This is a genomic window from Flavobacterium sp. B114r, from assembly GCF_056824125.1.
The window spans coordinates 2,018,500-2,249,185 of sequence record NZ_CP124858.1; the positions used below are offsets into that span (position 1 = coordinate 2,018,500).

The following is a 230,686-nucleotide window of genomic DNA, read 5'->3' on the forward strand; positions in this document are numbered from 1 at the left end:
GATTTTCAGAAAAAACCCCGCAATAGAAATAACTAAATTATATAGAAAAAGCATCTGTTTGTTTTTGTGGCTAAATTACGCTTCTTTCAATTATTTTCATTGGTTTGAAGGTATTAAATAACTATTTTTGTTCCTCCTTTTAAAGATTCTGACTTCAAAACAGAACTTTAATTTTAAAAATATATTGAAAATGAAAAAAATTCAAATGGTTGACTTAAAAAGTCAATACGAGAAAATAAAAACTACTGTTGACGCTTCTATTCAGGAGGTTTTAGATACAAATACTTATATAAATGGACCATTAGTTCATCAATTTCAAAAAAATCTTGAAGATTATCTGGGAGCAAAACATGTAATTCCGTGTGCAAACGGAACAGATGCTTTGCAGATTGCCATGATGGGTTTAGATTTGAAACCAGGCGATGAGGTAATTACGGCTGATTTTACTTTTGCAGCGACTGTTGAGGTAATTGCTTTATTGCAATTAACACCTGTTTTGGTAGATGTTGATATGGTAAATATGAATATTGATATCGAAGCTATTAAAAAAGCAATTACGCCAAAAACAAAAGCAATTGTTCCGGTACATTTATTTGGTCGCGCTGCTAATATGGATGCGATTATGGAAATTGCTGCAGAACATAACTTATATGTAATCGAAGATAATGCGCAGGCAATTGGTGCAGATTATATTTCGAAATCAGGAGTAAAAAGCAAAGTAGGAGTAATTGGTCATGTTGCTGCAACTTCATTCTTCCCTTCAAAAAACTTAGGCTGTTATGGCGATGGTGGAGCAATTTTTACCAACGATGATAAACTGGCACACATTATCCGCGGAATCGTAAATCACGGAATGTACGAGCGTTATCATCATGATGTTGTTGGTGTAAATTCACGTTTAGATAGTATCCAGGCTGGGGTTTTAAATGCAAAACTGCCTTTGTTAGACGAATATAATACAGCACGTCGTTTAGCAGCATCAAAATACAATGCAGCTTTTGCAGGAAATACACATATTATAACTCCGGAATTTGATGCCAACGAAAATGATCACGTTTTCCACCAATATGTATTGAGAATTGTTGATGCAGATAGAAATGCTTTATTACAGCATTTGCAGGATAAGCAAATTCCATGTGCTATTTATTACCCAATTCCGTTGCACTCACAAAAAGCTTATGTTGATACTCGTTATAAAGAAGAACAATTTCCGGTTACGAATCAATTAGTAAAAGAAGTTATTGCTTTGCCAATGCATACAGAATTGGATGACGAGCAAATTAAATTCATTACAGATTCAGTTTTAGAATTTTTGAAAAAATAATTATGAGAATCCTGCGTGTTTTAATTTTGATTATTCTTATTCCGTTTTCGGTTTTTGCACAAAAATCGAATGCTAAAGAAGAAACTGCTGTAAACAATCAAGTTGAAATTTTGCGTAAAGCAATGATTGATGCCGATGCAGGTAAATTAAAAGCACTAACTTCTGAAAAATTAACCTACGTTCATTCGAATGGTAATTTTCAAAATCAGGCTGAATTTATAGACGGAATCGTTAGTGGCAAATCTGACTTTGTAACGATAGATTTTCAAAACCAAACGATATCGATTCAGAATGATGTTGCAATAGTGAGACATGTTTTGTCTGCTCACACTAAAGACGGCGGAATTGACAGAGATATAAAAATAGGAATAATGCTTGTTTGGCAAAAACAAAAAAATAACTGGATTCTTATTGCGAGACAAGCTTATAAATTAACTACATAAAAAATAACCACAAAATGAAAGTATTAGTAACAGGAGGATTAGGATTTATTGGTTCTCATACCGTAGTCGAATTGCAAAATGAAGGCTTTGAAGTAGTGATAATTGATAATCTTTCGAATTCTACAGAAGATGTTTTAAAAGGAATTACAGCCATTACAGGAAAAACGCCTTTATTCGAAAAATTAGATTTAAGAGAAAAAGCGTCAGTTCAGGATTTCTTTAAAAAACACAACGATGTTACCGGAGTAATTCATTTTGCAGCTTCAAAAGCAGTTGGAGAAAGTGTCGAACAGCCTTTATTATATTACGAAAACAATATCGCCTCGTTAGTTTATTTGCTGCAGGAATTACAGCAAAAACCTGATGCAAGCTTTATCTTTAGTTCGTCTTGTACGGTTTACGGTCAGGCCGAAAAAATGCCAATTACAGAAGATGCTCCCGTTCAGGCAGCAATGTCTCCATACGGAAATACGAAGCAAATTGGAGAAGAAATCATCACAGATACGGCTAAAGTAACGAATATCAATGCAATTTTATTACGTTATTTTAACCCGGTTGGAGCGCATCCAAGTAACGAAATTGGAGAATTACCATTAGGAGTTCCTCAAAATTTAGTGCCTTTTATTACACAAACTGGAATAGGATTGCGTAAAGAATTATCAGTTTTTGGAGATGATTATCCAACTCCTGACGGAACTGCTGTTCGTGATTATATTCATGTTGTAGATTTAGCAAAAGCACACGTTATTGCATTACAGCGCTTATTTAATAAAAAGAATTTAGAAAAAGTAGAAACCTTTAATTTAGGAACCGGAAAAGGAAGTTCAGTTCTTGAGGTGATTCAAAGTTTCGAAAAAGTAAGCAATAAAAAATTACCATACAAAATTATGCCACGTCGCGAAGGTGATATTACTGAAGCTTACGCTAATACTGATAAAGCAAACAATGTTTTAGGCTGGAAAGCTGAACTAAGTTTAGACGAAGCAATGGCAAGTGCCTGGAAATGGGAACAGAAGGTTCGTTCTTAAACTAGTTTTCAGTTTTCGGTCGCAGTTTTCAGGTAGAGATGCACAGCAGTGCGTCTCAGGTTAGAATATAAAACCCCAAATAATCTAAATTGATTATTTGGGGTTTTTATTTTAGTAAAGATTTTATTTGTAAATTTGTAAGGTAAAATTGTAGGAATTATGAATAATAAAAAAGAAGAACTGAAAAAAGATAATGTTGAAGAACCTACTGTAGAATATGAAGTTCAGAAACCAATATTTAAAGGAATAGATCGAGATACTTTTGATTTTGATGCTGAATTTGCAAAAGGATTAACACCGGAGGAAGCAAAAGTAGAATCTAAAAGGAGAATTAGGGAATGGTGGGGAAAATAGAAGTTATTTATACACCCTCTGTAATTAGTCATCTTAATGATTTGGTTATAATCCTGTATAAAAAAGAATACTTTGGTTTTATAGAATCTGCAGATGAATATGTTGATGATATTTACGATGCCATTCCGGAAAGAATTAAAAAATCTCCTCATAAGCAAACTCCAAAACTTCTTCAGTATTTAGGTTCAAATTATATTTTTTATAAACCAAATACCCGAACAACTTGGTATATCTTTTTCGAAAAAAGAGACCAAAATTATTTGATAACAGGAATTACTAATAATTACTGTGAAGAAGCAAATGAATTATAAAAACAACATCCTCATAAACAATCTGTTCATGAGGATTTTATTTATACAGTCAGTGACTGAAAACTAAAAACTGAGACTGAATACTAAAAATTAAGCATTCGCAGTAACCGCTTCTTTATCAATTTTATTAATCAAACCGGCTAATACTTTTCCGGGACCAACTTCCGTAAACAAAGTAGCGCCATCAGCGATCATTTGTTGAACAGATTGAGTCCATTTTACTGGAGCTGTCAATTGTATGATTAAGTTCTTTTTGATTTCGTTTGCGTCAGAAACAGCACTAGCTGTTACGTTTTGATAAACCGGGCAAATAGGAGTCGAGAAAGTAGTTGCTTCAATTGCAGCAGCCAATTCTTCTCTTGCCGGTTCCATCATTGGCGAGTGAAAAGCGCCTCCAACAGGTAAAATCAAAGCACGTTTTGCTCCGGCAGCTTTCATTGCCTCACAAGCTTTTTCTACTGCTGTAGTTTCTCCTGAAATAACCAATTGTCCCGGGCAGTTGTAGTTTGCAGCAACCACAATTCCGTCAATAGAAGCGCAAACTTCTTCAACAATATTATCAGCTAAACCTAAAACAGCAGCCATTGTCGATGGAGTAATTTCGCAAGCTTTTTGCATTGCTAGAGCACGTTTGGAAACTAATCTAAGACCATCTTCAAAAGATAAAGTCCCGTTAGCAACCAATGCCGAAAATTCTCCAAGAGAATGTCCTGCAACCATTTCGGGTTTAAAATCTTCGCCTAAAGTTTTTGCTAAAATAACCGAGTGTAAAAAAACAGCCGGCTGGGTAACTTTAGTTTCTTTTAGTTCTTCGGCAGTACCCTCGAACATAATATCTGTAATTCTAAAACCTAAAATTTCATTGGCTTTTTCGAATAATGCTGCGGCTAAAGCCGAGCTTTCATATAAGTCTTTGCCCATTCCTGTAAATTGTGCGCCCTGACCCGGAAATACGTATGCTTTCATTTCTCTAATTTAAAGTTGAATTTTTCTAAATTGAAAATTAGTTTCAATTGAAAGGCAAAAATAGTATTTTTTTAGCTCGTATAATCCTTAAACATATAAATCCATGCTAATCTCGAAAATCGGAGATTGAAAGAAGTTAGAAGAATAATTACAACAGCAATAATAGGAATGATTCTCAGGTCGAAATTTTTTTCAAAGAAAAACTGAGCAATGCAATAAGTAGCAATACCTTGCGCAACAGTTAATCCGTAGTTTACATACATAGCACCAAAGAAATAGCCAGGTTCTTTCTGGAACTTATAATTACAATGACTGCAGTATTCATTCATTTTAGGTAAACTAAAATTCAGAAAAATATTTTTGTCTTTAAAGACTTTTCCTGTATGACAAATGGGACATTCGTTTTTAAAAATATGAGTTAATGCACTTGACATGATCTTGTTGTTTTTTATTTATACAAAGGTAATTCAGAGACTTATAAAAGTCTTTTTTATATCTTCGCTACTTATAGCACAATAAAGACATTATTATGAAAAGATATCCCGTTTATAGTGTTCAGAATTTTAGTTGTAATGATATTCATCGTGATTTTTACGTAAATACATTTGCAGAGCATTTAAAAGATCATAGTTTTGTCGAAGAACCACATCGTCATGATTCTTATTTGATGGTTTTTTTTACCAAAGGTTCAGGGCAACACGAAGTTGATTTTGATCAGTTCGAAATAAAAAAAGGCAGTTTATTCGTTCTGCAGCCCGGACAAATGCATCACTGGAGTTTGTCTAAAGATATTGAAGGCTTCGTGATTATTTTTTCGCAGGAACTTTATAATTTGTATTTCGGACAAAAAAATATCAATGAGTATAATTTTTATCACTCCATTCATAACCGGCCGGAAATGGTTTTCGAAGAAAATCAAATACCGAAAATCCTGCCCTATTTTGAGTTATTGATTGAGGAAAACAATCAGGATAATAAATATCAACTGGACAAAATGCTGAATTTGTTAGATTGTATTCATATCGAAATTGCCCGTAAATATAATGAGACCTATTCGCATCAGACACATTCTTATAATATTAAGATAAACACGTTTGAAATGTTTTTGGAGCAATATTTCAGAGAAGAAAAATCGCCTTCTTTTTATGCAGAGAAATTGCATATTACATTGAAGCACTTAAACCGAATCTGTAATGAAATTCTACAAAAAACAGCAACCGAAGTCATTATGGATCGTGTGATTCTGGAAATTAAAAGAATGTTAATCGACAAACAATTGGCGGTAAGTGAAATTGCTTATATAGTAGGTTACGAAGATTACTCTTATTTTTCCCGACTTTTCAAAAAACAAACCGGATTGTCTCCAACCGAATTTCGAAATATAAAATAAGGGCTTCGACTCCGCTCAGCCTGACAATCGTGTTCTCAAAGATATCGTGTGTCAGGCTGAGCGGAGTCGAAGCCCTCGTTTCTAGACAAAAGCCTGCACTTCTTAAAAAGTACAGGCTTTTAAACCAACCAAATTAAATTCTATTTTTACTGGATTAAGCTTGTTTTGCAAATTGTAATTCAATGTTTAAGCGAACTTCTTCACCTACTAAAACACCACCGGTTTCAAGGGCAGAGTTCCAGTTTAAACCCCAGTCTTTACGATTTATTTTTCCTTCAATGCTTAAACCTACTTTAGTATTTCCCCAAGGGTCAGTCATGATTCCGCTAAATTCTACAGGAAATGTTACTGATTTAGAAACACCTTTAATATTTAAATCTCCGGTTAATTGATACTCGCCGTCATTAACTTTTTTGAAAGATGAACCTTTAAAAGTTAATTTTGGGTGATTCTCCGCATCAAAGAAATCTCCACTTCTTAAGTGAGCATCTCTGTCTGCATTTGCAGTATCTATTGAAGCAATGTCTCCTGAAAAATCTATTTGAGCATTTTCGAAATTATCTCCATCAGTAGTAATAGATGCGTCGTAAGTTCCAAATTTTCCTGAAACATTTGTAAACATCATGTGTTTCACTTTAAAACCAATTTCTGAATGTGTTGGGTCAATTGACCATTTTGTAGTTGCCATAATTATTTATTTTTTAATATTAATTTCATTTTGATAAGACAAAGTTACGTCCGTAGTATTCAAAACACACTTAACCTAGATTAAGAAATAAAAAATGTAATACGTTTTGATTACCACACAGTGATTTATTCTGTTTTATAAAATTAATCTTTCTTTTTAAATTTTTGATAAAAAAGAAACGATAATAAATCTGAATATCAGGTTATTATCGTTTCTTGAGAAAAAAGTATTAATTGTGTCTTCTAAATTAATAGTTCATCGGAATATCCATTAAAAGAAATTCAGCATCACTATCTGCTTTTATGTTTAAAATATCAGTTCCTGAAATCCCAACAGCATCACGAGTATTTAATTCCTGACCGTTGATCGTTACGTTTCCTTTTAAAACAAAAGCATAAACTCCGTTTCCTTCTTTTTTAATTTTGTATTCAGTTGCAATTCCGGCATCAAAATTACCCATTTGAAACCAGGCGTCCTGATGAATCCAAACACCTTCATCATCTGCATTTGGAGATAAAATCTGAGCTAATTTATTATGTCTGTCAGCAACATTCAAAGTAATTTGTTGGTAACGAGGATCTACATTTCTTTTGTTCGGGAACAACCAGATTTGCAATAATTTAGTTTGCTGATCTGCATTTGGGTTAAACTCACTGTGTTGAACTCCGGTTCCGGCACTCATCACCTGAATATCACCATTTTTGATAATCTCCGTATTTCCCATACTGTCTTTGTGTGCTAAATCGCCTTCAAGCGGAATAGTGATGATTTCCATATTATCGTGCGGGTGAGTTCCAAAACCCATTCCGCCAGCGATCGTGTCATCGTTTAAAACGCGAAGTGCTCCAAACTGAACTCTTTCAGGGTTGTACCAACTTGCAAAACTAAAACTATGATAAGCGTTAAGCCATCCGTGATTTGCGTTTCCTCTTGTTTCTGCTTTGTGTAATACTATATTTTCCATGATGATATGTGTTTTGTTATTTTTATAGTACAAAGATACCATCAAGGTCAACGAAATGCACTTAATGTAGATTAAGAAAAGATTCTGAGGTTCTAAGTAGCTAAGTTTCTAAGGTTTTTTTTGAAGCAGAAATTTTAGTTTTCAAAAGACCTGAAGTCCCGCTATCCGTTTCAATCTTTTGTGTCCGCCGCGGCGGAGACAAAAGGATTTTTACTTCTATCGGGGCTATGTGAGAAGTTTCATTTTCATAAGTCGTATATGTAGCTCAAAAAGAAAGGAAACGCAAAGTTTGTCATCTCGACGTAGGAGAGATCACAAAAGTGGCTCGACAAAGATTCAGGATTATTGGATCGGAGTTTCTAGTGTGATCTCTCCTACGTCGAGATGACAAGATTGCGAGAAGATTGTGTTTAGATAATTATATTCAGAGGGAAATAAAACTTTGTAACTTCACGTCTTTGCGAGATTTTTTTTTTTTTTTTTAAAACTCCTAATTATTTGATTTTGATTAATTTCCCTTTTCCAACCACTTGGTCAAGGTAATTCGCAGATGAGCTTTGCTTATCATGCATGTTAAATAAAATAGTGTCATTTTTGATTTGATCTTTTGTAATACTTATAATTAAATCTGTATTTATAAAATTGTCCAATAGTATTACATTCCCATATGAGATTTTTCCTTTTGGCAGATACTTGTTATCAAACACAAAAACACTATCGTTAAAAGTAATTTTATCTTTTTGGGTGTAGACATTTTCGTCTTCTATTAAATAATTATAACGGCCAATAAGTTTGTCTGTTTTCTGGTTTGAATTAATAAAAAACAGTGTTATTATTAAAGTGAAATATTTCATACTATTTTAGCTATATTGAGTTATAAACTGTTGAACCACCGCATCTGTATTCTCATGACGTCTTTTCTTCTCCAGCGAAATTGGCGGTGCAGCTCTTTCAAGGCAATCTTTTACATCGCAGGTTTCGCAAGTAACACCAACAATCCTTTTTACTAGAGGTTTTCCATCAATAAATTTGAATTTCTTTTTCATTGCAGTTGTAATCAGGATTCCAACCGAAATACTTCTGATACAATTTTCTACAAAAGGATCTTTCGTGGCTGATGAAAAGACTAAATATTCATTACCACTGTGTGCATAACTGGAAATTTGTGCATCAAAAAAATGAGATTTATTCTGATTGATTGCTTCGTCTATGGTTTTGATAGAAACCCATCTTCTGCAATAATGCTCATTGGTTTCGTTGGCGTGCGGTTCTTGTTGATTGGTAATATGTAATTCCTTTTTTATTAGGTATTTATCAGAACCTATTTTGTGTGACATTCTTAAAAAGAACAAATTTTTCAGGTGAAAATCTTTGGGTAATAAATTGGTTAATCTCTGATAAAACGATTCAGGCGAAACTTCAAAACTTTCTATCAACGCAACGAATTCTTCTGGATTTGGTTTTTCGTTATTTAAGAAATCATTGATTTTGCTGGCAACTAATTGTCTGGGTAATAACAAAGCTCCTGCAAAGTACGAAGCATAAAAGTTGTGAAGGACCTGATCAAAATTTTCGAATTTAATCCAACTGAAAGTTAGTAATCTGTCAGATATTTTTAGGTAGTTATAAGCAATTTCTTTGGCTAAAATAAATGCTTTCTGCGGATTATCCAATTCTGTAGAGAGTAACAATGTTTTGCTTTTGGGAACATAAATAGAACGTAAGTCACCCAAAGCTTCCTGTTCAGAAAATACTATTTCTTTAATTTTATAATCAAACTCTTCTTTTAATATGGCCTCTAATTCTTCGATACTCACTTTTGAATCTAAATTGATCTGAAATGATTTTGAAAAAGAAATGACTTTATCTTCCAGGTCTTCAAAATAATTATTGTGTGCTTCCTGATAAGATCGTAAAGCGGCCAAAAAGAAACTTTCCCTGCTTAAATTATAATGTTGGGCAATTTCAATAATAGTACTAATAAAGGCATTGACTTTGGCTGGTGCATTTGCAATAATATCTATTAAATCGGCTTCCTGAATACCAAAAAGCTCTAGTGGAATCTCTTTTAAAATACCTGATTTTAAAATTTCACCAATCGGAGCGAGGTTATTGTCGAGCTTTAAAGATACCATTTGGTCGTATGGAACGTCCAGATGTTCGCATAAAAGCAAAATTTTATCTGTTTTTGGATATTTTTTTCCCTTTTCAATCTCGTTTAAATACGATTTTGAAAGATTTGTCAACTTGGCTAAGCCAAAAAGTGAAAGATTTTTTTGGGTGCGGACTTGCTTGAGTTTTAGCCCAAATATCAGCTTTATATAGTCTTTTTCGATATCCATAAATCAAATATAATCATTTAAAAAATAATCGCCAAAATATTATTTTTAATATTTAGCGAACGTTCGCTTGTTTTGTGAAGAACTTTTTTCTAATATTGTGGTGTAGAAAATATTAGATATCAATTGATTACGAATTTAAGTCTTTAGAAAGATGTGATTGATTTGATTATTGCTAATTAAAATAAAATCCACAGCTATGAAAAACCAATTAGAGATTACCGAAACGGCAATGGAATTTTTAGCCGAAAAGAAGCTTTCTTATCCGAAAATCTGGACAGATGAAGCGATTGTTTTTATAACCGAATTGCATCGCAAATTCGAATCGCAGCGAAAACTGTTATTGTTACAGCGCGAACAAAAACAAACTGCTTTTGATCAGGGCGTCATGCCGGTTTTTATAGCCGAAACTAAAAGTGTCAGAGAAAGTAATTGGACAGCTGGAGAAATTCCGAAAGATTTATTAGATCGTAGAGTCGAAATTACCGGACCGGTTGATCGCAAGATGATTATCAATGCATTGAATTCAGGAGCGAAAACTTTTATGGCTGATTTTGAAGATAGTACTTCGCCAACCTGGAAAAATTTAATGGATGGGCAAGTGAATTTAATTGATGCCGTAAACAAGACAATTTCACATACAGATTTAATTAAACACAAATCGTATCAATTGAATGAAAAGATTGCAACGCTAATGGTACGTCCGCGTGGTTTGCACTTGCCGGAAAAGCATCTTTTGATTGAAGGAAAAGAAGTTTCAGGCTCTTTAGTAGATTTTGGATTGTATGTTTTTCATAATCACAAAAGGCTTTTAGAAAATAATTCGGGACCATATTTTTATATTCCAAAATTAGAGCATTATCTGGAAGCACGCTGGTGGAACAATGTGATTGATTTTACTGAGGATTATTTGAAACTGGAAAGAGGAACTATAAAAGTGACTGTTTTAATTGAAACAATCACGGCAAGTTTTCAGTTAGACGAAATTATATATGAATTGAAAGATCATATTGTGGGATTGAATTGCGGTCGTTGGGATTATATTTTCTCTTACATCAAGAAATTCCGTAAGAATCCAAAATTCATCGTTCCAGATCGCGGTCAGGTAAATATGACTTCCCCTTTTATGAATGCCTATTCGAATTTGGTAATTCAGAGATGTCATAAACGCGGCATTCATGCAATTGGCGGAATGGCAGCTCAAATTCCGATTAAAAATAATGAAGAAGCGAATGCAGCTGCTTTTGCAAAAGTGAAAGCGGATAAAGAACGCGAAGTTCGAAATGGCCATGACGGAACATGGGTAGCGCATCCGGATTTGGTTGCAATTGCAAAAGAAATTTTTGATAAAGAGATGCCAACACCTAATCAGATTCATATAAAAAGAGAACATCGAAAAATTACAGAAGCTGATTTGATTGAACCACCAATTGGAATCATAACTGAAAACGGCGTTCGCAAAAACATCAATGTTGGTGTTTTGTATTTGGCTTCATGGCTAAACGGACAAGGAGCAGCTGCGTTGCATAATTTGATGGAAGATGCTGCAACGGCTGAAATCTCAAGATCTCAATTGTGGCAATGGCTTCAGAATAAAGTGGTTTTGGATAATGGACGAAATCTTGATTTGGCGTATTATCACGAATTGGCTTTAGAGGAATTCCAGAAAATAAAAGACGAATTAGGCGAAGAAAATCATGAAAAACAACAATTTCCTTTGGCTGAAAAGGTTTTAGAGAGATTGGTTGTAAATCCTGATTTCGTTGATTTCCTGACTATTCCGTGTTACAAGTATTTATAAAAAAAACATTGAGTTTAATTTTAAACACATAGAAACATAGGTTTATGATTGTCTAAAATTAACTTTTAGAGAATTATAAAAAACAAGTTTTTCGCACATAGCTATGTGTGTTCAAACAAGTGAAGCGCCTTTAACCACAAAGAAAAGCTATGTTCTATGTGTTAGAAAAAAAACAAAAAAAAAAATTTTTTGAGTCTCAGTAGAAAACTGCGACTGCAAACTGAAAACTTTTACTCACTAACCAACTTAACTATACTATTTATGAAAACAACAGAAGACAGAATTCAGGAATTGATTAACGATTGGATTACGAACCCAAGATGGAAAGGTGTTGAACGCCCGTATACGGCTACAGAAGTAGTTACACTTCAGGGATCGTATCAAATTGAGCATTCTATTGCCAAAATGGGAGCGCAAAAATTATGGAAAAAGTTAAAAAGTCAGGATTATGTTGCTGGTTTGGGCGCTTTAACAGGAAATCAGGCGATTCAGGAAGTCGATGCTGGTCTTGAAGCAATTTATTTGAGCGGTTGGCAAGTTGCTGCTGATGCAAATTTAGCAGGAGAAATGTATCCGGACCAATCGCTTTATCCTGTAAATAGTGTGCCAATGGTAGTAAAAAAAATAAATAATGCTTTATTACGAGCTGATCAGATTCAGACCGTAAACAGAGTTGAAGATAAAAAAGATTATTTGGTTCCAATTGTGGCTGATGCGGAAGCTGGTTTCGGGGGAAATCTAAATGCTTTCGAACTAATGAAATCGATGATTGAAGCAGGAGCTTCAGGAGTTCATTTTGAAGATCAGTTGAGTTCGGCTAAAAAGTGCGGACATTTAGGAGGCAAAGTTTTGGTGCCTACTCAGGAAGCAATTAATAAACTAATTGCAGCACGTTTGGCTTCTGATGTTATGGGAGTTTCGACTTTGATTGTAGCAAGAACTGATGCTGATGCAGCAAATTTGTTAACGAGTGATGCAGATCCAAGAGATGCTAAATTCATTACTGGGGAAAAAACCAACGAAGGGTTTTTCTATGTAAACAGCGGAATCGATCAGGGAATTGCAAGAGGTTTGAGCTACGCACCTTACGCTGATTTGATTTGGATGGAAACCAGTAATCCTGATTTGGTTTATGCCAAAAAGTTTGCCGATGCCATGAAAAAAGAATTTCCGGATAAAATGCTGGCTTACAATTGTTCTCCTTCATTTAACTGGGCGGCAAAATTATCAGTTGCTGAAATGGAGACATTCAGAGAAGATTTGGCTGCAATGGGATATAAATTCCAGTTCATTACTTTAGCAGGATTCCATGCTTTAAATACAAGTATGTTCGAATTGTCTAAAGCCTACAAAGAGCGCGGAATGGCAGGATATTCTGAATTGCAGGAAAGAGAATTCGCTCTGCAAAGCAGCGGATTCAGAGCGGTAAAACATCAGGCTTTTGTTGGAACTTCTTATTTTGATGCGGTACAAAATACAGTAACAATAGGAAAATCGACAACAACGGCAATGAAACATTCTACAGAGGTTGAGCAATTTTAATTCAAAAAAACACGGTCTTTGGCCGTGTTTTGTTTTTTGCCACAGATTACAAAGATTAAAAAGATTTTTTTCGAAACGAATTTTACTAATTTTCACTAATTTTTATTTAATTTTTCACTCAATTTAATTCGTGAAAATTAGTGAAATTCGTGGCAACATTTTTTAATCATTTTAATCTGTGAAATCTGTGGCTATAAAAACTATTTTTTCAAAAGCCTTGCTTTCATTTTGCTGAAAAATTCAGGTGTTACACCAATGAAAGAAGCAATTTGTTTTTGAGGTACTTTATGAACGAGCGTTCCATATTTAGTACAGAATTTCTCGAAGCGTTCTTCAGCGGGTAAACTTAAATTATCCATTAATCGTTGTTGATTGGCGACCAATGAATTTTCGATTAAAATCCTGAAAAAACGTTCTAATTTTGGGATGTCGAGATATAATTGCTCCTGGTTTTCTTTGGATAATGAAACAACTTCTGCATCTTCTAAAACTTCTATAAAAAGCTGTCCAGGTTTTTGCGAAAAAAAGCTGTACATATCGCTCATCCACCAGCCTTGACAAGCAAACGCCAGAACATGCTCGACAATATTATCATTGATATTGAAACTTCTTAAAATTCCTGAATTGACAAAATAGGAATGTTTGCAAACTTCTCCGGCACTTAGTAGAATCGTTTTGGCTTTATAAGTATGTGTTTCGGTTTTCGATAAAAAATGTGCTTGCTCTTCTGGGGTTAAGGAAACGTGTTTGGCAATATTTTCAAGGATTAGCTCCATTATTTTTCTTTTATCAAAGTGAATGAAGTAGCTTTAAAACGACCATTTTCTACTTTTCCGGTAACAGAAGCTTTGCGGATTTTATTGCAAAAGCCATCTTCGGCATGTGCGTCACCGTGTTGGTCAATCGTAGTTCCGTCAACAAAATAAGGCTTCCCATCAATTCGAACGGCTAAATCACAGCTTTTGCCTTTCATCCCAAATTGACATTCACCACAAGCAGTTTCTACAATTTGAGGTTTTTCGGTTGTTTTTTTATCCTGAGCTTGCGTTGCTATTCCAACAAATAGGAATGCTATAAAGAGTAGTTTTTTCATTTTTAAGAGTTTACAGTTATTAATTTTGAAGTTGTTTTGGCGCGTTCTACAATTTCTTCAATTGGAGTTGCTAATGTATCATGGCTTAAAACGACGCCCATTCGGCGGTATGGTCTTGAAGTTGGTTTGCCAAAGATTCTGAAATCGGTTTTGGGTAAAGCAGCTACTTTTTCGATTCCGGTAAAAGTAGGATTCGAGGAATCTTCTGATGCTAAAATTACGGCACTTGCTCCGGCTTTTTCAAGTGTGATTTCGAAAATAGGTAAACTTAAAATGGCTCGTAAATGCAATTCGAATTCATTGAAATTTTGTGTTCCTGCTAATGTTACCATCCCTGTATCATGCGGACGTGGAGAAAGCTCAGAGAAATAAACACCATCATTTGTTAAAAAGAATTCAACGCCAAATAATCCTGCGCCACCAAGTGCTTCGGTAATTTTCTCTGCCATATCCTGCGCTTCATACAAATCGGCCTCAGAAACTTTTGCGGGTTGCCAGCTTTCCTGATAATCGCCGCGTTCTTGTCGGTGTCCAATTGGAGAACAAAAAAGCGTTGGATTATTATTTTGAGTAATCGTTAAAAGCGTAATTTCAGAATTGAAATCTACAAAAGCTTCTACGATAACTTCGATTACATCGCCACGAGAGCCAGCAACGGCATATTGCCATGCTTTTTCGATATCACTTTCAGATTTTATGGTCGATTGTCCTTTTCCTGACGAAGACATTAAAGGTTTTACTACACAGGGAATCCCAACTTCCTGAACGGCTTTTTGTAATTCTTCTGCTGAAGTGGCGTATTGGTATTTGGCTGTTTTTAGTCCTAGTTCTTTTGATGCTAAATCACGAATCGCTTTACGGTTCATTGTAAAGTTGGCTGCTTTTGCCGAAGGAACAACGGTAATACCCTGTTTTTCGTAATCGTAAAAACGTTCAGTACGAATGGCTTCTATTTCTGGAACTATAAAGTCTGGTTTGTGTTTGGCTACGATTCGGTCAAGAGCTTCGCCGTCCAGCATGTTGATTACTTCGAATCCGTGGGCAACCTGCATTGCCGGAGCATTTTCGTAACTGTCAACAGCAATTATAGTTTGTCCGATTCGTTGCGCGGCGATGACAAATTCTTTGCCTAATTCGCCTGAACCAAGGAGTAGTATTTTCATTTTAGTGAATTCATTTTGATTTAGTAAAGATAAAACAATGAATTTTATTCTCACGCAGATTTTGCAGATTCAGCAGATTTTAAATTAATTAGAAATTTAATTTTTAGATGAAGTTATCGAAAAGACAAGATTGTCCATTATACTTCATAAATATAAAAAGTTCTTGTTAACTCGTTTGTCTGACGGGTAGAAAAGATAGTTCCCTTAAAGGAAATATGTCAAAATTATTTTGTGGAGTAAAATTTTGTTAATAATTATAAAATAACTTGATGGTTGGCTGATCTGAAATCTTCTTTAAAGCCACGCGATATTTATATATTTGCCGGCTTACAAATAAAACCCCAAAAGAATGAAGTTAAAATTTTTTTTAGTGATGAGTGCTTTATGCATTACATCTCTTTTACAGGCACAATCAGGAGGTATTACGTTTAAATTAGGAATGGGAGAACAAAAAGCAGATGCGATTGTTTTTAAAAAAGACAAACAAAAAATTAACGGGATTGTTAAGTTTCCTGGTTTTGCTAGTAAAAAAGTGAAAATTAAAGTTGGCGAGAGTAATGAAAAATACGCAAGTAAAGACTTAGATTCGATTCAGATTTTTGATGCAAATAAAAAACTGTCTTACACTTTTGTATGGACAAAAACGAAAGTATACAAAAAGAAGGGTACAGAATTTAAGATTATAAAGGAAAATTGGATCTGCAAGATCATTGAAGGAAAAGCTTCTTTGTATTTAGGTGGAGAGGATTATGGAATTAAGGAAGTTAAGGTAAAGAATGAAGAGACGAATGAAAAGATAAAAGAACCTAAAATGGAAGTCGTATCTAAAGATGTCAATCACTATCTGAAAAGAAGTAATGAAGATTATCCTGTATTGGTTTCTATAAGTTCAAATGGTTTTTCTGCCGGGTTTAATGTTTTTTTTAAAGAGTATGGCGTTTATTATTTTAGCGACAGTCCTGAAATTGCAAATAAAATCCAGGATAAAGAATATAAGTATTCTGATATTGAGAAAGTCGTAAATTTGTATAACGAAATATACAGACAAAAAGAAAAAGAAAGACTGGAGCAGGAAGAAAAGGAAAGAAAAAAATTAGAAGAAAAAGATACAAAATCTAAGGTTACTGCCAAACCAAAGGCCGCTACGAAACCGAAGACCACAGCAAAACCTAAAAACGCCAAGAAAAAATAAATAAAAAAAGCGATACTTAAAAAGTATCGCTTTTGTGTTTTTAGTGAAATTGATCCTCTTCAATTTCAAATTCGGCATCTTTTTCCCAAATTTCCATTTCGCAGGGCTTGCAGTTGAATTTTAGTTTGTATTCAAGCTCGCCTTGTTTTAAGACCAATGGTTCTTTTACTTTAACACCCATTATATCTTTTTGGTGTATTGGGCATTTTTTTAATTCGTATTTGATGCAATATTTGGTTGTCATCACGCGTGATTTTCCTGGGTCCCATTGCAGTTCAAAAGCTTTTTCGATTTCGGTTACACCATGACGTTCGTAGAATTTACGGGCCGTTTTGTTCGAAACGTTGTACATAAAATCTAGTTTTGTTTCTGGATAAGGATGAGAAGTTTTTACCAATTGGTGTTCTTCGCGTTTGTAATTTGCCAAACGTATTTCTGTCAATTGATCGTAAACTGTTCTTCGCATTTCGTTGATTTTTGAAATAGGGAGGAACCAGTTTTGAGTAAATATTACATTGATTTCATCAGCAGTATAAGGTGTAAAACCTGTTTTTGCCAATTGTGTTTTGATGTTTTCTTCTATCGATTCACCGGTTTTAGTCTGTTCTTTTGAATGTTCTAAAGTAACAGTACTTACATTTCCATCTTCGTCGGTTGCGATAAGTTCGAAACCTTTTTCGTTTTCGGTAAGTAATAATGTAGTACTTAATTTTCGAACAGCACTATCTTCTCTTTCTACAATTTTAATAAAAGCGGCATCGTTATTACGGTAGATAAAAGTTCCGTCTTTTACTTCTTTTAAAACGTTTGGATATATTTTACCGTTTTCGGCTTTGTTTACGTAGATTCCGTCTGCTTCGTTATTTTCGTTAATGAAACAAAGTCCGTCGCCATTGTTTAGTAATTCGCCATTTTCGATTTCGTAAGCGTTTCCAATAGTTCGGATCAATTTACCAATATATTGTCCCTTTGATTTTGGGCTTTCCCAGGAACCAATACTATTGTGTCTGTCGTTTACAAAATAATCAGTATAACCGCGGTTGAAAGTTCTGTTTAGAGAAGAATCAAAAGTATAAGTACATTTTCCGGAAGAAGCTTTGGTGTATTTTTCGCTTCCTTCTGCTTCTAAGAAGCTATCTAATTTTTGACGTAAATAAGAAACGTTATTTTTTACATAAACAACATCTTTAAGTCGTCCTTCGATTTTAAAAGAGACAATTCCGGCTTCAATAAGATTTGGGATTTGGTCTGAAATATCTAAATCCTTAATCGAAAGCAAGTGACTGTTTTTGATTAAAGTTTCTCCGTTTCCGTCGATTAGGTTATATGGTAAACGACAGTTTTGAGCACAAGAACCACGATTCGCGCTTCGTTCTCCGTTAGCAACACTCATATAACAGTTTCCACTAAAAGATACGCATAAAGCTCCGGTTACGAAAAATTCTAGTTCAACATCAGCTTCGTCGTAAATCGTTTTAATTTGATGCAGGTTCAATTCACGCGCTAAAACTACACGTTTGATTCCGGCATCTTTAAGGAATTTAATTTTATCAGCATCACGATTATTGGCTTGTGTGCTGGCGTGAAGTACGATAGGAGGAAGCTCCATTTCCATGATTGCCATATCCTGAATGATAAGGGCATCAACACCAATATCGTATAATTCATAGATCATCTGGCGACAGGTTTCAAGTTCGTTGTCGTACAAAATGGTATTCATAACCACAAAAACCTGCGCATTAAATAAATGTGCATATTTTACTAATGCGGCTACATCTTCGATTGAATTGTTAGCATTAGAACGCGCACCAAATTGCGGTGCACCAATATAAACAGCATCGGCACCACTATTTATGGCAGCCATTCCTCCAATTAAATCTTTTGCTGGAGCTAATATTTCTATCTTTTTCTTCATCCAGTTGATGATAAATTATTTATTTCTAAAACTTTATACTTTTGAGTTTTCGCCCAAAAAAGTTTGCAAAGTTCTTATAAATAATTCGAGTTTACTAATGCTAAAGTGACTTTTTTTTAAATAGTTAGTTAATATAGAATGATGATATTTAAATTTTGAATTTACTTATTTGGTTCGTAGATAAGTTGCACAACTCCTGATTTGAAAACATTGGTTTTAAGTAGTTTTAATTCTATTCGTTCTTGTAAGTCCTCAAACAATGGTTTGCCATTTCCTAACGCAATAGGATGAACTGATATTCTGTAGGTATCAATAAGCTTCAATTGAATAAATGTCTTAATAAGGCTCGCTCCGCCATACAACCATATATCTTTTCCTGATTGTTGTTTGATCTCATTAACTTTATTTGAGATTTCAGAATTTATAAAAGTGGCATTATCATCTTTTCTGTTTTGATTCGAAAAAACAAATTTCTCTTTAGCATGTACTGTTTTCCAAAGTGATTTTTCATCTTGATTTGCATTTTCATCCGGTTGATAATTCCCCCACATATCATAACTTACTCTGCCATAAAAGATAGTGTCTACGCTTGATAAAAATCCATCAAAATCCATATCGTCGTCCATTATGCACCAATCAGTTTCTCCGTTAGGGCCTTCAATAAAACCATCTAGTGTTACAGCTAAATCTAAAATTACTTTTTTCATTTAATATTGTTTTTGTTTTTATTAGGTATAAAAATATAATATTTCATATCTAATAAAAGCAAAAAACTACTTAGTTTATTAACCAAGTAGTTTTTTTATTCTCAAAATACCTTATAAGTATTATGACAATTTTTTCGCTTTAATTTTTGCCAAAGTATTCTCGATACTGTTTAATTGTTTTGAAACAATAGCAATTTGACTTCCATCAAGATGGTTGTCTTCAAGAGCCATTTTGTATTTTTCGATTGCGGCTTCTTCTCCGGAAATACAGGCATTGATGATAGCTTCTGTATCGCCACTTGTAAAAGAGGATTTGATATCGATCCAGGCACGGTGTATTGCTCCCAATGGACCTCCGCCTGCTGTATCTGTTGATTTTCCCAGTTGATTGATTTGGTCTTGTATTTCTACAATAAAAAGAGCACGCTCACGGGCATAATCTAAAAAGTCTGTTTTGATCGCCGGGCTGCTTACGTGTTCAGCGGCATTTGTATATCCTAATTTTCCGTCTTCCAGAATCGAAATTAATCCGTTTAATGTACTAACTGCTTTTTCTGTGGTTTCATCTGTATGTATCATGATCTAATTTTTTAATTAATTTATAATACAAAGATGGGGACTAATAGATGGTTGTACCTTACAGGATTATACTTGTGTTTTACAATATTGTAGAATGGGAATTTTGAAAATGTTTTTTTTAGCTACGAATTTCACGAATTTCCACAAATTATTGGATTGTTTAATTTTCTCACTTTTTGGATGATTTTGAAAATGAAAATTTCTTGTTATCGATCCGCGGCGGCGGAAATCCCAAAATAAGCGCATAAAAAAACAGCTCAAAATATAAAGTGATGAAACTTTAAATCTTAAGCCGTTTTAGTAAAATTATTTATGTTTTTTATACAGCCAAAGCTTCTTTGATTCTGCGTAAAGCTTCTTTTAGGATACCGTCACTTGTTGCGTAAGAGAAACGAATACAATTTGGGTTTCCAAAAGCATCTCCGGTTACGGTTGCAACGTTTGCTTCGCCTAAAAGATACATTGACAAGTCGTTTGCATCTTTAATTTCGGTTCCTTTTAATGTTTTTCCGAAGAAAGAAGAAACGTCGGGGAAAACATAAAATGCTCCTTCGGGAACGTTGATTTTTACACCTGGAATTTCTTTTAGCAATCCAACTACTAAATCTCTACGAGAGTGGAAAGCCTGAACCATGTGGTTCAATACGCTTGGATCAGCTTCTACAGCAGTAATTGTAGCACGTTGCGCTACTGAATTTGCTCCTGAAGTTACTTGTCCCTGAATTTTTGTACACGCTTTTGCGATAAATTCCGGTGCTCCAATATATCCAATTCTGTATCCTGTCATAGCAAATGCTTTTGCAACTCCGTTTACAGTAATTGTTTTTTCTAACATTCCCGGGATTGAACCAATGCTGCAAAAAGTTCCTGAGAAATTGATGTGCTCGTAGATTTCATCAGCAACTACGTATATATTTGGGTGTTTTTCTAAAACTTTTGCAAGAGCTGTTAACTCTTCTCTGCTATAAACTGATCCAGATGGGTTGCAAGGAGAACTGAACCACATCATTTTTGTTTTTGGTGTGATGGCAGCTTCTAATTGTGCAGGAGTAATTTTAAAATCAGTATCTACAGATGTTGGAACTTCAACAGGAATTCCTCCTGAAAGTTTAACGATTTCGAAATAAGAAACCCAGTATGGTGCAGGCAAAATAACCTCATCACCATCGTTTAACATTACTTGTGCAATGTTGTATAAAGATTGTTTTGCTCCTGTAGAAACTACAATTTGAGAAGGTTTGTATTCTAAATTATTATCTCTTTTGAATTTTTTGCAAATTGCTTCTCTCAATTCTAAATAACCTTCAACCGGAGAATAGGTGCTGTAATTTTCATCGACTGCTTTTTTTACAGCTTCTTTTATAAAATCGGGTGTATTAAAGTCAGGCTCACCTAAACTTAAACTGATGATGTCTTTTCCTTGTGCTTTCAATTCACGTGCTAAAGCAGCCATTGCCAAGGTTTGTGATGTTGCTAAGTTGTTAATTCTGTCTGAAAGAATGTGATTCATTATAAAAAATTTGAATGTCCCTAATTTCAACTTCAATTAAGGAAGGTTAATTATTAATAGATTTTTTTAATTTTATGCAAGTTCCGGTTTCATTCCCAGATCTTTCAAGTGCTTATAATGTGCGATAACGGCACCTCTCATAGTCCGGAATTCATGATAAGGCAAGTTGCATTCGATTGCAGTTTGTTTTACAATCTCAGCAATTTTTCCGTAATGGATATGACTGATATTTGGAAAAATATGGTGTTCGATCTGGTGATTTAATCCTCCTGTAAACCAGTTTACAACTTTGTTTTTTGGAGCAAAATTCGCTGTCGTGTATAATTGGTGAATCGCCCAGGTGTTTTCCATTTCTCCATCTTCGTTAGGAACCGGGTTTGAAGTTTCTTCGACTACGTGTGCCAATTGAAAAACAACGCTCAGGATTAATCCCGCTGTGTAGTGCATTACGAAAAATCCAATAACAACTCTCCACCATTCTACGCCTAAAATCATTGGCAAAGCCATCCAGATTAAAACGTAGATTATTTTTGTGATGACTAAAACAGTCCAAAGTTTAGTTGGGCTTTGAGGTGCTCCGTAAGATAATTTTCTTTTCAGGTAGTTTTTCATTTGCTTGAAATCGGTTGTTAAAGCCCAATTAAAAGTCAATAGTCCGTATAAAAAGAAAGAATAATAATGTTGAAATTTATGAAAACGATGCCATTCAGCATTTTGCGTAAAGCGAATGATTCTTCCGGCATCAAGATCTTCATCATGACCGTGAATATTAGTATAAGTATGGTGAAGTACATTGTGTTGTACTTGCCAGTTGTGTACGTTTCCGGCTAAAACATAAATGCTTCCGCCCATGATTTTATTAATCCATGATTTAGAAGAATAAGATCCATGATTTCCGTCGTGCATCACGTTCATTCCAATTCCGGCCATTCCAACTCCCATAAGAATGTTGAGTAGCAATTGTGCCCAAAATGGCATCTCAAGAGTTAGTATTAAAAAGTAAGGCGTTAGGAAAACGGCAAAAAGAATAACGGCTTTTAAGTGCAGCTTCCAGTTTCCGGTTTTCTGAATGTTATTCTCTTTGAAGTAATTGTTTACTCGAGAGTTAAGAGTTCTGAAGAACTTCAGATTATCTTGCTTAGCAAATGTAGGCGCGGTGTTATTCATAATTAATTTAGATAGTTTTCAAAGGTAATTATTATAAATTTTCAATTTGCAAAATTGAGTTAAATATTTCAATCGTAAAGTAGTACTTTTGTTAAAAAATTAAAGCAATGGATGAGATATTGAAATATTTTCCTGATTTGACTGACATTCAAATCGAACAATTTCAAAAATTAGACTTTTTATACCACGATTGGAATGAAAAAATCAATGTTATTTCCCGTAAAGACATTGATGCATTATATACAAAACATGTTTTACATTCGTTAGGAATTGCAAAAATCATGAAGTTCGAACCTGGAACAACTGTTCTTGATGTTGGAACCGGAGGAGGATTTCCCGGGATTCCGTTAGCAATTCTTTTTCCTGAAACACGTTTTTATCTGATTGACGTTATTGCAAAAAAAATAAAAGTGGTTCAGGGTGTCGTTGATGCATTAGAATTAAAGAACGTAAAAGCGGAACAATTGCGTGCCGAAAATGTAAAAGGCGATTTTGATTTTATCGTGAGTCGCGCCGTTACAAACATGCCGGATTTTGTATCCTGGATTAAAAGTAAAATCAAAAAACAGCACAAGCATACTTTAAAAAACGGAATTCTATACCTAAAAGGTGGTGATTTGACCGAGGAACTAAAGGATTTTCCAAAAGCAACTTTATATGATTTGTCTACCATTTTTGATGACGAATTTTTCGAAACTAAAAAAGTGGTGCATTTGCCCTTGAAGTTTACAGTTTAATAAATCTCATACTACTAAACGACCCGATAGTAATCACTTTTGTGAATTATTGTCGGGTTTTTACTTTTTTTCTTCATTTTTTAGTACTGTTATTTAATGTTGGTTTTAATTGTTATTGTTTTCAATTTTAGAACAGTATAAATTTAGGGTGAGTTATTTTCTATAAGTATTACGATAAGCCTTAAAAATGATAAAATAGGATATTTTTTAAGTATTCATATTTGTGACAATCAGTTTTTTTCTTCTTAATTCTACCGCTTGTATTCTATCTAAGGCGAATCAATTATCATAACACAATGATAATTTTGTGGTTAGATGTATTTCTTTATCTTTGAAAATACTAATTAAAAGTAATAATGGATAGAAGGAAGTTCTTTAAAAATGGCTCTTTATTTACAATTGGAGCTGCAGTTATGAATCCGTTTCAGAGTTCTGCAAATATTTTAGATTTAGAATCAGTAAATAAAAATAAAAAGGCCAAAAATATTATTCTGTTAGTTAGTGACGGAATGAGTACCGGAACGCTAAATATGGCTGATTTGTTCCTGAACAGAAAAACAGGAAAAGGCTCAAATTGGATACAGTTATATAAAGACAACAGGGTTTCGAGAGCCTTAATGGATACCGCTTCTGCGAATTCTATTGTTACAGATTCTTCGGCTGCGAGTTCTTCATGGGGCGGAGGTTTTCGTGTCAATAATGGCGTGCTGAATGTGAGTCCGCAAGGAGAGCCACATTTGCCTATTTGGCAAAAATTCAAGAAGGCCGGTAAAATGGCAGGTTGTGTCACGACCGTTCCAATTACGCATGCAACTCCTGCTGGTTTTTGTGTAAGCAGTAAAAGCAGAAATGCTCAGGATGATATTGCTGAACAATATTTGGATCTTGGTTTTGATGTTATGATGGGTGGAGGCTCAAATTATTTTAATCCGGAAGTAAGAAAAGATAAAAAGGATATGTTTGCGGCTTTTATAGCAAAAGGATATCAGGTCGTAAAAACGCGTTCTGATATGGATGCAGCTTCAAATTCTCAACCTATTTTAGGTGTGTTTGCAGAAGATGGTGTTCCTTATTATGTAGATAGAAATAATGATGAAAACCTGAAAAAAACTATTCCAAGTCTGGCAGAAATGGCCCAGAAGGCTATTGACAGAATGAAAAATCATAAAAATGGTTTTGTTTTGCAAATTGAAAGTGGAAAAGTTGATTGGGCTGCACACGGAAATGATATTGCAGGCTTGATTAATGATCAGATTGAATTTGATGAAGCGGTAAAAATTGCAATTGATTTTGCCGAAAAAGACAAAGAAACATTAGTAATTATAACCACAGATCATGGAAATGCCAATCCGGGAATTATTTATGGCAAAAATGCGAATGATAATTTTGACAGTATCCAAAAATATACGCAGACTAATGAATGGATTCTGAATCAGATAAAACCTGAATCTTCAGTTTCGCAAGTAAAAGAAATTATTGAAAAGGCAAATGGACATTCGGTTTCAGATGAAGATGCAAAAATGGTACTGAGTTATTATGATGGTTTGCACAAAGAAGATGGATTGTACAATTATAAAAAATTACCATACAAAGCTTTTGCTGAAATGCAGGGAAAAATAAATTCTGTTGGCTGGATTAGTATGGACCATTCTGCAGATTATGTTGAACTGGCAATGTTTGGTCCCGGAAGTGAATTATTAAAACCTTTCGTAAAAAACACTGACTTGCATTATCTAATGCTGCAGGCGGCAGAAGTAGAGAATAAATTTTAATTTATGAGATGAAATAATAAACCCCACAAACTTCAAAAATAGTTGAAGTTTGTGGGGTTATTTTTTTTTTAAAGTTATTTGGTTATGACGCCTTTCTGGATAAGCCTAAAAAAGGATTAGTCTTATAATCTATATTTTCAACAAAATCTTCAAGAGCATTTTCTGATGCTTCTTTAGTATATTCGAATTCAGGATTAAAGAAAAAATCGCGACATATTACAGGTTCGTTTGATGAATCATATATTGCTTCATCAGTTACATCAATATTATCTTTCGTATACTGAGATGGATATTCTTGTTGTAGCGCTGTTATTTTTCTACTGAACCACTTGTCAAAAGTACTTTTTTTAGGAGTGATATTACGTGCTAATAACACCAAGCCAATTAATTCGCCTTGTAGTAAATAAGATCCTTTTCTATACATAACATCAATCATTCTTACATTCATAAGCGCTATCCATAAAGGTCCGCTTACATGTCCTGACGCAGATATATCGAAACCGGCATCAAAAAGCAACGGTTTTGTGTTTTCTCTATTATCTACTGAAAACCAAAGTGCTTCGATACGTTTTTGTATATCACTATTCATTTTTGTATTTCCTGTGTAACGCCAATAAACCCATTCAAGCAAGGCAGCTGTAAGACCTACTGACGCTTTGTGATTAATTTGAAGTAATGCATTCTCAAGATCTTCATTTTCTTCAGATGGATCTAAAAATTGATCAATCTTTTTTTTATTCCACTTATAATTAATCGGATGTCCAATACTTTTTGATTGTACGATTATTGGAGGTGTGTTTTGTAAATTTTTCATGTTCTTTTCTTTTGGGTAATAGCTCCAGTTTTTTTTTAAATGACAGGTTTTTAGCCTTGTATTAAATATTCTTTTATATAATAAATCAGAATGCAAATGTAAGAGGACATGAGATTTTAGAATGGTACAATAAGTTTTTAAAGTAACAGAATAGGATTTTTTAATATGTATAGCGTTGATAATCAATATAATAAGAAAAGTATTGCAAAACTATAAATACATGAAAATGAGATGTCATAACAAACAAGTTGTGTTCTTATTGTATGAGATGTAAATATCTGTTTGTGAGTGTTTTGTTTCGAATTATGATTAAAAACAATAGAAAAAAATCCGCGCCTGAAATATTCAAAAATTAAGATTTAGTGAATAAGCTTTTCATTCGTCCCCTATTATTTTGCGTTCATCTACTTTTATTTGCTTAATCTGCATTAGAGGAATATCTTTACTAATGCATTAACAAATTTTAATTTGAAATCAGTAATAAAAATAACAACATATTGGAAAATTCAACTGATAGGATGGATTATCACTTCTTTATATTGGGGGTTTTCGGCTTTTATATCTGGAAACTTTATCTGGAAAATTGGCATTTTCGATTTAATACTCGATGTTTCGATTGGTATTACACTAACAAATCTTTACAGGAATTTTGCCTTAAAAAAGGGATGGACTAAATTAAATCTAAAAATATTAGCTCCAAAAATTGTCCTTAGTATCTTGGTTCTTTCCTTCTTGTATATGCTTTTGATTGTGTCTAAACTTTATCTGGTACGTTTGTTTATTTTAGAAAACAGTCCAATTTCATTTATTTCATTTTTCAAATTAACACAATTGCAGGTTTTTATTACGGGTACCAGATTAATGTCAGTTTGGGTATTGGCGTATCATCTTTATCATTATTCAAGACTTGAATTAGAAACGGTGAAGGAAAATGCCCAATTGTCGATTAAAATAAAAGAGGCACAACTTAATAACCTGAGCGCACAGCTTAATCCGCATTTCTTTTTTAATTCATTAAATAATATAAAATTTCTGGTTTTAGAAAATCCATCTTCGGCCAGAAGGGCAATTGATCTTTTGTCTGATTTATTACGAAATTCTTTAGACACTAATATTGGGAAACTAATATCCTTAAATGACGAAATTAATCTTGTCAGGGATTATCTGGAATTAGAAAAAATGCGGTTTGAAGAGCGGCTGCAGATAAAAATTGAAATTAATGCAGATACATCCCAGCATTTAATTTTGCCTTTTAGTATCCAGACGTTGGTCGAAAATGCAATAAAACACGGAATCGAGAAAAGAAAAAGTGGTGGCTTTATTATGGTGAAAGTTGAGATGGAAAACAGTTTTATAAAAATAAGTGTTCAAAACTCAGGAAGGTTAATTGACCAGATTCAAAATTCTGGTATTGGATTAAAAAATCTGAACGAAAGATTGTTATTGCAATATAACGGAAATGCTTCTTTTGATATTAAAGAGATGAGAGACGAAACTGTTTTGGCAACTATTTTAATTCCATCAAAATGAAAAAGATAAAAGTTGTAATAGTTGATGATGAGCGTTTATCGCGGGAAGAATTAAAAAGAGCTTTAAAACCATACGATGATTTTATCCTGATTGGTGAGGCAGAAAATGCCGATGATGCTAAGGATTTAATTGAATCAGAAATGCCGGATTTACTTTTTCTGGATATTAAGATGCCTGAAAAGTCCGGATTCGATTTGTTGGAGTCACTGAATAATGTGCCGGCAGTTTTATTCATTACAGCTTATGATCAATATGCCGTACAGGCATTTGAAGTAAATGCTTTAGATTATTTAATGAAACCAGTACGAGAGGAACGTTTTGCAAAAGCGATCGAAAAAATAAGAGATACTTTTAAGTTGAAATCTGCTTTAAATAATATTGAAACAGAAGATCGAAAAATTTTTATTAAAGACGGAGAGAAACGATTTTTTATTCGGTTAGATGAAATTTATCTAATTGAATCATTGGAAAATTACACGAGACTATTTTTTCAGAACAAAAAAGCACTTCAAAGGCGTTCGCTTCGCCAATGGGAAGAAATATTGGATGAAAATACTTTTTTCAGAATCAACAGGGCCGAAATTATAAATATGAATTTTATTCAGGAAGTAAATATTACAAGTGCGGGCAGGATGGAAGTAAAGCTAAAAACGGGAGAATTATTAGAAGTATCCAACCGTCAATCAGTGAAGTTTAAAAATAGCAATGGATTTAATAAATGAAAAATTACTTAAATAGAAACGATTCAATGAAGCCAATTTTATATTTTGTATTTCTCGTTTTGATAGTATCAAACGTATTCTCACAGCAAACAAGTGCAATAAAAGCAGCAGATTTAAAAAGTGCTTATACTATTCAGGATAGTGTGATGATTAAAACACGAGATGGCGCATTGATCTCTGCAATCGTGGTGCGAAAAAAAAGAGATTCTACTCCAAAACCTGTGATACTTCAATATACTATTTATGTAAGAGATAAAGGAAGAGATCTTAAATCCCTGAAAGAAGCAGCGGATAATGGTTATGTAGGTGTTATGGCATATTCAAGAGGTAAGGGATTTAGTCCTGATGAAATATTTCCTTATGAAAATGATAGTAACGATGCTTACGATGTTATCGATTGGATCAGTAAACAAGAATGGTGTAACGGAAGTGTTGGGATGTATGGCGGCAGTTATAATGGATTTACACAATGGGCAGCTTGCAAAAAAATGCATCCGGCACTAAAAACGATTGTGCCTTATGTTGCAAACAGACCCGGAATGGGTTTGCCAATGGAAAATAACGTTTTTGTAAACCCTAATTATGAATGGTCGTTGTATGTTGGAAATAATAAGACCTTAGATACTATTGCCGGAAACGACAGGCAGCGATTTAGGAAAATGCAAAATAAATGGTGGGAAACCGGAGTTGCTTATAAAAAATTAGATAGTGTAGATGGAGTTCCTAACAGGCATTTTCAACGATGGATCAATCATCCTTCATTTGACGAATATTGGCAAAAAATGGCACCTTACGAAAAAGATTTTACCCAGATTAATATTCCTGTTTTAGCTTTTGACGGATATTATAATGATTCTCAAAATTCAAGCTTATATTATATAAGAGAGCTTCAAAAATATAACCCGCAAACTCCAGCCTATGTAATTATTGGACCGTATGGTCATTTTGGTACACAGGTTGGTGGCGAAGTTAGTTTGTATGATTACAAAGTTGATCCAGTTGCAATCATTAATATAAAAAAAATCACGTACCAATGGTTTGATTATATTCTAAAAAATGGTGCAAAACCTGAAGTACTCAAAGACAAGATTAATTATCAAGTAATGGGAAAAAATGAGTGGAGAAGTGCTCCGTCTCTTGATAAAATGAGCAATGGTTTCCTGAAGATGTATTTGACGGATAAAAAATCAGGAAAATTTTATGCCCTAAAGGATAAGAAACCAATTAAAAAAAAGTATCTGTATCAGGAAGTTGATTTTGCCAACAGAGAAATTCAAAATAACGATTACTACCCGGATCCTATTATCAGAAAAGAAATTGATACGACAAATGGATATGTTTTTATAAGTGAACGATTGAAAGAACCAATTTTGGTTAACGGATCATTCTTAGGCGAGATAAAAGCGAGTATCAACAAAAAAGATATGGACATAGGAATTACATTATATGAAGTAATGCCAAACGGAGAATATTTTCATTTGTCTTATTTTTTAGGACGCGCCAGTTATGCTAAAGACATTACAACAAGAAATTTATTGCAACCAAATCAAATAGAAACAATACCATTTTCGAATACACACTTGGTCAGCAAGCAATTAAGTAAAGGAAGTCGTTTGCTTGTGGTAATCAATGTCAATAAAAATCCGTTTTCAGAACTCAATTACGGAACTGGAAAAGTGGTAACTGAGGAAACGATCAAAGATGTAAAAGAACCTTTGAAAGTAAAATGGTACAATGACAGTTTTGTAAAAATTCCGATTTGGAAAGAATAGAAGAATAAAAGCAAAAGCCACAAATTTCATTTGAAATTTGTGGCTTTTTATATAGACAAAGTTTCTAAAATCTGAAACTTTAAACTTCAAACAAAATTTATTAACCTAAGAAAGGATATTTGTAATCTTCCGGAGTTACAAAAGTTTCTTTGATAGTTCTAGGAGAAGCCCAACGTAATAAGTTCAAAGCAGAACCTGCTTTATCGTTAGTTCCTGAAGCTCTTGCTCCACCAAACGGCTGCATTCCTACAACAGCTCCTGTTGGTTTATCGTTGATGTAGAAGTTACCAGCTGCATTTTGCAATTTCGTAGTTGCTACTTCAATAGCATAACGATCCTGGCTGAAAACTGCTCCTGTAAGAGCATACTCAGAAGTAGTATCAACTAATTCTAAAGTCTCTTCCCATTTTGCATCTTCGTACAGATAAATAGTAATAACTGGTCCGAATAATTCGGTTTCCATTGTAGTATATTTAGGGTTTGTGGTTACAATAACTGTTGGCTCAATAAAGTACCCTACAGATTTATCGTAGTTTCCGCCAACGATGATTTCAGCGTCAGCATCTTTTTTAGCTTGATCGATAAAACCAGCTAATTTATCAAAAGAACCTTCGTGAATAACTGCAGTAATAAAGTTTCCGAAATCTTCCGGAGAACCCATTTTCATCGATTTTGCATCAGCAATTAATTGTTCTTTTACAGCTGGCCATAAACTTTGCGGAATATAAGCTCTTGAAGCTGCAGAACATTTTTGCCCTTGAAATTCAAATGCACCACGAGTAATTCCTGTAGAAACTTGTTTTGCATTAGCACTTGGGTGAGCGATGATAAAATCTTTACCACCAGTTTCTCCTACGATTCTTGGGTATGTTTTATAGTTATGGATATTTGCTCCAATTTTTGCCCAGATATCTTTAAATACGTGAGTTGATCCTGTAAAGTGAACTCCGGCGAAATCACGACTTGCCAAAACAGTATCAGTGATCATTAAAGCATCTCCAAAAACAACGTTGATAACGCCATCAGGAACACCAGCTTCTTTGAAAACATCGATGATAATTTTTGCAGAAAAAACCTGGCTATCACTTGGTTTCCAGATTACAACGTTACCCATCATTGCAGCACTTGCAGGAAGATTTGCAGCAATAGCAGTAAAGTTAAAAGGAGTAATCGCGTAAACAAAACCTTCAAGAGGTCTGTATTCTAAACGATTCCATGTAGTAGAATCAGATTTTGGCTGATCTCCGTAAATCTGAGTCATAAATTCTACGTTGTAACGTAAAAAGTCGATCAATTCGCAAGAAGCATCAATTTCTGCCTGATGAATATTTTTAGATTGTCCAATCATTGTAGCTGCATTAATACGAGCTCTGTATGGACCTGCAATAAGTTCAGCAGCTTTTAAGAAAATAGCAGCACGTTGTTCCCATGCCATATTTGCCCATGCTTTTCTTGATTCAAGAGCATTAGCAATTGCTTTTTCGATATGTTGTTTTTCAGCTAAGTGATAAGTTCCTACAATGTGTTTGTGATCGTGAGGAGCTGATATTGTTCTTGTATTTCCAGTTCTGATTTCTTCGCTTCCGATGTATAACGGAACGTCAATTTGAGAATTCCACAATGTGGTGTAAGCCGCCTGAACAGCTGCTTTTTCTGGTGAGTTAGGTGCGTAGCTTTTTACAGGCTCGTTTACCGCTTTTGGTACATGAAAGAATCCTTTTAGCATTTTATTTAAAATTAGATAATTAGACAATTTAAGGGTTAGATGATTTGATTTGTTACGAATAATCTAACGTTGCACAAAAGTACAAAGGATAAATTAATAATTTGATAATTTTGTGATTTAGATAACGATAAAAAAGACAGTTTTTAAAGGGCAACACAAAAACCCGAGGAGAAACACAAAACATTTTGTAGTGTAAATAATTTTACCGCAAAGCGCGCAAAGTTTTTTATTAGTAAGGTTTTGTAAAACCACAAAGTTCGCAAAGTTTTGTATTGATCCAGTTTTGTGAACTTTGTGGTTTCTATGCGTAAAGTAAAATTAAATCTTAGTGTGCTTTGCGGTAAAATTCATTCCTAATTTATAGCTCCACAGGTTTTTGCATTGATTCGTTTTTAAACTACAATCTAGTTTAAAGCAAAAGGAGCACACATTCTAAAAGTAGGAACAATAACTTTAAATGTTTTTGTACTGGTAAAATTGATCATATTAAAATAACCTTTCATCGCACCATAAGGAGATGATAGAAGGCAACCTGAACTATAAGTGTGATTTTCTCCAGGTTTCAGAACCGGTTTTTTTCCAATAACGCCTTCTCCGTCTACAATTTCTAAGTCGTTCAAAGAATCAAATATTTCCCAGTGACGAGAAGTTAACTGAACTGAATCTTTGCTGTGATTTTCGATTGTAACTACATAACTAAAAGCAAAGTGAATCTTGTAGTTCTTGAAGTAAGTACCTTCAAAACTAGTCAAAACAGATATTTTTATGCCTCTTGTTATCTGAGAAACCATACTAAAGTAGTATATATGTGTGGGTTATAGTTGCAAATCTACAAAAAAAAATCTTTCGATTTAAAACCTTAACAATGTTTTAATTTATGATGTTTATAGAGTTAGCATTTCCTTTTCCTATAACTCTTTGATAGCGATCAGTGCTTTCTTTGTAATAAACTAAGATGGTGTACTCATTTTCAGTTTGATAAAAGTTTCCATCAATCGCATTTTGATAATCAATTGCACCTTTTCTATCCGCAATAGTATATTGAAAATTAGTAAAACCTTGCTTAATCATTACCGCTTTTTCATAAAGTCCCTTATCAGTATTATAGTCCATTTTGTATTCCGGCGACAAACTGTAGTTATTAAACATTCCGGTAATGTAAATATCTTTCGTCGATGATCTGAAAGTAGGGGCCGAAAGACTGAAATAAACCCACGCATAATCAGCTTCGATTTCGTTATTGGAAGCATTGATGTTTTTAACAACAAAATTGCCATTTATATCTTGGTAAACTGAATATATCTGATTGGCTCTTGCCTGATTCGTGTATAAATAAGCGTTGTAAATATCATTGTTCGCACCAACTCGCCCTACGTTATTACTTGCGGCGCGAATGTCTTTATTTTCGAAATATAAAAATTCATTTCCACCCCAAAACTGTGTTTCCTTATCGTATTTATAAACCAATTGATTTCCGATTGTGTATTGTGGCGGAACATTTTTTATAGCAGTATTAAAGTTACCATTTTGCAGCAATACAATTTTTACGTTTTGTATTGGAGTCTGAAAAACAATATCATTTGATAGTATCGAAAAATCCAAGTTTTGTTTGTAATCTATATTTGTAACATCGCGGCTTCGTTTGACCTGAGCTGCAACTGTAGCATGGTTTTCGTATAAAATGAATTTTCTCGAGAAAACAACTTCCTTATCTTCATTTAGAATCCTAAGCATGTAATTTCCCGAAATACGTAATTGTGATGTAAATTGATTCGGGAACGCAAGTCGGTAATGAGAATAAACCTGAAGCGTATTAAATGAATTTACATAATCAGTAATTCTTTGATTGTCAAAACCACTAATGTAATCAGTCTTAGGAATGTCTGTTGGTTTCCAGTTGTAATCGCAATGTATCAATTCAAAATAATAATTAGCCTCATTGCCAAATAAATCATCAAATTGAAAGGTAAAAGTATTGCCTAATTCGAATATAGGAACAACGTTACTGCCGTTTTGAACAAAGGAAACGGTTTTGATATTGTACGGAGGATCAATTTCGGTTTGTACTTCCTGTGCTGCTGCTGAAGCAAAAAATAAAATAAACAGAAGATTTCTAAATAAAAATTTTGGCATCATATTACGTTGTAAGATTGTAAATATAACAATTTTATATAAAGTAACAGGATGCCGCTTTTTCAGGTTGCAAATTTATCAGGAACCCAAAATGTATTCGAGATTAACTTCGATTTCGTCGTTAATGTAACTTTCTTCTAAAAGGGAATCAGATAAGAGCTTTTTGTTTTCCTGTAGTTTGATTATTTTTTCTTCGACCGTATTTTTCGAAATAAACCGGATAACATTTACTTTATTTAATTGTCCAATTCGGTGCGCCCGGCCAACACCTTGTTTCTCAGCAAAAGGATTCCACCACGGATCTAAGAATAAAACATACGAAGCTTTAGTAATATTTAAACCTACGCCACCTGCTTTTAGCGAAATAAAAAATAACAAAGGATTTTCCTTTTCCTGAAACCGCTTTACCTGTTGTTCCCTTTTATTGGCAGGCGTTTCGCCTGTAATCTCACAATAATCTATTTTGTTCTCCTTGCACCAATCAGAGTAAAAATTCAGATTAGTAACAAACGAGCTAAAAATGATGGTTTTTTGTTTTCCTTTTACCAGGTTTTCAAGATAATTAGTGACCGCAATATATTTTCCAGAGTCAATTTCTGACTCCTGATCAACCATTTTAGGATGATTGCTCAATTGCCTTAATTTCATCAGCGTGTTGATAATGCTAATTTTATCAGGGCTTGATCCGTCTGTTTTTAGTAAAAAATTACGGGCTTTAGATTTTTCCTTCTCATATAATTTCTCCTGTTCGGGATCCATGTTGCAATAATAAATCTGTTCTGTTAATTCCGGTAAATCTTTTAAAACCTGTTCTTTAGTTCTTCTTAAGATATAAGGCTGGATGAGGTTTTTTAATTCAGACAAACTGTTTTCGTCCTGCTTTTTCTCAATCGGAATTTTAAAATTTTCTGCAAAAAAGTTATAACTTCCCAAAATATCAGGATTTATAAATTGCATCTGCGACCATAAATCGTCCAGTGAATTTTCGATAGGTGTACCACTCAGCGCCATTTTGTGGGCTGTATTTATTTTATTTATCGCTTTAAAAATTTTAGAATTTTTGTTTTTAATGTATTGGCTTTCGTCCAGAATTAAATAACGAAAATTGTATTTTTCTAAAATTGATATATCGCGATGAACAATACTGTAGCTCGTAAAAATTAAATCTGATGATTCTAATCTGTGTTGTAATAATTTTCTATCGTTACCCACATATTGCATTTTCGAAAAATGCGGGGTAAATTTCAGGGCTTCGTTGTACCAGTTAAAAACCAATGAAGAAGGTAAAACAATCAATGCTTTCAAAGGTTCTCTTTCTATGGTCGTTTCATTTTGAAACAAATCAAAATTCGTAGTTTTAGTAGTATATCCCAATTGTTCCTGTACTGCAACCAGAACGGCTAAGGTTTGCAGTGTCTTACCGAGTCCCATGTCATCAGCAAGGCAAGCGCCCAAATTGGAGTTAAAATGACCTAAAAGCCATTTTACGCCATCAATTTGATAAGGTCGTAAAGTTGCTTTCAGCAAATCAGAAGATACATATTCGGCTTTGTGAATCACATCGCTTTTTATTTCCGGAATTGCATCTAAAGCGGCAAAATTACTTTTGCGTAAAAGCAGAGTGCCATTTTCTGTTTTGGCTAATTTGGCCAACGAGCTGTACTTACTAAGCCATTCTAAAGGAATCAGGAAATAGTTTCCGTCAGGCAGTAAAAAAAGTCTTTCCTTACTTTTTATGTTGGGTATAATTTCGCTGAAATTGATCGTGTAGGTACCAATCGAAATGATTATTTTGATATCAAACCAATCTTCTTTTGTCTCTTCTTTTAAGGCTGAAATGCTGTGGCTTTCTGTAATGATTTCTTTGCTTTCCAGTTTCAGATTCTCAATAGTAAATCCTAATCTTTCCAGATCTTCCTTACGATCAATAATCAATTGAATATTGACATAGGGATCGTGAATTTCGGCATCTGAATTTCGTCCAAACAAATCATTTTTGATTTTTACTAAACCAATTTCAAGTAATTTTTCTGTGTGTGTAATTTCATCGGGACTTCGCTTGAACTGAATTATTTTGGGTTCGTTAGGGATGCTAAAATCAACAAATGAATGTGTTTTTTTAGTTTTACCGGCATCAAACGAATATCCATTATAATCAAAGTATAAGTTGAGGTAATAACAGTTTTTAAAAAAGTCATAAACAGGCTGAATCGTACTGGAAATAATTGTATCACGAAGTTCAATTTCAAAACCCGTTGGTTCGATATCAATTTTTTTGGCTATTTCAGGAATGAAATTTTTAAAATAAGTATCAACTAATTTTGAAGGGATTTCAATTGATTTCTTAGTCAGAAAAGGCTGTATTTTTTTAGCGTTAAGTTCTTTAAGCTGACTTAGTTTTTTATTGGTGATGATCCATCCGGGCTCATCCACAAGAATTTCGATGCTGCCATTCATGGGTAAAAAGGTAGTTTCGTTTTCTTTTAAAGATAAAGTATACGTAATTCCGTCAGTATGTTTGTTAAACTGAATCTCAGGCTCTAAATACAACGGATCTGTACTGACTCTGGAACGGTAAAAATCCTTTTCGGCACTCATATTAAGAGATAGCGGAAATTGCTCTTTTACAATTATAGTATAAAAGGAATCTAAATTTATCTTGAGATGCTGTTGAATGGCATATTTAATTTTTGAATCCTTTTGCAAATCAGCAATTGTTTTTGCGGACTTGATTTTTGCACTGAATTTTTTAAAAATAAAATCAGGCTTTAAAGATTCGCAAACCGTCAGTATTTTTTTTGTATTGGCATCTAAATTTTCAAAAACAATAAAAAAACTTTCAAGGACGTCTTTAGTTGCTTTTTTGTTTAAATATTTAATTTCATCAGTATTCTCAACGATATAAGCCGTTGGAATATAAACATTCATGTTTTTTTCTAAACTGATGTCAAAGCAGAACTGAAATGATTTTGAAAGATCCAAGATTAGGTTTTTGGTTGGGGTGTAATTTAGGAAGTTATCTAAATTTGAAAAGTTTTCAAAATAGAATTATTCTGAAAACTTTTTAAATGAACTTATATCACTTATATGGTGAGAAAATGTGAATGGTTTATTTTTTCGGCTTAAAACAAAGGGGGATGATTTCTCCTTTTGCCAGGCAATATTTTTCTACCAGTTCCGGAGCAATTTTATTAGTATAATCTTCTTCGATTACGATAAAACCAATGCTTCTTAATTTATCAAAATAATCACGGCCATAAATACGAACGTGATCGTATTGTCCAAATATTTTAGCACGTTCTTTTTGATCTGTAATAGTATCGTCAGCAAAAGTTACTGCTCTTGATAAATCTTGTGGAATTTGCAGAATCGCCATTCCGCCCGGTTTTAATACACGAAATAATTCCTGCATTGCTTTTGTATCGTCCGGAATATGTTCTAATACGTGGTTACACAAAATCACATCATACTCATTATCTTTAAATGGCAAATTACAGATGTCTGCTTTTACATCTGCCAAAGGCGAAAATAAATCCGTTGTAGTATAATCAAGGTTTTTCTGCTTGCGGAACATTTTATAAAAAGCTTGCTCGGGAGCAAAATGAAGTACTTTTTTTGGCGCCGTAAAAAAATCAGTCTGATCATTTAGATACAACCAAAGCAAACGGTGTCTCTCTAAGGAAAGTGTACTTGGCGAAAGCACATTATTGCGCTGTTTTCCGTATCCGTAAGGCAAAAACGATCTAAAACTTCTTCCGTCAATCGGATCAGTATATTTAGTTCCCTTTAATGAAAGTGCCAAAACCGGTCGGGCCACATAACTCAAACGAATTAATAGTGGACGCGGGATTGTATTAAGGACGAGTTTAAAAAGTTTCTTCACAATAAATAAATTTGAACACGAATTTCACGAATTAGTGTTGTGGTGAAATTTCACGAAGCTTTTGATTTGGGTTAAAGTATTATTCTTTTATATTTAAGGCTATCTTCGCCAAAGTTAACTAGTAAGCCAAGTTTGTTTTTGAAGCCGCCAGATAATTAATGTTTGCTTTATTTCACTACTTGAAATTCCTACAATTGCTTTTAGTTCTAAAATGATTTGATCAAAAACTACAAAATCTGCAAAGTAATAACTTGATAAGATAATGTCTTTGTAAGCGATATTGTATTTCAATTCACGGTTATATGGTATTTCGTTTTTTTGAAACTCATATTCTAGAGCATCACCATAAACTTTTTTACTATGACCTTTTCCAAGAATTTAATGAACCTCCATGCAAATTCCAATAATTTTATAGAACTCTTCTTTTAAATATAATTCAGTCATCATCATTAGTGAAATTTTCGGCGTTACAATAATCCGTGCAAATTAGTGAAATTAGTGTTTATAGCACTAACGGCACTTTTCTGAATTCATCTTCCTCATTGCTTTCGATTCCTAAAGCTTTGTAAATGTATTGAAACGTTGATAAAATTTCTGGTTTTCCGTCTATTAATGCAACATCGTGCTCGAAATGCGCACTTGCTTTTCCGTCAGCGGTAGTAATTGTCCAGCCGTCTTTATGTTGTTTGATGTTTTTTGTACCTAGATTAATCATTGGTTCAATTGCAACCACCATTCCTTCGATAAAAAGTTTTCCGCGACCACGTTTTCCGTAGTTTGGCATTTCTGGTTCTTCGTGCATTTTTTGCCCTAAACCGTGGCCAACCAATTCACGAACAACACCGTAACCGTGAGATTCAGTATATTTCTGGATTGCGTTTCCAACATCTTCAACGCGATTTCCAGCTTTAAATTCTCTGATTCCTACGTAAAGAGATTCCTTAGTAACCTGCAAAAGTTTTTTTACTTCAGGAGCAACTTCTCCAATTTCAAAACTATACGCGTGATCACCATGATATCCGTTTTTGAAAGCACCACAATCAACCGAGATAACGTCACCACTTTTTAGAGGAGTATTATTAGGTATTCCGTGTACAACTTGCGAATTTGGACTCATACAAAGTGAATTCGGAAAATCATATAATCCTAAAAAGCTTGGTACCGCTCCGTGATCACGGATAAATTCTTCAGCTAATTTGTCTAAATATAATGTGGTAACTCCTTCTTTAATTTCAGAAGCAATCATTCCTAATGTTTTAGATACGATCAAAGCACTTTCGCGCATTAATTCGATTTCTTCACGTGATTTTACAATAATCATAATTTCGGATTTTCAGTTTGCAAAAGTACGATTTTAATATTATTTTTTATCTAAAATTTTTTGTCATGAATTTCACGAATTAGCAGGAATTAAATTTTAAACAATCTGCTTTAAAATTATTTTTTCATTAAAATGCAATTTTAAAGCAAATGCAATTCTTGCTAATTCGTGAAATTCGTGGCAAAACGTATATGGATAACGTTTTGAATTGACAGAAAAGCCGTAAATTAGTAATAGTTAAAAACGAATACATTATGGAAACATCTATAGATCAGGAAAATATATCAAAGAAAAAAGCGCTGAATAAAATGAAAAGAAATGCTTTGGCACTTTTAGGCTTTGCAGTACTTCTTTTCATAATCGCTATTTATTTTAAAATCCCAATGTTACAGGCTTTTAGTGAAGCTGCAATGGTGGGCGGAATTGCCGATTGGTTTGCTGTTGTCGCCTTATTTCGTCATCCGTTAGGAATACCAATTTGGCATACGGCAATTATCCCCACGAAAAAAAACGAGATTGGAGAAAACCTGGGGAATTTTGTTTCAGAAGAATTTTTGAATCGTGAAAAATTAGAAATTAAGTTAGAAGAATTCAACTTTGCTGCAAAAGCATCAGATTGGTTGTCGCAGGAAGAAAATGCGGATAAAATTGCCAATTTGGTTGCAGTGAATGTTATTCCGGGAGTTTTAAGAACAATAAAAGATGAAGATATAAAACGATTCATTCAGGTTCAATTCAAAGAAAAACTCGAAGGTGTCAATTTTGGAGATTGGGTTGCATTGGCTTTAGAACCTTTACAAAAAGGAAAATTTAAAGATCAATTGCTTACCAATTTACTGGAAGTGATGGCAAAGGAATTGAGTAATAATAAAGACCTGATTCGTAAAAAAGTAAAACAGTCAACACCATTTTTGAGTTTTGGTTTGGCTGATAAAAGTATTTCAGAAGGTGTTTTTAACGGATTGTATGATTTCCTGAATGAAGCCAAAAATCCTGAAAGTACGATCCGACTTAAAATAGACGAGTACATTAATGATTTTCTCGACAAAATAAAAAACTCTGAAGAGATGAGAATCAAAATCAATACTATGATTCTTGGTTTCGCCGGTAAAAAAGAGGTACAGGATTATATTAACGGAATTTGGGATGAAATAAAATTGTCTATTTCCAACGATTTAGACAAAGGCGAAGAATCATCAATCAAGAAAAGTATTTCGGGGTTGGTTCAAAGCTTCGGAAACGGAATAAAAGAAGATGTTGTAATGATTGAAAAAATCAATAATTTCATCAAAAACGATTTGCTTTCTATTCTTTTAAACAATAAAAAAGTGATTGGAGATTTAATTTCTTCAACCGTAAAAAGTTGGGATGGTCAAGAGGTTTCAGAAAAACTAGAATTAGAAATAGGGAAGGATCTTCAATATATTAGAATCAACGGAACTCTGGTAGGCGGACTTATCGGACTTTTAATCTACGCTGTGGAATGGACATATCATTATTTCGTGATTTAACTATATATTTTTAAACAATAACAAGTGATATAAGTTCATTTTAGTAGAGGCGGATAGCAATACGTCTATTTTGAAGTTTAAATGAACTTACATCACTTATATGGTGAAAACCTAATCTGGATTTGCCATGATTTTGAATAGCTCTGAGTTAGAGATGTAAAATCTGTTTTCCAGAGTAATTGAAGCTAATTTGGCGCTTACTAAATTATTCTCACGAGTATTGATCAGGAATAAAGAACTTTCTCCAAATGAGAACAAACGTTCTTCAGAATTGAGCATGGTGATATTATTTTCTACTAAATCTTTGGCCAGCTTTTTTTGTTTTACAAGCGAAATGATTTCTATTTTCTGAGCACTTATTTTGTTGGTTAATTGTGTTTTTTCCACCGCCAAAGCAAACTCATTTTCCTGAAGTTTATATTTTGCCAGTTTTAAACTTCCGCGTTCTTTTCTTAGAAACAAAGGAAAGTAAAACTCTAAACCAATTTTATAATCATCAAAACGATAATTATCGATATAACTTGGTTCAGATAAATAGGAGTAACCTACATTTATTTTTGGCAATAGCATATTTTGTTTGAGGTCTTTTTCTACCGTCAGAATTTCTATTTTATTTTGAAGCGCATTTAATTTTGGATGTGTTTCTAAGCTAAAATCCCTTTGCAAAAGATCATTTGTTTTTAGCGTTTCCTGCAACGTAGATTCAAGAGCTGCTTCCGGCACAAGTTCATCTGAAATTTCTAACGGAATATTATTGTCCAGCCACATAAAATTAGACAATTCGAGTTTTGCTTTTGCCAGTTTTAGTTTAGAATCTTCAAGACTTAACGCCCTGTTTTTTACAATAATTCCTGCTTCAATACTGTCTATGGCAGGTTTGTCGCCCTGAACGATTAAAGATTTGATTCCTTTTAAACGTATTTCAGCATTGCTGTTGTACATCTCATAAAGTTTCATCTCTTCAAAATTCTTCTTCCAGTTAAAATAAGCAATCGAAGCATCATACAAAACACTAACGGCCTCAAGTTTCCTTTCGGATTCACTAAGTTTTATCTGGATTTTAGCCATCCTTACATCCGCCATTCTTTGGTTAATGAATAATCCCTGACCTACAGGAACGCTGATTCCAAATGAAGTCAATCCCTGATTTGGAGTCGTGTTTTCAGGATTAAGATAAACACCTTCATTATTGTCAAAACCCGCTTTCAGTTCAATTCCGTACCATGTTGGTATTTTGAAACTACTGTTCAAAATAGAATAATATTCCTTGTCCTTAAATTGTTTTTTACTAAAATCAACTTCGATTTTTGGGTCAAAACCACCTCGTGCCATCATCAGATTGGCTTGTGCCTTACTTAATTCTAAATTCGCATTTTTAACCAATGGGTGGTATTTTTTTACATATCCAAGAAACTCATTATAAGTAAGTTCTTTAGAGAATTGTTGTTGACCAAAAACGGTACAACTCAAAAAAAGAAAAGCTATAAGTATTCGTTTCATTATTTTTTCTCTTTAGTTACAGTTTCACCACTCTTATAATAATTAGGAGGAAACCCGTTTAAGGTTCTCCATATTTCAAACCAAATTGGTACAGTATCTAATAAGGCAATTGTTTGTGCACCGGAACCAATACTCAATTGTTTAGGCCATTTCGCTTCGTCCGGATCAGGAGCAACCAGGATTCTGTATTTTCCATTAGGGCTAATAAAATTCTCTATAGCAACAACTTTACCTCCAAACGTTCCGTAAGACATATCCGGCCAGCCTGCAAATACAATTGTAGGCCATCCATCGAACCAAATACGTATCTTATCACCCTTTTTAATCAGCGGTAAATCAATTGGGTTTATGAATGTTTCAACAGCAATATCATAATGAGATGGCATTATAGTGACAATTGGGGTTCCTTCTTTTATCGTTTCTCCCAAACCTGCCTGAACAGCCCTGTTGATATAACCGTCTTGTACCGCCTTGATGTAGTACATTCCGTTTCTAAGACTATAATTAGTGTATTGATTTTCTAATTTGCTTACCTGAGCTTCAGTGTCAAATTTATTGCTCAGGGTTGTAAACTGGTCACTTTTTGCCTTTGCTGCTTTTTCAGCATATTCAGCAGAAATTCGGTTAATCTCAACCTTTGCATTTATATATTCGTTTTTGCTTGTCAGGTATTTATTTTCCTGAGTTATAATTTTTGCATCAACATCTTGCAATTTCAAACGTTTCTCTTCAACATCAGTAAGCGGTTTTAGTCCTTCTTTGTTTAGTTGTACAGAACGGTTGTATTGCGTATTTGCAATCTTTAATTGTGTTCTTGCGGCAACGAGATCAATACTGTCGCTTTTTATTTTTAAGAGAGATTGTTTTACTTTATTTCTGGCCTGTTCCAGTTTAAGTCTTTTTTCATTTTCTATTGATTGAATCTGGCTCGAAAGCGTTTGTACTTTTTCGTCATACGATTCTAAAGAGTTCTTTTTTGCCTCAACCTGATTTTTAGTGTTTGCAACCAAATTAGGATCCATGTAATCTTCCTTTATCTCAGAAATAAACAAGATAGTATCTCCTTTTTTTACAAAATCACCTTCCTGTACATACCACTTTTCGATTCGTCCGGAAATAACACTCTGAATCGATTGTGGTCTTTGGTTGGGTTTTAAAGTCGTTACAGAACCTGAACCGGAAATATTTTGTGTCCAGGGCAGGAAAAGTGCAATTATCCCCAAGATCGAAGTAGCTATTATTATCTTGTTTAAAATTTTATAATGAGGTCGGTTACTCAGGTTTTTTATAGTCGAGTATTGATCAAGTGACTGTAATTTTGTTTTGTTGTCAGATATATTTAGCATGACTTATTGTTTTTTTTGATCCAGGATAATAAGGCCGTGTTGCATCGTTATTGTTCGCGTTGACTTTGTTTTCCAATACGGGTTTTTAGAGGAAACAATAATCGTCCATTTATTGTTGTCAGAAGTAATGAAATCAATAATCTCATTCGCAACATTTTCATCCATGGTATCTGTTGGATCTTCATAGAACAGCACTTTTGGTCTGTGAATTATACTTCGCGCCAGTAGGATCTTCTGAGCATTAGAAGAAGATAATTGTCTTCCTTCAGGATAAATGTGAGTATTTAAGCCTTTTGGCAATAATTTGATCAACGGACTAAGCTGAACGCCATCAATCGCCCATTTTAAATCTTCGCTGCTTATAGAGGGGTCATTAAATGTGATGTTTTCTAAAATAGTCCCTTCAAAAGGTGTCTCGTTATGAATTATGCTGCCTATTTGCGAGCGATATTGTTTCAGGTTTATTTTTCTAAAAGTATCATCATTAATATAAAAAGCACCGGAACTTTGTTTTAATAAACCGGATAATACCCGGATCAGAGTTGTTTTTCCAGAGCCATTCTGACCATCAATAACGATTTTTTCGCCTTGTTCTATTTTTATGGAAATAGAAGCTAAAGCATTGATTTGTGAATCCGGAAATTTGAATTTTAAATTTTCAGTTTCTAAAGTAATATTGTTATAGCAAAGTTCGTTTTGCGAATCTGAATTTTCTTCTAATTCCAGATCAGTAACCTGACCTATTTTTTCGACAGAAGTTAAAACGTCGTAGAAACTTTCAAGTCCAATAATGATTTTTTCAACAGAATTAATCACTAACAAAATAATAATTTCTGCAGCAACAAACTGTCCAATATTCATTTCCTGACTCAATACTAAGTAACCTCCAATAGACAATAAACTTGCCGTAATGATAATTTTGAAAATGATCAATTGTATAAATTGCCTTTTGATAACGCTAAAATGTTTCTCGCGATAATTAAGATAACCAGTTACGATTGAGTTATTTTTCTGAAGGGCAAAATCATAGTTTAATTCATTCCTGAAACTAAAATTATTACGCGCCATTTCTTGCAGCCAACTTGCTACTTTATATTTAAACTTTGATTCTTTTAAGCTGGTTTCTATCCCTGATTTATACGAAAATCTAAAAATGAAGTATAAAAGCAAGAACAATAAAATTCCAAAAACAATAAAAAAAGGATGGTACAAGGACAGCAGGATAATCCCGAAGGTGATTTGAAGTAAAGCAGCCGAAAAATCAGTTAATAACTTCGAAGTTCCTTTTTGAATAGTCATAGTGTCAAAAAAGCGATTTGTTAATTCCGGCGGGTAGGTGCCATATAATTCCTCTGATTTTATTTTTGGTAAACGAGCTGCAAATGCAAACGAAGAACGTACAAATATTTTTTGCTGCAAGTTTTCTGTAATTCGCAATTGCATCAAAGACAAGATTCCAACAAGCGCAACTCCCGCAACAACTAATATGATAAGTACGATCCAGGATGCATTTACCCTTCCGGATTGTATAAAAGTTATAATCGCCTGAATCCCTAATGGAAGTGATAAACTGATTAACCCGGCAAAAATAGCATAGAAAAAAATCTGATAGATGTCCTTTTTGTCCAGCTCAAGTAAATTGTAAAATCGTTTTAATGGAGTCATAGTTTGTGTTTTGTAATTAGCGTAAAACGTTTTCTGCAAGATTTAAGTAAAATTGAGTCGTTGTAACCGTTTCATTGCAATCGGTAATTGTTTTTAAATGATCTGTTAGAAAATGTTGGTGCAGGCTTCCTTCAACAATTGTTGAAACTAATGATTTTGCAAATGGGTATTCAGGATTTACCTCCTTGACAATAGCAACAACCCTGTTGATAACCCTTTTGTAAATTAGAAAAAAACCTTCCTTGTTTTCTTCATCAACTTCTTTGGTATGAAGCGTTTTTGTAAATTCTGCAATTATTATTTTATTTAAAATTGCTTCGTTAATATGATCTGTTGAAATGTCATTAGTTACCTTCTCAGTAACTATTGTGATGGCTTTTTTGAGCTTTTCTTTTTTGTCTGTAATATTAGTAGTGCTAAAAACAAGTTTGTATTCCATCCAGCTCCAATACCATGAAGATAAATATACTAATAATTTGTGTTTGTTTTCGAAATAGCGATAAATAGAACTCTCATTTGAGCCTATTTTTTCTCCTAATTTTTTAAAGGTAAAATTATCAAAACCAATAGAGTCGATAAGAAAGATACTTTGCTCAATTATTTTTTTTCCCAATACAGATGTTTCCGGATCTTTAACATAGATCTTTTCGTTTACCTGCATTTTTATATTTGATAGTATAATTTCCATAACAATTATTTTGTAAGCAAATATAATAGTAATACTATCAATTATGAGATTTAAATCATTATTTCTTTAAAAAAAAAGCTATTCTTGTCTGGAATAGCTTTTTTTTGGTTCGGGTTTTTAGTCTCTTTTCAGTCACAGTCATAGTTTTGGTTTTTTGCTTGAGGTTATAAAATAGAAAACCCGACACATTTTTTTAAACGTGTCGGGTGTATTTTGTTGTTCCCAGTAATTACTGCAACTGAAAACTGAGACTGAAAACTTAAAAATTTCTACAACAACGAATGACAAGTCATTGCGTTTGGCTGCTGAACTCCCATAAGTTCTAAAATAGTAGGAGCGATGTCGCCTAAAACACCATTCTGAATGTTTTTTAATTCTTTATCAACCAGGATAATCGGTACTGGGTTTGTTGTGTGTGCTGTATTTGGGCTTCCATCAGGATTAATCATTGTTTCGCAATTTCCGTGATCGGCAATTACAATTGTAGTATAATCGTTGGCAAGAGCAGCTTCGATAACTTGTTTTACACAAGCGTCAACAGCTTCGCAGGCAAGAATTGCAGCACTCATAATTCCGGTATGACCCACCATGTCTCCATTAGCAAAATTCAAACAAACAAAATCAACTTCACCTTTATTCAATTCAGGAACAAGAGCAGCGGTAAGTTCAAAAGCACTCATTTCCGGTTGTAAATCGTAAGTGGCTACTTTAGGAGAGTTTCTTAAAATACGTGATTCGCCTTCAAAAGGAGTTTCTCTACCACCGGAGAAGAAAAACGTAACGTGCGGATATTTCTCAGTTTCGGCAATACGAATTTGTTTTTTACCTGCTTTTTCTAAAATCTCACCAAGAGTTTCAGTGATATTATCTTTATTGTAAACTACTTTTACGTTTTTGTACGTTTCGTCGTAGTTAGTAAGCGTTACATAATACAAGTTTAACTTGTGCATGTTTTGCTCGTGAAAGTCTTGTTGCGAAAGCGCTTCTGTAAGTTCACGACCTCTATCAGTTCTAAAATTAAAGAAAATCACCACATCGCCTTCAACAATTGTAGCTAATGGTTTTTCTTGTTCATCAACCATTACAATTGGAGCAATAAATTCATCAGTAACATCGTGAGCATAACTGTCAAGCATACTTGCAACTGCATTTTTAGAAGGAGTTCCAATTGCATTTACAACTAAGTCATAAGCTAATTTTACACGCTCCCAACGTTTGTCACGGTCCATTGCGTAATAACGGCCAATGATCGATGCAATTTTTACAGGAGTATCTTTAATATGTTCTTCTAAATCATGAATGTATTTAGCTCCTGATTTTGGGTCAACATCACGACCATCAGTAAAAGCATGAATAAAAACATCTTTTAAACCATATTCTTGAGAAGCGTCAATTAGTCCGCGTAAGTGAGATGTGTGAGAGTGAACACCACCATCAGAAACTAATCCTAAAAAGTGCACTTTCTTATTGTTTTCTTTAGCATAAGTAAAAGCATCAACCAGTACCTGCTCTTTTGCAAGTGTTTGATGCGCCACCGCTAAGTTTATTTTGGCTAAATCCTGATATACAATCCTTCCGGCACCAAGATTCATGTGACCCACTTCGCTGTTTCCCATTTGACCTTCAGGTAAACCAACATTTAATCCGTCAGTTCTAAGTTGTGCGCTTGGGTAATTTTGATAAAGACTGTTTATAAAAGGAACGTTTGCATTGTCTATTGCAGATACTTTAGGGTCAGGAGATTTCCCCCAACCGTCTAAAATCATAAGTATTACTTTCTTGTTCATCATTTTTAGTTTTTTACAAAGATAAGCCATTTCTAAAATTTGAAAGAATGCATTGTTACAATTATGCTTAATAAAATGAAGTGTATTAAAAAATAATAAATTGATTATAGAAGTCTTTATTTTTTAAAATTAATTCAGCACACACCGCCATTCTAATCTTGTTTTTAATCTTATTTATAGTTATTGAATATTTATTCTGGCAAGAAAATATAATCATTGATAAATAATGTTGTTGATAAAGCAGCATTTGTAGTACTCGAAAGCGAAGTGTAAATGGAAATAAAAAGAGGAAAGATTACTTAAAATAAATTTTCATTAATACCCATTATAATAAAATTATACTTTTAATCGTTACAAATATTAGTTTTTCAAATTTTTGCAGTTTTTGCTGTAATAATTCATATTCGTTATGTTTTTCTTAGGAAAATGATCAAAAACGTTTTGATTTTTATGATAAGTAAATATCTTACAAAAATATTCGTTTTTTCGTCTAAATGCTAATTAAATACTTTGATTTTGTTAAAGTTTAATCAAAAAAGCCCTGATTTACAGACATATATTTGGTCAAGTATATTTTTTTTATACTTTTGCCTTACCCAAATTTATTATTAACCTAAAGAAATTCAATGATTTACAAAATTTATCCACTATTGGTGTTTTTGCTGTTATCTTTTGGTAAAGATTCAAATAACACCCCAGACATTAAAGAAGCATCGACTAAAAGTATCGCTAAAGTAGAGAAATTTACAGTCGAAGCTAAAATCGAAAATGTTTATCATACCCTAAAGTCCAACAATTTTAATTTGCCAGAACTTAGAACTTTTTCAGAAGCCTTAAAAGGGTTTTATCTGTTGAAAGAAAGAGGAGTTGTTCAAAAAGATATTTTGACGTTAATAGACTTTAGTCTGTCATCAAACATCAAGCGTCTTTGGGTAATTGATCTCGCAACTAATACTGTTTTGTTTAATTCTTTAGTTGCTCACGGAAGAAATACCGGAGAAGAATTTGCATCTGATTTTTCAAATTCAAATTCATCTTATAAAAGCAGTTTAGGTTTTTATGCAACAGGAGAGATTTATCAGGGAAAACATGGTGCTTCATTGCGATTAGACGGTTTAGAAAGAGGTGTTAACGATCATGCCCGCGAAAGAGCTGTTGTAATACATGGTGCTGATTATGTTTCGGATTCTTTTATAAGAGACAATAAGCGATTAGGCAGAAGTCAGGGGTGTCCGGCAATTCCGGTTGAATTGACTGATGAGATAATCGAGACTATAAAAAATAAATCGTGTTTGTATATCTACCATCCATCAAGAAGTTTTGCGATGGAAGAAAAGCTAATTTCTTAATTTAGCATACAAATCCGAATCCAGATTATAAATATCAGCTCTGAAAATGAGCTGATTTTTTTTGCTCCATGCCGTCCAGTACCATTGATATAAAGCGTATTTTTTTGTAATTCTGATACTTGTCGTCTTTTTTGAAGCGATTATAGTATCAATCCTGTCTTTTGACCATTTTTCAGAATCATCTAAAATATGTTCTGCCAGTTCCAACGGATTTTCGACACGAACACATCCTGAACTTAATGATCTGTTATTTCTTCCAAAATTGTTTCTGTGGTTGGTATCATGCAAATAAACGCTATGGTTATTCGGGAAAAGAATTTTCATTAATCCCAAGGCGTTATTGTAGCCGGGACTTTGAATATAACGATAATTTCCGGGTTTGTTTTCATTCCACGAATTTGGATCAACAACATTTCCGGCAGTATCATAAATGGTAATGTTTTTATTCGCTAAATAGTTACGATTTCGTTTCATGGCCGGAACAACATCTTCTTTTAAAATTGTTGGCGGAACAGTCCATGTCGGGTTAAAAACAACAGTTCGTAACGTCGATGTTATAATAGGAGTCTTCCTTTTGCTGGTTCCCACAACAATATTTCGAACCAGAGTAGTATCCTGGCTTTCGACAACATTTAGGCTATAGTCAGGGATGTTAATGATGAAATAATTTTCGGCTAATTCATTGGTGTACCATCTCCAGCGTTCAATATTGGCAATAATTTGCTGCTTTCTTTTTTCTTTAGAATAGTTTAAGGCATTTATAGTTCCTATACCTATAACTCCATCAGAAGCTAAGCCATGTCTTTCCTGGAATTTTTTGACCGATTCGAATGTTTTTTGATCATAAATCTTCGTCAGGCTGTCTTTTGCAGGCATGTCTTGCCAATAGATAAGTCTCTTTTTTATGTTTATTAAAGCCGAATTAGTGTCTTTTAAGGTTATTTTTTCTGTGGCCTCAATAGTTTTGACGTTGTCATCCGGAAAAGTATTTATAATTTCAAGCGCCTTTAACAACTGTTTGTAAGTATATGCCTTTGATTGGATGTTGTCAACAACACTGTCTAATTTGTTTTTATTAAAAGCCTTTATAAGAACAGTATTAACATCAAACGTTTTCTCGTCCAGATCCCAATCCGTGTATAGTTTTTTAGGATTTAATTTTCCTTTATAAAGATGGTTCAGGTATTTTTCAAAATTATAAGTTAGTAATATGTCATAAGTAGCAAGGTCAATATCACTTAGGTTATTGATTCTCTCTTCGAACTTTTTTAGTTTCGAAGCCTTATAATCTTCCGGGTTTAAACCTAGTTCTTCCGCTTTTAACAGCTGAGATAAAACGTAGGTTCTCTTCTTTAGGTTGCCCCAAACTGTTGTGTTTTCAGATGAATTATAAAATTGCTTTAATGTCTCGCTCTTAAAAGTGCCTAACAGCGTAGTGTCTATTTGTACTTTTCTTTCATCAGTGAGTATGATTGCCGGTGCGGTTTTTTTAACCACAGCAGGAATAATTTTTGGCGTCTCTTTTTTACAGCCAATAAAAATGCATATTACTAATAAGAAGTAAAGTTTGTTCATTCTATAATTTTTTAAACATTAGATAGTGTTCGCCAACGTCTTTAATTTCAAATGGTTCACCTTGGGGCTGGTAATTCATCTTTTTATAAAAACCTACAGCTGTAGTTCTGGCGTTAAACCAAATCAAATCGACTTTGTTAGTTATGCAGTAGGTTTCGCAATATTTAACTAAAGTTTCTCCAAATCCTTTTTTCTGGTAGGTTTCTAAAACTGCCATCCCGCGAATCTGAGCTTGATTTTTTTCGGCAAAGATAGGATTGATTTTATCGAATAACGAAATAATTCCTGTTAAATTTTCATCATCAAATAATCCAAAATGGTGTGTTGTTTTCAGATCATCTCCTTCAAAAGTGCAACTTTCTATGGGTTTTCCTTTTCGAAGAACAGGCTGGCGGACGATATAAGTTTCTTTTGAAGGTATTTCTTTAATAATATTCATGTTTCTTGAAAAATAATTGACTCTATAACTTTTTAGTTTTAAATAAGTTATAAATAATTGTTGATTTTAATTGATTTTTTTTGCAAAAAAGCTTGTTTTTAACTTGACTTATTTTTTATATTTGCACCACGGTAATGCGAAAGTAGCTCAGTTGGTAGAGCTCCAGCCTTCCAAGCTGGTTGTCGCGAGTTCGAGCCTCGTCTTTCGCTCTAAAAAACCGGAACTTAAATGTTTCGGTTTTTTTATCAAACTAAATAATTATTGAATTTTATTTTTTTTAATGATTTAATTGTTTATATTTGCACCCGGTTAATGCGAAAGTAGCTCAGTTGGTAGAGCTCCAGCCTTCCAAGCTGGTTGTCGCGAGTTCGAGCCTCGTCTTTCGCTCTTCAAGATCCTCAAACAATTTGTTTGGGGATTTTTTGTTTTAAACCATATAAGTTATTATAAGTTTTATATAAATTGGAATTTCTGATTTTGGAATTTCCAATTTCTTTAAATGAGCTTATATAACTTATATGGTCAATAAATTATTTTAATACGCTTAAATCGCTTTCTGTTTCTAATTCTTTCGGTATTTCATTTTGCAAAAACAAACGAGCCGGTAGATTTCCTTTCAAAGTAATTTTGTTTCCTTTTACTTCAAGCCAGCTTCCTTCTCTTAAACCTAAAACCGGAATTGCGTTAAAAGCGTGAAATTCCTTGATACGCGTTTCTCTCGTTTCCCCCATATGTTTAGATTGTGAATCGGCATCTAGATAATGCGGATTTAAATTAAAAGGGATTAATCCTAATGTTTGAAAACTTGGAGGATAAATGATGGGCATGTCATTCGTAGTTTGCATTGATAAACCGCAAATGTTGCTTCCGGCGCTGGTTCCTAAATATGGAGTTCCGTTTTTTACCGTTTCCGAAAGGAGCTGCATGATATTATGTTTGTATAATTGGGTAACCAGTAAAAAAGTATTTCCTCCGCCGGTAAATATTCCTTCAGCATCTTTTATGGCGCTTTCGGCGTTTTCGAATTCATGAATTCCTTTTACAGAAATATTTATTGTAGCAAATGCCTCTGCAACTTTTTTAGTGTATTCGTCATGCGAAATACCACTAGGTCGTGCAAAAGGGATAAACAAGATGCTTTTGCAGTTTTTAAAATGCAATTGCAAAGTAGGTAACAGGTATTCTAAATAGCTGCCTTCATGAAGGGTAGAAGTGCTGGCAATGATAATGCTTTTCATAAAATTTAAACTCAGATTGTGTACGTTAAAGGTATTAAAAACTCTTTTTTCAGAGAAATTAAACAAGGTTTAATTAACATATTTTTACCAAGTCATTAATACTAAATTTGGAGTGCATTAAGATATTTTTACATTTTTAAGAACAAAACTAAATTTTTGCTATTTTGATTGATAAAGTTCTATGTGTTTTGATATTTTTCATGAGTCAGGCTGGGTGGTCTCAAAGTGAGGATCGTACTATGATAAATGGTCGGATAACCTCGAACGCATCTTATTTGGCAGGAGTTTATGTGATTAATACTCAAACAGAAGTTATGACTGCAACAGATGATTTGGGTGGTTTTTCGATCGCAGCTAAACCGGGAGAAACACTTGTTTTTTCGTCGATACAATTTAAAGAAAACAAAGTGCTGTTAACACCTGAAAATTTTTCAGATATCAATTTCACCGTAAAATTGGGTATGGTTATGCATCAATTGCAGGAAGTTGTAATTAAAAATTACAGTGGTATTAATGCTGTTTCGTTGGGTATTATTCCAAGCGGACAAAAATCATATACAGAGGCGGAGAGAAAATTACGTACAGCAACTGATTTAGATGCTCATGTAGGATTGGGAGGTTCTGCTTCGATGGATCCTTTGCTGAATATGTTCTCAGGACGTACGGCAATGTTGAAAAAAGAAGTAGCTGTCGAGAAAAAAGAGTTTTTTATGAAGCTTTTAGAGCGTATGTTTACGCTCGAGCATTTTATTGATCGATTACAAATTCCTTTAGAGTATGTAAAAGGATTTGAATATTATGCAGTCGATAATGATAAGTTTACCGCAATTTTAAATTCCAAGAATAAAACCTCGACAGAGTTTTTGTTAGCAGAATTGGCAGTAAAATATAAAGAAATAATTGCACGTGAAAATAAATAACACATTACAAATACTTTTTCTTTTGCTCATTGTTCAGGTAGGTTTTGGTCAAAATGTAGTTTCAAAACAAATTACCGGACAAATCTTTGAGCAGTCCTCTAATGTTGAAGGCGTAAATATTATTAATAATACAACACAGGTTACGGCAGTTTCAGATGTTAGCGGGATATTTTCTATTGTTGTAAAAGAAGGCGATGTGCTGGTTTTTTCGGCAGTAAATTTAGATCCTGTTAAACGCCGTATTAAAATTGAAGATATAAATTCAAGTTCTATTGTGATCAAAATGAACGCTAAAGAAATAGAATTGAAAGAGGTTGTTGTAAACGAAAATGCAAATATTACAGCTGAGAATTTGGGTGTAATTCCTTATGGTCAAAAAAAATATACAGCCGCAGAAAGAAAAGTGTATACAGCAACTTCAACTTCTGTAGATAAGTTACTTAATGCAATTTCCGGACGAACTGCAATGCTTAAAAAAGAGGTAAACGTCGAGAAAAAAGAGATGCTTTTTCGAAAAATAGAATACCTTTTTGATGAGAATTATTATACGAATAGATTGAGAATTCCGGTGGCTGATATCAAAGGATTTCAATTATATTGTGTAGATGATGCTGAATTTGCCGTATCTTTGGATACGAAAAACAAAACAATGAGTATGTTTTTAATAACAGATTTAGCAAGGAAATATCTAACAATTCTCGAAAATGAAAAATAAACTAGGAATACTCGTTGTGTGCTTATTTTGTCAAATTATACTTGGGCAAAATGGAAGGAAACCTCTACATGGTCAGGCAGTAAATAAAACTCTGGCGATCGAAAGTGGTTATGTATTGAATGTAAATGCAAATATCAGAACCTTTATTGGGACAAACGGATTATTTGATATTATGGCAAAACCTAAAGATACTTTGTTGTTTACAGGTTTGGCATTTCAGTCAAAAAAGATTGTTTTAACAGAGAAAGATTGTGCAGAAGTTCTTTTTGCAGTGTCCCTGACTTTGGTAAGCAACGAACTTAAAGAAGTTTTGGTTCATAAAGATCTAAAAGTAAAAGCACTTAGTGGCAATTCGCAAAAAATTGTTGATATGCAGTTTGAAGATGATCAGCAGTCTACGGCAAAAAATATAGCAATGTATTCTGATCAGACTATTAAATATGGAACTGATTTTGTACGTATTTTTAAAGATGTTAAAAAATTACTCTCTAAAAATGACGAAGTAAAAGAAGAGACTATATCTGATATGGCCTTTATAGAATATTCAAGAGCAAATTTCAAACCTGATTTTTTTACCAATACATTGGGGTTAAAAGAGGATGAGATCGAATTGTTTTTGATGTATTGCTCAAATGATGCAGAGTCAAAAAAGCATCTTGATCCTGAACAAAAATTTGAACTAATGGATTTTTTAATTACTAAAAATAAAGAATTCAAAAAAGTGAGTGTTTCCGGAAAATGAAAAATAGATTAATTTATCCTCTGGTAGGGATATTATTTTTATCGCTTTCTGCTTTTTCATTCCATAAATTTTATATGGGAGTTTTTCAGGTCAATTATGCCGCTGAGAAAAAAATGATTCAAATCACTGCTCGAATTTTTATCGACGATTTGAATAATGGAATGGAAAAGAAATACCATCAAAAAACATTCTTGGGAACTGATAAGGAAACTCAGGCTGATGTTGATTTGTTGAAGAGATATCTCGCTGAAAATTTTACTATAAAAATAAACGGTCAGTCAAAGCCCATTACTTTTTTATCTAAAGAAGTTGAGGCAGGAGATGTTTTGGTTTGTTATTCCAGAATAACAGACATTAGTAAGTTTAAAACAATCGAAATTTCAAATACTGTTTTGGTCGATTGGAACGCTGAACAGCAAAACATTACACATATTACAGCATTTGGAACTAAAAAGAGTGTTCTCTTTACAGAATCTTCAAGAAAAGAAGTGTTAAAGTATTAAATAATAGGTAAAAATATTGTTTTAATTATTATTTTCACAACCTGACAAAATTACCATTAAAAATTTATGAAAAAACTTTCATTATTATTGATTTTTCCTGCGATTTTAATCGCTCAGGACAAAACAGTTGCTCCAAAACAGCAAGGGAAATACGATACTAACAAATTCAGTCAAATGTATGATTTGCTAGCAACGCCTAATATGTTTCGTACAGCATCTGGAGCTCCGGGACCGGCGTATTATCAACAACAGGCAGATTATAAAATTGATATTGAATTAGATGATAAAAATTCAAAAATAAATGGTTCTGAGGTAATCACCTATTCAAACAATTCTCCGGATAGTTTAGATTATCTGTGGATTCAGTTAGATCAGAATCAGGCAAAGGCAAAGACCCAGACATCACTTGCAGAAAGTGAAAAAATTAATCAGGTTTTGCCTCTTGAAAGTTTCTCAGGTAAATATTTGAAAAAAGATTTAGAACGCGGTTTTAATATTGAATATGTTAAGGATGCAAAAGGCAACCCAATGTCTTATACAATCAACGAAACCATGATGCGTATTAATCTGGTTACTCCATTAAAGCCAGGAGAGAAAATTTCGATGGCTATAAAATGGTGGTACAATATTAATAATTACAGAAAAGAAGGTGGCGGACGTTCCGGTTATGAATCGTTTGAGAAAGACGGAAATAAATTATATGTAATTGCTCAGTTTTATCCAAGAATGGCCGTTTACAATGATGTTGAAGGCTGGCAAAATATGCAGTTCTGGGGAAGCGGAGAATTTGCATTACCATTTGGTAATTTTGATGTAAATATTACAGTTCCTGCGGATCACGTAATTGATGCTACGGGAGAACTGACAAACAGAAGTGAAGTTTTTACGCCAGAACAGGTAAAACGTTACGAACAGGCTCAGAAATCATTTGATAAACCCGTTGTAATTGTAACACAAGCTGAAGCTGAGGCAGCGGAAAAAGGTTTTTCTGATAAGAAAAAAACATGGAAATTTAGTGCTAAAAATGTACGTGATTTTGGAATTGCTTCTTCAAGAAAGTTTATTTACGATGCAATGGCCGTAAAGATTGGAAATAAAGTGGTAATGGCTGAATCTGTTTATCCAAAAGAAGCAAATCCGCTTTGGGGAGAAACTTCGACCATGACTGTGGCGCATACTTTAAGAAGTTATTCAGCTCGTACTTTCGATTATCCTTATCCAAAAGCAGTATCAGTTTCTGCAGAAGATCAGGGGATGGAATATCCAATGATTTGTTGGAATTTTGGTCGTCCTGACGAAAATGGAGTAACTAGTAAAGAGATTAAAAACGGAATGATTGGTGTGGTAATTCACGAAGTAGGACATAATTTCTTTCCAATGATTGTAAACTCAGATGAGCGTCAATGGAGCTGGATGGACGAAGGTTTAAATTCGTTTTTAGAATATCTTGCAGAACAGGAATTAGATCCAAATTTTCCTTCAAGACGTGGTCCTGCAAAAAATATTGTTCCTTATATGAGCGGAGACCAAAAGTTTTTAGAGCCAATTATGTCAAACTCTGAAACGATTCATCAATTTGGAAATAATGCCTACGGAAAACCCGCTACAGGTCTTAATATTTTAAGAGAAGTAGTAATGGGAAGAGAATTGTTTGATTATGCTTTTAAAACATATGCAAACAGATGGAAATTTAAACATCCAACTCCTGAGGATTTCTTTAGAACTATGGAAGATGCTTCGGCAGTAGATTTAGACTGGTTTTTTAGAGGCTGGTTTTATTCAACTGATTTTGTAGATATAGGAATCAAAGATGTAAAACAATACTACGTTTCTGATACTCCAACAGCTGATATTAAAGATGTAAAGGTGAGAAAAGGACGTTTTGGTTTTGAGAAAGGACCATTCGTGTATTTAGTTGCCGGAGATAATGCTGAGGTAAATGCGTCTAAGAAAAAGCCATTAAAAGTTGAAGATGTAAAGCCATTGGCGGATTATATCAATGAGACTTTTACTGCTGAGGAAAAAGCAGAAATTAAAACGCCTAAATATTTCTATGAAGTAGAATTTAACAAGCCGGGCGGAATGATTATGCCAATTATTGTTGAAATTACCTATGAAGACGGAGCGAAAGATAATTATCAATATCCGGCCCAAATCTGGAGAAAAAATAATGATACAGCTAAGAAAGTTTATGCAACTTCAAAAGCAATAAAAAGCATTCAGATAGATCCAAAATTAATGACAGCAGATATTGATGTAACCAATAACTCCTGGCCAAAAGTTGAAGTGAAATCAAAATTTGATCAATAATACACTTAAAGACTCTGAAAAGAGCTACCGTCTGGACACAAATATATTTTTAATTATATTTGAGAAAAAGTGCAGACTAGATATTTTGAAAATTTAAAAGACAAGCGATTGTTGAATAGAGGTAATTCTATTCTCAATCGCTTGTTTGCTAATAGTATTTATTCGATAAGACAATTAGCAGAAAGTGACTCTGAAGCCAAAGCGATTTATCGATTTTTGCAAAATGATAACGTCAGCGAAGCTGATATTATAAAGAACATGTCTATTAATTGTGTAAGCTGTGTTGAAGACAAATCTGTATTGTGTATTCAGGATAGCAGTGAAATAAACCTTTATAATCATAGAAATAGGATTAAAAAGGATGAATCAATTGGACTGACCAATGCTTCTGTTGGAGGACTTGGTTTTTTTATACATCCAAGTTTTATTATAGATGCAGAAACTTTAATGCCATATGGTTTTTCAGATGTAAAAATATGGAATAGAGGACATGAGCTGCCAGCTAAAATGAAAACCAACACTCACAATCGCATACCTATTGAAGAAAAAGAGTCTTACAGATGGATAGATTCTTCTCTTGAAACAAAGAAAAAGCTAAGTCAAGCAAAAGAAATAATCATTATTCAGGACAGAGAGGGAGATATCTACGAACAATTTTGCCTTGTCCCTGACAGCAAAACACATTTATTGATTAGATCGCGATTTAATCGAATGTTAGATACTAAAACCAAACTTTTTGATCACCTAAATTCCCAGCCCCTTCAAGGGATGTATACAATTGAATTAGAAGGTGACAAAAGAAGGAAAATGCAGAAAAGAACTGCTGCTATAGAAGTACGCTTTTCAGAAATAACAATAGGTAAACATCAATATTCAGGCAAACATCTTCCAGATAAAATAAATCTTTATGCCATCGAGGCAAAAGAAGTTGGAGAAAATATTGAAAACCCCATACATTGGAGATTATTAACCACTAAAAAAGTTGAAGATCTACAAACTGCATTACTTTGTATCGAATGGTATACCTACAGATGGACTATTGAAGAAGTATTTAGAATTTTAAAGAAAGAGGGCTTCAATATCGAAGCAAGCGAATTATCTCAAGGTAAAGCAGTTCGTAAACTATGTCTTTTGATGCTGGAGACTATTATAAAGCTTTTTATAATGCAAATAGCTTATGCCAGCGAAGAAGAGACCGAACCAAAAAGCTGCTTTTCAGAGGAAGAAATGGAATGTTTAGAATTACAAATCACCCAATTAGAAGGAAAAACCGAAAAACTAAAAAACCCATATAAATCGTCAGATTTGAAACGATATATATGGGCTATTGCTAGATTAGGAGGATGGAAAGGTTATCTCTCTGAAAGGAAACCTGGCATCACAACCTTTTGGATTGGCCTGCAAAAATTCACTTCAGTCATGCAAGGTTGGATACTCTTTAGAGTTGTGTCCAGACGGTAGCTGAAAAGAGTCTTTTTTTTTTAAGTAAATTTTAAAGTTGTCAGTTGCAAAATTTAATATCTTTGTAACACACAAAAATAAAAGATATGTTTGGTATAGGAGGAGGAGAATTAGTTTTTATACTGTTTATAGTGTTAATGCTTTTTGGTTCAGACAAAGTGCCTGAAATTGCCCGCACAATGGGTAAAGCAATGGCGCAATTAAAAAATGCAACCAACGATATTAAAAGCGAAATTCAAAAAGGAGCTGAAGCGAATGGCCTTGATGCCAATTCTCTGAATAGTATAACAGGTAATATCAATGCTCAGATTAATGATGCCAAAACGAACCTGTTAGGAGATACTACAAATCTAACTTCAAATTTGTTAGGTGATACGACCACAGAAATAGATAAAGTAAAAGAAGATATTGATTCTATCTCAGGACCTGTAAAACGCCAAATGTAATGCTCGAAAAAATAAAAGAATTAGATACCAGTCTCTTGGTATATCTTAATGGTTTAGGTTCTGAAACATACGATAAACTTTGGCTTATAATCACCAATCAGTTATATTGGACCCCATTTTTCATACTGTTGTTTTATCTTATTTATAAAAAAATAGGGGGAAAGCAAACCTTATATTTACTACTGTTTATCGCGGTTTTGATTGCTTTTACAGATCAGGCAACGAATTTGTTTAAATACACTTTTCAGCGTTTGCGTCCTTGTAATAATCCCGAAATCAATTCGTTTATTCGTGTAGTTCAAGTCAGAAAATCATATAGTTTCTTTTCAGGACATGCAGCGAATACAATGGCAGTTGCTACTTTCTTGTTTCTGGTTCTAAAACGCCATTTCAAGTATTTAGGATTCTTGTTTTTATGGCCGTTAATTTTTGCTTACAGTAGAATTTACTTAGGATTGCATTATCCGGGAGACATCCTTACAGGTTATTTCTTTGGAGCACTTTTCGGATTTTTGATTTATTTGGTTTACAGAAAACTAAAACCTCAATATTTTCCAGGGTAATTTTTAGGAGTTATTTATTGAATCGTCTTCTGCCTTAACCGGAGAGCTGGGAATTCAAAACAAAATAAAAGGCTTTAGCCAAAACGTTACGTTTTGGCTAAAGCCTTTTTTAATTCGATCTATTTACCTCTGGTTAAAGAACAATATCATTAAGTTAAAGAATGGGTAAATAGAGAAGTAACCACAAAGTTTGTCATCTCGACGAAGGAGAGATCACACTAGTATTTCCGTTCAGATATTCGCCAATCTTTGTCGAGTTTCTTGTGTGAACTGAACAAGATGATGACTAAAGCACCCGACTAACCGTCAAACCATCACGAATTGGTAATAAGACCGTCTCTACTCTGGGATCATTTTTCAAAAGCAAGTTATATTCTAAAAGTACTTTTGTACTCACATCATTGGGATGAACAGGTTCAAGGATTTTACCGCTCCATAAAACATTATCAGATAAAATGATTCCGCCCTTATTCATTTTAGGAACAATCATTTCCCAATAATTCAGATAGTTTTCTTTGTCAGCGTCTATGAAAACTAAATCAAATTTCACATCCAGATTTGGAATAATAGTAACAGCTTCTCCTAAATGCTGAAAAATTTGTTTTCCCCAAGGCGAAGCGTCAAAATATTTTCTCTGAAAATCAACCAATTCTTCTTTAATATCAATAGTATGCAATTGCCCGCTTTCTTGCATTCCTTCACACAAACACAAGGCAGCATAGCCTGTATAAGTACCAATTTCAAGAATATTCACCGGACGAATCAATTTAGACAACATACTGAGAACACGTCCCTGAAAATGTCCGCTTAACATTCTTGGCAAAAGTATTTTCTGATACGTTTCTTTGTTTAGTTTCGCTAATAATTCCGGCTCGTTTTCAGAATGTTGTTCGATATAGTCTTCTAGTTCTTGTGATATAAAATGCATGTTGTAGTCTTCTAAATTTGATTGTAAAAATACAAAAAATATTCCTTCACTTTTTTGCATAAAAAAAAACCACCCGTTGTAACGAGTGGTTCAATTTTGAATTTTAAGAGAAATTACTTTTTCAAAGCTTCATTAACTTCTTTAGCAGTTTTTACTGTTCCGTCTTTAGCAACTTTAGCAGCATTTTCTACTTTCTCAGCGCCTTTTTTTGTAGCGTCTTTTACGTCAGTAGCCGTTTTTTTAGCAGCGTTTTCAACATCATCGGCTGCTTTTTTAGTAGCATCCTTAACGTCTTGTGCAGCACCTTCAGTTTTGGTTACCGCGCTGTCCTTGATTTCTTTAACGTCTGTTGCCAAAGTATCAACTTTGTTTCCAAGAGTTAATTCTTCTTCTGTTAATTTTGGTTCTTCTTTTTTACAAGATTGAACAGCGAATGCCAATAAAGCGATAACAGCTAAGCTTAGAATTTGTTTTTTCATGATAATTGATTTTTTTAAGGTTATTAAAATTAAAAGGTTATAAAGCTGAAAAATAAAGATACATATTTAAAAATGATTGAGCTCTTTGTAAGATTATTTTTCTTTTAAGAGCTAGGCAATTCTCGTGCCAAGTTTTTATAAACATAAAATTATAGTTTCGTTTTTTTTCTTTCAGGGTATTAAATAAAAAAAACATGAAAATATTTTAAAAAAAAACAGAAGATTTGTAATCCTTTAGTTTTTATATAAACTAAAATTAATTACGATTTCATCTCTGACTTTTATTAAGCCGGCCATTTTAACGGGCGCTTGTAACTCAATATCAGAAAAATTTAAATCAAGTGATCCATGAATATTATTATCAGAGCCGTATAATATGAAATCTTTGTATTTAAGTGTTTTATTAGTGATTAAAAAGGTAAGGTTACATTTGTAATTTTTACCAAATGGTTTTACATCTGTGATCGTTACAGTACTGTTAGGGAATTGTTTAATTTTTACAGTTCCCTGTAAATCTTTAGTCATGATTTTGTTTCCACAATCAAATTGAGACATTTTGATTTCAGTATTAAAGATATTTTTTTTGTTTGAATTCAAAAAAAGGGTATCTCTCTTCAAAAATGTATTCGAACAATTGTATTTGCCTACTGTAGATACTCCGGTAATTTCTATTTTAACTTTATTTATTACCAAGATTGTATCTTCTGCTGAAAAAGTGGGTTTAGCACTTCCGAAAAAAAATAAAACTGCTAAACCCATAATTAAGATTGAAAATCTTGTGTTCATCTTTTTTAGAATGAAATTGTCGCTTCAAACATTAGTCCTTCAAATTTTCCTCCGTAAAAATCATTTGGCATTGAAACTCCGCCTACGTTTCCAAACTGTTGGTAGTTTTTGTAATTCTGTTGTACGTATGAAAGTTTTGCCAAAATATTTTTAGTCATAAACCAACCTGCTGCAGCTTCAAATCTGTTTACCTGAACAGCCTCAGCATCACTATTTCTTAATTTACCATCTACTAAGTTGTATTTAGCACCAACATATAAATTTTCGTGGCTTCCAAAACGGTATACTAAATCTCCAACATATTGGTTGACATTACGTGTATCATCTGTTCCTTTATAATCACCTCCTGAAGCAAATTCAAGAGTACCAAAGAATTCAAAACCTTTATATTTTACAAACGGGTTGATCACATATGATGTAGCCCAGTTGCCAAATCCCGGATTAAATCTCCCGGTATCTTTATTACTTTCAGAATCTAAAATATTACTAGCTGGGTAACCAATTGTACCGGCGTGAGTCATAACACTATAAAAACGGCTTCCTGCTCTGTCTGAAGAATATAAGTTTCCGCTTGAGTTTGCTGTATGATAATAAGATCCGGTAAGTCTGATTCTTAAATCAGTATCAACTTGTTTGTCCCAACCTAGTTTAGCCAAAATCGTAGGGCTGACAGTCGTATTTTGATCTGGAGTAATTGCAGTAGTAGGTCCAGGAATAATTTCTTGTACGTTTTGATTTAATTTAGAGTTTGTTACTCCAATCATACTTACAAAACCGCTTCTGTTATAGTAAATTTCAGCTCCCATTTCAGTAGTAAAAGCATCCATGATATTATTGCCAATAAAAGGGTTTGTGATAGTATAAGCGTTATTACTTCTTCTAAAGTGCGCATCACCATAATTGTTTTCCATTTGACCTATCTTGATGGTAGTATATTTCATAACATCTTCAAGAAGACCTTTTTTAATGAAATCTAACTTATCAATTTGTAAGTATCCACCTTGTACCCAAGTCTCATGGTGGTGTCTCGAAGCAAGATAAAGGTCTAGATTTACACGTACCCCATCTGCTAATTGTGCACCTATTGTCATATTAGCATTAGGTAAATTAAAATCGTTAGTCAGATTGTTTAATCTGTATCCGGCATTTGGTGTTCCCGTAAAATCTCCTTGGTGATTGAACGAATTTATAGCTTGAAATTGTAATGCAAATGCACCACCTATGTCAACACTAATACCTTTATATGCAGTTGTATCTTTTCTAACGTCGAATACATTGATAGCTCTTTGATCGCGAGGAACCTGGTTCTGAATATGTCCAAAGCTAAGCTGTGCATTTGCCGCAAACGTGCTTGCTAATGCTATAAATAGTAGATAGATTTTTTTCATGATAATTATATATTAAAGTTTAAATTAAATTTTAAAGTCAAATCCTGACCTGTTTTGATGGTGCCTAACATTGCGGTTGGAGATTTCATCCCAAAATCAGTAAAAGTGATTTTGTTTGTTCCCTGTATGTTCAGACCTTCTTTTGTTACAGTTGTTTTTACAGTCGTTTTAAGTACTTTGCTGACTCCGGCAATTGTATAAGTCCCGGTTAGTTCCCAAGTAGTTTCGTTTACTTTTTCGGCAGATTTAAGAACATATTTAATGCTTTTATTCTTGTCGGTTTTTAAAGTTTCATACGCTACTTTGTCCATGCTTTTTTTCTCGCTTTTAATACTTTCTGCTAAAAGAGTTATAGATAGCGATTCTATCTCAGTTAGTTTAAAGTTTGTGATTGTCAGGTTTGCAGTTCCTGTTGCTGAACTTGATTTCATTTCCCAATCATGTAATGTTGATGTACCTGAAACTGAAAATGTAGATTTACTATCTAATGTGTAATTTCTTTGTGCAGTTGCAATTGAAGTTATTCCTAAAAAAGAAACCACTAATGCCAATAGTTTTATTCTTGTCGTTTTCATAATGCTGTTGTTTTTTGTCATGTTTGTTTAAAAAAAATTATAAAATCTTAAGTCAATTTTAAGTTAGTACTAATTGTTTACCTTATTAACTTGTATCAAATTTAGAGGGATCATTAAGAGAATATTATGATATAAGTCATTGTTAAATTTTTATTAAAATTGTATTATCTAACTACATCGTTTGCATTTTTGATAAACTGCTTAAAAAGGTTAAAAACTTAGAATAGTTTTAAACAGAGTAGAATCATTTTTGAATAATTACAGATTTTCGGAACTTTTTAGTCAAAAAAAAAGCAGAAAAATTATTGCTATAATTTTTCTGCTTTTAATAAAATACCTGTTCCTTGTGTAGCTTTTACTATAAATAAGATATAGTAGTTTTCTGTTTTTATGAGGGGATTAAGTTCAATATTTAGAATAAATGATTGAAGTATTTAAATACTATTTAATAACTAAATTATTATCATTTTTGGCAGGATCATTTAAAGTAATGTTGAAAATTACAGTTAGTTCTTTTCCGGCTCTGACAACTCCAAGAGCTGCTGTTGGAGTAGACATTCCAAAATCAGCAAAAGTTATTTGGTTAGATCCTTTAAGGATAAAATTTCCATTACTGGCAATTACATTAACCTGAGTTTTGTATTCTTTGCTTGTTCCTGCAATAGTATAAGTTCCTGTTAGGTTCCAGGTTGTTTCATTTAATTTAGAAGCAGATTTTAAAACGTACTTGATATTTTTGTATGTTTTAGTTTCCATTGTAACATAGGCTACATCATCCATACTTGTTTTGCTGCTTTTTATGCTTTCTACTAATAGCGTAATAGTCAGACCGTTTATATTAATTAGTTTAGAATCATTAGCTGTCAGGTTTGCTGTTCCGCTACCTTCTGTAGATTTCATTACCCAGTCGTGTATGTTTGAAGTTCCCGAAACTTCAAAAGTTGATTTTGCTACAGTATAATTTCTTTGTGCTTGTGTGTGTAGTGAAAATGTTGTAAAAATCACCGTCAATAAAATTGATTTAATTGCTCTCATTTTGATATTGTAATAGGTTAATCAGATGAATGAAGAAGTTTATAATTCAATAGTTTTTATAGAATCATAATTTGAATTTGATTTCTGAGATCAAATTTATTGTGCAAACATTGAAAATGGAATGATAAAAATCATGTTGATGATTTTTATACAAAAATGAGGAGTAATTTGTGGTTGGATAATTTTGTGGTAAATGTATTACTTTAAATGTCTGTTTTGATAGTTAATTCTTCTTTTGTTTAATAATTAACTGCCTTGTTTTTTGTTTTTGGTGCAGAGAAGCATTTTTGGATCATTTTTTAAGATTCAATTCGCATTTAAAAAATTAATTAGTCTTTCAAAATTTTATTGGTTTGATTAAGAAAGCATCTAAAAGTCAAAAAAAATGACAAAAGTGATTAACTTTGCACTATGCAAATTGAGAAAAAAGACATACGAGCCTTATCAAAAGATCAGTTACGCGATTTTTTTGTCGAAAATAATGACAAAGCTTTTCGTGGCAATCAAGTCTATGAATGGTTATGGAGCAAGGGAGCACATAGTTTTGAGGATATGACAAATGTTGCCAAATCAACTCGTTCTATGCTCGAAGATAATTTTGTAATCAATCATATAAAGGTTGATACAATGCAACGCAGCAGTGATGGTACAGTAAAAAACGCAGTTAGGCTGCACGATGGTTTAGTGGTAGAATCTGTTTTGATTCCCACAGATACCAGAACAACAGCTTGCGTTTCAAGTCAGGTAGGTTGTAGTTTAGATTGTAATTTTTGTGCTACCTCACGTTTAAAAAGAATGCGAAATCTGGAACCGGGAGAAATCTACGATCAGGTTATTGCAATCGACAAAGAAAGTCGCTTGTACCACAATCATCCGCTTTCGAACATTGTTTTTATGGGAATGGGAGAGCCTTTGATGAATTATAACAATGTAATTAAAGCCATTGATATGATTACATCGCCTGAAGGTTTGGGGATGTCGCCAAAACGTATTATGGTATCGACTTCAGGAATACCTAAAATGATTAAAAAAATGGCCGATGATGATGTCAAATTCAAATTGGCAGTTTCTTTACATTCAGCTATAGATGAAATCCGTGCGCGTATCATGCCTTTTAGTAAAAACTTTCCGTTGGCAGATTTAAGAGAGTCATTAGAATATTGGTACAGAAAAACGAAGAATAAAATTTCATACGAATATGTAGTCTGGAAAGGAATCAACGACGATAAGGCTTCAATAGACGCTTTGGTTAAATTCTGTAAATATGTACCATGCAAAGTAAATTTAATTGAATATAACCCAATTGATGACGGAGAATTCCAGCAAGCTTCAGAAGAGTCTATTATGGCTTATATAAAAGCATTGGAAAACATTGGAGTAGTAGTTAAAGTACGCCGTAGCCGAGGTAAAGATATTGATGCTGCTTGCGGGCAATTAGCGAATAAAGAAGGATAAATTAGTATTTAGAGATCAACAAAAAAGCATTAAAAACGAGACTGGTTCTTGCTTTTAATGCTTTTTTTTGGGCAAAAAGGATATTTATTTTTTCAGGTCAATTTCTGTAGTTGTCCCATCCTTTGTTATTTTTGCAAGCGTATCACAATTGCCATCTCCGTAATCAATAACAGCAGTAGCTCCATTTTTAGTTACAGAAACGACTCCTTTTACAGCAAATGGTTTTTTGCAGGAGGCTTCAAATTCCAGTGGTGTTGTAATTTCAGTTGAAAGAACATCTCCGTTTGGGAAAGTAGTCGATCCGGTTCCGGTAACTAAATAAGCGTTGTCTTCCCAATTAAGCCAGGTATCGTAGCCGGCAACCGTCTCTTTTACCAAAGCACCTTTTCTGGTGTACACTTTTCCGTCATCAAAAGTAATAGTCATATCTATAGTTGCAGCCGAAACCGGATGTGCCGTTGCAAATAGATTAGTTGTTTTTATAGTTCGAACAATACTTTTATTTCCCTGAAGTTTTTTGCCATTATGATAAAATCCTTCAAAAGTATAGCTGATAGTCTGGCTGGAAGCAGAGAGATCATTTGCAAATGAAAGAATCATTTTTCCTTTAATGATGTTTCCATTGTCAAGCGTGCAGCCTTCAGCGCCAAAATCAACAGTTTTTGTCCATGTATTATTTGTTAGGACCGTTGTAATTTTGGCACAAGCCGGAAGAAAACTTTTTATAGTTCCGCCAGATTTAGCAGTGCTGTTTTGTTGAACATTAAATTGATCGTCGGCAATATTGGTTATATCTTCAATCGAGGCATCAATTTTAGAAGTAGCAACAATTTCGTCGTTCGAGATTGCTGTAGTTTTTACCTCGTTTGTTTTCTCATCAGAGTTACAGCTAATAAAAAAGGATAAAGCGGCTAATGGTCCAATAAATAAAAATTTTGTTTTCATAGTAAATTGTTTACGTGGTTTTACTTTTTAAATAATGAATTCAAATTAGGCTTTAAAAAAAATGATCCTGGTAGAGTTTTTTTTAATTAGTACTAAATTATTGTTATACTAACTTAAAATACACAACGTTTTTTTATTTAAAATAGTATATTTGGGATCGAAATGAATATTACCTCTCAAATAAAACAGCCTATCTTTCACGAGATGGAACTTTTTGAAAAAAAGTTCCATGAATCGATGACTTCTAAGGTGGCTTTACTGAACCGTATCACTTATTATATCGTAAACCGAAAAGGAAAACAAATGCGTCCTATGTTTGTTTTTTTGACAGCAAAAATGGTTTCCGGAGGTATTGTAAATGAGAGAACATATAGAGGAGCATCCGTAATTGAGCTTATTCATACAGCAACTTTAGTACATGATGATGTTGTAGATGACAGTAATCGCCGTCGCGGTTTTTTCTCTATTAATGCGCTTTGGAAAAATAAAATTGCCGTTTTAGTGGGAGATTATTTATTGTCTAAAGGATTATTGCTTTCTATAGATAATGGTGACTTCGATTTGCTCCGAATTATCTCAGTTGCTGTTCGCGAAATGAGTGAAGGAGAATTACTTCAAATAGAAAAAGCCCGAAGACTAGATATTACCGAGGATGTTTATTATGAAATTATCCGAAAAAAAACAGCTACACTTATTGCAGCTTGTTGTGCTCTTGGAGCAAAATCAGTAATCGAAGATGATATTCAGGTAGAAAACATGAGAATGTTTGGTGAACTTATCGGAATGGCTTTTCAAATCAAAGATGACTTATTCGATTATAGCGAAGAAGCTATAGGCAAACCAACCGGAATAGATATTAAGGAGCAAAAAATGACGCTGCCTTTGATTCATGTCTTAAATACTTGTACTCCACAAGAAAAAAAGTGGTTGATAAACTCCATAAAGAACCACAATAAAGACAAAAAACGTGTCAAAGAAGTAATTGCTTTTGTAAAAAATAATAATGGTCTGACTTACGCCGAAAACAAAATGGTTGAATTTCAACAAGAAGCGCTTTCTTTATTAAGGAATTTTCCTGATTCTGAATTTAAAGATGCCCTTATTTTGATGGTCAACTACGTTATAGAAAGAAAAAAATAATTCCACAATCAATTTTTAATATTTTTATTGTTAAATTCGATTCTAATTTAATAATGAAATATGATTATTTTACTCGTAATACTTTCAATTGTTGTCATTATAGGTATTTACCTGATAGTGCTCTATAATAGTTTTGTTTCTAAACGCAATATGCTCGAAGAAGCATTAAGCGGAATAGATGTTATTCTAAAAAAACGATTTGATTTAATTCCTAATCTTGTCGAAACCGTAAAAGGATACTTAACGCACGAAAAAGAAACACTTGCTAATATTGTAAATCTTCGTAATCAGGCTTTGAATGCTGGCAGTGAAGATGAAAAATTACAATTAGACAAAAAATTAGGGAATGCCGTGGGAACTATTTTTGCATTGGCAGAAAATTATCCTGATCTAAAAGCCAATACAAATTTTCTGAGTTTGCAGGAAGAACTAAGCGAAATAGAAACTGAAGTAGAAAGATCAAAACGATATTATAATGCAACAGTTAGAGATTATAATATTGCGGTAGAATCATTTCCCGGTAATATTGTTGCTAATTCTTTTGGTTTTCCTAAGAAAAACTTCCTTGAATTAGAAGATGAAAAACAGAGAGAAATCCCAAAAGTTCAGTTTTAAATTGTATTGTAATATGTTGTTAAGAAAAATATTCTTCGTTTTATTTTCTATATTCTTCTATCAGGCCCAAGCCCAGGAAAGAATTTTGAATTTTGATGTTAAAATTAAAATCGAAAAATCAGGTCATATTAATGTTGTCGAAAAAATCTCTATATATGCCGAAGGCATTATTTTTAGACACGGACTTTTAAGAATTTTACCATTGACCAGAAAAGATAAAGATGGTCATGAGATTGATGTGCAATACACTATAAATTCCGTAAAAAAAGATGGAAAGACTGAGTCGTATTTTACAAAAGAAGAATCAGGCGACTGGAAAATTTATATAGGAAACAAAGATCTTGAATTACAAAGTGGTATATATGATTATGAAATTAGTTATACCGCTCCATTTCAGATTGGATATTTCGATCAATATGATGAGTTGTATTGGAATGTAACAGGAAATGGCTGGAATTTGCCGATCGATAAAGCAACTTGCGAGATTTCACTTCCATCAGAAAATAATAAATTCGAGAATTTCCATTGTTATACGGGATTGTCAGGATCGACAGAATCAAATTGCATTAGTTCCTTAAATGATGATCATACTGTTGCCAGTTTTGGAACTGTACAGCTTAGTGCAAATGAAGGATTGACAGTTGCGGCATCGTTTGCTAAAGGAATTGTTGATCCGCCTACTTTTCTTCAGGAATCAGCTTCTTTTTATAAACAAATAAAAACAAATTTGTGGACCGGTATTTACGGAATAGGAATGGCACTTTTCTTCTTTTTTAGTTGGAAGAAATACGGCAAAGATCCCGCTAAAAAAGCAGTGATGCCTGAATTTATGCCGCCTTTTGATTGGTCTCCTGCGATTATAGGATATGTATATCACAGAAAAATACTTGATAAAACCTATATGGCATCATTTATAAATGCTTCAGTAAAAGGTGCGATTAGAATTTTGTCAACCACAGAAAATGGTATTTTTACAAACAAACATACCTATGAGATAGAAGTTTTAAACAGGCAATCAAGTGCTCTGAGTATAGAAGAATCAGATATAATAAGCGGTTTTACAAAAAAAGATAAAATAAAAGTAACCGACTCTAATTATAAGATTTTCGAAAAAGCATATTCTAAATGGCTTAAAACAATAAACAAACAAATAAATTTAGAAGACTATTATCAAAATAATACCCGAAAAAAATGGATTGGTTTTGCTGTTTTTTTGATTGCAGGACTTACTTATCAGTTGCTTTCTAACAATAATGGATATTATAATTATCCATTTTATGCAGGATTGATCGTTGCAGTTTCGGGATTAACTTATTGGTTTACAAAAAAAGACATAGGCGTTGGCCAGCTTGTTTTGAGAGGTATTTTGGCTTTCTTTATTTTACCTGCGGTATTATTTATCTTTTTTGCTTCGATTTCTTTTTTAAGCGCGGTACATATGATTGCTATTGGAGTTGTTTTTCTTATGTATATAATTTATGTAAAAACTTTAGGAAAGTATACAGAAAAAGGCGCAGAGGCATTACATAGATTGGAAGGATTTAAGCTCTATCTGCAAACGGCAGAAAAAGACCGAATGAACATGTTAAATCCTCCTGAACTGACACCTCAATTATTCGAGAAATTATTTCCGTATGCGATTGCATTGGGAGTCGAGATAGAGTGGGGAAAACAATTTGAAGAAGTTTTAGAATTGGCCAAATACGATCCTGCTTGGTATCAGGGCGATGATACATTCTATAGACAGCCAGCAATGTTCTTGTCCGGTTTTGGAAATTCTGTCAACAGCGCGGCAGTTAACCCTAATCCTCCTGCATCATCACGTTCTTCATCCAGTAGTTCCAGCGGAAGCAGTGGAAGCTGGAGTAGTGGAAGTTCAGGTGGGGGAAGCTCCGGAGGCGGAGGTGGAGGCGGCGGTGGCGGCGGTTGGTAAAATGTGCCAGTCACCAGTTATTTTTAAAATATCATTATCAAAGAAAACCTTGCAGTATTTAAAATAGTGCAGGTTTTTTTGTTTTCGATTGGGCCTGTTTAGATTATCTTGCTAAAAAAAAAGATAATTAGATTTTTTTTTAATTTAATAATCGGTTTCAGTTTGTTGTAAATCAGCTATTTGTTCCTGTTGTTTTAGAATGTGTATTTTTTTATTGATTTTTTTTTCCTGTCCGTGCAACCATTTTATAACTTCACTCGTCTATGCTAATAGAAGACTGTTACTAAACCAAAAACCAAAGGCTTATTAATGAAAATTATCCGTTTACATCAAGAAGAAACCGAAATTATTAAGTTGGCTGTCGACAATAATCGACAAGCACAACAGCAGATATACAGTCGGTTTTCTTCGAAAATGCTTAGTGTTTGTCGACAGTATATAAAAGACATTCAATTGGCAGAAGATGTAATGATTACGGCTTTTATGAAAGTGTTTACCAACTTAAATAAATTTGAACACAAAGGAAGTTTCGAAGGCTGGATTCGAAGAATTATGGTGAACGAGTGTATTTCGTATTTAAGAGTTCAGAAAAAAATAATATTTACCGAAGATGAAATTTATATCGAAGAAAGCTTTAATGCAATTGACAATCAGTTTTCGATAGATCAAATTCAGTTTTTAATAGATGCCTTGCCGGACGGTTATAAAATGGTTTTCAATTTATATGCTATAGAAGGATACAAACACAATGAGATTGCAAAGATGTTAGGAATCAATGAGGGAACATCGAAGTCGCAATTATCGCACGCAAGAAAAATGCTGCAAACACAGATTAATACATTAAAAAAACAAGAATATGGAACCGAATAATTTTGAAAAGGATTTCCGTGAAAAACTAAATCAACGTACTATCGAGCCAAGTGATAAGGCCTGGGATCGATTAGACGCAATGCTAAGCGTTGCTGAAGAAAAAACAAAGCCTATAGTTCGACTTCGCTCACTACAAGCTTCGAAAAAAAGATGGCTATATGTCGCAGCAAGTATCGTTGGGTTTCTATTAGTTGGCACATTCTTTTTTAATCAGAAGAAAAGTATCGTTGAAACACCAAAAAATAATGTTGTAATAGAACAGCAAGTAAAAAAAGATACTGTTGCAAAACCAGTTTTAGATGTAATCGATTCTGATAAAACAGAAGTTGCAATTTCAGAAAAAGCGCCAATATCCAATCCAGCAAAAGAAGAAAAGAATCGTAATGTAAAACTAAATAAAACCATAAAAAATGAATCAAATCAAATAGCGGAGTCTTCAATCATCATCAAAAACAATCAGGAAAAACAAACAATCAATAGTAAAACTTCAGTTGCTGAAACTTCTAAAAAAGAAACAGCAGAGCAATTATTAGAAACGGCAGAAAAAACTGTAGTAGCTGAAAATTCAGTTAAGCCAAAATCAAAAATCAGGATCAATCCAAATGATCTCCTCAATCAGGTCGATGGAGAATTAGAACTTTCGTTTAGGGAAAAAGTGATTACTAAAGTAAATAAGAATTATCAAACCGTAAAAGTGGCTTTGGCAAATCGAAATCAACAGGAGTAGAGAGAATAGAAGAAAGAAATAAGAATATAGATTTTAGTTCCGGAGGAACGATTCATATTGTAGCGTCGGGTTTTAACCCGATGAATATAGAATGTAGAATTTGCATTTAATAATTAAATAATCATCATCAATCATCAATCAATTTAAAAAAAAATCAATCATGAAAAATTTTACACTTTACCTTGTTATCCTCGTCTTCTTATTTGTTAGTAAGGTTCTGGGTCAGGAAACCTTTGAATCAAAAGCAAAGAAAATTGCCAATAAAATAGAAAAGGTTACAAAAGAAGAAAAGGCAGCTTTGAAAGAAGAAGTAGAAACTGTAAACGTTCAATTGTCTGAAGGGAAAATTACGCAGGAACAAGCAGATAAACGCAAAAAAGAATTAGCAGAAGCCAGAGCAATAATCATTGAGGAAAAAGTAACTGCAGCTCAAAATGAACTTAATGACTTAGTGCAGCAAAAAGTCGATGGAAAAATAAAAGAGCAGGATTCATCTCATATTTATGTTATTCGCTGGGATCCCAAAAGAGATAAGGATTCAATTCATGGAGAAAAAAGAACCACTTCGCAATTTGTATTTGCAATGGGTTTAAACAACATGATGGTAGATGGAAAACTTCAGGATGCTAATTACAGTTTTATCGGTTCGCATTTCTACGAATGGGGTTTTACCTATAACTCCAGATTAATGAAAAATGATAATTTATTGCATGCTAAATACGGGCTATCATTGATGTATAATAATATTCGCCCAACAGATAACAGAAGTTTTGTAGTAAACGGTGATCAGACAGTTTTGCAAACAAATGCGATTAATCTTGACGAATCACGTTTTAGAAATGTTTATGTCGTGTTGCCGTTACATTTAGAGTTTGATTTTTCTAAGCCACAGGTCAGTAACGGAAAGACTTATTTTAGAACACATAAAAGTTTCCGTTTCGGGATTGGTGGTTATGCAGGAATCAATGTAAAATCAAAACAAATCTTAAAATTTGATCAGGACGATCTAGATTATAAAACAACAATAAAAGGAGATTACAATGTAAATAATTTTATTTACGGATTAAGTTCTTACGTAGGTTACAAAGCTTTGAGTTTGTATGCAAAATATGATCTAAACCCATTGTTTAAGGATAATCCTGTAAAAGAAAATAATATTTCTTTAGGATTGAGGCTTGATTTAAATTAAGAATAAAGTTAATTAGTTAGTGAAAGAAGTGCTTCGAAAGAAGCGCTTTTTTTTATTTGAAATCTCCAAATTTCAAGATTGATTTATGTACTTTTACAGACTTCAAATTTTTTAAATATTTTACGTTTTGATTTCACAAGCTACTATTGATTCTGTTTTTGAAACTGCTCGTGTAGAGGAGGTTATCGGTGATTATGTTAATTTAAAACGTGCAGGGAGTAACTTCAAAGGACTGAGTCCGTTCTCAGATGAACGCTCTCCGTCGTTTATGGTGTCACCTGCCAAAGGAATCTGGAAAGATTTTAGTACAGGAAAAGGAGGGAACTCTGTTAAATTCCTGATGGAACATTCGCAGTTTACCTATCCTGAAGCCATTCGGTATTTAGCCAGAAAATACAATATCGAGATCGAAGAGACAGAACAAACCGATGCTGAAAAAGCCATGACGGATGTTCGTGAAAGTATGTACCTGGTTTCAGAATTTGCAAAGGATTATTTTCATAAAACCCTTTTAAATTCAGAAGAAGGAAAAGCAATTGGACTTTCATATTTTAAGGAAAGAGGTTTTACTAATGAAACCATCAAAAAATTTAGTTTAGGATATTCGCCGGAAACCTGGGATGCTTTGACAAAAGAAGCTTTAGGTAAAGGTTATAAGCTCGAATTTCTGGAAAGTACCGGTTTGACAATTCCCAGAGAAGATCGCCCTTTTGACCGTTTTAAAGGTCGTGTTATGTTTCCGATAGAAAGTATGTCCGGACGTGTTTTAGGTTTTGGAGGACGTATTTTAACAAATGATAAAAAAGCGGCGAAGTACTTAAACTCGCCGGAAAGTGATATTTACCATAAAAGTAAAGTACTTTATGGTATTTTTCAGGCCAAACAATCGATCGCCAAGCAAAATAATTGTTATCTGGTAGAAGGTTATACAGACGTAATTCAATTCAATCAGGCCGGAATAGAAAATGTTGTAGCTTCATCAGGAACAGCTTTAACGCCGGATCAGATTCGTTTAATAAATCGTCTTACAAGAAATATTACAGTTCTTTTTGATGGAGATGCTGCAGGATTACGTGCTTCTGTTCGAGGAATCGATTTGATTCTGGAAGAAGGAATGAACGTGAGAGTTTGTGCTTTTCCTGACGGAGAAGATCCGGACAGTTTTGCACGAAAAACGTCTCACGATGATCTAGTTGCCTATTTAGATGAAAACAGTAAAGATTTTATACAGTTTAAGGCGTCACTTTTAATGAAAGAGGCTAAAAACGATCCTATAAAAAAAGCCGATTTGATTCGTGATATGGTCGTTAGTATCTCGAAAATTCCCGATCGTATTCAGCGTGAAATTTATACACAGGAATGTGCCAGAATTATGGATATTTCTGAGCAGGTACTTGTGAGTACTTTGGCTCAGCTTATTCAAAAAGATCTTGCTGATGTTAATAAAAAACAAAAACAGGAACAGAAACCTTTTGAAGTTTTTAGAAATCAAAGCCCACAAAACACAGGTTATTCAGGAGGAGATCCGGAAGATCCAAGAAATGGGCCACCAGAGGATTATTATCCGGGTGAACCGGGATTTGCAGCAGAACCAACAGAAAAAGTTGATATTTTATACCGCCTGGAGCGAAAAGTAATTGAGATTTTATTGCTTTACGGAGATAAAACAGAAGAATTTGAAGATGTACTTTTAAAAAATAATGACGAAGGTGAAGTTGTAATGGTTTCTGAAAAGAGGCAGTACAAAGTTTATGAGCGTATTTATTTGAGTTTGCAGGAAGATGAGGTTGAACTGTCTAATAATTTGTTTCGTGATATCTTTACAGATTTAATTGGATTTTTTAACCAGAATGAAAAATTTAGTCTCGAACAATATTTAATGCGTTTACAGCCTGATTTTGCTCAGGAAGTAACGGATATTTTAATGGAAGATGAAAGAGTGACACTGCATGATTGGGAAGGTCAGAATATCTTTTCGAAAATGAAGCACGAAACGATTGCACAATATGTTACTGAAACTATTATGTCTATGCGTTGGTTTTTGGTTGATAAAATCATCCAGGAATTAAAAAGCTCTATAAAACCTGATAGTACAGATAATACAGAGCTTTTGTCTATGGTTGTTGATTACTCGAAATTAGTTAATTCGTTTTCAAAAAAACTAGGACGAGTAATGTCGCGATACCATTAATTTAAATAATTTCTAAAGTCTTAGCCTTATTTACTAAGTCAACTAAATTAGTAACGTTTAATTTAGTCAATAATCTTAGTTTGTAAGTACTGATCGTTTTCTCGTTCAGATTTAAGATTTTAGAGATTTCATTGTTTTTCTTACCATCACTTAAGTAACGTAATACTTCGATCTCACGATTCGAAAGTTTTCTGTACAAACGCTCACTTTTGCTTTGTTTAGCAATAAGAGCCATGTTTTTACGTACAGTTTCGTTGATGATAATTTTACCTTCATGTACTTTAATGATAGAAAGACCTAAAGTTTCAAGTTTTTCTGTTTTGTGCACATACCCGGAAACTCCTGCTTTAATTGCATTTGGAGCGTACATTTGTTCAGCGAGGTCACTAAAAATTACAATTTTTGTTTTTGGGAAATTTTTCAAAATCGACTTCACTTCGAAGATACTCGAAAGCCCTTCCAGCTCTAGATCGAGAATTAGGATGTCAATTTCCTTTGTCTGAAGGATATCTCTAACCATTGAAAAATTGCCTACGTTGGCAACAATTGAAATTTGATCGTGGTCTTTAAAATAAGACTTAACGCCAAAGTGAGTCACAGGATGATTGTCTGCAAGACATACTTTAATCATAATTTTTACCTTTTTTAGAATTGTTCATGTTTTTGGAACTGTAAAATTAATAAATAAATTCTGTAATTAATTGCAGACAAATGTTAAAATGTTTTATTTTAACGTTTTTGGTATTATACAAACCGGAATTGCGTCCATTTTATGCTTGTTGCTGGTGTTTAAACGTTTATAAATTTCAAAGACAGATTTTTCTCTCCCAGTGAAGTCAGCTGGCGTTTTTCCTGACTCCGCGGCCAACATTGCCCATTCAAGTTCGTCATAACTTGCTCCTAATTGATCTTCATCCGTGCGATTGTCTCCAAATAATCCATCGGTAGGCGCAGCTGTTAAAATTGATTCAGGAATTGTTAAAAATGCTCCAAGAGCATAAACATCCGATTTCATTAAGTCAGCAATTGGACTTAAATCGACTCCGCCATCACCGTATTTAGTATAAAATCCTACGCCAAAATCTTCTACCTTGTTTCCGGTACCTGCAACTAGCAAACCATTAAGTCCCGCTAAATAATATAAAGATGTCATTCGTAAACGAGCACGTGTATTGGCTAATGATAAGCTCACTTTGGCTTCGTTATCTGTTTTTGGTACCGCAGTTTTAAAAGCTTCAAAAGTAGCTGTAAGGTCAGTTTCTACATCAGAAACATTCGGAAAACGTTTTTTTAATTGATCAATATGTTCTCTTCCTCTTGAAACTTGATTTGGAGCCTGATGAATTGGCATTTCGACACATAAAACTTTTAAACCTGTCTGAGCGCATAGTGTAGAAGTAACAGCAGAGTCAACTCCACCTGAAATTCCAATTACAAAACCGTTTACTTTTGCATTGTTAGCATAATTTTTTAACCACTCTACAATGTGGGTATTTACTTTTTCTGTCTGGATGGTACTTTTTTTAGCCATAATAGTTCAGGTTTTAAGATGTAGCGATGTATATTTGCAGAATATTTTTTAAGTATAGATTTACTTAAAATCCAGCAACACAAATCTAATTAAAATAAAATGAAAATTTATCGCTTTGCAATGGTTCTGTGCTTGTTTTTTTTGTCCTGTGAGCAAAAAACTAAAGTAGAAAAAGAAGTCGAAGAAATACCGGTTGATATTAAAGTAGAGCGTTTTGATAAAGTATTTTTTGAAACTAAACCAGAAGATTTAGCTAAAGTAAAAAAACAATATCCGTTCTTTTTTCCGGCAGGCATCGAAGATGATATATGGTTAAAAAAAATGCAGGATCCGCTTTGGAAAGAAGTATATGCAGAAGTACAGAAAAAATATTCCAATTTTGAACCTGTGCGAGAGGAATTTAATAAGTTGTTCCAGCACGTTAAGTATTATTTTCCAAAAACAAAAACTCCTAAAGTAATTACGGTAATTGGAGAAATGGATTATAATGCTAAAGCCATTTATGCAGATAGTCTGGTAATTGTAGCTTTGGAATTGTATTTGGGAAAAGAACATAAGTTTTATGAATTCCCAAATTATATTAAGCAGAATTTCGAAGAGAAACAAATTATGCCAGATGTAGTTTCTAGTTTTGCTTACAGAAATATTCCCGCTTTTCAGGATAAAAACCTGGTTTCGCAAATGATTTTTGAAGGAAAACAGCTGTACGCAAAAGATCTGCTTCTGCCTGAATATACAGATGCTGAAAAAATGGGTTATACAGCAGAACAAATAAAATGGTGTCAGGAAAATGAAGCATATATGTGGCGCTTTTTTATCGAAAATGAAATGTTGTACAGCGATGATCCAAAACTAACAACACGATTTATTGCACCTGCTCCGTTTTCTAAGTTCTATTTAGAAATCGACAATGAATCACCCGGACGAATTGGTGCGTGGCTGGGATGGCAAATGGTGCGATCATACATGAAGAATAATACTAATGTAACCTTGCCGGAATTATTAAAAGTAAATGCAAAAGAAATTTTTGAAAAATCAAAATATAAACCTAAGAAGTAATGTCAGATACAATAAACTCAGAAATTAGATTCAATATAGAATTAGATGAAAACCGTGTGCCGGAAAAATTAACTTGGAGCGCACAAGACGGTGGTGTTCAGGCTGAAGAAGCAAAAGCAATTATGTTGTCTATTTGGGATAGTAAAGCCAAAGAAACGATGCGTATTGATTTGTGGACAAAAGATATGCCGGTTGATGAAATGAAGATTTTCTTTCATCAGACACTCGTAGCAATGTCGGATACTTTTAAACGTGCAACAGATGACGAAAAAATGTCAGATACAATGAAAGATTTCTGTGATTATTTTGCGGAAAAACTGGAACTAACGAAATAGTTAAATTCCAATTTTTGAAATTTTAAATTCCAACACAGGAAAGAAATTCTAATAAAATAAAAAATCCCAAATTCCAATTAAAACTTGGAATTTGGGATTTTTTTTATTTTTCACATTCTGATAAACCTCAGAAATTGAAAATTGGAATTTTTTTATTGGAATTTAAAATTGCGAGTTGTTTTTAAAAACCTCCTGATTAACTTCGTCAATATAGTTTAAAACTTCGTCTTTTCCTGTTTGTTCTGTAGCAGAAGTCACGAAATAATGAGGCATTTCTTCCCAGTTATTGGCAAACATCTGTTTTTTGTATGCTGCAATATGCGAGTCGATTTTTGTCTTGCTGATTTTGTCTGCTTTGGTAAAAATGATGCAAAACGGAATTTCGCTTTCTCCCATATATGACATAAATTCAATGTCTATGGATTGTGCTTCATGACGAATATCAATCAAAACAAAAGCGCAAACTAGTTGTTCTCTGGTTTCAAAGTAATCTGTAATGAATTGCTGAAAAACAGATTTCGTTTTTTTAGATACTTTAGCGTATCCGTAACCAGGTAAATCGACCAAAAACCAATTGTTGTTAATCTTAAAGTGATTAATTAACTGTGTCTTTCCAGGTCTTCCTGAAGTTTTAGCTAAATTTTTATGATTGGTAAGCATATTGATCAAAGAGGACTTGCCTACATTTGATCTTCCGATAAAAGCATATTCCGGCAAAAAATCCTGTGGACATTTTGCAACTTCAGAATTACTGATTATAAATTCGGCGGTATTAATTTTCATGTTTTTTGTGTTTAAGACCTCCTTAAAGTCGAAAGTTTAGTGCTATAAATTTTTTTTAACGAGCCATTCTTCAAGAATTGCATTGAATTCCTGAGGATGTTCCATCATAGCAGCGTGTCCACATTTGTCTATCCAGTATAAAGTTGAATTAGGCAATAATTTATCAAATTCTTCGGCCACATTGGGTGGAGTTACAGCATCGTTTTTACCCCAGATAATACAGGTTTCAACTGTCATTTTTGGTAAATCTTTCGCCATATTATGACGAATGGCGCTTTTTGCAATTGTTAGGGTTTTGATCAGTTTGATACGATCGTTAACCGTTGCGTATACCTCGTCAATAAGTTCCGGAGTTGCAATTTTAGGGTCATAAAATACATCTTCAGCTTTCTTTCTGATGTATTCATAATCTCCTCTTTTTGGGTAACTGTCTCCCATAGCGCTTTCATAAAGACCTGAGCTTCCGGTAATTACTAATCCTGCTACTTTTTCAGGGTATAACTTAGTGTGGTAAAGAGCAATATGTCCTCCAAGGGAGTTGCCTAGTAAAATAACTTTGTCAAAGCCTTTAAAAGTGATAAAGTCTTTCACGTATTTAGCAAAGCTTTTTACGTTGGTTTTTAAAATACTTTGGGTGTATATTGGCAAATCCGGGATAACAACTTTGTATCCTTTCGTTGGGAAATATTCTGCTACAGCATCAAAGTTACTAAGGCCTCCCATTAAGCCATGTAAAATAACGATAGGAGTTCCTTCTCCAGCTTCATAATAGCTGTATTTGCCTTCTTTTTTGTAGTGTTTGTCCATTTAATTTAATGCCAATTTCAATTGGGACAAATATAGGGTTTAATAAATAAAAATGGATTTTTGCTACCGTTTTTTAACTAGATAATTTTAGTAGAATATGTAAGTGTTTAAAAATCAGCTTTTATAGGGTGTTTTGGTGTGTTTCCTAAATGTTAAGAAAACTGCATAATAACTAATTTTTTAAGAAATATTATGCATTATTTTTTTGATGTCGAAATGTTATTGACTATTCGTTAATTATAAGTTAAAGTATTGATTGTCCATAAATTAAGCCGGGTGGTAGGAAAGTGGTTAAACTTATTAACAAAGTGGTATTTAGTGGTAAAATGTGGTAATATTTTTTATATTTTTGCTGTGTAACATATTAATGTAATTTTCTTGAACACAATTGTTGGAACATATGAGTGTAAAGTCGATGCTAAAGGGAGGCTAATGATGCCTGCACCCTTGAAAAAGCAATTGGCTTCTTCTCTTCAGGACGGATTCGTTTTGAAGCGCTCTGTTTTTCAGCCGTGTTTAGAATTATATCCAATGGAAGAATGGAACTTGATGATGCAAAAAATCAACAAGCTGAATCGTTTTGTAAAAAAGAACAATGATTTCATTCGAAGATTTACTGCTGGAGTTAAAGTAGTAGAGATTGATGCATTGGGAAGGTTATTGGTTCCAAAGGACTTGGTAGCTTTTTCAGGTATTTCTAAAGATGTGGTTTTTTCATCTGCGGTTAATATTGTGGAGATTTGGGATAAAGATTTATATGAAAAATCAATAAGCGGCGAAGATATGGATTTTGCAGATTTAGCCGAAGAAGTAATGGGAAATATTAATGACGACGACAATGGAATATCATAATCCGGTTTTGCTTCATCCTACAGTTGATGGTTTAAATATTAAACCAGATGGCGTTTATGTAGATGTTACGTTTGGTGGCGGTGGTCATTCAAAAGAGATTTTGAAACGATTAGGGCCAAACGGAAAATTATTTGCTTTTGATCAGGACGAAGATGCATTGGCAAATGCGTTACCAGATGAAAGGTTTACCTTAATTAATGAGAACTTTAGGTTTATAAAAAGATTTCTTCGTTTTCATGGTGTTAAAAGTGTTGATGGAATTTTGGCTGATTTAGGTGTTTCATCGCATCAGTTTGATGTTCCGGAAAGAGGGTTCTCGACAAGATTTGATGCCGAACTCGATATGCGGATGAGTCAGAAAAATGATTTAAATGCTTACCGTGTGGTTAACGAATATGAAGAACAGGATTTACGTCGTGTTTTTTTTGATTATGGGGAGTTGAAGAATGCACCGGTTTTAGCAAGAACAATTGTAGAGGCAAGAGAACATCTGCCAATAAAAACTACAGATGAATTAAAAGATGTTCTGGCAAAATATTTACCGGAAAGAGTGCGTAATAAAATATTGGCTCAGATCTATCAGGCAATTCGTATCGAGGTAAATCAGGAAATGGATGTTTTAAAAGAATTTATCGAGCAATCTCTTGAAATTCTAAATCCGGGCGGAAGATTTTCTGTTATCTCTTATCATTCGTTAGAGGATAGATTGGTAAAAAGATTTATTAAAAACGGAATGTTTGAAGGTGAGCCGGAACGTGATTTCTTCGGAAATTTTTCTGTTCCTTTTAAAACGATAGGAAAGTTGATTGTTCCGGATGATGCCGAGATCAAAATCAACAACAGAGCAAGAAGTGCAAAGCTCAGAATTGCTGAGAAGATATAATATATATAGGTAGAAAATGAAAGGTGGAGTATTTGGCATATTAAAAGCAAGATTTTTATTAAACGATGACGCGGTAAAGAACTGGCGTTTTATTGTTTTTATCATTTTACTTGCTATTCTGATGATTGCCAATACACAACGATACGAACAAAAGGTTTTTGAAATTGCAAAGCTGAATAATGAAGTAAAAGAATTGCGATCTGAATTTGTAGATCGTCGTTCAGAATTAATGAAGTTGAAGATGGAATCAACAATATCGGATAAAATGCTTGAAAAACAGATTTTTCCGTCAACGGTTCCTCCGGTTAAAATAGAAGTAAAAAAAGAAGAAGAAAAAGGTTTCTTTAAAAGAATATGGCAGTAGACGATAAAAATATATCCTACAGAATTTACCTCGTAGCAGTTTTCATCTTTGTGATGGCAATTGCTATTGTTGTTAAGTTAGCCAATATTCAATGGGTTGAAGGAGATTATTATAGAAAACTGGCAAAACAGCGTACGGTTAGAAATTTTGTAATTCCGGCAAACAAAGGAAACATCTATTCTGCTGACGGAAGTTTATTGGCAACATCAATTCCTAATTACGAGATTCGTTTTGATGCGAAAGCGCCAAAAACAGAAACTTTTGAAAAATATGTAAAAGCATTATCAGATTCACTGGCAACAGTTTTAGATAAAACAGGAAGTTATTTCGAAAAAGATCTAAGAAAAGCGAGAGCTAATAAAAATAGATATTATCTGATCGCGCGTAATTTGAGTTATACTGAATATGTAAAAATAAAAGGTTTTCCATTATTTAATTTAGGAGCTTTTAAAGGTGGGATTATAATTGAACAGGAAACTGTTAGAAAACATCCGATAGGAAAAATTGCCGAAAGAACAATTGGTTATGATCGTATCGATCCTGCAACAGGAGTAGAGGTTGGTAAAGGAATTGAATGGGCTTTTAAAAATTATCTGAATGGAAAAGACGGTAAGATTTTAAAGCAAAAAATTGCAAAAGGACAATGGAAACCTATTCGTGATGTCAATGAAGTTGACCCACAAGATGGTTTTGATGTTATCTCGACAATCGATGTTTTTATTCAGGATATTGCGCACCATGCCTTATTGAAACAGTTAGAAGAATACGAAGCAGATCACGGTTGTGTGGTAGTTATGGAGACAGAAACAGGTCATGTAAAAGCGATTTCAAATTTAGGAAGAGCAGAAGACGGATCGTACTATGAAACTACAAATTATGCTGTAGCAGAGTCTCATGAGCCAGGATCTACTTTTAAATTAGTTGATTTAATGGCGATTTTAGAAGATAAAGTTGCAGATACAAGTACTGTTTTTGACAGTCATGGAGGAGAAGTGAGATATTATGGTCGTGCTGTTCGTGATTCGCATAGAGGAGGTTACGGTAAAATTTCGTTAGCACGTGGTTTTGAACTTTCGTCTAATACAGTAATGGTTCAGGCGGTTTATGATAATTATAAAAGCAATCCATCAAAATTCGTCAATCATATTAATAGTTACGGCTTAAATAAAACACTGGGATTGCATTTTCAAGGAGAAGGAAGACCTTACATACCACAACCGGGAGACAAGCATTGGTCAGGAGTTTCATTGCCATGGATGGCTTTTGGTTACGGAGTTTCGGTTACGCCAATGCAAACGCTGGCATTGTATAACTCAATTGCCAATAATGGAGTAATGGTAAAGCCTCAATTTGTTTCAGAAATTAAAGAGTGGAACAAAACCATCAAAAAGTTTGATGTTGAAGTGATTAATCCAAAGGTGTGTTCTCCTGAAACTATCAAAAAAATTAGAGCAGTATTGCTTAATGTGGTAAAAAAAGGAACTGGTTCTAAGTTGTATTCGAAAGATTTTTCGATGGCAGGAAAAACAGGAACAGCGCAGGTAAACTATGGTGGTAAAGAAGGAAAGTCAGCATTGTATTATGCATCTTCTTTTGTTGGGTATTTCCCGGCAGATCATCCTAAATATTCTTGTATTGTAGTTGTTCATAAGCCAAATACATCAAAAAATAATTATTACGGAGCAGATGTTGCAGGGCCGGTTTTTAAAAGAATTGCCCAAAAAATATTTACAGATGCGCCTTCGACAAATAAAATTAAGCAACTGGATTCTAAAATTTCAAAGCAAGAAATCAGTTACGATAAGTATGATATAGAATCCAGAAAAAAATCAAATCAGATTCCGGATTTAAAAGGAATGCCGGGAATGGATGCAATCGCTTTACTGGAAAACTTAGGTTTGAAAGTAAGAGTTAATGGAGTAGGAAAAGTAAAAAAACAGTCATTACAGGCTGGAGAAAATATTAGTAAAAACACAACAATAGTATTAGAATTATCGTGAAAATACTGAAAGACATATTATATAAAGTAGCTATTGAGTCTGTAACGGGTTCGACGGAAATTGATGTACATAAAATTGAGTTTGATTCAAGAAAGATTGAAGCGAATGATGTTTTTGTAGCAATTCGCGGATCGCTTTCTGATGGTCACGATTATATAGAAAAAGCAATTCAATTAGGAGCTGTTGCGATTATTTGTGATGCATTGCCGGAAAATATTGAAAAAGGAGTCACTTATATTAAAGTAAAAGATACGAATACTGCTTTGGCTTTTATGGCAGCTAATTATTTTGGAAATCCTTCTGAAAAATTAAAATTAGTTGGTGTTACAGGTACAAACGGAAAAACAACAATTGCTTCATTATTGTTTCAGTTGTTTCAAAAAGCAGGTTTTAAAGTTGGTTTGTTGTCAACCGTGAAAATAATGGTGGATGAAACAGAATATAAAGCAACACATACAACTCCGGATTCGATTACAATCAATCATTATTTAAATGAAATGATCGAAGCAGGTGTTACACATTGTTTTATGGAAGTGAGTTCTCATGGAATTCACCAAAAACGTACAGAAGCGTTGCATTTTGTGGGCGGGGTTTTTACGAATCTATCGCACGATCATTTAGATTATCACCCAACTTTTGCAGAATACAGAGATGTAAAAAAGTCATTTTTTGATTCATTGCCAAAAACAGCTTTTGCTTTATCAAATATCGATGATAAAAACGGGCCTGTGATGTTGCAGAATACAGTTGCGAGAAAATTCACTTATGCATTAAAGTCTTATGCTGATTTTAAAGCAATAATATTAGAAAGTCAATTATCAGGATTACTATTAAAAGTGAATGATAATGAAGTTTGGGTAAAATTGATAGGGACTTTTAATGCTTATAACGTTTTAGCGATTTACGGTACTGCTGTAGAGTTAGGAATGGATAGTCTTGAAGCATTGCGATTACTGTCTGATTTAGAGAGTGTTTCAGGTCGTTTTCAATACATTGTTTCGGCTGGTAATATTACAGCGATTGTAGATTATGCACATACTCCGGATGCTCTTGATAATGTTTTGAAAACAATAGGCGATATCCGTACTAAAAATGAGCAACTAATTACAGTTGTAGGTTGTGGCGGAAACAGAGATAAAACGAAAAGGCCAATTATGGCTAAAATTGCTACAGATCTTAGTGATAAAGCAATTTTAACTTCGGATAATCCGAGAAATGAAGATCCTGAAGTGATTTTGGATGAAATGGAAAAAGGGGTCGAAGCGCATAATTATAAAAAACTATTGAGAATTACCGATAGAAAACAAGCGATTAAAACAGCTTGTCAATTGGCTCAGCCAAATGATATTGTTTTAATTGCTGGTAAAGGTCATGAAACGTATCAGGAAATAAATGGTGTTCGCCATCATTTTGATGATATGGAAACAGTAAAAGAAATTTTAGATCAACTAAATAAATAATTAATCAATTTTAATTCTAAAATACCACACGACAAAATTGGAATTTGGAATTTCAAGATTGGAATTTAAAATATAAAATATATGCTATACTATTTATTTGAGTATTTAGACAAAACAATGGATGTCCCAGGGACAGGTGTTTTTCAGTACATCACCTTTAGATCGGCTTTGGCATTGATGCTTTCTTTGCTTTTGTCAACGATTTACGGAAAAAGAATTATAAACTTTTTGCGTAAACAACAAGTTGGCGAAACTGTTCGTGAGTTAGGTCTGGCTGGTCAAAATGAAAAAGCGGGAACTCCAACAATGGGAGGATTAATTATCATTTTTGCTACACTGGTACCGGTTTTGTTGTTTGCTCGTTTGCACAATATTTATATAGTATTGCTTATTGTAACTACTCTTTGGATGGGGACAATTGGTTTTGTAGACGATTATATCAAGATATTCAAAAAAGATAAACAAGGGCTTAAAGGAATTTTTAAAGTTATAGGACAAGTTGGTTTGGGAATTATAGTTGGAGCGGTTCTTTATTTTAATCCTGCAGTAACAGTAAGAACAGATACCGGTAGAACAGATGTTTTTAGAACTGCGACAAATACAGCTGTTGTTTTGCCTGCACCAATAGAAGAAAAATCAACTGCAACAACGATTCCTTTCGTAAAAAACAATGAATTTGATTATGCTGAATTATTAGCGTGGACTGGTGAAGGATATGAAAAATGGGCTTGGTTGATTTTTATTCCGGTTGTGATATTTATTATTACTGCAGTTTCTAACGGAGCTAATTTAACGGATGGAATTGACGGGCTTGCCGCAGGAACTTCGGCAGTTTCGGTACTGGCACTCGGGATATTTACGTTTGTTTCAGGGAATATTATTTTTTCTAATTATCTAAATATTATGTACATCCCTAATTCTGGGGAAATGACTGTTTTTATATCTGCATTTGTGGGAGCTCTAATTGGGTTTCTGTGGTACAATTCTTATCCGGCATCTGTTTTTATGGGAGATACAGGAAGTTTGACTATTGGAGGAATCATTGCGGTTTTAGCTATTGCCGTTCGTAAAGAATTATTGATTCCCTTATTGTGTGGAATCTTTTTGGTAGAGAATTTTTCAGTGGTTTTACAAGTAAGTTACTTTAAATATACCAAAAAGCGTTTTGGAGAAGGGCGAAGAATTTTTCTAATGTCGCCATTGCATCATCATTACCAAAAGAAAGGATATCATGAGAGTAAAATTGTAACCCGTTTTTGGATCGTTGCAATCATGTTAGCCATATTATCAATTGTTACTTTAAAACTTAGATAGATGAAGAGATTGGTAGTACTTGGCGGAGGAGAAAGTGGCGTTGGAACGGCTATTCTCGGAAAGAAACAAGGATACGAAGTTTTTGTATCTGACTTTGGAAAAATAAAGGAGAGTTATAAAGAAGTTCTTATCATTAATAAAATTGCTTGGGAAGAAGAAAAACATACTGAAGACCTGATTTTAAACGCCGACGTGGTGATGAAAAGTCCCGGAATTCCTGAGAAATCTCCCATAGTACAAAAGCTTATCGCTGCCGGAATCAAAGTGATTTCAGAAATCGAATTTGCTAAACCTTTTACTGAAGCTCTGACAATTGGGATTACCGGAAGCAACGGTAAAACGACCACAACGATGTTGACACATCATTTGTTAAAATCTGCTGGTTTGAATGTGGGCTTGGGAGGAAATATTGGAAAGAGTTTTGCCTGGCAGGTAGCCGAAAATAAATTCGATGCATATGTCCTTGAATTAAGCAGTTTTCAGCTCGACGGAATTATAGATTACAGGCCGGATATTGCCATTATTACAAATATTAGTCCGGATCATTTAGATCGATACGAATATAAATATCAAAAATACATCGATTCAAAGTTTCGAATAACAATGAATCAGACCGAAAGCGATTATCTTATTTACGATGCAGATGATGAGGCAATTGCAGAATGGTTAAAGAACAACACAACAAAAGCAAAATTAATTCCTTTTTCGTTAACGAAACAATTTGATGAAGGGGCTTCTATAAATAACAACAAAATGGAAATAAAGATCAACCAAGAAGAGTTTACAATGGAAACAGAATACATTGCGTTAGAAGGAAAACATAACATGAAAAACGCAATGGCAGCAAGCTCTGTAGCAAAGTTGATGCAAATTAGAAATGCAACAATTCGTGAAAGTTTATCTAATTTTCAAGGTGTTGAACACCGCTTAGAAAAAGTATTAAAAATTCAGAATGTTCAATATATCAATGATTCAAAAGCAACAAATGTAAACGCAACTTTCTTTGCTTTAGACAGCATGAATGTTCCTACGGTTTGGATTGTTGGAGGAGTTGATAAAGGAAATGATTATAACGAATTGATGTCATTAGTTCGTGAAAAAGTAAAAGCAATTATTTGCCTGGGAGTTGATAATCATAAAATTATTAATGCTTTTGGTAATGTTGTTGATATCATGGTAGAAGTTAATAATATGAACGATGCTGTAAAAACGGCACAACGTTTAACAGAAAAAGGAGATGCTGTTTTATTATCTCCAGCCTGCGCAAGTTTCGATTTATTCGAAAGCTACGAAGACAGAGGAAAGCAATTTAAGCAAGCTGTACATAACTTGTAGAAAAAAAGTTTCAAGTTCAGGTTTCACGTGAGGAAAAACTGAAACCTGAAATAAGAAAAACCTGAAACAAAAAGATTATGAAAGAACTCGTAAACAAACTTAAAGGAGATAGGGTAATATGGTCATTCGTGGCTTTATTGGCGTTGTTTTCGTTTATGCCTGTTTTTAGTGCGAGTAGTAATTTGGCATATATAGGTCACGGAACCGGAAATACATTGGGTTATTTGGTAAAACATCTGGCTCATATTTGTATTGGTTTTTTGATTATTTATTGGGTGCACAGAGTTCCGTATCATTATTTCAGGGCGATTTCGAAAGTAGCGCTTCCGGTAGTTTGGGTTTTATTGGCCTATACGCTTTTAAAAGGAACTGTAATAGCCGGTGCAAATGCAAGTCGTTGGATTCAAGTACCATTTATAGGTATTACATTTCAAACTTCTACTCTGGCAGCTAGTATATTGTTTATTTATGTAGCACGTTATTTGTCGAAAGCAAGAGATGAAAATGAGCCGTTTCAAACATCATTAATACAACTTTGGTTACCGGTTTTTATAACATTGGCGCTTATTTTACCAGCGAACTTCTCAACCACCGCGTTGATATTCTCAATGGTAATTATGTTAACATTTATAGGCAGGTATCCATTAAAATATATTGGTTTTATCATAGGTTCAGGAATTGCAATGCTTTTGTTTTTCCTTTTGATAGCCAAAGCCTTTCCTGATTCAAGATTCTTTAGCAGGGTGTCAACTTGGGAAAGTCGTATTATGAACTTTACCACTGATAAACCGGATGAAGATGATTATCAAATAGAGAAAGCTAAAATCGCAATAGCGTCAGGGCAGTTTGGTGGAGTTGGACCTGGAAAAAGTGTACAGAAAAACTTTTTGCCACAATCGTCTTCTGATTTTATTTATGCGATTATTGTCGAAGAATATGGTTTGGTTGGCGGAGTAGCAATTTTGGTCTTGTATTTATTGTTATTGTTCAGATTTGTAATTGCATCGCATAAAGCCAATACGCTATTTGGGAAGTTAGTCGTCGTCGGGCTCGGTTTTCCTATGATATTTCAGGCGATGATCAATATGGCAGTTGCAGTAGAATTATTGCCGGTAACAGGGCAGACACTCCCGTTGATCAGTAGTGGAGGTAGTTCGATCTGGATGACCTGTTTCTCTCTCGGAATCATTATTAGTGTGACCAAAAAAGACGAAGAAATCGCTGAAGAGCTAGAAGAAAAAGAAAGAAGAAAAGAAGCACTTCAAAGATTAATTGACAAAGAGCTAGCCGAAGAAGATTTGATTGGTGATGAAAAGCAAGAGGTGTATGAAGAAGAAGGAATGTATTCTATTGAGGATAATTCCAGAAATCCGATGAATGCAGTATTAAATAAATAAGATTAAAAAGAATAATTTTTAAAGCGAATAACTTTTAAAAATATGACAAATTATAAATTCATATTAAGTGGTGGTGGAACAGGAGGGCATATCTATCCTGCAATCGCTATTGCTAATGAATTAAAAGCACAATTTCCTGATGCTGAATTTCTTTTTGTTGGTGCCAAAGATAAAATGGAGATGCAAAAAGTACCTCAGGCGGGTTATGAAATAAAAGGTCTTTGGATTGCTGGTTTACAGAGAAAATTAACCTTGCAAAACTTGATGTTTCCGTTAAAATTGGCAACAAGTTTGCTGGAGTCGCGTAGAATTATCAGACAATTTAAGCCAAATGTAGTTATAGGTACAGGTGGTTTTGCTAGCGGACCGTTGTTACAGGCAGCTGGAGGAGCGGGAATACCAACTGTGATTCAGGAGCAAAATTCATTCCCGGGAATAACGAATAAGCTATTGAGTAAAAAAGCTAATGCAATTTGTGTGGCTTACCAGAATCTGGAAAGATTTTTTCCTAAAGAAAAGATTATTTTAACCGGAAATCCGGTTCGTCAGGATCTGATAGATATTGAGAGTAAACGTGATGAAGCAATTGCTTTTTACGGTTTAGATCCTAATAAAAAAACATTGTTGGTTTTAGGCGGGAGCTTAGGAGCAAGAAGAGTTAATCAGTTAATTGAGAAAGAACTGCAAAATATGCTTTCGCAGGATATTCAGGTAATCTGGCAATGCGGTAAATTATATTTTGAAGAATATAAAAAACACAATCAGCAGAACGTAAGAGTAGTTGATTTTATCGAAAGAATGGATTTTGTATATGCTGCAGCCGATGTGATTATTTCTCGTGCAGGAGCATCATCAGTTTCAGAATTATGTATTGTTGGGAAACCGGTAATTTTTATTCCATCACCAAATGTAGCCGAAGATCATCAGACTAAAAATGCTCAGGCGATAGTGGATGCAAAAGGAGCTATTTTGTTGAAAGAATCAGAATTAGACACGCAGTTTAGTATTGTTTTTGAAGCTTTACTGAAAGATCAGGGAAAGCAAAAACAATTAAGTGATAATATTAAAAAGCTGGCAATGCCAAATGCGGTGAAAGTAATTGTAGATCAGATTAGAAAGTTGTTATAATATAACTTTATCTGATAATTATAGAACATAATAAAAAATTTAGAACGCTATTTTTAAGCGTTTTGAGTTATTAAAGTAAGAAAAATACAAAGGCTTAATTACTAGTTTCTTATATAAGAAAGTAATCTGTAAATAGCTCAAAAACAAATAGAAATGAATTTAGATCAAATACAAAACGTTTATTTTATAGGCATTGGAGGCATCGGAATGAGTGCACTGGCCCGTTATTTTAAAAATATCGGGAAACAGGTTTCGGGTTACGATAAAACACCATCAATGCTGACGAGTGAATTAATTGAAAGTGGTATTGATATTCATTTTGAAGATAACATAAATCTGATTCCTGCTAATTATTTTGTTGAAAATACACTGGTAATTTTTACTCCGGCTGTACCAAAAACACATTCAGAGTGGAATTATTTTATCGAAAGAAATTACGAGATTAAAAAGCGTGCCGAAGTTTTAGGAATTATAACAAAAGACACTTTTAGTTTTGCAGTTGCCGGTACACACGGAAAAACTACAACCTCAAGTATTTTAGGTCATATTTTATATGAAAGTGGAGCTGATGTTACGGCTTTTGTTGGTGGAATTGTTGAGAATTACAATTCTAACTTAATTGGAAGCGGAAAGACTGTGACAGTTGTAGAAGCTGACGAATTCGATCGTTCGTTTTTGCATTTACATCCCAATATTGCCTGTATTACGTCAATGGATGCAGATCATTTGGATATTTACGGAACAAGTGAGGCAATTGAGGCTTCGTTTGTTGAATTTGCCAATAAAGTAGAAGATAAAACTAAGCTGTTTATAACAAAAGAGTTACCACTTGAAGGAGTACAATGTGCTATAAATGAAGATGCTGTATATAAGGCTTTTAATGTTCGTATAGAAGATGGGAGTTATGTTTTTGATGTTCAGACACCATCAGAGATCATGAAAGATCTGCATTTTGGTTTGCCCGGAAAGCACAATTTAATGAATGGATTGATGGCTATTGCGATGGCGAAGACTTTTGGCACCCCGACCGACTTGATTGCAAAAGCCATTGCTTCATTCAACGGAATCAGAAGACGTTTTTCGTATCAGATTAAGTCTGATAAATTAGTTTATATAGATGATTATGCACATCATCCAACAGAGATAAATGCGGTACATCAGGCAGTTACTGAGTTGTATCCCGGACTTAAGGTACTGGCAATTTTTCAGCCTCATTTGTTCAGCAGAACAAGAGATTTTGTTGATGGATTTGCAGAAAGCCTGTCTCAGTTTGATGAAGTATTTTTAATGGATATTTACCCGGCACGCGAATTACCGATGGATGGGATTACATCAGAGTGGTTGTTGGGAAAAATGACAAATTCGAATAAGAAAATTGTTGCAAAAAGTGATTTATTAGCGGAGATCAAAGCCAGTGATGCGCCAATAATTGTAACAATAGGAGCTGGTGATATTGGAGAGATGGTTCCGTCAATCAAAAAAATGCTAAATGAAAATATTTAATTGGACAAATATTAGATTAATTCTCATTTTAGGACTCGTTTTATTTTTATATTCTTTCGCTAAACATCGAAATGGTGACCGAAAATTAAAAAAATCTGTTGTTGTTTTTGTAGGGGAAAATACGCTTTTTGTGAAACCGGAAACGGTTAATAAATTGTTGATAGAAAATAAAAAAGACGCTTCCAGTATCCGAAAAGATGAACTAGATTTGAATAAGATTGAGAAAACCCTTGATACGCAAGAGATGATTGAAAAATCAAATGTTTTTGTAAGTATCGATGGTGTTCTAAAAGCAGTAGTAAAACAGAAGACACCAATAGCGAGAGTTTATGATGGTGATGCCTCTTTTTATATTGACTATGAGGGTAATAAAATGCCTTTGTCAGACAATTATACTGCGAGAGTTCCGCTTGTTTCCGGGGCAATAAATGAAAAAAATAACGAAGATTTAGCGGCGCTATTTCGCACAATTTATGACGATGCGTTTTTGAGAAAAAACATCATTGCAATTCAAATTATGCCTAATGGAAGCTTAAAAATGTTTAATAGAAATTATAATTACTTCATCGATTTTGGCAGAACGATGAATGTTGATGAGAAATTTAATAACTATAAAGCCTTTTTTCAGAAAGCGGTTTTAGATAGTTCGTTATATAAATACAATAAAATTGACCTTAGGTTTACGGAACAAGTAGTTTGCACAAAATAATAGAAAATGGAAAAAGATAACATTGCAGTAGGTCTAGATATTGGAACGACAAAGATAGTTGCCATGATCGGCAAGAAGAATGAGTATGGTAAGTTGGAAATTTTGGGTATTGGGAAATCCAAAAGTTTAGGAGTTGCGCGAGGAGTTGTAAACAACATCACGCAAACTATCCAATCGATTCAACAAGCAATACTTGAAGCCGAAAATAATTCAGGTTATAAAATAAAAGATGTCGTTGTAGGGATCGCAGGACAACACATTAGAAGTATACAGCATACAGATTACATCAGCCGTAATAATCCGGAAGAAGTAATTGGAGAAAAAGATATTCAGCTTTTGATCGACCAGGTAAATAAACTGGCGATGTTACCGGGAGAAGAAATTATTCACGTTCTGCCACAAGAATTTAAAATCGACGGGCAGTCTGAGATAAAAGAACCAATCGGAATGTACGGTGGAAGATTAGAATCTAGTTTTCATGTAGTAGTTGGGCAGGCATCATCGATCAGAAATGTGGGAAGATGTATTCAGAGTTCAGGAATCGAATTGTCAGGATTGACATTAGAACCATTAGCTTCTGCAGATGCCGTTTTGAGTCAGGAAGAAAAAGAAGCAGGAGTAGCTTTGATTGATATTGGTGGAGGAACAACAGATTTAGCCATTTTTAAAGATGGTATTATTCGTCATACTGCAGTGATACCTTTTGGAGGAAACGTAATTACAGACGATATTAAAGAAGGTTGTTCAATTATCGAAAAACAAGCAGAGCTTTTAAAAATAAAATTCGGATCGGCTTGGCCGGGAGAAAATAAAGACAACGAGATTGTTTCTATTCCCGGATTAAGAGGAAGAGAGCCAAAAGAGATTTCGCTTAAAAACTTATCTAAAATTATTCATGCCCGAGTGGTAGAAATTGTAGAGCAGGTTTTTGCAGAAATTAAAGCTTATGGACATGAAGATCCCCGTAAAAAATTAATTGCAGGAATTGTTCTTACAGGTGGTGGTGCTCAGCTTAAACATATTAAGCAATTAGTAGAATACATTACTGGTATGGATACCAGAATTGGATATCCAAACGAGCATTTAGCAGGCAATTCAAGCGAAGAAATTTCTAGTCCGTTGTTTGCAACAGCAGTTGGTTTGGTAATGAACAGTATCGAAAACAGTACACAAAGTGCTGTGAGAATGGAGATTGTAAACGAACAGACAAAGGTAGTATACAGAAATGTTCCGCCTCCGGTACAACAACCTGTACAGCAACGATACGAAGTTGAAGAAAACTACGTTGAAAGAGTAGAAACTATTGAAGAAACAAGAGAAGTTGTTAGGAATAATGTATCTAAGGAAGAATCTACGGAAACTAAAATTAGAAGATCATTTTTTGATAGATATGTCGACAAAATCAAAGATTTTTTAGACAACGCAGAATAATAATAAGAGAAAAGGAATTACTATTGGCCCCAAGTCAAGAAGTAAAAAATGTATTAAATAAGAATTTCAAAAACCAAAAAGATGATGAGCAACTCAGAATTTGGAAGTATTTCATTTGATTTACCAAAAAACCAATCAAATGTTATCAAAGTAATAGGTGTAGGTGGAGGTGGTAGTAATGCTATCAACCATATGTTTAAACAAGGTATTAAAGGCGTTGATTTCATCGTTTGTAATACTGATTCACAGGCACTGCAGAATAGTTCTGTACCTAATAAAATTCAGTTAGGTATGAACCTTACAGAAGGTCTTGGAGCAGGAGCAAATCCTGATGTAGGACAGCAATCTGCTATTGAGAGTATCGCCGATATCGAAAAAATGTTAGACCGTGGTACTAAGATGGTGTTTATTACCGCTGGTATGGGTGGTGGAACAGGTACTGGTGCAGCTCCGGTAATTGCACAATTGGCAAAAGAAAGAGAAATCCTTACTGTAGGTATCGTAACTATTCCTTTTCAGTTTGAAGGAAAAGTGCGTCAGGAACAAGCGCTTTTAGGAATCGAAAAATTGCGTAAGCAAGTCGATTCGTTAATTGTAATTAATAATAATAAGTTAAGAGAAGTATACGGAAATCTTGGTTTTAAAGCAGGATTCTCTAAAGCGGATGAAGTTTTGGCAACAGCCTCAAGAGGTATTGCTGAAGTAATTACGCACCACTATACTCAAAATATCGATTTACGTGATGCTAAAACTGTTTTATCAAACAGCGGAACAGCTATCATGGGATCTTCTGTTGCTGCGGGTGAGAACAGAGCGAAAGATGCTATCGTTTCAGCATTGGATTCTCCGTTGTTAAACGACAACAAGATTACAGGAGCCAAAAACGTATTGTTGCTTATCGTTTCTGGATCAAACGAAATTACATTGGATGAGATTGGAGAAATCAATGATCACATTCAGGTAGAAGCAGGTCATAATGCTAATATTATCATGGGAGTTGGTGAAGACGAAACTCTTGGTGATGCTATTGCCGTGACTATTATTGCAACAGGTTTTGATGTTGAACAACAAAATGAAATTGTAAATACAGAACCTAAAAAAATCATTCATACGTTAGAAGATGAACAAAGAAGCGTTCATAATTTAACGAATAAATCGGTTACTTCTTTTGATGTAAATGCTGAAACACCTACTGCAAAATCAGAAGAGAAAATTGTTTTTGATTTAATGGATGATGATGAAGATATCGTAACTCCATTTACACCTACACAAGTTGCTCCAGTTGTAGTTGCTCCAATTGCAGTTACACCGGTTGAAGTTACTCCCGTTGCTCCGTCAATGAATCAGGATGAATTAGTAGTAATGTCTGAGTTTATTAAAAACCTGGATGTAACATTCGAAATTGTTTCGCCTATTACAGATATTGATTTTACGATTTCATCTCCGGAAGCGCAAATTGTTCAGGAAGTAAAACCTGTTCAACAAGTTCAGCAAAGAACTTTTGAAAGAGAAGAACAAACCACTTTTTCTTTTGACTTACCTCTTTTCAGATCAGAGCCTGAAGTTAAAAAAGAACCGGTTGCTCAGCAAGAGAATAAAATTTTATTCGAATTATCGAATGAAACCCGTAATATCAAAGTAAATGATCCAGTACAATTTGTACCGGTAACTGAACTTTCAGATAAAGGGATCATCAAATATTCGTTAGAAGAATATATGGAGGTAGAGAATGACTTAGTGGCATCAAAACCTGCTGATAAAGTGGTAGAAGAAGTAATTCCTGCGGAATTAAATATCACCATGAAACAAAAAGTTGATTTTGCCAGTGAAGGAAACTTTACAACAGTTTCAGAAGTTTCTCCGATGGAATTAACAATCGAAGAAACATTAAGATTAAGAGCTGAAGAAAGAAGAAAGAAACTAAAAGAATTTAATTATAAATTCCATAATAATGTTTCAAGAATTGACGAGTTAGAAAAAGAGCCGGCTTACAAAAGATTAGGTATCGATTTGTCTAATTCTCAATCAAATAATAACAATTCTAGAATATCAGTTGGAACAGATAGTAACAACGATTTGCAATTGCGTTCAAATAATTCATTTTTGCACGACAACGTAGATTAATTTTAGGATAATAATAAATACAGATAGCCCGAAAATTGGATTTAATTTTCGGGTTATTTTTTTTATCTTCGCACAGAATTTAAAATTTGACTTTAAAAGTATTTATATTTAAGAAATATTGTCACCCTGAGCGAAGTCGAAGGTTAATTACCTAAAATGGCTTCGACTTCGCTCAGCCTGACAAATGATTGGTGTTTTACTATAAGTCAAGAGCACGATTTCAATTATTCATGTCAATTATAGGTTTTACCTATTTAAATAAAAAATAAGATGAGTTTACAAACATTAATCATGGACGACATTAAAACCGCCATGAGAGCAAAAGATACAGTAGCATTAGAAGCATTAAGAGCAATTAAATCTGAAATGTTATTAGCTGCTACAGCTTCAGGTTCTAAAGAAGAATTAACAGAAGACGATGAAGTTAAATTACTTCAAAGACTAGTTAAAACCCGTAAAGAAAGTGCAAGAATTTTTACAGAACAAAATCGTCCTGATTTGGCTGAGCCAGAATTAGCGCAAATTGCTGTAATCGAGAAATTTCTTCCTGCACAATTAAGCGAAGCAGAAGTAGAAGCTGTAATTGCAAAAATTATTGCAGAAACAGGTGCGTCTGGAATTGGATCAATGGGAAAAGTTATGGGATTAGCGTCTGCTCAACTAGGCGGAACTGCTGAAGGAAAAACAATTTCTACTATTGTTAAGAAGTTACTAGTTTAAAGTCCAAAATATAAATTCCAAATTCCAATTGTAAAGTGGGTATTTGGAATTTAAAAGATTGAAAATTTATTTTTTTGACCACGTAGTTCAACTGGATAGAATATCAGATTTCGGCTCTGAGGGTTGGGGGTTCGAACCCCTCCGTGGTCACAAAAGAAAAAACCTATTTCGAGATGAAATAGGTTTTTTTATGTCTTTTTTTTTAATTGTTTGGTAAATTGTGTTTGTATAAAGAATAGTAGTTCTGAGTTTCTTCACTCTTATCTATCACTTTCACTTTTCCATTCGTGTTCAATGTTTGTCATTAGTAATGCGTTATCAAAAGTTACAGATCCTTTTGGAAAAATTTCTTCATTTTCAAAAAAGCTGGATTTTACTTTCATTACGTCAAGAGGTCTGACTTCCCAGTTATATGCTTTCAATCTTAATCCATCAAATTTGTCTTTATTGGGCGAATATCCAAGGTCGCCATTTTCAAAAAATGTGGAAGCATTACTTAATGTTTCAAAAATTGATTTATCACTAAATAATTTTGTTTCTGTGGCATCAATCAATATTTCAGTATTATCTGAGCTCTTAAAATTAATATGATAATTTCCGTTTTTTTCGACCACATTAAATTTTGCATGATAATGTTTGCCCGGAAATATTCTTCCGCCAACAAGTGTGTTTAACTTTAACGAAGTATCTCTTCGCGGAATATAAACGCCTGATTTTATCTCACCATTTTCGTCCCATTCAACAGCAATACGATGAGCGCCGTTTTCTGAGTTTACTCCAATAAAGTTAGGAAATCCTTTTGGTTTTATGTTTTTTAGTCTTATTAGGCAAATTCCAACTATGGCTTTGTCTTTGTATATTTTTGGTCTATAAGGAAACGGAATTATCTTTTCTACAGATTTTGGGTCAGCTGTAAAGTTGATTAAAATTCTTCTTTCGATATATCCGTGTAGGGTTGGAATTTTCATTTCGGTATCAGTTTTACTAAAGAGCATAACTCACTTCTATCTGCCGTAAAATAGCTTTTATCAGATCAATTGGAAAGATTTAAGGAACTGTTTTTGTTTTTTTAAGACTAATATATAACTATTTTTACCAGGCAACTAGTTTTATTGATACAAGTTGCAGATCATTTTTTTTACTAACAAGAGATTCTAAAATTACATTTATAGGATTTTAAATGTTCCAATCAAATTATATTGTTTTGATCTATTGTATCTCAAAATTATTTTAAAAAGAATAATTCGATAACGGTTATCTCACGACATTTTTACGACATTTGATGTATTGCTAATTTAAAACTAATTTTTATTATAAAGAAGCAATGGTTTCGGTGTAGAAATCTGTAATAGTTTTTATGCAATATTTGTTAAGCTTGCGCAACTGTGTATTGAAAACGAAGAATAGCGTTTAAGTTAAAATTACGAATGAAAGAAGAACAAACAAATCAAGAAGACTGTACGATTCAGGAATGCACCACAGGTTATATCAATCAATGTGGAGGTTCGCCTATGTATAATATTTTTCTTTTGGAAGGAAGTGGAAAAATAAGTGTAGATCTGACAGAATATGTTTTTGAAGGTAAAATAGCCCTATTTACGAGTCCATATCAAATTATTTATTTTAGTACAGAAAAGCCAATTACAACAAGAAGACTTCAGTTTCATGGTGACTTTTATTGCATAGAATACCATAAAAAAGAAGTGGCTTGCAATGGTCTTTTATTTAATAATATATACCAGCAGCCTTATATAAATCTTGAACCGGAAGATTATATAGAACTGGATTATATTTTAGGAAAACTGATTGTTGAAATAGAAAATGCGGATACTTATTCTAAATCTGTAGTAAAAGCTTATCTGCAATTGATTCTTGCATTATGCAGCAAAATTAAGTCAAAAGATCTTGTTATTGAAGAGGAGAAGAATATACATCATCCGTTAATGAAATTTAAAACCTTACTTGAAAATAATTTTTATAAAGAAAGACAGCCTTCTTTTTACGCTGCTCAAATGGGGATTTCGCCCAATAATTTTTCGAAATTATGCAAACAGCATTTTCTGAAAACACCATCTGAATTAATTCATGAAAGGGTTATACTTGAATCTAAAAAAATGATTCATCTTAGCTACAAGAGTATGAAAGAAATAGCTGCTGAATTAAATTTTGATGATGAGAATTATTTCAGCCGATATTTTAAAAAGCATACAAAAATTACCCCTACAGCTTTTCGTGAAAATGTTGGGATATCTATTGTAGCAGATTTGTCCAGATAATATCCCTATTTGTCCATTGTAACCAGAAGCAGATGCAAGTAATTTTGTTGTAAATATTAAAACAACAAGAAGATGAGTATCTTAGAAACGTTAGCAAAATTACAAAGTCAATTTTTTAATTTAATGCGAATCGCCATTTGTATCGTAATGGTATGGATTGGCGGGCTTAAGTTCTTTCAATATGAAGCAGACGGAATCGTTCCTTTTGTAGCAAATAGTCCTTTAATGAGTTTCTTTTATAGTAATAATTCAAATGAATATAAAGACCATAAAAATAAAGAAGGTGAAGTAGTGCTGAAGAACATTGAATGGAATAAACAAAACGGAACTTATACTTTTTCATATGTGTTAGGAACGGTAATTATAGGGATTGGATTGCTTACTTTTTTGGGTATATTTAATAATCGTTTAGGACTTCTTGGCGGATTACTCACAGCGGGAATGGCAATAGTTACGCTTACTTTTCTAATTACTACTCCTGAAGTCTGGGTTCCCAATTTAGGTGGAGATATAACAACACCAAATTTTGGTTTTCCTTATCTTTCAGGTGCCGGAAGATTGGTTATAAAAGATATTATTATGATGGCAGGAGGTTTAATTGTCGCTTCTGACTGTGCTAAAAAGCTCTTGAAATATTGAAACAAAAAGGCTGAAAAGCGAAGAAAAATGTATCAAAGTCAAAATACAAAGTTTTAAAAGTGAATAAAATCAAATTAATCCGATATTTTTTTGCCCTGCTTATAATTGGTTCAATGGTTGGTGCATCAGAATGGTTTGGCCAGAAAGAAATACTGTTTCCTGAAATGGCCGCATTAGTACTAGGTCTGTGGGTTATTGATAAAAAAATATGGAGAGTGAGCAGATCAATGCTTGTCGTGTTGATGACAGTTTGTGCTTTTTTTGGAGTTTTACTGGTTCGTTATTCTTCGTTTCCTGTTTTAATCAATATTGCAATTTCATTTGCATTTACTTCGCTTTGTCTTATTTTGACACGTACCACATTAATTCCCATAACGTCAGCTGCGATGTTGCCGGTTTTATTAGGAACAGATTCATTTGTTTATCCTGCTTCTGTTTTTGTGATGAGCCTTTTAGTTGTTTCCGGACAGTGGCTTCTGGAGAAAAATGCATTGCGCCAGGTTATTGCTTTTGATAAAAAAAAGGGATATTACAAACATAGTATAAAGCATTGGGCCAGATTATTTTTTTGGTTAATCCTCATAGCTGCAATTCCGGCATATACAGGGAGATTATTATTTATTGTGCCGCCATTGATCGTTATGTTTATAGAATTTAGTTCGTCATCGTCAGGGTTTCGCAATCGTCCATTACAAGTTTATATGGTCGTTATAATTGCTGCCATTTTAGGAACATTTTTTCAGTATTATGTCCATACAATATTACGTCTGCCTCTGGTATATACGGTACTATTATTATTTGTCAGCCTTTTTTCTCTTTTTGAAATTGTCAGGAAACCATTTGCTCCAGCTTGTGCCATTGCCCTTGTTCCCATGATTATTCCTCAGGAAAATATACTTTTATATCCCGTTCAGGTGGCGGTGGGAGCAGCGATTTTTTTGTTTGTCTCCATGTTTTTTTTCCTGAAATGTTACAATTGGAAACGTGAGCATCTATTAGTTTGTTTTGTACCCGGTTTTATAAGATCCGGAATGCAGCGACCCAACCGCAGACAAAGAAAAAAAGAGTATCCGGAATGAATTTATAATTATTGCTGTAAAAGTTTCTGAAGGTCCAGTTCAGCAATAATTTGTTTTTTCATTGTAGTATGAATATAATCTTTAGCTTCAGCATAAGAAATATTGTATTTGCGCAGGATATCCTGTAAATGCTCAGGAAAACCAGCCAGTACTTTATCATAATAAAGATCCAGTTCACCTTCGTCAGGCATTTCAAATTGTAAACGTATCTGAAATCGTCGCAATAAAGCAGTATCAATAGAATGATAATGGTTTGTTGCACAAATAAGCAAACTATCAGACGGGAAATAATCTATCAATTGAATGATCGTATTAACAAGGCGTCTCATTTCTCCCACATCCTTATCGTCGCTGTCACGGCTTTTTCCGATCTGGTCAAATTCATCTAAAAATAATACAGCCTTTTCTCTGATAGCCTTTTCGAATATAGCTTTTACATTTTTTGATGTTTCGCCAATTCGCGCGTTAATTAAAGTACTCAGATTCATGATTACGATATTCTTGTTCAAAGCAGCAGCAATAGCTTTTGCCGTCGTCGTTTTACCGCAGCCAGAGTGACCATGAAGTAATATTTTATTGTCTACTTTAAGATTGTATTTTTTTAATTCCTCAATGTATTCGTGCTCCTTAATAGTTTGCAGCAACGCAGCTTTGTTCTCGTCACTAAAAAGTAAGTCATCTAATGCTATTTTTTCGGTATCGTTTACAGTCAGCTCGTATAGATTCATTTCAGTTTTATTTGATGCAAAATTAAAGTTTATTCTGCAATATTCTCATTCCATATTTCTTTTCCTAAAAAATCGGTTTCCAAAAACCGACGAACCAATCCTGACCATGTCTGAACCTTCGGCAATTGCCAGTTCTAAATCCTGAGACATTCCCATAGAAAGCTTTAATGGTTGCATGTTTTCAATTCCTTCGGCATAAATCTCATCCCTTATTTGTCGTAATAAACGTAGGGATGGCTGCATTTTTTCTTTTTCAACATCTAATAAACCAATTGTCATCAACCCTTTAATATTCAAAGTTTCGTATTTTTTTACTTCCCTTATGAAAGAAATTACTTCATCAGGACGAAGTCCAAATTTACTTTCCTCAAAAGAAGTATTGACCTGAATAAAAACATCGAGGTTCCTGTTTTCTTTTTGCAATTGCCTGTCTAGTTCCTGCGCAAGATTTAACCGGTCTAAAGACTGAATACATGAAACATATTTCAGGACATCTTTTATTTTATTAGTTTGCAAATGGCCAATAAAATGACGTTCTGTATTTAATTCTTTTAATCCGAAATCTTTATCCCGTAATTCCTGCATTTTGTTTTCGCCAATTAAAGTTTCCCCCGCTTCAATCGCAATTCTTATTTTTTCGAAAGGAACAGTTTTAGTGGCTAACAGCAATTGTATATCAGACACATTTCTGCCGGAAAGTTCACAGGCATTTTTAATGCGATTGTGAACCTCTTTTAAATTCGAAATTATTAACTCTTTCATTCTGCAAAACTAAGAGTTGCTCAAAACGTGAGCGTGATCCAGTTTTAAGTATAAGCAATAGTCCAGTTTAGGAATTGTGCAGGTATCATCCCGGATTATTTTCCTGATACAATTTTTGACCAATTACCCCTTTATCCCCCAAAGCGCGACCTTTTATTAGCCATGCAATTCCAAAAGCAAAAAGAGAAAGCGCCTCAAAAATCAAAGTCGAATAAGGAAACAATTTTAATATTTCGAAAGTTGGGATCATTATGATGCATACTATAATCGAATAATCGCAAACCCTGTAAATATTGTTTTCGTTCAGGATACTTTTAGGAGTTTTTGTTTCATTTTCCTGCCCAATAGTAAAAACATTAATTGCCAATAAAGCCAATATTAAAAACAAAAGAGCAGCAAAACCATAATGAAGCCAGCCAAGCCATTTTTCAGGATATGGAATTAAAGTATAAATTTTGGCCTTGAAATCATCTGGATTTGTGGGAAACAAAGCCACACCCAAAGCCATAATTCCTGCTATATTGGTTAATAAATTGTCGTTCTTCAGGATCGAAGCATTTCCGAAACCTTTGTACCGAATCAGAAATAAGCCAACGGCACACAAAGTTCCGGTAAAAATTTCCCGCAAATTAGTATAGTAATAATGGCTAATAGAAAACTGAAGTGGAGTTTGAAAAAAAGGAACCAGAGAAAACACCACTAAAAGTATCGGAAGACTTATACCCAGATAACCAATGGCACGTCTGATTCTTCTGTAGGTAAAAATATCGTAGTTTTCAATCTCAATCTCATTATCTGCCCCTGTCTTCATATTTTATGCTGTTTAATAACGCTTAATAAAAGTAAGGCGTAATTGTTTAACTCAAAAAAGTTATAATAGCCTGTCCGTTTTTCTCCGCCTCAGCATAAACGTGCTGTAAGCGTTTAAAATAAAAATCAACATATTCAAACGTTTCAGAATCCCAAATAGAAGGATAAACATCAATTTCAGTCATCTTTTCCGGATTATATCTTTGTTTCAGCTCTTCGGTTGTAAAAACTGAGATTTTACTGTTAAGTTCTTTTACCTGTTTAGGTGTTAGGTAATGACCGGGACCATAACCCAAATCCTGTCCTTCATCTATAATTTGCCCGCTAAAGAGAACCTGAACAAGCGGATTATTGGCATTTTGAATATTATCACCTGTTAATAAAAAAATAATAGCATCCCATGCTTTGTCTATATCTTTCAGGTTAAAATCTTTGTCGGCATCAGGACTATAAATCCTTTCTTCAAGAAGAGTACTGTCGTTTAAATAAGTTTTTAGTTCAGTAGGTGTAACACGAAGTAAATTGGCAATCATTCCCATACGGCTTAAAGTAAGTTTGGTTAATTAAATAGATTCAGGGTTTTATAGTGTGTTTGTCTTTTTATAAATTTACGGGTGTTTTTTTTATTTCTTCGAAAATAAATTTTCAACAACCCAAGCCGGACCAATCATCAGAAACTGGAGATCTTTTAAGAAAGAAGGTTTTTTGCCCTCAATATTATGTCCGTAGAATTGTCCGATCCATGCGATTATAAAAATACCAATAGAGAAGATCCATAAAGGTACAATTTGCCCGATATAATAATTTACCACAAGACAAATAGCTGATAAAACAGCAATTTTAATAGCCATAGAAACAGATAACCGAATATAAAAAATGAGTACAAAAATGAGTACTACGACGGCCCAATTTTCCATAACAGGCGCATTTAATTTTAATGTATTGGCAATAATACCACTCGGGATACTCATTAATAATCCCACTATAGAAAAGTAAATTGCCGGAACACATACATAATGTATGGCCTTATTTTTTGGGTTTTGATGACTTACGGCATATTCTGCAAACCATTGCTCTAATGTTCTCATCTTTTTGGTTTTAAGGTTAGTTACGTAAATCTAATGAAATTTCTTTTTGGTTGATCGATAGCAGATAAAAAACTAAATTGAATTGAAAATTTTTGAAGCATAATAAAAAACACACAAATAAAACTATTATTTGTGTGTTTTCGTTTGTCTTTTAATAAGTAAAAAGACTGATAATAGAACGTTAACGAAAATTAAAGGTTATCAAGTTTTGGCTTGATCCGGATTTAGTTTGATTAAGCTCGCCAGCTGTTTATTTTTATTACTTTTTCAGGCTTTCAAAAATAAATCTTTCTCTTCTTGGCGTCATCACCATTTTTATAAAATCATCAATTCTATAAGGTTGTTCCATGAACCAGGAAGACCCCATTATAAAATTCAAATCTTCGCCTTTTTTACCTATTTTTGAGAAACGCGGTACAAAATTCTGCCAGTCTCTGCAACCTAAAATATCACCTAGTTTTATGGTATCTTTTTCACAGTTAGAAAGAGAAGAGACATCTGCCTGAATAAAAGTAAAATTTTTTAATTTCGTTTTAAACAGGTTATTTTCTTTAATCATTTTTTTAAATTTCACACATGGGCCACACCAGCTTGCGCTATAATAAAGTACAGGGATTTTCCCTTTTTTAAATTCATTATTTACAATACTGTCATATTGTTTGAGAGTATAGTGATTCTCTAAAATAATTAAGTCTAATTTATTAGCTTTATTATTTTGTGCAGAAGAAAGAACAGAAAAAAAGACCAAGAAAAAAAGGCTCAATAATGACTTCATAAGGTTTGTAAATTTGAAGTGAATTTAGAATAAATTAGAAATAAAAAAAAATATTTTGTTGTTCATTCATAATCATTAAGCTTAAAGAATGTTATAAACCTACTTCTGGTTATACTCAAAAACATTATCCCACAATTCATCAATCGTGATCAGCGCTTTGTCTAAAGCAATAACTTCCCATTTTCCGTTGGTTTCTACACCAAGACCAATGCTCTTTAGTTTCAGTAAAGAGTCTTTTACGTTAAAGTCAAGATCCGTTTTTAATTGAGTTAGAAACCAGTTTTCAATCTGCTCATCAAGTTCGTCAGCAGTCAAAGGTTTGTTGCTTCTGTATAAAAAAGTATAAGCCAAAACAGTTTCCTTAAGCACTTCTTCTTCAGATGAGTTTAATAGCGAATAAAAGGCGCCGCTGTTGTTTCCCAGATTCTTAAAATAAAGACTATCCGAGAGTATTTTAGAATATTTGATCTTCTTGTTGACAAAATTACTGTATTGGCGAAACAAGTACAGCGACAATATTCCCAACGCAATTAAGCCTTGATTAAGAGAGGCTTTACTATTTAATAAATCAATTGCCTCGCCAGATTGATATGCCGCATACATGCCAATCAAAGCCGGAATTACAGTCGTACTTAATAATGAGATTCCGCCGCCAATACCAGGAACCCAAAAGAATAATTTGTCTTTGGCAGACATTCTCGGTATTGCATTTGGAAAAATTGTTTCGATGTCGTTTTTAGGAACACGTTTAAAGATTTTTAAAGCAATAGTTCCTGGATCAATAGGCATTTTGCCTAATTTTACCTTGTTCTCACTTAGATAATCTTTCTCATTATAGTTCAGGTAAATCAGGACACGATCATAATAGTCGATCTCAATTTCTTTTTTCCAGAAAATAAACTTCTTAACTTTTTCCTTCGCTTTATGATGACCCCGAACGTAGAGTTCATAATCTTTAAAAGCATTAAAATCTATAGAAAGATTCAAGCCAATTAAATCTGAATCTTCAAAAGCTTTCTTTAAAGTTTCCTCATCAATACGACGATAATTTCCCTGTTCTAAAACCTTAAGAAGTGTTTCTTTGAAAATATTAAAATCACTTTTGCCTAAAAATTCTTCACGTTCCTTAAGGCTTAAATCCGGATCGAATAAGGCGTAATGTTGTTTTAGATTTCGGTTGAGATTAAAAGCTTCATAATGAAAATAATGTTCGATAATATCAAATAATTTCTTGAAATCGTCGACCTTTTTTTGATCTTCAGAGAAAGAGGTAATTTGTTGTTCGAGTAAGAATTCCTTGTTAAAGGGAATATAATGTTCTCGTGTCATACAGATTTTTGGGCTTTAATTTTGGGCTATTCAGAGAACGCAAAAGTACTATAGGAAATTTGATTTTTGAACTGATTTTGAATTAAAAATTAGTTATTTTATTGAGAAGCTCAATGAGGTTAATCACATGGATATTAAACAACAATGATATAAAAACTTTGAAAAAAAGTGTACTTTATATTGTTGTAAATTTGAGAAGATCACTTTTTAAGAGAAACAAAACTTAAGCAATAAATATTTGATATGGAAAATATAAAAACATCTAAAGCTCAGAATTTTTTCAGGATACTTTTGGGAATCTTCATGATAACGGCCGCCATTGGTCATTTTACTTTTCAAAGAACCGATTTTCAGGCACAAGTCCCTAATTGGGTTCCTGTTAATAAAGACCTCGTTGTCATACTCTCCGGAATCGTTGAGATTATATTAGGTCTGAGTATGATATTTCTAACAAAGTATAAAGTACACGCAGGAATCGCGCTGGCACTATTTTACGTATTGGTTTTTCCGGGAAATATCGCTCAATACTTAAATGGTACAGATGCTTTTGGACTCGACACAGATCAAGCCCGTTTAATGCGATTGTTTTTTCAGCCCGTACTGTTTTTTCTCGCTTTATGGTCTACTAATGCCCTTGCTTTTATATCCAAAAAAATCAAAGGATTGTAATGTAACTGTTTTTAAATGATGAAATTACCATAAGTAAAGGCTCGAAGTTTATACTTTGTAATTTGGATTTTGTTTTATTTTTCCCAATTAAATCGCACTTCTGGCCAGAGTCATTTCTATTAGCCTACCTTACACAAAAAAGATGGCAATAGAAGATAAAGTTAGGCAGGTTGAAGAATTATTTGACCGCCTGGAAATTGAAATTACTGCTTTCCAGTCAGAGACACATTTGTATTGTAACGCAGGTTGCGGTAAATGCTGTACGACACCAAATATTGATGCTTCGCCTTTGGAATTTTTGCCGTGGGCATTTCATTTATTTTTAAATGGAAAAGCCGAAGAAACCTTAGTATTATTAAACAATACGACTTCAAACAATTGCCTTATATATCGTCCGCTTTCAGTATTAGAACATAAAGGGAGCTGCAGTAATTATCGCTATCGCGGATTAATATGCCGACTTTTTGGTTATGCTGCCAATACTGATAAATACGGAAAACTAAGACTGGCTACCTGCAGAATCATAAAAGAACAGCAACAAGAAAACTTTGAGAAGGCCGAAGAAGCAATTAATAATGGAATAAACGTTCCTATTTTTACCAATTATTACATGCAACTGGCACAAATTGATCTCAGAATGGGAGTTATTCTGCTCCCTATAAACGAGGCGTTAAAGATAGCAATCGAAGAAGTTTTGCATTATTATGCTTACAGACCATTTCCTGATGGATTGGGTAATATTGCATAAAAAACGATTGTAGAAATATTAAAGTAAAGAATATTCTAATAGCTATGAAAATTGATAATGCAAATTTGCAATCAGTTAGTTTAAAAAACAATGCAATTATGTATCACTTCTATAAAAAATGAGGGAGTAGTAGGTAGCTCCCCCATTTATAATACAACAATAAAGAAAACATGAACTTAAAAAAATTATTGTATTTAAATTTAACCAACTTACTAACTATAAATATTTATAAAAAAACTCAGAATACAATTCAAAACTGCTTGTGATATATTATTGCCGTAATTTTTGCTTAAGTTAAAAAAGCAAGATTTTTATATTAAAAAACATCCTAAACGAGGCGCGATCTCCATGCTTCAGGTAAAGACCGTTTTTTACTGCAAATCATTCTGGGATTTATTTATTTATGAAAACTAAATAAGTCGTCTGCAGTTTTTTTTCTAACGATTTGTAATCCAGTTTTATATTATCTGCTGTGCTACTATTATAATGACCGCTTAAACACTGTCGAACATAAAAAGCAGTTATCCTGTATTTCTCTGCCAAAGCCTTAATGATACCCTGATCGTAGGTTTGTCCATTGCTCAGTTTGTTTCTTATTGAGTAGTAAATGTAGTAGGATATTTACTAACTAACAGATAAAAAGTAGGATTTTTTCTAAAAAATAGCTTTATGTTAGAAAACACGTTACAGAGAATCAAGTAGTATATTGATTATAAGGGTATTAGAGTGAGTGCTTTCGAAAGAGAAATAGGCATGTCTAATGGCTCATTTGCCAGTCAATTGAAGAAAAACAAAACAATTGGACTGGATAAATTAGAAAATATCATAAAAAGATACCCGGATATTGACCTAAATTGGCTTTTAACCGGGACCGGATATATGATAAAATTAAATATTTTAGAAGAAAATGACAGAAGATTTTATAAAAAATTAGATAAAGTAGAAGAAAATCCTGACTTACCACTTTATGATATTCAAACCACTGCGGGAATTATCTATTTGTTTGGTGACAATGAAAATCAAAAGCCTGTTGAGTTTATAAGTGTTCCAAAAACCTCTAATTGCGACGGAGCATTGTATGTAACTGGCGATAGTATGCATCCTTTATTAAAGAGCGGAGATATTGCTTTATATAAAAAGATATTTAATCTCCAAAACAATATTATTTGGGGCGAAATGTATTTGATTTATGTAAATAATTACGGCAATGAATCTTTTTTTACCCGTTATTTAAAACAATCTGAACGTGAATCATACGTGCAATTTGTAGCATTAAACCCAGATCATCAAACTATAGAATTTCCTGTAAGCAGTATAAAAGCACTAGCTTTAGTAAAAGGTTTTATAAGAGTCAATTCTTTGTTTTAAGATAAGTCAAAAAAAAAATGAGATTTTAATCGTTAATACCGATTAGAAATCTCATTTAATTGTTCCAAAAAAATGACAACATTTTAATAATTTTCCGGAAAGGAAAATTATAATCTCAAGTAAAAATTATTTACTGCAATTTTAGCAATAAAAAAAAATCTGACAATGCGTATTTATACGTGTTTTTGGGATTTTTTTTTGGAGAAAAACGGGAAGCTGTAATGCTTTTCGAAAATCTGTTTCCGCGATAAAAAGGGTGTGTTTTTTGAATCTAATTAAGTTCAGTCTTTTTCAATTCAATTATCTTTTCAATATATTGTATTAGATTCTCTCTTTCTAACGAAAATAAAGCCGTTTCGTCTTCAGTCGTTAAGTATAGATTGGCAATACTTTCGGCATCCATTTTGTTTTTTAAGTATTGATCTTCAACATATTTTATAAGATTGTCTAAAAAAAGCTCGTGTATTCTTCCTTTTTCCAGTATTTCTTCGTCACCTTCTTTTATTTTGTCCATTTCAGATTCCGGTAAATCTATCGTAAGATAAGTGTAATCTACAGGAACTTTTTCAATCATTTCTCTGGTAACTGTTCCCGTGCCTAAACAATATGCACAAGGCCCAGGAGCCCATTTTAACACCCTTTGTAAACGGTGTATATCATCCCAGTCTACAAATGTTGTACCTAAACATCTTGGGCATTCTAAAGTTGATTTCTTAAATAGGGACTTAAAAAGCATCATTTTTCGACAATTAATTAAAAGGATCTGTGGCTTGGCGAATATAATTATTTATGTAAGAAAAATTAGTTTGATAATCATTTTTTTTAGAAGTAAAGAATTATGAGCAAGTAAAATAACAAGTTTTGAATTTTAATACTGCCTTTTTAATGCAGATTTAATTTTTAATGACAGTTATTGATTCTATATAATTTGCTGTTTCTAAACCCGACAGGTTTTTGAAACCTGTCGGGTTTATTTCCGGTTATTAATCGAGATAATAGGATGTTTCAGAATTGATAATCGTCTTATAATTTGTTTTTAATACAGAAAAGTCAATAAAAATTAAGCTTTTTAAATTATCTGATTTTTTTACATTACCTAATTATCAAGTTGTCCAATAAAATCTGATATTTCCTTCCCACAGGAATAATTTCATTATTAGACATTGTGAGAGATTTATATGTTACAGAACTAATTTCGCGGGTATTTACAATAAAAGAACGATGGACTTGCAGGAAATCAGTACTGTCAATTTCGCTACTTATACTTGCCAGCGAACCATAAATAATCATAGGCGATTTTAGTTTTTTGTTGTATAACTTCATATAATTGCCCAGGCTTTCGATATAAATAATATCACTTAAAAGCGTGTCGGTCATTTGGCCATTTATGCGTTGCGAAAGTACTTTTTCGCAAGTACTGATTTCCTTTTTTGCGTTTTTTCCTGAGTAATAAGTTTTAGCTTTTTCGATTGCCTTAGAAAATTTTTCAAACGATATGGGTTTAAGCAAATAATCGATCGCATCATTTTGATACGCCGAAAGAGCGAAATCAGAATAAGCCGTTGTTACAATGGTAAGTGGTCTTTTGGGTTGTAGTTCCATCAGTTCAACGCCGGAGATTACAGGCATATTAATATCCAGAAAGATAATGTCGTACGCGTTTTCGTTGAGCATTTTTACCGCTTCCATACCGCTAAAAGCACTTCCGGAATGTTCCAGATCATCAAATTTAGAGATATGCGATGCGAGCGCTTTATGTGCCGGAGATTCATCGTCTATGATAAGACAGCGGTAGGTAAGTGCCATATATTTAGTTTTACGATAAAGATATTCTTTTCTTTCTTACAGTTCAGTTCATGTTTTAATCCATAAACTTCAAGACGCCTTTTTAGGTTTTCGATTCCAATTCGCGTACTTGAAAGTCTGGAACCCTCATCAAGATAATTATTCTTTACAGTAAAAGACAATTGATTGCATTTTACCTTTACATCTACAATAATAAAAGGTTTAGAAGTTTCTGCAGAGAATTTAACGGCATTTTCTACCAAAGGCAAAAAGAACAAAGGCGGAATATCGATATTGTCAAAATTGCCTTCAAAATTCTGGGTAACCACAAGCCGTTCGTTCTGGAAAGTATAATATTCGATGTATTTTTTTATAAACGCAATTTCTTCTTCTAATAAAACATAATCTTTTTTAGAAGCTTCAATCTGATAGCGCAGCATGTCTGAAAGGTTCAGGATTCTGTCCGGTAATTTATCAGGATCAGATAAGGATTCTCCGTATAAATTATTCATGGCATTTAGTAAAAAATGCGGATTCAATTGCTGTTTCAAAAACGAAAGCTCTGATTTGAAATTCATGATATCCTTATCTGCCTCCGTAATTTTTTTGGTGATCACAACGTGAATAAAATAAAAAAAGATTCCATTGATAATAAGAGAAAGAATCTGAAGGGTTTTTAAGGCTCCCAGACCTACTACTGGAAAAAGCCAGCTCATGAAAAAATAAAATGCAGTCCAATAAACGACAAGCAATATAAAAAAGGTCTTAATTTTTTTTTGAAATAAAAAGGGTTTAATAATAAAGATGTTGAAGCACGTTACCCAAACAATAGAAGGGAAATAGCCTACTCCGATTTTACTGAAAATATAAGTCCAGTGGTGTCCGCTTAATTTTACTTCATCATAAACACAAGCCAGAATTACCAAATAAATAAGTGCATTTACAATGAGGTTTCGGAGAAAAAAGTTCTGATAAATTTTAAGAATTTTCATAACGGCAAAAATAGTCTAATATTATAGTTTGTAAAGCTTTGCGAAGCATAAATTATGCAAACGCCATTGGTATAAATGTTACGCCGTTTGTATAAATTTGCTATTATAATAGAAGCTTGGCAATTACTTTTGCCTGGGTTTTTAAGTCTTTTTTAAACAAATTTAATTTTACACCAATTTATGAAAACAAAATTCTTGTACGTTTTATTCATATGTGCGTCTATACGAACAATGGCTCAGGAAAAAGATGCGCCAATGAAAACGGTTGTAAAATCGATAACAGATAAATTTCCGACCACGAGAATCTTTGATGTGCAATACGAACAGTTGGGGCCAACAAATTTTGATTCGAAGCTTTTTGGAAACCGTTCGGAAAGAGGCAGGATCGATACGCACAACCGACTAAAAGTAGCAATTAATGTTCCTTTTTATGCAACCGAATCAAAACGTTTTGTTGTAACAGGTTCTTTGCGTTATAAATATGAAACGTATGGTTTTGGAGATATTTATAATGTTAATTCGGCAGTGCCATACACCAGGCCAAATCAGGAAATTCATTATTTTGCCGGAGCAGTGAGCGCAACATATATGTCAATGCTTTTTAAGAAACCGGTTATTTACAATGCAACGGCAACAGTCGACGGGAACGAAGATAATGTACAGCGTGTTAAAGGTTTTGTTACCGCCAATATTGTTCTTAAAAGAACCGCCAATACTACAATCACTATTGGTGCTCTGGCCATGTTAGATCCTTCGTCGATTATACCAGTCACACCTCTTTTTACTTATAATCATAAATTCGAAAACTCAAATTGGGATATTGACTTCATTCTTCCACAGCGTTTGCTGTTCAGAAGAGGGTTGTTGGAAAATGGAAGAATTTCCTTAGGTACTGAATTAAACTCTGAAAGTTTTTACTTAAATATATCAATGCCAGATTTAAAAGGAATTTATGAGTTAAATCAATTAGAATTGAAGTCCGGTTTTACGTATGAATATCGTTTTTCATCCAAAATAAACGGATTATTTAAAGCGGGTATCAATAATATTTTGAGTACGCGTGTAACAGAAAGGGGTGAACGAACGTCTAATTATGTGTATGATCAGAAAGAAGATGCTCAGGGATATTTTAGGTTTGGAATTTCTTATAATCCTTTTTGATCAGAATTCGTGATTTAGCGCAATTCTATAGTTCGTTTATTATTTGATATAGCATTAAAATAAATAATTATGGTGGTTGAAGTTTTTAAAACAAATGTTCAGAAAGAAGCAGATACAAATTACATTATTGCCGTTATTCAGACCCAATTTCCTGATTATAAAATTAATTTTGATTTAGAAGATTGTGATAAGATATTACGCGTAGAAGGTATAGATCTAGAACCAAAGAACATTATAGACTATGTAAATTGTCTGGGATATACTTGTATAAAATTAGAATAATTATAATATGATAAATTTTATTATTTCTTTGGTTTTACTGTTGTTGAAACAGTTCTAAAATTCCTTTTTAAGTAAGAAAGCTTTCTTCTGTTTGTGCGCATTATTTTTTTAAATTTGTGCTCTTATGAAAAAAGCACTTTCACTCTTTGATTTTTCCCAAAAAGTCAATTACAAAAACGAAATTTTAGCAGGCTTAACCGTTGCCATGACGATGATTCCGGAATCATTGTCATTTGCTATTTTAGCAGGTTTTCCGCCTTTGACAGGTTTATATGCTGCTTTTATTGCAGGTTTGGTTACTGCGATTTTTGGCGGAAGACCCGGAATGATTTCTGGCGGAGCAGGAGCAACCGTTATCGTTTTGATTGCCTTAATGAAATCCCACGGTTTAGAATATGTTTTTGCAGCCGTCGCACTTGGCGGTGTAGTCCAGATTTGCATAGGTCTTTTTAAACTCGGAAAATTTATAAGATTGGTGCCACAACCCGTTATGTTCGGCTTTGTAAACGGATTGGCGGTCGTTATTTTCATGTCGCAATTAGAACAATTTAAAACTATTGTAAACGGTCAGACTTCGTGGTTGCAAGGAACGCCTTTGTATATAATGCTGGGTTTAGTTGCGCTAACAATTGGGATCGTATTGCTTTTTCCGAAACTTACAAAAGCAATTCCGGCTTCTTTGGTCGCTATTGTGGTAGTTTTTGTCCTTGTACTTGTATTTAATATTGAAACAAAAACAGTCGAAGATATTGCATCTGTTCAAGGCGGATTCCCTCCGTTTCATATTCCGAATATTCCAATTTCTTTTGAGACCTTCAAAGTTATATTCCCGTATTCTGTAATTGTTGCCGCAGTTGGTCTGACAGAAGGTTTGTTGACTTTGAATCTTGTCGATGAAATTACGGGAACAAAAGGAAATAGTAATAGAGAATGCATTGCTCAGGGAAGTTCTAATGTCTTAAATGGTTTCTTTTTCGGGATGGGAGGCTGCCCGATGATTGCACAAACATTAGTAAATCTTTCAGCGGGATCGAGAGCCCGGCTTTCAGGAATAATTGCTTCTTTGACTATTTTAGTAATCGTACTTTTTGGAGCCCCCATAATTGGCAAATTACCAATGGCGGCTTTAGTAGGAGTTATGATGATGGTTGCAATTACGACTTTTGAGTGGTCAAGTTTCAGGATCATCAACAAGATGCCTAAACATGATATTTTTGTGGGGATTTTAGTGGCGATAGTTACTATTGTGTTGCATAATCTGGCTTTGGCAGTTTTAATTGGGGTTATTATTTCGGCACTTGTTTTTGCCTGGGAAAGTGCTAAAAGAATTCGCGCCCGACATTTTATTGATGAAGCAGGAGTAAAGCATTACCAAATTTACGGACCGCTTTTCTTTGGTTCGGCAGCAGCTTTTATAGAAAAATTTGATATTGCAAACGATCCGGATCATGTGATTATCGATTTTAAAGAAAGCCGTGTTGCTGATATGTCAGCAATTGAAGCACTGAATAGTTTAACAAAGAAATACAATCAGCTTAATAAGATAGTGGAGCTCCAGCATTTAAGTCCCGACTGTATCGCATTGCTTAAAAATGCCGAAGCTGTTATTAAAGTAAATATGATTGAAGATCCTACCTATAAAGTCGTTAGTTAATTAGAGAATGTGTCAATTAGATAATTAATTACGATGTCTTAAAAATGAAGTTTTTTTAATAGGCTCCAGCTTTAGCTGGAGTAAAAAATAAAATTCTAAAAGGCTTTAGCCGAACTTTAAAGTTCGGCTAAAGCCTTTTCCATTTCATTCAATATCTCCAGCTAAAACTGGGGCTATTCGTATATTTCTAATAGTAGGAAATAAGTATATTAATTCAATTTTAAAATTTTTTAACTGACGCATTCTCTAATGTACCAGCATATTCTTTACTTCGCTAAATTTTCCATCAACATCATCAATTTTAAGATCTAAAAGGTGTGCAATTAAAGGATAGACAGAAACATTTTGAAACGTTTTAACTTCTTTATCTACTTTAAAAGCGGGACCTTTTGCATAAAAAATGGCCTGCATATCTTTTTCTTTATTATCATAGCCATGCGTTCCGCCTTTTATATTTTGAGTTTTACTATTCGCTAAACTATATCCTTTTTTAGCTTCAATAACAAAATCATGCACACGCGGATTCTTTCCGTAATGCAGTCTTTTAGGAACTTCGCCAGATCTCCAGAATTTAATATGAGGGACTTTCTTTAAAGCTTTATAAATTGAATCCTGATAACCCGGTTTTGCCTGAAGACTCATAATAGGATTAATAACGGCTTTGTAGTTCAGCCATTCCGGTTTTAGATAATCCAGAATAACAACTTTTTTATCATTGCTGATAGCTGCCATTCCGTGATCTGAAACAATGATTAAATTAATTTGTTTCCCGATGGATAGGTTATCTAATTTTCGGGATAATTCTCCCATAATCGAATCCATTTTGATTACCATTTTTTTGTTTTCCGGAGAAAGCGGTCCAAAATTATGTCCGGTATGATCGGGTTCATCAAAATATAAAGTAATAAGATGAGGTCGTTGTTTTTCCGGAAGCTGTAACCATTTTAGAACCGTGTCGATTCTGGTTTCGTATGGGATTTTATCATCGTAATTTTTATAGTAAGTTGGTCTTTTTTGATCGGTATCAGATCCCGGCCAGAAAAAAGAAGCCGTTTTTATCCCTTGTTGCTCCGCTACATTCCAAATTGGATTTCCACCATAAAACCTGGAATCATTTTTAGCGTTAGTAGATAGTGCAAAAGATTCGTTTAGCGCTGCATCATAAAATACGTTGTTAATGATGCCGTGATGATCCGGATAAAGACCTGTAACTATCGAATAATGATTAGGGAAGGTTTTACTTGGATAAGAAGGTCGCATTGATTTAGCATGAATACCTTCTTTTGCAATTTGTTTTAGATTCTGGAGATTAAATTGTTTCTGATAATCCCAACGAAATCCATCCATGGAAACCAGAACGACGTAAGTATCTTTATTGGTTTGGGAATGTGCAAGAGTGGTAAGAAGTAAGAATGTGAAAGATAATAGGTGAGTGGTGAGTTTTCTCATTTTGCAATTTTATATAACTGCAAATTTACTGATAAACGATTTTTTAATTAAAAAGAGAATGTTAAACTAAAGAAAAGTTTGCCAGGAGATGTGAAAAAAGTTTGCCACGAATTTTTACGAATTTTTTATGCGCCATAATTAGAAAAATAATTCGTGAAAATTCGTGGCAAAAAAAACGCCAGATAGAATTTCTATCTGGCGTTTAAAGTTTAAGAAGTTAGAACGATTACATCATTCCTGGCATACCGCCACCCATTGGCATTCCGCCTCCGTTTTCTTCTTTAATATCAATTAATGCACATTCTGTAGTAAGGATCATTCCGGCAACAGACGCAGCATTTTCTAATGCTACACGAGTTACTTTTTTAGGATCGATAATTCCAGCTTTAAGCATGTCTACATATTCGTCAGTTTTAGCATTGTAACCAAAGTCACCAGAACCTTCACCAACTTTTGCTACAACTACAGAGCCTTCAAGACCTGCATTTTCAACAATAGTTCTTAATGGAGATTCAACAGCACGAGCTACAATCTGAATTCCCGTTGCTTCGTCAGCGTTATCTGCTTTAATATCAGCTAATGCAGCTTTTGCTCTTAATAAAGCAACACCACCACCAGCAACAATACCTTCTTCAACAGCAGCACGTGTTGCATGTAAAGCATCGTCAACTCTGTCTTTTTTCTCTTTCATTTCAACTTCAGATGCAGCACCAACATAAAGAACAGCAACACCACCAGCTAATTTAGCCAAACGCTCTTGCAATTTTTCTTTGTCATAATCAGAAGTTGTAGCTTCCATTTGACCTTTAATTTGGTTTACACGATTTTTGATCATGTCAGCTTCACCAGCACCACTTACAATAGTAGTGTTATCTTTATCGATAGAAACTCTTTTTGCAGTTCCTAACATTTCGATAGTTGTATTTTCTAAAGTATAACCTCTTTCTTCAGAAATTACAGTTCCACCAGTTAAGATTGCGATATCTTCTAACATTGCTTTTCTTCTGTCTCCAAAACCAGGAGCTTTTACAGCAGCAATTTTAAGAGCACCTCTTAATTTATTAACTACAAGAGTAGAAAGAGCTTCTCCGTCAACATCTTCAGCAATAATCAATAATGGTTTTCCTGATTGAGCAACTGGCTCTAAAACAGGTAGTAATTCTTTAAGAGAAGATACTTTTTTGTCGTATAATAAGATGTATGGAGAGTCTAATTCAACTTCCATTTTCTCAGGATTTGTTACGAAGTAAGGAGAAAGATATCCTCTGTCAAACTGCATACCTTCAACAACATCTACGAAAGTATCAGTTCCTTTAGCTTCTTCAACAGTAATAACACCTTCTTTACCCACTTTTGCAAAAGCAGTAGCGATTAGTTCCCCAATCACTTCGTCATTATTTGCAGAGATAGAAGCAATTTGTTTGATTTTATCAGAATCACTTCCAACTACTTTAGCTTGTTTTGCAAGATCAGCAACGATAGCTTCAACAGCTTTATCGATACCACGTTTCAAATCCATTGGATTTGCACCTGCAGCAACGTTTTTAAGACCTTCTTTTACGATTGCCTGAGCTAAAACTGTAGCAGTTGTAGTTCCGTCACCCGCTAAATCATTAGTTTTAGAAGCAACTTCTTTAACCATTTGCGCGCCCATGTTTTCTAATGGGTCTTTTAATTCGATTTCTTTTGCAACAGAAACACCATCTTTAGTAACAGTTGGTCCACCAAATGATTTCCCGATAATTACATTACGACCTTTTGGTCCAAGAGTTACTTTTACAGCATTTGCTAATGCATCAACACCACGTTTTAATCCGTCACGTGCTTCAATATCAAATTTTATATCTTTTGCCATTTTCTTTTTTGTTTAATGTTCTATTTGTTTCAGGTTTCCCCTAATACTTAATTCTTGAGACCTATGTTTTTTTAGATTATCGCTAAGATATCGTCTTCACGCATAATCAAATAATCAGTTCCTTCAAGTTTTAATTCTGTTCCTGCATATTTACCATAAAGAACAGTATCGCCAACTTTTACGGTCATAGTATGATCTTTAGATCCATTTCCTACTGCAACTACAGTTCCTTTTTGTGGTTTCTCTTTGGCAGTATCTGGAATAAAAATCCCTGACGCAGTTTTAGTCTCAGCTGCAACAGGCTCAATAAGTACGCGGTCTGAAAGCGGTTTAATGTTTAAAGTCATGATTTTATATTATTAATAGTTTATATTTTTTTAATGCTTAAATAACTTTCAGAAATTATGCCATGCTCGTAAAACTGACATTATTTCCTAAAAAAAATGCCAGCTTTGACAGGCTGGCATTTTTATATTTATATCAAAATTATTATTTTGTTGCAGGAGCAGGAGTTTGTTGAGCCGGAGCAGCTGGTGTACTAGCCGCAGGAATCTCAGATTTATCAATAATTTTAGATCCTGTATCGTTTAATGATCCTGTAAAGCTTAAGCTCGAAAGTAAGATTAAAGCAATCAAAATAGTAGCAAGTGTCCAAGTACTTTTATCTAAAAAGTCAGTTGTTTTTTGTACTCCACCTAACATTTGAGTTCCACTAATAGTAGAAGACAATCCGCCACCTTTAGGATTTTGAACCATGATTACTACGATCAATAGAAAGCAAACTATTGTGATTAAAACTAAAAAAATTGAAAATGTGCTCATTGTTTAATTATTATTGTTATTTTGTTGTAAAATCTTTATATCCGAAATACGGTCTGCAAAGAAACTAATTTTTTCTGGATATTTCAAAATTAATATTTCATATGCTTGTATTGCTTTTGTATATTTTTTTTGTTCCAAATATACTCTCGCTAAAGTCTCAGTCATTAAGTAAGAATTATCACCTGTATTAAGGTCAAATTGTACCGCTGGGACTATTGCAGTCTGTTTTATAGGAGATATTTTTGGGTTTGTTTCGATGAATTTATCGATTATTTCAGCCTTTTTCTTTTTCTCATCGTCAACTATTTCAGCTTCAATCTTTGGTTTTACTGTTTTTTCGACTTCTTTTGCTTCCTGAGGACCTTCTTCTGTTCTGTCAATTGGTTCAGTTCGCGCTAATTGCAGCCATTCCTGAAAAGAATGCTTTTCATTAGTAGAGAAATCCAATGGTTTTCCAATTTCCAGATTTTCTTCGGCAATTTTTACGATTTCCGGAACTTCAGTTACCTTCGGTTCTTTAGTTATTTTTGGTTCTTCAAAAACTACTTTTGCTGCTTCTTTGATAGAAATTAAAATAGATTTTTCGATCGGATCGATTCTTACTTCCGGAATTTCATCATCTACTATTTCCTCAAAAAATGTTGGCATCGTTTCTTTATTAGAAGGTAAGACAGTTTGCTCTGCAATTGGTTCTTTTGGTTCTTCTGTTTTTGCAGCTGCTTCAAAAGTTATATTTGATGCTTCTTTGATAGAATCTAAAATAGATTGTTCAATAATTGGATCAATTGGTTTCTCTTCAAATTTCACCGGTTCGTCTGGAGAATTTGGCAGCACCTCTTTAAAAGTATCTAAAATTGATTCTTCTGTAATGACAGGTTCAATTTTGACTTCCTCGATTTTTACCGGTTCTTCAAAAGTGTTTGGTATTACTTCTTTAAAAGTGTCTAAAATTGATTGCTCAGTAATGATTGGCTCAATTTTGATTTCTTCGATTTTTACCGGTTCTTCAAAAGTTTCTGGTGTTGCTTCTTTAAAAGTATCTGAAATAGAGCGTTCAATAACTGGTTCACTCGCTTCGTCTTCTGTTTTTAAAGGCTCTTTAAAAGTAACGTTTGTTGCTTCTCTTATAGAATTCAGAATAGATTGTTCAATTGGATCAATTCGAACTTCAGTTGCTTTTTTGATTTCTTCAAAAGAAACAACTTCGCTGTCGAAAACTTTAATTTCTAAAAGGTCTCTCAGTTTTTGATCATAATATTCGTTCTGAATAGAGGTGAAAGTTTCTGAAGTGATAAAATCGAATAAAACAGCTCGATCAGTTGTATGAGCAGCCGTAACTTTTAATGCATAATTATACTTAAAGCTATTTTGATTGTAAAGACCTTTTAATCGCAATGCTCTGGCACTTTGAAAATAGGGAAATTCATTCAAAACACTTCCTAATGCGTCCGCTTGCTTTTCTGTAATAGCATCGGGTTTGTTCATTAAGTAGGTATAATCAGTTACATTCATTCTTTTATTTGTTTAATCGTTTAATTGTTTATGTTTAATCTAAAATTGTTTAATCGTTTCTGCGACTTAACGATTTACCAGTTAAACAAAAAACTACCATTTTGCCAAAGAATCATTAAAGATATCTTGTGTGATTCTCTCGAATATAGTTTGAATTGCTGTATTTAAAACAGCACTCGTTGGCAATGTTGCACCCGGATAGTCATAATAGAATTCGAATGGTTTCTCGAAATCATCAGTTTCCTTCTTTTTATTTGTAAATCTAACATTAACCCTAATTGTCAAACGGTTTTGAGCCGCCTGCTGATCAGCAGTAGCAGTCATTGGTGTTGTTCTGTAATCTACAATTTCTCCTTCATAAACCAAGTCACCACTATTACTTACTAAGTTTAGATTGGTCTGATTCTGGATTAAATCCTGTAATGCCAATGTAAATTGTCTGTCAATTCCGGGCTCGATCAAATCAGCATTGTTCTGAAAAAAGTTGACCTGAAAAGTTTTGGCATCAATTTTCCCTGTTCCTGTAAAGTTGTAAACTGAGCACCCGCTTAACATAAAGAGGCTCATTAAGGCTAATAAAGAATATATTTTTTTCATAAAATCAATATAGGTGTGAAATTCCAATTCCTTGAAAAATTCCATTTTTGTAAACTCCAAATTCCAATTCTTGCGAGAATCTCAATTTTTTTCAAATATACTAATTTGGGATTTGGGATTTATTTTTTAGAATTTAAATGGTTGGATTTTTTTATTTTTATAAATCGAATTGTTTAATTTTTCGGTATAAAGTACGTTCAGAAATACCTAATTCATCTGCGGCAGCTTTTCGTTTTCCTTTATTTTTTTCTAATGATTTTTTGATCATTTCGATTTCTTTTTGTTCTAAACGTAAAACTTCTTCCTCCTCAATGGTTTCGGCAAACAGATAATTGTCATCCTGCATCTGATAATTATCCTCGCGCGTTGCAGGAGTCATGACAGCAGTTCTTGGTTCTTCTTCAAAATCTATTTCACTTTCATTTTCCTGAGAACCATATATTTTCTGAATCAAATTTGGGTTGATGTCTTGTACTTTTGTACCATTCTTCATCAATTCAAGGGTAAGTTTCTTCAAATCATTCAGATCGCTTTTCATATCAAAAAGAACTTTATATAAAATATCTCTTTCTGTGCTAAAATCACTTTCTTTTTTCTTCTCATTAATTACAGAAGGCAAATTGCTTCCTTCAGTAGGTAAATACGATTTTAGAGTCGCTAATGTAATATCGCGGTTGGTTTCCAGAACAGAGATTTGTTCTGCTACATTTCGCAATTGGCGAATATTTCCGTTCCATCTGAATTTTTGTAAAAGCTGAACTGCATCATCATCTAGTTTCAACGGTGGCATTTTGTATTTGTGCGCAAAATCAGCAACAAATTTTCTGAATAATAAATGGATGTCTTCGTTTCTTTCTCGTAAAGGAGGCAAAGTAATTTCAACAGTAGTCAAACGATAATACAAATCCTCGCGGAATTTTCCTTTTTCAATAGCATTGAATAAGTTTACGTTTGTAGCTGCTACAATTCTAACATTTGTTTTCTGAACCTGAGATGAACCTACTTTGATAAATTCGCCATTTTCAAGTACACGAAGCAAACGAACTTGGGTTGTTAGTGGCAATTCGCCCACTTCATCCAGGAAAATTGTTCCGCCGTCAGCCACTTCAAAATAACCTTCACGAGTGCTTGTAGCACCTGTAAAAGCACCTTTTTCGTGTCCAAAAAGCTCACTGTCAATAGTTCCTTCTGGAATTGCACCACAGTTTACCGCAATATATTTACCATGCTTTCTATGCGAAAGTGAATGTATTATTCTTGGAATATTTTCTTTACCAACACCACTTTCCCCAGTTACCATTACCGAAATATCAGTAGGAGCAACCTGAATGGCTTTTTCGATAGCACGATTTAATTTCGGATCATTTCCAATAATTTCAAATCGCTGTTTTATTGCTTGAACTGTTTCCATGTAAAATTTTGTTTCAAGTTTTTATTTGTTTCAAGTTACGCAATGTACACGAGTCTTAAAAATTACAAATAATAATTTTATTTTTTATGCCACAGATTAAAAAGATTAACAAAGATTCTTTTAAATTTTTATAAAACATATCTTTTATGTTGGAGTGATTTTGTTTGAAAATTAACAAGCAATCCAACTTCTGAATTCGATAACTTTATATAATTTAGAATCTGAGCAATATGTTCATTTGAAAATTCTTTTATTGCTTTTACCTCTAAAACGATATCTTCATTAATAATAATGTCGGCATAAAATTTATGAGGCAAAATTTTGCCCTTGTATTCAATAGAATATTCTTTTTCTCTCTCGAAAGGAATATTTTTTTCTTTAAATTCTATTTCTAAAAGCATCTTTGTAAACTACTTCTAATAGACCTGGACCAAGATTTCGATGTACTTCCATACAAATTCCTATAATCTTATAAGTCTCAATTTCTCTGTAATAATGCATAATTTAATTTATTTACACAATCCATAAAAGTAAGAAAAACAATATAATTAAATTATTTTAATCCTATTGATCTGTGGCGAAAAAATTAATTCATACTACTTAGCCCAACAGCTGTACCTTTTAATGTTCCTGAAGTACAGCTTGTGATTTTTACATTTACAAAATCTCCAATTTTATAATCTTCTTTCGGGAAAACTACCGTAATACTTTGAGAGTTTCTTCCTGAGAATTCTTCAGTTGATTTTTTAGAAACTTTTTCGACAAGAACTTCAACTATTTGTCCAACGAATTCTTCACTTCTGAACCAGGCATGTTTTTGTTGTAGGTCCACAATTTCCTGTAATCTTCTTGCTTTGGTTTCGTCGGTAACATCATCTTCCATTTTTCTTCCTGCCAAAGTTCCCGGACGCTCAGAGTACGAATACATATAACCGAAATTATACTTTACGTACTCCATTAAACTCATTGTATCTTTGTGATCTTCTTCGGTTTCTGTTGGGAAACCAGCAATCATATCCTGCGAAATCGAAGCATTCGGAATAATCGCTCTGATCTTATCAATCAAAGTCATGTATTCTTCACGTGTATGCAAACGATTCATCTCTTTTAGAATTCTGTTACTTCCGGACTGAACCGGTAAGTGAATGTGTTTACAGATATTTGGATGTTTTGCAATAACGTGCAAAACACTTTCGTGCATATCCTGAGGATTAGAAGTCGAGAATCGAATACGCATTTTAGGAAAACCAACAGCAACCATTTCAAGCAATTGATCAAAGTCAACCGCCGTTGCTTTTTGCATGTCAGAAGCATTTTCGAAATCCTTTTTCAAACCACCACCATACCATAGGTAACTGTCGACATTTTGTCCTAGCAGCGTAATTTCCTTAAAGCCTTTGTCCCATAAATCCTGAATTTCCTTCATGATACTTTGAGGTTCACGACTACGTTCACGACCGCGAGTAAAAGGCACAACACAAAACGTACACATATTATCGCAACCACGGGTGATCGAAACCAAAGCTGTAATTCCGTTACTCATCAAACGAACCGGCGAAATATCTCCGTAGGTTTCCTCTTTAGATAAAATTACATTAATGGCATCACGGCCTTCTTCAACTTCTGCCAATAAATTAGGTAAGTCTTTGTAAGCATCAGGTCCTACAACAAGGTCGACGATTTTTTCTTCCTCCAGAAATTGGCTTTTCAAGCGCTCGGCCATACAGCCTAAAACGCCTACTTTCATCTTCGGATTAATGCGTTTCACCGCATTGTATTTTTCTAAACGTTTGCGAATAGTCTGTTCAGCCTTATCCCGAATCGAGCAGGTATTTACCAGAACTAAATCAGCGTCTTCAAGAGTTTGTGTAGTATTGTATCCGTTTATCGATAAAATGGAAGCTACGATTTCACTGTCCGAAAAATTCATTGCACAACCGTAACTTTCTATAAAAAGTTTTTTAGTATTCTCAGGTTTATTTTCTAAAACAAGACTTTCGCCCTGTTTGCTTTCTTCAATAATCTTTTCCATTGTATAATTTCAAAGTGCAAAGATAACGCAAATGCGATCAATATGACAAGATGGCAGAGAAAGAATTAACAATCTTTTGGAAATTATTTTTTAAGAATACGCGATTTCTGCATTTCGTTTCAAAATAGATAATATCATTAAATATCTGTCATATCATTGATAATTTGGGCAGCCAAAGCAATTTGCTTTCAAATCAAATTGGTAAATAACAGATAGTTCATAGATACCGCCTGTATTACCAATTCTTGAGGTACTAAAATCATAGGAATAGCCGAATTTTAAATGCTCATATTGAAGTCCGCCAAAAGCATTTACCGAAGTCATAAAATGGCTATTGTTAGCTTTTTTTCCAGGATTTGTAGCGGCACTTATTCCGAAAAAAAAGCGATCGAAGACCAATCCTGTTCCAATATCTAAACGGCTGTATTCGCCTTGACTCATATAATTAGTTGTTAAGAGCATTTTTGTTTCAAACGGAAAAAGAGTTACATCGATATAATCCGCAATTTTAAATTCATAACCGGCATTGGCCGAAAAAAACATATCTAAAGGAACATTTCCATTGGTGGTAAAGGAAATATTTGGTTTGTTGATGTGTTTTAAAGAAGCGCCAAACCAAGCCTGTTCAGTATTAAAAAGCATTCCTGCAGAGAAATCAAAGAAATTAGCCTTGTCATTGAGGAGTAGTGGATCTATGCTTGAGGGATTTATAGTTCCTTGGCCAATATTGATTTGATCTTCTAAAACAATATTCTGAAACGCATATGATTTTATTCCGTAACCAATTTCTATTGCAGGTCTAAAGTACCAATAGTCATTAAGTTGAACTCGGTAGGCATATTTTAAGTTAATGGAAGTAAAGTTATAATTAGTAAATTTTTCTCTTTGATTTAAAATGCTGATACCTACACCGCTGTTGGCCTTAGGCAGCCAAGTGTCCATGAAAGCATAATCAGAATCGACTCTGAAATTCAAATCTGGCCACTGAGTTCTATGTAAAATACCAGCCGTAGTGGTTTCTGTAAAACCTGTAAAACCAGGATTCAAGGTTTGAGGAACCATATAATATTGAGTAAAAATAGGATCTTGTGCTTTTATGGATGAAGAAAGAAAGAGAAAGGCTAGTAGTGCAATTAATTTTAGTTTCATTTTGGTGTACTTATTTTATAAGGGTAAATGGCCCATTAGTATTGATTGTAGTTCCGTAGAAAGTAACGCCGCTAATTTTAAAATAATAGTTGCCATTTTCAGATTCAGTACCTTTTATTTTTCCATCCCAACCACGCAGGTTATTTCCTTTTTCAGAATAAATTAATTCACCCCACGTATCGTAAACACTCAAATCGACTGTTTTGAATCCTTTGAATGTAGGTTTGAAAGTATCATTGATTCCGTCACCGTTTGGAGTAAAACCATTTGGAGTAATCAAGTCATATCCTTTTTCAATTTTTAGGGAGCTTGTATATTTATAAATACATCCAAAAGGATAAGTTACAGTTTGAGTAATGAGATAAGTGCCTTCTTTTACAAAAGTATGAGTAGGATTTATTTCATTTGAAGCAGCGCCGTCGCCAAAATCCCAATATGAACTAATATAACTTCCTGTAGATGTATTTGTGAATACTATTGGGTCATTTACAGAATAAATTCCATAAGTAGTTAAAGCAAAAGAAGTGGTATCGAATGATGGATCTCCAAGTATGGGTATGTCAACATTAAAAGTGTAATTTGATTTACACCCAAGGTTATCCGTAACATTAAGAATTACGGTTCCGTTTTGGGAAGTATTCATTATTTCATTGTTTGCACCACTTACCTTACCGCTGGACCAATCCAGTTGATAAGGAGGCATTCCGCCAGTTACATTCGCTGCAAATGTTTGTTTTACATATTTAGTCTCACAATCAAAATCAGTTTTTGTATCTACTTTAGTTACAATTGCCGGAGGTCTGTTTATGTTGTATTGCGCCTGTTCAGAGCAGCCATTAAAATCGGTAACCGTAACCAAATAGTTTCCAGAAGAAAGATTTGTTAAATCTTCACTTGTGGCTCCGTTTGACCAGTTATAAGTAAATGGTGGTGTACCGCCTGATACTAATAAGTTTATCGAACCGCTTTTAGCATTATTACAATCAAAGGCATTAGTTACATTGGCTGAAAGAGCGAGAAGTTGCGGTTCTATTATAATAAAAGTTTTGGTTATTGTACAAGGTTTTGCATCAACAATAGTCACTGCATATGTTCCAGGTGCTAAATTATTTCTTTCTGTTCCGGAGGAAGAATTATCACTCCATGTTAATTTTATTGGAGCGATTCCACCTATAAGATTTAGTTTAATACTTCCGTTTTTAGCACCAAAACAGGAAATGTTTTTAACAACGGGACGAATTGTAAAAATAGGGGCTTCCGGAATATTTACATTTAATGTTTTAACGCAATTAAGAGCATCTGTAACGGTAACGAGATAATCTCCAGCAGAAAGATTATCCATAAAAGTACCGTTGCCTAGATTACTCCAGGAAATTTGATAAGGACCAATTCCACCAGAAATGGCGATATTTATAGAAGCATTATTGTCATTATAACAAATAATTGGCGTTGAAGTGGCTGTGATAATAATTGCTGAATTTTGAGTAATTGTTTCGGTTAAATTTTGAGTACAGCCAGAATGATCTGTTATAATTAAATTGTAAGTTCCTGCAATAAGATGAGTTAAATTTTGATTTGTGCTTGAGAAACCATTTGGTCCCTTCCATGCATAAGTATACGGAAGCGTTCCTCCTGTATTATTTATTGTTATTGCGCCAGTTGCATCTCCATTACATAAAACATCTGTTTTTCCAGCTAATGAAACTGCTAATAACGGAGGCTCAGTTATAGTAAATAGTGCAGTTTTGGGACCACAATTATAAATATCAGAAACAGTAACTGTATATGTTCCAGGGCCTAAATTTGATAAGTTTTGTATGTTTGAAAAAGGAATTCCATTTTTTGTCCAATTAATGATATAAGTTGGAGAACCACCAGTAATGGCAATTGTAATTTTTCCATCAGCATCATTAAAGCATGTGATGTCTTTTTCTAAAATGGAGCTAATTACAATTTCATTGGGTTCGATAATCGTATATTTTTTTGTTGTTGAGCAATTTTGCTGGTCTCTGACAGAAATGGTATAATCGCCAGGTGCTAAATTAGCAATGTTTGAGATGTTCGAAGTAAATCCGTTTGGCCCCGACCAATCAATTTGATAAGAGTCTCCGGAACTAAAAGGCACCCCTCCCGAAATTGCCACTTGAATAGAACCGTTATTGATGCCAAAACACGTGCTGTTAGATTTTGTATCGTTCAAAGTAATAGCCGGATTTACAGTAATGACTACTGTAAAAGATGTTCCTGTACAATTTCCAGAAATTGGAGTCACAACATAAGTTACGGTTGCTGTACCAGTAGTCGTATTTATTAATCTCTGACTAATAGCGTTTTGTTGTGTATTTTGTGCTGATGCGCCGGTTATTGAGCTAGAAGGAGAAATAGTTGGTAACGCCCAAGTATAAGTTGTTTCCAGCGGAACAATATCGCTTCCTGAGTTGTTTGGCAAAATTGTAAAGGCATCACCACTACAAATTTGGGCGGTTTTATTTGCAATAACAGGTTTTTGATTGATAGTAACGTTTGCAATATTTGATGTTAAGATAGAACATCCTCCAGAAGGTAAAGTGATAATACAGTAATAATAAAATGTACCCACAACTGAATTTGGAGCGTTATAAGAAGAATTTACAGCGCCAGAAATAGATGTGCCTCCTATAATTGTATTAGTACCGTTGGAATACCATTGGTATTGTGCTGTTCCGACCCCGTTAATGTAGCTTACGCTTAATGCGTTTAATGTTTGTCCAATACAAATAGTATTAGAAATTGGCTGTGAAGTAAATGAGGGTGCTAAATTTACAATAACAGTTGCAGTATTACTGGTTACGTTGCAACCCGATCCTGTAGATTGAGAAATGACACAGTAATAATAATAAGTTCCATTGCTGGAGGTTGGTGGTAAATAAGAGTCGAGCGTTGCCCCAGAAATTGGTGTTCCTGTTGTATTATTATTGAGCGTATTTGAAAACCACTGATAAGAATAAGTTGTGCCAATTCCGCCTGAAGCGCTCACAGTTAGGTCCGTTGCCAATGCATTTTGACAAAGAGTTTGAGATGGTAAAGGCTGCGATGTGATTACAGGATCAGGTATAATCGCAATTTCGGCAGGATTACTAAGGAGTGTTCCACAACCATTACCATTTAAAGAGACCTCTGCATAATAGTAATAATTTCCAGTTAAAGTAAAAACAGGAGGCAAATAGCTGGCATTTGTTGCTCCGGAAATTAATATTCCACCAATATTTGAATTTGAGCTATTGGTGTACCACTTATAAGTTGGATTTCCCTCGCCACCGGTATAGTGTATTTTTAAAGGAGTTGACAAAGCAGCTCCAACACATAGAGTTTGTGTCGATATGGGTTGTAAATCAATACTAGGCAATGTGTTAATTATCACAGTGGCTGTATTTGAAGTTATGTTTGAGCATCCCCCAGAGGATAAAGTAATGATGCAATAATAATAAAAGGTTCCAGCAGTTGTATTTGGCGGATTAAAAGTTGAATTAGTTTCGCCAGGAATTAAAACTCCGCCGGAATTGCTGGTATTTACATTTGAAAACCATTGATAGCCAGGTAAACCAACTCCATTAATGTAAGATACAGATAAGATAGTTGGGGTTCCGCCAAGACAGATAGCACTTGAAACAGGGTGGTTATTTATTGTTGGCGTCGCAATTACGATAACTTGAGATGTTGCACTTGTGACGTTGCAGCCCGAAGTGCTATTTTGAGATGCTACACTATAATAATATTTTGTACCAACTATATTCGATGGTGGTGTATACGTGTTATTGGTTGCCCCGAAAATAATTGTTCCGCCTGTATTCACATTAGAACTATTGCTATACCATTGGTACGAAAAAGCTACGTTGCCTCCAATGGCATTAACTTCTAAGTTGGTAGAAGTTGTATTTTGACATAAAGTTTGAGTTGCGACAGGTTGTGTAGTTATTGTTGGATCTGGATAAACAATAATTACGGCTGTATTACTAGTTATGGGTATACAGCCATTTCCGTTTGGAGAAACCGTTGCATAATAGTAATAAGTACCAGGGATTGTAAAAACATCAGGGGTAAATTTTATCGAGGCAGCTCCCGTAATTAGTGTTCCACCTGTATTTGAATTTGTGGTGTTACTATACCATTGATAAGAATAGTTTCCTGTTCCTCCTGAAGTTGTGATTGTTAGAGGTGTTGCAATTGTGCCGCCAATACACAGATTTTGAGAATCCGTTGGCTGTGTTGTGATTGATATATTGGTTAGAATTGTTACTTTGACTGGGGTTGTTGTAATTGCATTACACCCTCCTGTAGGCAAAGTAATGATACAATAATAATAAAATATTCCTGCTGTGGCAGATGGCGGATTATACGTCGCAGTGGTTTCACCGGGTATTGCTGTACCCAAAGTATTATTGCTGGTATTAGAATACCATTGATAAGCAGCTGTTCCATTTATGCCACTTGTAGTAAAAGATAATGCAGGAACAATTCCTCCTTGACAAGCTGTAGCAGGAGTGGGTTGGCTTGTTATTACTGGAGCTTGATTTACAATAAATGAAACTGTGGTTTTACATCCGAAGGTATTTGTATAAGTAATGTTGGTCGTTCCTGCTAATAATCCAGTGACTAAACCGGAGTTGCTTACGGTAGCAATGTTTGGAGATGAAGATACCCAAAGCAATGTCGTTGCAGCAGTTGGTGAGCCTGTTAGTTGTGATTTACTTCCCGCACAAGAAAACAAATCACCACTTATTACTGGCGTGGGATTGATTGTAAAAGAGCCGCTTGCAGTACTTGGACCACATTCATTAGTTACTTTTAAAGAATAGGTAAATGTCCCTGTACTACTATAAGTGATATCACCGGGTATTTCTAAATTTGAGGATGATGGCGTTCCTCCCGGAAAACTCCATTCGTACGTCAACGGAGATTGAGTGCCGCAATTCGTGATAACTGCCTTTGGACTAATTGTATTTGTTGGTAAAACCGGGCAAATATTGACAATTGGATTAATGGTTACAGTTGGTGGTTTTTTTATAATTACAGTTTGTGTTGAAGTTGTTGCAGGTAAACATGAGTTTGTTGCCGTTAGTTTAATAGTGTAGGTTCCGGATTCAGTAAAAGTAAAAGATGCATCTGTAGTAGTTTGGCTTGTAATAGGAGGTATGTTTGTTCCGCAATTAATAGTTGGAGAGTAGTTTACACTCCAGAGGTAACTCAGAGGGCTGCAAGAATTTGTTGTGTCTGTGGTATTGGTGGCTGTTATAGTTTTAGAGGAGCATCCGGATGTATTATCGAGTGTGAAGGTTGGAGTTAGTTTAGGTTCAACGCAAATTGTTTTAAATACTGTGTCAAAACCACATCTATTTCCTGTTTTTATTGTGATTGTATATGTTCCTGATTGTGAGAAATTTAGGCATGGTGCGTTTGATCCACTTAGCCATAAAGCGGGGTCAGTAGAATTAAAATCATTTCCTAAACTTCCGCTAACTACAGAAAATCCTGTTGAGGGTGAAATAGACCAAATTATTTTGGGAGAGGTATTACAATTGTTACCATTGTTTTCATAGGCACCAGTTGATGTATTTGTCATACATACCTGTGTGTTAATACAGCTTTTCGTTGGTAATGTGAAATTAGCTGTTGGTGGAGTTGATACATATATTGGAACAACACCAACTTCAGAAGCACCACAAGGATTTTCAGCTTTTATGTTTGCTGAAAAGGAATTGCTATATGTTGTGCCGCTTCCACTGACACTATTTGTGCCACAAGAAGTTTTTAAAAAAGTATGAGTAATACTTGCTGGAGGAGGATGATTGAAAGTTTGTGGAGCAGAACCATCATTAAAAGATACTGTATAAGTTGTTCCTGGTGGATTATTTGTTGTGCCAGTAATAGGAAAAATAAGAGAGCTTGAATTGCAAATATCTGTGTTTCCAGGATTTCCTAAAGAAACGGCAGGATTAGAACCAACAAAAACAATGTATTTTGCAATCGTATTACAACCGTCATTTCCTTGGATAATATAAGTTAAATTCCAAAGACCGATAGAATAGGTATGTGTTGTGCTTAACCAAGATGAGGAGTTAAAGTCAGGTGAGCCATCACCCCAGTTAATTGTGTAATTTGTGTTTAAAGTGGGCGTGTTTGACGCATTTGTAAATGTAAATGAAGAAATGGTATTACTACAAATTCTAAAAACCGGAACTCCATTAAAGTTGCTACCTGACCCAGTTCCTCCCAATGTACCATCAGGAGAAGTTTTGATCGTAACGGTTGCAGTAACATCATTCAGTGTTTGGTCTCCTGATGCCTCGCTGAAACTGATAAATTTGTAAGTGAAAACTCCTGGATTTTCAGTTAAAACATCTACAGTTACAATATTGCTTGCGGATTCAATGGTCTGTTTAGTTTCATCATTTATTTGATATACAAATTTATAAGGTCCAACACCATCAGTAATTTTAAACGTTATTTTTGGATTCGTAGCGTTTTGGCAAACAATAGTTGTTCCGCTAATGGTTGCTGTAGGAAGAATAACGTTTTTTTTTGTAACACTATTTGGAAACTCTTTTTTGTTAATAAAAATAGAGTTTTTCGCCGTTAAGGTATTTCCGCAATTAATTAAAATCAATAAAAATATAATCTTGTAAAGTTTTATCATGAGCTGTTTTTCTAGCAATAATTTTTATGGTTTTATCAAAAGAATATCTTAGTAAGAGACTATAAAAATTGATGGTTGAAAATTAGAGCTTTTAGAATTGTTTACGCTACGGTTTTCCGTAAAGCAAAATATTATAAAAATTTTGTTAAAAAAACGAGACTATTTTCCTGACGTTATTTATGTTTTTCTGCTTTGTTTTTTTTTAAGCAATGCAAGAATATCGAATCAATTTAAAGTATCAATATTAAAAAAAAGAACATTTCTTGGTCATAAAGCTTTAAAATTTATACCTATATATATAATAAGGAACAATGCCCTTAAATATTCATTTTTAAGAAACATAACATTAAAATACCTCAAAAATCAATTAGCGAGGTTGATATTTAAAAAAAATAGATACTTTTGTTGCAGAAAAATAGAGCAATGGCAAAGAATTTAGTAATAGTGGAGTCACCTGCAAAGGCGAAAACGATCGAGAAATTTCTGGGAAGTGATTTTCAAGTAGAATCAAGTTACGGACATATCGCAGACTTACCATCAAAGGAAATAGGAGTAGATGTAGAGAATGGTTTTAAACCTAAATACGAAGTTTCTCCGGATAAAAAAGCCTTAGTAAGCAAATTGAAAACACTATCTAAGAATGCCGAAATGGTCTGGTTAGCAAGTGATGAGGACCGCGAAGGGGAGGCTATTTCATGGCATCTTGCGGAAGAACTGAAACTGGATACAAAAAAAACTAAGCGAATTGTTTTTCACGAAATTACAAAATCTGCGATTCTTAAAGCGATTGATAATCCAAGAGAAATAGATTATAATTTAGTAAACGCACAACAAGCACGTCGTGTTTTAGATCGTTTAGTGGGTTATGAATTATCTCCGGTTTTATGGAGAAAAATTAAAGGAGGATTATCAGCTGGTCGTGTACAATCAGTATCAGTTCGTTTGATTGTAGAGAGAGAACGCGAAATTCAAAATTTTAATGCAGTTGCGAGTTATTCTATCGTAGCAGAATTTGTAAATGAGGCTGGGAAATCTTTCAAAGCCAAATTGCCAAAAAACTTCAATACTAAAAAAGAAGCCGAAGATTTTTTAAATAAAAATATCGGATCACAATATAAGGTAGCAGATTTAGAAACTAAACCTACCAAAAAATCACCAACAGCACCTTTTACAACTTCGACTTTGCAACAAGAGGCAGCGAGAAAATTGTATTTGCCAGTTGGGATCACCATGCAGCTTGCACAACGTTTGTACGAAGCGGGACTTATTACCTATATGAGAACTGATAGTGTGAATCTTTCTAAAGATGCAATGGATGCTGCTGAAGCGGAAATTATTAAATCATACGGAAAAGAGTTCTCAAGACCCCGAACTTTCGCAAACAAAAGCAAAGGAGCACAAGAGGCGCACGAAGCAATTCGTCCGACAGATATGTCACGTCACACGGTAAATATCGATCGTGACCAGGCCCGTTTGTATGATTTGATCTGGAAAAGAACATTGGCGTCTCAAATGAGCGATGCGCAATTAGAAAGGACAAACGTAAAAATTGAAGCAAATAATCACAGCGAAATATTTACAGCTTCTGGAGAAGTTTTGCTTTTCGAAGGTTTCCTTAAAGTTTATTTAGAAGGTCATGATGATGATGAGGAAGAGCAAGAAGGAATGTTGCCTGCATTAAAAGTAAACGAAAAATTAGTTAACAATTATATTACAGCTACAGAGAGATATTCAAGACCACCGGCTCGTTATACAGAGGCTTCTTTGGTGAAAAAATTAGAAGAATTAGGAATTGGTCGTCCGTCTACGTACGCACCAACTATCTCGACTATCATCAATAGAAATTATGTTGAGAAAGGAACTCTTGAAGGTCAGGAACGTAATTATACCCAACTTACTTTGCAAGCTAATAAAGTAGGTGAGAAGTTGCTAAAAGAAAATACAGGTTCAGATAAAGGAAAATTAGTGCCAACGGATATTGGGACAATTGTTACGGATTTCTTAGTAAAGAACTTCGGGAATATTCTTGATTATAACTTTACTGCAAAAGTAGAACAGGATTTTGATGAAATTGCCGAAGGAAATATTGACTGGGCAGTGATGATGAAAGAGTTCTACGATAAATTTCACCCGAATGTAAAAGAGGTTGAAGCGAACGCAGAACGCGAAAGCGGAGAAAGAATCTTAGGAAAAGATGCTGACGGAAGACAAGTTTCTGTTCGTTTAGGAAAATTTGGACCAATGGCTCAAATTGGAGAAGCAGACGATGAAGATAAAAAATTCGCCAGTTTAATGTCTGATCAGAATATTGGAAATATTACACTTGAAGAAGCTTTAAACTTGTTTTTATTACCTAAAAACTTAGGAGAATATAAAGGAGAAGAAGTAGAAGTAAGTAATGGGCGTTACGGTCCTTATGTTCGTCACGGAAGCGTATTTATTTCTTTGCCAAAAGGAGAAGATCCGTTAAGTCTTTCTAAAGAAAGAGCACAGGAATTAATTGATGAGAAAGCAATTGCCGATGCTCCAATCGCAGTTTATAAAGGCGAAGGTGTTCAGAAAGGTGTAGGGCGTTTTGGTCCGTTCATCAAATGGAATGGAATTTTTATTAATGTTAGTAAAAAATACAATTTCGATAATTTATCACAACAAGAAGTTGAAGAACTAATTGAAGATAAATTACAGAAAAATATAGATAAAGTGCTCCACAATTGGGAGGATGAAGGAATTTTGGTTGAAAAAGCTCGTTGGGGACGTTCGGTTATTACAAAAGGTAAAATCAAAATTGAATTAAGTAAAGATGTTGATGCAACAAAATTAACATTGGCCGAAGTTCAGGAAATGATCGCCAAAAAAACACCGGCAAAAAAGACACCGGCCAAAAAAGCAACAACCGCTAAAAAAGCGCCAGCTAAAAAACCAGCTGCTAAAAAGAAATAATAAATGGAGTTTGATTTTCTAGAACCAGTTAATGAAGGAATTTTAAAATTCATTAGTTCATTGTCTTCACAAGAATTGGGTAGCAAAATTGTTTTGCATACACAAGATCAGTTTCCTGATATAAGCAAAATTACGATTGCAATAGTTGGTGTTTTAGAAGACCGACGTAATAGTAATGTGATTAATGAGGTTGATTTAAATGCAGTTCGTAAGAGACTTTACAGTATGTTTCCCGGTAACTGGGATGCATCTATTGCAGACTTAGGTGATATTCGCGCAGGAAATTCTGTAGAGGATACTTATTTCGCTTTAAAAAAGGTTACATCAAGATTAATCAGGAATAAAGTGATTCCTATAGTTCTGGGAGGTTCACAGGATTTGACCTATGCTTTGTATCGTGCTTACGATGATTTAGAGCAAATGGTAAATATGGTAGCCGTAGATAATAAATTTGATTTTGGAAAAGAAAACGAAACAGTTTCGGCTAATTCTTATCTTACTAAAATTATTATCGATGAGCCTAATAATCTGTTTAACTATTGCAATATTGGTTATCAGACGTATTACAATTCGCAGGAAGAAATTGATTTGATCGAAAAGTTATTTTTTGATGCCTATCGTTTGGGTGAAATCTCAAATAATATTGCACTGGCTGAACCTGTTTTCAGAGATGCTGATTTGGTAAGTATAGATTTGAATTCAGTAAAATCTTCAGAATCAGGAAATCTAATCTCTTTTGAGCCAAATGGTTTCAACGGAAAAGAAATATGTTCGTTAGCCAGATATGCAGGAATTAGTGATAAAGTATCCTGTTTGGGGATTTTTAATCATAATAGTACAGCACCGGAATCAGTTATTATTGCACAAATGGTTTGGTATTTTATAGAAGGATATCATTATCGATCTAAAGAATATCCATTTGGTAGTAGAGCAACGTATTTAAAATATATTGTTCCGCTCGAAGAAGAAGAATTGGTTTTTTATAAGAGTGATAAAACAGAGCGATGGTGGATTGAAATTCCGTTTGAGTCAAATGGTCACAATAAGTTGAAGAGAAATACGTTATTACCCTGTTCGTACGACGAATATCTAAGCGCTTGTAATCAGGAATTGCCGGAAAGATGGTGGAAAGCCCAACGAAAAAACGCTTTATAATTGGAAATTTTGTTGAAATTTTCAATTTTTTTTAAATTTTAAAAAATCGTTAACAAATATTAGTAGGAAAATAAATGCAAAATATAAAATTTAACGTGTTACGTCGATTTTTTGCGTTAGTTTGTCGATGAAATATTTTTTTTTTATTTTATTTAACATTATTTTTGAGCGATAAAATAAATTTCGCAACTTGTATTGTTTTTTAGATAAATAATAAATACGTTTACGGACTTATAATAATGAATAGATAATCCCAAATTTATATGAAGAAGTTTATTGCATTTGCAGCAATGTTAACACTGGTAATTGGCTGTGGTAAGTCAGGAGACAAAGGTGAGTTGGTTGGTGTTTCAGGAGGGAAATGGCATCCGGAGAAACCTTATGGAATGACTTTAGTTCCAGGTGGGTCTTTTATTATGGGTAAATCAGATGCTGATTTAGCTAATGTGGAAGATGCTCCAACTAAAACAGTTACAGTTCGTGCATTTTATATGGATGAAACTGAGATTACAAATAGTGAGTACCGTCAATTTGTAGAATGGGTAAAAGATTCTACAATGAGAGTTCGTTTGGCAATTCTTGCTGATGAAACAGGACAAAAATCTACTGGTGACAAAGGAAAAAAAGGTGGAAGTATTGCAGATTATGCATTTAATGATTCAGAGCCGGACAAAATGACGGCATATGATAAATACATGTATGATAATTACTATAGTGTAGGAACAAAAGATGATCCTTATGCTGGAAGAAAACTGAACAAAAAAGTAAAGTTAATCAAAGATACTAAAGCATATCCGGATGAATATTATGCTGAGGTAATGGATTCTATGTATTTGCCAATTGAAGAATCATATAATGGTTTGAGAACAATTGATGTAAACAAATTGAAATTCCGTTATTCTTGGATGGACATTCAGGCTGCTGCAAAAGCTAAAGTTGGTAAAAGAAAAGATTTCGTTAAAACAGAACAAGTTAGTGTTTATCCTGATACAACAGTTTGGATTAAAGATTTTGCTTATTCTTATAATGAGCCAATGCATAATGACTATTTCTGGCACAAAGCTTACGGAGATTATCCTGTAGTTGGTGTAACCTGGAAACAAGCTAAAGCATTTTGTGCATGGAGAACTTTAAATAAAAACAGTTATATTAAATCAAAGAAAAAAGGACGTGATTTAGTAAACTCATTCAGATTGCCAACAGAGGCAGAATGGGAGTATGCTGCAAGAGGTGGTCTGGAATCAGCTACATATCCTTGGGGAGGTCCTTATACTAAAACTGACAGAGGTTGTTTTATGGCAAACTTTAAACCAAGCAGAGGTGATTATGCAGCTGACGAAGCTTTGTATACTGTTGAGGCTAAATCATATGATGTAAATGGTTACGGATTATATAATATGGCAGGAAACGTTTCAGAGTGGACAGATTCAGCTTATAATCCAAATGCATATGAATATGTTTCTACAATGAACCCTAACGTAATTGATGGAAACAATCAAAGAAAAGTAGTTCGTGGAGGTTCTTGGAAAGATGTTGCTTATTTCCTACAGGTAAGCACACGTGACCACGAATATGCAGATTCTGCAAGAAGTTATATTGGTTTCAGAACAGTACAAGATTACATGGGAACTCAAGCAACCGGAAGCGGAAAAAAGAAAAGTAAGTAATAATTAAATTCAAATAACCAAATCAAATCTATTTTAAATTAAAACCTAAAAAAAAGTATTATGGCATTATTAAGTAAAAAAGCAATGAATTTCGCTTATGGTATGGGAGCGGCAGTAGTAATTATTGGAGCTTTATTCAAAATTACTCACTTTGAGATTGGACCATTAACAGGAACTTTGATGTTATCAATTGGATTGGTAACGGAAGCGTTAATCTTTGCACTTTCTGCTTTTGAACCAGTTGATGAAGAGTTGGACTGGACTCTTGTTTATCCTGAATTAGCTAACGGTCAAGCAGTGAAAAAAGGTAATAAAGTTGAAACTCCATCTGATGCCCAAGGATTGTTGTCTCAAAAATTAGACGTAATGTTGAAAGAAGCTAAAATTGACGGAGAATTAATGTCAAGTTTAGGAAACTCTATCAAAAATTTCGAAGGAGCTGCAAAAGCAATTTCTCCAACAGTAGATTCTATTGCAGGACAAAAGAAATATGCTGAAGAAATGTCTATGGCTGCTGCACAAATGGAATCATTAAACAGCTTATACAAAGTTCAATTAGAAAGTGCTACAAGAAATGCACAAGCAAACAGTGAAATCGCTGAAAATGCAACTAAATTGAAAGAACAAATGCAATCAATGACTGCAAACATTGCTTCTTTAAACAGTGTTTACGGTGGTATGCTTTCTGCAATGAGTAACAAAGGATAATTAGTTTTTGACTATTATATTAAATTTATTAATAAGAACTAATTAGAAAAAATGGCAGGAGGAAAATTAACCCCTAGACAGAAGATGATTAACCTGATGTATCTGGTTTTCATCGCAATGTTGGCAATGAACGTATCAAAAGAAGTTATATCTGCTTTTGGTTTGATGAATGAAAAATTTGAAGATGCAAACGTTTCTTCGGTTACAACAAACGCAAAGTTATTAGAAACTTTAAATCTAAAAGCTTCTGAGGCAAAAGGAGAATTTGCTGATGCAGCTGTAGTTGCCCATAAGGTGGAAGCTATTTCAAAAGATTTTTATACTTTTATTGGAAGTTTAAAGGCGCAAGCTGTAAATGGTTTTGAAATAGATAAAGAAACTGGAAAGTTACCTTACGAGTCTATGGACAGAGGTGATAACATCGACGACTGGTTTACAGGTGATGGTTACACTAAAAAAGGTAATGAAATTATTGCTAAGATTGAAAAATACAAAGCAGATATGAAAGCTGCTCTTGGTGCTAAGTATGCTGATATATCTACTGAAGTTAACAAGAAATTTGATGTTTCTGATGTCAAAAATAAAGATGGTATTAAAGAAAAATATTTAGCATATCATTTTAAAGGATTTCCCGCAATTGCAACCGCTGCAAAACTTTCAGCTTGGCAGAATGATGTACAGAAAATAGAAGCCGATGTTTACAATCGTGCTTTAGGAAAAGCAGCAGTTGATGAGGCTTCTTACAGTAAATTTGAAGCCATTGTTGTATTAGATAAAAATGCTTATTTTCAAGGAGAAAAAGTTACAGGTAAAGTAGTTTTGGGTAAATACGATCCAAATGCTCAATTTACGGATTTTAAAGGACCTGGAAGATTAGTTAATGGTCAGGCTGTTCTGGAAATGACTGCTGGTGGAGTAGGAGAGCAAAAAATTGGAGGTTCTTTTAATTTTGTTGAGAATGGTAAGCCAATTGTTCTTCCTTTTAATGGAACTTATGTTGTAGTTCCAAGACCAAATTCTGCCACAATTTCTGCTGATAAAATGAATGTTGTTTATAGAGGTGTTGTTAATCCAATCTCTGTATCTTTTGCTGGTGTTGCTGACAACAAAGTTGTTGCTAGTGCTCCGGGATTATCTTCTGCTGGTAAACCAGGTAAATATAACATGAACCCGGGTTCTGGTAATGAAGCTACAATTGCTGTTACTGGTACGTTGCCAAACGGAGATAAAGTTACAGATAAGAAAACATTCAGAATTAAAGGTATTCCTGGACCAACTGGTACAATTAGAGGAGAAGTGGGTGTTGTAAGAGGACCTAAATCTAACTTAGAGATTGCTACTATTGGTGCTAAATTACTTGACTTCGATTTTGAAGTTGGTTTAGATGTTGTTGGATTTAATTTGAAAATTGCAGGACAGCCTACTGTTGTTGTTTCTGGAAATAAATTGAATGCTCAGTGTAAAACAATACTTTCAAGAGCTGGAAAAGGAGATCAGGTTACTATTTCTGAAATTAAAACTAAACTTGTTGGAGCTGGTAGTTATTTATTACCAAGAACTGCTCCGGTAATTTACGAAATACAATAATAAAAAGTAGGTAAAACTACGTTCAATATCTTATAATGGTATCATGATGAAAGTAAGAAATTTTTTAATAGCTATTGTTTCTATCGCTGGAGGTTTTTCTTCTTATGCGCAATCTAATTTGCTAAATGCGAAAACACCTGCTCAGATAGGACTTAAAACTCCTGCTCAACTTATCTCAGATAACGATAAGCCTTTGGCTTATGGTTATGTAGATGATAGAGATATATTGATGGGGAAAACTACTTGGGAAATCATTGATTTAAATGAAAAAATCAACTTTCCATTATATTTTCCGGTAGATACGGCTAATATTGGTTCTGACAGACGCTCTCTTTATGACGTTTTGACGAAGGCTGTTAAAAATGGCAAAATAACTGAAGTGTATAGCGACAGTTATTTCAATACTAAAAAATCTTTGAAAGATATTCAGGGTGCGTTATCTCGTATTGATACAACAGATGCAGGAAGAGAATTGATCAACCAATATCCGGATGACTACAAATCACGTGTAGTGAAGAAAAAAGTAGTTACCGGTACCGGCAAAAAGAAATCTGTTTCTTATGTTGAAGAAACAGTAGGACCAACAAGATCAGTACCGGCAGAGTATATCCTTAAACAGGATTTAACTGCTGCAGATGTTACACAATATAAAGTTAAAGGATACTGGTATTTTGACAAACGTCAGAGTGAACTGAAATATCGTTTGCTGGGAATTTGTCCTGTAACTCCAGATGTTTATACAATGAATAGTGACGAGAAAGATTATATTGAGTTATTTTGGGTTTTCTTCCCTAATGCGAGAGAAGCTTTGCATGAAGCAAAAGCTTTTAACGATAATAACTCTGCGCTTCCAATTTCATTTGATCAGATATTAAATTCAAGACGTTTTAATGCAGTTATCTACAAAGAAGAAAACTTGTACGGAGATCGTGAGATCAAAGATTACATGAAAGATAATGCCCAAAACCAATTGTTAGAATCTGAAAGAGTAAAAGAGAAGATTCGTAACTTCGAACAAGATATGTGGAATTACTAAGTATCTCATTACATAATAAAAAAACTCTTACTGCGCCATGCAGTAAGAGTTTTTTTTCGTCTTTAATTAAGCTCAATTATTCAAGTATATAAGATTATATTAACTGATATTGATTTGATGAAATTTGTTTTTTTAGCAAAATAATAAGTATTTCTGAATTCCTTAGATTTAATTCATTTTAGTACAAATGTAGATAATCGCATTTTTAAAGTAATATTAAAACGTTGATAGAATAAAAAAATGTAACTTAGTTTGTTGTTAGTCAGTTATTTGGCGTTTTGTTGTACTGATTACTCTTATTTTGTAGGTATTATTTAGCGCAAAAAAAAGATTTTTTTAGTGTTTTTAATTTTTTACCCTGCTATTATGTAAGAAAATTACAATAAATCTGATAAAGCTACGTTCAATGTTTTATACTAATATCATGATGAAAATAAGACTTTTTTTAATTGTTATTGTTGTTGCTACGGGAAGTTTTTGCTGCCACGCACAATCAAATTTGCTAAATGCAAAAACGCCTGCGCAGATAGGATTAAAGACTGCTGCACAACGAATTTCAGACAATGACAAGCCATTATCTTATGGCTATGTAGATGATCGGGATGTATTGATGGGAAAAACGGTCTGGGAAATTATTGATTTAAATGAGAAAATTAATTTCCCTTTATATTTTCCTGTAGATACTGCTAATATTGGTTCAGACAGACGTTCTCTTTATGATGTGTTAATCAAAGGGATGAAAAGTGGTAAAATAACTGAAGTATACAGTGATAGCTATTTCAATACAAAAAAATCTTTGAAAGATATTCAGGGTGCGTTATCCCGTGTTGATACAACAGATGCGGGAAGAGAATTAATCAACCAATATCCGGACGACTACAAATCGCGTGTAGTCAAGAAAAAAGTAATTACAGGTACCGGGAAAAAGAAATCCGTTTCTTATGTTGAAGAAACTGTAGGGGCAACAAGATCAGTGCCGGCAGAATACATTTTGAAACAGGATTTAACTGCTGCAGATGTTACACAATATAAAATAAAAGGATATTGGTATTTTGATAAACGCCATAGTGAACTGAAATATCGTTTACTGGGAATTTGTCCCGTAACTCCTGATGTTTATACAATGAATAGCGACGAGAAAGATTATATTGAGCTATTTTGGATTTTCTTTCCAGATGCCAGAGAAGTGCTTTATGAAGCAAAAGCATTTAATGATAAAAATTCAGCGCGTCCAATTTCATTTGATCAAATTTTAAATTCGAGGTATTTTAATGCGGTAATTTATAAAGAAGAAAATATGTATGGAGATCGTGAGATCAAAGCGTATATGAAAGATGATGCGCAAAGTCAGCTGTTGGAAGCAGAAAGAGTAAAAGAGAAGATTCGTAATTTCGAGCAAGATATGTGGACCTACTAAATATTTGGTTGTATTATAACAGAAACTCTTACTACCTTTGTAGTGAGAGTTTTTTTTATTTTTATCTTTTTATACATGTTAGATTATTTAATTGTTGGATCTGGATTAGCAGGAATTTCTTTTGCAGAAGTTGCCCTTAAAAACAATAGCACTATTTTAGTTGTTGACAATGAATCTCAAAATTCATCAAAAGTCGCTGGCGGTTTATATAATCCTGTTATTTTGAAACGTTTTAGTGAGGTTTGGAAAGCGCAAGAACAATTAATACTGATGAGCGATTTCTACCGTCAGATAGAAGATAAATTGCAGGTGAAATTTAATTTTAAACTCCCTATTTTAAGAAAATTCTTTTCGATCGAAGAACAGAATAATTGGTTTGCTGCTTCAGACAAAATAAATCTGGCGCCTTTTCTATCTACTAAATTAATTACCAAAAAATATAATAGTATTGATTCTCCATACGATTATGGCGAAGTTTTGCATACAGGTTATGTAGATACAGCTTTGTTGCTGGATAATTACAAAAAGTATTTGCAAGAAAATAATTTGTTATTAGAAGAGTCTTTTGATAGTAGTTGTGTAGAGTTTTTAGATAACGGAATTCAATATAAAAATATCCGGGCCCGTCATATTATTTTTGCAGAAGGTTTTGGTCTGCATAAAAACCCTTTCTTTAATTATTTGCCATTAGACGGTACAAAGGGAGAATTGTTTGTAATAAAAGCGCCGGATTTAGATCTTGATGTTATAGTAAATACAAGCGTTTTTATATTGCCTATGGGTAATGATTTATTTAAAGTTGGTGCTACATATAACTGGCAGGATAAAACAGATTTACCTACAGAAGAAGGGAAACAAGAACTTCTTGAGCGTATAAAAGAAATTATAACCTGCGATTTTGAAATTGTAAAACATTTTGGTGGAGTTCGCCCAACTGTTAAAGACAGAAGGCCTTTGATTGGTACACACCATGAGCATCAATCGCTGCATATTCTAAACGGATTAGGGACAAGAGGCGTAATGCTTGGGCCTGCAATGGCAAAAGCTTTATTTGATAAAATTGAAAATGAAGTTCCTCTAGATCGTGAAATTGATATTCAGCGATTTCATAAAAGATATTTAAAGACTCTTATTTTTGACCGGCCTTAGGATCATAAGAGACAAACATGTTAATGTATAAATTCCTTGAAAGTCTTAAAACAAACGGAAACAATACAATTAAGCTAATAACTATTGCGATAAAGGATTCTTCGATTGAAGCTTTGAAAAATACAAAGGAAATTATAAAAGCCGCAATCCCAACCGCAACATTTAATCCGTAGCTTACATACATCGCACCATAAAAAAATGAAGGTTCAATTTGATATTTAAATCCGCAATGACTGCAATGGTCATTCATTTTTAAAACTTTAGTCAAATGAAGCGGATTGCTGTCTGTATACATGCTTTCTTTTTGGCATTTTGGACAACTTCCCGTTAAAATACTATTTAATTTTGATCCTTTTTTAAACATTCTTCTAAGTGTTATTTGATGTAGTATCGAAGATTTTTTTCTTTTTTTGAATAATAATTCTTTCGAATATTGATAGATTTATTATTTATTAATCTTACAAAGCAGATAAGTTGCAAATATACCTATTTTGTTGCAACTCTACTTGGAAAAAAGTATTAGAGTTTTTGTCATTTCGGTAGTTTTTTTTGCCTGATATCAGCAATTTGTTAGAGAAGATGATTTAGCGTTTAAAAATTTCAAGGAAATTGGCTGGAGTGTTTTAGCGGTTTCTGATGGCGCAGGTTCGGCAAAAGTATCAAGTAAAGGTTCTAAAATAGCATGCGATTCTGTAATTTAGTATTTTGAAGAAAATTTAAATGCTGAACATCTAAAAGAATTCGATCAGGTTTTAGTAGCACATCACAATAAAGTAACTGACAAAACATCTGAATAAAACAGACCCAAATAGAAAATTACCAAACAGATTAACCGATTTGCATGCATTACCGGTTTTAATTTATATGTTTTTATTGCATAGACATCCGTTAAAAGGCGGGAAGGTGCATGATCTTGATACAGAAAAAGATGACTTGCTGTCGATGGGCGAAAAAGCGATGTTTATAGAACATCCCACAGATCCGGCAAACAGACCCAAACTCAATCAGGTCTCTAAATGGGATTTGCCTTGGGCAGGTATTACAAAATTGCCGTACACCATCACGGGCCCTTATTTAAAAACCTTATTTGATAAAGTTTTTATTGACGGATTACACAACCCGATGCAAAGGCCTAATGCCGAAGAATGGGAAATAGCGTTGCTGAAAACTACAGACTTAATGCAGAAATACCATAATGTTTCCTGCGAGCAAAAATGGTATGTTTTTGATAACACCAATACACCAAGATGCCCGTTTTGTAATACGGCGCACAAAGGCACGCTCCCTGTATTAGATTTGTATTATCAATTTCAGGAAACTACCTGGAAACCTGAAAATCACAGATTGATGGTTTATAATGATCAATACTTGTTTCAATGGCACGTTAATCGTAATATTGCCAGAAATGAAAAACTGACCGCAGCGCAAAAAGTTCCTGTTGGTTACTTTACATTTTTTAATGATAAATGGGTATTTGTCAATCAAAAACTAACCTCATTAAAAGATGTTACCGAAGACAAAGAAATTCCTATTGGGACAATGCTGGAGCTGACAGATGGTAAAAAAATATTGCTTTCAAAAGAAGAAGGCGGCAGAGTGATAGTAGTTACAATGGCTAATAAATAATTTCAAATCTAATTTAATTAATATTTAAAAATGAATCAACACCCTATTTTTTCAGAACACCCAGGTTTAATAATAGTATTTGCAGTCGCGGTAGTAATCATGCTGTTGTTGGATTTAGGAATTTTCAATAAGAAAAGCCATGTCGTAACTAATAAAGAAGCGATAACCTGGTCATTAGTTTGGATAAGTTTAGCAATGATTTTTAGTGGTTTAATTTATCACTTTGCAGGCGCTGCCAAATTTTATGAGTTTCAATCAGCCTATTGGATTGAGAAAGCACTTTCTGTAGATAATCTATTTGTTTTTATATTAGTCTTTAAATTTTTTGATGTACAAAACGAAAACAAGCATAAAGTTTTATTTTGGGGAATTATAGGAGCTTTAGTTCTAAGAGCTATTTTTATATTCTCAGGAGCATTCTTAATCGAGCTTACATACTTAAACAAATTATTGAGCCTTGCCGGATTAGAAGGATTTAAATATGATATCAATTTAATCATGACTGCTTTTGGATTGTTCCTTGTTTATGCCGGAATTAAATCCTGGTCAGCTGGTGATGAAGACGATGATGAAGATTACAACAATACAAGAGGGGCAAGATTGATCAGAAAGTTTTTTAGTGTTTCTGATAAATACGATGGCGATAAATTCTTTACATACGAAAACGGAAAAAAATTAGCAACACCGCTTTTAGTAGTTGTAGCGGTAATTGAGTTTACAGATTTACTATTTGCAGTTGACTCTATTCCTGCGATTTTCGCGATTTCAAATGACCCGTTTATCCTTTATACCTCTAACATTTTTGCAATTTTAGGATTAAGAGCATTGTTTTTCTTATTAGATAACTTCATTCACTTGTTCAGCAAACTACAATACGGATTGGCAATTATCCTTTCGTTTATTGGTGTTAAAATGATCATTGCTCCATTTTATCATATCGAATCAATTTATTCATTGATCGTTATCGGAGGAATTTTGGTGATCTCAGTAGTATTATCTATTTTGATGCCAGAGCCAAAAGAAGCAGAATAAGCAAAAATCATAATATAATAAAAAACGGATGGAGGATCTTAATTGATCTTTCATCCGTTTTTTTAGGGTCACTATCTAATGAAATAGCAAGATCAAGGTCGCAAAATAAGATAGGAGAGCAGAAAGAGTCCTAAAGATATGTTTTTAAAACCGGGGTCGAAACTTCAATTAATTGTCTTACTTTTGCACTTTCAAAAAGTAAAGTAAAAAAAGTACTTAAAACCTTTACTGCCTGTAACAATAGTCACAAAATTATGCTTAATATACACAATCTTTCGGTTTCTTTTGGAGGAACATATTTATTTGAAGAAGTTACTTTTCGTTTAGGTGCCGGTGACCGCGTAGGTCTTGTTGGTAAAAACGGAGCCGGTAAATCGACAATGCTAAAAATGTTAGCAAGAGATTTTGCTCCTGATTCCGGAGTTATTTCTCAGGAAAAAGATATCCGAATGGGGTTTTTACGTCAGGATATTGATTTTGAACGCGGAAGAACAGTTTTAGAAGAAGCTTACGAAGCCTTTACTGAAATTAAAATTGTAGAGAAGAAATTAGAAGAAATCAATCATCAATTGGTTACCAGAACTGACTATGAGAGTGAAGAATACGGACATATTATTGAAGACTTGTCTGATTATACCCATCGTTTTGAACTATTGGGAGGTTACAATTATGTAGGAGATACAGAAAAAATCCTTTTGGGATTAGGTTTCAAAAGAGAAGTGTTTAACAATCAGACTGAAACTTTTTCAGGAGGTTGGAGAATGCGTATTGAGCTTGCTAAACTATTATTGCAGGCAAATGATGTATTACTTCTGGATGAGCCTACGAATCACCTTGATATCGAAAGTATCATCTGGTTAGAGAGTTTCTTGCGTAATTATCCTGGAGTTGTAGTAATCGTATCGCACGATAAAATGTTCCTGGATAATGTTACCAATCGTACAATCGAAATTTCTTTAGGAAAAGCGTACGATTTCAATAAACCATATTCACAGTATTTAGAACTGCGTCATGAAATTCGTGAAAAACAATTAGCGACTCAGAAGAATCAGGCTAAGAAAATTGAAGAAACAGAAAAACTAATCGAGAAATTCCGTGCAAAAGCTTCAAAAGCTTCAATGGCGCAATCGTTGATTAAAAAGTTAGATAAAGTAGAAAGAATCGAAGTTGATGAAGATGACAATTCAGTAATGAATATTACGTTTCCTGTTTCAAAAGAACCGGGTAAAGTAGTAGTCGAAGCTGAGCATGTAACGAAAGCTTACGGAGATAATGTGATCTTAAAAGACATTGATTTATTAGTAGAACGCGGTAGTAAAATTGCTTTTGTTGGACAAAATGGTCAGGGAAAATCAACATTTATCAAAGCGATTGTAAACGAGTTTGAATACGACGGAAATATCAAATTAGGACACAATGTACAATTGGGTTATTTCGCTCAAAATCAAGCTGAATATCTTGATGGCGAAATCACGCTGCTGCAAACCATGGAAGATGCTGCAACAGACACAAACCGATCAAAAGTGCGTGACATGTTGGGATCTTTCTTATTTCGTGGCGATGATGTAGAGAAAAAAGTAAAAGTACTTTCAGGAGGTGAACGTAACCGTTTGGCACTTTGTAAGCTATTATTACAACCCATCAATGTTTTGCTGATGGATGAGCCTACGAATCACTTGGATATCAAATCTAAAAACGTTCTAAAAGCCGCACTTCAAAAATTTGGAGGAACCTTATTATTAGTTTCTCACGATAGGGATTTCCTGCAGGGAATGTCAAATATTGTTTACGAATTCAAAGATCAAAAAATCAAACAATATTTAGGAGATATCAATTATTTCTTAGAACAGCGCAATCTTGAAAACATGCGTGAAGTCGAGAAAAAAGATATTGCTAAAGCTGCTGCTCCAAAAGAAAGCAATAAAACTTCGTACGAAGATCAGAAAAAAGGGAAAGCATTACAAAATAAATTGAGTAAAGTTGAAAGTCAAATCAAGCAATTAGAGCGAGACATTCAGCACGATGATAAGTTGTTGGCTTCTAATTATAACAAACATATCGAAGATGCTTCTTTTTTTACTGCATACAAAAAGAAGAAAAAAGATTTAGATCAATTGCTTCTTGACTGGGAAATTGTTCAGGAAGAGATTGATAATTTTAAAGGTTAATTTAGTTTTTAGTCTCAGTGGCAGTTTTCAGTTTCTGAGCTTAAATCATATAGTTTAAATAAGTCTTTGTTAAAGTTTCGAGCTTTGACAAAGGCTTTTTTTGTTTTCTGGATCTAATCCGGTTTTCCTCTTCAATCTGGGCTGTAAGAAGGGTTTCAGATGTGAAACCTGAAACTTAAAACTTGGAACAAAAAAATCTACTGAATTAGGCCAATAGATTTAGAATGCATAATCGCTTCGCTGCTGTCTTTATAATAACAAACAGAGACTTCTAAATTCTCTAAGTTTTTCAAAACAACCTGAGTTGCTTTTTTTTGATGTTTCCCCGTTTGCCTGATGTAAACCGCCTTTACAGTCACAGGGAATATTTTGCAGATTCGTTCATAGAGAATAGGATCGTGTTGTGAATCATCACCCAGTAAAACATATTTAAGATTAGGATAGAACTCCAGAACATGTTTTATTTTATCAAACTTATGATCGTGATTTCCGCGTCCGCTCATGAAAAAATCCGTGATGCCTCTTCTAATATCTTTCAATAAAATAACAGCTCTTGGTAATTTATGTATTTTAGTAAATTTCACGATAAACCGGTACAAATTCCATTCACTGCTTGAAACATAAAAAAAGGCATTTTCTTCTTCTTTATTGTTTCTTCCGGCTGAGCTCAAAGCCTGATAATGAGATACAACATCTGTAAAGACTTTACGATCATTTACATTTTTAAATAAAAGAATATAGATTTTTTTGAAGAAATTTTGAGTATGCGAAATCAAAAAGGTATCGTCAATATCAGATATTATTCCTAATTTTCCTTTGTGAGGTCTAATAAAACTGCCTTTTTCAGTGATGGTTTCATTTTCATCTTTAATGCTAACTTCATATTCCATCCATCCAAAAGAAGTTTCTGTTTCAAGTGGAATACAAAACTTAAAATAGCCGTCGTCTAATGTTTTAGTATGAATTTCCTGATTGCCGCACTTTAGATAAATATCAAAATTTTCAAGTGTTTTTATCCTAAACTGATTAATGATTGAACGTGCATTTTTTAGGTTTTTCTTCTGGAAATCATAATCATACGTTCTTTTAAAAACATGGCCCATTACAATTAATTCCTCTTCATTGGCATAACCTCGATATAATTGTAAAATTGGTTTCATTAATTACGTATATTTATAGATAGATGCTGTAAATTAATTATTTTAATTGACTTTAAAAATAAAATTTTGAAAAAGAATATCATATTTGTTGTAAACCCTATTTCCGGAGACTTGGATAAATCAGATTTGATTGAAGCAGTTGAAGAGTTTGCAATTACAAATCATTTTGATCTGGAAGTGTATGAAACCAAAGGTAAAAATGATCAAAGAGAAATACAAAAACGTTATAATCAATATTTACCGGAACGAATTATTGTTGCCGGTGGCGACGGAACTATAAAAATGGTTGCTGAAGCCATGGAAGAGTTTGATGTAATTATAGGTATTTTGCCTGCAGGATCGGCAAATGGTTTATCTGTCGACCTGAATTTGCCTACTACCATTGAGGAGAATCTGAGAATTGCTTTTCTGAATCGTTATATCGAAATGGATATGATCTGTATCAACGGTAAAAAAAGTATTCATTTAAGCGATATTGGTGTTAATGCCAATCTGGTTAAGAATTACGAAGAAAGTAATTTACGCGGTTTTTGGGGATATGCCTTGCAGGCTTATTCGGCATTGAAAGAGTCAGAAGAACCTTTTGTAGCAACTATTTCGGCAAATAATAAAACGGTTGAGCATACCGCAAGAATGATTGTCATTGCGAATTCTCAAAAATACGGAACAGGAGTTGTTATCAATCCGCATGGCGTTATGAATGACGGGAAGTTTGAATTGGTGATCCTCAAGAATCTTGATTTATTACTAATCGGAAAAATTATTACTGGTAATATGCCAATTGATTCTGATGATATAGTGATTATTTCGACAGACAAAGCCACGATAAAAACAGATTATCCTGTAAATTTTCAGATTGACGGTGAGTATTGCGGTGCACAGACTTCTTTAGAAATTCATATTTTGCACAAACAAATGAAAATTGCAATTCCTTAAAAAGTAATTTCACTTTCGACAAAGTTGACAAAGATTTACGTTCCAGAAAGTTACCACAATCTTGTCATCTCGACGGAGGAGAGATCACACAAGTAATTCCATAAAAAAAGTTACCAATCTTTGTCGAGTTCTGCGTGTGATCTCTCCTTTCAGTCGAGATGACAAACTATACGAAAATATTATTATGAAAATGATTGCCCTAGCCCCGATAGAAGTCTACCGTGTGGATACAAGTATAAAACAAACACGAATTTCACAAACTAAATTAACCTGTTAAAATTTGTGCAAATTCGTGACCCGAGGCTGAAAGTCGAACAGGCGAAGCAAATTCATGTTCAAAACTGATTAACAATATTTGCGTCCAGACGGTAGGATAGAAGTGGGAATCCTTTTGTGCCGGTCCCGAGGCTTTGGTCAATGTCATTAAGTTAAGCTTTTTTAAGGACAATTATGGCTAAAAAAATTCGCGAAAAGTCGCAAAGTCGCAAAGAAAACGGATGTCAACTTGGCGGCTTTGCGACTTTGCGCGAGATCCATTCGGCAAAAGCATTATAAATTTTCTTTAAATTAAATGACATTGGGCTTCGGGAGCGGGATTAGCTCCTGAAAAAAAATGGTTTTATTATCGAAATGAGAAAAATGCGCAAACCAACTTTGCAAAAGCTATTTATTTAAAAGGATTTCGTTCCTGCCAATCAGTCTTAGGTTCAAGGTAATTGAAAAGTTTAGCAATGTTATGATTGATCAAAGCGTTGCTGTGCGTAATCAATCCATACATTTTTACAGGTTTTGCTCCAACAGAACTTTTGATTTCCAAAGCAGTTCGTGCAAAAACAATTTCTGAAAAACCCTGATTGATCGAACAGGCAATCATATCGTACAACATGTTTAAGTACAACATTTTTTCACGCTGAATCGTTTCATCATAACCTAAAAAATAGGTATCCATCGCGGTTCCATTTTTAATTAGCGTATTGAAACCAATTAGTTTTTCGTCTAGAAAATAGCCATAAAACAAAAAATTATCCTTCATGATTTCTTTAAAAAAACTAAAGTGATTTCGTGCTAAGAAAAAAGTATTGAAAGGCGCGTTCTTAGCCACATGAAAATACAAATCATAAATAACATCTTCATAATTCTTAATGTCATCCAGAGCCATTTTTTTCTTTACAATTCCTTCCGCTTTTTTTCGGGCACGTTTGTATTGGTCGCGATACTTTTTTGATAAAGCATCAATGTAGTCTTGTTCAGTTGTCCAATTTTTGTTGATTTCGAAAATCATATTGGGTTGGGTCGAAAACGTATAATTGTTTTTAAATTCAGCTTGTAGCGGCTCAATTTCCTTTTCTGTAAAATCTTTTATGCTTGTTATATGAACCTTTCTTCCGTTTGCTTTCAGGTCTTTTTTAAGCTGGTTAATTGCTTTGTGAAGTGTTTTAACGGCCTTAGGCTGCTTTATGTCTTGAGCAAATGCAAAAGCATTTTGTCCCGTGAGCATATTGTTACCAACGAATAAAACATGTGAAGCAAAGTTTTTGAATGCAAAATTGCGTACAGATGTTTTTAAACATTGATCCCGTTCTCCAAAAGAATCCAGCTTTTCTGCGAATAAAAATTGAGTTAAGGCAATTCCTGCGAGTTTATCTTCGTTGAAAATCCCAATAAAATGACAAATCATATTTACCGGAGAAGAGTTTTCCAGTACCTCGAGATATTCCCTGGTCAAAAAAATATTATCTGCCGCCAGTGAATTCCATTCTAAAGGTAGTAATGATGCACTGTTGTAGATTTGAAAAGAATAAGTTGTATTCAAAAGTGTGAGCTAATTTTTTCAAAATTAGATAATATTTATAACAACTCACTTTGTTTAAGTTATTATTAAGAAAAACCCGTTTGATTTTATTTCAAACGGGCTTTTTTTATTTTTTATTTTTTTTGAATTTATGCATATGCGCAAATAATTCCGCCCATTAAAGTTAGTGTTATCACCCAGAACCCGGCGTGAATAAATATGTATTTCCATGATTTTCTTTCGAATAAGCCATTAATTCCAATGATCGGAAAAGCAAATAATAATCCGGACATGAATCCGTGAAGCGCTCCATGTTTAAACGTGCGATATGCCATTCCGTAATCTGCCATAAAAGCAGCAAAGGATGGTTTTGCGCTATCGATTAACGGCGGTCCGCCAACCATACCAATAGCACCGGTTTGATGAATGGTTAATGACATTAGCGTAACAGTAATCATTAAAGAGAAAATATAAGTCAATCCGAATATTTTGAGCATATTTCCTTTTCGAAGTTCTTCCTGCGTCAGATTATTTTCCCGCATCCAGATTGTCCCAAACACTTTTGGGTTGTACCAGATAAATCCAACTACAAGCGTTACAAGAGCAGATAAAAATAGTGCAATAGGTTTAATTTCCATAATATGAGGTTTTTGTGATTAGTTAATCAAAATTAAAATAAAAAAATGAGAATCTGAATAAAGATAAAATTGGGGTAGAAGTGCTGATGTAGCATAAAAAAAAAATAACATTTAATTTAGACTGTATTTTTTACACATTTGCTTTTTTTTCATAACTTTAATTCTTCAATTTGCATAAAAATAAATAGAAGTATAAAATAATCTAACCTTTTTAATAATAAAATTATGGTAATACAATATCAAGGTGAACAACACGGAAAAGCAACAACATTTACGATAAAAATCATAGGCAATAATTTGTCTAAAAGCAGCTCTAATTATCAAATTGATTTATTGGTAGGAGATAAGCAATTGCCAACTTTTACAACATCGATTCATCAGAGTTTATCAAATTGTTTGAAAGAAATTTATTTATTCAGAAAACATAACGGGATAGAATTTGATGCAGCTTCAGAAAAAATAGCACCACTTTTAGTGCCTTACGATTTGGTTTTATACAATTATAATAAAGGAGCTTTATTCATGGCTTAAGCTTATTAATTTGACTAAAACAAAAAAAAGACTGTTCGATTGAATAGTCTTTTTTTGTTTTTAATTTTATTGTAGTAGTGTTTCACCTCTTCGAATTTTTTCAAATTAGCAAAACATTCATTTTAGTTTTAATTATTTGATGAAGTACTTTCTTTCCATAAGGTATTAAATGAGGTAAAAAGTGCATCAGCATCAATATCAATTTCAGAAGCTGAATACATTAATGTCAACTGATTAGTGTTTTTGTTATGGGCGATATTCCACATCATTTTCGAAAGCCTTCCTTCGTATTTTTCAGGATTGTTAATCGTAACAACAACGAGATTATCTCCTCCGGTTTTTTCTAATTCGATGTTGTCTACATCAATCCAATTCACGATTCCAAAAGATTTTGACATTGGTGTTGTTTTTCCGTAAAAGTTTTGATTGTTTAATTCAATTAACGGGCTTTTGTCTTTTAGGCTCAGAACGCTTTTTAATAAAAGTATAAGCATGATTAAAAATGCTCCAATAGAAAACACAAGCGGTTTGGTTTTTAATTCATTATCAAATATTCCCGCACTGTAAAGAATAACAAGGAGCAAAATAAGACAGACTCCTAAAGAAGTAAGTAATAATTTTTTTGTTTTCTTTGAATTTCGATATAATTTTATTTCTTTTTCCATTTGTATTTTACCTGAATTTTAAATTTTGCTATATCCTGTAAAAGTAAAAAGCTCCAGATTTCTCTGGAGCTTTTTTTTAGTAGCCCGTAGCGGAATCGAACCGCTCTTACATGGATGAAAACCATGCGTCCTAACCGATAGACGAACGGGCCTACTTCTCTAATGTGGGTGCAAAAATGCAACTAATTTTAAGATTATACAAACAGATTTTAGGTTTTTTTTTGAATTGATATTTTAAAAATATCACATTTAGAAACAATTAATCATAAATAAATCAAGTTAACTGTTGTGTATTTATTTGATTAATAATTGATTGTTTTTACATTAAAAAAAGGATAACGAGGATTTTTCTCTTGTTTTATTAAAAAAATAATTTTTATAAAGATTGAAAATATTTTTATTTTGAAAGAATATTCCTTTGTTTTAGTATTGTGCTTTGCGCTTTGTATTTGTGAATGTTATCTTAAATTATTATATTTACTTAAGATTCACTAAGCTTTATCATACCAGAATTTAGTGGCAACATAAAAAAAAGCTAACAGACGACTGAAATTAGGTGTTGTCAAAAAAAAATGAATTATGGGAAGAATTGTAATGGTAATAGGTTTGACGATTACTTTCTTGGTATGGATTTTATATCGACTTATAGTTAAAAGGGATTTAAAGAAAAATTTAAATAACATGTACCTTGGATTCTTTTTTATTGGAACCTGGGTGCTTTTCTATCTCTTCATTATTGAGTGTTTTTAGATTCGTAAATTATTGGTTATCGAATATATCCAAATTTAGATGGTTTTATCGCACATATGAAAGTTAGCTGTCATTGTAAAACGACACCGCAGACATTGAAAAAATAGACAATGATTGATAATTTACCAACATATATTTCGTTGACTTTCGGACTGACAACAGTTGCGACTTTATTGCTTTTTATTTGGACAATTAGAAGCTCAAATTCTGAAGAGACACGAAAAAAAGCAACGACAGTTTTTATAGGTTTGGCAATTTGGTTGACAATACAGTTGGTTTTGACATTCAAAAATATTTACAACTCTGACACAAATTCTTTTCCGCCAAAAATAATGTTGATAGGAATTTTGCCGACACTTTTGATAATTATTTTATTGTTTGCAACTTCAAAAGGCAGGCAATTTATTGACAGTTTACCTCTTAAGAATTTGACATATCTAAACGTTGTCAGAATACCAGTTGAAATAGTTTTGTTTTGGCTTTTTCTCAACAAAGCAATTCCGGAGTTGATGACTTTTGAAGGTCGAAACTTTGACATTCTAGCGGGGATTTCTGCGCCATTAGTCGCATATTTTGGATTGACAAAAGCAAAACTAAGCCGAAAAGTAATTTTAATATGGAATTTTATTTGTCTTGGGCTTTTAATAAGTATTGTTGTGAACGCACTCTTTTCGACACCGTCACCAATTCAAAAATTTGCTTTTGAGCAACCCAATATTGCGATTTTAAATTTTCCCTTTAGTTGGTTGCCAACATTTATAGTACCTATTGTTTTATTTGGCCATTTAGCATCAATTAGACAATTATTAAAGCCTAAAAACTGACGAATAAACGAAAGAATATAAACAACGAATGGCTAGGGTGTTTTGGGGAGATTGGGATTTTAGGCTGAATTTACAGATAGTTTTGTACTTGTAAAATTTGTGTTTAACTCAAAAAATCAAAATTCGCGGAGTTTAGAAATGGTATATAAAAAAAAAGCGCCAGATTTCTCTGAAGCTTTGTCTTAGTAGCGGGTTATATTTCTCGGAATAATTCTGATATCTCTACATTTAAAGCTTTACTGATTCGAATAAGCTTGTCGATTCCCATAATTTGTTTGCCTAACATATATCTTCTTAACGCTTCAATATCTAAATCTGAATCGTGAGCAATATGTCTTACTTTAAGATTTTTTTCTTTTATAATCTCCTTTATATTATTTCCAACAATCTTAATTATTTTTTCTACTCTTTTGTTTTAGTAGATTGATTATTGATATTTATGAATAGACAGTCATAAATGCAGGAACGTATAAATCCAGTCATATATGTTCCTGTTTTATTGTAAAAACTTCCTGACCTATGCAAATAAAAATAATAAGATATTATGGAAACTAATGAGATTGAAAAATTGGAGAATCTTAAAAAAATAATTGAGAAGTATTTTAATAATCCAAGGTCAGACAGATCAGAATTCTATACACCTCAAATTAAGATTAATTATTATGAACTTGGTTGTATGATTATAAATATGTTGAAAATGTGTGTTTTAACAATAGATAATGAAGGACATCAACTTGCTCTCCGCAGAGTAGTTCTTATTAGCGTTGTGCGAATGTCTCCTGACTTCGCACTTGCAATCTTGATCATAACAAAAAAAGCTCCAGATTTCTCTGAAGCTTTGTCTTAGTAGCCCAAACAGGACAATTCTCGAACCTTTTTATTGATGATTTAAAAAAAACAACAAATATTATATATTGATTTCCATATTTAAATTTGATCTTAGTCATTTATAGTATTGAATCAGTGGAATAAAAGTCTACTTGTTTAGTTCTTATTTTATTCTCAGAAAGTAGAGTTAATGAGAGTTTAAACAAGAATTAGCTTGACATAACGTTTTGTACTATGGAAATTGTACTTATAAATGTACTAAAGGATTCAACAAATATAAGTTCGTTTGAATATTGTTAAGTAAATATCCTATTTTTGAAAACAAATAAACGCTGACATTTGTCAGACATAGCAACCCACTTTAGGGTAGATAGGTTGGATTTTATCAGACATATATACAAGTTGTGCGAGACTTTAACTGAACGAAACTGAATAAAATATTAAATGAAAATACTATTAAAGGTTTTAAGTCTAATTTTAGTTACTATAATTTTACTAAGCTTTACATGTGATCAAAATTCAATGAAAATTTATGGTCAATTGAAACCTAGAAAACCTGAAATCAATGTTTCTGGATTGAAAATTTTGGTAAAAACTAATAACCTTATCTTAGCTGAAACACTAACAGACACTTTTGGTAAATTCAAATTGATTTTTATTCCAAAAGCAAATGATAAGATTAGTTTTTATTGCACAGGAATTGGGAAAGACACAATATTTTTAAAAAGAATAATAAATATCAAAACTGACTCCTTAAATCTAGCTTTTTCACTACCAGTAAAATACAAACTAAATTTAGAAGGTAAAGTAATTTGTCCAATTTGTAAAAAAAGCGATAAAGTATTAAAACTTATTTATATTAATACAAATCCTTATATTGCTGTTGGAGTAAAAGAAACAGATCAAGGTCTAATTGATATTTCAAATGTTAAATTAAAACAAGAAAAATATACTCCCATAGAACTTTCAAGGTATTCATGCAAAAGAGATAGTATAAAATTTTAAAAAAGCGATCGCACAACAGCTACTACAACGGATTTTGGCAATAGGCTTAATGGAAAGTTGGTTTTGTATTTGGGTTGATTTGGAAAATCCGAAAATAGGGGTTTGATTTAGTCCCAAACCCGCTGTAGTACCAGAACATTAGAAAATATTTGCATATGATTGAAAAGCAACAAAAATCCGACAGACAATATGCCGCTTCTATGGCACGAAAATATTTCAGTGGACAAATTTCAAAATTTCAAATAATAGATAATTTTCCAGATTACGAAAAAGATGTTAAAATCCGACTTCTCTACAAACAGATTATGGAAAATCCGAAAAGAAGCTGGTTTTTCGGAGTTTCTAAAGAAAAATATGAAAAATACATAATAGGCATTTATGAAATCATCGAAGATTTAGAAACGGACAAATTAAGATTTGAGACTATGAAAACCCTGCTTAAACAATTGTGGCTACAATCAAACAATTGTTCTGAATCAATTGAAAATATGGGATTTCAGATTTTTGAAGTTTCAAAGATGACTTATAACTCTAAAAAAGAAATTTTACGATATTTAAACTTACTTATTGACAAAAATTATATTAGAAGCATATCAGAAGAACCTTTACTTTATGAATTTACTGAAACTGGAAAGAAAATAGAAACAGATTCTGAAATTGAAGAAATAATAAAAAACGTTACCTAACAGCTACTACAGCGGATTTTGGCAATAGGCTTAATGGAAAGTTGGTTTTGTATTTGGGTTGATTTTAGAAATTCTAATAATGGAATTTAAGTTAATCCAGAATCCGCTGTAGTACCAGAACATTGACGATAATTTTAAGCGACACTAGAATATGAACATAGCAGTTTTACTATTTGACGACTTTGAAACCTTAGATGTTTACGGGCCTGTAGAAGTTTTTGGAAGACTTTTAGACCTATATACTATTAAGTTTTATTCGCTAAACGGTGGACAAATAAAAAATAGGCATGGAGTTTCTGCCTTGACCGAGAAACTGGAAGATGTTAACGACAACTTGGAAATATTTATAGTACCTGGCGGCATGGGGACAAGAAAAGAAGTTGAAAATAAATTACTCATAGGCAAAATAAAAGAAATATCAACGTTCAGCAAATTCGTATTGACAGTTTGTACGGGAAGTGCGCTACTTGCAAGAACTGGACTTTTAGACAATAAAACAGCAACTTCAAATAAACGGGCTTTTGCTTGGGTAATAACAAATGGAATAAATGTAAATTGGAAAAAAAAGCACGTTGGACAATTGACGATAAATATTATACATCATCGGGTGTAAGTGCTGGAATAGACATGGCATTTGGTTTCATAAGTGACCGACACGGAATTGAATTAGCAAGACAAATTGCATTTGAAATAGAATATAATTGGACGGAAGACAACGACACTTTTAAAGTAGAATAAAACAACAGATAATAGTTGTTATTTAGACAGATTTATGTAAGATTTGCAGTAGCAATCAAGTTAAAAAAGAGAAATTAATACAAAAGCCATGAATCATAGTGCCAAAGAACTTTTTTACTATTTAAATCAATCTATATCAAATAATGTAACTTATAGAGAGTTGTCAAATTTATGCTTAACGTTATTTTGTACCTGTAGTATTTTGCCAGAAAGATTTGAAACAACAATTATTAACAAAGAACAATTAGCAATAATATTTTCTAAAATTGCAAAAGAGAGAAATATTGTTTCTTACTCATTAACAGCTTCACTTTATGGTGCTTCATTTCATGATACTCATGGTGAAAGACATTGGTTAGAGGTAATGGCTAGTGTATTGAAATTAGCCACAGAACCTAATGTAGAAGAAGCTAAAAATTTACTGGTATAAGTTTTTATTTTTCACTCGTGAGGATAATTTGCTTTTAAGGTAGTACAAAACAAAAAAGAAGCCGTCTCAAAACATATAATTTGAGACGGTTTTTTATTTGATGATGTTTTGATTTTTATTGGGTTAATTTTGAGTGGAGGCAAAAATTGCCCTTATGCTGCAATTTTCTTCCTTAAGTTGTGACCTAAAGCCATTAATCCGAACTCTAATTCAACTTTTTGAAGTCCTTTTAAAGAAAATCGTCTAAATCCGTTATTATGCTTGAGTTGGGCAAACACAGGCTCTACATCGGCAGAGCGTTGCTTTCTTCTTTGTATTCCTATTTCACTTAGCAGTAATTCCCTTGTCCTTTGTTTATGCCTTTCAAGGTTATGGTTTCGCTCTATACTTCTGTTTCCCTGAGCTTTAAAACATTGACCTCGAAGTGAACAGCCTTCACAGTTTTTGGCCTGATAATGAGATAAGGTTTGGGTGTATCCTGCAGCTGTTGTTTTCTGGTTTTGATGTGTTTTATGCATTTTTTGTCCCATTGGGCATACATAATAATCTTCTTGCTCGTTGTAATGGAGATTTTCTTTGCTAAAAGCCTTGTGTTTCTTTTGGTAGTTTTGATCTTGTTCTTTTTCAAAAGTATTATATTTTACAAAAGCTTTGAGCTTCTTTTGCTCCAGATAATCATAGTTTTCTTCACTTCCATAACCTGCGTCAGTAGTTATCTCTTTTATCTTTTTAAATATTTTCTTGCCGAAGGTTTGTTCCAAATTTTCTAAATGAGGTTTGAGGGTTTTGGTATCGGTCGGATTTTGGTGGATGGTATAATGAACGATGATCTGATTTTGTGTAGATATCTGGGTATTATAAGCTGGCTTGAGCTGCCCGTTTAGCATATGATCTTCTTTCATGCGCATAAAAGTAGCCTGGGTGTCGGTTTTGCTGTAACTGTTTCTTTCCCCTAGTGCTTGTAACTCATATTACCCCTATAAGCGATAGTTATTTTATTTCGGAAGCATACAATTGCTTTATTTTATCTCCAAAATCAAATTGAGTATGTTCAAAAGGAGAATAAATAAAAAACTGTTTAATAGCCTCTGTTGCAAAATCAATTCTCAATGCTGCCAAAAATCCTTTATCCTTATAGTTTTCTACCATTATTCCAACCAAATAGAATTTTGGAACTCCACTATTTCTATCGTTCCAATTAGGAACATACCAAAGTCCACTACCGCTTATTCCAGTCAACTCTTTTGTTATTTGCTTTTCTTTAGAGCCAAATGGAGCTAATTTTCTTTGATATTTTACTAGAATAAAATGATCTGGATTAAAACCATATTTCTCATACTTTTCTGTCTCAATTGGGTAAGTTAAAAATTTAACTGGAATTGGTGTGTATTCAACCTTTCCACTTGTTTTCTTGACACCACTCACTGGATAACCAGCGATAACATAATAGCCGTTCTGTTTTACTTTATGATTAACAATAATATTTGATGGATTACAAAATGCAAGTGGACCGTTTACAAAATGCTTGTTCTGTCGCTCAGAAAATTTTAATAATCCAAAATCTATTGTGTTTTCAGTTTTTAAATTTTGGTAGGTGGAAATTACGGTTCCATTTAACAGAACCATTTTATCGTTTGCGCCTGGAACCATTAGTTTAGGTCTATCTTCTAAGTTTAATAGATGTCCAGCACTAATTAAATATCTGTCATCATTTATTTTTAAAAATATTCCGCATCCTAACGGAGTCATTGAAGGTGGCTTAGGTTCACTTACTATCGGTGTAACTTGTAAAGCTGTGTTTGCCACTCTTTGTGGAAAAACCGGTCAATTTGACCACCTAATTCCGGAGTAAATTGACCACCCGTTCCGGAGCAAACTGACCACCTAATTCCGGAGCAAATTGACCACCAAGTTTTGTGGTTAATTAATGATTAAAAACTATTGATTTTTTCATGTTGTTAGAACCATACATTCGTTAAAAATATACGGATTATGGCAAACAAAATAACAGACATGAGTAAAATTAGAAAAGTAATTAAATTCTATTGTAATGGAAAGAGTAAGTTATTTATAAGTAGCTACTTATCCCTTTCAAGAAATACGGTAAAGAAATATATTTCTTTATTCGAAGTTCTCGGATTAAGCTTTGAATTAATCGACCAAAAAACCGATGCAGAGCTGGAACTTTTATTCTCCCAGACTAGTGTAGAGGCCATTAGCCCGAGATTACAGACACTTTATGATTTTTTTCCTAAAATGGAACGTGAACTAAAAAAAGTTGGCGTTACCGTACAGCATATGTGGGAACAATATATTACTGTAAATCCGGATGGTTATCGAACTTCACAATTTCATTATCATTACAATATATGGGGCAAACGAGTTAATCCGGTCATGCACATGAACCATAAGGCTGGTGATAAAATGTATGTCGATTATGCTGGAAAGACACTCTCAATTATTGATATAGATACTGGAGAAGTCAAAGAAGTACAATTTTTTGTAGCAATATTGGGCGCTAGCCAATACACGTATGCTGAAGCTTCCATGAGCCAGCAAAAGGAAAACTTTGTTGACTCGGTAGAAAATGCCATGCGCTTTTTTGAAGGCACTCCTGCCGCCATTGTTCCGGATAATTTAAAATCTGCAGTAATAAAAAGCAGTCGTTTTGAACCGACAATCAATGAAACCCTGGCTGATTTAGCAGAACATTACGAAACTACAATTTTACCTGCCAGAGCTTACAGGCCCAGGGACAAATCATTAGTTGAAGGAGCTGTTAAGATATTATATCGAAGGATTTATGTAACCATAAAAGAAATTAAGTTCTTTTCTCTGGAAGAATTAAACCAGCAGATCTGGGATTTACTTGACTCTCACAATAACAGAAAACTGACAGGACGCCCTTATTCCCGCTTTGAATTATTTTTAGAAGACGAGAAAGAAAAACTGCGTCCACTCCCACAAGATCGTTTTGAAATTAAATACCAGTCTTTTGCAACAGTAATGCAAAACGGTCATGTTCAATTAAGCCAGGACAAAAACTATTACAGCGTTCCGTATCAATATGTAAAGAAGAAAGCCAAGCTGTTATATACCAAATCAACAGTAGAGATTTATTATAAATACAATCGAATAGCTGTACATCCAAGAAACTACAAACCTTATGTCTATACAACAACTCCTGAGCATTTAGCCAGTACACATCAATTTGTAGCCCAATGGAGTGCTGCCCGCTTCATTGAATGGGCTAATAATATTGATGAGTCAGTAGGAGAATATATAATGCAGATAATCGAAAGCAGAAATCATCCGGAACAGGCTTATAAAAGCTGTTTAGGAATACTGAATTTTGAAAAAAAGGTAGGCAGACAGCGATTAATAAATGCCTGCAGGCGGGCACTTGATTTTAAAATTTACAATTTTAAGACCATACAAAATATTTTAGAAAACAACTTGGATCATATTGATTTTGATCAAGAACCTGAGCAGGAACTTCCTGATCATAGTAACATAAGAGGAAAACACTATTATAACTAAATTAAATCTTGAAAAATGAATGAATCCACAGTAACCAAAATGAAACAAATGAAGCTTTATGGCATGTTTAATGCTTTTAAAACAGCCATTGAAAGCGGAAAAACAGATCATTATACCCTTGACCAGTTTGTATCGATGATTATTGATGCAGAATGGGATGAAAGGTACAATCGTCGTATTGAACGAAGTATCACTAATGCGAAATTCCATTACAAATCAAATATTGAAAGTATCAATTTTGATGTATCACGTAATCTGGACCGAAACATGGTACTGCGTCTGGCAGAATGCGAATTTATAGAGAAAAATGAAAACATTTTAATCACTGGAAGTACCGGGGTCGGTAAAAGTTATTTAGGTACAGCATTGGGCTATCAAGCCTGTATACAGGGTTTTAAGGTAAGTTATTTTAATACTTCAAAATTGTTTGCTAGACTAAAAATGGCTAAAGCAGATGGCACTTATCTGCGGGAACTTACAAAAATACAAAGACAGGATGTTATAATACTTGATGATTTTGGACTCCAGGCACTTGACAGCCATAACCGAATTACTCTTTTGGAGATCATAGAGGACAGGCATAATAACGGCTCTATAATCGTGACATCACAAATCCCAGTTCAAGGCTGGTATGACATAATCGGAGAAAAAACGATAGCCGATGCAATATTAGACAGACTTATACACCAATCTCATAGGCTTGAATTACATGGAGAATCGATGAGAAAGAAAAGAGGAATAAACAAAGAGTGATATTTTATTATATTTGAATACTAATTAACAGATGAAAAAATATAGTTTTTAATCAAAACGGAGGTGGTCATTTTGCTCCGGAATTAGGTGGTCATTTTGAACTGGAATCAGGTGCTCACTTTAAAACGGAATGGGGTGATCAATATAACCGGAATTTGCATTGTGTATGTCAATGTTTGCTATTGGAGCATTTGCAAATGAATCTTTAGATCTTAACAAGATCGCAAAGAATAGCGGTGCTGAAATTCAGTATTTTGAAAATGGCTTTGCGGTGGCTTACGGCTGTTCAGTTTATATCGCATGGCATGATAGTCATGGTAGTTACTCCAATACATGGAGTTTTCCTAATGTTAGATCTCAAAGCGGATGCAATCAAATGATGAGAGAACTTTTAGCAGTTCTTCAGGAAGTACCAATGGCTTATCCTATAGATCCTCTGGAGGAAGCGCCTATCCGTTTTATCCCAGAAGAGCCTGAATTTGGTACAGAAGGAAATTAGAAAAAACAGAATCTCAAAATACGATTTAGAAATATTTCTAAATCGTATTTTCTAAAAAAATAAAAATGAAAAATTTTGCTCTTGCAATAATCTTACTTTTCGTGTTTTCAGCCAATGCTCAGGTTAAAAATGTAGTGATCGAATATAACCTAAATGCGTCTAATGAAAATTATGTGCAAAAAAAAGTCGTTACCATCTGCGCTAAAAACACATCCCTTTCCAAAACTTATGCAAATAATGCAAAAGCAGGAATTCAAACCGATGAAAATACCAATTCAATTAACGTTACAGAAAAAGAAATTGATACCTATGAATCAGTTGATTTAGTTAACAACAGGGTTATTGCTATTGATAATATAAAAAACAAAAACTTCAAGATAACCGAGCCACTTCCAGTTATGGATTGGAAACTTTCAAAAGATAATGAGGTAAAGAAAATTGATACTTTTATCTGCAGTAAAGCTTTTTTGAGTTTCAGAGGACGTAACTATATTGCATGGTACACCCCATATATTGCTGTGCCATTCGGGCCTTGGAAATTTTACGGTCTCCCTGGGCTGATTCTTGAGATTTACGATACAAATAATAATTATCACTGGACGGTATCAAAAATTTCTTATCCTTTGACTAATAACGCTGATTTGACCGTTTTGGATAAGCAAAATGCTAAAGATATAACTTTAAAAGATTTTGTTGAAGAGATAGAAAAACAAAAACAAATCATGTATGCCCGTATTATGAAAGTAATGCCACGCGGGACAACAATGGAAAAAGGAACAGATAACAGAACAAGCGTAGAGCTGGTTTATGAATGGGAAGCTGAAAAGAAAAATAAATAGAAATTTTGAGTATAAAACACATTCCGATTATTTTTTTTTTGCTGGCACAAATTATAACAACTAGTTCTCTATATTCTCAAACTTCTGTCACTGGAGTTGTCCGCGATAAGGATTCCAATCCCATTTCTTTTACTAACGTATTTATTAAATTAAAAAGCAGTAATTCTATCAAGGCTTATACTAGGACATCTAAAGATGGAAGTTACGTTCTGAATATCGAAGAGCCGGGTAGTTACGAAATCAGTTTTACAGCATTATTATATAAGGAGGCTTTATTTCAAATTTCCGTCGAAACGGGTAAAAAATATGTTCAAAATGCAATTCTTCAAGATGAAACAACTTTTCTGGATGAAGTTGTTATTAAGACTGAAAAACCAATTACAGTTAAAAGTGATACAATAGTAATTAATGCAAAAGCATTTGCACAGGGAAACGAAACTGTTGTTGAAGACTTATTACGAAAAATACCGGGACTTAATATTTCAGAAAATGGAACGATTAAAGTTGGTAATAAAGAAGTTGAAAAGGTAATGATAGCTGGCGATGATTTTTTTGAGCATGGGTATAAACTTTTGACCAAAAATCTGAACGCGTCAACCGTTGATAAAATCGAAATTTACAAAAGATATTCTAATAATCGACTGTTGAAAAATATTGAGAATAGTGATAAAGTCGCCATTAATCTTACTTTAAAAGACGATATAAAATCTCAATGGTTCGGAAACATGAGTGTGGGCTATGGTGTAGCTTCAGAAAACAGGTATGATGTGAGAACTAATTTGATGTCTTTTGACAAAAAAGCGAAATTCTATTTATTGGGAAATCTTAATAATGTAGGAGTTGATGCTGTCGGGGATATAGATTATATAATAAGACCAGTTAATTCAGATGGAATAAGTAGTATTGGAGATGATGAAAATTCTGAAACACTGCTAAGTCTTGACAGTTCAAAACCTAATCTCAAAGAGGAAAGAACCAACTTTAATAACGCAGAGCTAGTATCTCTAAATTCTATTTTCACAATTACTTCTAAAATAAAATTAAAAATAATCGGTTTTTTTAATTCTGATAAAAATGATTTTTACCGAAAAGCAATAGATGAATATTCTTTTGAAAATACCATGTTTAGTAATTTTGAGGATTACAATTTAAATAAGAAGAAAAAAATTGGTTTTGGCAAAATAAATTTCAACTATGATATTTCTAATAATGAATCCTTTGAATACATATCTAAATACAGTTCAGAAATAAGAAATACACATACAAATTTAATCTTTAATGAAGAAAAATCCAGAGAAAAGCTTCATGAGGAAACAGAATTTATAGATCAAAAGGCAGTGTATACCAATAGATTTAAAAGCAATAAAGTTTTAATTTTTACCGGAAGACTGATAAGTGAAAAGACGCCTCAAAATTATTACAACAACGTTTTTCTTTTTGAAGATTTATTGCCAGATGGCACTAATGCTGATAATTTAGCTCAGAACAGTAATGATCAGATGAATTTTTTTGGTTTTGAAACTCATTTCTTTGATAAAAAAGAAAAAGGAAACCTTTTAGAATTTAAAGCAGGGTATGAAAATAGAAGGGATTATTTTAATTCGAAATTAGAATTCTTAGAGAACAATAATACTATTGCTTCTCCTGCCGATTATTCAAATCAAATAAAATTCGGCACACAAGATCTTTATTTCAAATCAAAATATAATTATTTTTTTAGAAAATTTGTTATTGAAGCCAAGGTGGAATTACATCAGCTGTTTTCTGATCTCAAGACTTCTGAAATCGATCAAAATAATAATAATTTCTTTATTAACCCCTCTTTTGTTTTAAGCTGGGAGATCAATAAAAATAATAAAGTCAGTACTTCATTTTCTTATAATACAACAAATTCCAAAATTTTAGATGTATATAATGGATATGTACTGACAAGTTATAAAAGCTTTCAAAAAGGAACAGGCCAATTTAATCAGCTACAGTCACAAGTATTGTTTGTTAGATATGGACTGGGAAATTGGGAAAGTAAATTTTCATCAAATGCTTCTATTTATTACTATAAAAATTTTGACTTTTTCTCCACTAATTCGGAGATACAACCCAGTTATTCAAAGTTAGAGAAAATCATAATTAAAAACAGGTCTATGTTTAGGGCAGATGCTGATATAAGTTATTTTTTTAGCAGTATTAAATCTAATTTAAAAATTGACGCCAATTATTCCAAAAGTAATTATAAAAACATTGTAAATAACAGTGAATTAAGGGAAGTAAAATCTGAAGTACTAGTACCCGGGATTGAAATGAGATCAAATTTTAAAGGTTTTTTGAATTATCACATCGGAAGTAAATGGACAATAAATAAAATTACAACATCAATTGTCAATAAGAATACTGATAACCTTACTTTTTTTGATCTTTTGCTTAGTTTTACAAAAGATTTTAATGCTGAAATTCAGGCGGAAAGATATTATTTTGGTAATTTAAATGTTCAAGATAATAAATATTACTTTCTTGATATTAGTTCAAACTATAAATTAAAGAAAGACAAAGTTTCTTTATCATTATCAGCTAACAACTTATTTAATACTAAAACCTTTAGGCAGACTTACATAAGTGATGTCCTTACTTCAAAAACAGAATACAGGATTCTGCCTCGCTATATTCTTTTCAAAATTGATTATAGATTTTAATATTTTTTGAAAGAATAAGTATGCTCAGAAAATAATTTAATAATAGGTAGTCCTTTTTCCATATCTCCTCTCTAGTTGTTTTTTTAAGATGTGGCTTTACTTGGCAGAAGATGTCCTGTCTTAAAGGTTTAAAGACTGTGTATTTGAAGCAACTAAGCCAGATGCTTCCAAACACTTTTCAGTACTTCCAAATAATGGAATAAATACTGATTATAAAATATATTGGTTTTAAGTAAAACCATTAATTGAAGTCATGGAAAATGAACAAAAAAAGAACCCGCATAAAGGAGGCAGACCTATCAAAATTGATCCCGCAGTCCACCGTTATTCAATTAGTCTTACTGCTGAAGAAAATGTCCGTTTCCTGACTCTTTTTGAAACATCAGGAATGAATGTCATGGCGCACTTTATCACAGCATGTGTTTTCCAAAAAGGAATCAAAACGGTCAAGATTGATAAAGCGACGATGGATTATTATATGCGCCTGACTACTTTTTACAGCCAGTTTAGGGCTGTTGGGGTTAATTACAATCAGGTTGTAAAGATTTTGTATCAAAAATTTTCAGAAAGGAAGGCTTCGGCATTTTTGTACAAACTGGAAAAGCAGACCGCAGAATTTGCTTTTTTATGTCAAAAGATAATACAGCTTACAGAGGAATTTGAAGAAAAGCACCTGAAAAAAGATTCTTGATAAAAGGGGAAACTGTAAGGGCAGTAAGTCTGTACGAATGCTGATTCACTTCCAATGTGTGAAACATGATTTTCAATGTACCATATACAAAGAATTGATATGATACATCTGTAAGATTTTATAAATTACTATTTATTAAAAGATACATTTTGGTTATGTTGTACTATCACTTTTTAATTTATTGTATAGGTTGTTCGCTGGTAATTTTGTTTTGAATATTAAGACATTAAAAGACAAAGAATATCCACGCAGTACCCTTACCGGAATTACTTCACAGATGCATTTTTAAATTTATTACATAAGTGTAATAATGTATAAGTGGCAAAGACTGTTAAAATGGTCTTTCGCTTTTTAAAGCTGGAGGTTCAGGATGGGAAATAAAGAAAAGAGTACAGGAAAAAATACAGCAGGCAGAAACTTAATAAAGCCGAAAGCTGAAAATCTTGGTTTAAGACTAGATCAAAAAGAAAGCGGTTTCAGCGATCAAAAAGTAAAAGCCCAACACAATCAGGCAAAGTTAACTCTTGAAGAATTAAGAAGCTGTAAAGGTTTTGAAACAGTATCAGAATCGGAAGGACAGGAAATAATTGAAAGCCTTTTTCAATTAGCGGTAATAGTTTATAATTATTAAAATTAAAAACATGAGTATTGAAAGTTTTAAAAAATTTCAAAAAGAAAAATTTGCTCAAAAAATTGAGGTAAAAGAAATCTGGGGCTACACAAGGGTAAGCTCTAAACTCCAGCTGGTTAATAACAGTCTGGAAGAACAGCGCAGTGAAATAGTTCAGTTTGCCTCAAAGAATGGCTATACTCTTAAAAATATACTGGGAGGTACTTATGAAAGTGCTTCTGGGGATTTCACACGCAAAGAATTTACAAAGCTATTGGATGAGGTTAAAAGCGCCAAGCAGAAACCTTTCGCAATTGCCATCAAATTTATCAGCAGATTCTCCAGAACTGGAGGAAATGCGATTACTATTGTGCAAGAACTGGTGGATAAGCTGGGTGTCCATTTGATTGAAACATCATCAGGACTCTGCACTAATGATGAGTACAGCAAGCTGGATATTTACGGAAAGCTCCTAGATGCCAGAAGAGAGAACATGGACAGATTGGAAAAAACAATTCCTGGGATGAAGGCACTGCTTAGATCAGGAAACTGGCTTGGCAAAGCTCCCAGAGGCTATACTATGCGTGGAAGAAAAGTAGGAGACTATGCTTTGATGCAGGATACGCAGTCTATTACCATCAATCATGAAGGAGAAATTTTAAAAAAGGCTTGGAAATGGAAGCTGGCAGGGGAAAGGGATTTTGTAATCAGAGAGAAACTTGAAAAACTGAATCTGATTATTTCCAAACAAGGGATAAGTTCTATGTGGCGCAATCCATTTTACTGCGGAATATCGGTCAATGCACTCCTTGAAGAGCCAGTAAAAGGAAATTGGGAGGGACTAGTCAGTGAGGAAGATTTCCTGAAAATTGACAATATGCTTTCTGAGGGCAATAAAATTGCGGTTAAGGAATATTCCAAAACTAAAATCAATGAGTTCAGACCCCTGACAGGATTTTTAAGATGTGAGTGCGGATGCCTTTTGACAAGCTATGAGGTTCGAGAAAAGAAAGCACACTATTACAAGTGCCAGAAATGTAAAAATGCAAGTTTTAATGCACTTACTACCAAGAAAGCAAAAACGGAAGGACTCAATGAGTCTTTTGAACGTTTTCTGTCCAATTATTCATTACAACCGCGATTTAAAGAACCTTTCAAAATACAGCTCAATAAATTCTTTGATGAAGTAAACGCAGAGGCTCAAGATGAAATGAAAAGTTTGCAGTCAAGGAAAAAAGAGGTGGAAGCTAAAATTGAGAATTTGGATAAACGCTACTTCGATAATCCGAATTTTGGCAATGAAAAGTACAACAGATATGCACTTGAATTTGAGACCGAATTAAAGATGATTGAAAGCCAGATTCATATGACTTCAAAAAAAATATCTAACCACAGCAGACACATTGATAAGGTAGTAGAAAAAGTTACGAATATCAATAAATACTGGAAAGAAGGAGATATTAATAGTAAAATTAGGATTCAAAAAGGATGAAGCGCAAAGCTTGGGGAGGAAATGTCAAAATAAAATAAGAACTTTGTAATCTAAGAATTTTATATGACCCCTATAGAACTTTTGAAGTTTATGCTTCCTGATTTTTTAGTAGAACATTTTGAAGTAGTTTCATCTACTAATAGCGAAGAAATATTACACCTCTATTTTGAAGAGCATGCTAAACCTCCAGAAGAGTTTAGTGATCTTCAATTAGTCTCAAAGGGTTTTCAAGATGAGATTACCATACAGGACTTTCCTCTGAGGGGTAAGTTCGTGTATTTACATATCAAAAGACGTCGCTGGACTAATAAAAATACAGGTGAGATCGTTAAAAGAGATTGGAATTTAGTAGCTAAAGGAACCCGCATGACTCAAGAGTTTGCGGCTTTTTTAAAAGAAATTAATAGATAAAACTGCTATTGACTGTCGTACCATTGGAGGTTTCTTTGGAGTCAATGGGAAAAAATTACAAAGACAATACAAAAAATTTTTAAGCTCCTTTAGTACGTGGGCTCCACGTGAACATGCACATGAGTGGATTATTTATCCTGAAAATATAGGTACTCACTTGTCAATTGATGAAGTAGCCTTGTCTCAGGGTGAGCTTTTTACTATTGTAACCAATAAGGAAGCTAGAGGTAAAAAAGGATGCCTAGTTGCTATTATTGAAGGGACAAAGGCAGATCAGGTCATTGAACATATTTGTAAAATTAATTACAAAAAAAGAAGTTGGGTTCAAGAAATAACACTTGACATGGCTAATTCCATGAAATTGATTTCCAAAAAATGTTTTCCAAAAGCGGTACAGGTTACCGATAGATTTCATGTTCAAAAATTAGCTCTAGAAGCATTACAGGAGATTAGAATAAAATATCGTTGGGAAGCTATGGATACTGAGAATCGATTGATATTACAAGCGAAAAGAGAAAACAAAACTTATCTGCCAGATCTTTTATCTAATGGAGACTCTGTAAAACAGTTGCTCGCCAGAAGTAGATATGTTCTTTATAAATCCCGCGATAAATGGACCGAAAGACAAAACGAACGAGCCCAATTGTTATTTGGCTTATATCCAGATATTAAAAAAGCATACAGTTTAACCCAACAACTACGAGGTATTTACAACAATAATAACAATAAACACATTGCGATGACCAAACTGGCACATTGGTACAGGAATGTAGAGGAGTCAGGGTTTAAAAATTTTAATATTCTTTTAAATACCATAACGGTTAATTACCAGTCAATCTTAAACTATTTTGACAATAGAAGTACAAATGCTTCAGCAGAATCTTTTAATGCCAAAGTAAAAGCATTTAGAAGTCAATTTAGAGGAGTACGAAAAGTAGATTTTTTCTTATTCAGATTATCCAATCTTTTTGCGTAATCCCCAACTTTTGCGTTTGATCCTTCAAAAATTGGTATTTCCAGAAGGCTTGTCAATTAGGGCTGAAAACAGGCAGTATCTAACTAAAAAAGTGAACCTAGTTTTTGCTTTAATCTCAACGTTTGCAAGGGCTGAGATAGGTAATAAAAAACAAAAAACCCATCAAAATTTTGATGGGTTATTCTCTGTAGCGGGAACAGGACTCGAACCTGTGACCTTCGGGTTATGAGCCCGACGAGCTGCCTACTGCTCTATCCCGCGTTGTTTCGGGTGCGAAGATACACAGTTAATACGGTTGTTGCAAGGAATTTCTAAATTATTTTTAATTTTTTGGATTTTAAATATAATTTATTGAAGTGTAGTTAGTTACAAATAGCATAATAATCACTTAAATTTTGTATTCTAATAATGCTAAGTACGGATCTCCTTTTAAACCTAATAAATGACTAAAAGCAGGTTCGGTTTTATAACCGTTTTGTTTGAGTTTGATGATTTCTAATCTGAAGTTTTCGTCATGAGATTGTAGAATTTCATGTTCAATGATCATGTGTTTATAGCCATTTTGACTTTTGGTTGGAACATTTTGTCCAAAAACTTCAATTTCAAAACCATCGATTTTAAAGTTGGCAATAACTGATTCTTTATCATTAATTGATATTTCTCTGATTGTGAAGTCGGTTTCTTTTCCAAAAAATGAATTTAGTTTTGCTGTAAAATCGTTTTTGTTTTTCCAATGACAGATAATATCGAGATCACTTTTTTCTATATCAATATTAATTGGAATCGTACCAACCAAAATAGGATCGAATTCAACAAGATTTAGTAAAACTTTGTGCTGAGTCAGGATGTCAAAAGCCTTAATCTGTTTTTGTTTTCCGTTTTTTAAATATTCTATAGAGCTAAAGTCTATCATGGTATTTATTTGTTGTAATTTTTCTCTTCTTTAATTTCGGCTTCAATCCTTTTGTTGATATTGATTTTAGTATTAGCGAAAACAAAAATAGTGGTTTTGTATTCCCTTGCATATTTATTCGTTATTTCTCCTGCAATAACAGAAGACTGAAAGAAAGGACTGGTTTTCTGAAATTCGGTACTGTTTTCTTCATAATTTTTGATTCTGATCAGGTTTTTATATTGAATGTCCAGATTGAACCAATTGACATAATCGGCATTAAACGAAACTGCTTTTATTCCTTTTTTGGTGTAATAATTTATGGCGCCGGCTTGTCCGTAGTTGTCACAAAGTACAAGTGTCTCTTTTTTATTTGGAATCAATGCATAAACTGAGTCGGTTTTTCGGGCAAGTTCTTTCCAGCCCAGCATATCAGCAAAATCTTGCGGCAGATCGTGGTCTTTTCCGTCTTCCCAACGCAGCATTCCTAATTTTTTATATTGTTCCGGATTTTTTACAATGTATTCCGGACTTTTATTTGGGAAAACGACATGATACATCGGAATAAAAAACAATAGCGGAATAATGATAAATACGGGTTTTAAATAACGTTGCCAACCAGATTGTAAAGTTTGAGAAAGAAAAACTGCTCCAAAAGCAATGTAAACAGGATACAGTCCAATAGCATAATAGGCTTTGGCTTTGAAATAGATAAAAACGGCAAAGGTAAAAATTAGAGAAGCAAAAAAGAACTTGTATTTTGTGAAAGGTTTATAAAACAATAAAGCATATAAAGCTGCAAGAATAACCGGAAAAGAACCGATAAAAAATAAAAGCTGTTCTTTTAGAAAATCTAAACGATCGACATTGACCAATTGTGTTTCGGACAGTTCCTTCATGTGGTGTACAATCGGGAATTGATTGTTGTATTGCCATAAAAGATTGGGTAATATTAAAAGCAACCCTAAAATTAAGGCAAAATAGAGTTTCTTTTCTGCAAACACTTTTCTTTGATTCGAAAATAAAAGAGCAGGCAAGAGGCCAATGAGCAGAAATAGAATATTGTATTTGTTGAGAAAGCCAAAAGCAAATACGACAGCACCTATATAGAGCCATTTTGGTTTTTCTATAGAAATGTATTGAATGATTACATAATAAAATACTGTCCAGCATAATACATCCAAAGAGTTTGGCTGATACAGCGTGTTAAGCCGCAACAATACTGAAAACAAAATGCAGGTCGATCCTAAGATTAATGCATATAAATTACCTTTTAAAAGTTCAATAGTTTTCCAGACCACAAGAAGTGTCAAAGCGCCAAAAAGGGCAGGGAAGAACTTTATCCAGAAAACAGAATTGCCCAATAAAAATATAATATAAGAAATCCAGGAGGTTACGGGCGGAACCGATAAATATCCCCAGGCCAAATGATGTGCCTGATCCAGATGTAAATATTCATCACGCTGCAAATCGTATTCAGGGCTTATTAAAACATACTGCAAAACAAATTTTAAAATGATGAACCCGAGTAAAATTATCGTTTTTTTATTCATGTAAATTGGGTTTGTTGGCAGGCTGTTAATGATATAGCTAATATATAATTTATTTTGAATGTAGAATAAGTCAGCGTATTATCCAAAATGTTACAAAACAAAAAAGCTCCAGATTTCTCTGAAGCTAGTTTTATAAAAATTCCACAGGAACAATTGAAGTTCTTTATGGGATTTGGAATTTCATTTTTTTGAGATTTTAGAAAAATTATTCCTCTAATGCTTCTTCAAATTCCATGTGATCCACTTTTTCAACCTCTACAGGTCTTGAAGCTTTTAGTTTATTGAATCTTTCTAATTGTTCTGTTTCTCCTTCTTCACCGCTGAAATAAGGGAAAACGTCCATGATTGGAGATTCAGAAACTGCCGGGATCGAGTATTCTCCCATTGTGCTTTGCATAACATGAAGTGTATTGTCATAGGCTTCTCTTACATCATTTGCCTGCACTAATAAGTACATATTCGATCTTCTTTCTTTACCGCTTTCTTCATCATAAGCCATCAAAGAAACTTTTGACTTGAACCAACGATCTGCGTTTTCAAAAGGATGAATCTCAGCATAATTGGCCACTTTTATATTTGTGATTTTAAATTCTTCACTAATATAAGCTGCCATCTCTTCATTTATTCTTTTTTCAGCTTCAGTATAAGATAAAGCATCAACCAAATAAGGTTCGGTTAAAACTTTTTGTCCACCCGTTTCATCTGTCTTTCTATATTTTACTTTGCATTCGTACCAAGTTGCGCTCATCTTCTATTGTTTTTTAAGGATGTCAAAGATAGATTTTACAGGAAAATAAATTCTTAATTCTGGAAATAGATATTCACAATTTAGGTAAGTTTTTTATAAGGTATTGATTGTTATGAATATAGTAAAAGTTAATATTTTGCAGATTTTATGATTTTAGTTAATATCATAAAAAAATTTTTGATCTGGGGTAAAAAAATAACCATTAAGAAATTAGGCTTCATTAAGTATCAGCACTTAACTTTTCTTAATTTCTTAATGGTCAAAAATCAATATTAAAAACAGCGTTTCTGTTATTTTTTAAATTGCTGAATTCCGGATTTTAACCATTGCTCATATTCTGCAATGTCAGGAGTATATCCCGCTGGTTTATTCAGGCTTTGTTCGTTCGTGTCTAATATAATATAGTACGGTTGAGCATTTGCTTTATAACGGGTAATCTGAAAATCACTCCATTTATTGCCTATCGATTGTATCTTTTTGCCAGTTTCTTTAGATACATATTGTTCTTCATCCGGAAGTTCTCTTTTGTCATCAACATATAAAGAAATCAAAACAACTTCATTATTTAATATCGATAATATGCGGGGATCGGACCAAACATAATCTTCCATTTTTCGGCAATTAACACAGGCGAATCCTGTAAAATCCAGAAGAATTGGTTTGTTTACACTTTTGGCGTAAGCCAATCCTTTTTCATAATCAGTAAAAGCCATGATATCATGCGGGCCTTTATGCGCGCCGTCTGGTAACGCTTTTGCAGATGATGCAGTTTCTTTGCCAGAACCTCCAACACCATATGGCGATTCACTGTACGTCATTGGAGGAGGGAAGCCACTAATCAATTTTAAAGGCGCGCCCCACAATCCCGGAATAAGATAAATCGTAAATACCAATACTACCAATCCGGCAGATAATCGTCCTACTGAAATAGAAGACGAAGGAGAATCATGCGGTAAAGTTATTTTTCCGAATAAGTAGAAGGCCAAAGTACCAAATATTGCGATCCAGATGGCTAAGAAAATTTCTCTTTCGAACCAATGCAATTGCAATACCAAATCAGCATTCGATAAGAATTTAAAAGCAAGAGCCAATTCCAGAAAACCTAAAAATACTTTTACGGTATTTAACCATCCGCCAGATTTTGGTAATGTGTTTAACCAGCCCGGAAACATGGCAAATAACATAAAAGGTAATGCCAGAGCAGATGAGAAACCAAGCATTCCAACAATTGGAGCGATTCCGCCTTTAGAAGCTGCTTCAACCAATAAGGTTCCTATAATTGGTCCTGTACAGGAAAAGGAAACGATTGCCAATGCCAATGCCATGAATACGATTCCTAGTATTCCGCCTTTATCTGCCTGACGATCTACTTTATTGGCCCATGAATTAGGCAGCATAATTTCGAAAGCGCCTAAAAAGGATAAAGCAAATACAACCAGTAATACAAAGAAAATTATATTGAACCATACATTGGTAGACAATGCGTTTAAAGCATCCGCGCCAAAAATTAAGGTAATTACGGTTCCTAAAAAGACATAAATAAGAATGATTGAAATCCCGTAAATAATCGCATTTTTAATTCCTTTTGCCTTGGTTTTGCTTTGTTTGGTAAAGAAACTCACTGTCATAGGAATCATTGGAAAAACGCAAGGCGTAAGCAATGCAGCAAAGCCGGATAAAAAAGCAATAAAGAAAATCATGTATAAACTAGAATCAGATTTCTTAGATTCCGGTTCTTTTTCTATTGCGGTAGTTGCATCAACTTTTGTAGTTTTTTCATTTGCAATATCGGTAGCCTGAATTTCTTTCGCTTTAAGTGTTTTAAGATTAAATTCGAAGTATTTGCTTTCGCTAATGCAGTTCTCTTTACAGACCTGATACGAAAGTTCTACCTGAATCGTTTCCTTTTCGGGATTGATTTGTTTGATTAATTGAGTAAAAACAACTTTATCAGAAAAGAAGATTTCATCGACACCAAAGACTTCATTGAACTCTCGTTTGGTTTCGCTTTCGGTTGCTTTTCCAACAAGCTCATAATTGTTTTTGTTATCATGAAAAAGGAATTCGGCAGGAAGCGGACCATCTTCAGGAGTGAATTGAGAATATACGTGCCAGCCTTTTTCGATAGTTCCGTTAAAAGAAAGAACAAACTCCGAGGCAGATTTTTTCTCAATCGAGGCCTCCCATTTTACGGGATTGATGATCTGGGCCTGAATTTTGGCGAAAGCAAAAAACAGGAATAATAAATATAAGATTTTCTTCATTTTATAAGTTTAATCAGAACGATTTGTTCTGGTGATGATTTGATTTTTATTAAGCTATAGTAATTGTTTCGATAAGTATTTTGCCATCGAAACAACTATTTTTTAGATCTGTTTCTTTTTAATTTGAGCAATTATTTGTGCTTCGGTTGGATTGATAGCTACCAGTTTTCCTGAAGAATCAAAAAGATAAGTACTAGGTAATCCTTTTACTCCAAAGACTGCTACTGATTCAGCATTGAAGCCTTTTGGGTCAATTAATTGAGGATGTTTCATTTTGTCTTTTTCAATCGCTTTTAGCCATTTTGTTTTGTCTTCATCTACTGATATTCCAACAATCTCAAAATTTTGTCCTTTGTATTTATCGTAGAAAGCAACCAAATCTTTGCTGGCTGCCCTGCAATTAGGACACCATGAGGCCCAAAAGTCTACTAAGACTGTTTTTCCTTTATAGGAGTTTAGTTGGATTGTTTTGTTCTTATTATTTTGAAATTGAATATTCGGAAAAGTATCACCTTTTTTGATTTGTGCATTAACGAATGTGACTGATAGCAATAAGATGATTGCCATCAATAATGTTTTTATTGAATTCATTGTGTTATTATTTTGAAAGAATTAATTTCAATATACAGCAGTAACCATAGCAAATACGGCTATATTCTGTTATCGAATTATATGTTTTATGATTTTAAGCCTTAAAATTGAATTTGAACAAGACGCATTTATGGCTGTCGGAAAAGGAGTCTAGCTTATTTTTGGCGGAAGCCAAATGGAACGGAAGCCTGAAGAAATAAAGATTTCCGGATAATAATAGTTTTGTTCTCTTTTTGAAAAATTTAAAAAATAATGATTGTCTATCTGGAAAGAAATCATAGGGGAATGATAACTACAGTAAACCACAGGACAATCACCGGAACTTTTGACACAACCTTTAACACATCTGTGTTCGGTTGTTTCCTCACAAGCTACTATTAAAAATGTTTTGTTTTTAAAACATATCTTTTGTGTTTTAATTCCACGGGCATAATTAAACATTGGACCCATAAAGAAACCAAGTGTTATAATTAGGACTATGTAGAATTTTTTTGTCATAAGGAGGGCAAAATAAAATTTAAATAAAGTAGAGGCTGTTACTTTTATGAAAATATTATACGATTAATTCTTTGTGTATGCATCTTGATATTCAGTAATAATAAACGATTTTTGTTTCACGCAGATTTTGCAGATTAGAGCAGATTTTAAAATAGATCTGCATTTATCCGCTTAAATCTTTTTAAAATCTGCGTGAAATAAAATTTACTCATTCCCAATGGTTATCGTGATAAAATCTTAAAAAGTAATTTATTTCGTCACATTAAAAAAAGTGTATTCCAGTTTTACGAAAACGCCATCAGTTGCGGCACGGTCCATTGAGCTGTACAATTCTTTTTTATAAGCAAGGTCAATTCTCGCCTGACTATTAATGATAAACTGAATCGAAGGAACAACATCCATATATGATTTTCCGTTTTCGGTTATGGTTTGCCCTGTAAATTCCAGCATCGCATTTATATTGGTCTGTTTGTAACTCGTATATTTTTTAGGATACATTAATTTACCTACTGAAAATGTATAGTTTATAGCATTCTTTCCTAAGGCATCCGGGAAACTATAATCAGGATTGTTCAGTGCACGCACATAACTTACAGAAGAACTCAAAGCTACTTTATGAATCAGTTGAGTGGCCACCAAACCGGCTTCATAACCTGAATTTCCGTTGGCCAGGTCAATAGCTTCCTGAGTAAAAAACGAGTTATTATAACTGTATCTACCAAAGGCAGCCATCCTGAAATGACTTTGCAGATCATCTACAGAAAAGAATCGGTATTTGGCATAAAAACCACCGCCTTTAAGCCCCAAACCATTATCCTGATTGCTTAGAAAAGCTGAGGTACGAACCATTAAATTTTTATTGACTCCCCAGGTAACTTCCGGAGTTAAATTATACATTGAGCCACTTTCATGTTTGTTGTCCATAAGCGATTGTCCAACGCGAACCCCAATAGAACCCGCCGGAACGTTACTGGCAGGTTCTGTTACTACAAAAAGTTCTTGTGCATCTATTTGGAATGAAACAAGGAATAAGAAAATTATTGATAGCTGTTTCATTTTTATAATGTTTTTAGGTAATAATCATTCTCGTTTTCTGTGGCATAACCAGGATATTTAGCATAAGATTTAACTAGTTTTTTATACTCTTTTTGAGTTACAAAACCTTTATCCAATACTCTGTATTTCATTTCTTCATGCGCTACAGGTTTTTTGATGTCGATGAAAGTATAAGTCGCATCATCCATCTTTAAGGTTGTGTTATCCTCAATTTGATCGGTATGAAACTTAGCGGTCAATACCATAGAACCTACGAAAAAACCTGCTTTTTCAACGGCTTTTTTCAAAACTTTTGGCTCGACTGAATTGTCTTTTTTAAAGTAAACCGTAAATGTATTTGTGTTCAGGTCAGTACCAATACTGTCTACCTGAGTTAAGGATTTTAATTGTTTGTTGATCGCATTCGAACACATAGAACAAGTTAATCCTGTTGCCATTATTTCGGCTTTAGTAATTTGCGAATAAGAATTTACACTTGTTAATACTACTAAAAGTGCAGCGGCTATGAATTTTATATGTAAGGTTTTCATTTTATTTGTTTTTTTTGATTTGAGCAATTATTTGTGCTTCGGTTGGGTTTATGGCAATCAGTTTTCCTGATGCATCAAAAAGAAAGGTAGAAGGCAAAGCATCCACTCCAAAAGTTACAGCCGTTTTAGCATCAAAACCTTTTGGGTCAGTTAATTGCTGGTGTTTCATTTTGTCTTTCTCAATTGCTTTTAGCCATTTTGTTTTGTCATTATCAATTGATATTCCAACGATTTCAAAGTTTTGACCTTTGTACTGATCGTACAATTTTACAAGATTTTTATTCGCCATTCGGCAAGGAGCACACCATGATGCCCAAAAGTCGACTAAAACTGTTTTTCCTTTAAAAGAATTTAGTTTAACCGTAGCATTCTTATTGTTCTGAAGTTGAACATACGGAAAACTATCTCCTATTTTTATCTGCGCATTTGTTACAGCAACAGTTGCAATAAGGAGGAATAATGTGATTTTATTTTTTATTTTGAACATGATATTTTTTTTAAAATGCTTGTCTGTAGTATTGTCTTATTCGTTAATAATACAGACAAGCTTGTTTTTTGAATGATTTAATTATGATTATTCTGCTTTTTTAGGGCTTGCATCTCTGTCGTATTGGCAACATCCGTGCAATTCATCATAAACTGCAGTTGGAGCAGTAAAACTTTCGTTATCATATCCGGCATCTGCAACACGTTTTAGTATAGCATCAGGATTGGTCTTTTTATTATCGTAAGTAATCGTTGCAATTTTGGTGTCTTTGTTCCAGTTTACTTTAGCAACATTATCTATGTTTGCAGCTGTTTCAATAGTCTTTTTGCACATGGCGCAATTGCCATTGATTTTTACAGTTTGAGTAGTTTTATTTTTGATTTGCGCGCTGGCGAAAGTAACTGATAGTAATAAAGTTATTACCATCAATAATTTTTTTATTGAGTTCATTATATGTTTTTTTTGTAGATGAATTAATCCTAAAACCACAACAGAAACGATAGCAAATACAGCTATTTCTGTGAATAGAATAGGGATTAAAAAATGTTTTGATTTTTAAAGCCTTAAAATGACTTTGGATAAGACAGACTTATGGCTGTCAGGGAATAAATCTAGCTTATTTTAGGTGGAAGCCAGATAGAACGGAAATCTGAAGAAATAAAGATTTCTGAATAAAAGTAATTTTGTTTTTTGTCAGAAAAACTAAAAAGTGAGTTGTTTTCTGTTTGAAAAATTGCCATTGGCGAAAAACCACAGCTGGACGTTGGAGTACAAGAATTACCTAAACAACCTTTATCGCAGTTATGTTCTTTTTCTTTAGAACCTTTTTTCTTGCAGCAGTTTTCTGATGAAGATTCTTTTTTACAACATGACATTGCTGTCTTTGTTCCATGCGCATAAGTAAGCGTTGGTCCCATAAGGAAACCAAGCGTTACAAGCAGCAATATGTAGAACTTTTTTGTCATAATCAGTGCCAAAGATACTTTTTATTGGTTCTCGTAGTTGTTAATTTTTTTATAAACCTTTTATTTCGATAGATTTTTGGTGTTGATTACTATTCATTTCTTATGTTTTTAATGGGCTGTAAGCTTTTGAATTGTAGTGTCATATATTCTGTTTGGTAAGATTAATTAGTTATTTCGAAATCATAAATTTTACATTAAGTTTACAAGTATGACATTTTTTATTATGTTTGCTAAATCGATTTAGCAACTATTGAAAATTTCTTGATTTATGAAAAATATATTTTTACCTGCTTTTTTATTATCGTTTCGAATGTATTTGTAGATGCCCAGGAACTAAAATCTCCTGATGGTAATCTTACTATGAAATTTTCAGTAAATACAGCAGGAACTCCTGTTTATTCTTTGATTTACAAGAAAAAAGAAGTGATCAAAGAAAGCAAATTGGGTTTTGTTCTAAAGTCAGATAGTATGCTGAATGAAGGTTTTCAGATCGCTGCCACAAAATTTCAGTCGGATAATAGTATCTGGAAACCGGTTTTGGGAGAACAAAAAGAAATACAAAATCAATATAATGAATTAAAGGCAGATCTTGTGCAAGAAAAGAGTAAGCGAAAAATGTCGATTTACTTTCGTTTGTTTAATGATGGTCTGGGGTTTCGATATGAATTTCCGGTGCAGGATAACTTACGTCACTTTATTATTCAGGAAGAAACTACCGAATTTAATCTGACAGGAGATCATAAACTTTTCTGGATTCCTGGAGATTATGACACGAACGAATATAGTTATACAACTTCAAAAATATCAGAGATGCAATCTTTGGTCTATAAAGCTACACATGTTTCTCTTGCGGCTCAAACGACTATTAAAAATTTGGCAACACAAACGCCTTTAATGATGAAGACCAATGACGGACTTTATATCAATATTCACGAAGCAGCCTTGAAAAATTATCCGGCAATGTGTCTTAATGTCGATGACAAAACGTATTCATTAAGTTCTCATCTCGTTCCGGATGCTGTTGGAAATAAAGGATATATTCAGACCGGAAGTTTTACGCCTTGGCGAACCATTGTAGTGAGTGATGACGCCAGAGCTATTTTAGCATCAAAAATGATTTTGAATCTTAATGAACCTTGTAGTTTTGATGATACTTCCTGGATTAAACCCGTTAAATACATTGGCGTTTGGTGGGAATATTTTACAGGTGGAGGATCTACCTGGGCATATTCTGATAATCAGGATGTTGTAATTGGTGAAACTGATTTCTCTAAATTAAAACCAAATAATACACACGGAGCCAATACAAAACATGTAAAAGAATATATTGATTTCGCCGCAGCAAATGGTTTTGATGCAGTTTTAGTCGAAGGCTGGAATGAAGGCTGGGAAGATAATACGGCTTTCAAAAAAGAACGTATTTATAGTTTTACAAAAGCCTATCCTGATTTTGATGTGAAAGATTTAAGTGATTATGCCAGTAAGAAGAAGGTGAAAATTGTCATGCATCACGAAACTACATCTTCGACTGCTGAGTACGAACGACAATTAAATGATGCCTTCAACTTTATGGTTGATAATAATTATAATGCTGTAAAAACAGGATATGTTGGGCCAATTATTCCAAGAGGAGAACATCATGACGGACAGCAAATGGTCAATCATTATACATATGTAGCCAAAGAAGCTGCCAAACATAAAATAATGGTAGACTCTCATGAAGCAGTTCGTCCTACTGGTTTGCACCGTACCTATCCTAACTGGTTTGCTCAGGAATCAGCGCGAGGAACGGAGTTTGAATCAATGGAAGGAATTCATCCGGATCACACAACAATTTTGCCTTTTACCCGACTAATGGGAGGTCCAATGGATTATACGCCCGGAATTTTTCAGGGAGATTTATCTGTTTACGGAGCTAAAAAGAACAAGCTCAGTACAACACTTGCAAAACAATTGGCATTATATGTTACCATGTACAGTCCGTTGCAAATGGCGGCTGATTTGCCTGAAAATTATATGCGTTTTAATGATGCTTTTCAGTTCATAAAAGATGTCGCGCTGGATTGGGATGCAACTTATGTTCTTGAAGCAGAACCGGGAGATTATATCACGATTGCAAGAAAAACAAAAGGAAAACAAGAATGGTTTGTAGGCGGTATCACCGATGAAAACCCGCGTACGGCTTTGATTGACTTTAGTTTTCTTCCTGCAGGAAAATCATATACAGCAATAATTTATGAAGACGGAAAAACGGCAGATTACAAAACCAATCCACAATCGTATACTATTCGAAAAATAACGGTAAATAGCAAAACAAAATTGAAACAAAAATTAGCAGCGAGTGGTGGAGTTGCTATTTCTATAAAGTAAATTGCTTACGAAATGGCACACGGATGACGCTGATTCGCTAAAGCGAAAACACGGATAAACACGGATTTTTTCTGTTGGTTGGCAAAAAAATCTGCTTGATGTGCCAAATCTGCGAGAGAATAATTAGTGCTAAATAGAAAGCAAAGATAAAACAAAAATTAGCAGCGAGTGGTGGAGTGGCTATTTCTATAAAGTAAATTGCTTACGAAATGGCACGCGGATGAGACGGATTCGCTAAAGCGAAAACACGGATAAACACGGATTTTTTTTCTATTGTTTGTAAAAATCTGAAAAATCTACAAGAAAATAATTTGAGAAAATTTGTGCAATTTGTGGTAAAAAAAACATTTTAATTTGTGGTAAAAAAAAACAAACTTAAGCATATGTAAATGGCACACGGATAAACACGGATTTTTCCCTTCTAGTATTTGTCTAAAAAAAATTGCTTAATCTGCCAGATCTGCGTGAGAAAAAAGTTTAGCCACAGATTTCAAAAATTAAATGATTTGAATTAGACACGTTTATTATTTAAATGAGTCAAATTAATTAGTGGAAATTCGTGTAATTGCTTCGCCTATTTGCTTTTGCTCGGGTCGTGGCAAAAAAAAAGGTTTCACGCAGATTTGGCAGATATTTTAAAAATCATTTTAATCATTTAATCTGTGGCAAAAAGAAAACAACAAACTAGATATTAATTTAAAAAATATAAAAATGAGCATAAAAATGTACCCTTTGCAATTTGAACCAATCCTGAAAGACAGAATTTGGGGAGGAGAAAAACTACAAACAGTTCTTAATAAACCAATCACATCTGAGATTACAGGAGAAAGTTGGGAATTGTCTACCGTAGAAGGTGATGTAAGCGTTGTGGCTAATGGAGAATTAAAAGGAAAATCATTAACAGAATTAATTGACGGATCACCAAACGAAATTTTAGGTACAGCAGTTTATAAACGATTTGGCAATCAGTTTCCTTTATTGTTTAAATATCTGGATGCGCGCGAAGATCTTTCGATACAAGTACACCCAAATGATAAATTGGCAAAAGAACGTCACAATTCTTTTGGTAAAACTGAAATGTGGTACGTGATGCAGGCAGATACTGATGCAAGAATTATAGTAGGTTTTAAAGAAGATTCGAGTAAAGAAGAATATCTGGAAAATCTAAATAATAATACATTGGTTTCTATTCTGGATGATGTAAAAGTAAATGCAGGAGATGTTTTCTTTCTTGAAACCGGAACTGTTCACGCAATTGGGGCAGGATTGGTTGTGGCTGAAATCCAGCAGACATCTGATATTACCTATCGATTGTATGATTTTGACAGGGTAGATGCTCAGGGAAACAAAAGAGAACTACATGTTGATTTAGCACTCGATGCCATTAATTATAATAAAACAGATACACATAAAAAATATGAAACGGTTTCAAATCAATCGAATGTAATTGTTGATTGTCCTTATTTTACCACTAATTTTATTCCGTTAGACGGAAAAATTGAAGGGAATAAAAACGGAGAGACTTTTACGGTTTACATGTGTATCGAAGGTTCTTTTGAAATGAGATATGAAAACGTAACCTATCAATATAAAAAAGGGGATACAGTTTTGATTCCTGCTGATATGCGCAGTTATATCCTAGATGGTTCAGCATCAATATTAGAAGTATTTATTTCATAAATACGAGAATAAAAAATAATTTTATTTTTAAAGTATTGCATTAAACACAGCAGTTACAAGGATAATTCATTACGAAAGAAACATTTTTTTGCGAGATCACAGAAACACAATAACAGATTATTCATATTAAAATAGCAGGCTTCGTTTAAAGAATAATAAAATGATTAATGGTAGAAATACTTGTATTTACTGATGATTATATGATTAATTCACTTTAAAAAAACGATTAGTTTAAAAAAATAATTACAAAATCGTTTTAGTAACTATTTTTATATATATTTGTGACATTATTAGTAAGAACTTAATAAAAAATTAACTCGCGTGATGAAAAAGATTACTATTAAGGATATTGCCACAGAGGCGCAAGTGTCTATATCTACTGTATCTTTTGTCATTAATGATAAAGGCGAGAAAATGGGGATTAGCCCCGCGGTGATTAAAAAAGTGCAGGAAGTTGCAGAAAAGCTTAATTATCGACCTAGCATGATTGCTACAAGTCTTAGAACCGGAAAAACGAGATCTATAGGTTTAATTGTCGAAGATATTTCGAATCAGTTTTTTGCTGACCTCGCCAGGGTTATAGAAGACGAAGCAAAAAGTATCGACTACAGGGTTTTTTATTGTAGTACTGGCGGTGATGATGAACGTTCTGAAGAATTGATCCATAGCCTTTTGCAGGCAAATGTTGATGGGTTTATTATTGCACCAACAGAAAACCTTGAGGAAAGTATTGAACTGCTCTTAAAATTAAAAAAACCGGTTGTATTGATCGACAGGTATTTTCCGGGCCAGAGAGTAAGCCATGTCGTAATGGATAATTATGAAGCTTCTCATCAGGCAATGAAATTCCTGATCAATAAAGGGCGTAAAAATATTGCTATAGTCAATAGCAAGTCTGAAATGATTCAGATGAAATTGAGAGAAGATGGTTGTCGCGATGCATTAAAAGAATTCGAAATTTATAATGAATCATTCGTGCTTCATATGGATTACCATAGTAATGAAGAGGCTAAAATAGCAACAATAAAAGATTTTTTTAAAAAGAATCCTGCCATTGATGCCGTTATATTCTTAGCAAATTATATGGGTCTTGCGGGGCTTCAGGCTTTTAGAAGCATGGGAATCAGGATTCCTGAAGATATTTCAGTAATTAGCTTTGATGATCATGACAGTTATAAGCTGCACACGCCAACAATTACAGTTATTGCGCATCCTATTAAAGATATTGCAGTAAAGTCAATACAGTTATTAATGAGCCAGATGACTGATATGGATAAATTTAAAGTAGAAAAAAGTATCAAAAAAGGAGAATTGATTGTTCGGGAATCAGTTTAGTTTTTAGGATAAATTTTAAAATAAAAAAGAAAAAAAGCCTTGTGTTTTTTTTTAGTTATTTTACTAAATCGTTTTAGTAGATTTTAGATGGATTGAACTGATAATCAGTTATTTTTTTAATCTGTTTACTATATCGATTTCTTAAAATTAGAAGAATGTTTACATGACTATTAAATCATAGTGTTTATAGGTTGGAGAGCTATAAATACCATATTAAAATTGAGTTCAAATTTTTACTAATTATTAAAACAATCACGTTAAAACAAAACAAAAATCAAAACGAATAACCAAAAAAAAATGCTTATGAAACGAATATTGGCAGTGTTAGGAATGGTATTGTTTTGCAGCTTAGGAGCTGTGGCGCAAAACCGATTAATAACGGGTATAGTGGCGGATGCAGAAAACAAGGGAGTTGTTGCTGCGTCTATAGAAGTTCAGGGAAAACCGTTTAATGCAATTACAGATGCGGAAGGCCGATTTAAAATGAATGTTCCGGAAGGAAAAGTTACCTTAAATGTATCGTCTATTGGTTTTGCATCAAAACAAGTAGTACTTCAGGAAAATGAAAACCGCGTTTCGGTTGTATTGTTAGAAAATACACAGGAATTAAAGGATGTTGTAGTAACTTCATTTGGAGTTAAAAAACAAAAGAAAAGTTTGGGTTATGCAGTTGGAGAACTGAAAGGCGATGAACTGACTAAGAATAAAGAAATTAACTTAGGGAATGCCCTTCAGGGAAAAATTGCCGGGGTTAACGTTTCTGCACCGGTTTCAGGACCATCAGGTTCCAGTCGTGTGGTAATTCGTGGAGCAACTTCAGCTTCAGGACTTAACCAGCCTTTGTATGTTGTAGATGGTATCCCAATCGACAACAGCCAGCAAGGAAATGCAAATATGTGGGGAGGAGCTGATAAAGGAGATGGTATGTCATCATTTAATCCGGATGATATCGCTTCTATGTCAGTATTAAAAGGTAGTGCTGCTTCTGCTCTTTACGGGTACAGAGGATCAAATGGTGTAATCTTGATTACGACCAAAAAAGGAAAAGCTGGTACAGGGCTTGGTGTAGATTTTAGTACAAATTCTACCTTTAATACTCCTGCAAGCCTTTTGAACTGGCAAGATCAATACGGTACAGGAGAACCTTTAAATGGTGTAGCGACAAGATATAATAATTTACAACAACTTAGGGATAATTACTATAATGCGTGGGGCGACAGATATGACGGAACTCCTTCTCTTTCTCTTGATGGAAAAAACAGACCTTACCAGGCATATGGAAATAATAATGTAGAGAATTTCTACAGAACAGGTTATTCGTTTAGTAATACTTTGGCAATTTCTGGTGGAAATGAAACTACTAACTTCAGATTGTCATTTGGAAATACAAAAGACGAGTCAATTTTACCGGGAACAAATTTCGGAAGAAATAACATTGCATTGAATCTGAACTCAGCTGTAAATGAGAAAATTAGTATTGAAACAAATGCACAATATATTACAGAGAAAAGTCACAACAGACCTTATTTGAATGACTCTCCAAGAAATGCCTCTTTTCCAACGACATTTTTGACTCCGGGAACAGACATCAGATGGTTAAGCAACGGATATGATGCAAATGGTGGTGAGGCAGATTATTTTGGTTCCAATACCTACCAGACAAATCCTTACTTTGCAACACAACAACCTTTGAACGATGATCTTAGAAAACGTTTTATTGGTTCTGCAAAAGTAAATTATAACATTACAGATAAAATTTACGCAAAAGGGGTAATTGGTATTGATGATATTAATTATGAATATACTGAAATCGAGCCTACAGGAATCAACTATAATCCGGGAGGATCTTATGAAAACAGAGTAGAGAGCCGTTCAGAATATAATGCTTCGGGTTATTTAGGATATAAAGGAGATATTGCAAAAAATCTTTCTTTAGATGCTTTCGTTGGAGCGAACCGTCAACACAACAGATACAGCGGTATAAAAATGAAAGGAAATAATTTTATAGTTCCGTTCAAATATTTCTACGGAAATACACAGCCTGATAAAACTGAAAAATTGTTTTCAGAAAGCGAAGTAAACTCTCTTTTCTACTCAGCTGATATAGGATACAAAGATTTCTTATATGTAAACTTAACAGGTCGTGAAGATTGGTTTTCGACTCTGGATCCATCAAACAACAGTACTTTTTATCCCTCTGTAAGTACCAGTTTTATTTATTCTGAGATAATCAAATTACCGGAATGGATGTCTTATGGTAAAATTAGAGCAGGTTGGGGTAACGTAGGAGGAGCTTTGCCTGATGCATATGCTTTGGCATTGACTTATACGGCACCAGACGGACAAACAGATTCTCAGGGACAGCCTATTTTGGGTGTTAACGGAGAAACAGTACCTAATAAATTCTTAAAACCTTATAATGTAAGTACAATAGAATTTGGTTTCGAAAATACTTTCTTCAATAACAGAGTAAGTACAGATTTAACTTTCTACCAGAAGAAAACAACGAATGATATTACTGATGCTGATATTTCTCAGGCTTCCGGTTATAAAACTACAAAAATCAACGTAGGAGAAATTATGAACAAAGGGGTTGAATTTGCGATAAATGTAAAAGCGATAAAAACACCTGTTTTTTCATGGAGCATAGGATACAATTTTGCTTACAATCATAGTGAAGTGCTTAATTTATCGGATAACATAACGACTAAAAAACTTGACGACAACAGAGATGGAAAAGCTTCTGTGGTTCTGGAAAAAGGGCAGCCTTTTGGAACAATAAAAGCATATGATTATTTGAGAGACGCACAAGGGGATATCGTATTGGATACAAATGGTAAATTCCTGAGAGGTAATTTAATTAATGTTGGACAAGGTGTAGCGCCAACAGCAATGGGACTTTCAAATGATTTCTCTTATAAAAATTTCACACTTTCAATTTTCGTAGATGCTAAATTTGGAGGAGAAATCTATTCAGCAACCAATCAATTAGGAGCACGCTACGGATTGTCTGAAGAGACACTTTCAGGTCGTGAAGGCGGAATTGTAGTAAGCGGAAAAGATATTAACGGAAATCCTGTAAACACGACTGTTTCTGCATATGATTACTGGAGAAGTTATAGTGATGTATCATCAAACTTTGTGTATGATGCTGATTTTGTGAAGTTAAGAGCAGTTTCTTTTAGCTACAATTTCCCTAAAGCATATCTTGCAAAAACGCCATTTCAATCGATTAGTTTAGCATTTTCTGCTCACAATTTATGGACAATTTATGATAAAGTGCCAAACATTGATCCGGAATCGAACTATTCTAACAGCAATGCGCAGGGTCTTGAAAGAGCTTCTATGCCTTTGACAAGAAATTATGGTGTTACGCTTAATGTCAAATTTTAATAATAAAGATTGAAAGATGAAAAATAAATTTATAAAAATATTCTGTATCACAATCGTTGGTGCAATGACATTAACTTCATGTGACAAAGGATTCGAGGAAATGAATAAGAATCCAAATGCTTTGACAGATCCGGCTGTAAAATCAATGTTTACACTTGCTGAGATTTATGTAGACGGACAGGATTATTCTAATACCAGAGGAAACAATGGTTATGCAGGTCAAATAGTGCAGCACTTTGCTTCATTAGGAGGTCCGGGGTCAAAATATACTTATGTTGCTGAATATTCAGGTTCTCTTTTTGGAGAATCATACGGTAAAGGACTGAATCAGATTTTTCAGTTAATGTCTGTTGTAAAAGACGCACCGGAAAATTCGAATATGGTTCAGGCGCTTAGAATCATGAAAGTACTAATGTTTCAAAAACTGACAGATACTTACGGTGAAGTTCCTTATTTTGAAGCAGGAAAAGGGTATAATGGAAATGTTTTTACTCCAAAATACGATACACAAGAAGCAATCTACAATGATCTTTTAAAAGAATTAGACGAAGCCGGAGACGCTTTAGATGCTGGTAAAGGATTTGTAGGTGCAGCTGATTTATATTATCAAAGTGATGTTAGCCAATGGAAAAAACTGGCCAATTCATTAATGTTGAGAGTAGCAATGCGTTTGTCTAAAGTAAACCCTGCAAAAGCACAACAATATGTAGAGAAAGCAGTAGCTAAAGGAGTTTTTACATCAAATGATGATAGTCTTGTTTTACAGCATGATGCAGGTCCGGCAGGAGTCAGAACAAATCCTATTACATCTTCATGGGTTAGAAATGATCTGAATGGTGGAGAAGCTAATATAAAATTCAGTAAAACATTTATCGATTTATTGAAAAACAATAACGATCCGCGTTTGAGAATTTATGCCAAATTAGAGGCTAGTGGAGACAATAATCCGGCAAACCAACAAGGTCTTGCAAATGATGCAAAAGAATTTCCGGGTGGAGACAAAAAATTATTCTCTGATCCTAATACCTCAACAGTATTGCGCTTAGACGCACCTACTTTGTTAATGTCTTATGCTGAGGTTCAGTTTATCCTTGCAGAAGCAGCTGTAAAAGGCTGGAATGTTGGCGGAACGGCACAGAAATATTATGAAGACGGAGTAAAAGGAGCAATGCAGGAACTGACTATTTTTGGAGACAAAGTACCGGCAGTTTCAACAGCAGAATACAACACTTATATTGCAGCTCATGCTTTTAAATCTGCAGGAACAGAGGCTGAAAAAATCGAACAAATTATAACTCAAAAATGGATTGTATTGTTGTTCAACGGTTTCGAAGCATTCTCAGAATACAGACGAACAGGATTTCCTGTTTTAGTTCCGGTAAATGATCCAATAGGAGAAACAAAAGGAACTATACCAAGAAGATTAATTTATGATCAGTCAGAGTTGATAACAAATGCAGCTAATTATAAAGAAGCAGTTTCACGCCAGGGGTTGGATGTAATGACAACCAGAATTTGGTGGGATAAATAATTAATTTGGTTAAGTTAGTTAAAATAAGTCGGATGGGATATACATCCCGTCCCGGCTTATTTTTAAGTTTCTATTTTGATTTTCATTAAATTAGAGGAGTTTTATGCTACAATCATTCAGATGTTTTAGTCCTTTTTTTTCGCAAAAGATAAATTTGCTTTTACTGAAAAAGGTGGAATTATTTTTAGAAGAATGTAATAGAAGGATAAATATTTTTTTAAGATTTAGAAAGCCACAATCAGAAATCTATCCCTTTCCGACGTTTGGGAATCGGGACTAAAATCAAAAATTAAATCAAGCTTGGCAGCCGTAAAAAAAGGAAATGATTTCAGGATATTTTGTTAGTTACTTTTATTCCGTAATACACCCTAAAACGAGAAGGCAATAATAGAGATAATCGGTTATCCTTCTCACACTGCCAGCGACAGAATTGAAAAATACAGTAATTTATTATTCAGTAAATATGGAGTATAAAAAAAGATTTTATTGGTTTGTCGGTATTTGTCTCGCCAATTTTTCATTGGCGGCAAATGCCCAAAATACAGATTTGAAAACCGGATGGCAGTATCGCGAAACGAAAACTGAAAAATGGCACCCTGCCACAGTTCCCGGAGAAATACATACTGATTTGTTGAACAACAAATTAATACCGGATCCATTTTACAGAGATAATGAAAAAAAACTGGAATGGATCGAAAAGAAAGACTGGGAATATAAAACTACTTTTCAGGTTACTCCGGCAACATTAAAAAAGAAAAACGCCGAACTGGTCTTTGATGGTTTGGATACGTACGCAACAGTCTACCTGAACAATCAATTGGTTTTAAAAGCCGATAATATGTTCCGTCAATGGAGAGTTGATGTAAAAAAACTAATTAAATCAGGAAATAATGATTTGGTTATCGTTTTTAAATCGGCACAGAATGTAGTGGATTCACTTGCCAAGAAAGATTTTCCGTTTGTAATTCCGGATAATCCCCGTGCTTATGTGCGTAAAGCGCAATATCATTTTGGATGGGATTGGGGACCAAAATTTACCACTTGCGGCATCTGGAAAACACCACGATTAGAAGCTTATGATACAAAAGCTCCTGAGAAACCTTATGTTTTAGATCGCAAAATCGAGTTGGTACAACAACCGGATAATTTGGGTAAAACATTTTATTTTAAAATCGATGGAAAACCGGTTTACATGAAAGGGGCCAATTATATCCCGTCAGATGCATTTCTTTCAAGAGTAACCAAAAAAGAATACGAAAAAGTAATTGGAATGGCCAAAGACGCCAATATGAATATGCTTCGTGTTTGGGGTGGAGGAATTTATGAAGACGATTATTTTTATGATCTATGCGATAAAAACGGAATCTATGTCTGGCAGGATTTTATGTTTGCCGGAACAATGGTACCTGGAGATGATGCTTTTTTTGATAATGTAAAAAAAGAAGTTCAGTATCAGGTAAAACGTTTACGCCATCATAAAAGTATTGTTTTATGGTGTGGTAATAATGAAATCGATGAAGCATTTAAAAGCTGGGGCTGGCAAAAAAGCATGAACATGTCCAAGCAGGATTCAACTCGTTTATGGAAAGACTATGTTCGTTTGTTTCAGGATAGTATTCCAAAATGGGTAAAAGAAGTCGATAACAAAAGACCGTATATCAGTTCGTCACCATTATTTCACTGGTCAAAAGAAAAAAGCCTTACTGAGGGAGACAGTCACTATTGGGGAACCTGGTGGGGATTAGAAGATGTAGAAGCCGTGCAGAAAAAAACAGGTCGTTTTGTGAGCGAATACGGAATGCAGGCAATGCCAACATATTCTTCGATCGAAAAATTTACTTTACCGGAAGACCGCTATTTATATTCGGATATTTTGCAGGCACATCAAAAAGCCGGAAAAGGATTCATGAAATTAGATTCTTATCTGAACAGATATTTCATTGATTCAACCAAAATAAAGAAAATGAATGTTGAGGATTATTCATACCTCACACAATGTTTACAATATTATTCGCTTAAAAATATTATAGGAATTCACCGTTCAAAAGCACCTTATAATATGGGAACATTGGTTTGGCAACTTAATGATTGCTGGCCGGTAGCAAGCTGGAGCGTAACCGATTATTATGATCGTCAGCCCAAAGCAGCCTGGTACGCCATGAAAGAAGCGTATCGTGATGATAAAACTCCCGAAATTGATTTGACACGTCCGATAGATTTAAAACTCGAAGACCCACAAATCACATGGAAAGTACAAGGAAATAAACTGATTTTAAAAGCTTCAAAATTTGCCAAATATGTAAACGTTTCCATAAAAGGGTATACCGGAAAATGGAGCGATAATTACATGGATTTAAAAGCAGGCGAAGAAAAAACAATTACGTTCGAAGGGAAAATTGCAAAGCCGGAAGTAAAAGTTTATTCTCTGTATAATGTTTTAAAGAGGTACTAAGTTTTTTTAGGTACAAAGCAACAAAGGTTTCTTGTATTATGAATAAAATAAGGTTTAAAGGTTTTCCGTAGAGGCGCACAGCAGTGCGTCTCCTTGTGGCCCTTGCATATCTCAATAACTATCAGGATTGTGCTCTGCGATTAATTTTTCTGGCTCAAAGATTAAAAAAAATCCGTGTAAATCAGTTTAACCCGTATCATCCGTGACCCATTCAACAAATCAAATAAAAAAATATGTTTACAAAATATAACAAAATAGTTTTTAGCGGAATCTGTGCTTTAAACCTGTTTTTTGCCAATCCTGTCATTTCGCAGGAAAAGAAAGTAAAACAAAACAATATAGATTATACCCAATATGTAAATCCATATATAGGATCTGCAGGTCATGGCCACGTATTTGTGGGAGCCAATGTTCCTTTTGGAGCAGTACAATTAGGACCGGTAAATGTTTTTGAAGGCTGGGATTGGTGCAGCGGATACAACTATGCCAGTAATACCATATTAGGTTTTACACACACGCACTTAAGCGGAACAGGAATCGGAGATTTAAATGATATTTTGTTATTGCCGGTATCAGGAAAAGTGCCGCTTACCAAAGGAACAAAAGAAGATATGGCAACGGGTTATGGTTCCTATTTCTCTCATAAAAATGAAGTAACGAAAGCGGGATATTACAGTGTTTTGCTTGACAAATACAAAATCAAAGCTGAATTGACAGCGAGCGAAAGAGTTGGTTTTCATAAATATACTTTTAATACTACTACAGATAATCACGTTTTATTGGATCTTGCAGACGGTATAGGCTGGGACAAACCGGTAAAAACTTTTATCAAAAAAATAAACGCAACCACCCTTGCAGGATATCGTTATTCTACAGGTTGGGCAACTGACCAACGTGTCTTTTTTACTATGGAATTCTCAGAGCCAATTTCTAAAATGGCTTTATACGACAGTATAACTGTTGTTGCGGGAAATGAAGGTGAAGCGGTAAGAATGAAAGCTGTTTTGGATTTTGCAACTTTAAAAAACAAACAAGTTTTAGTAAAAGTCGGAATTTCTCCTGTAAGTTATGAGAATGCTGCTGCCAATATCAAAGCTGAAATTCCAGGTTGGGATTTTAATGCTGTAGTAAAAGAAGCCACTTCAAAATGGAACAAAGAATTAAATAAGATTCAGATAAAAGGAGATGATAAAACGATGAAAGTTTTTTACACTGCCATGTATCATACCATGTTTGCACCTTCAATTTTTAATGATGTAAACGGAGATTACAGAGGAACAGATAAAAAAGTATACGAAAAAGCAGGATTTACCAACTATACGACTTTTTCGCTTTGGGATACCTACCGTGCTTTACATCCTTTATATACCATCACTCATCCCGATAAAATCAATGATATTGTTAAATCATTTTTAGCCATCTACCAACAGCAAGGAAGATTACCGGTTTGGCATTTGATGGGGAACGAAACCAATACCATGAATGGGAATCACTCGATCGCTGTTATTGTAGATGCCTATATGAAAGGATACAGAGATTATGATGTAGCATTGGCGTATGAAGCAATCAAAAAAACTGCCATGCAAACACGTGAAGGAATGGATTATGTTCAAAAACTAGAATACATTCCTGCTGATAAATTGTTAGAATCAGTTGGTAATGCTTTAGAATATGCAATAGATGATTATTGTATTGCACTAATGGCTAAAGATTTGAATAAGACAGACGATTATAATTATTTTACCAAAAGAGCCAATTTGTACAAACTTTATTTTGATAAAGAAACGACATTCATGAGAGGTAAATTGACAGACGGAAATTGGAGAACACCATTTAATCCGCTTTCATCCGCCCATCGTAAAGACGATTATGTAGAGGGAAATGCGTGGCAATACACTTGGTTAGTTCCTCAGGATCCTCACGGTTTGATTGAATTATTTGGAAGCGAAGATAAATTCTTAGCCAAATTAGATTCACTTTTCCTAATCACAGATAAAGTAGAAGGTGAAGAAATTTCACCGGATATTAGTGGATTAATTGGTCAATATGCACAAGGAAATGAGCCAAACCATCATATTCCTTATTTGTATGCATTCGCAGGACAGCCTTGGAAAACGGCTAAACTAATCCGTGAAATTGATGATAAATTCTACTCTACAAAACCAGACGGATTATGTGGAAATGAAGATTTAGGACAAATGTCGGCTTGGTATATTTTCTCTTCAATGGGATTCTATTCCGTTAATCCTGCAAATAGAGTTTATATTTTGGGAAGTCCAATTGTAAATACAGCTACAATTCATCATAAAGAAGGTATTTCGTTTACATTGAATGCAATAAACAATAGTAAAACCAATATCTACATTCAAAAAGCAGAATACAACGGAAAACCTTATACAAAATCATACATTACACATGATATGATTGTAAAAGGAGGCGAATTAAAATTGTATATGGGAAGCAAACCATCGACAACTTTTGGAGTGAAAAAAGAAGATAGACCGCTTTAGGGAATTTTTAGTTTTCAGTCGCAGTTTTCAGTTTCCTAACAGGTTTTCAAAACCTGTTAGGTATAATTTAAGATTTGAGGTTTACGCCAGTTGTGTCAAAGTTTAAAATTAGTTTTCAGTTTCCTAACAGGTTTTCAAAACCTGTTAGATACAGTTTAAGTTTTCAGGTTTACGCCAGTTTTGTCAAAGTTTAAAATTAGTTTTCAGTTTCCTAACAGGTTTTCAAAACCTGTTAGGTATAATTTAAGATTTGAGGTTTACGCCAGTTTTGTCAAAGTTTAAAATTAGTTTTCAGTTTCCTAATAGGTTTTCAAAACCTGTTAGGTATAATTTAAGATTTCAGGTTTACGCCAGCTTTGTCAAAGTTTCGAACCAAGAGTGTAAGGAACTTTTGTAAAAAACTATTATTTTTATTTTCTGTATTTATAAATCTATCAGAAAATGCAAATCAGAACAGAAGTAAAAGAAATATTAAATTATATTTCAGAAGATCAACTTGATTTTTTTGCTCAGCAAACTATGGTTGACTGGAATGCTAAAAAACTAAAAGGCAAGGAATTATTTAAACTTTGTGTTTTTGGAGTCTTAAATGAAAATAGAGCCAGCTCTAGAGTATTTGAGAATTTTTATGAGAATCATTTTTTTTGTAAATATGCTCAAATTCCCAAAGATAAAAGTGTAAGTCACAGCAGTATTGCAGAGAGAATAGGAAAAATAAACGTTGAGTATTTCGAAAAACTTTATCAGCACACCGTTACTGTTTTTCAGGATAAACTCAATGATAAAGATAAGATCAAATTAAGTTTGTATGATTCCACAATTACAAGCTTATCTGCTTCTTTGTTAAGTTTCGGGATGCGAAATGGGCAGAAAAACAAAAAAGGAGAACAGGGCAAAAATAGTATAAAATTTACAATTGGTTTTAATGAATTGCCCTTTAATGTAAAGTTTCACAAGGATCAAAAAATGATTAGTGAAGATTTGGCTTTGGGCAATATTCTAGAAGAGCACATAGCCAACAAAAAAGATATTGCCGTTTTTGATCGTGGAATGAAGAATAGAAAAACAATGGTTGATCTCTCTACTGATGATAAATATTTTGTAACCCGAATTTATAAATCATCTAAATATGAAGTAGAGAAAGGCAGTAAGGTCACTCCATTGGATTTTGAAAATGATATTCTTAAATTAACAAAACATAGCAGGGTTTATCTTTACTCGAATCAAAAAAAGACTAAAATAGTTTTTAGATTAGTGGAAGGGATATTAAAATCTGATGGAGAGAAGATCTTGTTTTTAAGCAATTTGCCAGAAGAAGAATTTACGGCAGATCAAATAGCAGAAATTTATAAAAAGCGTTGGGACATTGAGCGTTTCTTTAGATTTATAAAGCAAGAAATGAATTTTAAGCACTATTTTTCAAGACAGTGGAATGGAATTCAGGTAATGATATATATTATTTTAATTGCATCAATCTTGCTCTTGAGTTATATAAAACTAAATGAATTAAAAGGATATAAGATCCCCAAAATTTCATTTTGTAATCAATTACAAAATGAAATCATTCAACAAATAGTAATACATTGTGGTGGGGATCCTGCTAAAATAGAGACATTCAATGCATAAAATAAAGTTCCTTACACTCTTGGTTTCGAACTTTGACAAAGCTTATCGAGATTCAGATTTTAGAATAAATACATAATACCTAACAGGTTTTCAAAACCTGTCAGGATAATAAATAAGAATATGAAAATAAAGAGTTTAATTTTTTTAGGGCTACTAAATTGTTGCGTTTTTGCAAATGCACAAGTAAAAACGATAGATCCTGTAGAATATGTAAATCCTTTAATGGGGACACAATCGTTGCATAGTCTTTCTAACGGAAATACGTATCCAGCAATTTGCCGACCTTGGGGAATGAATTTCTGGACGCCTCAAACCGGAAAGATGGGCGACGGATGGGCGTATGTTTATACTGCTGAAAAGATTAGAGGATTCAAACAAACACACCAGCCTTCGCCCTGGATGAACGATTACGGACAGTTTTCGATCATGCCTGTTACTGGTAAACTAAGTTTTGCCGAAGACGAAAGAGGAAGTTGGTTCAGCCATAAAGCTGAGGTTTCAAAACCATATTATTACAGCGTATATCTTGCTGATTATGATGTGACGACTGAAATTACAGCTACAGAAAGAGCAGCACATTTTCAGATTACATTCCCGGAAAACGAACAATCTTCAATCGTAATTGATGCTTTTGATAAAGGTTCCTATATCAAAATTATTCCGTCAGAAAATAAAATTATTGGTTATACAACCCGCAATAGTGGTGGAGTTCCTCAGAATTTCAGAAACTATTTTGTATTGCAATTCGATAAGCCATTTGCAACCAATTATACATGGCATGATAAAGTTTTAGAAAAAGACAAACTAGAGTTAACAGACAATCATGTTGGTGCAGTTGTAGGTTTTAAAACTAAAAGAGGAGAAATAGTAAACGTAAAAGTTTCTTCTTCTTTTATTAGTGCAGAACAAGCAGAACTGAATTTAGCCAATGAATTAGGAAAAGCTTCCTTTAATGAAACTGTAGCTGAATCTAAAAAAGAATGGAATAAAGTTTTAGGAAAATTAACTGCCGAAGGTGGCAGCGATGAACAGTTAAAAACATTTTATTCCAGCTTATACCGTACTGTTTGTTTTCCTCAGAAACAATATGAAATAGATGCCAACGGAAAAACGGTACACTATAGCCCATATAATGGGAAAGTATTGCCGGGTTATATGTTTGCAGGAACTGGTTTTTGGGATACGTTCCGCGCTTTATATCCTTTACTAAATTTAGTTTACCCTTCTATCAATAAAGAAATGCAGGAAGGATTAATCAACGATTATAAAGAAGGCGGTTTCTTGCCGGAATGGTCAAGTCCCGGATTTAGAGATGTAATGGTAGGGAACAATTCGGCATCTGTAGTTGCGGATGCTTATATAAAAGGATTGCGAGGATACGATATCAACAAATTATATGAAGCCTTGCTGCACGGAGCCAATAACGAAGGACCATTAGATGCTGTGGGCAGAAAAGGAGTAGAGTATTATAACACTTTAGGATATGTTCCTTATGATGTAAAAATCAACGAAAATGCTGCAAGAACATTAGAATATGCCTACGATGATTTTACGATCTGGAAATTGGCGAAAGCCTTAAACCGCCCGAAAAAAGAAATCAGCTTATTCGAAAAACGAATGATGAATTATAAGAATCTTTATAATCCTGAAATTGGCCTGATGAGCGGTAGAAATAAAGACGGAAGTTTTCCAAAAAACTTTAATCCGTTTAAATGGGGAGATGCTTTTACCGAAGGAAATGCGTGGCATTACAGCTGGAGTGTTTTTCATGACATCAATGGTTTGATTGATTTAATGGGAGGTCAGAAAAAATTCACGGCTAAATTAGATGCTGTTTTTACGACTCCGCCAATTTTTGATGATAGTTATTACGGCGCAGTTATTCATGAAATCCGCGAAATGCAAATCATGAACATGGGACAATATGCACACGGAAATCAGCCTATTCAACATATGATTTATTTGTATAATTATGCAGGTGAACCCTGGAAAACACAATATTGGTCAAGAGAAGTAATGAACCGTTTGTACAAACCAACTCCGGATGGATATTGCGGAGATGAGGATAACGGACAAACTTCGGCCTGGTATGTTTTTTCAGCAATGGGATTCTATCCAGTTTGTCCCGGAACAGATGAATATGTTCTTGGTGCTCCGCTATTTAAAAAAGTAACTGTACAGTTAGAAAACGGAAAACAATTGGTTATAAATGCACCAAATAATTCGGAAACTAATAAGTATGTTCAGGAATTAAAATGGAACAATGCAACGCATACCAAAAATTATATTAATCATTTTGATATCTTAAAAGGTGGCGAATTGAATTTTGATATGAACAGTCAGCCTAATTTACAAAGAGGAACTTCATCAAGTGCCTTTCCATATTCTTACTCAACCTCAAAATAATATTATGAATTCACGTAGAAAATTTATAAAAAACACAGGGATATTTTCAGCAGGATTATTGGCACTTCAAACCGATGTTTTCGGAATGCAGTCAGATGTTTTTAATTTTGCCTTAAAAGATTTTATTACCAAAAGACCACCTTTAGCTGAGAGAAAATTTACGAGTAAAGCAATCGAAGCTGCAATCGTAAGAATCAAAAAACAAATCGCAAACCCGGAATTGGCGTGGTTATTCGAAAACTGTTTTCCAAATACATTAGATACCACAGTCGATTTTGAAATCATCGACGGAAAACCGGATACATATGTCATTACAGGAGATATCGATGCCATGTGGCTTCGTGATAGTACAGCACAGATATGGCCGTATATTCCGTTTGTAAAAGAAGATAAAAAACTGGCTGAATTGGTAAAAGGAGTAATCAACCGCCAAACCAAATGTATTTTGCTTGATCCTTATGCGAATGCTTTTTATAAAGATTTTAATCAGGTAAGTGAGTGGAAAAATGACATGACCAAAATGCAGGCTGGTATCCACGAACGCAAATGGGAAATCGATAGTTTGTGTTACCCAATAAGACTGGCGCACGGATATTGGAAAGAAACAGGAGATATCAGTTTGTTCGACAGTAAGTGGAAAGAGGCAATGCTTTTGGTATTGCAAACTTTCAAAGAGCAACAGCGATGGACGGATAAAGGACCATACAATTTTCAGAGAGTTACAGCTTGGGCTACAGATGGTGTGCCATTAAGCGGTTACGGATATCCGGTAAAACCATGCGGATTGATCGTTTCGACTTTTAGACCAAGTGATGACAGTACTTTATTTGGATATTTAATTCCGAGTAATATGTTTGCCATTGAAGTACTTGGATATCTTCAGGAAATTTTTTCTTTGCCAGCATTAAAAGATGATAACTTAGTCGCTAAAGCAAAAGAATTGCAAGGACAGGTTCAGAAAGGACTAGAAGAAAACGGAATTATAGATCATCCGAAATTCGGAAAAATCATTGCTTTTGAGGTGAACGGTTACGGAAGTTTCCACATGATGGATGATGCCAATGTACCTTCATTATTATCATTGCCGTATTTAGGTGCAATTGAACCGGACAATCAACTATATTTGAATACGAGAAAAGTAGTGCTTTCAGAAAATAATCCGTTTTTCTACAAAGGAAAAGCAGGCGAAGGAGTTGGAGGACCACATACCGGAACAGATACGATCTGGCCAATGAGTATTGTTTTAAGAGCGATTACCAGTGTAGACGAAAAAGAAATAAAAGCATGTATTAGCACCCTGATCAAAACAAATGCCGATACAGGATTTATGCACGAGTCATTCCATAAAGACGATGTAACAAAGTTTACAAGGAAATGGTTCGCTTGGGCAAATACATTATTTGGAGAAATGATCATGCACACCAGCATTCATTATCCTCAGATTTTAAAAGACAAAAACATCTAAAAATAAATTTACCATTAAGAGATTAATTATCCTAACAGGTTTTTAAAACCTGTTAGGTATTAATTCAGCCCTAAAAGCCAGATTCAATTAATCTCTTAATGATTAAAAAATTCCAAAATACAAAAGAATGAATAAAGAATATGCCGTTGGATTAGACATTGGTGGCACACATATTACCGCAGCGGTTATTGATATAACAGACATGAAAGTGATTGATTTTTCGCTGCACAAAGAGTCGTTCGATTCTAATTTGCCCGTGCAAGAAGTGATGACTATTTGGGAAAAAGCCATACAAACTTCTATCGAAAATTCTAAAGTAGAAAACACAACAGGATTAGCCGTTTGCATGCCTGGACCGTTTGATTATACTAATGGTGTTTGCTGGATAAAAGGACAATCGAAATACGAACATTTTTATGGATTGAATGTTCGCGATTTGTTTCAGGAAAAATTAAATCTTTCAAACGATTTTCCGATTTTTTTCGAAAATGATGCAGTTTGTTTTGGTAAAGGAGAAGTTTTTAAAAACGCTGATAATCTTTCTAAAAAAGTCATGGCAATCACATTAGGCACAGGACTTGGAGCTTGCTTTATAGACAAAGGAGAATCGATTAGTACAGGGATTTCAGTACCAAAAGACGCAGAAATATACGACCTTCCGTACAAAGAAGGAATAGCCGAAGATTATGTTTCAGCACGCGGACTTATCGCTGGTTATTTCGCTTTAAGCGGAAAAAAAATAAATAATGGATTAGAGCTTTTTAATCTTGCTAAAACGGGAAATGAAATGGCGATAAAAGTCTTTGAAGCAATGGGAGAAGATTTGGCTGCAATTGTCCTTCCGTGGTTAGAAAATTTCTCTGCTGATAGTTTTATCATTGGTGGAAAAATAGCAAATGCCAGTGAGTTTTTCTTACCGGTTTTCAACAAAAAAATAAAAGAAGCAGGTAGCAATGTAACAGTTGCTATTTCTACAGATAATGAAATCGCAGCTTTATTAGGTGCTACAAGTTTGCTTTATAAATCGTAGATTTTTATAAATTTACATTGAAGATATATTTTTGCCACAGATAAAAAAGATTTTTACAGATTATTTTTTATAATTGTTTTAATCTAAGGTTAGTAAATAACATTTTTAATGGAAAAAACGAATATGACAAGTAAAAAGAAAAATTGGCTCAAAATCATTGTTGAAAATTTACTTGATTTTAATGTGGAATATAGTATCATACTGAGATAGGTTGATAAATTTTGTTATAGATTAAAAATCATTTAGAATCCTTTAATCTGTGGCAAACAAAATATTAGATATGACAAATTCAAATCGCAGAAATTTTATAAAAACAGCAGCAATTGCTTCAGTCGCTGTTGCATTGCAATCTTTTAATTCAGATCATGAAGAAGAAAAGGTATTCGTTGCAAAGAAAGGAAAGAAACCCATTGTACTTTCGACATGGCGATTTGGGATTCCCGCAAACGAAGCTGCCTGGGAAGTTTTAAAAAAGAACGGAAGCGCACTTGATGCTGTCGAAGCAGGAGTTAAAATTCCGGAAGGTGATCCCAAAGAAAGAAGTGTAGGTTATGGCGGACGTCCGGACAGAGATGGTCGTGTAACGTTAGATGCCTGTATCATGGACGAAAATGCTAATATAGGTTCAGTTGCTTGTCTGGAATACATAAAACATCCCATAGCGGTTGCCAGAGCCGTAATGGAAAAAACGCCTCATGTAATGTTGGTAGGAGACGGAGCTTTGCAGTTTGCATTGGAACAAGGTTTTAAAAAAGAAAATCTGCTAACAGAAGAATCAGAAAAAGAATGGAAAGAATGGCTGAAAGACAGTAAATACAAACCCATTGCCAATATCGAAAATCACGATACAATTGGTATGATTGCTCTTGATGCCAACGGAAATCTTTCGGGCGCGTGTACTACAAGCGGAATGGCTTTTAAGATGCACGGTCGCGTAGGAGATTCTCCAATTATAGGAGCAGGTTTATATGTCGATAATGAGATTGGAGCCGCAACAGCCACAGGACATGGCGAAGAAGTGATTCGTATTTCAGGTTGTCATCTCGTTGTAGAATTGATGCGACAAGGCAAATCGCCTCAAAAGGCCTGTGAAGAAGCCGTTGCCAGAATTATAAAACTGACCCAAAACAGAAAGAAAGATTTAAAAGATATTCAGGTAGGTTTTATTGCCCTGAACAAAGCAGGAGAGTATGGTTCTTATTGTATTCAGAGCGGTTTTAATTATGCTGTTTATGATGACACAGGAAATAAACTAATTGATGCAGATTCTTTTTTGAAGTAAGATAATAATTCACAAGAATATCATTTGGTTGCTCAAGCCGATTTTCTTTTAGGTATATATTTGGCGAATACAATAACGGTCAGAACTACAATACCAGTTGCAGTTGCGTACAACGAAGCCGGACTATAAAAGTAAATGGCAGCTGCAAGTAGTGGCATAATCACATTATTTGCCGATTGTAAGCTTTGGTTCACACCTTGTAATTTACCTTGTTGGCTTTCGTCAATTGATTGTGATAATCTGGCATTGTATGTGGGATCAAATAAGCCTTCGCCTGTAATGACAAAGATTACAGCCAGTGCAATTAGGATTACTGAAGGTATAAATATACTTAGCAGAATTAGACCTAAACCAATCCCAAAACCAACTAAACCGGCAATTCCAATAGTTCTTTCGTTAAAACGTTTCAATAACCAAGGTAATAATACTGCGCGGGAAAAAATTTCGCAGATACCAACCAGCGTCAATAGCGTCCCAATAAAAGCAGGTCCCCATTTATAAATATCTTTCAGGAAAATGGTAAAATTAAATTGGAAAATACCCAGTGCAGCATAAAAAAGTATTCCCAAAATAAGAAGTAATTTGACTTCTTTTAATTTGAAGATATCTTTAAAATGCGAAAAGACATTGAAACTGTTTAAGGTTAAATGGGTTGTCCTTTTTTCAGGGGCCAGAGATTCAGGCAGCAAAAAATAGGTAGCCACACCAGAAACAAATATCAATGCGGCAGTAACAAAGAAAGGCAATGCAAGAGAAATGCTCCCCAATAATCCTCCTAAAGCCGGACCACCCAATTTTCCTATTCCCATAGCAGAGCCTATGTAACCAAACCATTTGGTTCGCTCCTTTGGTTCAGTAGTATCAGCTATATAAGCAAATAAGATACTTATATTTCCCGCTGTAAGTCCGTCAATAATGCGTCCGAGGAAGAGGATCCATAAAGCACCGCCAATTCCAAATAAAATGTAGCCAATTACAGACCCCAGTAAACTAATTACCAGAATGTTTTTTCGTCCGTATCTGTCGCTTAAAGCTCCAAAAATGGGTGCAGCAAAAAAAGTGCAGGCTGCAAACACGGATAATAGAATACTCATGCCCAGAACAATCTGTTGAGACGGAAGATATTTGCCCACTATAAAAGGCAAAAGAGGAAGTACAATAGACATTCCGATAGAATTTAGCAGGACGATCAATATGATGATCCAAAAGATATATTTTTTTGATTTCATTTTTAATTATTGTTTTAAGGTTTTATTATTGGCAGGTAACTAGTTGTTTTAAACCGACCGTTTGGTTTGTTTGTGTTTAAAAAAGATTAGAGTTCATTCAGGACAAACTTTCATTTTACTTCGTTAAAAAATTATGAGATTTGTTATTTATAGAATATCGTGAGGGAAGATGTGTTGCTTAAAAAATCAAATTTTTATTTGGTTATAAAAACTATTCCAAAAGCTACTAAGTTGTTTTTTAACCGTTTTTCTATTGTTATTTTCTTCAAGCATTAACAAACGTAGGCTGGTTGCATCGACTGAAAACAGAAAAATTTTTGCGATATCTTCATCGCTCATTTCAGACTTAATTTCCTTGCTTTTTTTTGCATTGGCTATTACTGTCGACCATATTTTTGTTTCGATTCTGTCGTTTTCTGCAAACTTTGCTTTTGTTTCCGGAAAGAGTCTTGTTGCTTCAAAAACCAAACTAAAATTGTTCACATTGCTATCCTCTTTTCGTGCATTTTCTTTTTTATCTGCGTGGTTCAGATAATCGTTGTAAAAAGCCTTTAAGGAACTCTGATCAAATTGCTCATATCCATCTAACATTTGTGTCAGGTAATACGTTTCAACAATCTCTCGAAATAGCTGTTCTTTACTCGAAAAATAATGATAGAAAGCACCTTTTGATAAAGCTGTTGCTTCTACAATCTCTTTCATAGTAACTTCTTTAAATGTCTTTTGTAAAAACAAATTAAAGGCTGTCTCGAGAATATATTGTTTTGTGTCTTTCATGTTAAACCGACCGTTTGGTCTGCAAATGTATGAAGAATATTTAAATCTGCAAAAAAAATATTTAAGCTGAGGTTCGTTTTATGAAGACAACACAAAATATCGATTTGGTTTACTTTGAGAAGATAGTAATGGTTTTTATTTTTCAGATCGTTTAGTGAAGTTCTTTATTAGAACGAAAACGTAGAATAGAAACACAATTATATAGACGACTGCTAGTGCCGGTTTCTCAAAAGTTAGATTTTTAAAGTCGAATTGCTTGTACAATGTTACCCCTAAAATGATTGCTAGAATACTAAAGGTAAATACAGGTGCTTTTTTATTTTCCATAGTTTTTAGTTTTTATAAGTATATCAATTATTATGTATTACAATTGCAGAAAAAACGAAGTTGTTATTTTCTAACTTCTCTGTATCAGCGATAAAGCTTTTTTTTAACGAATATATAAAATTATTATATATTATTTTATGCGTTTTTTTTTAATGTTGACGAGAAAAATTTAGGTAATAGATTAAAAAAATTATCACAAAAATCTGTAAGTTTTGGGATGAATGTAATCGGGAGGTTTTAATACAGTACTTAGGCAAAGAATATAGAATCGATTTAAATGACTTTTTATATATTTGGACTATTAGGATTTTTATTACGGTAAAGTAGCTGTATGAAAAATCAAACCCCTTCAGCAAAGGGAATATGTTTAAAGAATAAGAAATAAGGAAATGAAACAAAATATTTACGACGATATAGACTTTTTTGAAAATTACGCCAAAATGCCCCGTTCGGTCGACGGATTGAATTCAGCAGGAGAATGGCATGTTTTAAAAAAAATGCTACCAGATCTTCAGGGAAAAAATGTTCTGGATCTGGGTTGTGGTTACGGTTGGCATTGTATTTATGCAAAGGAACAGGGAGCCGAAAATGTAATTGGAATTGACTTGTCAAAAAAGATGATTGATAAGGCAAAAGAAATCTCAAAACATTTATCGATTGAATACCATCAGATGCCAGTTGAAGATATTGAGTTTGAAAATGAGCAGTTTGATATCGTATTTAGTTCACTTACTTTTCATTACATAGAAGATTTGAATATTGTTTTTCGCAAAATTAATCAATGCTTAAAAAAAGGAGGAAGTTTTGTTTTCTCAATAGAACATCCTGTTTTTACTTCAAGACCGGAACAAGACTGGTTTAAGGACGAAAAAGGCAAAAGGCTGCATTGGCCAATAGATAATTATCAGGACGAGGGAATAAGAGAAACGAATTTCTTAGGCCATCAGGTAATCAAGTATCACCGAACGATGGCAAGTATCATAAATACTTTAATCAACGCTAATTTTAGTATTCGGGAATTGTCAGAACCAAAATCATCAGATGAGATTATTGAAAAATATCCGGAAATGAAAGACGAGTTAAGAAGACCAATTTTTATGATGGTTACTGCTGTAAAAAAGGATTGATTTTAATAAAATGCTCTATATATTAAAAAGATAGATATACTATGAATAACACCATTATCAGGCGCGCCACAAATACCGATTTGCCACAATTAGCCGAATTTTTGCAAAGTCTTGTTGATGCTGAACGTCCATTTGATTCGACACTAAAAGAAGGACAAATATTTTACTATGATATACAGGATCTGATATTAGATAAAGCAACAGAAGTTCTGGTTGCGGATAATGATAATCAGATTATTGGTTGCGGATACGCTCAAATACGCTCTCCGAAAGCATACGAAAAACATGAATTATTTGGTTATCTGGGTTTTATGTTTGTAAGCCCGGAATTTAGAGGAAAAGGAATTAGTAATCTCTTGCTTAACGATCTCAAAAAATGGGTTTTATCGCAAGGAATCACTGAGGTCAGACTCGAAGTATATCACGATAATGAAGCCGCAGTTAAGGCATATGAAAAGGCAGGTTTCAAAAAACTCATTACGACTATGCGTTGTGATATTGGTTAATTATTTAGCCGAAATCAAACAACCAAAAAGCCGTTTCATTATGAAGTGCCTTTTTGGTTTTAAAATAATTTCATCAAATTTATTTTGATTCTTCAGGTAAAAGCTCCATCGGAGCGATATATTTATAGCATGTTAGGAATGCATGCAATCAGAGCTCCATCGGAGCGACATATAGATTTTTAGTTGACGGTTATATATATCACCCCGCTGGGGTTCTGTTGGGTCGCTCTATAATTTTCTATAAATATATCGTCCCTCTGGGACTCAAAATATTCAAAATGGTAATATACTAGAAGAGGTATTATTCCATTTTTTATTAGAAATATGTTTTTTAAATTCTTAAGATCAAAGCTCCATCGGAGCGATTTATTTGTAGCATGATAGGAATGCGTACAATCAGAGCTCCATCGGAGCGATATATAGATTTTTAGTTGATGGATAAATATTTCACCCTCGCTGGGTTCGGTTGTGGCGCTCTAATCACACGCGCAGCTCTAGAAGATCGACGACATTATTTTATGGAGTTTCTTGTGTGATTTGCTTCGCCTGTTCGCTGTTGCTCGGGTTGTGGCAAAACAAAAATCTTACTGTTCTATACTTTAAAGATCATTTTCTTTTTATAAAATACCCATAATATACAAGACCAAAATATCGCATAGGATATTGCATAAGCTACAGATGCATTCAATGGATTTTCAAAACACGTTGCAATTCCGTATTTGTAAATCAAGGTTTGAACATTGATTTGTTCTGTTGCTATTTCCGGGCTTTGAACCTTAATATAACTCATAACCCTTGGTATTATTCCCGAAAAGAAAAATACAATCATAGGATTTACGCCCCAGATCAAAAACAGTTTCGTCCATTTTTTATAGTTGGCGATGTCTATTATGTAATACAGTATTGTTAAACATATTGTTGCAATTCCGGCCGTGTACAAGACATAAGAACTTGTCCAGAGCGATTTGTTTATAGGGAATATGATGTTCCAGAGTAAACCCGTAATCACTAAGGCAATTCCTGTAATGGCTAATTTCTTTACGATTTCGATCTTATTAATGTGCAAGTTTAGTATTTGCCCAATAAACATTCCCAGAATTCCGGTTCCTATAGCCGGCAAAGTGCTTAGAATTCCTTCGGGATCCCAGGTTTTAGAAACGCCCCATAAATGTCCGTTTAAAAGTACATTGTCTAACCAGGCAGCGAGATTAGTTCCTTTTTCAAAATTAGCAGGAACAAATCCCGGAACAGGAACAAAAGCCATCAGAACCCAGTAGAGTACTAAAATAGAAGCTACAACGATAAGCTGCGTTTTCAGGTTTGTTTTAAGATATAAAAGAGACGCAAAGAAATACACGATTCCTATTCGTTGCAAAACTCCCGGGATTCTTACATCTTCATAGGCTTCGATTTTACTGTAGGCCAGAAATAAGAGTATTGCGAAGATTGCGAAAACGAGATAGGTTTTAATTTTTAGAGTAAAGTTTCCTAAAAGAGCATAGGCTACCGCAAAAGTGATTATTAATCTAACGATCAATAAAGGGATTCCTTCCAAACCAAATAATTCGAATCGGCCAAAAAAAGCTAAAAAGAATCCCAGGCAGAAAATTCGTAAAGAACGCACAACAATTTTATTAAAAACGCCAGAGTCAAAATGTTTTGTTGGCATCGCAAAAGGGATTGCAGTTCCCATTATAAAAACAAAAAAAGGAAAAACTAAATCGGTAGGCGTACAGCCATGCCATTCTGCGTGTTCTAAAGGCGGATAAATAGAGGCCCAGCTTCCCGGATTGTTGACAATGGTCATCAATAAAATGGTGAATCCCCTAAATACATCCAGCGAGATTAAACGTTCTTTTGTCATTGGTTTGTTTTTTGGTTTTGTTAATTATTTAAAAAGAGAAAACTGTTTTCTTTTTGTATGGTTTATTTTATAATGGCATCCTGAATTATTTGCTGAATATCTTCGCGGATTTTTCCTTTTGCCAATTTATTGTCATCACTATTTCCCGGATAGGTTCTATTGGATAAAAAGACATAAACAATTTCCGTTTCAGGATCAACCCAGGCTATATCTCCTGTAAATCCGGTGTGACCAAAACTGGATGGAGAAACGCAAGCACAAGTTGGGCCGTCTTTACCTGTTCGTTTATCAAAACCTAAACCTCTTTGAACACCTTTATCAGCATAATAACAAGTGTTGAAAGCATTGAAGGTCTGTTCAGAGAAATATTGTTTATTGCCGTAATTTCCTTTTTGTAAATACATTTGCATCATTTTGGCAACATCCATAGCATTAGAGAAAATCCCTGCGTGACCGGCAACTCCGCCTTCCATTGCTGCTGCCATATCGTGAACATATCCCTGAATTACCTGATGTCTGAAATAGTTGTCGATTTCTGTAGGAGCAATGTTGCTTCTCTCAAATTTGTCTAACGGATTGTAAAGCGTATTATTCATCCCAAGTGTACTGTAAAAGTTTTGCTGGCTCAGGTCTTCTAATTTTTTATGCGTCTTTTTTTCTAAATATTCTTTTAAGATGATAAAAGTAAAATCACTATATCTGTATTCTTTTTTAAGGGATAACGGACTATCAGCAATGATTTTCATAATGGTATCGTGATAGTCATTTCTAATATATAGACCATCTGCAACTTTAGTAGAAAAGTCAGATTCGGCTGTGCTGCGGTAATATTTTATAGAAGGTTTTCCTTCATGGTCAAGAGTTGCTTTGTAAAACGGAATCCAAGCCTGAAGTCCGGCATAATGGGTGAGTAAATCCTTGAAACTGATTTCGGCTTTATTTGTTTTAGCAAAAAGCGGTACCATGTCTTTTAGTTTTGTGTCCAGCTCTACCTTGTTTTTATCATATAATTGCATCACGTTAGGCAATGTCGAAATCATTTTCGAAATCGAAGCAACATCATATAAATCTGAGTTAGTCACCTTCCTTGTATTATCATAGGTTTGGCTGCCATAGGATTTCTGGAAAATAACGCTTCCTTTTCGGGCAACAAGTACCTGCATTCCCGGAGCCATTTTGCCATCGATTGCTTTCTGGGCAATAGCATCAATTTTAGATAAAATCATTGGGTTCATATCCACATTTTCAGGTGCAGTAAAAGCAAGACGGTTTAATTTTTCTGTTGATAACCCATCATTTACGTGAAAGGAATTATTAATAGATACCGGTAATTTTCCTTTTGCCGGGATGGCTCCAAATAATAATTCGGCAGAAACAACCTGACTGATATTCGAGTTTTGGTACGAAACTACCAATCCTTCGATATCATCAAAATCTGTAATTGGCAATAGGGAATAAGGCTTTGTGAAAATATCGAGAATTACTTTATTGTGTTTTGCAATTTCTTGTAAACGAATCAATTCAGCGTCTGTAAAATTTTGCTTTTCCCACGGTTTGTTTAGTTTGTGGAAACCTATGATGACTAAATCGTATTTTTTTAATTCGTCATTAAGGCTTTCGATATTGGCGTTTGAAACTTCGGTAACTTCAGTATATTTTTTTAGAGTGGTGACAAACGTGCTGTTTACATCTTCTCCCATTTTTACATAGGCAATTTTCTGGTCTAAGTTTTTGACAGGCAGTATTTCCTTTTCATTTTTTAGAACAGTAATTGCATTTTCATATAACTTATAGTGCAAAGCATCATTTTGCGGTGGGTTGAGGTCATTATAAATATTGCTGATGGCAATGGGTTTGTACTTGTTTAATCCCGCTTTGAATTTAAAATGCAATATCTTTTTTACGGAATGTGCCAGACGTTCCTCAGTAATGATGTTTTCATTATAAGCAGCTTCCAGTTTCTGGAAAGCTACGGGGATATTTTCAGAACAAAGCAAAATATCATTTCCGGCAAGAATTACAGCGATTTCTAAATCTCCGGGACCTTTAAAATTACTGGCGCCTTTCATGGCAAGACCATCTGTAAAGATTAACCCTTCAAAGCCTAATTCTTTTTGAAGCAGGTTGGTTACAACATTATACGAAGCCGAAGAAGGATAATTGGGCAAGGGTTCTAAGCTTGGAATATTAAGATGGGCAACCATAACAGATACCAAACCTTCATCGAAGATTTGTTTGTACGGATACAATTCGACCATTTCAAGACGTTCTTTCGAAAAAGTAATCAAAGGCAATGCTTTATGCGAATCTGTTGCTGTATCACCATGTCCGGGAAAATGTTTTCCGGTACTAAAAACCCCCTGACTTTGCACGCCTTTCATTAAGGCAATGGCTCTGTTGCTGACATTGACTTTGTCTTCGCCAAATGAACGGTTGCCAATAATAGGATTTTTAGGATTGGTATTGATGTCAAGAACGGGGGCAAAGTTGAAATGAATTCCGATTCGTTTGTCTTCATTGGCCATGTTTCTTCCCACATTTTCAATTAAACTTAAATCCTGGATAGCACCTAAAGTCATATTCCACGGATAAATATAAGTCGAATCTAAACGCATACCCAATCCCCATTCACCGTCAATTCCTATAAATAGAGGGACTTTTGCTTTCGACTGATACAGGTTGGTTAATCTTGCCTGACGAACCGGACCACCCTGAAAAAAAATTACTCCGCCCACTTTATAATCCTGAACAAACTTATTGATTTCAATTGTATGCAGGGAATCTTTATTAGAATAGGCCGAGATCATGAACAACTGACCAATTTTTTCCTGCACAGACATTTTACTGTAAATGCTGTCAACCCAGGTGGTTTCTTTATCAGAATCTTTGAAAAATGTTTTTTTCTCTGATTTATTTTTAGGAACGTAAACAACAGTATCTTGTAGAAGGATGTCTTTTTTAACATCAGGAACAGTGGTGTTTTTTTTGGTAGCACAATTGGTAATCAAAAACAGGAGTGAGGCGTATAGACTTATTTTTATGAAGTGATTTTTCATACGGTGATTTTTTGGAGGAAATTGATTTTAATTTGCCTCTTTTTTTTAGTGAATTAAATATACTTTTTTAAATGTTTAAAAAGATATTTTTTTACTGCTGCGTGAACTCGTCAGGTACAATCCTAAATAAGTTATTAATCCGTTAAGTACGATCAATTCATTATCGAAGACATATCCGGAGAATAATAATTTTGAATTTTCATTGATTAAAAATGTAAACAAAGGGGATAATAAGCAAATTATGGGAACCCATTTATCATGTACATTTCTTGATTTCTGAAAAAGTCCAAAAGCATATAAACCTAATAACGGGCCATATGTATAAGATGCAACCCTAAAAATCATACCTACCACAGAACTGTCATTGATCGAATTGAAAATCAGGATGACAAAGAAAATCAATACTGAGAAACTTATATGAACCAAATGTCGTGTACGAACGGTATTTTTCTTATTATTTTCCGCTTTGTCCATGCCTAAGAAATCAACACAAAAAGAAGTAGTAAGTGCTGTAAGTGCAGAGTCAGTTGTAGCAAAAGTTGCCGCAATAATCCCTAATAAAAATACAATTGCCGGAATTGTCGCCAGATGATTCAGAGCAATTTCAGGAAAAAGTAAATCAGTTCTTGGTTTACCTGTAATTAAATCAGTTGGAATTGCAATTCCATTTTTATTAGCATAAATGTATAAAAGTGCGCCAACACTCAAAAAAAAGATATTAATGATCACAAAAATACCCGTAAAGGTGAACATATTTTTTTGTGCTTCGCCAATGTTTTTGCAGCTAAGGTTTTTTTGCATTAAATCCTGATCCAGTCCAGTCATGGCAATTGTTACAAACATTCCGCCCAATATTTGTTTTACAAAATGAAATTTGCTTCCCAGAAAATCATCAAAGAAAAAGATTTTCGAGTAGTTGCTGTTTTTTACTTCTTCAAAAGCGCCAATCGCACTTAAATCCATGCGGTCGCAAATAAAATAGATCGTAAGGAAAACAGAAGTTACCAGGAAAAAAGTCTGTAAAGTATCTGTGATAATAATGGTTTTTAATCCGCCCCTGTACGTATAAGAAAAAATAAGAAGCAAGGAGATTAATACGGTAAATGCAAACGGAATATGATAAAAATCAAATACAAAACGCTGCAAAACAATTACCACCAGATAAAGTCGGAACGCTGAGCTTATTGTTCTGCTGATCAGGAAAATAGTAGCGGCAGTTTTGTAGCTGTAAAAACCCATTCGCTGTTCTATGTATCCGTAAATCGAAGTTAAATTCATACGGTAATACAAGGGCAGTAATAATTTTGTAATGACTATAAATCCAAGGGCATTGCCCAGAACAAACTGAAAATATTTGAATTGTTCACCACTAGGTGCGCCTACTTCTCCCGGCACAGATATAAAAGTAACTCCGGAAAGTGCCGTTCCTATCATCCCAAAAGCAACTAAATACCACTTTGAGTTTTTATTGGCTGTAAAAAAGGCATCATTACCATCATCTTTTCGGCTCACTCGGTGTGAGATATAAAACAATATTCCAAAATAAATGATAATAAGAAGAAGTATAGTGCTTGGTGTCATTTTATAGCTTTAGTGGTTTTGGTTTTTTATTCTTTTAATAAAAACCTGGCAGCTTTTTTAAACCTACCAGGTTTCTATTGAATCCCGAAAGTTATAGATTAAGGATTTAATTCGTATAAATTTAGAAAAGATTCTAAATGATTTCGTGATTAAACTTCCAAATTTTTATTTTGAGCGAGTAAAACTGCTCTTACGCTTTTGTGTTTTTTCAATAAAACAGAAGCCAATTCTTCATCAATCTGAAGTTCTTCGATAATCATTTCAACAGCCCTTTGTACTAGTTTTTTATTAGACAATTGCATGTCGATCATTTTGTTACCGTAGATTCTCCCTAGTTTGATCATAACAGATGTCGAGATCATGTTCAGGACTAATTTCTGGGATGTACCGGCCTTCATTCTCGTACTTCCGGTTAGGAATTCCGGGCCTACAATCAATTCGATAGGATAATCAGCTTCTTTAGAAATCAAACTTTCGCTATTGCAGGAAATACTGCCAGTTACGATATTATTTTCCCTTGCCTTTTTTAGTCCGCCAATCACATATGGCGTATTTCCTGAAGCAGCTATTCCTATAACAACATCTAAATTCGTGATTTCGTACGCTGATAAATCTCTCCATGCCTGGTCGATATCATCTTCGGCATTTTCTACCGCTTTTCTAATGGCTGAGTCACCACCGGCTATAATACCAATAATCCAGCTGTCAGGCACTCCAAAAGTAGGAGGACATTCTGAGGCGTCAAGCACGCCAATTCTTCCTGATGTTCCGGCTCCTATATAAAAAAGCCTTCCGCCAAGTTTCATTTTCGTAACAATTACATCTACTAATTTTTCAATATTTGGAATTTGTTTTTCAACGATAGCGGCTACCTTTTTATCTTCATTATTTATGTTCGAAAGTAACTCGTTAGTGCTCATTTTATCTAAGTTAGAATAAAGAGATTCACGTTCTGTGTCTGGATTTATTTGTGACATTTTTTTATTTTTTTTGACTTTTTTTTGATTTTTAATAGAGTAGATATTTTGTGCGCATTTTTTTGAAGGCTTCTAAATCCTTCTGCCAGCTCTGTCTTATTTTATCTTCAGAGATTCCGCTTTCAATTTGTTCCTGCAGTTTTTTAGTTCCTGCGAGTTTGGTAAAAAACGGATTGAAGAATTTTGTTTTGTCACTGGTATTCTGATAAGCTTTTATAAGCCATTTTAATTCTAATTGATTGAGTTTAGGATAAGCGGTCAAATCCTCGCCAAAACATTCTTTGCCATTATAAAGCGGATCTTTGGCACCAAAATTAGGTTTGGGAGTAAAACTAAAATTAGTTTTTGCTAAATAAGGCGAACCATAAATTTGAAATTGCTTCTCCGTTCCTCGTCCCATGCTTACATTCGTTCCTTCAAAAAGGCACAAACTGGCGTATAAATTTATCGATTGGTCATTAGGTAAATTAGGAGATGGTTTTGCCAGTAAACTATAATCCATTGTTCTTTTATAATCAACACAAGGAATAACGGTTAGCTTGCATTGTACTGCATTTTTAAGCCATTTTTGTCCATTGATCATTTGTGCATATTCACCAATTGTCATTCCGTGAAGCAACGGGATTGGATGCATGCCAACAAAACTGGTATATTTTTTTTCTAGAAGCGGTCCGTCTACAATACGGCCATTAGGATTTGGCCTGTCGAAAATAATAAGCGGAACCCCGTTTTCTGCACAGGCTTCCATAACATAATGCAAGGAAGAAATGTAAGTATAGAATCGTGCACCAACATCCTGCAGATCAAAAATCATGACATCAATCCCTGCTAATTGTGCTGGTTTTGGTTTTTTATTATCTCCATAAAGAGAGATAATTGGTAATCCTGTTTTTTGATCTTTTCCGTCAACTACATGTTCGCCAGCATCTGCAGTTCCTCTAAATCCGTGTTCCGGGGCAAAAATAGTCTGTACTGCAATTTTTTTCTCCAGTAAAAAATCTACCACATGAGTTTTGTCCGTCAGAATTCCGGTTTGATTCGTTACGATCCCTACTTTTTTATTTTTTAAAAGCGGTAAGTATTTTTCGTAATTATCAGCTCCGGTTTTTATAACAGGGTTTGTAATTTCCTGACTGTTATTTTTTACGAGAGTTGAAGTGGAGTTTGAATAAGATGCAGTGTAAAATAAAGAGCTGGCAATAAAAACACTTTTTGTTATAAATTTTATCATTTTAAAGTACTGTTAATAGTTAGAAGGCAAAAATTGACTAAATAAAATTAAAGTATTATTTGATTACTATTGCTATTTTTTGATTGTTGATGTAAAGTATGGAATATTTGATCTGGGTTTTTCAGACCGGAAGTTTTTATTTTGTCACGTTTTCTTGTCTGCCTTTTTAGAATAAGTAAAAAAGAATATTTTAAAAGACTACCTCCGGATTTTTGATGTCCGGAGATAGTTTTATAGTAATTAAATTTTAGGGATTACCAGCCTGGGTTTTGTTTTAATGCTACGCCCTGAGCTTTATACAAATCAATATCATTTGTAGGGATATTCATTAAATAATGTTTTGCCTCAAAGGCTCTGGTGCTTGTTGGATAAATTTTTACATATCCGTTAGCGTCTACCTGCGTTTGTGTTCCAACAGGAGTTCCAATTCTGGCACCAAGATTTACATCCGGATTTTTAGAAGTATCTAAATAATCTCCTTTTTTCCAACGGTAAATATCGGCTTGTCTTAAAGTCGTCCAGCTCATAAATTCGATCTGACGCTCACGACGTACTTCCCAGATTAAAGGATTTACAACACCAGAAATTTGTTCTAATGCAGCTGTTCTTCTAGGGTCATTAATTAGTACACCACCCGCAGAAGCATTAGTTCCGTCAGTAGTCAAAGGTGCAATTCCGGCACGGGCACGTACTTTGTTGATCGAGATGTCAAGATCATTATTAGAAGCATTACCTAATTCAGCAGCAGCTTCGGCATAGTTTAGATATACTTCACTTAGTGTAAATAACGGTGCATCAGTATAATTACGTCCTCCGGTTGTAACATCCGGACCTGTTGTTGCAGGATTGTTGTATAATTCGAATACATATCCAGACATAGAAACCAATGCCGCAGTACCAAAAGATTTTCCTTTATAACCGTAGTTAGCAGGATTTACAGTTTTACCAAAACGCGGATCTCTGTTAGCAAAAGTTTTAGTAACATTATCATCGCCGGTATATTGAGCATTTCCTGCTTGTTGAATAGGTAATCCGTTTGTGGTTACATAACTGTCAGCAGCCCATTTTGTAAGCCCGTATTGAATGGTTGAGGTATTGGTATAGTTTTGTAGAGAGTGCATCAATACGTTTGTTAAATAACGTTTTGTAAGGATCACTTCTGTATTACCAAGTAATTCAACAGAATTGTAAAGCGATTTCCAATCAGCATTTAATTTATAAGCCGGATTGTTCATTATCGCTAATGAAGCCACTTTAGCTTTATTAAAATAAGTGCTTCCATCCTGAGCTAAATGATATTTTCTATAGGTTCCTTCATAAAGGCAGGCATTGCTTAAAGCTGCATAAGCCGTGTATTTGTTTACGGTAGCATTTTTGTCATCTGCAACAAGCATTAAGTTTGCAGCTTCTTCTAAATCAGCAATTACTTTATCCATAATTTCTGCTCTTGGCATTGCCGGCGCATAAACTGCAGGATCTCCCTGAATTAAATATTTATCAGTATAAGGAACATCTCCCATTTTTTGCACTAAACGAAAGTATGTATAAGCTCTAAAGAATTTAGCGACTCCAATATAATGGTTCTTTTTTTCTGCAGACATGCTCACAGTTGGTATTTTTTCCAACATCAGATTACAACGGCGAATAAGCGTATAATACTCATTCCAGGAATAAACATTAGTAGTCGCTGCCGTAACAGGCATTTGATAAAAAGTAAATGCTGATAAGTTATCATCTACTTTATAATCACTTCCATGATAATAAAAAGACGAAAGCCCTATTGTTGTACCATTTCCGTAACCATAAAAGGTATCGTAATTAAGCCATGAAAATGTTTTTACATTATCTTCTGATTGCCAGAAGTTATCGTTTGTAAATTTATCTGCAGGATCATCTGTTAGATAATCAGAGCAACTAACTGCGGTCATTGATGCTACAGCAGCAAATAGAAACAGAAATCTTGATTTTATATTTGATTTTTTCATTTTAAAAGTTTTGAATTGTTAGTATTAGAAAGAAAGCTCAACACCAAAAGAGATTGTTTTGGTATACGGATAAGCTCTTCCCCAGAAAACTTCAGTTTCATCAATTTCAGGGTCAACAGGAAGACGTTTGTCTGCCCAGGTCACTAAGTTTTCTCCTGATGCATAAATTCTTACTTTTTCTAAGCGCGCTCTTTTTACTAAATCTTTTGACAGTGAATATCCAAGAGTAACATTTTTTAGACGGAAATAAGACATGTCTAATAAATATCTTGTTGATGTAACAAAGTTGTTTGAACCTGTCGTACCTGCACCAAGTGTATTAGCTTCATTTCCGTAATATGGGTTTGGAAAATAAGCCCCGGTATTTTCCGGTGTCCAGTAATCAGCCTGGCTGGCATACATTTGCTGAGGTGCACGATAGAAAGGTAAAACAGCATCAGAAGCAGCCCAGTAATCACGTTTTCCAACTCCCTGAAAGAAACCTGAAACATCAAATCCGCGGAATTTTCCACCTACTGTTATACCATATTTGTAACGCGGTGTTGTATTACCAATTTTGCTTAAATCCCCATGATCGTCTGCTGTTCCTGCTCCACGGGATATAACACCGTCTCCGTCCTTATCTACATAATGTACATCTCCGGCTCCGTATTTAAAGCTGCCCACCATTGTTTTAGAGTAATCAACACCATTTACTGTTTTACCATTATTAGTAATAACATCGTCAGCCTGAAGAAGTCTGTCACTGGTTAAACCCCAAATCTGACCAATTTCGTAACCATCATAATAAGGATATGTAGTAGGAGTAACTATACCTAATAATTTAGAAGTATTGTTCCATTTTGTAATTACAGATTTATAATCTGACAAAGCCACATCAACAAATACAGAAGCAGTTTCGCTAAGATTTTTATTAAAGTTCAAAGACAGTTCCCATCCTCTTGTTCTCATGTTTCCTGAGTTGGTTTGAGCAGCATTTTGTCCAAATGAACCCGGAAGTGTGATACCAGGAGCCAGCATTCCTTTAGTGTCGCGTTGGTACCAGTCAAACGAAGCACCAAGCATATCAAAAATTCTTACGTCAATACCCACATCTTTTGTGTATACTTTTTCCCAGGTCAAAGAAGGGTCAACGTTAGTTGGTAAACCTGTAGACGGAGGCAATGTAGAACCGCTGTTTACCCATGAAGGATTAGTAGAATTCATGATTGATAAGAAAGCATTGTTTCCTACGTTTTGATTTCCAATTGCACCAATAGAACCACGTATTTTAAGATCGTTCAGCCAGCCACGTGTACTTTCCATGAATTTCTCATTCACAATTTTATATCCTACAGAAGCAGAAGGGAAGAATCCCCATTGTTCGCTTGTAGGGAATTTTGAAGAACCATCATAACGTGCATTCAATTCTAATAAGTAAATCCCATTATAATCATAGTTGATACGACCAAAGAAACCCGCAATCGAATACGTTGTTTCTGTTGGGTTTAGATCTTTATTAGCAGAACCCGATACAAATTGTTCCCCTACAGCAAGATTGAATTCTGGTTTTGATTTGTCTAAAAGCGTGTTTCTTCTTGCATAATTACGGGAGAAATCCTGCCACTCAGAGTTAAAACCTGCTAAAACCTTGAAACTATGTTTGTTTATTTGTTTTTTGTAGTTTCCGTAAATGTTCACCACATTAGTAACTGACTCAGATTTAGATTGTGCTACATAATCGTTTCCGGCTTCCAGCGTTGCAGGTATAGCGGTTTGTATTGTTGTAGCATCATATGGCATGGCAGACCAGCTGTCCCAGGCTAAGAATTTACCACCATTTTGTTTTCTGTCGTATGTATTTGTTACGTTACTTACTTCGGCTATCACATTGAAATTTTTAGTGATATCTGCTGTAAATTTTGCACTTAACCTGTTGTTGCGTTGCACGTTTTCATTTCTTGATGCATTCGATAAATAACCTCCCGCAGTACGGAAATTATATCCTTTATAAGTTCCGAAATTTGGAAAATACTGTCCCCAACGAAGCGCATATCCAAAATAACCTCCATAACTTGTATCATCAGTACCAGAACCACCATAGTAGTTAAACGGCTGGTCATATTTACTGTTGATATTCATTACTTTGAAATCACCCGTAAGCCAGTCAGCCAATTTTGTAGTGAATCCTAAATTGATATTGGTTCTTTGTCTTTGTTCCTGATTCACTCGTAACATGCCATCTTGGTTAGCAAGGGCAAATGAAGCAAAGAAAGAACTTTTTTCTCCCAAGTTACCTTGTGCCGAAAGATTGTGAGTGGTCTGAACAGCATTGCTGGCATACAATTCTTTATTAGCATCCCAAACCCTGTAGAAATAAGGTGTACCATTTTTTATTTCCCAATCTTCACCATATACCATCTCACGGCTCGTACGATTGTTTGCATATTTTTCTTTCCAGTTTTTGATTCCGGCAAGTAAAGTATTGTAGTTTGCACCAAAAAGCTCTGGTACAGCACCATCAGTACGTGTTCCGGCGGCAACTAGTCCCGGAATTTCTTCTGTTGGATCTAAGAAATTTAAAGTAGAAATAGGATTAACAAAAGCCGTATTGGCAGAATAAGAAAATCTCACTTTTCCTTCTCCTGTTTTTCCTCCTTTAGTTGTAATCAATACTACCCCAAAAGCAGCACGCGCACCGTAGATAGAAGCCGAAGCTGCATCTTTAAGAACCGTCATTGTTGCAATATCATTTGGATTAATAAGAGATAAATCCGTTGGAACCCCGTCAACCAATATCAAAGGATCATCAGAACCATTAATAGTTCCGGCTCCACGAATGTTTATTTTAGCCACACGATTGATGTTTCCTGAGTTAAAACTAACATTTACCCCGGGTGTAGTTCCCTGCAAGGCTTTGCTCACATCTGTTAGAGGTCGGCTGCCAATTGTCTTAGCTACATCGATTGAAGCAACAGCACCGGTTAAATTCGTTTTTTTCTGAGAAGAGAAACCTACAATCACAACTTCGTCCAGCTTAGAAGTGCTTTCTAAAAGATCAACGTTGATTTTTTGCTGTGCCTCAATTTTTACGATTTTAGTCTCAAAACCCATATAGCTAAAGCTAAGGCTTTGTCCTGCAGTTGCAGAGAGACTGAAATTTCCGTCAAAATCAGTTGTAGTACCGCTGGTACTTCCTTGAATGAGAACACTAACGCCGGGTAAAGGAAACCCGTCCGCCTTGTTTTTTACTGTTCCGGTAATTGTTTTTGTTTGCCCAAATGTTGTCTGTATGAACAAAACCAACAATGTAATAAGGAATAATTTTTTCATAATTACTTGGTTTTTTTTAATGGTTGTTGCGCAAATATATTTATTTATTGCATATAAATGCAACATTGATAATTTATTTTGAAAAATTAACTAAAATAATGCAAAATAACGCAATTTTAAATATAAAGATTCAATAAGTTAATAAGTATGTGTTAAAGCGTGCAAACTGTTGCATTTGTTGATGGATCTTCCAATTTTGAATTGAATTATTTGATATATTTGTTCTGAATTTTTAATTTCTAAAACAAATGCTTAAAGCCGAAAGACATAAATTTATAATGACTAAACTCCTTGAAGAACAAAAGGTTGTTACAACAGATTTGGCTTTAGCTCTGGATTTATCCGAAGACACAATAAGAAGGGATTTGAACGAATTAGACGATAAAAAGTTACTTGAGAAAGTTTACGGAGGTGCTATACAATTTATCGAAAAATCTGTTGATGTCTTTAATATTAATATAAGTGCTGAAGAGGAGAAGAAGAAAATCGTTAAAAAAGCATTGTCTTTACTGCATGATGGACAGGTTATTATAATGAGTGGAGGAAGTACCAATCTGGTCTTTGCAAAGCTTATTCCTTCGGACTTAAAAGCTACAATTTATACGTATAGTTTGCCAATAGCAATGCAATTGTCCCAGCATCCCAATATCGATTTGATATTTATAGGTGGAAAAATGCAGAAAAAGGCAATGGTTACAATAGGAATGGATGTGATGCAGGTTTTGTCTAAGATTAAAGCTGACATTTGTTTTTTAGGAGCAAGCAGCATCAGTATAAAACAAGGTCTGACAGAGATTGGCTATGAAGTCTCTATTGTTAAAAAGGCAATGATAGAGTCTTCAGACAGGGTAGTCTCTATGTTTTCTTCGAATAAATTAAATACTAAAATGCCTCACAGTGTTTGCGATCTTAGCCAGTTGGATACCATCGTAACCGAATTAGATCCGGAAGATTTAAGTTTGGAAGAGTATAGAAAAGCAGGCGTTTTTGTCTTGTAGTTTAAGGTTTAGGTAGTATTTTCTGCATTATTTTGCTGTTTTTAATTTTATTTTTGTTAAATAGTGCAAAATAATGTATCGACTTCGTTTTTTGTATATATTTGTTAAACTAATTTTAACTAAGAGATATATTATGAAAACCGATACTTCTTTGGCATACGACATACCAGGAAAATTTGAAGAAACGAGATTTGAAAAAAATCATAATGTGATTTTTGAGAGTTCTCTGGAAGCTTCAAAAATTGTCGCTCAGGAAATAGCCGAATTAATACGTTCAAAACAAGCTAATAATGAATCTTGCGTTCTTGGTCTGGCAACAGGTTCTTCGCCAATAAAAGTATATGAAGAACTGGTTCGCATGCATAAAGAAGAGAACCTTAGTTTTAGCAATGTAGTTTCTTTTAATCTGGATGAATATTATCCAATGACCAAGGAGAACCGCCAGAGCTACCATTATTTTATGCATCAATACCTGTTTAATCATATTGATATCAAACCGGAAAATGTAAATATCCCGGATGGAACAGTTGCAAGTGATGAACTGAACCAGTATTGTGTAGATTACGAAATAAAAATAAAAGAAGCTGGCGGACTTGATTTTCAATTATTAGGAATTGGTCGTACCGGTCACGTAGGTTTCAACGAGCCGGGATCCCACATCAATTCAGGAACAAGAATTATAACCTTAGACCATATTACCAGAGTCGATGCGTCATCAGACTTTAATGGGATCGACAACGTTCCTAAAAGAGCGATTACCATGGGCGTGTCAACAATTCTTAGATCTAAAAGAATTGTCCTGATGGCTTGGGGACAAAACAAAGCCGATATCATCAAAAGAACCATTCAGGGTGATATATCTTCAGAAGTTCCGGCTACTTTTTTACAAAATCATGCTAATGCGACCTTTGTATTAGACCAGTTTTCTGCCTCTGCATTAACCCGATTCGAAACGCCCTGGCTGGTTGGCGAATGTACGTGGACACAAGAATTAAAAAGTAAAGCAATCGTTTGGCTTTGCAAAGAAACCAAACAATCCATATTAAAATTAACTGACAGAGATTACAATAATAATGGTATGTCAGACCTTTTAGCGCAGGAAGGTTCTGCTTATGATTTGAATATTAATATGTTCAACATATTGCAGCATACTATTACAGGATGGCCGGGTGGAAAACCCAATACAGATGATTCTCATCGTCCGGAAAGAGCCAATCCTGCAAAAAAACGAGTGATTCTTTTTAGCCCGCATCCTGATGATGATGTGATTTCTATGGGAGGAACTTTTTCGAAATTAATTAAACAAGGTCATGATGTGCATGTTGTATATCAAACCTCTGGAAATATAGCCGTTACAGATGACGAAGCATTAAAATTTGCTGAGGTTGCAAACGATTTTGTAGGCGAAACTAATACTGAAATAGACTTTAAGTCAATAATTGAGTTTTTGAATAATAAATCCGAAAATCAAATTGATTCTCTGGAAGTTCGAAAATTAAAAGGATTGATTCGTAGAAGAGAATCGTATGCGGCAACAAGATACATTGGTTTAAAAGATGTCAATACACACTTTTTAGATCTTCCGTTTTATGAAACTGGACAAGTAAAAAAGAATCCATTAGGACCTGAAGATATTGCAATTGTAAAAGATATTATTGCCAAAATAAAACCACATCAGGTTTTTGCAGCAGGAGATCTTGCAGATCCGCACGGAACTCATGAAGTTTGTCTGAACGCGATTTTTGCAGCAATGAAAGAATTGAAACCTGAAAAATACATGGACGATTGCTGGTTGTGGTTGTACCGTGGCGCATGGCACGAATGGGACATTCACGAAATAGATATGGCCGTTCCGCTTTCACCATCAGAAGTATTATTAAAACGTCACGCCATTTTGTATCATCAATCTCAAAAAGACCGCGTAATGTTTCAGGGCAATGACTCAAGAGAATTTTGGGTTAGAGCCGAAGACCGAAATAAAAACACAGCAATCTTATACGATGATTTAGGATTGGCAGAATACGAAGCGATCGAAGCGTTTAAACGTTTTGATTATTAGTAAGTAAATTTTTTTAAACACATAGAAACATAGATTAACATAAAATCTAAAAGTTGATCTAAGAAAATTATAATTTTTACACATAGTACACTATGTGTATTCAAATTTAGTGAAACGCCTTTTAATAAGTTTTGTGAGCTATGTTTCTATGTGTTAAAATTTTTGCATTCAAAATATTAGGATTACCAACCAAAGCAATACAACCAATTACATGTCCAGCCTTCTCCAATTACAGCAACTATCCGATTCACTGGAAGGAACACTTTTTTATGACGAGCTTCATAAAAAAATATATGCTACAGACGCTTCTGCTTACAGAATTATGCCTGAAGCAGTTGCAATTCCAAAATCAGAAGAAGATATTGTCAAGATTATTCGTTTTGCAGAAAAAAACAAGATTTCGATAACTCCCAGAACGGCAGGAACTTCCTTGGCGGGTCAAACGGTAGGAAACGGAATAATCGTAGACGTTTCTAAGCATTTTACCAAGATTGTTGCTTTCGATGCTGAAAAGAAAACGATCACAGTACAGCCCGGAGTAATTCGTGATGAACTGAATTTGTATTTAAAACCATACGGTTTATTTTTTAGTCCAACTACTTCGACCACAAGCCGATGCATGATTGGCGGAATGGTGGGCAATAATTCATCCGGAACAACCTCTATACGTTATGGTGTTACGCGTGATAAAATTGTCGAGATAAAAGCGGTTCTAAGCGATGGAAGTATTGCGGTTTTTAAAGACCTCTCTTCGGAGGAATTTATAGAAAAAACAAAAGGAGATTCACTCGAAAGTAAAATCTACAAAACCATTTACGAGGAACTTTCGAATAAAGAAAATCAGGACGAGATTCTAAAGGAATTTCCAAAGCCTGAAATTCACAGAAGAAATACAGGTTATGCAATTGATGCATTATTAAAATCAGAACTGTTTTCAGGAACAGAAAACACGATCAATTTAGGGAAATTACTTTGCGGAAGCGAAGGAACCCTGGCATTTACAACAGAAATTACCTTGAAAGTAGATGATTTACCGCCAACAAACAATATTATGGTTGTGGCGCATTTTCATACTATTCACGAAAGTTTAGAAGCAGTAGTTACAGCAATGAAACATCATTTGTATACCTGTGAAATGATGGATGATACGATTTTAGATTGTACCAAAACGAATAGGGAACAATCTAAAAACAGATTTTTTATTGTGGGAGAACCAAAAGCGGTAATTATGCTTGAAGTAGGTTCTTATATCAGTATGGAAGATGCCGAATTACAAGCTGATGCTTTAATAAAAGATCTTGAAGATAATAATTTTGGATATGCTTTGCCTAAAATTTACGGAACTGATATTGATAAAGTCAATGAGGTTCGAAAAGCAGGTTTAGGACTTTTAGGAAGTATCGTTGGCGATGATAAGGCTGCCGATTCGATCGAAGATACAGCGGTTGAACTAAGCGATTTACCTAATTATATTGCTGATTTTGCCGCCATGATGGAAAGGCATGGACAAAGTGCCATTTATTATGCACATGCCGGAGCCGGAGAATTGCACTTACGTCCGGTTATTAATTTAAAAACAAAAGAAGGACTACACCAGTTTAGAAATATCTCAACCGAAGTCGCTCACTTGGTAAAAAGATACAAAGGTTCGCTAAGCGGTGAACATGGCGACGGAATTTTACGAGGAGAGTTTTTACCTTTTATGATTGGTGATAAAAATTATGAGCTGCTGAAACGAATAAAAAAAGCATTTGATCCCCATACTATTTTAAATGTGGGGAAAATTGTAAATGCTTCTAAAATGGATGAAAATCTTCGTTTTGAAGCAGGCAGGGAAGAACCTGTTATTAGAACTATTCAGGATTTCTCAGATAGTATGGGCATCTTGCGTGCCGCCGAAAAATGCAACGGTTCCGGTGATTGCAGGAAACCGCCATCAGCAGGAGGAACGTTATGTCCGAGTTACCGTGCCACCCGAAACGAAAAAGATACTACTCGTGCCAGAGCAAATGCATTAAGAGAATATCTGACAAATTCTGAGAAAGATAATAAGTTCGACCACGAAGAATTATATAAGGTATTTGAGCTGTGTGTGAGCTGTAAAGCCTGTGCAAGCGAATGCCCGAGTAATGTAGATGTTGCTTCTTTGAAATCAGAGTTTTTATACCAATACCAAAAAGCAAACGGATTTTCTATTCGTAATAAAATATTTGCTTTCAATTCGAAACTGAATGAATTGGGAAGTATCGCTCCCGCAATGACAAATTTTGTAGCCAATTTGCCGTTGGTCAAAAAAAGTATGGGAATCGCTCCTAAAAGACAAGTACCTTTATTAGCACCAACGACTTTTAGAAAATGGTACGAAAAAAACAAAAAGTCAGCAGGAAGTAACTCTTTTGAAAACGGAAAAGTCTATCTTTTTTGTGATGAATTCACCAATTATTATGATGTTAATGTTGGAATAGACGCTTATGAATTATTGACCAAGCTAGGTTATGAAGTTCTTGTAATACAGCATGAAGAAAGCGGAAGAGCTTTTATTTCAAAAGGATTTCTGGAAGAAGCAAAAGAAATCGCCAATAAAAACATAGCCATTTTTAAAGATATAATTTCAGAAGGTACGCCATTAATCGGAATTGAACCATCGGCGATATTAACTTTTAGAGACGAATACATCCGATTGGCAAACGACAAGGAAGCTGCCGAAAAATTATCTAAAGATGTATTTACGATAGAAGAATTCTTTAAAAGAGAAATTACAAAAGAAAAAATTCATTCCGGACAATTTTCGGAGGAACAGAAAACAATAAAAATTCACGGACATTGTCATCAAAAATCACTGAGTACTATTGAAGCTTCTTTTGCAATGCTTAATCTGCCCAAAAACAGTTCAGTGACCATTTATAATTCCGGTTGTTGTGGTATGGCGGGTTCATTTGGTTACGAAAAAGAGCATTATGAAATCAGTATGCAAATGGGCGAGGATACTTTGTTTCCAAAAATCCGTACAACTGAACCTACTACAGCAATTGCTGCCGCAGGAACCAGTTGCCGCCACCAGATTTTTGACGGAACAAATAGAAAAGCAATGCATCCGGTGACCATTTTAAGAAATTGTCTGAGATAATTTTTTAAATTTTAAATGAGACTTAATTTTCTTTACCATTAAGATATTAAGTAATTTAAGCTTTATGAACTTAATCTCTTAATGGTTAGAAATAAGGAACTTATTTTGACATAATTAATAAAACAAGATTTTATGAAAAAAACAACCTGCGTCCTTCTTTTATTCTTCGTATTTTTTTCTGCTAAAGCGGCTAAGGTAGATACTTTAGAAGTTTTTAGCACTGCGATGAACAAGAGTATCAAAACTTGTGTAATAACCCCTGAAGGTTATAAAAAAAGCAGTAAAAAATTTCCGGTTGTTTATCTTCTTCACGGATACAGCGGAAATTATGCCACATGGGTAAAAAGTTTTAAAGATGTAGGGAAACAGGTCGATAAATATGGTTTTATAGTAATTAGTGTCGACGGGAATTATTCAAGTTGGTATTTTGATAGTCCTATTGATCCTACTTTTAAATATGAGACTTATATAATCAATGAATTAATTCCTTTTGTAGATAATAAATACAAAACAATTGCAAGTCGCGAAGGCAGGGCAATATCAGGACTTAGCATGGGCGGACACGGCGCATTGTATTTGTCATTCAGGCATCAGGATGTTTTTGGAGCGGCAGGAAGTAT

The 230,686-nt window shown here is 33.9% G+C and carries 194 protein-coding genes, 5 tRNA genes and 3 pseudogenes (2 of these 202 running past the window's edge); 108 read left to right on the top strand and 94 right to left on the bottom strand.

Annotated elements, in window-relative coordinates; genetic code table 11:
• Positions 1-54 carry the 5' end (the start) of a 3-deoxy-D-manno-octulosonic acid transferase gene (locus QLQ94_RS08810; RefSeq protein WP_427401947.1) on the bottom strand. Its footprint begins 1,176 nt before the window's first position, so 54 of the gene's 1,230 nt are visible here — the first part of the coding sequence; it begins with the start codon at positions 52-54; its stop codon lies beyond the left edge, outside the window.
• A gap of 136 nt (positions 55-190) precedes the next feature.
• On the opposite strand from QLQ94_RS08810, the gene QLQ94_RS08815 reads away from it, so the two are divergent.
• From QLQ94_RS08815 to QLQ94_RS08835, 5 genes are all read left to right on the top strand, one after another.
• Positions 191-1,324: a DegT/DnrJ/EryC1/StrS family aminotransferase gene (locus QLQ94_RS08815; RefSeq protein WP_271338236.1), complete on the top strand. Its 1,134-nt coding sequence runs from the start codon at positions 191-193 to the stop codon at positions 1,322-1,324.
• Between the two features lie 2 nt (positions 1,325-1,326).
• A complete protein-coding gene (locus tag QLQ94_RS08820; RefSeq protein ID WP_271338235.1) occupies positions 1,327-1,767 on the top strand; it encodes a nuclear transport factor 2 family protein in 441 nt (146 codons plus the stop codon).
• 14 nt (positions 1,768-1,781) lie between these two features.
• Positions 1,782-2,795, top strand: coding sequence for a UDP-glucose 4-epimerase GalE (galE, locus tag QLQ94_RS08825; protein WP_271338234.1), 1,014 nt, complete (start codon positions 1,782-1,784; stop codon positions 2,793-2,795).
• 159 nt (positions 2,796-2,954) lie between these two features.
• Positions 2,955-3,149 (top strand): hypothetical protein, encoded by a 195-nt coding sequence (locus QLQ94_RS08830; protein ID WP_271338233.1) that lies wholly within the window; start codon positions 2,955-2,957, stop codon positions 3,147-3,149.
• Positions 3,134-3,460, top strand: coding sequence for a hypothetical protein (locus QLQ94_RS08835; RefSeq protein WP_271338232.1), 327 nt, complete (start codon positions 3,134-3,136; stop codon positions 3,458-3,460). Before QLQ94_RS08830 ends, QLQ94_RS08835 begins: the two co-directional genes overlap by 16 nt.
• Before the next feature lie 90 nt (positions 3,461-3,550).
• On the opposite strand, the gene fabD is transcribed toward QLQ94_RS08835, so the two are convergent.
• Both fabD and QLQ94_RS08845 read right to left on the bottom strand, forming a co-directional pair.
• Positions 3,551-4,426, bottom strand: a complete 876-nt coding sequence (gene fabD, locus QLQ94_RS08840; RefSeq protein ID WP_271338231.1) for an ACP S-malonyltransferase — start codon at positions 4,424-4,426, stop codon at positions 3,551-3,553.
• Positions 4,427-4,497: 71 nt separating this feature from the next.
• The gene (locus tag QLQ94_RS08845; RefSeq protein WP_271338230.1) at positions 4,498-4,860 is read right to left on the bottom strand and encodes a DUF983 domain-containing protein; all 363 of its coding nucleotides are present in this window, start codon (positions 4,858-4,860) and stop codon (positions 4,498-4,500) included.
• A gap of 95 nt (positions 4,861-4,955) precedes the next feature.
• Between QLQ94_RS08845 and QLQ94_RS08850 the strand changes: the two genes are divergently transcribed.
• On the top strand, positions 4,956-5,816 hold the full coding sequence (locus tag QLQ94_RS08850) for a helix-turn-helix transcriptional regulator (RefSeq protein WP_271338229.1): 861 nt from the start codon (positions 4,956-4,958) through the stop codon (positions 5,814-5,816).
• Positions 5,817-5,970: 154 nt separating this feature from the next.
• Here QLQ94_RS08850 and QLQ94_RS08855 read toward each other — a convergent pair whose 3' ends face one another.
• The 4 genes from QLQ94_RS08855 to QLQ94_RS08870 form a co-directional block, all read right to left on the bottom strand.
• Positions 5,971-6,504 (bottom strand): YceI family protein, encoded by a 534-nt coding sequence (locus tag QLQ94_RS08855; RefSeq protein WP_271338228.1) that lies wholly within the window; start codon positions 6,502-6,504, stop codon positions 5,971-5,973.
• Between the two features lie 247 nt (positions 6,505-6,751).
• Complete coding sequence (locus tag QLQ94_RS08860) at positions 6,752-7,468, bottom strand: pirin family protein (protein ID WP_271338227.1); 717 nt, start codon at positions 7,466-7,468, stop codon at positions 6,752-6,754.
• 494 nt (positions 7,469-7,962) lie between these two features.
• The gene (locus QLQ94_RS08865) at positions 7,963-8,322 is read right to left on the bottom strand and encodes a hypothetical protein (protein ID WP_271338226.1); all 360 of its coding nucleotides are present in this window, start codon (positions 8,320-8,322) and stop codon (positions 7,963-7,965) included.
• Between the two features lie 6 nt (positions 8,323-8,328).
• Entirely contained in the window at positions 8,329-9,810 is a 1,482-nt protein-coding gene (locus QLQ94_RS08870; RefSeq protein ID WP_427401948.1) for a helix-turn-helix domain-containing protein, read from the bottom strand.
• Between the two features lie 196 nt (positions 9,811-10,006).
• On the opposite strand from QLQ94_RS08870, the gene aceB reads away from it, so the two are divergent.
• Positions 10,007-11,608 (top strand): malate synthase A, encoded by a 1,602-nt coding sequence (aceB, locus tag QLQ94_RS08875; protein WP_482499530.1) that lies wholly within the window; start codon positions 10,007-10,009, stop codon positions 11,606-11,608.
• Between the two features lie 261 nt (positions 11,609-11,869).
• The gene (gene aceA, locus QLQ94_RS08880; RefSeq protein ID WP_271338223.1) at positions 11,870-13,150 is read left to right on the top strand and encodes an isocitrate lyase; all 1,281 of its coding nucleotides are present in this window, start codon (positions 11,870-11,872) and stop codon (positions 13,148-13,150) included.
• A gap of 200 nt (positions 13,151-13,350) precedes the next feature.
• Here the strand turns inward: aceA and QLQ94_RS08885 are convergent, their stop codons facing one another.
• Genes QLQ94_RS08885 through purT form a run of 3 tightly spaced genes read right to left on the bottom strand, consistent with a single transcriptional unit; the run spans position 13,351 to position 15,406 of the window.
• A complete protein-coding gene (locus tag QLQ94_RS08885) occupies positions 13,351-13,926 on the bottom strand; it encodes a Crp/Fnr family transcriptional regulator (protein WP_271338222.1) in 576 nt (191 codons plus the stop codon).
• Positions 13,926-14,243: a DUF6370 family protein gene (locus QLQ94_RS08890; protein ID WP_271338221.1), complete on the bottom strand. Its 318-nt coding sequence runs from the start codon at positions 14,241-14,243 to the stop codon at positions 13,926-13,928. Before QLQ94_RS08890 ends, QLQ94_RS08885 begins: the two co-directional genes overlap by 1 nt.
• A 2-nt stretch (positions 14,244-14,245) precedes the next feature.
• A complete protein-coding gene (gene purT, locus QLQ94_RS08895; RefSeq protein WP_271338220.1) occupies positions 14,246-15,406 on the bottom strand; it encodes a formate-dependent phosphoribosylglycinamide formyltransferase in 1,161 nt (386 codons plus the stop codon).
• Positions 15,407-15,755: 349 nt separating this feature from the next.
• Here purT and QLQ94_RS08900 point away from each other — a divergent pair, with 349 nt between their 5' ends.
• Positions 15,756-16,598 (top strand): hypothetical protein, encoded by an 843-nt coding sequence (locus tag QLQ94_RS08900; RefSeq protein WP_482499533.1) that lies wholly within the window; start codon positions 15,756-15,758, stop codon positions 16,596-16,598.
• 40 nt (positions 16,599-16,638) lie between these two features.
• On the opposite strand, the gene QLQ94_RS08905 is transcribed toward QLQ94_RS08900, so the two are convergent.
• The 5 genes from QLQ94_RS08905 to QLQ94_RS08925 form a co-directional block, all read right to left on the bottom strand.
• On the bottom strand, positions 16,639-18,513 hold the full coding sequence (locus tag QLQ94_RS08905) for a peptidase U32 family protein (RefSeq protein ID WP_271338649.1): 1,875 nt from the start codon (positions 18,511-18,513) through the stop codon (positions 16,639-16,641).
• Between the two features lie 161 nt (positions 18,514-18,674).
• Entirely contained in the window at positions 18,675-19,220 is a 546-nt protein-coding gene (locus tag QLQ94_RS08910; RefSeq protein WP_271338648.1) for a dihydrofolate reductase family protein, read from the bottom strand.
• A gap of 120 nt (positions 19,221-19,340) precedes the next feature.
• Positions 19,341-19,799, bottom strand: a complete 459-nt coding sequence (locus QLQ94_RS08915; RefSeq protein ID WP_271338647.1) for a ferritin-like domain-containing protein — start codon at positions 19,797-19,799, stop codon at positions 19,341-19,343.
• Between the two features lie 319 nt (positions 19,800-20,118).
• Entirely contained in the window at positions 20,119-21,309 is a 1,191-nt protein-coding gene (locus QLQ94_RS08920) for a pyridoxal phosphate-dependent aminotransferase (RefSeq protein WP_482499535.1), read from the bottom strand.
• Positions 21,310-21,381: 72 nt separating this feature from the next.
• The gene (locus QLQ94_RS08925; protein ID WP_271338645.1) at positions 21,382-22,476 is read right to left on the bottom strand and encodes a fatty acid desaturase family protein; all 1,095 of its coding nucleotides are present in this window, start codon (positions 22,474-22,476) and stop codon (positions 21,382-21,384) included.
• 107 nt (positions 22,477-22,583) lie between these two features.
• Here QLQ94_RS08925 and rsmG point away from each other — a divergent pair, with 107 nt between their 5' ends.
• Together rsmG and QLQ94_RS08935 are read left to right on the top strand one after the other, a co-directional pair.
• The gene (gene rsmG / locus QLQ94_RS08930) at positions 22,584-23,213 is read left to right on the top strand and encodes a 16S rRNA (guanine(527)-N(7))-methyltransferase RsmG (protein ID WP_271338644.1); all 630 of its coding nucleotides are present in this window, start codon (positions 22,584-22,586) and stop codon (positions 23,211-23,213) included.
• A gap of 356 nt (positions 23,214-23,569) precedes the next feature.
• Positions 23,570-24,985 carry an alkaline phosphatase gene (locus tag QLQ94_RS08935; protein ID WP_482499537.1) on the top strand — a complete coding sequence of 472 codons (1,416 nt, stop codon included), beginning with the start codon at positions 23,570-23,572 and terminating at the stop codon, positions 24,983-24,985.
• 82 nt (positions 24,986-25,067) lie between these two features.
• Here the strand turns inward: QLQ94_RS08935 and QLQ94_RS08940 are convergent, their stop codons facing one another.
• Positions 25,068-25,799 (bottom strand): hypothetical protein, encoded by a 732-nt coding sequence (locus QLQ94_RS08940; protein WP_482499539.1) that lies wholly within the window; start codon positions 25,797-25,799, stop codon positions 25,068-25,070.
• A 468-nt stretch (positions 25,800-26,267) separates the two neighbouring features.
• On the opposite strand from QLQ94_RS08940, the gene QLQ94_RS08945 reads away from it, so the two are divergent.
• The 3 genes from QLQ94_RS08945 to QLQ94_RS08955 are packed head-to-tail and all read left to right on the top strand — an operon-like array spanning position 26,268 to position 29,823.
• Positions 26,268-27,329, top strand: a complete 1,062-nt coding sequence (locus QLQ94_RS08945) for a sensor histidine kinase (protein ID WP_271338641.1) — start codon at positions 26,268-26,270, stop codon at positions 27,327-27,329.
• Positions 27,326-28,051, top strand: a complete 726-nt coding sequence (locus tag QLQ94_RS08950) for a LytR/AlgR family response regulator transcription factor (RefSeq protein WP_271338640.1) — start codon at positions 27,326-27,328, stop codon at positions 28,049-28,051. The genes QLQ94_RS08945 and QLQ94_RS08950 overlap by 4 nt, the downstream gene beginning before the upstream one ends.
• Positions 28,052-28,077: 26 nt before the next feature.
• The gene (locus QLQ94_RS08955; RefSeq protein WP_482499541.1) at positions 28,078-29,823 is read left to right on the top strand and encodes a CocE/NonD family hydrolase; all 1,746 of its coding nucleotides are present in this window, start codon (positions 28,078-28,080) and stop codon (positions 29,821-29,823) included.
• Between the two features lie 100 nt (positions 29,824-29,923).
• Here QLQ94_RS08955 and pruA read toward each other — a convergent pair whose 3' ends face one another.
• The 7 genes from pruA to map form a co-directional block, all read right to left on the bottom strand.
• A complete protein-coding gene (gene pruA / locus QLQ94_RS08960; RefSeq protein WP_271336565.1) occupies positions 29,924-31,549 on the bottom strand; it encodes an L-glutamate gamma-semialdehyde dehydrogenase in 1,626 nt (541 codons plus the stop codon).
• 404 nt (positions 31,550-31,953) lie between these two features.
• A complete protein-coding gene (gene apaG, locus QLQ94_RS08965) occupies positions 31,954-32,340 on the bottom strand; it encodes a Co2+/Mg2+ efflux protein ApaG (protein ID WP_271336564.1) in 387 nt (128 codons plus the stop codon).
• Between the two features lie 79 nt (positions 32,341-32,419).
• Positions 32,420-33,682, bottom strand: a complete 1,263-nt coding sequence (locus QLQ94_RS08970) for a type IX secretion system plug protein (RefSeq protein WP_482499950.1) — start codon at positions 33,680-33,682, stop codon at positions 32,420-32,422.
• Positions 33,683-33,760: 78 nt separating this feature from the next.
• A complete protein-coding gene (locus QLQ94_RS08975; RefSeq protein ID WP_482499543.1) occupies positions 33,761-36,610 on the bottom strand; it encodes a DEAD/DEAH box helicase in 2,850 nt (949 codons plus the stop codon).
• A 181-nt stretch (positions 36,611-36,791) separates the two neighbouring features.
• Positions 36,792-37,565, bottom strand: coding sequence for a class I SAM-dependent methyltransferase (locus QLQ94_RS08980; RefSeq protein WP_482499544.1), 774 nt, complete (start codon positions 37,563-37,565; stop codon positions 36,792-36,794).
• Between the two features lie 114 nt (positions 37,566-37,679).
• Positions 37,680-37,943, bottom strand: a complete 264-nt coding sequence (locus QLQ94_RS08985; RefSeq protein ID WP_482499952.1) for a GxxExxY protein — start codon at positions 37,941-37,943, stop codon at positions 37,680-37,682.
• 124 nt (positions 37,944-38,067) lie between these two features.
• A complete protein-coding gene (map, locus tag QLQ94_RS08990) occupies positions 38,068-38,886 on the bottom strand; it encodes a type I methionyl aminopeptidase (RefSeq protein WP_271336561.1) in 819 nt (272 codons plus the stop codon).
• Between the two features lie 254 nt (positions 38,887-39,140).
• Here map and QLQ94_RS08995 point away from each other — a divergent pair, with 254 nt between their 5' ends.
• Positions 39,141-40,397, top strand: coding sequence for a DUF445 domain-containing protein (locus QLQ94_RS08995; protein WP_271336560.1), 1,257 nt, complete (start codon positions 39,141-39,143; stop codon positions 40,395-40,397).
• A 111-nt stretch (positions 40,398-40,508) separates the two neighbouring features.
• Here QLQ94_RS08995 and QLQ94_RS09000 read toward each other — a convergent pair whose 3' ends face one another.
• The 5 genes from QLQ94_RS09000 to gpmI all read right to left on the bottom strand — a co-directional run bounded on the left by QLQ94_RS09000 (position 40,509) and on the right by gpmI (position 47,383).
• Positions 40,509-41,897, bottom strand: coding sequence for a TolC family protein (locus QLQ94_RS09000; protein WP_427402606.1), 1,389 nt, complete (start codon positions 41,895-41,897; stop codon positions 40,509-40,511).
• Positions 41,897-43,243: an HlyD family secretion protein gene (locus QLQ94_RS09005; protein ID WP_271336558.1), complete on the bottom strand. Its 1,347-nt coding sequence runs from the start codon at positions 43,241-43,243 to the stop codon at positions 41,897-41,899. Before QLQ94_RS09005 ends, QLQ94_RS09000 begins: the two co-directional genes overlap by 1 nt.
• A 3-nt stretch (positions 43,244-43,246) precedes the next feature.
• A complete protein-coding gene (locus QLQ94_RS09010) occupies positions 43,247-44,908 on the bottom strand; it encodes a peptidase domain-containing ABC transporter (protein ID WP_482499546.1) in 1,662 nt (553 codons plus the stop codon).
• A 16-nt stretch (positions 44,909-44,924) separates the two neighbouring features.
• The gene (locus QLQ94_RS09015; protein WP_427402605.1) at positions 44,925-45,596 is read right to left on the bottom strand and encodes a TetR/AcrR family transcriptional regulator; all 672 of its coding nucleotides are present in this window, start codon (positions 45,594-45,596) and stop codon (positions 44,925-44,927) included.
• 269 nt (positions 45,597-45,865) lie between these two features.
• Positions 45,866-47,383: a 2,3-bisphosphoglycerate-independent phosphoglycerate mutase gene (gpmI, locus tag QLQ94_RS09020; protein ID WP_271336567.1), complete on the bottom strand. Its 1,518-nt coding sequence runs from the start codon at positions 47,381-47,383 to the stop codon at positions 45,866-45,868.
• 626 nt (positions 47,384-48,009) lie between these two features.
• Between gpmI and QLQ94_RS09025 the strand changes: the two genes are divergently transcribed.
• The gene (locus QLQ94_RS09025) at positions 48,010-48,732 is read left to right on the top strand and encodes a murein L,D-transpeptidase catalytic domain family protein (RefSeq protein WP_271336555.1); all 723 of its coding nucleotides are present in this window, start codon (positions 48,010-48,012) and stop codon (positions 48,730-48,732) included.
• Here QLQ94_RS09025 and QLQ94_RS09030 read toward each other — a convergent pair.
• A complete protein-coding gene (locus QLQ94_RS09030; RefSeq protein ID WP_427402604.1) occupies positions 48,721-50,307 on the bottom strand; it encodes a L,D-transpeptidase family protein in 1,587 nt (528 codons plus the stop codon). The genes QLQ94_RS09025 and QLQ94_RS09030 overlap by 12 nt on opposite strands.
• Position 50,308: 1 nt before the next feature.
• Positions 50,309-50,746 carry a GNAT family N-acetyltransferase gene (locus QLQ94_RS09035; RefSeq protein ID WP_271336553.1) on the bottom strand — a complete coding sequence of 146 codons (438 nt, stop codon included), beginning with the start codon at positions 50,744-50,746 and terminating at the stop codon, positions 50,309-50,311.
• Positions 50,747-50,882: 136 nt separating this feature from the next.
• On the opposite strand from QLQ94_RS09035, the gene QLQ94_RS09040 reads away from it, so the two are divergent.
• A tRNA-Gly gene (locus tag QLQ94_RS09040) sits at positions 50,883-50,955 on the top strand.
• Between the two features lie 105 nt (positions 50,956-51,060).
• Positions 51,061-51,133 (top strand) — tRNA-Gly (locus QLQ94_RS09045).
• A 143-nt stretch (positions 51,134-51,276) separates the two neighbouring features.
• Here QLQ94_RS09045 and pepE read toward each other — a convergent pair.
• On the bottom strand, positions 51,277-51,984 hold the full coding sequence (gene pepE, locus QLQ94_RS09050; RefSeq protein WP_271336552.1) for a dipeptidase PepE: 708 nt from the start codon (positions 51,982-51,984) through the stop codon (positions 51,277-51,279).
• A gap of 164 nt (positions 51,985-52,148) precedes the next feature.
• Here pepE and QLQ94_RS09055 point away from each other — a divergent pair, with 164 nt between their 5' ends.
• The 8 genes from QLQ94_RS09055 to QLQ94_RS09090 all read left to right on the top strand — a co-directional run bounded on the left by QLQ94_RS09055 (position 52,149) and on the right by QLQ94_RS09090 (position 59,644).
• Positions 52,149-52,904 carry a carboxypeptidase-like regulatory domain-containing protein gene (locus QLQ94_RS09055; RefSeq protein WP_427402603.1) on the top strand — a complete coding sequence of 252 codons (756 nt, stop codon included), beginning with the start codon at positions 52,149-52,151 and terminating at the stop codon, positions 52,902-52,904.
• Positions 52,891-53,619: a carboxypeptidase-like regulatory domain-containing protein gene (locus QLQ94_RS09060; protein ID WP_427402602.1), complete on the top strand. Its 729-nt coding sequence runs from the start codon at positions 52,891-52,893 to the stop codon at positions 53,617-53,619. The genes QLQ94_RS09055 and QLQ94_RS09060 overlap by 14 nt, the downstream gene beginning before the upstream one ends.
• Positions 53,609-54,361 carry a BamP family beta-barrel-assembly machinery protein gene (bamP, locus tag QLQ94_RS09065; RefSeq protein WP_427402601.1) on the top strand — a complete coding sequence of 251 codons (753 nt, stop codon included), beginning with the start codon at positions 53,609-53,611 and terminating at the stop codon, positions 54,359-54,361. Before QLQ94_RS09060 ends, bamP begins: the two co-directional genes overlap by 11 nt.
• Positions 54,358-54,864, top strand: coding sequence for a DUF6702 family protein (locus QLQ94_RS09070; RefSeq protein WP_482499549.1), 507 nt, complete (start codon positions 54,358-54,360; stop codon positions 54,862-54,864). Before bamP ends, QLQ94_RS09070 begins: the two co-directional genes overlap by 4 nt.
• A 66-nt stretch (positions 54,865-54,930) precedes the next feature.
• The gene (locus QLQ94_RS09075) at positions 54,931-57,174 is read left to right on the top strand and encodes a M1 family metallopeptidase (RefSeq protein WP_482499551.1); all 2,244 of its coding nucleotides are present in this window, start codon (positions 54,931-54,933) and stop codon (positions 57,172-57,174) included.
• 69 nt (positions 57,175-57,243) lie between these two features.
• Entirely contained in the window at positions 57,244-58,635 is a 1,392-nt protein-coding gene (locus QLQ94_RS09080; RefSeq protein WP_482499260.1) for an IS4 family transposase, read from the top strand.
• An 86-nt stretch (positions 58,636-58,721) separates the two neighbouring features.
• Positions 58,722-59,081, top strand: coding sequence for a Sec-independent protein translocase subunit TatA/TatB (locus tag QLQ94_RS09085; RefSeq protein ID WP_427402600.1), 360 nt, complete (start codon positions 58,722-58,724; stop codon positions 59,079-59,081).
• Complete coding sequence (locus QLQ94_RS09090) at positions 59,081-59,644, top strand: phosphatase PAP2 family protein (protein ID WP_271336545.1); 564 nt, start codon at positions 59,081-59,083, stop codon at positions 59,642-59,644. Before QLQ94_RS09085 ends, QLQ94_RS09090 begins: the two co-directional genes overlap by 1 nt.
• A 286-nt stretch (positions 59,645-59,930) precedes the next feature.
• Here the strand turns inward: QLQ94_RS09090 and QLQ94_RS09095 are convergent, their stop codons facing one another.
• The 6 genes from QLQ94_RS09095 to QLQ94_RS09120 all read right to left on the bottom strand — a co-directional run bounded on the left by QLQ94_RS09095 (position 59,931) and on the right by QLQ94_RS09120 (position 64,835).
• Entirely contained in the window at positions 59,931-60,572 is a 642-nt protein-coding gene (locus tag QLQ94_RS09095) for an O-methyltransferase (protein ID WP_427402599.1), read from the bottom strand.
• A gap of 113 nt (positions 60,573-60,685) precedes the next feature.
• The gene (locus QLQ94_RS09100; RefSeq protein WP_271336543.1) at positions 60,686-61,051 is read right to left on the bottom strand and encodes a hypothetical protein; all 366 of its coding nucleotides are present in this window, start codon (positions 61,049-61,051) and stop codon (positions 60,686-60,688) included.
• Between the two features lie 234 nt (positions 61,052-61,285).
• A complete protein-coding gene (locus tag QLQ94_RS09105) occupies positions 61,286-61,837 on the bottom strand; it encodes a hypothetical protein (RefSeq protein WP_271336542.1) in 552 nt (183 codons plus the stop codon).
• A gap of 5 nt (positions 61,838-61,842) precedes the next feature.
• Complete coding sequence (locus tag QLQ94_RS09110) at positions 61,843-63,225, bottom strand: hypothetical protein (RefSeq protein ID WP_482499553.1); 1,383 nt, start codon at positions 63,223-63,225, stop codon at positions 61,843-61,845.
• Positions 63,226-63,230: 5 nt separating this feature from the next.
• Positions 63,231-63,800 (bottom strand): YceI family protein, encoded by a 570-nt coding sequence (locus QLQ94_RS09115; RefSeq protein ID WP_271336540.1) that lies wholly within the window; start codon positions 63,798-63,800, stop codon positions 63,231-63,233.
• A gap of 441 nt (positions 63,801-64,241) precedes the next feature.
• On the bottom strand, positions 64,242-64,835 hold the full coding sequence (locus QLQ94_RS09120; RefSeq protein WP_427402598.1) for a YceI family protein: 594 nt from the start codon (positions 64,833-64,835) through the stop codon (positions 64,242-64,244).
• 411 nt (positions 64,836-65,246) lie between these two features.
• Between QLQ94_RS09120 and rlmN the strand changes: the two genes are divergently transcribed.
• Positions 65,247-66,290 carry a dual-specificity RNA methyltransferase RlmN gene (gene rlmN / locus QLQ94_RS09125; protein WP_271336538.1) on the top strand — a complete coding sequence of 348 codons (1,044 nt, stop codon included), beginning with the start codon at positions 65,247-65,249 and terminating at the stop codon, positions 66,288-66,290.
• 84 nt (positions 66,291-66,374) lie between these two features.
• On the opposite strand, the gene QLQ94_RS09130 is transcribed toward rlmN, so the two are convergent.
• Positions 66,375-67,235, bottom strand: coding sequence for a hypothetical protein (locus QLQ94_RS09130; RefSeq protein WP_482499556.1), 861 nt, complete (start codon positions 67,233-67,235; stop codon positions 66,375-66,377).
• Positions 67,236-67,397: 162 nt separating this feature from the next.
• On the opposite strand from QLQ94_RS09130, the gene QLQ94_RS09135 reads away from it, so the two are divergent.
• The 7 genes from QLQ94_RS09135 to dnaG all read left to right on the top strand — a co-directional run bounded on the left by QLQ94_RS09135 (position 67,398) and on the right by dnaG (position 75,900).
• Positions 67,398-68,375: a polyprenyl synthetase family protein gene (locus QLQ94_RS09135; RefSeq protein WP_271336536.1), complete on the top strand. Its 978-nt coding sequence runs from the start codon at positions 67,398-67,400 to the stop codon at positions 68,373-68,375.
• A gap of 60 nt (positions 68,376-68,435) precedes the next feature.
• Positions 68,436-68,990: a LemA family protein gene (locus QLQ94_RS09140; protein WP_482499558.1), complete on the top strand. Its 555-nt coding sequence runs from the start codon at positions 68,436-68,438 to the stop codon at positions 68,988-68,990.
• A gap of 13 nt (positions 68,991-69,003) precedes the next feature.
• Positions 69,004-70,923 carry a DUF2207 domain-containing protein gene (locus QLQ94_RS09145; RefSeq protein WP_427402596.1) on the top strand — a complete coding sequence of 640 codons (1,920 nt, stop codon included), beginning with the start codon at positions 69,004-69,006 and terminating at the stop codon, positions 70,921-70,923.
• A gap of 309 nt (positions 70,924-71,232) precedes the next feature.
• Positions 71,233-71,793, top strand: coding sequence for an RNA polymerase sigma factor (locus QLQ94_RS09150; RefSeq protein WP_427402595.1), 561 nt, complete (start codon positions 71,233-71,235; stop codon positions 71,791-71,793).
• Positions 71,780-72,520: a hypothetical protein gene (locus tag QLQ94_RS09155; RefSeq protein ID WP_271336532.1), complete on the top strand. Its 741-nt coding sequence runs from the start codon at positions 71,780-71,782 to the stop codon at positions 72,518-72,520. The genes QLQ94_RS09150 and QLQ94_RS09155 overlap by 14 nt, the downstream gene beginning before the upstream one ends.
• A gap of 160 nt (positions 72,521-72,680) precedes the next feature.
• A complete protein-coding gene (locus QLQ94_RS09160; protein WP_271336531.1) occupies positions 72,681-73,709 on the top strand; it encodes a hypothetical protein in 1,029 nt (342 codons plus the stop codon).
• A 127-nt stretch (positions 73,710-73,836) separates the two neighbouring features.
• Positions 73,837-75,900: a DNA primase gene (dnaG, locus tag QLQ94_RS09165; protein WP_271336530.1), complete on the top strand. Its 2,064-nt coding sequence runs from the start codon at positions 73,837-73,839 to the stop codon at positions 75,898-75,900.
• A 1-nt stretch (position 75,901) separates the two neighbouring features.
• Here dnaG and QLQ94_RS09170 read toward each other — a convergent pair whose 3' ends face one another.
• Both QLQ94_RS09170 and nadE read right to left on the bottom strand, forming a co-directional pair.
• Entirely contained in the window at positions 75,902-76,531 is a 630-nt protein-coding gene (locus QLQ94_RS09170; protein ID WP_026730588.1) for a response regulator transcription factor, read from the bottom strand.
• Positions 76,532-76,624: 93 nt separating this feature from the next.
• The gene (gene nadE / locus QLQ94_RS09175; protein ID WP_271336528.1) at positions 76,625-77,431 is read right to left on the bottom strand and encodes an NAD(+) synthase; all 807 of its coding nucleotides are present in this window, start codon (positions 77,429-77,431) and stop codon (positions 76,625-76,627) included.
• A 99-nt stretch (positions 77,432-77,530) separates the two neighbouring features.
• Here nadE and gldB point away from each other — a divergent pair, with 99 nt between their 5' ends.
• Entirely contained in the window at positions 77,531-78,490 is a 960-nt protein-coding gene (gene gldB, locus QLQ94_RS09180) for a gliding motility lipoprotein GldB (protein ID WP_271336527.1), read from the top strand.
• A complete protein-coding gene (gldC, locus tag QLQ94_RS09185) occupies positions 78,490-78,825 on the top strand; it encodes a gliding motility protein GldC (protein WP_029273283.1) in 336 nt (111 codons plus the stop codon). Before gldB ends, gldC begins: the two co-directional genes overlap by 1 nt.
• 162 nt (positions 78,826-78,987) lie before the next feature.
• Here the strand turns inward: gldC and yihA are convergent, their stop codons facing one another.
• A complete protein-coding gene (gene yihA, locus QLQ94_RS09190) occupies positions 78,988-79,608 on the bottom strand; it encodes a ribosome biogenesis GTP-binding protein YihA/YsxC (protein ID WP_271336526.1) in 621 nt (206 codons plus the stop codon).
• Between the two features lie 42 nt (positions 79,609-79,650).
• Complete coding sequence (locus QLQ94_RS09195; protein ID WP_271336525.1) at positions 79,651-80,415, bottom strand: alpha/beta fold hydrolase; 765 nt, start codon at positions 80,413-80,415, stop codon at positions 79,651-79,653.
• 378 nt (positions 80,416-80,793) lie between these two features.
• Here QLQ94_RS09195 and mraZ point away from each other — a divergent pair, with 378 nt between their 5' ends.
• From mraZ to QLQ94_RS09270, 15 genes are all read left to right on the top strand, one after another.
• Positions 80,794-81,267, top strand: coding sequence for a division/cell wall cluster transcriptional repressor MraZ (gene mraZ / locus QLQ94_RS09200; protein ID WP_271336524.1), 474 nt, complete (start codon positions 80,794-80,796; stop codon positions 81,265-81,267).
• The gene (gene rsmH / locus QLQ94_RS09205) at positions 81,242-82,150 is read left to right on the top strand and encodes a 16S rRNA (cytosine(1402)-N(4))-methyltransferase RsmH (protein ID WP_271336523.1); all 909 of its coding nucleotides are present in this window, start codon (positions 81,242-81,244) and stop codon (positions 82,148-82,150) included. Before mraZ ends, rsmH begins: the two co-directional genes overlap by 26 nt.
• Positions 82,151-82,166: 16 nt before the next feature.
• On the top strand, positions 82,167-82,514 hold the full coding sequence (locus QLQ94_RS09210; RefSeq protein WP_271336522.1) for an FtsL-like putative cell division protein: 348 nt from the start codon (positions 82,167-82,169) through the stop codon (positions 82,512-82,514).
• A complete protein-coding gene (locus tag QLQ94_RS09215; RefSeq protein ID WP_482499562.1) occupies positions 82,505-84,514 on the top strand; it encodes a penicillin-binding protein in 2,010 nt (669 codons plus the stop codon). Before QLQ94_RS09210 ends, QLQ94_RS09215 begins: the two co-directional genes overlap by 10 nt.
• Positions 84,511-85,974, top strand: coding sequence for a UDP-N-acetylmuramoyl-L-alanyl-D-glutamate--2,6-diaminopimelate ligase (locus QLQ94_RS09220; RefSeq protein ID WP_427402590.1), 1,464 nt, complete (start codon positions 84,511-84,513; stop codon positions 85,972-85,974). The genes QLQ94_RS09215 and QLQ94_RS09220 overlap by 4 nt, the downstream gene beginning before the upstream one ends.
• Before the next feature lie 81 nt (positions 85,975-86,055).
• Positions 86,056-87,288, top strand: coding sequence for a phospho-N-acetylmuramoyl-pentapeptide-transferase (gene mraY, locus QLQ94_RS09225; RefSeq protein WP_271336519.1), 1,233 nt, complete (start codon positions 86,056-86,058; stop codon positions 87,286-87,288).
• Positions 87,289-88,623, top strand: a complete 1,335-nt coding sequence (gene murD, locus QLQ94_RS09230; RefSeq protein WP_271336518.1) for a UDP-N-acetylmuramoyl-L-alanine--D-glutamate ligase — start codon at positions 87,289-87,291, stop codon at positions 88,621-88,623. It begins immediately after the preceding gene.
• A gap of 77 nt (positions 88,624-88,700) precedes the next feature.
• On the top strand, positions 88,701-90,020 hold the full coding sequence (locus tag QLQ94_RS09235; RefSeq protein WP_271336516.1) for an FtsW/RodA/SpoVE family cell cycle protein: 1,320 nt from the start codon (positions 88,701-88,703) through the stop codon (positions 90,018-90,020).
• Between the two features lie 42 nt (positions 90,021-90,062).
• Positions 90,063-91,148, top strand: coding sequence for an undecaprenyldiphospho-muramoylpentapeptide beta-N-acetylglucosaminyltransferase (gene murG, locus QLQ94_RS09240; protein WP_271336515.1), 1,086 nt, complete (start codon positions 90,063-90,065; stop codon positions 91,146-91,148).
• Between the two features lie 153 nt (positions 91,149-91,301).
• Complete coding sequence (gene murC, locus QLQ94_RS09245; RefSeq protein ID WP_271336514.1) at positions 91,302-92,651, top strand: UDP-N-acetylmuramate--L-alanine ligase; 1,350 nt, start codon at positions 91,302-91,304, stop codon at positions 92,649-92,651.
• The gene (locus QLQ94_RS09250; protein WP_271336513.1) at positions 92,638-93,360 is read left to right on the top strand and encodes a cell division protein FtsQ/DivIB; all 723 of its coding nucleotides are present in this window, start codon (positions 92,638-92,640) and stop codon (positions 93,358-93,360) included. Before murC ends, QLQ94_RS09250 begins: the two co-directional genes overlap by 14 nt.
• A gap of 6 nt (positions 93,361-93,366) precedes the next feature.
• Complete coding sequence (ftsA, locus tag QLQ94_RS09255; RefSeq protein WP_271336512.1) at positions 93,367-94,791, top strand: cell division protein FtsA; 1,425 nt, start codon at positions 93,367-93,369, stop codon at positions 94,789-94,791.
• Positions 94,792-94,872: 81 nt separating this feature from the next.
• Positions 94,873-96,915, top strand: a complete 2,043-nt coding sequence (ftsZ, locus tag QLQ94_RS09260) for a cell division protein FtsZ (RefSeq protein WP_271336511.1) — start codon at positions 94,873-94,875, stop codon at positions 96,913-96,915.
• Between the two features lie 270 nt (positions 96,916-97,185).
• Positions 97,186-97,635 (top strand): GatB/YqeY domain-containing protein, encoded by a 450-nt coding sequence (locus QLQ94_RS09265; protein ID WP_271336510.1) that lies wholly within the window; start codon positions 97,186-97,188, stop codon positions 97,633-97,635.
• A 76-nt stretch (positions 97,636-97,711) separates the two neighbouring features.
• A tRNA-Arg gene (locus QLQ94_RS09270) sits at positions 97,712-97,785 on the top strand.
• Between the two features lie 110 nt (positions 97,786-97,895).
• Here QLQ94_RS09270 and QLQ94_RS09275 read toward each other — a convergent pair.
• On the bottom strand, positions 97,896-98,603 hold the full coding sequence (locus tag QLQ94_RS09275; protein WP_427402589.1) for a DUF2071 domain-containing protein: 708 nt from the start codon (positions 98,601-98,603) through the stop codon (positions 97,896-97,898).
• 459 nt (positions 98,604-99,062) lie between these two features.
• Between QLQ94_RS09275 and QLQ94_RS09280 the strand changes: the two genes are divergently transcribed.
• The 3 genes from QLQ94_RS09280 to QLQ94_RS09290 all read left to right on the top strand — a co-directional run bounded on the left by QLQ94_RS09280 (position 99,063) and on the right by QLQ94_RS09290 (position 101,629).
• Positions 99,063-99,911, top strand: a complete 849-nt coding sequence (locus QLQ94_RS09280) for a helix-turn-helix domain-containing protein (RefSeq protein ID WP_482499565.1) — start codon at positions 99,063-99,065, stop codon at positions 99,909-99,911.
• Positions 99,912-99,983: 72 nt separating this feature from the next.
• Positions 99,984-100,550: a DUF417 family protein gene (locus QLQ94_RS09285; protein ID WP_271336507.1), complete on the top strand. Its 567-nt coding sequence runs from the start codon at positions 99,984-99,986 to the stop codon at positions 100,548-100,550.
• A 59-nt stretch (positions 100,551-100,609) separates the two neighbouring features.
• A complete protein-coding gene (locus tag QLQ94_RS09290; RefSeq protein ID WP_271336506.1) occupies positions 100,610-101,629 on the top strand; it encodes a hypothetical protein in 1,020 nt (339 codons plus the stop codon).
• A gap of 8 nt (positions 101,630-101,637) precedes the next feature.
• Here QLQ94_RS09290 and QLQ94_RS09295 read toward each other — a convergent pair whose 3' ends face one another.
• The 7 genes and pseudogenes from QLQ94_RS09295 to QLQ94_RS09325 all read right to left on the bottom strand — a co-directional run bounded on the left by QLQ94_RS09295 (position 101,638) and on the right by QLQ94_RS09325 (position 107,121).
• Positions 101,638-102,357, bottom strand: a complete 720-nt coding sequence (locus QLQ94_RS09295; RefSeq protein WP_271336505.1) for an AAA family ATPase — start codon at positions 102,355-102,357, stop codon at positions 101,638-101,640.
• A gap of 29 nt (positions 102,358-102,386) precedes the next feature.
• Positions 102,387-103,119: pseudogene (locus QLQ94_RS09300) on the bottom strand (YggS family pyridoxal phosphate-dependent enzyme).
• An 85-nt stretch (positions 103,120-103,204) separates the two neighbouring features.
• Positions 103,205-103,930, bottom strand: a complete 726-nt coding sequence (locus QLQ94_RS09305; RefSeq protein ID WP_482499567.1) for a hypothetical protein — start codon at positions 103,928-103,930, stop codon at positions 103,205-103,207.
• A gap of 46 nt (positions 103,931-103,976) precedes the next feature.
• Positions 103,977-104,468: a YfbM family protein gene (locus QLQ94_RS09310; protein WP_482499568.1), complete on the bottom strand. Its 492-nt coding sequence runs from the start codon at positions 104,466-104,468 to the stop codon at positions 103,977-103,979.
• A gap of 84 nt (positions 104,469-104,552) precedes the next feature.
• Positions 104,553-105,017: an Mpo1 family 2-hydroxy fatty acid dioxygenase gene (locus tag QLQ94_RS09315; protein WP_482499569.1), complete on the bottom strand. Its 465-nt coding sequence runs from the start codon at positions 105,015-105,017 to the stop codon at positions 104,553-104,555.
• Positions 105,018-105,276: 259 nt separating this feature from the next.
• The gene (locus tag QLQ94_RS09320; protein ID WP_271336500.1) at positions 105,277-105,792 is read right to left on the bottom strand and encodes a thioredoxin domain-containing protein; all 516 of its coding nucleotides are present in this window, start codon (positions 105,790-105,792) and stop codon (positions 105,277-105,279) included.
• A gap of 99 nt (positions 105,793-105,891) precedes the next feature.
• Entirely contained in the window at positions 105,892-107,121 is a 1,230-nt protein-coding gene (locus tag QLQ94_RS09325; RefSeq protein ID WP_271336499.1) for a TMEM143 family protein, read from the bottom strand.
• A gap of 243 nt (positions 107,122-107,364) precedes the next feature.
• Between QLQ94_RS09325 and QLQ94_RS09330 the strand changes: the two genes are divergently transcribed.
• The 3 genes from QLQ94_RS09330 (at position 107,365) to QLQ94_RS09340 (ending at position 109,906) form a co-directional block, all read left to right on the top strand.
• Complete coding sequence (locus QLQ94_RS09330; protein ID WP_271336498.1) at positions 107,365-107,790, top strand: DoxX family protein; 426 nt, start codon at positions 107,365-107,367, stop codon at positions 107,788-107,790.
• Positions 107,791-107,932: 142 nt separating this feature from the next.
• A complete protein-coding gene (locus QLQ94_RS09335) occupies positions 107,933-108,538 on the top strand; it encodes a YkgJ family cysteine cluster protein (RefSeq protein WP_271336497.1) in 606 nt (201 codons plus the stop codon).
• 726 nt (positions 108,539-109,264) lie between these two features.
• Positions 109,265-109,906, top strand: coding sequence for a S24 family peptidase (locus QLQ94_RS09340; protein WP_271336496.1), 642 nt, complete (start codon positions 109,265-109,267; stop codon positions 109,904-109,906).
• A gap of 271 nt (positions 109,907-110,177) precedes the next feature.
• Here QLQ94_RS09340 and QLQ94_RS09345 read toward each other — a convergent pair whose 3' ends face one another.
• The 3 genes from QLQ94_RS09345 to QLQ94_RS09355 all read right to left on the bottom strand — a co-directional run bounded on the left by QLQ94_RS09345 (position 110,178) and on the right by QLQ94_RS09355 (position 112,683).
• Positions 110,178-110,645 carry a hypothetical protein gene (locus QLQ94_RS09345; RefSeq protein ID WP_271336495.1) on the bottom strand — a complete coding sequence of 156 codons (468 nt, stop codon included), beginning with the start codon at positions 110,643-110,645 and terminating at the stop codon, positions 110,178-110,180.
• Positions 110,646-110,998: 353 nt separating this feature from the next.
• Positions 110,999-111,712 (bottom strand): LytR/AlgR family response regulator transcription factor, encoded by a 714-nt coding sequence (locus tag QLQ94_RS09350; RefSeq protein WP_271336494.1) that lies wholly within the window; start codon positions 111,710-111,712, stop codon positions 110,999-111,001.
• Positions 111,682-112,683, bottom strand: a complete 1,002-nt coding sequence (locus QLQ94_RS09355) for a sensor histidine kinase (RefSeq protein WP_482499570.1) — start codon at positions 112,681-112,683, stop codon at positions 111,682-111,684. The genes QLQ94_RS09350 and QLQ94_RS09355 overlap by 31 nt, the downstream gene beginning before the upstream one ends.
• Before the next feature lie 180 nt (positions 112,684-112,863).
• Here QLQ94_RS09355 and QLQ94_RS09360 point away from each other — a divergent pair, with 180 nt between their 5' ends.
• The 3 genes from QLQ94_RS09360 to QLQ94_RS09370 all read left to right on the top strand — a co-directional run bounded on the left by QLQ94_RS09360 (position 112,864) and on the right by QLQ94_RS09370 (position 115,780).
• Complete coding sequence (locus tag QLQ94_RS09360; RefSeq protein ID WP_482499571.1) at positions 112,864-113,844, top strand: hypothetical protein; 981 nt, start codon at positions 112,864-112,866, stop codon at positions 113,842-113,844.
• Between the two features lie 69 nt (positions 113,845-113,913).
• Positions 113,914-114,126: a hypothetical protein gene (locus QLQ94_RS09365; protein ID WP_271336491.1), complete on the top strand. Its 213-nt coding sequence runs from the start codon at positions 113,914-113,916 to the stop codon at positions 114,124-114,126.
• Between the two features lie 124 nt (positions 114,127-114,250).
• Positions 114,251-115,780 (top strand): SulP family inorganic anion transporter, encoded by a 1,530-nt coding sequence (locus tag QLQ94_RS09370; RefSeq protein ID WP_271336490.1) that lies wholly within the window; start codon positions 114,251-114,253, stop codon positions 115,778-115,780.
• A gap of 246 nt (positions 115,781-116,026) precedes the next feature.
• Here the strand turns inward: QLQ94_RS09370 and QLQ94_RS09375 are convergent, their stop codons facing one another.
• The 12 genes from QLQ94_RS09375 to QLQ94_RS09430 all read right to left on the bottom strand — a co-directional run bounded on the left by QLQ94_RS09375 (position 116,027) and on the right by QLQ94_RS09430 (position 133,280).
• A complete protein-coding gene (locus QLQ94_RS09375; RefSeq protein ID WP_482499573.1) occupies positions 116,027-117,229 on the bottom strand; it encodes an alkaline phosphatase family protein in 1,203 nt (400 codons plus the stop codon).
• Positions 117,230-117,455: 226 nt separating this feature from the next.
• Positions 117,456-119,084 carry a chaperonin GroEL gene (groL, locus tag QLQ94_RS09380; protein WP_271337614.1) on the bottom strand — a complete coding sequence of 543 codons (1,629 nt, stop codon included), beginning with the start codon at positions 119,082-119,084 and terminating at the stop codon, positions 117,456-117,458.
• A gap of 71 nt (positions 119,085-119,155) precedes the next feature.
• Positions 119,156-119,431 carry a co-chaperone GroES gene (locus QLQ94_RS09385; protein ID WP_007806577.1) on the bottom strand — a complete coding sequence of 92 codons (276 nt, stop codon included), beginning with the start codon at positions 119,429-119,431 and terminating at the stop codon, positions 119,156-119,158.
• 142 nt (positions 119,432-119,573) lie between these two features.
• Positions 119,574-119,906, bottom strand: coding sequence for a preprotein translocase subunit SecG (gene secG, locus QLQ94_RS09390; protein WP_271337615.1), 333 nt, complete (start codon positions 119,904-119,906; stop codon positions 119,574-119,576).
• A 3-nt stretch (positions 119,907-119,909) separates the two neighbouring features.
• Positions 119,910-120,776, bottom strand: a complete 867-nt coding sequence (locus QLQ94_RS09395) for a tetratricopeptide repeat protein (protein WP_482499954.1) — start codon at positions 120,774-120,776, stop codon at positions 119,910-119,912.
• A gap of 735 nt (positions 120,777-121,511) precedes the next feature.
• A complete protein-coding gene (locus QLQ94_RS09400) occupies positions 121,512-122,015 on the bottom strand; it encodes an LptE family protein (protein ID WP_271337617.1) in 504 nt (167 codons plus the stop codon).
• 157 nt (positions 122,016-122,172) lie between these two features.
• A complete protein-coding gene (locus tag QLQ94_RS09405; protein ID WP_271337618.1) occupies positions 122,173-123,426 on the bottom strand; it encodes a sigma-54 interaction domain-containing protein in 1,254 nt (417 codons plus the stop codon).
• Positions 123,427-123,554: 128 nt separating this feature from the next.
• Complete coding sequence (locus QLQ94_RS09410) at positions 123,555-123,827, bottom strand: GxxExxY protein (RefSeq protein ID WP_338083394.1); 273 nt, start codon at positions 123,825-123,827, stop codon at positions 123,555-123,557.
• Positions 123,805-123,927: a GxxExxY protein gene (locus QLQ94_RS09415; RefSeq protein ID WP_338083395.1), complete on the bottom strand. Its 123-nt coding sequence runs from the start codon at positions 123,925-123,927 to the stop codon at positions 123,805-123,807. The genes QLQ94_RS09410 and QLQ94_RS09415 overlap by 23 nt, the downstream gene beginning before the upstream one ends.
• Positions 123,928-124,012: 85 nt before the next feature.
• Positions 124,013-125,458, bottom strand: coding sequence for a tRNA (N6-isopentenyl adenosine(37)-C2)-methylthiotransferase MiaB (gene miaB, locus QLQ94_RS09420; RefSeq protein WP_482499576.1), 1,446 nt, complete (start codon positions 125,456-125,458; stop codon positions 124,013-124,015).
• A 153-nt stretch (positions 125,459-125,611) separates the two neighbouring features.
• Positions 125,612-126,607, bottom strand: a complete 996-nt coding sequence (locus tag QLQ94_RS09425) for a PorP/SprF family type IX secretion system membrane protein (protein ID WP_427401541.1) — start codon at positions 126,605-126,607, stop codon at positions 125,612-125,614.
• A 10-nt stretch (positions 126,608-126,617) separates the two neighbouring features.
• A complete protein-coding gene (locus tag QLQ94_RS09430; RefSeq protein WP_482499577.1) occupies positions 126,618-133,280 on the bottom strand; it encodes a PKD domain-containing protein in 6,663 nt (2,220 codons plus the stop codon).
• Between the two features lie 423 nt (positions 133,281-133,703).
• Here QLQ94_RS09430 and topA point away from each other — a divergent pair, with 423 nt between their 5' ends.
• From topA to QLQ94_RS09470, 8 genes are all read left to right on the top strand, one after another.
• Positions 133,704-136,220, top strand: coding sequence for a type I DNA topoisomerase (topA, locus tag QLQ94_RS09435; RefSeq protein WP_271337622.1), 2,517 nt, complete (start codon positions 133,704-133,706; stop codon positions 136,218-136,220).
• Between the two features lie 3 nt (positions 136,221-136,223).
• Positions 136,224-137,375 (top strand): formimidoylglutamase, encoded by a 1,152-nt coding sequence (locus QLQ94_RS09440; protein ID WP_271337623.1) that lies wholly within the window; start codon positions 136,224-136,226, stop codon positions 137,373-137,375.
• A 263-nt stretch (positions 137,376-137,638) separates the two neighbouring features.
• Positions 137,639-139,042 (top strand): T9SS ring complex lipoprotein PorK/GldK, encoded by a 1,404-nt coding sequence (gene porK, locus QLQ94_RS09445; RefSeq protein WP_271337624.1) that lies wholly within the window; start codon positions 137,639-137,641, stop codon positions 139,040-139,042.
• A gap of 60 nt (positions 139,043-139,102) precedes the next feature.
• A complete protein-coding gene (porL, locus tag QLQ94_RS09450) occupies positions 139,103-139,750 on the top strand; it encodes a type IX secretion system motor protein PorL/GldL (RefSeq protein WP_271337625.1) in 648 nt (215 codons plus the stop codon).
• Positions 139,751-139,801: 51 nt separating this feature from the next.
• Positions 139,802-141,337, top strand: a complete 1,536-nt coding sequence (gene porM / locus QLQ94_RS09455; RefSeq protein WP_271337626.1) for a type IX secretion system motor protein PorM/GldM — start codon at positions 139,802-139,804, stop codon at positions 141,335-141,337.
• A gap of 46 nt (positions 141,338-141,383) precedes the next feature.
• Positions 141,384-142,373, top strand: coding sequence for a type IX secretion system ring subunit PorN/GldN (gene porN, locus QLQ94_RS09460; protein WP_072959658.1), 990 nt, complete (start codon positions 141,384-141,386; stop codon positions 142,371-142,373).
• A gap of 427 nt (positions 142,374-142,800) precedes the next feature.
• On the top strand, positions 142,801-143,790 hold the full coding sequence (porN, locus tag QLQ94_RS09465; protein ID WP_271337645.1) for a type IX secretion system ring subunit PorN/GldN: 990 nt from the start codon (positions 142,801-142,803) through the stop codon (positions 143,788-143,790).
• A gap of 75 nt (positions 143,791-143,865) precedes the next feature.
• The gene (locus QLQ94_RS09470) at positions 143,866-144,939 is read left to right on the top strand and encodes an NAD(P)/FAD-dependent oxidoreductase (RefSeq protein ID WP_271337627.1); all 1,074 of its coding nucleotides are present in this window, start codon (positions 143,866-143,868) and stop codon (positions 144,937-144,939) included.
• Here the strand turns inward: QLQ94_RS09470 and QLQ94_RS09475 are convergent.
• Positions 144,920-145,303, bottom strand: coding sequence for a DUF983 domain-containing protein (locus tag QLQ94_RS09475; RefSeq protein ID WP_271337628.1), 384 nt, complete (start codon positions 145,301-145,303; stop codon positions 144,920-144,922). The genes QLQ94_RS09470 and QLQ94_RS09475 overlap by 20 nt on opposite strands.
• Before the next feature lie 214 nt (positions 145,304-145,517).
• On the opposite strand from QLQ94_RS09475, the pseudogene QLQ94_RS09480 reads away from it, so the two are divergent.
• The 4 genes and pseudogenes from QLQ94_RS09480 to abc-f all read left to right on the top strand — a co-directional run.
• A pseudogene (locus QLQ94_RS09480) lies at positions 145,518-145,640 on the top strand (protein phosphatase 2C domain-containing protein); the annotation flags it as partial.
• A gap of 163 nt (positions 145,641-145,803) precedes the next feature.
• A complete protein-coding gene (locus QLQ94_RS09485; RefSeq protein ID WP_271337629.1) occupies positions 145,804-146,565 on the top strand; it encodes a hypothetical protein in 762 nt (253 codons plus the stop codon).
• 30 nt (positions 146,566-146,595) lie between these two features.
• Positions 146,596-147,597 (top strand): TerC/Alx family metal homeostasis membrane protein, encoded by a 1,002-nt coding sequence (locus QLQ94_RS09490; RefSeq protein WP_271337631.1) that lies wholly within the window; start codon positions 146,596-146,598, stop codon positions 147,595-147,597.
• Between the two features lie 254 nt (positions 147,598-147,851).
• The gene (gene abc-f, locus QLQ94_RS09495) at positions 147,852-149,765 is read left to right on the top strand and encodes a ribosomal protection-like ABC-F family protein (RefSeq protein ID WP_482499579.1); all 1,914 of its coding nucleotides are present in this window, start codon (positions 147,852-147,854) and stop codon (positions 149,763-149,765) included.
• A 197-nt stretch (positions 149,766-149,962) separates the two neighbouring features.
• Here the strand turns inward: abc-f and QLQ94_RS09500 are convergent, their stop codons facing one another.
• Positions 149,963-150,925 carry an App1 family protein gene (locus QLQ94_RS09500; RefSeq protein WP_271337633.1) on the bottom strand — a complete coding sequence of 321 codons (963 nt, stop codon included), beginning with the start codon at positions 150,923-150,925 and terminating at the stop codon, positions 149,963-149,965.
• A 66-nt stretch (positions 150,926-150,991) separates the two neighbouring features.
• Between QLQ94_RS09500 and QLQ94_RS09505 the strand changes: the two genes are divergently transcribed.
• The gene (locus QLQ94_RS09505; protein ID WP_271337634.1) at positions 150,992-151,861 is read left to right on the top strand and encodes a diacylglycerol/lipid kinase family protein; all 870 of its coding nucleotides are present in this window, start codon (positions 150,992-150,994) and stop codon (positions 151,859-151,861) included.
• Positions 151,862-152,528: 667 nt separating this feature from the next.
• Here QLQ94_RS09505 and QLQ94_RS09510 read toward each other — a convergent pair.
• Together QLQ94_RS09510 and QLQ94_RS09515 are read right to left on the bottom strand one after the other, a co-directional pair.
• Positions 152,529-153,674, bottom strand: a complete 1,146-nt coding sequence (locus tag QLQ94_RS09510) for a peptidogalycan biosysnthesis protein (protein ID WP_271337635.1) — start codon at positions 153,672-153,674, stop codon at positions 152,529-152,531.
• 128 nt (positions 153,675-153,802) lie between these two features.
• On the bottom strand, positions 153,803-154,291 hold the full coding sequence (locus QLQ94_RS09515) for a DUF1761 domain-containing protein (protein ID WP_271337636.1): 489 nt from the start codon (positions 154,289-154,291) through the stop codon (positions 153,803-153,805).
• A gap of 225 nt (positions 154,292-154,516) precedes the next feature.
• On the opposite strand from QLQ94_RS09515, the gene QLQ94_RS09520 reads away from it, so the two are divergent.
• Positions 154,517-154,822, top strand: a complete 306-nt coding sequence (locus tag QLQ94_RS09520; protein ID WP_271337637.1) for a hypothetical protein — start codon at positions 154,517-154,519, stop codon at positions 154,820-154,822.
• Positions 154,823-154,950: 128 nt separating this feature from the next.
• Here the strand turns inward: QLQ94_RS09520 and QLQ94_RS09525 are convergent, their stop codons facing one another.
• The gene (locus tag QLQ94_RS09525; protein WP_271337638.1) at positions 154,951-155,487 is read right to left on the bottom strand and encodes an STM3941 family protein; all 537 of its coding nucleotides are present in this window, start codon (positions 155,485-155,487) and stop codon (positions 154,951-154,953) included.
• A gap of 80 nt (positions 155,488-155,567) precedes the next feature.
• Positions 155,568-155,639 (bottom strand) — tRNA-Glu (locus QLQ94_RS09530).
• A 708-nt stretch (positions 155,640-156,347) separates the two neighbouring features.
• Here QLQ94_RS09530 and QLQ94_RS09535 point away from each other — a divergent pair.
• On the top strand, positions 156,348-157,061 hold the full coding sequence (locus QLQ94_RS09535) for a hypothetical protein (protein WP_271337639.1): 714 nt from the start codon (positions 156,348-156,350) through the stop codon (positions 157,059-157,061).
• Between the two features lie 193 nt (positions 157,062-157,254).
• On the opposite strand, the gene QLQ94_RS09540 is transcribed toward QLQ94_RS09535, so the two are convergent.
• Positions 157,255-157,458, bottom strand: a complete 204-nt coding sequence (locus QLQ94_RS09540) for a helix-turn-helix domain-containing protein (RefSeq protein ID WP_414655401.1) — start codon at positions 157,456-157,458, stop codon at positions 157,255-157,257.
• Positions 157,459-157,605: 147 nt separating this feature from the next.
• On the opposite strand from QLQ94_RS09540, the gene QLQ94_RS09545 reads away from it, so the two are divergent.
• The 5 genes from QLQ94_RS09545 to QLQ94_RS09565 all read left to right on the top strand — a co-directional run bounded on the left by QLQ94_RS09545 (position 157,606) and on the right by QLQ94_RS09565 (position 160,748).
• Positions 157,606-157,908: a hypothetical protein gene (locus QLQ94_RS09545; protein WP_271337640.1), complete on the top strand. Its 303-nt coding sequence runs from the start codon at positions 157,606-157,608 to the stop codon at positions 157,906-157,908.
• A gap of 425 nt (positions 157,909-158,333) precedes the next feature.
• Positions 158,334-158,894 (top strand): hypothetical protein, encoded by a 561-nt coding sequence (locus QLQ94_RS09550; RefSeq protein WP_427401513.1) that lies wholly within the window; start codon positions 158,334-158,336, stop codon positions 158,892-158,894.
• Between the two features lie 155 nt (positions 158,895-159,049).
• Positions 159,050-159,580, top strand: a complete 531-nt coding sequence (locus QLQ94_RS09555) for a hypothetical protein (RefSeq protein WP_427401512.1) — start codon at positions 159,050-159,052, stop codon at positions 159,578-159,580.
• A gap of 151 nt (positions 159,581-159,731) precedes the next feature.
• Positions 159,732-160,193, top strand: coding sequence for a DJ-1/PfpI family protein (locus tag QLQ94_RS09560; protein ID WP_427401511.1), 462 nt, complete (start codon positions 159,732-159,734; stop codon positions 160,191-160,193).
• Between the two features lie 213 nt (positions 160,194-160,406).
• Complete coding sequence (locus QLQ94_RS09565) at positions 160,407-160,748, top strand: hypothetical protein (protein WP_482499583.1); 342 nt, start codon at positions 160,407-160,409, stop codon at positions 160,746-160,748.
• Between the two features lie 152 nt (positions 160,749-160,900).
• On the opposite strand, the pseudogene QLQ94_RS09570 reads toward QLQ94_RS09565, so the two are convergent.
• A pseudogene (locus tag QLQ94_RS09570) lies at positions 160,901-161,704 on the bottom strand (transposase); the annotation flags it as partial.
• A gap of 34 nt (positions 161,705-161,738) precedes the next feature.
• Positions 161,739-162,554, bottom strand: coding sequence for a hypothetical protein (locus tag QLQ94_RS09575; RefSeq protein ID WP_482499584.1), 816 nt, complete (start codon positions 162,552-162,554; stop codon positions 161,739-161,741).
• A gap of 186 nt (positions 162,555-162,740) precedes the next feature.
• On the opposite strand from QLQ94_RS09575, the gene istA reads away from it, so the two are divergent.
• The 10 genes from istA (at position 162,741) to QLQ94_RS09625 (ending at position 173,246) form a co-directional block, all read left to right on the top strand.
• A complete protein-coding gene (gene istA, locus QLQ94_RS09580) occupies positions 162,741-164,288 on the top strand; it encodes an IS21 family transposase (protein ID WP_482497588.1) in 1,548 nt (515 codons plus the stop codon).
• A gap of 15 nt (positions 164,289-164,303) precedes the next feature.
• On the top strand, positions 164,304-165,041 hold the full coding sequence (gene istB, locus QLQ94_RS09585; protein WP_056251131.1) for an IS21-like element helper ATPase IstB: 738 nt from the start codon (positions 164,304-164,306) through the stop codon (positions 165,039-165,041).
• Between the two features lie 166 nt (positions 165,042-165,207).
• Positions 165,208-165,540, top strand: coding sequence for a hypothetical protein (locus QLQ94_RS09590; RefSeq protein ID WP_482499585.1), 333 nt, complete (start codon positions 165,208-165,210; stop codon positions 165,538-165,540).
• A 65-nt stretch (positions 165,541-165,605) separates the two neighbouring features.
• Entirely contained in the window at positions 165,606-166,379 is a 774-nt protein-coding gene (locus QLQ94_RS09595; protein ID WP_271334952.1) for a GLPGLI family protein, read from the top strand.
• 5 nt (positions 166,380-166,384) lie between these two features.
• Positions 166,385-169,066, top strand: coding sequence for a carboxypeptidase regulatory-like domain-containing protein (locus QLQ94_RS09600; RefSeq protein WP_482499586.1), 2,682 nt, complete (start codon positions 166,385-166,387; stop codon positions 169,064-169,066).
• 253 nt (positions 169,067-169,319) lie between these two features.
• A complete protein-coding gene (gene mobA, locus QLQ94_RS09605; RefSeq protein ID WP_271334950.1) occupies positions 169,320-169,757 on the top strand; it encodes a conjugal transfer protein MobA in 438 nt (145 codons plus the stop codon).
• A 370-nt stretch (positions 169,758-170,127) separates the two neighbouring features.
• Positions 170,128-170,388, top strand: coding sequence for a hypothetical protein (locus QLQ94_RS09610; RefSeq protein WP_271334949.1), 261 nt, complete (start codon positions 170,128-170,130; stop codon positions 170,386-170,388).
• 10 nt (positions 170,389-170,398) lie between these two features.
• Positions 170,399-171,859, top strand: coding sequence for a recombinase family protein (locus QLQ94_RS09615; RefSeq protein ID WP_482499587.1), 1,461 nt, complete (start codon positions 170,399-170,401; stop codon positions 171,857-171,859).
• A gap of 63 nt (positions 171,860-171,922) precedes the next feature.
• A complete protein-coding gene (locus QLQ94_RS09620) occupies positions 171,923-172,270 on the top strand; it encodes an ISAon1 family transposase N-terminal region protein (RefSeq protein ID WP_427401293.1) in 348 nt (115 codons plus the stop codon).
• 22 nt (positions 172,271-172,292) lie between these two features.
• The gene (locus QLQ94_RS09625; RefSeq protein WP_482499945.1) at positions 172,293-173,246 is read left to right on the top strand and encodes an ISAon1 family transposase; all 954 of its coding nucleotides are present in this window, start codon (positions 172,293-172,295) and stop codon (positions 173,244-173,246) included.
• 188 nt (positions 173,247-173,434) lie between these two features.
• Here the strand turns inward: QLQ94_RS09625 and QLQ94_RS09630 are convergent.
• From QLQ94_RS09630 to QLQ94_RS09680, 11 genes are all read right to left on the bottom strand, one after another.
• A tRNA-Met gene (locus tag QLQ94_RS09630) sits at positions 173,435-173,507 on the bottom strand.
• A gap of 127 nt (positions 173,508-173,634) precedes the next feature.
• Positions 173,635-174,159 carry a DUF4269 domain-containing protein gene (locus QLQ94_RS09635; RefSeq protein ID WP_482499588.1) on the bottom strand — a complete coding sequence of 175 codons (525 nt, stop codon included), beginning with the start codon at positions 174,157-174,159 and terminating at the stop codon, positions 173,635-173,637.
• 5 nt (positions 174,160-174,164) lie between these two features.
• Complete coding sequence (locus tag QLQ94_RS09640; protein ID WP_271335007.1) at positions 174,165-175,691, bottom strand: glycosyltransferase family 39 protein; 1,527 nt, start codon at positions 175,689-175,691, stop codon at positions 174,165-174,167.
• Between the two features lie 205 nt (positions 175,692-175,896).
• On the bottom strand, positions 175,897-176,439 hold the full coding sequence (locus QLQ94_RS09645; protein ID WP_271335006.1) for a DUF4494 domain-containing protein: 543 nt from the start codon (positions 176,437-176,439) through the stop codon (positions 175,897-175,899).
• Positions 176,440-176,729: 290 nt separating this feature from the next.
• Positions 176,730-178,703 carry a protein-disulfide reductase DsbD family protein gene (locus QLQ94_RS09650; protein ID WP_482499589.1) on the bottom strand — a complete coding sequence of 658 codons (1,974 nt, stop codon included), beginning with the start codon at positions 178,701-178,703 and terminating at the stop codon, positions 176,730-176,732.
• A 102-nt stretch (positions 178,704-178,805) separates the two neighbouring features.
• Positions 178,806-179,294 carry a TlpA family protein disulfide reductase gene (locus QLQ94_RS09655; RefSeq protein ID WP_271335004.1) on the bottom strand — a complete coding sequence of 163 codons (489 nt, stop codon included), beginning with the start codon at positions 179,292-179,294 and terminating at the stop codon, positions 178,806-178,808.
• Between the two features lie 747 nt (positions 179,295-180,041).
• Positions 180,042-180,848, bottom strand: a complete 807-nt coding sequence (locus QLQ94_RS09660) for a hypothetical protein (RefSeq protein WP_482499591.1) — start codon at positions 180,846-180,848, stop codon at positions 180,042-180,044.
• A 2-nt stretch (positions 180,849-180,850) separates the two neighbouring features.
• Complete coding sequence (locus QLQ94_RS09665) at positions 180,851-181,378, bottom strand: heavy-metal-associated domain-containing protein (RefSeq protein WP_271335002.1); 528 nt, start codon at positions 181,376-181,378, stop codon at positions 180,851-180,853.
• Between the two features lies 1 nt (position 181,379).
• Entirely contained in the window at positions 181,380-181,865 is a 486-nt protein-coding gene (locus tag QLQ94_RS09670) for a TlpA family protein disulfide reductase (RefSeq protein WP_271335001.1), read from the bottom strand.
• Between the two features lie 87 nt (positions 181,866-181,952).
• Positions 181,953-182,315 (bottom strand): heavy-metal-associated domain-containing protein, encoded by a 363-nt coding sequence (locus QLQ94_RS09675; RefSeq protein ID WP_271335000.1) that lies wholly within the window; start codon positions 182,313-182,315, stop codon positions 181,953-181,955.
• Positions 182,316-182,476: 161 nt separating this feature from the next.
• The gene (locus QLQ94_RS09680) at positions 182,477-182,830 is read right to left on the bottom strand and encodes a hypothetical protein (protein ID WP_271334999.1); all 354 of its coding nucleotides are present in this window, start codon (positions 182,828-182,830) and stop codon (positions 182,477-182,479) included.
• A 264-nt stretch (positions 182,831-183,094) separates the two neighbouring features.
• Here QLQ94_RS09680 and QLQ94_RS09685 point away from each other — a divergent pair, with 264 nt between their 5' ends.
• From QLQ94_RS09685 to QLQ94_RS09740, 12 genes are all read left to right on the top strand, one after another.
• Positions 183,095-185,200, top strand: coding sequence for a glycoside hydrolase family 97 protein (locus tag QLQ94_RS09685; RefSeq protein ID WP_482499956.1), 2,106 nt, complete (start codon positions 183,095-183,097; stop codon positions 185,198-185,200).
• A gap of 711 nt (positions 185,201-185,911) precedes the next feature.
• The gene (locus tag QLQ94_RS09690) at positions 185,912-186,880 is read left to right on the top strand and encodes a type I phosphomannose isomerase catalytic subunit (RefSeq protein ID WP_271334997.1); all 969 of its coding nucleotides are present in this window, start codon (positions 185,912-185,914) and stop codon (positions 186,878-186,880) included.
• 324 nt (positions 186,881-187,204) lie between these two features.
• A complete protein-coding gene (locus tag QLQ94_RS09695; protein WP_271334996.1) occupies positions 187,205-188,215 on the top strand; it encodes a LacI family DNA-binding transcriptional regulator in 1,011 nt (336 codons plus the stop codon).
• A 303-nt stretch (positions 188,216-188,518) separates the two neighbouring features.
• A complete protein-coding gene (locus QLQ94_RS09700; RefSeq protein ID WP_482499594.1) occupies positions 188,519-191,608 on the top strand; it encodes a SusC/RagA family TonB-linked outer membrane protein in 3,090 nt (1,029 codons plus the stop codon).
• 16 nt (positions 191,609-191,624) lie between these two features.
• The gene (locus QLQ94_RS09705) at positions 191,625-193,139 is read left to right on the top strand and encodes a SusD/RagB family nutrient-binding outer membrane lipoprotein (RefSeq protein WP_271334994.1); all 1,515 of its coding nucleotides are present in this window, start codon (positions 191,625-191,627) and stop codon (positions 193,137-193,139) included.
• Between the two features lie 463 nt (positions 193,140-193,602).
• Entirely contained in the window at positions 193,603-195,591 is a 1,989-nt protein-coding gene (locus tag QLQ94_RS09710; protein WP_271334993.1) for a beta-mannosidase, read from the top strand.
• A gap of 233 nt (positions 195,592-195,824) precedes the next feature.
• Entirely contained in the window at positions 195,825-198,101 is a 2,277-nt protein-coding gene (locus QLQ94_RS09715) for a GH92 family glycosyl hydrolase (RefSeq protein WP_271334992.1), read from the top strand.
• Between the two features lie 441 nt (positions 198,102-198,542).
• Positions 198,543-199,727: an IS4 family transposase gene (locus QLQ94_RS09720; protein WP_482497696.1), complete on the top strand. Its 1,185-nt coding sequence runs from the start codon at positions 198,543-198,545 to the stop codon at positions 199,725-199,727.
• A 120-nt stretch (positions 199,728-199,847) separates the two neighbouring features.
• Positions 199,848-202,133 (top strand): GH92 family glycosyl hydrolase, encoded by a 2,286-nt coding sequence (locus tag QLQ94_RS09725; RefSeq protein WP_482499596.1) that lies wholly within the window; start codon positions 199,848-199,850, stop codon positions 202,131-202,133.
• Between the two features lie 4 nt (positions 202,134-202,137).
• The gene (locus QLQ94_RS09730) at positions 202,138-203,598 is read left to right on the top strand and encodes a glycoside hydrolase family 125 protein (protein WP_482499597.1); all 1,461 of its coding nucleotides are present in this window, start codon (positions 202,138-202,140) and stop codon (positions 203,596-203,598) included.
• A gap of 127 nt (positions 203,599-203,725) precedes the next feature.
• On the top strand, positions 203,726-204,628 hold the full coding sequence (locus tag QLQ94_RS09735; protein ID WP_482499598.1) for an ROK family protein: 903 nt from the start codon (positions 203,726-203,728) through the stop codon (positions 204,626-204,628).
• A 280-nt stretch (positions 204,629-204,908) separates the two neighbouring features.
• Positions 204,909-205,910 (top strand): isoaspartyl peptidase/L-asparaginase family protein, encoded by a 1,002-nt coding sequence (locus QLQ94_RS09740; protein WP_482499599.1) that lies wholly within the window; start codon positions 204,909-204,911, stop codon positions 205,908-205,910.
• 32 nt (positions 205,911-205,942) lie between these two features.
• Here QLQ94_RS09740 and QLQ94_RS09745 read toward each other — a convergent pair whose 3' ends face one another.
• Both QLQ94_RS09745 and QLQ94_RS09750 read right to left on the bottom strand, forming a co-directional pair.
• Positions 205,943-207,139 carry an MFS transporter gene (locus QLQ94_RS09745; RefSeq protein ID WP_271334987.1) on the bottom strand — a complete coding sequence of 399 codons (1,197 nt, stop codon included), beginning with the start codon at positions 207,137-207,139 and terminating at the stop codon, positions 205,943-205,945.
• 186 nt (positions 207,140-207,325) lie between these two features.
• Entirely contained in the window at positions 207,326-207,916 is a 591-nt protein-coding gene (locus QLQ94_RS09750; RefSeq protein ID WP_271334986.1) for a TetR/AcrR family transcriptional regulator, read from the bottom strand.
• A gap of 716 nt (positions 207,917-208,632) precedes the next feature.
• Between QLQ94_RS09750 and QLQ94_RS09755 the strand changes: the two genes are divergently transcribed.
• Positions 208,633-209,370, top strand: a complete 738-nt coding sequence (locus tag QLQ94_RS09755; RefSeq protein ID WP_271334985.1) for a class I SAM-dependent methyltransferase — start codon at positions 208,633-208,635, stop codon at positions 209,368-209,370.
• A 41-nt stretch (positions 209,371-209,411) separates the two neighbouring features.
• The gene (locus QLQ94_RS09760) at positions 209,412-209,876 is read left to right on the top strand and encodes a GNAT family N-acetyltransferase (RefSeq protein ID WP_482499601.1); all 465 of its coding nucleotides are present in this window, start codon (positions 209,412-209,414) and stop codon (positions 209,874-209,876) included.
• Positions 209,877-210,468: 592 nt separating this feature from the next.
• Here QLQ94_RS09760 and QLQ94_RS09765 read toward each other — a convergent pair.
• The 7 genes from QLQ94_RS09765 to QLQ94_RS09795 all read right to left on the bottom strand — a co-directional run bounded on the left by QLQ94_RS09765 (position 210,469) and on the right by QLQ94_RS09795 (position 223,882).
• Positions 210,469-211,740, bottom strand: a complete 1,272-nt coding sequence (locus QLQ94_RS09765; protein ID WP_482499603.1) for an acyltransferase family protein — start codon at positions 211,738-211,740, stop codon at positions 210,469-210,471.
• A 62-nt stretch (positions 211,741-211,802) separates the two neighbouring features.
• On the bottom strand, positions 211,803-214,796 hold the full coding sequence (locus QLQ94_RS09770; RefSeq protein WP_271334982.1) for a serine hydrolase domain-containing protein: 2,994 nt from the start codon (positions 214,794-214,796) through the stop codon (positions 211,803-211,805).
• A gap of 75 nt (positions 214,797-214,871) precedes the next feature.
• Positions 214,872-216,377 carry a sodium:solute symporter gene (locus QLQ94_RS09775; RefSeq protein ID WP_271334981.1) on the bottom strand — a complete coding sequence of 502 codons (1,506 nt, stop codon included), beginning with the start codon at positions 216,375-216,377 and terminating at the stop codon, positions 214,872-214,874.
• Between the two features lie 149 nt (positions 216,378-216,526).
• Positions 216,527-217,354, bottom strand: coding sequence for an N-acetylmuramic acid 6-phosphate etherase (murQ, locus tag QLQ94_RS09780; protein WP_271334980.1), 828 nt, complete (start codon positions 217,352-217,354; stop codon positions 216,527-216,529).
• 31 nt (positions 217,355-217,385) lie between these two features.
• Positions 217,386-218,585 carry an exo-beta-N-acetylmuramidase NamZ family protein gene (locus tag QLQ94_RS09785; RefSeq protein WP_482499604.1) on the bottom strand — a complete coding sequence of 400 codons (1,200 nt, stop codon included), beginning with the start codon at positions 218,583-218,585 and terminating at the stop codon, positions 217,386-217,388.
• A gap of 254 nt (positions 218,586-218,839) precedes the next feature.
• Complete coding sequence (locus tag QLQ94_RS09790; RefSeq protein ID WP_271334978.1) at positions 218,840-220,570, bottom strand: RagB/SusD family nutrient uptake outer membrane protein; 1,731 nt, start codon at positions 220,568-220,570, stop codon at positions 218,840-218,842.
• A gap of 24 nt (positions 220,571-220,594) precedes the next feature.
• Positions 220,595-223,882 carry a SusC/RagA family TonB-linked outer membrane protein gene (locus QLQ94_RS09795; protein WP_271334977.1) on the bottom strand — a complete coding sequence of 1,096 codons (3,288 nt, stop codon included), beginning with the start codon at positions 223,880-223,882 and terminating at the stop codon, positions 220,595-220,597.
• A 248-nt stretch (positions 223,883-224,130) separates the two neighbouring features.
• Between QLQ94_RS09795 and QLQ94_RS09800 the strand changes: the two genes are divergently transcribed.
• From QLQ94_RS09800 to QLQ94_RS09815, 4 genes are all read left to right on the top strand, one after another.
• Entirely contained in the window at positions 224,131-224,880 is a 750-nt protein-coding gene (locus QLQ94_RS09800; protein ID WP_271334976.1) for a DeoR/GlpR family DNA-binding transcription regulator, read from the top strand.
• Between the two features lie 133 nt (positions 224,881-225,013).
• On the top strand, positions 225,014-226,939 hold the full coding sequence (nagB, locus tag QLQ94_RS09805; protein WP_271334975.1) for a glucosamine-6-phosphate deaminase: 1,926 nt from the start codon (positions 225,014-225,016) through the stop codon (positions 226,937-226,939).
• 211 nt (positions 226,940-227,150) lie between these two features.
• Complete coding sequence (locus QLQ94_RS09810; protein ID WP_482499607.1) at positions 227,151-230,066, top strand: FAD-binding and (Fe-S)-binding domain-containing protein; 2,916 nt, start codon at positions 227,151-227,153, stop codon at positions 230,064-230,066.
• A 132-nt stretch (positions 230,067-230,198) separates the two neighbouring features.
• A protein-coding gene (locus QLQ94_RS09815) for an alpha/beta hydrolase (RefSeq protein ID WP_271334973.1) crosses the window boundary here: on the top strand, positions 230,199-230,686 show its 5' portion. It continues 337 nt past the right edge of the window; only the first 488 of its 825 coding nucleotides appear in the window; the start codon lies at positions 230,199-230,201; its stop codon lies beyond the right edge, outside the window.

Excerpts from the sequence above, each read along its gene's own strand:
- QLQ94_RS08865 (WP_271338226.1), bottom strand. The coding sequence starts at position 8,322 with ATGAAATATTTCACTTTAATAATAACACTGTTTTTTATTAATTCAAAC.
- QLQ94_RS08820 (WP_271338235.1), top strand. The coding sequence starts at position 1,327 with ATGAGAATCCTGCGTGTTTTAATTTTGATTATTCTTATTCCGTTTTCG.
- QLQ94_RS09115 (WP_271336540.1), bottom strand. The coding sequence starts at position 63,800 with ATGAAAACGACAAGAATAAAACTATTGGCATTAGTGGTTTCTTTTTTA.
- QLQ94_RS09350 (WP_271336494.1), bottom strand. The coding sequence starts at position 111,712 with ATGGCACTTACCTACCGCTGTCTTATCATAGACGATGAATCTCCGGCA.
- QLQ94_RS08850 (WP_271338229.1), top strand. The coding sequence starts at position 4,956 with ATGAAAAGATATCCCGTTTATAGTGTTCAGAATTTTAGTTGTAATGAT.
- QLQ94_RS09470 (WP_271337627.1), top strand. The coding sequence starts at position 143,866 with ATGTTAGATTATTTAATTGTTGGATCTGGATTAGCAGGAATTTCTTTT.
- QLQ94_RS08855 (WP_271338228.1), bottom strand. The coding sequence starts at position 6,504 with ATGGCAACTACAAAATGGTCAATTGACCCAACACATTCAGAAATTGGT.
- QLQ94_RS08935 (WP_482499537.1), top strand. The coding sequence starts at position 23,570 with ATGGATAGAAGGAAGTTCTTTAAAAATGGCTCTTTATTTACAATTGGA.
- nadE (WP_271336528.1), bottom strand. The coding sequence starts at position 77,431 with ATGGCTAAAAAAAGTACCATCCAGACAGAAAAAGTAAATACCCACATT.
- QLQ94_RS09365 (WP_271336491.1), top strand. The coding sequence starts at position 113,914 with ATGGTGGTTGAAGTTTTTAAAACAAATGTTCAGAAAGAAGCAGATACA.
- QLQ94_RS09295 (WP_271336505.1), bottom strand. The coding sequence starts at position 102,357 with ATGAATCTATACGAGCTGACTGTAAACGATACCGAAAAAATAGCATTA.
- QLQ94_RS09595 (WP_271334952.1), top strand. The coding sequence starts at position 165,606 with ATGAAAAATTTTGCTCTTGCAATAATCTTACTTTTCGTGTTTTCAGCC.
- QLQ94_RS09135 (WP_271336536.1), top strand. The coding sequence starts at position 67,398 with ATGAATATTACCTCTCAAATAAAACAGCCTATCTTTCACGAGATGGAA.
- murG (WP_271336515.1), top strand. The coding sequence starts at position 90,063 with ATGACAAATTATAAATTCATATTAAGTGGTGGTGGAACAGGAGGGCAT.
- QLQ94_RS09425 (WP_427401541.1), bottom strand. The coding sequence starts at position 126,607 with ATGAAACTAAAATTAATTGCACTACTAGCCTTTCTCTTTCTTTCTTCA.
- rsmG (WP_271338644.1), top strand. The coding sequence starts at position 22,584 with ATGGATGAGATATTGAAATATTTTCCTGATTTGACTGACATTCAAATC.
- QLQ94_RS09375 (WP_482499573.1), bottom strand. The coding sequence starts at position 117,229 with ATGAGAAAACTCACCACTCACCTATTATCTTTCACATTCTTACTTCTT.
- QLQ94_RS08920 (WP_482499535.1), bottom strand. The coding sequence starts at position 21,309 with ATGAATCACATTCTTTCAGACAGAATTAACAACTTAGCAACATCACAA.
- QLQ94_RS08870 (WP_427401948.1), bottom strand. The coding sequence starts at position 9,810 with ATGGATATCGAAAAAGACTATATAAAGCTGATATTTGGGCTAAAACTC.
- QLQ94_RS09370 (WP_271336490.1), top strand. The coding sequence starts at position 114,251 with ATGAAAAAAGCACTTTCACTCTTTGATTTTTCCCAAAAAGTCAATTAC.
- QLQ94_RS09405 (WP_271337618.1), bottom strand. The coding sequence starts at position 123,426 with ATGGAAACAGTTCAAGCAATAAAACAGCGATTTGAAATTATTGGAAAT.
- QLQ94_RS09195 (WP_271336525.1), bottom strand. The coding sequence starts at position 80,415 with ATGGACAAACACTACAAAAAAGAAGGCAAATACAGCTATTATGAAGCT.
- QLQ94_RS09490 (WP_271337631.1), top strand. The coding sequence starts at position 146,596 with ATGAATCAACACCCTATTTTTTCAGAACACCCAGGTTTAATAATAGTA.
- QLQ94_RS09690 (WP_271334997.1), top strand. The coding sequence starts at position 185,912 with ATGAGCATAAAAATGTACCCTTTGCAATTTGAACCAATCCTGAAAGAC.
- QLQ94_RS08830 (WP_271338233.1), top strand. The coding sequence starts at position 2,955 with ATGAATAATAAAAAAGAAGAACTGAAAAAAGATAATGTTGAAGAACCT.
- QLQ94_RS08845 (WP_271338230.1), bottom strand. The coding sequence starts at position 4,860 with ATGTCAAGTGCATTAACTCATATTTTTAAAAACGAATGTCCCATTTGT.
- QLQ94_RS09710 (WP_271334993.1), top strand. The coding sequence starts at position 193,603 with ATGGAGTATAAAAAAAGATTTTATTGGTTTGTCGGTATTTGTCTCGCC.
- QLQ94_RS09695 (WP_271334996.1), top strand. The coding sequence starts at position 187,205 with ATGAAAAAGATTACTATTAAGGATATTGCCACAGAGGCGCAAGTGTCT.
- QLQ94_RS09520 (WP_271337637.1), top strand. The coding sequence starts at position 154,517 with ATGGTAATACAATATCAAGGTGAACAACACGGAAAAGCAACAACATTT.
- gldC (WP_029273283.1), top strand. The coding sequence starts at position 78,490 with ATGTCAGATACAATAAACTCAGAAATTAGATTCAATATAGAATTAGAT.
- QLQ94_RS09110 (WP_482499553.1), bottom strand. The coding sequence starts at position 63,225 with ATGAAAAAAATCTATCTACTATTTATAGCATTAGCAAGCACGTTTGCG.
- aceA (WP_271338223.1), top strand. The coding sequence starts at position 11,870 with ATGAAAACAACAGAAGACAGAATTCAGGAATTGATTAACGATTGGATT.
- QLQ94_RS09070 (WP_482499549.1), top strand. The coding sequence starts at position 54,358 with ATGAAAAATAGATTAATTTATCCTCTGGTAGGGATATTATTTTTATCG.
- QLQ94_RS08925 (WP_271338645.1), bottom strand. The coding sequence starts at position 22,476 with ATGAATAACACCGCGCCTACATTTGCTAAGCAAGATAATCTGAAGTTC.
- abc-f (WP_482499579.1), top strand. The coding sequence starts at position 147,852 with ATGCTTAATATACACAATCTTTCGGTTTCTTTTGGAGGAACATATTTA.
- QLQ94_RS09560 (WP_427401511.1), top strand. The coding sequence starts at position 159,732 with ATGAACATAGCAGTTTTACTATTTGACGACTTTGAAACCTTAGATGTT.
- QLQ94_RS09770 (WP_271334982.1), bottom strand. The coding sequence starts at position 214,796 with ATGAAAAATCACTTCATAAAAATAAGTCTATACGCCTCACTCCTGTTT.
- QLQ94_RS08905 (WP_271338649.1), bottom strand. The coding sequence starts at position 18,513 with ATGAAGAAAAAGATAGAAATATTAGCTCCAGCAAAAGATTTAATTGGA.
- QLQ94_RS09535 (WP_271337639.1), top strand. The coding sequence starts at position 156,348 with ATGATTGATAATTTACCAACATATATTTCGTTGACTTTCGGACTGACA.
- QLQ94_RS09730 (WP_482499597.1), top strand. The coding sequence starts at position 202,138 with ATGAATTCACGTAGAAAATTTATAAAAAACACAGGGATATTTTCAGCA.
- QLQ94_RS09160 (WP_271336531.1), top strand. The coding sequence starts at position 72,681 with ATGAAAAATTTTACACTTTACCTTGTTATCCTCGTCTTCTTATTTGTT.
- porL (WP_271337625.1), top strand. The coding sequence starts at position 139,103 with ATGGCATTATTAAGTAAAAAAGCAATGAATTTCGCTTATGGTATGGGA.
- ftsZ (WP_271336511.1), top strand. The coding sequence starts at position 94,873 with ATGATGAGCAACTCAGAATTTGGAAGTATTTCATTTGATTTACCAAAA.
- QLQ94_RS08885 (WP_271338222.1), bottom strand. The coding sequence starts at position 13,926 with ATGGAGCTAATCCTTGAAAATATTGCCAAACACGTTTCCTTAACCCCA.
- rlmN (WP_271336538.1), top strand. The coding sequence starts at position 65,247 with ATGCAAATTGAGAAAAAAGACATACGAGCCTTATCAAAAGATCAGTTA.
- QLQ94_RS09150 (WP_427402595.1), top strand. The coding sequence starts at position 71,233 with ATGAAAATTATCCGTTTACATCAAGAAGAAACCGAAATTATTAAGTTG.
- QLQ94_RS09140 (WP_482499558.1), top strand. The coding sequence starts at position 68,436 with ATGATTATTTTACTCGTAATACTTTCAATTGTTGTCATTATAGGTATT.
- QLQ94_RS08975 (WP_482499543.1), bottom strand. The coding sequence starts at position 36,610 with ATGAATGTTTATATTCCAACGGCTTATATCGTTGAGAATACTGATGAA.
- QLQ94_RS09750 (WP_271334986.1), bottom strand. The coding sequence starts at position 207,916 with ATGAAAGACACAAAACAATATATTCTCGAGACAGCCTTTAATTTGTTT.
- QLQ94_RS09555 (WP_427401512.1), top strand. The coding sequence starts at position 159,050 with ATGATTGAAAAGCAACAAAAATCCGACAGACAATATGCCGCTTCTATG.
- murC (WP_271336514.1), top strand. The coding sequence starts at position 91,302 with ATGAATTTAGATCAAATACAAAACGTTTATTTTATAGGCATTGGAGGC.
- QLQ94_RS09105 (WP_271336542.1), bottom strand. The coding sequence starts at position 61,837 with ATGAACACAAGATTTTCAATCTTAATTATGGGTTTAGCAGTTTTATTT.
- QLQ94_RS09090 (WP_271336545.1), top strand. The coding sequence starts at position 59,081 with ATGCTCGAAAAAATAAAAGAATTAGATACCAGTCTCTTGGTATATCTT.
- gldB (WP_271336527.1), top strand. The coding sequence starts at position 77,531 with ATGAAAATTTATCGCTTTGCAATGGTTCTGTGCTTGTTTTTTTTGTCC.
- QLQ94_RS09280 (WP_482499565.1), top strand. The coding sequence starts at position 99,063 with ATGAAAGAAGAACAAACAAATCAAGAAGACTGTACGATTCAGGAATGC.
- QLQ94_RS09790 (WP_271334978.1), bottom strand. The coding sequence starts at position 220,570 with ATGAAAAAATCAAATATAAAATCAAGATTTCTGTTTCTATTTGCTGCT.
- istB (WP_056251131.1), top strand. The coding sequence starts at position 164,304 with ATGAATGAATCCACAGTAACCAAAATGAAACAAATGAAGCTTTATGGC.
- QLQ94_RS08860 (WP_271338227.1), bottom strand. The coding sequence starts at position 7,468 with ATGGAAAATATAGTATTACACAAAGCAGAAACAAGAGGAAACGCAAAT.
- QLQ94_RS09660 (WP_482499591.1), bottom strand. The coding sequence starts at position 180,848 with ATGAAACAGCTATCAATAATTTTCTTATTCCTTGTTTCATTCCAAATA.
- QLQ94_RS09545 (WP_271337640.1), top strand. The coding sequence starts at position 157,606 with ATGGAAACTAATGAGATTGAAAAATTGGAGAATCTTAAAAAAATAATT.
- QLQ94_RS09725 (WP_482499596.1), top strand. The coding sequence starts at position 199,848 with ATGAAAATAAAGAGTTTAATTTTTTTAGGGCTACTAAATTGTTGCGTT.
- ftsA (WP_271336512.1), top strand. The coding sequence starts at position 93,367 with ATGGAAAAAGATAACATTGCAGTAGGTCTAGATATTGGAACGACAAAG.
- QLQ94_RS09355 (WP_482499570.1), bottom strand. The coding sequence starts at position 112,683 with ATGAAAATTCTTAAAATTTATCAGAACTTTTTTCTCCGAAACCTCATT.
- QLQ94_RS09275 (WP_427402589.1), bottom strand. The coding sequence starts at position 98,603 with ATGAAAATTCCAACCCTACACGGATATATCGAAAGAAGAATTTTAATC.
- porN (WP_271337645.1), top strand. The coding sequence starts at position 142,801 with ATGAAAATAAGACTTTTTTTAATTGTTATTGTTGTTGCTACGGGAAGT.
- QLQ94_RS09745 (WP_271334987.1), bottom strand. The coding sequence starts at position 207,139 with ATGAAATCAAAAAAATATATCTTTTGGATCATCATATTGATCGTCCTG.
- QLQ94_RS09800 (WP_271334976.1), top strand. The coding sequence starts at position 224,131 with ATGCTTAAAGCCGAAAGACATAAATTTATAATGACTAAACTCCTTGAA.
- QLQ94_RS09025 (WP_271336555.1), top strand. The coding sequence starts at position 48,010 with ATGATTTACAAAATTTATCCACTATTGGTGTTTTTGCTGTTATCTTTT.
- QLQ94_RS08835 (WP_271338232.1), top strand. The coding sequence starts at position 3,134 with ATGGTGGGGAAAATAGAAGTTATTTATACACCCTCTGTAATTAGTCAT.
- istA (WP_482497588.1), top strand. The coding sequence starts at position 162,741 with ATGGCAAACAAAATAACAGACATGAGTAAAATTAGAAAAGTAATTAAA.
- QLQ94_RS09385 (WP_007806577.1), bottom strand. The coding sequence starts at position 119,431 with ATGACTTTAAACATTAAACCGCTTTCAGACCGCGTACTTATTGAGCCT.
- QLQ94_RS09635 (WP_482499588.1), bottom strand. The coding sequence starts at position 174,159 with ATGATAGACTTTAGCTCTATAGAATATTTAAAAAACGGAAAACAAAAA.
- QLQ94_RS09030 (WP_427402604.1), bottom strand. The coding sequence starts at position 50,307 with ATGAACAAACTTTACTTCTTATTAGTAATATGCATTTTTATTGGCTGT.
- rsmH (WP_271336523.1), top strand. The coding sequence starts at position 81,242 with ATGACGACGACAATGGAATATCATAATCCGGTTTTGCTTCATCCTACA.
- QLQ94_RS09475 (WP_271337628.1), bottom strand. The coding sequence starts at position 145,303 with ATGTTTAAAAAAGGATCAAAATTAAATAGTATTTTAACGGGAAGTTGT.
- QLQ94_RS09170 (WP_026730588.1), bottom strand. The coding sequence starts at position 76,531 with ATGATTAAAGTATGTCTTGCAGACAATCATCCTGTGACTCACTTTGGC.
- QLQ94_RS09640 (WP_271335007.1), bottom strand. The coding sequence starts at position 175,691 with ATGAATAAAAAAACGATAATTTTACTCGGGTTCATCATTTTAAAATTT.
- gpmI (WP_271336567.1), bottom strand. The coding sequence starts at position 47,383 with ATGAACAAGAAAGTAATACTTATGATTTTAGACGGTTGGGGGAAATCT.
- QLQ94_RS08815 (WP_271338236.1), top strand. The coding sequence starts at position 191 with ATGAAAAAAATTCAAATGGTTGACTTAAAAAGTCAATACGAGAAAATA.
- groL (WP_271337614.1), bottom strand. The coding sequence starts at position 119,084 with ATGGCAAAAGATATAAAATTTGATATTGAAGCACGTGACGGATTAAAA.
- pruA (WP_271336565.1), bottom strand. The coding sequence starts at position 31,549 with ATGCTAAAAGGATTCTTTCATGTACCAAAAGCGGTAAACGAGCCTGTA.
- QLQ94_RS09700 (WP_482499594.1), top strand. The coding sequence starts at position 188,519 with ATGAAACGAATATTGGCAGTGTTAGGAATGGTATTGTTTTGCAGCTTA.
- bamP (WP_427402601.1), top strand. The coding sequence starts at position 53,609 with ATGAAAAATAAACTAGGAATACTCGTTGTGTGCTTATTTTGTCAAATT.
- QLQ94_RS09620 (WP_427401293.1), top strand. The coding sequence starts at position 171,923 with ATGACCCCTATAGAACTTTTGAAGTTTATGCTTCCTGATTTTTTAGTA.
- QLQ94_RS09320 (WP_271336500.1), bottom strand. The coding sequence starts at position 105,792 with ATGAAGTCATTATTGAGCCTTTTTTTCTTGGTCTTTTTTTCTGTTCTT.
- QLQ94_RS09015 (WP_427402605.1), bottom strand. The coding sequence starts at position 45,596 with ATGGAAATTATACTATCAAATATAAAAATGCAGGTAAACGAAAAGATC.
- QLQ94_RS09550 (WP_427401513.1), top strand. The coding sequence starts at position 158,334 with ATGAAAATACTATTAAAGGTTTTAAGTCTAATTTTAGTTACTATAATT.
- QLQ94_RS09720 (WP_482497696.1), top strand. The coding sequence starts at position 198,543 with ATGCAAATCAGAACAGAAGTAAAAGAAATATTAAATTATATTTCAGAA.
- QLQ94_RS09760 (WP_482499601.1), top strand. The coding sequence starts at position 209,412 with ATGAATAACACCATTATCAGGCGCGCCACAAATACCGATTTGCCACAA.
- QLQ94_RS09715 (WP_271334992.1), top strand. The coding sequence starts at position 195,825 with ATGTTTACAAAATATAACAAAATAGTTTTTAGCGGAATCTGTGCTTTA.
- topA (WP_271337622.1), top strand. The coding sequence starts at position 133,704 with ATGGCAAAGAATTTAGTAATAGTGGAGTCACCTGCAAAGGCGAAAACG.
- galE (WP_271338234.1), top strand. The coding sequence starts at position 1,782 with ATGAAAGTATTAGTAACAGGAGGATTAGGATTTATTGGTTCTCATACC.
- QLQ94_RS08995 (WP_271336560.1), top strand. The coding sequence starts at position 39,141 with ATGGAAACATCTATAGATCAGGAAAATATATCAAAGAAAAAAGCGCTG.
- murQ (WP_271334980.1), bottom strand. The coding sequence starts at position 217,354 with ATGTCACAAATAAATCCAGACACAGAACGTGAATCTCTTTATTCTAAC.
- QLQ94_RS09010 (WP_482499546.1), bottom strand. The coding sequence starts at position 44,908 with ATGACTCCATTAAAACGATTTTACAATTTACTTGAGCTGGACAAAAAG.
- mraY (WP_271336519.1), top strand. The coding sequence starts at position 86,056 with ATGCTATACTATTTATTTGAGTATTTAGACAAAACAATGGATGTCCCA.
- fabD (WP_271338231.1), bottom strand. The coding sequence starts at position 4,426 with ATGAAAGCATACGTATTTCCGGGTCAGGGCGCACAATTTACAGGAATG.
- QLQ94_RS09250 (WP_271336513.1), top strand. The coding sequence starts at position 92,638 with ATGAAAATATTTAATTGGACAAATATTAGATTAATTCTCATTTTAGGA.
- QLQ94_RS09485 (WP_271337629.1), top strand. The coding sequence starts at position 145,804 with ATGTTTTTATTGCATAGACATCCGTTAAAAGGCGGGAAGGTGCATGAT.
- QLQ94_RS09315 (WP_482499569.1), bottom strand. The coding sequence starts at position 105,017 with ATGAGAACATTAGAGCAATGGTTTGCAGAATATGCCGTAAGTCATCAA.
- QLQ94_RS09735 (WP_482499598.1), top strand. The coding sequence starts at position 203,726 with ATGAATAAAGAATATGCCGTTGGATTAGACATTGGTGGCACACATATT.
- QLQ94_RS09145 (WP_427402596.1), top strand. The coding sequence starts at position 69,004 with ATGTTGTTAAGAAAAATATTCTTCGTTTTATTTTCTATATTCTTCTAT.
- QLQ94_RS09345 (WP_271336495.1), bottom strand. The coding sequence starts at position 110,645 with ATGATGCTTTTTAAGTCCCTATTTAAGAAATCAACTTTAGAATGCCCA.
- map (WP_271336561.1), bottom strand. The coding sequence starts at position 38,886 with ATGATTATTGTAAAATCACGTGAAGAAATCGAATTAATGCGCGAAAGT.
- QLQ94_RS09035 (WP_271336553.1), bottom strand. The coding sequence starts at position 50,746 with ATGAATATTATTAAAGAAATACCTTCAAAAGAAACTTATATCGTCCGC.
- QLQ94_RS09650 (WP_482499589.1), bottom strand. The coding sequence starts at position 178,703 with ATGAAGAAAATCTTATATTTATTATTCCTGTTTTTTGCTTTCGCCAAA.
- QLQ94_RS09130 (WP_482499556.1), bottom strand. The coding sequence starts at position 67,235 with ATGAAAACAAAATTTTTATTTATTGGACCATTAGCCGCTTTATCCTTT.
- murD (WP_271336518.1), top strand. The coding sequence starts at position 87,289 with ATGAAGAGATTGGTAGTACTTGGCGGAGGAGAAAGTGGCGTTGGAACG.
- QLQ94_RS09565 (WP_482499583.1), top strand. The coding sequence starts at position 160,407 with ATGAATCATAGTGCCAAAGAACTTTTTTACTATTTAAATCAATCTATA.
- QLQ94_RS09075 (WP_482499551.1), top strand. The coding sequence starts at position 54,931 with ATGAAAAAACTTTCATTATTATTGATTTTTCCTGCGATTTTAATCGCT.
- QLQ94_RS08900 (WP_482499533.1), top strand. The coding sequence starts at position 15,756 with ATGAAGTTAAAATTTTTTTTAGTGATGAGTGCTTTATGCATTACATCT.
- QLQ94_RS09705 (WP_271334994.1), top strand. The coding sequence starts at position 191,625 with ATGAAAAATAAATTTATAAAAATATTCTGTATCACAATCGTTGGTGCA.
- QLQ94_RS09085 (WP_427402600.1), top strand. The coding sequence starts at position 58,722 with ATGTTTGGTATAGGAGGAGGAGAATTAGTTTTTATACTGTTTATAGTG.
- purT (WP_271338220.1), bottom strand. The coding sequence starts at position 15,406 with ATGAAAATACTACTCCTTGGTTCAGGCGAATTAGGCAAAGAATTTGTC.
- QLQ94_RS09095 (WP_427402599.1), bottom strand. The coding sequence starts at position 60,572 with ATGCATTTTATATCACAAGAACTAGAAGACTATATCGAACAACATTCT.
- porM (WP_271337626.1), top strand. The coding sequence starts at position 139,802 with ATGGCAGGAGGAAAATTAACCCCTAGACAGAAGATGATTAACCTGATG.
- QLQ94_RS09645 (WP_271335006.1), bottom strand. The coding sequence starts at position 176,439 with ATGAGCGCAACTTGGTACGAATGCAAAGTAAAATATAGAAAGACAGAT.
- QLQ94_RS09005 (WP_271336558.1), bottom strand. The coding sequence starts at position 43,243 with ATGCTAAATATATCTGACAACAAAACAAAATTACAGTCACTTGATCAA.
- nagB (WP_271334975.1), top strand. The coding sequence starts at position 225,014 with ATGAAAACCGATACTTCTTTGGCATACGACATACCAGGAAAATTTGAA.
- QLQ94_RS09400 (WP_271337617.1), bottom strand. The coding sequence starts at position 122,015 with ATGAAAAAAATATATTCTTTATTAGCCTTAATGAGCCTCTTTATGTTA.
- QLQ94_RS09430 (WP_482499577.1), bottom strand. The coding sequence starts at position 133,280 with ATGATAAAACTTTACAAGATTATATTTTTATTGATTTTAATTAATTGC.
- apaG (WP_271336564.1), bottom strand. The coding sequence starts at position 32,340 with ATGGTTTCTCAGATAACAAGAGGCATAAAAATATCTGTTTTGACTAGT.
- QLQ94_RS09310 (WP_482499568.1), bottom strand. The coding sequence starts at position 104,468 with ATGGGAATGATTGCCAATTTACTTCGTGTTACACCTACTGAACTAAAA.
- QLQ94_RS09525 (WP_271337638.1), bottom strand. The coding sequence starts at position 155,487 with ATGGAAAAAGAAATAAAATTATATCGAAATTCAAAGAAAACAAAAAAA.
- QLQ94_RS09100 (WP_271336543.1), bottom strand. The coding sequence starts at position 61,051 with ATGAAAAAACAAATTCTAAGCTTAGCTGTTATCGCTTTATTGGCATTC.
- QLQ94_RS09335 (WP_271336497.1), top strand. The coding sequence starts at position 107,933 with ATGGCAATAGAAGATAAAGTTAGGCAGGTTGAAGAATTATTTGACCGC.
- yihA (WP_271336526.1), bottom strand. The coding sequence starts at position 79,608 with ATGAAAATTAATACCGCCGAATTTATAATCAGTAATTCTGAAGTTGCA.
- QLQ94_RS09785 (WP_482499604.1), bottom strand. The coding sequence starts at position 218,585 with ATGATAAAATTTATAACAAAAAGTGTTTTTATTGCCAGCTCTTTATTT.
- QLQ94_RS09765 (WP_482499603.1), bottom strand. The coding sequence starts at position 211,740 with ATGACAAAAGAACGTTTAATCTCGCTGGATGTATTTAGGGGATTCACC.
- QLQ94_RS09330 (WP_271336498.1), top strand. The coding sequence starts at position 107,365 with ATGGAAAATATAAAAACATCTAAAGCTCAGAATTTTTTCAGGATACTT.
- QLQ94_RS09590 (WP_482499585.1), top strand. The coding sequence starts at position 165,208 with ATGTCAATGTTTGCTATTGGAGCATTTGCAAATGAATCTTTAGATCTT.
- QLQ94_RS09210 (WP_271336522.1), top strand. The coding sequence starts at position 82,167 with ATGAAAGGTGGAGTATTTGGCATATTAAAAGCAAGATTTTTATTAAAC.
- QLQ94_RS09120 (WP_427402598.1), bottom strand. The coding sequence starts at position 64,835 with ATGAGAGCAATTAAATCAATTTTATTGACGGTGATTTTTACAACATTT.
- QLQ94_RS09155 (WP_271336532.1), top strand. The coding sequence starts at position 71,780 with ATGGAACCGAATAATTTTGAAAAGGATTTCCGTGAAAAACTAAATCAA.
- QLQ94_RS09665 (WP_271335002.1), bottom strand. The coding sequence starts at position 181,378 with ATGAAAACCTTACATATAAAATTCATAGCCGCTGCACTTTTAGTAGTA.
- QLQ94_RS09675 (WP_271335000.1), bottom strand. The coding sequence starts at position 182,315 with ATGAACTCAATAAAAAAATTATTGATGGTAATAACTTTATTACTATCA.
- QLQ94_RS09440 (WP_271337623.1), top strand. The coding sequence starts at position 136,224 with ATGGAGTTTGATTTTCTAGAACCAGTTAATGAAGGAATTTTAAAATTC.
- QLQ94_RS09755 (WP_271334985.1), top strand. The coding sequence starts at position 208,633 with ATGAAACAAAATATTTACGACGATATAGACTTTTTTGAAAATTACGCC.
- QLQ94_RS09500 (WP_271337633.1), bottom strand. The coding sequence starts at position 150,925 with ATGAAACCAATTTTACAATTATATCGAGGTTATGCCAATGAAGAGGAA.
- aceB (WP_482499530.1), top strand. The coding sequence starts at position 10,007 with ATGAAAAACCAATTAGAGATTACCGAAACGGCAATGGAATTTTTAGCC.
- QLQ94_RS09810 (WP_482499607.1), top strand. The coding sequence starts at position 227,151 with ATGTCCAGCCTTCTCCAATTACAGCAACTATCCGATTCACTGGAAGGA.
- QLQ94_RS09410 (WP_338083394.1), bottom strand. The coding sequence starts at position 123,827 with ATGCTTTTAGAAATAGAATTTAAAGAAAAAAATATTCCTTTCGAGAGA.
- QLQ94_RS08955 (WP_482499541.1), top strand. The coding sequence starts at position 28,078 with ATGAAGCCAATTTTATATTTTGTATTTCTCGTTTTGATAGTATCAAAC.
- QLQ94_RS09285 (WP_271336507.1), top strand. The coding sequence starts at position 99,984 with ATGAGTATCTTAGAAACGTTAGCAAAATTACAAAGTCAATTTTTTAAT.
- QLQ94_RS09670 (WP_271335001.1), bottom strand. The coding sequence starts at position 181,865 with ATGTTCAAAATAAAAAATAAAATCACATTATTCCTCCTTATTGCAACT.
- QLQ94_RS08890 (WP_271338221.1), bottom strand. The coding sequence starts at position 14,243 with ATGAAAAAACTACTCTTTATAGCATTCCTATTTGTTGGAATAGCAACG.
- QLQ94_RS09415 (WP_338083395.1), bottom strand. The coding sequence starts at position 123,927 with ATGCATTATTACAGAGAAATTGAGACTTATAAGATTATAGGAATTTGT.
- QLQ94_RS09680 (WP_271334999.1), bottom strand. The coding sequence starts at position 182,830 with ATGACAAAAAAGTTCTACATATTGCTGCTTGTAACGCTTGGTTTCCTT.
- QLQ94_RS09515 (WP_271337636.1), bottom strand. The coding sequence starts at position 154,291 with ATGGAAATTAAACCTATTGCACTATTTTTATCTGCTCTTGTAACGCTT.
- QLQ94_RS09795 (WP_271334977.1), bottom strand. The coding sequence starts at position 223,882 with ATGAAAAAATTATTCCTTATTACATTGTTGGTTTTGTTCATACAGACA.
- QLQ94_RS09655 (WP_271335004.1), bottom strand. The coding sequence starts at position 179,294 with ATGAATTCAATAAAAACATTATTGATGGCAATCATCTTATTGCTATCA.
- porN (WP_072959658.1), top strand. The coding sequence starts at position 141,384 with ATGAAAGTAAGAAATTTTTTAATAGCTATTGTTTCTATCGCTGGAGGT.
- pepE (WP_271336552.1), bottom strand. The coding sequence starts at position 51,984 with ATGAAAAGCATTATCATTGCCAGCACTTCTACCCTTCATGAAGGCAGC.
- QLQ94_RS09215 (WP_482499562.1), top strand. The coding sequence starts at position 82,505 with ATGGCAGTAGACGATAAAAATATATCCTACAGAATTTACCTCGTAGCA.
- QLQ94_RS09740 (WP_482499599.1), top strand. The coding sequence starts at position 204,909 with ATGACAAATTCAAATCGCAGAAATTTTATAAAAACAGCAGCAATTGCT.
- mobA (WP_271334950.1), top strand. The coding sequence starts at position 169,320 with ATGGAAAATGAACAAAAAAAGAACCCGCATAAAGGAGGCAGACCTATC.
- miaB (WP_482499576.1), bottom strand. The coding sequence starts at position 125,458 with ATGGAAAAGATTATTGAAGAAAGCAAACAGGGCGAAAGTCTTGTTTTA.
- QLQ94_RS09305 (WP_482499567.1), bottom strand. The coding sequence starts at position 103,930 with ATGAAGACAGGGGCAGATAATGAGATTGAGATTGAAAACTACGATATT.
- QLQ94_RS08950 (WP_271338640.1), top strand. The coding sequence starts at position 27,326 with ATGAAAAAGATAAAAGTTGTAATAGTTGATGATGAGCGTTTATCGCGG.
- QLQ94_RS09000 (WP_427402606.1), bottom strand. The coding sequence starts at position 41,897 with ATGAAACGAATACTTATAGCTTTTCTTTTTTTGAGTTGTACCGTTTTT.
- QLQ94_RS09775 (WP_271334981.1), bottom strand. The coding sequence starts at position 216,377 with ATGACACCAAGCACTATACTTCTTCTTATTATCATTTATTTTGGAATA.
- QLQ94_RS09360 (WP_482499571.1), top strand. The coding sequence starts at position 112,864 with ATGAAAACAAAATTCTTGTACGTTTTATTCATATGTGCGTCTATACGA.
- QLQ94_RS09615 (WP_482499587.1), top strand. The coding sequence starts at position 170,399 with ATGAGTATTGAAAGTTTTAAAAAATTTCAAAAAGAAAAATTTGCTCAA.
- QLQ94_RS08970 (WP_482499950.1), bottom strand. The coding sequence starts at position 33,682 with ATGCCAAAATTTTTATTTAGAAATCTTCTGTTTATTTTATTTTTTGCT.
- QLQ94_RS09610 (WP_271334949.1), top strand. The coding sequence starts at position 170,128 with ATGGGAAATAAAGAAAAGAGTACAGGAAAAAATACAGCAGGCAGAAAC.
- QLQ94_RS08910 (WP_271338648.1), bottom strand. The coding sequence starts at position 19,220 with ATGAAAAAAGTAATTTTAGATTTAGCTGTAACACTAGATGGTTTTATT.
- QLQ94_RS09235 (WP_271336516.1), top strand. The coding sequence starts at position 88,701 with ATGAAAGAACTCGTAAACAAACTTAAAGGAGATAGGGTAATATGGTCA.
- secG (WP_271337615.1), bottom strand. The coding sequence starts at position 119,906 with ATGAGCACATTTTCAATTTTTTTAGTTTTAATCACAATAGTTTGCTTT.
- QLQ94_RS08915 (WP_271338647.1), bottom strand. The coding sequence starts at position 19,799 with ATGATACATACAGATGAAACCACAGAAAAAGCAGTTAGTACATTAAAC.
- QLQ94_RS09325 (WP_271336499.1), bottom strand. The coding sequence starts at position 107,121 with ATGACACGAGAACATTATATTCCCTTTAACAAGGAATTCTTACTCGAA.
- porK (WP_271337624.1), top strand. The coding sequence starts at position 137,639 with ATGAAGAAGTTTATTGCATTTGCAGCAATGTTAACACTGGTAATTGGC.
- QLQ94_RS08940 (WP_482499539.1), bottom strand. The coding sequence starts at position 25,799 with ATGAAAAATTTACAAAACACACCTCCAATAATCGTACAATCAAAAAGT.
- QLQ94_RS09265 (WP_271336510.1), top strand. The coding sequence starts at position 97,186 with ATGAGTTTACAAACATTAATCATGGACGACATTAAAACCGCCATGAGA.